This is a genomic window from Nocardia harenae NBRC 108248 (assembly GCF_001612885.1).
In the GTDB taxonomy this organism is placed as follows: Bacteria; Actinomycetota; Actinomycetes; order Mycobacteriales; family Mycobacteriaceae; genus Nocardia; species Nocardia harenae.
On record NZ_BDBH01000012.1, the window covers coordinates 56,731 to 283,317 of the forward strand.

The 226,587-nt window shown below is 72.2% G+C and carries 215 protein-coding genes and 2 tRNA genes; 151 read left to right on the forward strand and 66 right to left on the reverse strand.

The annotated features are described in order from the left end of the window. Positions 1–25 precede the first annotated feature (25 nt). From NH2_RS29020 to NH2_RS23320, 3 genes are all read left to right on the forward strand, one after another. Entirely contained in the window at positions 26–187 is a 162-nt protein-coding gene (locus NH2_RS29020) for a hypothetical protein (RefSeq protein ID WP_157103938.1), read from the forward strand. 33 nt (positions 188–220) lie between these two features. Then, positions 221–1,255 (forward strand): CobW family GTP-binding protein, encoded by a 1,035-nt coding sequence (locus tag NH2_RS23315; RefSeq protein WP_067658374.1) that lies wholly within the window; start codon positions 221–223, stop codon positions 1,253–1,255. 176 nt (positions 1,256–1,431) lie between these two features. Beyond that, complete coding sequence (locus NH2_RS23320) at positions 1,432–1,620, forward strand: hypothetical protein (RefSeq protein ID WP_067658889.1); 189 nt, start codon at positions 1,432–1,434, stop codon at positions 1,618–1,620. Here the strand turns inward: NH2_RS23320 and NH2_RS30245 are convergent. From NH2_RS30245 to NH2_RS23340, 4 genes are all read right to left on the reverse strand, one after another. After that, positions 1,610–2,614, reverse strand: coding sequence for an AraC family transcriptional regulator (locus NH2_RS30245; RefSeq protein ID WP_067658377.1), 1,005 nt, complete (start codon positions 2,612–2,614; stop codon positions 1,610–1,612). The two genes, NH2_RS23320 and NH2_RS30245, sit on opposite strands and share 11 nt — an antisense overlap. 130 nt (positions 2,615–2,744) lie before the next feature. Continuing rightward, positions 2,745–3,182, reverse strand: a complete 438-nt coding sequence (locus tag NH2_RS23330; protein ID WP_067658379.1) for a molybdenum cofactor biosynthesis protein MoaE — start codon at positions 3,180–3,182, stop codon at positions 2,745–2,747. A 4-nt stretch (positions 3,183–3,186) separates the two neighbouring features. After that, the gene (moaCB, locus tag NH2_RS23335) at positions 3,187–4,212 is read right to left on the reverse strand and encodes a bifunctional molybdenum cofactor biosynthesis protein MoaC/MoaB (RefSeq protein WP_067658382.1); all 1,026 of its coding nucleotides are present in this window, start codon (positions 4,210–4,212) and stop codon (positions 3,187–3,189) included. Continuing rightward, on the reverse strand, positions 4,209–5,414 hold the full coding sequence (locus NH2_RS23340) for a molybdopterin molybdotransferase MoeA (RefSeq protein WP_067658385.1): 1,206 nt from the start codon (positions 5,412–5,414) through the stop codon (positions 4,209–4,211). Before NH2_RS23340 ends, moaCB begins: the two co-directional genes overlap by 4 nt. Positions 5,415–5,464: 50 nt before the next feature. Here NH2_RS23340 and moaA point away from each other — a divergent pair, with 50 nt between their 5' ends. The 4 genes from moaA to NH2_RS23360 all read left to right on the forward strand — a co-directional run bounded on the left by moaA (position 5,465) and on the right by NH2_RS23360 (position 9,095). Continuing rightward, complete coding sequence (moaA, locus tag NH2_RS23345; RefSeq protein ID WP_067658388.1) at positions 5,465–6,523, forward strand: GTP 3',8-cyclase MoaA; 1,059 nt, start codon at positions 5,465–5,467, stop codon at positions 6,521–6,523. Further along, on the forward strand, positions 6,516–6,758 hold the full coding sequence (locus tag NH2_RS23350; protein ID WP_067658391.1) for a MoaD/ThiS family protein: 243 nt from the start codon (positions 6,516–6,518) through the stop codon (positions 6,756–6,758). The genes moaA and NH2_RS23350 overlap by 8 nt, the downstream gene beginning before the upstream one ends. A 91-nt stretch (positions 6,759–6,849) precedes the next feature. Further along, positions 6,850–7,560 (forward strand): YciI family protein, encoded by a 711-nt coding sequence (locus NH2_RS23355; RefSeq protein ID WP_067658892.1) that lies wholly within the window; start codon positions 6,850–6,852, stop codon positions 7,558–7,560. Next, positions 7,557–9,095 carry an RNA polymerase sigma factor gene (locus NH2_RS23360; protein ID WP_067658394.1) on the forward strand — a complete coding sequence of 513 codons (1,539 nt, stop codon included), beginning with the start codon at positions 7,557–7,559 and terminating at the stop codon, positions 9,093–9,095. The genes NH2_RS23355 and NH2_RS23360 overlap by 4 nt, the downstream gene beginning before the upstream one ends. Before the next feature lie 25 nt (positions 9,096–9,120). On the opposite strand, the gene NH2_RS29025 is transcribed toward NH2_RS23360, so the two are convergent. Together NH2_RS29025 and NH2_RS23365 are read right to left on the reverse strand one after the other, a co-directional pair. Further along, the gene (locus NH2_RS29025) at positions 9,121–9,270 is read right to left on the reverse strand and encodes a hypothetical protein (protein WP_157103939.1); all 150 of its coding nucleotides are present in this window, start codon (positions 9,268–9,270) and stop codon (positions 9,121–9,123) included. After that, positions 9,267–9,848, reverse strand: coding sequence for a TetR/AcrR family transcriptional regulator (locus NH2_RS23365; RefSeq protein WP_369690060.1), 582 nt, complete (start codon positions 9,846–9,848; stop codon positions 9,267–9,269). Before NH2_RS23365 ends, NH2_RS29025 begins: the two co-directional genes overlap by 4 nt. 143 nt (positions 9,849–9,991) lie before the next feature. Between NH2_RS23365 and NH2_RS23370 the strand changes: the two genes are divergently transcribed. From NH2_RS23370 to nrdE, 4 genes are all read left to right on the forward strand, one after another. Further along, positions 9,992–10,558 (forward strand): NAD(P)H-dependent oxidoreductase, encoded by a 567-nt coding sequence (locus NH2_RS23370; protein WP_067658397.1) that lies wholly within the window; start codon positions 9,992–9,994, stop codon positions 10,556–10,558. A 353-nt stretch (positions 10,559–10,911) separates the two neighbouring features. After that, complete coding sequence (nrdH, locus tag NH2_RS23375; RefSeq protein WP_067658400.1) at positions 10,912–11,145, forward strand: glutaredoxin-like protein NrdH; 234 nt, start codon at positions 10,912–10,914, stop codon at positions 11,143–11,145. 40 nt (positions 11,146–11,185) lie between these two features. Continuing rightward, positions 11,186–11,692: a class Ib ribonucleoside-diphosphate reductase assembly flavoprotein NrdI gene (gene nrdI / locus NH2_RS23380; RefSeq protein ID WP_067658403.1), complete on the forward strand. Its 507-nt coding sequence runs from the start codon at positions 11,186–11,188 to the stop codon at positions 11,690–11,692. Positions 11,693–11,697: 5 nt separating this feature from the next. Then, the gene (gene nrdE / locus NH2_RS23385) at positions 11,698–13,779 is read left to right on the forward strand and encodes a class 1b ribonucleoside-diphosphate reductase subunit alpha (RefSeq protein ID WP_245650728.1); all 2,082 of its coding nucleotides are present in this window, start codon (positions 11,698–11,700) and stop codon (positions 13,777–13,779) included. A 1-nt stretch (position 13,780) separates the two neighbouring features. Here the strand turns inward: nrdE and NH2_RS23390 are convergent, their stop codons facing one another. Continuing rightward, the gene (locus NH2_RS23390) at positions 13,781–14,176 is read right to left on the reverse strand and encodes a RidA family protein (protein ID WP_067658406.1); all 396 of its coding nucleotides are present in this window, start codon (positions 14,174–14,176) and stop codon (positions 13,781–13,783) included. 53 nt (positions 14,177–14,229) lie between these two features. On the opposite strand from NH2_RS23390, the gene NH2_RS23395 reads away from it, so the two are divergent. After that, positions 14,230–15,180 (forward strand): helix-turn-helix transcriptional regulator, encoded by a 951-nt coding sequence (locus tag NH2_RS23395; RefSeq protein ID WP_067658409.1) that lies wholly within the window; start codon positions 14,230–14,232, stop codon positions 15,178–15,180. On the opposite strand, the gene NH2_RS23400 is transcribed toward NH2_RS23395, so the two are convergent. Further along, on the reverse strand, positions 15,177–16,172 hold the full coding sequence (locus tag NH2_RS23400) for an LLM class F420-dependent oxidoreductase (RefSeq protein WP_067658412.1): 996 nt from the start codon (positions 16,170–16,172) through the stop codon (positions 15,177–15,179). The two genes, NH2_RS23395 and NH2_RS23400, sit on opposite strands and share 4 nt — an antisense overlap. 208 nt (positions 16,173–16,380) lie before the next feature. Continuing rightward, entirely contained in the window at positions 16,381–16,527 is a 147-nt protein-coding gene (locus NH2_RS29995; RefSeq protein WP_245650729.1) for a hypothetical protein, read from the reverse strand. 50 nt (positions 16,528–16,577) lie between these two features. Between NH2_RS29995 and NH2_RS30000 the strand changes: the two genes are divergently transcribed. Next, positions 16,578–16,754 carry a hypothetical protein gene (locus NH2_RS30000; protein WP_245650730.1) on the forward strand — a complete coding sequence of 59 codons (177 nt, stop codon included), beginning with the start codon at positions 16,578–16,580 and terminating at the stop codon, positions 16,752–16,754. 283 nt (positions 16,755–17,037) lie between these two features. Continuing rightward, positions 17,038–18,408, forward strand: coding sequence for a magnesium transporter (gene mgtE / locus NH2_RS23410; protein WP_067658418.1), 1,371 nt, complete (start codon positions 17,038–17,040; stop codon positions 18,406–18,408). Here the strand turns inward: mgtE and NH2_RS23415 are convergent. Next, positions 18,377–18,805: a hypothetical protein gene (locus tag NH2_RS23415; protein ID WP_067658421.1), complete on the reverse strand. Its 429-nt coding sequence runs from the start codon at positions 18,803–18,805 to the stop codon at positions 18,377–18,379. The two genes, mgtE and NH2_RS23415, sit on opposite strands and share 32 nt — an antisense overlap. Before the next feature lie 83 nt (positions 18,806–18,888). On the opposite strand from NH2_RS23415, the gene nrdF reads away from it, so the two are divergent. Then, on the forward strand, positions 18,889–19,851 hold the full coding sequence (gene nrdF, locus NH2_RS23420) for a class 1b ribonucleoside-diphosphate reductase subunit beta (RefSeq protein ID WP_067658424.1): 963 nt from the start codon (positions 18,889–18,891) through the stop codon (positions 19,849–19,851). Positions 19,852–19,867: 16 nt separating this feature from the next. Here nrdF and NH2_RS23425 read toward each other — a convergent pair whose 3' ends face one another. Then, the gene (locus tag NH2_RS23425) at positions 19,868–20,908 is read right to left on the reverse strand and encodes an ABC transporter substrate-binding protein (protein WP_067658427.1); all 1,041 of its coding nucleotides are present in this window, start codon (positions 20,906–20,908) and stop codon (positions 19,868–19,870) included. A gap of 143 nt (positions 20,909–21,051) precedes the next feature. Between NH2_RS23425 and ctaD the strand changes: the two genes are divergently transcribed. From ctaD to NH2_RS23465, 8 genes are all read left to right on the forward strand, one after another. Beyond that, positions 21,052–22,794 (forward strand): aa3-type cytochrome oxidase subunit I, encoded by a 1,743-nt coding sequence (ctaD, locus tag NH2_RS23430; RefSeq protein WP_067658430.1) that lies wholly within the window; start codon positions 21,052–21,054, stop codon positions 22,792–22,794. Positions 22,795–22,881: 87 nt separating this feature from the next. Further along, a complete protein-coding gene (gene serB, locus NH2_RS23435) occupies positions 22,882–24,087 on the forward strand; it encodes a phosphoserine phosphatase SerB (RefSeq protein ID WP_067658433.1) in 1,206 nt (401 codons plus the stop codon). Positions 24,088–24,211: 124 nt separating this feature from the next. Next, positions 24,212–24,988 (forward strand): peptidyl-tRNA hydrolase, encoded by a 777-nt coding sequence (locus NH2_RS23440; protein ID WP_067658436.1) that lies wholly within the window; start codon positions 24,212–24,214, stop codon positions 24,986–24,988. Positions 24,989–25,239: 251 nt separating this feature from the next. Next, positions 25,240–26,073: an ABC transporter ATP-binding protein gene (locus NH2_RS23445; protein WP_067658439.1), complete on the forward strand. Its 834-nt coding sequence runs from the start codon at positions 25,240–25,242 to the stop codon at positions 26,071–26,073. 29 nt (positions 26,074–26,102) lie between these two features. After that, positions 26,103–26,942 carry an NUDIX hydrolase gene (locus NH2_RS23450; protein ID WP_067658442.1) on the forward strand — a complete coding sequence of 280 codons (840 nt, stop codon included), beginning with the start codon at positions 26,103–26,105 and terminating at the stop codon, positions 26,940–26,942. 31 nt (positions 26,943–26,973) lie between these two features. Further along, on the forward strand, positions 26,974–27,756 hold the full coding sequence (locus NH2_RS23455; protein ID WP_067658445.1) for an enoyl-CoA hydratase-related protein: 783 nt from the start codon (positions 26,974–26,976) through the stop codon (positions 27,754–27,756). An 11-nt stretch (positions 27,757–27,767) separates the two neighbouring features. Further along, entirely contained in the window at positions 27,768–28,745 is a 978-nt protein-coding gene (locus tag NH2_RS23460; RefSeq protein WP_067658448.1) for a class I SAM-dependent methyltransferase, read from the forward strand. Next, positions 28,746–29,960: a class I SAM-dependent methyltransferase gene (locus tag NH2_RS23465; RefSeq protein ID WP_067658451.1), complete on the forward strand. Its 1,215-nt coding sequence runs from the start codon at positions 28,746–28,748 to the stop codon at positions 29,958–29,960. It abuts the gene before it with no gap. On the opposite strand, the gene NH2_RS23470 is transcribed toward NH2_RS23465, so the two are convergent. Next, on the reverse strand, positions 29,938–31,257 hold the full coding sequence (locus NH2_RS23470; protein ID WP_067658453.1) for an outer membrane protein assembly factor BamB family protein: 1,320 nt from the start codon (positions 31,255–31,257) through the stop codon (positions 29,938–29,940). The genes NH2_RS23465 and NH2_RS23470 overlap by 23 nt on opposite strands. Before the next feature lie 120 nt (positions 31,258–31,377). Here NH2_RS23470 and NH2_RS23475 point away from each other — a divergent pair, with 120 nt between their 5' ends. Together NH2_RS23475 and NH2_RS23480 are read left to right on the forward strand one after the other, a co-directional pair. After that, positions 31,378–32,130: an acyltransferase gene (locus tag NH2_RS23475; RefSeq protein WP_067658456.1), complete on the forward strand. Its 753-nt coding sequence runs from the start codon at positions 31,378–31,380 to the stop codon at positions 32,128–32,130. Beyond that, complete coding sequence (locus tag NH2_RS23480; protein ID WP_067658459.1) at positions 32,127–32,666, forward strand: DUF1697 domain-containing protein; 540 nt, start codon at positions 32,127–32,129, stop codon at positions 32,664–32,666. The genes NH2_RS23475 and NH2_RS23480 overlap by 4 nt, the downstream gene beginning before the upstream one ends. A gap of 21 nt (positions 32,667–32,687) precedes the next feature. Here NH2_RS23480 and NH2_RS23485 read toward each other — a convergent pair whose 3' ends face one another. From NH2_RS23485 to NH2_RS23495, 3 genes are read right to left on the reverse strand one after another with little or no spacing between them, the layout of a single operon-like run. Beyond that, positions 32,688–33,941 (reverse strand): glycosyltransferase family 4 protein, encoded by a 1,254-nt coding sequence (locus tag NH2_RS23485; RefSeq protein ID WP_067658462.1) that lies wholly within the window; start codon positions 33,939–33,941, stop codon positions 32,688–32,690. 10 nt (positions 33,942–33,951) lie between these two features. Beyond that, complete coding sequence (locus NH2_RS23490; protein WP_067658464.1) at positions 33,952–35,463, reverse strand: 1,4-alpha-glucan branching protein domain-containing protein; 1,512 nt, start codon at positions 35,461–35,463, stop codon at positions 33,952–33,954. Further along, positions 35,460–36,236, reverse strand: a complete 777-nt coding sequence (locus NH2_RS23495) for a class I SAM-dependent methyltransferase (protein WP_067658467.1) — start codon at positions 36,234–36,236, stop codon at positions 35,460–35,462. Before NH2_RS23495 ends, NH2_RS23490 begins: the two co-directional genes overlap by 4 nt. A 162-nt stretch (positions 36,237–36,398) precedes the next feature. Here NH2_RS23495 and NH2_RS23500 point away from each other — a divergent pair, with 162 nt between their 5' ends. Then, positions 36,399–37,184, forward strand: a complete 786-nt coding sequence (locus NH2_RS23500; RefSeq protein ID WP_067658470.1) for an electron transfer flavoprotein subunit beta/FixA family protein — start codon at positions 36,399–36,401, stop codon at positions 37,182–37,184. Positions 37,185–37,228: 44 nt separating this feature from the next. Next, positions 37,229–38,185 carry an electron transfer flavoprotein subunit alpha/FixB family protein gene (locus tag NH2_RS23505; RefSeq protein ID WP_067658473.1) on the forward strand — a complete coding sequence of 319 codons (957 nt, stop codon included), beginning with the start codon at positions 37,229–37,231 and terminating at the stop codon, positions 38,183–38,185. A gap of 169 nt (positions 38,186–38,354) precedes the next feature. On the opposite strand, the gene NH2_RS23510 is transcribed toward NH2_RS23505, so the two are convergent. Next, positions 38,355–39,212, reverse strand: a complete 858-nt coding sequence (locus NH2_RS23510; protein WP_067658476.1) for a LysR family transcriptional regulator — start codon at positions 39,210–39,212, stop codon at positions 38,355–38,357. A gap of 141 nt (positions 39,213–39,353) precedes the next feature. Here NH2_RS23510 and NH2_RS23515 point away from each other — a divergent pair, with 141 nt between their 5' ends. From NH2_RS23515 to NH2_RS23525, 3 genes are all read left to right on the forward strand, one after another. Beyond that, positions 39,354–40,703 (forward strand): NAD(P)/FAD-dependent oxidoreductase, encoded by a 1,350-nt coding sequence (locus tag NH2_RS23515; protein WP_084505814.1) that lies wholly within the window; start codon positions 39,354–39,356, stop codon positions 40,701–40,703. Between the two features lie 206 nt (positions 40,704–40,909). Next, positions 40,910–41,731, forward strand: coding sequence for a GNAT family N-acetyltransferase (locus NH2_RS23520; protein ID WP_067658481.1), 822 nt, complete (start codon positions 40,910–40,912; stop codon positions 41,729–41,731). Between the two features lie 5 nt (positions 41,732–41,736). Then, on the forward strand, positions 41,737–42,816 hold the full coding sequence (locus NH2_RS23525) for a lysophospholipid acyltransferase family protein (RefSeq protein ID WP_067658484.1): 1,080 nt from the start codon (positions 41,737–41,739) through the stop codon (positions 42,814–42,816). Here the strand turns inward: NH2_RS23525 and NH2_RS29295 are convergent. After that, entirely contained in the window at positions 42,813–43,448 is a 636-nt protein-coding gene (locus NH2_RS29295; protein WP_169811526.1) for a SanA/YdcF family protein, read from the reverse strand. The genes NH2_RS23525 and NH2_RS29295 overlap by 4 nt on opposite strands. Before the next feature lie 183 nt (positions 43,449–43,631). Here NH2_RS29295 and NH2_RS29300 point away from each other — a divergent pair, with 183 nt between their 5' ends. Next, positions 43,632–44,096 (forward strand): Het-E N-terminal domain-containing protein, encoded by a 465-nt coding sequence (locus NH2_RS29300; protein WP_501193510.1) that lies wholly within the window; start codon positions 43,632–43,634, stop codon positions 44,094–44,096. Positions 44,097–44,152: 56 nt separating this feature from the next. After that, positions 44,153–46,573, forward strand: coding sequence for a tetratricopeptide repeat protein (locus tag NH2_RS23540; RefSeq protein ID WP_067658489.1), 2,421 nt, complete (start codon positions 44,153–44,155; stop codon positions 46,571–46,573). Positions 46,574–46,634: 61 nt separating this feature from the next. Here the strand turns inward: NH2_RS23540 and NH2_RS23545 are convergent, their stop codons facing one another. Next, positions 46,635–47,039 (reverse strand): hypothetical protein, encoded by a 405-nt coding sequence (locus NH2_RS23545; protein ID WP_067658492.1) that lies wholly within the window; start codon positions 47,037–47,039, stop codon positions 46,635–46,637. A gap of 128 nt (positions 47,040–47,167) precedes the next feature. Here NH2_RS23545 and NH2_RS23550 point away from each other — a divergent pair, with 128 nt between their 5' ends. From NH2_RS23550 to ligA, 4 genes are all read left to right on the forward strand, one after another. Further along, positions 47,168–48,397, forward strand: coding sequence for a cysteine desulfurase family protein (locus NH2_RS23550; RefSeq protein ID WP_439951780.1), 1,230 nt, complete (start codon positions 47,168–47,170; stop codon positions 48,395–48,397). Continuing rightward, the gene (gene mnmA / locus NH2_RS23555) at positions 48,397–49,497 is read left to right on the forward strand and encodes a tRNA 2-thiouridine(34) synthase MnmA (RefSeq protein ID WP_067658495.1); all 1,101 of its coding nucleotides are present in this window, start codon (positions 48,397–48,399) and stop codon (positions 49,495–49,497) included. The genes NH2_RS23550 and mnmA overlap by 1 nt, the downstream gene beginning before the upstream one ends. Further along, positions 49,494–50,534, forward strand: coding sequence for a methionine synthase (locus tag NH2_RS23560; RefSeq protein WP_067658498.1), 1,041 nt, complete (start codon positions 49,494–49,496; stop codon positions 50,532–50,534). Before mnmA ends, NH2_RS23560 begins: the two co-directional genes overlap by 4 nt. A gap of 185 nt (positions 50,535–50,719) precedes the next feature. Next, positions 50,720–52,810 carry an NAD-dependent DNA ligase LigA gene (ligA, locus tag NH2_RS23565; RefSeq protein ID WP_084505816.1) on the forward strand — a complete coding sequence of 697 codons (2,091 nt, stop codon included), beginning with the start codon at positions 50,720–50,722 and terminating at the stop codon, positions 52,808–52,810. 51 nt (positions 52,811–52,861) lie between these two features. Here ligA and NH2_RS23570 read toward each other — a convergent pair whose 3' ends face one another. Beyond that, entirely contained in the window at positions 52,862–53,248 is a 387-nt protein-coding gene (locus NH2_RS23570; RefSeq protein WP_067658504.1) for a hypothetical protein, read from the reverse strand. Between the two features lie 136 nt (positions 53,249–53,384). Here NH2_RS23570 and NH2_RS23575 point away from each other — a divergent pair, with 136 nt between their 5' ends. Continuing rightward, positions 53,385–54,596, forward strand: a complete 1,212-nt coding sequence (locus tag NH2_RS23575; RefSeq protein WP_067658507.1) for an AAA family ATPase — start codon at positions 53,385–53,387, stop codon at positions 54,594–54,596. A gap of 30 nt (positions 54,597–54,626) precedes the next feature. After that, positions 54,627–54,950: a hypothetical protein gene (locus tag NH2_RS23580; RefSeq protein WP_245650731.1), complete on the forward strand. Its 324-nt coding sequence runs from the start codon at positions 54,627–54,629 to the stop codon at positions 54,948–54,950. Between the two features lie 130 nt (positions 54,951–55,080). On the opposite strand, the gene NH2_RS23585 is transcribed toward NH2_RS23580, so the two are convergent. Further along, the gene (locus tag NH2_RS23585) at positions 55,081–55,728 is read right to left on the reverse strand and encodes an ACT domain-containing protein (protein WP_067658513.1); all 648 of its coding nucleotides are present in this window, start codon (positions 55,726–55,728) and stop codon (positions 55,081–55,083) included. Positions 55,729–55,993: 265 nt separating this feature from the next. Here NH2_RS23585 and gatC point away from each other — a divergent pair, with 265 nt between their 5' ends. Both gatC and gatA read left to right on the forward strand, forming a co-directional pair. Beyond that, a complete protein-coding gene (gene gatC / locus NH2_RS23590) occupies positions 55,994–56,293 on the forward strand; it encodes an Asp-tRNA(Asn)/Glu-tRNA(Gln) amidotransferase subunit GatC (protein ID WP_067658516.1) in 300 nt (99 codons plus the stop codon). Beyond that, positions 56,290–57,777, forward strand: a complete 1,488-nt coding sequence (gene gatA, locus NH2_RS23595; RefSeq protein ID WP_067658519.1) for an Asp-tRNA(Asn)/Glu-tRNA(Gln) amidotransferase subunit GatA — start codon at positions 56,290–56,292, stop codon at positions 57,775–57,777. The genes gatC and gatA overlap by 4 nt, the downstream gene beginning before the upstream one ends. 12 nt (positions 57,778–57,789) lie before the next feature. Here the strand turns inward: gatA and NH2_RS23600 are convergent, their stop codons facing one another. From NH2_RS23600 to NH2_RS23610, 3 genes are read right to left on the reverse strand one after another with little or no spacing between them, the layout of a single operon-like run. Continuing rightward, positions 57,790–58,236 carry an SRPBCC domain-containing protein gene (locus tag NH2_RS23600; protein WP_067658522.1) on the reverse strand — a complete coding sequence of 149 codons (447 nt, stop codon included), beginning with the start codon at positions 58,234–58,236 and terminating at the stop codon, positions 57,790–57,792. A gap of 21 nt (positions 58,237–58,257) precedes the next feature. Continuing rightward, positions 58,258–59,643: an alpha/beta-hydrolase family protein gene (locus NH2_RS23605; RefSeq protein ID WP_245650732.1), complete on the reverse strand. Its 1,386-nt coding sequence runs from the start codon at positions 59,641–59,643 to the stop codon at positions 58,258–58,260. Further along, positions 59,640–60,446, reverse strand: coding sequence for a hypothetical protein (locus NH2_RS23610; protein WP_067658525.1), 807 nt, complete (start codon positions 60,444–60,446; stop codon positions 59,640–59,642). Before NH2_RS23610 ends, NH2_RS23605 begins: the two co-directional genes overlap by 4 nt. A 225-nt stretch (positions 60,447–60,671) precedes the next feature. On the opposite strand from NH2_RS23610, the gene NH2_RS23615 reads away from it, so the two are divergent. After that, the gene (locus tag NH2_RS23615; RefSeq protein ID WP_084505817.1) at positions 60,672–61,841 is read left to right on the forward strand and encodes a sensor histidine kinase; all 1,170 of its coding nucleotides are present in this window, start codon (positions 60,672–60,674) and stop codon (positions 61,839–61,841) included. Positions 61,842–61,944: 103 nt separating this feature from the next. Next, positions 61,945–62,607 (forward strand): response regulator, encoded by a 663-nt coding sequence (locus NH2_RS23620; RefSeq protein ID WP_067658528.1) that lies wholly within the window; start codon positions 61,945–61,947, stop codon positions 62,605–62,607. Positions 62,608–62,611: 4 nt separating this feature from the next. Here NH2_RS23620 and NH2_RS23625 read toward each other — a convergent pair whose 3' ends face one another. Further along, positions 62,612–63,526 carry a serine hydrolase gene (locus NH2_RS23625; RefSeq protein ID WP_245650733.1) on the reverse strand — a complete coding sequence of 305 codons (915 nt, stop codon included), beginning with the start codon at positions 63,524–63,526 and terminating at the stop codon, positions 62,612–62,614. Positions 63,527–63,732: 206 nt separating this feature from the next. Between NH2_RS23625 and NH2_RS23630 the strand changes: the two genes are divergently transcribed. After that, positions 63,733–65,688, forward strand: a complete 1,956-nt coding sequence (locus NH2_RS23630; protein WP_067658530.1) for a serine/threonine-protein kinase — start codon at positions 63,733–63,735, stop codon at positions 65,686–65,688. 3 nt (positions 65,689–65,691) lie between these two features. Here NH2_RS23630 and NH2_RS23635 read toward each other — a convergent pair whose 3' ends face one another. Both NH2_RS23635 and NH2_RS23640 read right to left on the reverse strand, forming a co-directional pair. Beyond that, complete coding sequence (locus tag NH2_RS23635; RefSeq protein WP_067658533.1) at positions 65,692–68,184, reverse strand: ABC transporter permease; 2,493 nt, start codon at positions 68,182–68,184, stop codon at positions 65,692–65,694. A gap of 71 nt (positions 68,185–68,255) precedes the next feature. Then, complete coding sequence (locus NH2_RS23640) at positions 68,256–68,960, reverse strand: ABC transporter ATP-binding protein (protein WP_084505818.1); 705 nt, start codon at positions 68,958–68,960, stop codon at positions 68,256–68,258. 252 nt (positions 68,961–69,212) lie between these two features. Here NH2_RS23640 and NH2_RS23645 point away from each other — a divergent pair, with 252 nt between their 5' ends. The 10 genes from NH2_RS23645 (at position 69,213) to gatB (ending at position 81,370) form a co-directional block, all read left to right on the forward strand. Beyond that, complete coding sequence (locus tag NH2_RS23645) at positions 69,213–70,487, forward strand: sensor histidine kinase (RefSeq protein ID WP_084505819.1); 1,275 nt, start codon at positions 69,213–69,215, stop codon at positions 70,485–70,487. Between the two features lie 46 nt (positions 70,488–70,533). Beyond that, a complete protein-coding gene (locus NH2_RS23650; RefSeq protein WP_174552866.1) occupies positions 70,534–71,223 on the forward strand; it encodes a response regulator in 690 nt (229 codons plus the stop codon). Positions 71,224–71,264: 41 nt separating this feature from the next. Then, positions 71,265–74,081 carry a serine/threonine-protein kinase gene (locus NH2_RS30005; RefSeq protein ID WP_067658536.1) on the forward strand — a complete coding sequence of 939 codons (2,817 nt, stop codon included), beginning with the start codon at positions 71,265–71,267 and terminating at the stop codon, positions 74,079–74,081. Positions 74,082–74,234: 153 nt separating this feature from the next. After that, positions 74,235–75,338, forward strand: coding sequence for an AI-2E family transporter (locus NH2_RS23660; protein WP_067658539.1), 1,104 nt, complete (start codon positions 74,235–74,237; stop codon positions 75,336–75,338). 31 nt (positions 75,339–75,369) lie between these two features. After that, the gene (locus tag NH2_RS23665) at positions 75,370–75,786 is read left to right on the forward strand and encodes a DUF7144 family membrane protein (RefSeq protein WP_067658542.1); all 417 of its coding nucleotides are present in this window, start codon (positions 75,370–75,372) and stop codon (positions 75,784–75,786) included. Positions 75,787–75,904: 118 nt separating this feature from the next. Further along, on the forward strand, positions 75,905–76,792 hold the full coding sequence (locus tag NH2_RS23670) for a serine hydrolase (protein ID WP_084505820.1): 888 nt from the start codon (positions 75,905–75,907) through the stop codon (positions 76,790–76,792). 69 nt (positions 76,793–76,861) lie between these two features. Next, complete coding sequence (locus NH2_RS23675) at positions 76,862–77,896, forward strand: ATP-dependent 6-phosphofructokinase (RefSeq protein WP_067658927.1); 1,035 nt, start codon at positions 76,862–76,864, stop codon at positions 77,894–77,896. A 64-nt stretch (positions 77,897–77,960) separates the two neighbouring features. Continuing rightward, on the forward strand, positions 77,961–78,404 hold the full coding sequence (locus NH2_RS23680) for a hypothetical protein (protein ID WP_067658545.1): 444 nt from the start codon (positions 77,961–77,963) through the stop codon (positions 78,402–78,404). Positions 78,405–78,468: 64 nt separating this feature from the next. After that, the gene (locus tag NH2_RS23685) at positions 78,469–79,845 is read left to right on the forward strand and encodes an alpha/beta hydrolase family protein (RefSeq protein ID WP_067658548.1); all 1,377 of its coding nucleotides are present in this window, start codon (positions 78,469–78,471) and stop codon (positions 79,843–79,845) included. A 19-nt stretch (positions 79,846–79,864) separates the two neighbouring features. After that, positions 79,865–81,370, forward strand: coding sequence for an Asp-tRNA(Asn)/Glu-tRNA(Gln) amidotransferase subunit GatB (gene gatB / locus NH2_RS23690; protein ID WP_067658551.1), 1,506 nt, complete (start codon positions 79,865–79,867; stop codon positions 81,368–81,370). Positions 81,371–81,422: 52 nt separating this feature from the next. Here the strand turns inward: gatB and NH2_RS23695 are convergent, their stop codons facing one another. Continuing rightward, a complete protein-coding gene (locus tag NH2_RS23695; protein ID WP_067658554.1) occupies positions 81,423–82,526 on the reverse strand; it encodes a PQQ-dependent sugar dehydrogenase in 1,104 nt (367 codons plus the stop codon). Positions 82,527–82,635: 109 nt separating this feature from the next. Between NH2_RS23695 and NH2_RS23700 the strand changes: the two genes are divergently transcribed. Then, on the forward strand, positions 82,636–83,502 hold the full coding sequence (locus NH2_RS23700; RefSeq protein WP_067658557.1) for a DoxX family protein: 867 nt from the start codon (positions 82,636–82,638) through the stop codon (positions 83,500–83,502). A 231-nt stretch (positions 83,503–83,733) separates the two neighbouring features. Here the strand turns inward: NH2_RS23700 and ilvD are convergent, their stop codons facing one another. Both ilvD and NH2_RS23710 read right to left on the reverse strand, forming a co-directional pair. Next, positions 83,734–85,575, reverse strand: coding sequence for a dihydroxy-acid dehydratase (ilvD, locus tag NH2_RS23705; RefSeq protein ID WP_067658560.1), 1,842 nt, complete (start codon positions 85,573–85,575; stop codon positions 83,734–83,736). Between the two features lie 308 nt (positions 85,576–85,883). After that, positions 85,884–86,549, reverse strand: a complete 666-nt coding sequence (locus NH2_RS23710; RefSeq protein ID WP_245650734.1) for a PH domain-containing protein — start codon at positions 86,547–86,549, stop codon at positions 85,884–85,886. 304 nt (positions 86,550–86,853) lie between these two features. On the opposite strand from NH2_RS23710, the gene NH2_RS23715 reads away from it, so the two are divergent. From NH2_RS23715 to ilvC, 3 genes are read left to right on the forward strand one after another with little or no spacing between them, the layout of a single operon-like run. Further along, positions 86,854–88,779 (forward strand): acetolactate synthase large subunit, encoded by a 1,926-nt coding sequence (locus tag NH2_RS23715; protein ID WP_067658563.1) that lies wholly within the window; start codon positions 86,854–86,856, stop codon positions 88,777–88,779. Beyond that, positions 88,776–89,279 (forward strand): acetolactate synthase small subunit, encoded by a 504-nt coding sequence (ilvN, locus tag NH2_RS23720; protein ID WP_067658574.1) that lies wholly within the window; start codon positions 88,776–88,778, stop codon positions 89,277–89,279. The genes NH2_RS23715 and ilvN overlap by 4 nt, the downstream gene beginning before the upstream one ends. Positions 89,280–89,336: 57 nt before the next feature. Continuing rightward, the gene (gene ilvC / locus NH2_RS23725) at positions 89,337–90,350 is read left to right on the forward strand and encodes a ketol-acid reductoisomerase (protein WP_067658577.1); all 1,014 of its coding nucleotides are present in this window, start codon (positions 89,337–89,339) and stop codon (positions 90,348–90,350) included. A gap of 91 nt (positions 90,351–90,441) precedes the next feature. Here the strand turns inward: ilvC and NH2_RS23730 are convergent, their stop codons facing one another. Then, complete coding sequence (locus NH2_RS23730) at positions 90,442–90,765, reverse strand: hypothetical protein (protein ID WP_067658580.1); 324 nt, start codon at positions 90,763–90,765, stop codon at positions 90,442–90,444. A gap of 220 nt (positions 90,766–90,985) precedes the next feature. Here NH2_RS23730 and NH2_RS23735 point away from each other — a divergent pair, with 220 nt between their 5' ends. The 11 genes from NH2_RS23735 (at position 90,986) to NH2_RS23785 (ending at position 105,267) form a co-directional block, all read left to right on the forward strand. Continuing rightward, entirely contained in the window at positions 90,986–92,386 is a 1,401-nt protein-coding gene (locus tag NH2_RS23735; RefSeq protein WP_084505821.1) for a DUF2252 domain-containing protein, read from the forward strand. 27 nt (positions 92,387–92,413) lie between these two features. After that, complete coding sequence (locus NH2_RS23740; protein WP_084505822.1) at positions 92,414–93,064, forward strand: Uma2 family endonuclease; 651 nt, start codon at positions 92,414–92,416, stop codon at positions 93,062–93,064. A gap of 61 nt (positions 93,065–93,125) precedes the next feature. Next, a complete protein-coding gene (locus tag NH2_RS23745) occupies positions 93,126–94,721 on the forward strand; it encodes a DNA cytosine methyltransferase (RefSeq protein ID WP_245650735.1) in 1,596 nt (531 codons plus the stop codon). A 305-nt stretch (positions 94,722–95,026) separates the two neighbouring features. Further along, complete coding sequence (locus NH2_RS23750; RefSeq protein WP_067658583.1) at positions 95,027–97,621, forward strand: Z1 domain-containing protein; 2,595 nt, start codon at positions 95,027–95,029, stop codon at positions 97,619–97,621. A gap of 7 nt (positions 97,622–97,628) precedes the next feature. Next, positions 97,629–98,627 (forward strand): PD-(D/E)XK motif protein, encoded by a 999-nt coding sequence (locus NH2_RS23755; RefSeq protein WP_169811528.1) that lies wholly within the window; start codon positions 97,629–97,631, stop codon positions 98,625–98,627. Further along, positions 98,624–100,432, forward strand: coding sequence for a hypothetical protein (locus NH2_RS23760; protein WP_067658588.1), 1,809 nt, complete (start codon positions 98,624–98,626; stop codon positions 100,430–100,432). The genes NH2_RS23755 and NH2_RS23760 overlap by 4 nt, the downstream gene beginning before the upstream one ends. Further along, positions 100,422–101,315: a hypothetical protein gene (locus tag NH2_RS23765; protein ID WP_157103942.1), complete on the forward strand. Its 894-nt coding sequence runs from the start codon at positions 100,422–100,424 to the stop codon at positions 101,313–101,315. The genes NH2_RS23760 and NH2_RS23765 overlap by 11 nt, the downstream gene beginning before the upstream one ends. Beyond that, positions 101,312–102,034, forward strand: coding sequence for a DUF6339 family protein (locus NH2_RS23770; RefSeq protein WP_067658595.1), 723 nt, complete (start codon positions 101,312–101,314; stop codon positions 102,032–102,034). The genes NH2_RS23765 and NH2_RS23770 overlap by 4 nt, the downstream gene beginning before the upstream one ends. A gap of 225 nt (positions 102,035–102,259) precedes the next feature. Further along, on the forward strand, positions 102,260–102,466 hold the full coding sequence (locus NH2_RS23775; protein ID WP_011210759.1) for a cold-shock protein: 207 nt from the start codon (positions 102,260–102,262) through the stop codon (positions 102,464–102,466). Between the two features lie 167 nt (positions 102,467–102,633). Further along, a complete protein-coding gene (gene serA / locus NH2_RS23780) occupies positions 102,634–104,232 on the forward strand; it encodes a phosphoglycerate dehydrogenase (protein WP_067658598.1) in 1,599 nt (532 codons plus the stop codon). Between the two features lie 27 nt (positions 104,233–104,259). Further along, positions 104,260–105,267 carry a 3-isopropylmalate dehydrogenase gene (locus tag NH2_RS23785; RefSeq protein ID WP_067658601.1) on the forward strand — a complete coding sequence of 336 codons (1,008 nt, stop codon included), beginning with the start codon at positions 104,260–104,262 and terminating at the stop codon, positions 105,265–105,267. A 187-nt stretch (positions 105,268–105,454) separates the two neighbouring features. Here the strand turns inward: NH2_RS23785 and NH2_RS23790 are convergent, their stop codons facing one another. Next, the gene (locus NH2_RS23790) at positions 105,455–106,660 is read right to left on the reverse strand and encodes an MFS transporter (protein WP_067658604.1); all 1,206 of its coding nucleotides are present in this window, start codon (positions 106,658–106,660) and stop codon (positions 105,455–105,457) included. A gap of 135 nt (positions 106,661–106,795) precedes the next feature. Here NH2_RS23790 and NH2_RS23795 point away from each other — a divergent pair, with 135 nt between their 5' ends. The 4 genes from NH2_RS23795 (at position 106,796) to NH2_RS23810 (ending at position 109,427) form a co-directional block, all read left to right on the forward strand. Next, positions 106,796–107,569: a fumarylacetoacetate hydrolase family protein gene (locus NH2_RS23795; RefSeq protein WP_067658607.1), complete on the forward strand. Its 774-nt coding sequence runs from the start codon at positions 106,796–106,798 to the stop codon at positions 107,567–107,569. A gap of 9 nt (positions 107,570–107,578) precedes the next feature. Beyond that, entirely contained in the window at positions 107,579–109,051 is a 1,473-nt protein-coding gene (gene gltX / locus NH2_RS23800; RefSeq protein ID WP_067658610.1) for a glutamate--tRNA ligase, read from the forward strand. Positions 109,052–109,167: 116 nt separating this feature from the next. After that, positions 109,168–109,239, forward strand: a tRNA-Gln gene (locus NH2_RS23805). Between the two features lie 115 nt (positions 109,240–109,354). Next, positions 109,355–109,427: transfer RNA gene (locus NH2_RS23810), tRNA-Glu, on the forward strand. A gap of 42 nt (positions 109,428–109,469) precedes the next feature. Here the strand turns inward: NH2_RS23810 and NH2_RS23815 are convergent. Both NH2_RS23815 and NH2_RS23820 read right to left on the reverse strand, forming a co-directional pair. Continuing rightward, on the reverse strand, positions 109,470–109,973 hold the full coding sequence (locus NH2_RS23815; protein ID WP_067658612.1) for a pyridoxamine 5'-phosphate oxidase family protein: 504 nt from the start codon (positions 109,971–109,973) through the stop codon (positions 109,470–109,472). A 30-nt stretch (positions 109,974–110,003) separates the two neighbouring features. Next, a complete protein-coding gene (locus tag NH2_RS23820; RefSeq protein ID WP_067658614.1) occupies positions 110,004–110,705 on the reverse strand; it encodes an IclR family transcriptional regulator in 702 nt (233 codons plus the stop codon). Positions 110,706–110,780: 75 nt separating this feature from the next. Here NH2_RS23820 and leuC point away from each other — a divergent pair, with 75 nt between their 5' ends. The 3 genes from leuC to NH2_RS23835 all read left to right on the forward strand — a co-directional run bounded on the left by leuC (position 110,781) and on the right by NH2_RS23835 (position 113,764). After that, positions 110,781–112,205 carry a 3-isopropylmalate dehydratase large subunit gene (leuC, locus tag NH2_RS23825; protein WP_067658617.1) on the forward strand — a complete coding sequence of 475 codons (1,425 nt, stop codon included), beginning with the start codon at positions 110,781–110,783 and terminating at the stop codon, positions 112,203–112,205. Positions 112,206–112,237: 32 nt separating this feature from the next. Continuing rightward, positions 112,238–112,846: a 3-isopropylmalate dehydratase small subunit gene (gene leuD, locus NH2_RS23830; protein ID WP_067658620.1), complete on the forward strand. Its 609-nt coding sequence runs from the start codon at positions 112,238–112,240 to the stop codon at positions 112,844–112,846. 156 nt (positions 112,847–113,002) lie between these two features. Further along, positions 113,003–113,764: an HU family DNA-binding protein gene (locus tag NH2_RS23835; RefSeq protein WP_067658622.1), complete on the forward strand. Its 762-nt coding sequence runs from the start codon at positions 113,003–113,005 to the stop codon at positions 113,762–113,764. A 175-nt stretch (positions 113,765–113,939) separates the two neighbouring features. Here NH2_RS23835 and NH2_RS23840 read toward each other — a convergent pair whose 3' ends face one another. From NH2_RS23840 to cofC, 3 genes are all read right to left on the reverse strand, one after another. After that, on the reverse strand, positions 113,940–114,869 hold the full coding sequence (locus NH2_RS23840; RefSeq protein WP_067658625.1) for an NUDIX hydrolase: 930 nt from the start codon (positions 114,867–114,869) through the stop codon (positions 113,940–113,942). 38 nt (positions 114,870–114,907) lie between these two features. Further along, entirely contained in the window at positions 114,908–117,076 is a 2,169-nt protein-coding gene (locus NH2_RS23845; protein WP_067658628.1) for an RNA degradosome polyphosphate kinase, read from the reverse strand. Positions 117,077–117,148: 72 nt separating this feature from the next. Continuing rightward, positions 117,149–117,844 carry a 2-phospho-L-lactate guanylyltransferase gene (gene cofC / locus NH2_RS23850; protein ID WP_067658631.1) on the reverse strand — a complete coding sequence of 232 codons (696 nt, stop codon included), beginning with the start codon at positions 117,842–117,844 and terminating at the stop codon, positions 117,149–117,151. A gap of 31 nt (positions 117,845–117,875) precedes the next feature. Here cofC and NH2_RS23855 point away from each other — a divergent pair, with 31 nt between their 5' ends. Next, positions 117,876–118,886 (forward strand): NAD(P)H-dependent glycerol-3-phosphate dehydrogenase, encoded by a 1,011-nt coding sequence (locus NH2_RS23855; protein WP_067658633.1) that lies wholly within the window; start codon positions 117,876–117,878, stop codon positions 118,884–118,886. A 67-nt stretch (positions 118,887–118,953) separates the two neighbouring features. Beyond that, positions 118,954–120,045, forward strand: a complete 1,092-nt coding sequence (locus NH2_RS23860) for a D-alanine--D-alanine ligase family protein (protein WP_067658635.1) — start codon at positions 118,954–118,956, stop codon at positions 120,043–120,045. Here the strand turns inward: NH2_RS23860 and NH2_RS23865 are convergent. Beyond that, the gene (locus NH2_RS23865; RefSeq protein WP_084505823.1) at positions 120,042–120,797 is read right to left on the reverse strand and encodes a DUF3515 domain-containing protein; all 756 of its coding nucleotides are present in this window, start codon (positions 120,795–120,797) and stop codon (positions 120,042–120,044) included. The genes NH2_RS23860 and NH2_RS23865 overlap by 4 nt on opposite strands. 99 nt (positions 120,798–120,896) lie before the next feature. Between NH2_RS23865 and NH2_RS23870 the strand changes: the two genes are divergently transcribed. From NH2_RS23870 to NH2_RS23885, 4 genes are all read left to right on the forward strand, one after another. Beyond that, the gene (locus NH2_RS23870) at positions 120,897–121,919 is read left to right on the forward strand and encodes a thiamine-phosphate kinase (protein WP_067658942.1); all 1,023 of its coding nucleotides are present in this window, start codon (positions 120,897–120,899) and stop codon (positions 121,917–121,919) included. 10 nt (positions 121,920–121,929) lie between these two features. Continuing rightward, positions 121,930–122,610 (forward strand): uracil-DNA glycosylase, encoded by a 681-nt coding sequence (locus NH2_RS23875; RefSeq protein WP_067658941.1) that lies wholly within the window; start codon positions 121,930–121,932, stop codon positions 122,608–122,610. A gap of 68 nt (positions 122,611–122,678) precedes the next feature. Beyond that, positions 122,679–122,939: a hypothetical protein gene (locus tag NH2_RS23880; RefSeq protein ID WP_067658637.1), complete on the forward strand. Its 261-nt coding sequence runs from the start codon at positions 122,679–122,681 to the stop codon at positions 122,937–122,939. 58 nt (positions 122,940–122,997) lie between these two features. Next, positions 122,998–123,861: an alpha/beta fold hydrolase gene (locus NH2_RS23885; RefSeq protein ID WP_067658945.1), complete on the forward strand. Its 864-nt coding sequence runs from the start codon at positions 122,998–123,000 to the stop codon at positions 123,859–123,861. A 66-nt stretch (positions 123,862–123,927) separates the two neighbouring features. On the opposite strand, the gene NH2_RS23890 is transcribed toward NH2_RS23885, so the two are convergent. The 3 genes from NH2_RS23890 to rpmB all read right to left on the reverse strand — a co-directional run bounded on the left by NH2_RS23890 (position 123,928) and on the right by rpmB (position 125,461). Next, on the reverse strand, positions 123,928–124,695 hold the full coding sequence (locus NH2_RS23890) for an enoyl-CoA hydratase/isomerase family protein (protein WP_067658640.1): 768 nt from the start codon (positions 124,693–124,695) through the stop codon (positions 123,928–123,930). Between the two features lie 10 nt (positions 124,696–124,705). Further along, positions 124,706–125,194 (reverse strand): GNAT family N-acetyltransferase, encoded by a 489-nt coding sequence (locus tag NH2_RS23895; RefSeq protein WP_245650736.1) that lies wholly within the window; start codon positions 125,192–125,194, stop codon positions 124,706–124,708. A 75-nt stretch (positions 125,195–125,269) separates the two neighbouring features. Beyond that, positions 125,270–125,461 (reverse strand): 50S ribosomal protein L28, encoded by a 192-nt coding sequence (rpmB, locus tag NH2_RS23900; RefSeq protein ID WP_011210730.1) that lies wholly within the window; start codon positions 125,459–125,461, stop codon positions 125,270–125,272. 294 nt (positions 125,462–125,755) lie between these two features. Between rpmB and NH2_RS23905 the strand changes: the two genes are divergently transcribed. Together NH2_RS23905 and recG are read left to right on the forward strand one after the other, a co-directional pair. Further along, the gene (locus NH2_RS23905; protein ID WP_067658643.1) at positions 125,756–127,606 is read left to right on the forward strand and encodes a DAK2 domain-containing protein; all 1,851 of its coding nucleotides are present in this window, start codon (positions 125,756–125,758) and stop codon (positions 127,604–127,606) included. A 3-nt stretch (positions 127,607–127,609) separates the two neighbouring features. After that, a complete protein-coding gene (recG, locus tag NH2_RS23910) occupies positions 127,610–129,862 on the forward strand; it encodes an ATP-dependent DNA helicase RecG (protein WP_067658646.1) in 2,253 nt (750 codons plus the stop codon). Between the two features lie 48 nt (positions 129,863–129,910). Here the strand turns inward: recG and NH2_RS23915 are convergent, their stop codons facing one another. Next, positions 129,911–131,335 (reverse strand): short-chain fatty acyl-CoA regulator family protein, encoded by a 1,425-nt coding sequence (locus tag NH2_RS23915; RefSeq protein ID WP_174552867.1) that lies wholly within the window; start codon positions 131,333–131,335, stop codon positions 129,911–129,913. A gap of 305 nt (positions 131,336–131,640) precedes the next feature. Here NH2_RS23915 and NH2_RS23920 point away from each other — a divergent pair, with 305 nt between their 5' ends. Genes NH2_RS23920 through coaD form a run of 3 tightly spaced genes read left to right on the forward strand, consistent with a single transcriptional unit; the run spans position 131,641 to position 136,114 of the window. Continuing rightward, positions 131,641–135,045: a pyruvate carboxylase gene (locus NH2_RS23920; protein ID WP_067658648.1), complete on the forward strand. Its 3,405-nt coding sequence runs from the start codon at positions 131,641–131,643 to the stop codon at positions 135,043–135,045. Then, positions 135,042–135,602 carry a 16S rRNA (guanine(966)-N(2))-methyltransferase RsmD gene (gene rsmD / locus NH2_RS23925; RefSeq protein WP_067658652.1) on the forward strand — a complete coding sequence of 187 codons (561 nt, stop codon included), beginning with the start codon at positions 135,042–135,044 and terminating at the stop codon, positions 135,600–135,602. The genes NH2_RS23920 and rsmD overlap by 4 nt, the downstream gene beginning before the upstream one ends. Positions 135,603–135,631: 29 nt before the next feature. Then, positions 135,632–136,114 carry a pantetheine-phosphate adenylyltransferase gene (coaD, locus tag NH2_RS23930; protein WP_067658655.1) on the forward strand — a complete coding sequence of 161 codons (483 nt, stop codon included), beginning with the start codon at positions 135,632–135,634 and terminating at the stop codon, positions 136,112–136,114. Here the strand turns inward: coaD and NH2_RS30010 are convergent. Continuing rightward, complete coding sequence (locus NH2_RS30010; protein WP_245650741.1) at positions 136,111–136,554, reverse strand: GtrA family protein; 444 nt, start codon at positions 136,552–136,554, stop codon at positions 136,111–136,113. The two genes, coaD and NH2_RS30010, sit on opposite strands and share 4 nt — an antisense overlap. 681 nt (positions 136,555–137,235) lie before the next feature. On the opposite strand from NH2_RS30010, the gene NH2_RS23940 reads away from it, so the two are divergent. The 11 genes from NH2_RS23940 to NH2_RS23990 all read left to right on the forward strand — a co-directional run bounded on the left by NH2_RS23940 (position 137,236) and on the right by NH2_RS23990 (position 147,911). Then, positions 137,236–138,012: a DivIVA domain-containing protein gene (locus NH2_RS23940; RefSeq protein WP_067658658.1), complete on the forward strand. Its 777-nt coding sequence runs from the start codon at positions 137,236–137,238 to the stop codon at positions 138,010–138,012. An 82-nt stretch (positions 138,013–138,094) separates the two neighbouring features. Further along, positions 138,095–138,757, forward strand: a complete 663-nt coding sequence (locus NH2_RS23945; protein WP_067658661.1) for a YceD family protein — start codon at positions 138,095–138,097, stop codon at positions 138,755–138,757. Between the two features lie 2 nt (positions 138,758–138,759). Continuing rightward, positions 138,760–138,942 carry a 50S ribosomal protein L32 gene (gene rpmF, locus NH2_RS23950; protein ID WP_067658664.1) on the forward strand — a complete coding sequence of 61 codons (183 nt, stop codon included), beginning with the start codon at positions 138,760–138,762 and terminating at the stop codon, positions 138,940–138,942. A gap of 19 nt (positions 138,943–138,961) precedes the next feature. Continuing rightward, complete coding sequence (gene rnc / locus NH2_RS23955) at positions 138,962–139,696, forward strand: ribonuclease III (protein ID WP_067658667.1); 735 nt, start codon at positions 138,962–138,964, stop codon at positions 139,694–139,696. A 1-nt stretch (position 139,697) separates the two neighbouring features. Beyond that, a complete protein-coding gene (gene mutM, locus NH2_RS23960; RefSeq protein ID WP_067658669.1) occupies positions 139,698–140,579 on the forward strand; it encodes a bifunctional DNA-formamidopyrimidine glycosylase/DNA-(apurinic or apyrimidinic site) lyase in 882 nt (293 codons plus the stop codon). A 27-nt stretch (positions 140,580–140,606) separates the two neighbouring features. Beyond that, positions 140,607–141,191, forward strand: coding sequence for a dihydrofolate reductase family protein (locus NH2_RS23965; RefSeq protein WP_067658671.1), 585 nt, complete (start codon positions 140,607–140,609; stop codon positions 141,189–141,191). Then, positions 141,188–142,210: a PHP domain-containing protein gene (locus NH2_RS23970; RefSeq protein WP_067658673.1), complete on the forward strand. Its 1,023-nt coding sequence runs from the start codon at positions 141,188–141,190 to the stop codon at positions 142,208–142,210. The genes NH2_RS23965 and NH2_RS23970 overlap by 4 nt, the downstream gene beginning before the upstream one ends. A 105-nt stretch (positions 142,211–142,315) precedes the next feature. Further along, positions 142,316–143,842, forward strand: coding sequence for a PstS family phosphate ABC transporter substrate-binding protein (locus NH2_RS23975; protein ID WP_067658676.1), 1,527 nt, complete (start codon positions 142,316–142,318; stop codon positions 143,840–143,842). Between the two features lie 646 nt (positions 143,843–144,488). After that, positions 144,489–145,574: a glycosyltransferase family 4 protein gene (locus tag NH2_RS23980; protein ID WP_157103950.1), complete on the forward strand. Its 1,086-nt coding sequence runs from the start codon at positions 144,489–144,491 to the stop codon at positions 145,572–145,574. Then, entirely contained in the window at positions 145,571–147,694 is a 2,124-nt protein-coding gene (locus tag NH2_RS23985; protein ID WP_067658679.1) for an amylo-alpha-1,6-glucosidase, read from the forward strand. The genes NH2_RS23980 and NH2_RS23985 overlap by 4 nt, the downstream gene beginning before the upstream one ends. Before the next feature lie 37 nt (positions 147,695–147,731). After that, on the forward strand, positions 147,732–147,911 hold the full coding sequence (locus tag NH2_RS23990; RefSeq protein WP_067658687.1) for a hypothetical protein: 180 nt from the start codon (positions 147,732–147,734) through the stop codon (positions 147,909–147,911). Here NH2_RS23990 and NH2_RS23995 read toward each other — a convergent pair. From NH2_RS23995 to kdpA, 3 genes are read right to left on the reverse strand one after another with little or no spacing between them, the layout of a single operon-like run. Further along, positions 147,896–148,762 carry a potassium-transporting ATPase subunit C gene (locus NH2_RS23995; protein WP_067658690.1) on the reverse strand — a complete coding sequence of 289 codons (867 nt, stop codon included), beginning with the start codon at positions 148,760–148,762 and terminating at the stop codon, positions 147,896–147,898. The two genes, NH2_RS23990 and NH2_RS23995, sit on opposite strands and share 16 nt — an antisense overlap. Position 148,763: 1 nt before the next feature. After that, positions 148,764–150,896, reverse strand: coding sequence for a potassium-transporting ATPase subunit KdpB (gene kdpB / locus NH2_RS24000; protein WP_067658693.1), 2,133 nt, complete (start codon positions 150,894–150,896; stop codon positions 148,764–148,766). Further along, entirely contained in the window at positions 150,893–152,566 is a 1,674-nt protein-coding gene (kdpA, locus tag NH2_RS24005; RefSeq protein ID WP_067658695.1) for a potassium-transporting ATPase subunit KdpA, read from the reverse strand. The genes kdpB and kdpA overlap by 4 nt, the downstream gene beginning before the upstream one ends. Positions 152,567–153,097: 531 nt before the next feature. On the opposite strand from kdpA, the gene NH2_RS24015 reads away from it, so the two are divergent. The 8 genes from NH2_RS24015 (at position 153,098) to NH2_RS24050 (ending at position 160,251) form a co-directional block, all read left to right on the forward strand. Then, entirely contained in the window at positions 153,098–155,593 is a 2,496-nt protein-coding gene (locus NH2_RS24015; RefSeq protein WP_067658958.1) for a sensor histidine kinase, read from the forward strand. A 43-nt stretch (positions 155,594–155,636) separates the two neighbouring features. Further along, positions 155,637–156,335 carry a response regulator gene (locus tag NH2_RS24020; RefSeq protein ID WP_067658700.1) on the forward strand — a complete coding sequence of 233 codons (699 nt, stop codon included), beginning with the start codon at positions 155,637–155,639 and terminating at the stop codon, positions 156,333–156,335. Between the two features lie 68 nt (positions 156,336–156,403). Further along, positions 156,404–156,829, forward strand: coding sequence for an OsmC family protein (locus NH2_RS24025; RefSeq protein WP_067658961.1), 426 nt, complete (start codon positions 156,404–156,406; stop codon positions 156,827–156,829). Next, complete coding sequence (locus tag NH2_RS24030) at positions 156,830–157,105, forward strand: acylphosphatase (protein ID WP_067658703.1); 276 nt, start codon at positions 156,830–156,832, stop codon at positions 157,103–157,105. Between the two features lie 469 nt (positions 157,106–157,574). Next, positions 157,575–158,072, forward strand: coding sequence for a hypothetical protein (locus tag NH2_RS24035; RefSeq protein WP_067658706.1), 498 nt, complete (start codon positions 157,575–157,577; stop codon positions 158,070–158,072). 2 nt (positions 158,073–158,074) lie between these two features. Further along, positions 158,075–159,244: a glutathionylspermidine synthase family protein gene (locus NH2_RS24040; RefSeq protein ID WP_067658709.1), complete on the forward strand. Its 1,170-nt coding sequence runs from the start codon at positions 158,075–158,077 to the stop codon at positions 159,242–159,244. A 26-nt stretch (positions 159,245–159,270) separates the two neighbouring features. Continuing rightward, positions 159,271–159,723 (forward strand): DUF350 domain-containing protein, encoded by a 453-nt coding sequence (locus NH2_RS24045; RefSeq protein WP_067658711.1) that lies wholly within the window; start codon positions 159,271–159,273, stop codon positions 159,721–159,723. A gap of 93 nt (positions 159,724–159,816) precedes the next feature. Beyond that, a complete protein-coding gene (locus tag NH2_RS24050) occupies positions 159,817–160,251 on the forward strand; it encodes a DUF1707 SHOCT-like domain-containing protein (protein WP_067658714.1) in 435 nt (144 codons plus the stop codon). Here the strand turns inward: NH2_RS24050 and NH2_RS24055 are convergent, their stop codons facing one another. Then, the gene (locus NH2_RS24055) at positions 160,252–161,658 is read right to left on the reverse strand and encodes a hypothetical protein (RefSeq protein WP_067658717.1); all 1,407 of its coding nucleotides are present in this window, start codon (positions 161,656–161,658) and stop codon (positions 160,252–160,254) included. Between the two features lie 253 nt (positions 161,659–161,911). On the opposite strand from NH2_RS24055, the gene smc reads away from it, so the two are divergent. Beyond that, the gene (gene smc / locus NH2_RS24060) at positions 161,912–165,520 is read left to right on the forward strand and encodes a chromosome segregation protein SMC (protein WP_067658719.1); all 3,609 of its coding nucleotides are present in this window, start codon (positions 161,912–161,914) and stop codon (positions 165,518–165,520) included. Positions 165,521–165,640: 120 nt separating this feature from the next. Here smc and NH2_RS24065 read toward each other — a convergent pair whose 3' ends face one another. Next, positions 165,641–166,030 carry a DUF2237 family protein gene (locus tag NH2_RS24065; RefSeq protein WP_067658722.1) on the reverse strand — a complete coding sequence of 130 codons (390 nt, stop codon included), beginning with the start codon at positions 166,028–166,030 and terminating at the stop codon, positions 165,641–165,643. Between the two features lie 112 nt (positions 166,031–166,142). On the opposite strand from NH2_RS24065, the gene ftsY reads away from it, so the two are divergent. From ftsY to trmD, 12 genes are all read left to right on the forward strand, one after another. Then, positions 166,143–167,825 carry a signal recognition particle-docking protein FtsY gene (gene ftsY / locus NH2_RS24070; RefSeq protein ID WP_067658725.1) on the forward strand — a complete coding sequence of 561 codons (1,683 nt, stop codon included), beginning with the start codon at positions 166,143–166,145 and terminating at the stop codon, positions 167,823–167,825. Positions 167,826–168,011: 186 nt separating this feature from the next. After that, on the forward strand, positions 168,012–169,358 hold the full coding sequence (locus tag NH2_RS24075) for an ammonium transporter (protein ID WP_067658728.1): 1,347 nt from the start codon (positions 168,012–168,014) through the stop codon (positions 169,356–169,358). A gap of 3 nt (positions 169,359–169,361) precedes the next feature. Continuing rightward, on the forward strand, positions 169,362–169,700 hold the full coding sequence (locus NH2_RS24080) for a P-II family nitrogen regulator (protein ID WP_067658731.1): 339 nt from the start codon (positions 169,362–169,364) through the stop codon (positions 169,698–169,700). Between the two features lie 114 nt (positions 169,701–169,814). Then, positions 169,815–172,232: a [protein-PII] uridylyltransferase gene (locus NH2_RS24085; RefSeq protein ID WP_084505826.1), complete on the forward strand. Its 2,418-nt coding sequence runs from the start codon at positions 169,815–169,817 to the stop codon at positions 172,230–172,232. Between the two features lie 114 nt (positions 172,233–172,346). Continuing rightward, positions 172,347–172,619: a hypothetical protein gene (locus tag NH2_RS24090; protein ID WP_067658965.1), complete on the forward strand. Its 273-nt coding sequence runs from the start codon at positions 172,347–172,349 to the stop codon at positions 172,617–172,619. 99 nt (positions 172,620–172,718) lie between these two features. Further along, the gene (gene ffh / locus NH2_RS24095; protein ID WP_067658736.1) at positions 172,719–174,269 is read left to right on the forward strand and encodes a signal recognition particle protein; all 1,551 of its coding nucleotides are present in this window, start codon (positions 172,719–172,721) and stop codon (positions 174,267–174,269) included. Between the two features lie 197 nt (positions 174,270–174,466). Continuing rightward, the gene (locus NH2_RS24100) at positions 174,467–175,561 is read left to right on the forward strand and encodes an amidohydrolase family protein (RefSeq protein WP_067658968.1); all 1,095 of its coding nucleotides are present in this window, start codon (positions 174,467–174,469) and stop codon (positions 175,559–175,561) included. A 58-nt stretch (positions 175,562–175,619) separates the two neighbouring features. Next, positions 175,620–176,177, forward strand: a complete 558-nt coding sequence (locus NH2_RS24105; RefSeq protein ID WP_067658739.1) for a dihydrofolate reductase family protein — start codon at positions 175,620–175,622, stop codon at positions 176,175–176,177. Positions 176,178–176,389: 212 nt separating this feature from the next. Then, positions 176,390–176,821 carry a 30S ribosomal protein S16 gene (rpsP, locus tag NH2_RS24110; protein WP_067658742.1) on the forward strand — a complete coding sequence of 144 codons (432 nt, stop codon included), beginning with the start codon at positions 176,390–176,392 and terminating at the stop codon, positions 176,819–176,821. Next, positions 176,821–177,063 carry an RNA-binding protein gene (locus tag NH2_RS24115; RefSeq protein ID WP_030521790.1) on the forward strand — a complete coding sequence of 81 codons (243 nt, stop codon included), beginning with the start codon at positions 176,821–176,823 and terminating at the stop codon, positions 177,061–177,063. Before rpsP ends, NH2_RS24115 begins: the two co-directional genes overlap by 1 nt. Further along, a complete protein-coding gene (gene rimM / locus NH2_RS24120; RefSeq protein ID WP_067658745.1) occupies positions 177,064–177,588 on the forward strand; it encodes a ribosome maturation factor RimM in 525 nt (174 codons plus the stop codon). Between the two features lie 7 nt (positions 177,589–177,595). After that, positions 177,596–178,300 carry a tRNA (guanosine(37)-N1)-methyltransferase TrmD gene (gene trmD, locus NH2_RS24125; protein WP_067658748.1) on the forward strand — a complete coding sequence of 235 codons (705 nt, stop codon included), beginning with the start codon at positions 177,596–177,598 and terminating at the stop codon, positions 178,298–178,300. Positions 178,301–178,322: 22 nt separating this feature from the next. Here trmD and NH2_RS24130 read toward each other — a convergent pair whose 3' ends face one another. Further along, entirely contained in the window at positions 178,323–179,483 is a 1,161-nt protein-coding gene (locus NH2_RS24130; RefSeq protein WP_067658750.1) for an outer membrane protein assembly factor BamB family protein, read from the reverse strand. 239 nt (positions 179,484–179,722) lie between these two features. On the opposite strand from NH2_RS24130, the gene NH2_RS24135 reads away from it, so the two are divergent. From NH2_RS24135 to NH2_RS24195, 13 genes are all read left to right on the forward strand, one after another. Next, entirely contained in the window at positions 179,723–182,113 is a 2,391-nt protein-coding gene (locus NH2_RS24135) for a Tex family protein (RefSeq protein WP_439951781.1), read from the forward strand. 18 nt (positions 182,114–182,131) lie between these two features. Continuing rightward, positions 182,132–182,998 (forward strand): hypothetical protein, encoded by an 867-nt coding sequence (locus NH2_RS24140; RefSeq protein WP_067658754.1) that lies wholly within the window; start codon positions 182,132–182,134, stop codon positions 182,996–182,998. Between the two features lie 158 nt (positions 182,999–183,156). Beyond that, positions 183,157–183,498: a 50S ribosomal protein L19 gene (gene rplS / locus NH2_RS24145; RefSeq protein WP_067658757.1), complete on the forward strand. Its 342-nt coding sequence runs from the start codon at positions 183,157–183,159 to the stop codon at positions 183,496–183,498. Between the two features lie 196 nt (positions 183,499–183,694). Further along, positions 183,695–184,474, forward strand: a complete 780-nt coding sequence (lepB, locus tag NH2_RS24150) for a signal peptidase I (RefSeq protein WP_084505828.1) — start codon at positions 183,695–183,697, stop codon at positions 184,472–184,474. Between the two features lie 40 nt (positions 184,475–184,514). Then, a complete protein-coding gene (locus NH2_RS24155) occupies positions 184,515–185,249 on the forward strand; it encodes a ribonuclease HII (protein ID WP_084505829.1) in 735 nt (244 codons plus the stop codon). A gap of 46 nt (positions 185,250–185,295) precedes the next feature. Then, entirely contained in the window at positions 185,296–185,601 is a 306-nt protein-coding gene (locus tag NH2_RS24160) for a DUF2469 domain-containing protein (protein WP_011210678.1), read from the forward strand. Between the two features lie 166 nt (positions 185,602–185,767). Continuing rightward, complete coding sequence (locus tag NH2_RS24165; protein ID WP_067658971.1) at positions 185,768–186,142, forward strand: YraN family protein; 375 nt, start codon at positions 185,768–185,770, stop codon at positions 186,140–186,142. Beyond that, positions 186,142–187,650 carry a YifB family Mg chelatase-like AAA ATPase gene (locus NH2_RS24170; RefSeq protein WP_067658766.1) on the forward strand — a complete coding sequence of 503 codons (1,509 nt, stop codon included), beginning with the start codon at positions 186,142–186,144 and terminating at the stop codon, positions 187,648–187,650. Before NH2_RS24165 ends, NH2_RS24170 begins: the two co-directional genes overlap by 1 nt. Continuing rightward, entirely contained in the window at positions 187,647–188,591 is a 945-nt protein-coding gene (gene dprA / locus NH2_RS24175) for a DNA-processing protein DprA (protein WP_084505830.1), read from the forward strand. Before NH2_RS24170 ends, dprA begins: the two co-directional genes overlap by 4 nt. Positions 188,592–188,775: 184 nt before the next feature. After that, entirely contained in the window at positions 188,776–189,699 is a 924-nt protein-coding gene (locus NH2_RS24180) for a tyrosine recombinase XerC (protein WP_067658770.1), read from the forward strand. Between the two features lie 333 nt (positions 189,700–190,032). Further along, positions 190,033–190,380 (forward strand): DUF3024 domain-containing protein, encoded by a 348-nt coding sequence (locus NH2_RS24185; RefSeq protein ID WP_067658773.1) that lies wholly within the window; start codon positions 190,033–190,035, stop codon positions 190,378–190,380. A 91-nt stretch (positions 190,381–190,471) separates the two neighbouring features. Further along, positions 190,472–190,822, forward strand: a complete 351-nt coding sequence (locus NH2_RS24190) for a YidH family protein (RefSeq protein WP_084505831.1) — start codon at positions 190,472–190,474, stop codon at positions 190,820–190,822. Continuing rightward, positions 190,819–191,145, forward strand: coding sequence for a DUF202 domain-containing protein (locus NH2_RS24195; protein WP_067658776.1), 327 nt, complete (start codon positions 190,819–190,821; stop codon positions 191,143–191,145). The genes NH2_RS24190 and NH2_RS24195 overlap by 4 nt, the downstream gene beginning before the upstream one ends. Positions 191,146–191,151: 6 nt before the next feature. Here NH2_RS24195 and NH2_RS24200 read toward each other — a convergent pair whose 3' ends face one another. After that, the gene (locus NH2_RS24200; protein ID WP_067658779.1) at positions 191,152–191,670 is read right to left on the reverse strand and encodes a DUF1990 domain-containing protein; all 519 of its coding nucleotides are present in this window, start codon (positions 191,668–191,670) and stop codon (positions 191,152–191,154) included. A 40-nt stretch (positions 191,671–191,710) separates the two neighbouring features. Then, on the reverse strand, positions 191,711–192,205 hold the full coding sequence (locus NH2_RS24205; RefSeq protein ID WP_439951782.1) for a M23 family metallopeptidase: 495 nt from the start codon (positions 192,203–192,205) through the stop codon (positions 191,711–191,713). Between the two features lie 480 nt (positions 192,206–192,685). On the opposite strand from NH2_RS24205, the gene rpsB reads away from it, so the two are divergent. From rpsB to NH2_RS24230, 5 genes are all read left to right on the forward strand, one after another. Further along, positions 192,686–193,528: a 30S ribosomal protein S2 gene (gene rpsB, locus NH2_RS24210; RefSeq protein ID WP_067658782.1), complete on the forward strand. Its 843-nt coding sequence runs from the start codon at positions 192,686–192,688 to the stop codon at positions 193,526–193,528. A gap of 105 nt (positions 193,529–193,633) precedes the next feature. Beyond that, positions 193,634–194,461 carry a translation elongation factor Ts gene (gene tsf / locus NH2_RS24215; RefSeq protein WP_067658785.1) on the forward strand — a complete coding sequence of 276 codons (828 nt, stop codon included), beginning with the start codon at positions 193,634–193,636 and terminating at the stop codon, positions 194,459–194,461. A gap of 196 nt (positions 194,462–194,657) precedes the next feature. Further along, entirely contained in the window at positions 194,658–195,386 is a 729-nt protein-coding gene (pyrH, locus tag NH2_RS24220) for a UMP kinase (protein ID WP_067658788.1), read from the forward strand. A gap of 64 nt (positions 195,387–195,450) precedes the next feature. After that, complete coding sequence (gene frr / locus NH2_RS24225; RefSeq protein WP_067658979.1) at positions 195,451–196,008, forward strand: ribosome recycling factor; 558 nt, start codon at positions 195,451–195,453, stop codon at positions 196,006–196,008. Positions 196,009–196,077: 69 nt separating this feature from the next. Continuing rightward, on the forward strand, positions 196,078–197,010 hold the full coding sequence (locus NH2_RS24230) for a phosphatidate cytidylyltransferase (protein WP_067658982.1): 933 nt from the start codon (positions 196,078–196,080) through the stop codon (positions 197,008–197,010). A gap of 4 nt (positions 197,011–197,014) precedes the next feature. Here NH2_RS24230 and NH2_RS24235 read toward each other — a convergent pair whose 3' ends face one another. After that, on the reverse strand, positions 197,015–197,380 hold the full coding sequence (locus NH2_RS24235) for a LapA family protein (RefSeq protein ID WP_067658790.1): 366 nt from the start codon (positions 197,378–197,380) through the stop codon (positions 197,015–197,017). Positions 197,381–197,437: 57 nt separating this feature from the next. Between NH2_RS24235 and rlmN the strand changes: the two genes are divergently transcribed. Continuing rightward, positions 197,438–198,547, forward strand: coding sequence for a dual-specificity RNA methyltransferase RlmN (rlmN, locus tag NH2_RS24240; protein ID WP_067658793.1), 1,110 nt, complete (start codon positions 197,438–197,440; stop codon positions 198,545–198,547). Here the strand turns inward: rlmN and NH2_RS24245 are convergent. Beyond that, positions 198,544–198,954, reverse strand: coding sequence for a DUF5997 family protein (locus tag NH2_RS24245; protein WP_067658797.1), 411 nt, complete (start codon positions 198,952–198,954; stop codon positions 198,544–198,546). The two genes, rlmN and NH2_RS24245, sit on opposite strands and share 4 nt — an antisense overlap. A gap of 34 nt (positions 198,955–198,988) precedes the next feature. Between NH2_RS24245 and NH2_RS24250 the strand changes: the two genes are divergently transcribed. Then, positions 198,989–199,903: a LysR family transcriptional regulator gene (locus tag NH2_RS24250; protein WP_067658800.1), complete on the forward strand. Its 915-nt coding sequence runs from the start codon at positions 198,989–198,991 to the stop codon at positions 199,901–199,903. A 93-nt stretch (positions 199,904–199,996) separates the two neighbouring features. On the opposite strand, the gene NH2_RS24255 is transcribed toward NH2_RS24250, so the two are convergent. Then, complete coding sequence (locus NH2_RS24255; protein WP_067658804.1) at positions 199,997–200,266, reverse strand: DUF2631 domain-containing protein; 270 nt, start codon at positions 200,264–200,266, stop codon at positions 199,997–199,999. An 89-nt stretch (positions 200,267–200,355) separates the two neighbouring features. Between NH2_RS24255 and dxr the strand changes: the two genes are divergently transcribed. From dxr to NH2_RS24280, 5 genes are all read left to right on the forward strand, one after another. After that, a complete protein-coding gene (dxr, locus tag NH2_RS24260) occupies positions 200,356–201,504 on the forward strand; it encodes a 1-deoxy-D-xylulose-5-phosphate reductoisomerase (RefSeq protein WP_067658807.1) in 1,149 nt (382 codons plus the stop codon). Positions 201,505–201,594: 90 nt separating this feature from the next. Next, positions 201,595–202,797 carry a M50 family metallopeptidase gene (locus NH2_RS24265; RefSeq protein WP_067658810.1) on the forward strand — a complete coding sequence of 401 codons (1,203 nt, stop codon included), beginning with the start codon at positions 201,595–201,597 and terminating at the stop codon, positions 202,795–202,797. 124 nt (positions 202,798–202,921) lie between these two features. Beyond that, positions 202,922–204,052 carry a flavodoxin-dependent (E)-4-hydroxy-3-methylbut-2-enyl-diphosphate synthase gene (ispG, locus tag NH2_RS24270; protein ID WP_067658984.1) on the forward strand — a complete coding sequence of 377 codons (1,131 nt, stop codon included), beginning with the start codon at positions 202,922–202,924 and terminating at the stop codon, positions 204,050–204,052. A gap of 60 nt (positions 204,053–204,112) precedes the next feature. Beyond that, complete coding sequence (locus tag NH2_RS24275) at positions 204,113–204,976, forward strand: GNAT family N-acetyltransferase (RefSeq protein ID WP_084505834.1); 864 nt, start codon at positions 204,113–204,115, stop codon at positions 204,974–204,976. 72 nt (positions 204,977–205,048) lie between these two features. Beyond that, complete coding sequence (locus tag NH2_RS24280) at positions 205,049–206,830, forward strand: penicillin-binding transpeptidase domain-containing protein (protein ID WP_067658813.1); 1,782 nt, start codon at positions 205,049–205,051, stop codon at positions 206,828–206,830. A gap of 22 nt (positions 206,831–206,852) precedes the next feature. On the opposite strand, the gene NH2_RS24285 is transcribed toward NH2_RS24280, so the two are convergent. From NH2_RS24285 to NH2_RS24310, 6 genes are all read right to left on the reverse strand, one after another. Beyond that, positions 206,853–207,395 (reverse strand): peroxynitrite isomerase, encoded by a 543-nt coding sequence (locus NH2_RS24285; protein ID WP_067658816.1) that lies wholly within the window; start codon positions 207,393–207,395, stop codon positions 206,853–206,855. Positions 207,396–207,455: 60 nt separating this feature from the next. Further along, entirely contained in the window at positions 207,456–208,820 is a 1,365-nt protein-coding gene (locus NH2_RS24290) for an APC family permease (RefSeq protein WP_067658819.1), read from the reverse strand. Between the two features lie 57 nt (positions 208,821–208,877). Next, positions 208,878–209,750, reverse strand: coding sequence for a helix-turn-helix domain-containing protein (locus tag NH2_RS24295; RefSeq protein ID WP_067658822.1), 873 nt, complete (start codon positions 209,748–209,750; stop codon positions 208,878–208,880). Positions 209,751–209,930: 180 nt separating this feature from the next. Continuing rightward, entirely contained in the window at positions 209,931–210,920 is a 990-nt protein-coding gene (locus NH2_RS24300; protein WP_067658826.1) for a Rossmann-fold NAD(P)-binding domain-containing protein, read from the reverse strand. After that, positions 210,917–212,359: a pyridoxal phosphate-dependent aminotransferase gene (locus NH2_RS24305; RefSeq protein WP_157103943.1), complete on the reverse strand. Its 1,443-nt coding sequence runs from the start codon at positions 212,357–212,359 to the stop codon at positions 210,917–210,919. Before NH2_RS24305 ends, NH2_RS24300 begins: the two co-directional genes overlap by 4 nt. Further along, complete coding sequence (locus NH2_RS24310; RefSeq protein WP_067658833.1) at positions 212,356–213,375, reverse strand: helix-turn-helix domain-containing protein; 1,020 nt, start codon at positions 213,373–213,375, stop codon at positions 212,356–212,358. Before NH2_RS24310 ends, NH2_RS24305 begins: the two co-directional genes overlap by 4 nt. A gap of 485 nt (positions 213,376–213,860) precedes the next feature. On the opposite strand from NH2_RS24310, the gene NH2_RS24315 reads away from it, so the two are divergent. Then, on the forward strand, positions 213,861–214,193 hold the full coding sequence (locus NH2_RS24315; protein ID WP_067658836.1) for a hypothetical protein: 333 nt from the start codon (positions 213,861–213,863) through the stop codon (positions 214,191–214,193). A 16-nt stretch (positions 214,194–214,209) separates the two neighbouring features. Beyond that, on the forward strand, positions 214,210–215,133 hold the full coding sequence (locus NH2_RS24320; protein ID WP_067658839.1) for a TIGR03564 family F420-dependent LLM class oxidoreductase: 924 nt from the start codon (positions 214,210–214,212) through the stop codon (positions 215,131–215,133). Here NH2_RS24320 and NH2_RS24325 read toward each other — a convergent pair. Next, the gene (locus NH2_RS24325) at positions 215,118–215,780 is read right to left on the reverse strand and encodes a hypothetical protein (RefSeq protein WP_067658842.1); all 663 of its coding nucleotides are present in this window, start codon (positions 215,778–215,780) and stop codon (positions 215,118–215,120) included. The genes NH2_RS24320 and NH2_RS24325 overlap by 16 nt on opposite strands. A gap of 94 nt (positions 215,781–215,874) precedes the next feature. Between NH2_RS24325 and NH2_RS24330 the strand changes: the two genes are divergently transcribed. The 3 genes from NH2_RS24330 to NH2_RS24340 all read left to right on the forward strand — a co-directional run bounded on the left by NH2_RS24330 (position 215,875) and on the right by NH2_RS24340 (position 218,579). Next, positions 215,875–216,474 carry a TetR/AcrR family transcriptional regulator gene (locus tag NH2_RS24330; protein ID WP_157103945.1) on the forward strand — a complete coding sequence of 200 codons (600 nt, stop codon included), beginning with the start codon at positions 215,875–215,877 and terminating at the stop codon, positions 216,472–216,474. A 97-nt stretch (positions 216,475–216,571) separates the two neighbouring features. Continuing rightward, positions 216,572–217,558: a TauD/TfdA dioxygenase family protein gene (locus tag NH2_RS24335; RefSeq protein ID WP_067658845.1), complete on the forward strand. Its 987-nt coding sequence runs from the start codon at positions 216,572–216,574 to the stop codon at positions 217,556–217,558. Positions 217,559–217,595: 37 nt separating this feature from the next. Then, on the forward strand, positions 217,596–218,579 hold the full coding sequence (locus NH2_RS24340; RefSeq protein ID WP_067658848.1) for a glycine betaine ABC transporter substrate-binding protein: 984 nt from the start codon (positions 217,596–217,598) through the stop codon (positions 218,577–218,579). A gap of 12 nt (positions 218,580–218,591) precedes the next feature. Here NH2_RS24340 and NH2_RS24345 read toward each other — a convergent pair whose 3' ends face one another. After that, on the reverse strand, positions 218,592–219,530 hold the full coding sequence (locus tag NH2_RS24345) for a serine hydrolase (RefSeq protein WP_067658851.1): 939 nt from the start codon (positions 219,528–219,530) through the stop codon (positions 218,592–218,594). A 53-nt stretch (positions 219,531–219,583) separates the two neighbouring features. Further along, a complete protein-coding gene (locus NH2_RS24350) occupies positions 219,584–220,465 on the reverse strand; it encodes a LysR family transcriptional regulator (protein ID WP_174552868.1) in 882 nt (293 codons plus the stop codon). A gap of 159 nt (positions 220,466–220,624) precedes the next feature. On the opposite strand from NH2_RS24350, the gene bla reads away from it, so the two are divergent. Beyond that, a complete protein-coding gene (gene bla, locus NH2_RS24355) occupies positions 220,625–221,545 on the forward strand; it encodes a class A beta-lactamase (protein WP_067658857.1) in 921 nt (306 codons plus the stop codon). 380 nt (positions 221,546–221,925) lie between these two features. Then, positions 221,926–222,369: a DUF4254 domain-containing protein gene (locus tag NH2_RS24360; RefSeq protein ID WP_245650739.1), complete on the forward strand. Its 444-nt coding sequence runs from the start codon at positions 221,926–221,928 to the stop codon at positions 222,367–222,369. Between the two features lie 13 nt (positions 222,370–222,382). Here NH2_RS24360 and NH2_RS24365 read toward each other — a convergent pair whose 3' ends face one another. Next, complete coding sequence (locus tag NH2_RS24365; RefSeq protein WP_169811529.1) at positions 222,383–223,474, reverse strand: FAD-dependent oxidoreductase; 1,092 nt, start codon at positions 223,472–223,474, stop codon at positions 222,383–222,385. A gap of 144 nt (positions 223,475–223,618) precedes the next feature. On the opposite strand from NH2_RS24365, the gene NH2_RS24370 reads away from it, so the two are divergent. Next, positions 223,619–224,164 (forward strand): SUKH-4 family immunity protein, encoded by a 546-nt coding sequence (locus NH2_RS24370; RefSeq protein ID WP_067658866.1) that lies wholly within the window; start codon positions 223,619–223,621, stop codon positions 224,162–224,164. A gap of 109 nt (positions 224,165–224,273) precedes the next feature. Here NH2_RS24370 and NH2_RS24375 read toward each other — a convergent pair whose 3' ends face one another. The 3 genes from NH2_RS24375 to NH2_RS24385 all read right to left on the reverse strand — a co-directional run bounded on the left by NH2_RS24375 (position 224,274) and on the right by NH2_RS24385 (position 225,833). Then, complete coding sequence (locus NH2_RS24375; RefSeq protein ID WP_084505837.1) at positions 224,274–224,768, reverse strand: DUF4254 domain-containing protein; 495 nt, start codon at positions 224,766–224,768, stop codon at positions 224,274–224,276. Positions 224,769–224,861: 93 nt separating this feature from the next. Then, positions 224,862–225,479 carry a hypothetical protein gene (locus NH2_RS24380; RefSeq protein WP_067658872.1) on the reverse strand — a complete coding sequence of 206 codons (618 nt, stop codon included), beginning with the start codon at positions 225,477–225,479 and terminating at the stop codon, positions 224,862–224,864. A gap of 117 nt (positions 225,480–225,596) precedes the next feature. Continuing rightward, positions 225,597–225,833, reverse strand: coding sequence for a hypothetical protein (locus NH2_RS24385; RefSeq protein WP_067658875.1), 237 nt, complete (start codon positions 225,831–225,833; stop codon positions 225,597–225,599). Positions 225,834–226,587: the final 754 nt, after the last annotated feature.

Below are 226,587 nucleotides of genomic sequence, written 5' to 3' on the forward strand. Positions count from 1 at the left end.
AGGCCCCGGTATCGACAGTTCCGTCGTGCCGGGGCCACCCCGCCCGGCCAACGGCGCGATCGCCCAGGTCCTGGAGCTGCTGCGCCCGCTGGCCCAGGCGCTCGGCCTGGACGAGCGCGACATCACCACCGGGCTCATCGATCTCGCCTACCGGCTCGCGGGCGTCCTCACCGAGCCCGCGGGCTGAGCCCGCGCCGCCGCGTTCACTAGGGTGGACCGAATGGCGGAGCGGATTCCCGTGCTGATCGTGGCCGGCTTCCTCGGATCGGGGAAGACCACCCTGCTGAACCACCTGCTGCGCGCCGCGGGCGACACCAGGATCGGCGTGGTGGTCAACGACTTCGGCGCCGTGAACATCGACGCCATGCTGGTGGCGGGCCAGGTCGACGCCATGGTGTCGCTCGGCAACGGCTGCGTGTGCTGCGCCGTCGACCTCGGCGAGCTGGACGAGATGTTCACCCGGCTCACCGACTCCAGGCACGCCGTCGACGTGATCGTGGTCGAGGCCAGCGGCCTGGCCGAGCCGCGCAACCTGGTGCGCATGGTGATCGGCAGCGCCAACCCGCGGCTCCGCTACGGCGGGCTGGTGGAGGTGGTCGACGCCGAGCAGTTCCCGGAGACCAGCGCCAGGCACCCCGAGCTCCTGACCCACCTGCGCCTCGCGGACCTGGTGGTGCTCAACAAGATCGACCGCGCCCCGGACGCCGACGCGGTGCGCGCCCGGATCGCCGAGACCGTCGGCCAGGTGCCGATCCACGCCACCACGCACGGCCGCGTCGCCCCCAAGCTGCTCTTCGACGAGCCGGTGCGGCGCCCCATCGACGGCCCCGAGCAGCTCAGCTTCGACGCGCTGCTCGCCGAGCCGGAGCACCGCGGCACCGAGCCGCACACCCACCTGCACGACGAGTACCGCAGCATCGCCTTCCACAGCGAGCGCCCGCTGGACCCGCGCGCCCTCGTCGCCTTCCTGGAGGACCCGCCGGACGGGCTCTTCCGGGCCAAGGGCGTTGTGGCCGTCGCGGTGGCGGGCGAGCGCCGCAAATGGACATTCCACCTGGTCGGCAGGCACGTCTCGGTGGAACCGGTGCCGTTGGCCACCGGCGAGCGCCGCGCCACCGACATCGTCCTCATCGGCACCGGCCTGGACGAGCAGGCGCTGCGCGCCCGCCTCACCGCCACCGAGCACACCGCCGCCGAACCGCTGGACAGCGATGCCCTGCTCGGCCTGTGGCGCTACACCCCGGAGCCCGCCTGATCTTGGCGTGTTCGGTCGGTGGCTGTCGCGTTCGGTGCTGGTGGCCCGGCGACACGCCGACAAGACTCGACCACGGGACCGCCGCGCCGGACCCGCGCAGCTCCGGCTCGTTCGCGGCGGTCGATTCGGCATCCAATGCTGTGGGCGCCGTATCGTGCGACCGATCGGAGAGCTTCGTGCAAACTTGCGAGAGCGCCACCGCCTACGTGATCGCCGCGCTGGAGGCCAAGGGGACCGCCACCCGCGAGGACTTCGACGTGAAGGCCATCGTGACCTCGGTACAGCGCGTGATCGACAGCTGGGACTTCGAGATCCTGGAGCCGCAGATGTTCTGGCGGATCGCGGCGAGCTACCTCAGGGTGTGAGCGGGGTCTGCTCCCGGCGCGCAGCCGACCAGCGCCGCGCCGCCCTGCGCATGGAGGCCGCGTCCGAGTAGCCGAGCAGCTCCGCCTGGCGCGACCGGTTCACCGGCCCCACCGCCACCGCCCGGCGCAGCCGCGCGTCGCGGGCCCGGTCCAGCTCCCGGCGCCAGGTGGTGCCCGCCTCGGCCAGCCTGCGCTGCAGCGTTCGCGGGCTGAGCGCCAGCGCCCTGGCGACCCGCGCCAGCGAGACGTCACCGTCGTCCAGGGCGCGCTCCAGCGCCGCGGCCACCCGCCGCGGCCAGACCGCGCGCAGCGGCGGCGGCGGTGGCAGCGCGTCGGCCAGCGGCCGCAGCACCGCGGCCAGCACCGGGTCGGCGGTGACCAGCGGGAGCTCCATGTCCGGTGCCCGGAAGGTGATGCCGTCGTAGGCGGCGCCGAACTCCACCGCGCCGGTGCCGAAGGCCTCCCGGTACACGCCCTGCCTGGTCGGCGCCTGCTGCCGCAGCCCCACCTTGAGCGGCGTGATCGGCCCGCGCACCGCCCGGCGCGCCCTGGTGAGCGAGGCGATCAGCCCCCAGAGCTGGGTCAGGTCCCGGCCGGGGCCCTCGCCGTCGATCATGTCCAGGTAGAGCGTGACCTCGCGCTCGTTGTCGGCGAGCAGGTGGAAGCGGTGGTTGGTGGTGACCGCGGTGACGTACGGGTCGGAGGTGGCCAGCCCGGCGCCGAGCGTCGGCGCGGAGGAGAACAGGTAGTCGTAGAGGCCGAGGCTGCTGAGCTGGAAATTGCCGCCCACCCGCAGCGCCACGTCCGGGTCGTCGAGCGCGTGCGCGGCCACCTCCCACAGCCGGGAGAAGGTGGGGCTCGGCAGGTGGCCGGAGTCGCCGGTCAGCGCCCACTCCGGGAGCCCGGCCTCGCGGGCGAGCTTGCGCGGGTCCACCCCCGCCGAGGCGAGCTGCGCGATGACGAACCTGTGCAGCAGAATCTGATCCGTGCTCACCCCTGCTCCTCGTCGCCGACGGCGGCCGGGTGGACACCCGGTCAGGCCCCATCCTGTCCGAATCCTGCCGGAGAACGACGGGGATGCCCCGATTCGTTGCCGAGCGGCGACCTGATCCGCCCGCAACGGCTCACCCGCAGGCGTTCACCCACTCGGAGAGCCCGTCGGCGAACAGCTGCCGCTTCCAGATCGGCACCTCGGCCTTGATCCGGTCCACCAGCAGCGCACAGGTGGCGAAGGCCTCCGCGCGGTGCGGCGCCGCCACCGCGACCACGATGGCGCGGTCCCCGATCGTCAGCGCACCGATCCGATGCTCGGCCGCCACCGGGAGCCCGGCCGCCGCCGCGACCTCCGCGCAGCACTTGACCAGGAAACTCTCGGCCTGCGGGTGCGCAGAGTACTCCAGCGCGGAGACCGCGTGGCCGTGGTCGTGGTTGCGCACCGCGCCGGTGAAGACCACGACGGCGCCGTGCTCGGGGCCGAGCACGGCGGCCTCCACCGCCGCCGGGTCGAGCGGCTGCTCGCTGATCCTGGCCAGCCGGACATCGCCGGAGTGCTGCGTGGTCATGGGGTTACTCCTCGTGTGCGCCGCCGCCCGCGACCTGGGCGAGCAGGTGGTCGAGCAGGGGTTCCAGCACGGTGATGCCGTCCCGGACGCCGCCGGGCGAGCCGGGCAGGTTCACCACCACCGAGCGGCCGACCAGCCCCGCCACGCCCCGGCTCAGCGAGGCCAGCGGGAACTTGGCGGCGCCGTGCCGCCGGATGGCCTCACCGATCCCGGGCAGCTCCCTGGTCAGCAGGGCGAGCGTGGCTTCGGGGGTGGCGTCGGTGGGGGAGGCGCCGGTGCCGCCGGTGCTGAGCACCAGCTCCGGCTCGAAGCGGAGGGCGTCGGCGAGGCCGAGTGCGATGTCGGCGTCCGCGTAGACCAGCGGGCCGCGGACGTCGAAGCCGAGGCGGGTGAGCCAGTCGGCGAGCACCGGCCCGGTGCGGTCCTCGCGGGTGCCCGCGGCGACACCGGTCGAGGCGACCAGCACCACCGCGCTCCGCGCCGGTGCGCCGGGCGGTTCGGCGATGCCCGCCGGGGAGTCGGCATGCACGTGCCCGGCGACGTCGTCCGCGGGCGCCGCTGCCTCGCGGGACCACTCCCCGCGCTTGCCCCCGCTCTTGGTGAGCAACCTGACCCCGTCGAGCACCGCCGCGGGATCCACCGCCTTCACCATGTCGTGCAATGTCAGCCCCGCCACCGCGACCGCGGTCAACGCCTCCATCTCGACCCCGGTCGGGCCAGTGGTCTTCGCCGTCGCCTCGATCCCGATTCCGTCCGCCAGGAACTCGAACGCCACCCGCACCGAGGTCAGCGCGAGCGGATGGCAGAGCGGAATCAGCTCCGAGGTCTTCTTGGCCCCGGCGATCCCCGCCACCCGCGCGGTGGCGAGCACATCCGCTTTCGGCAGGTCGTCGGCGCGCACCAGCGCCACCACCTCCGGCGTGGTGCGCAGCATCCCCGCCGCGGTGGCGGTACGCGCGGTCTCGGCCTTGGCGCTCACATCCACCATGTGCGCGCGGCCCTCTCGGTCGACGTGCGACAGCTCGCTCACAGGGACCAGACTCGCACAACCGCGCCCGCGGGGAGTTCGGTAACCGCCTCCGGGATCTCCACCAGCGCATCGGCCCTCGCCATTCCGGCCACCAGGTGCGAGCCGGGCCCGGCCACCACCCGCACCCCGGCGCCGTCCAGCGCCCCGCGCAGGTACTGCCGCTTCCCGGCGGGCGAGCGAACCGGATCGCGCAGCGCCAGCCGCTGCTCCGGCACCGGCGGCAGCCCGGCCAGCTCGCGCAGCACCGGCCGCGCGAACACCTCGAAGGAGACCGCGGTGCTCACCGGATTGCCGGGGAAGCTGAGCACCGGCACCCCGTCCACCACGGTGTACCCCTGCGGCCCGCCCGGCTGCACCGCGACCGCCCCGAAGACCCCGCCCAGCGGCCCCAGCACCTCCTTGACCACCTCGAAGTCGCCCTGCGAGACCCCGCCGCTGGTGAAAACCACCTCCGCGGCGCCGACCGCGGCGTTGAGCAGCGCGCGGAACTCGCCGTGGTCGTCGGTGCTGTGCGCCACCGACACCACCTCGGCGCCGTTGTCGGCGAGCGCGGCGGCCAGCGCGGCGCCATTGGAGTTGTAGATCGTGCCCGGCCGCAGCGGCACCCCGGCGGGCATGAGCTCGTCCCCGGTGGTGAGCACCGCCGCCCGCACCGGCGCCAGCACCGGAACGGTCGGCAACCCGACAGCGGCCAGCGCGGCGACGTGCCGCGGCGCGAGCCTGGTCCCGGCGGCGACCAGCAGGTCACCGCGTTGCACATCGGTCCCGGCCTCGCGGACGAACTCGCCGGCGCTCCGCCCGCGCTCGATGGTCACCGTCGTCCCGTCCGCGCGGGTGTCCTCGACCGGGATCACGCAGTCCGCGCCCGGCGGCACCGGCGCGCCGGTCATCACCTTCACCGCGGCGCCCGCGGGCAGCGGCGCGAGCGCGTCGGCACCCGCGGCGAGCACCCCGCTCAGCGGCAGTGATACCGGCGTGACCAGCACCGACTCGGCGCGAACGGCGTACCCGTCCATGGCGGAGTTGCGGAACACAGGCAGCGCGAGCGGGCTGTGCACATCGGCGGCGAGCAGCCCGTGCAGCGCCGCGAGCGGCGCGACCTCCCGCACCGGCCGCGGCCCGGCCGGACGCAGCAGTTCGGCGACGGTGGCCCGGTATTCGTCGACCGAGCGGGCCGGGGCGAGAGCGGGCCGGAAATTCATGGTTTCAGCCTAGTCGGTGCCCTGAGGGCGGCCGTCGTCATAATGGGGGGGTGACGTTGGTCGAGATAGGGATCCCCGCCGTGCGGTCAGGGCGCCCTTCGCTGGCCGGCCGCCCCGACACCCCGCTGCTGCTGGACCGGTACGGTCGCATAGCCCGCGACCTGCGCGTCTCCATTACCGAGAAGTGTTCGCTGCGCTGTACCTACTGCATGCCGGAGGAGGGGCTGCCGCCGATCCCGCCGGAGGAGCTGCTGACCCCGGCCGAGATCGTGCGGCTGGTGGCGCTCGCGGTGCGCGAGCTCGGCATCGGCGAGGTGCGGTTCACCGGCGGCGAGCCGCTCATGCGGCGGGATCTGGAGCAGATCGTGGCCGGGTGCCACGCCGCTGTCCCGGGGGTTCCGCTGGCGATCACCAGCAACGGGGTCGGGCTGGCGCACCGCGCGGCCGGGCTGGCCGCCGCCGGGCTGCACCGGGTGAACATCTCGCTGGACACCGTCGACGCCCGCGATTTCCACCGCCTCACCCGCCGGGACCGGCTGGATTCGGTCTTCGCCGGGATCCGGGCCGCGCACGCCGCCGGGCTCACCCCGGTCAAGGTGAACGCCGTGCTCATGCGCGCCACCCTGGCCGGCGCGCCGGACCTGCTGCGCTGGTGCCTCGACCACGGCTGCGAGCTGCGCTTCATCGAGGAGATGCCGCTGGACGCGGATCACGAGTGGGCCCGCGCCAACATGGTCACCGCCGCCGAGCTGCTCGAGGTGCTCGGCGCCCGCTTCGACCTGGTCCCGGTCGGCCGCCCCGATCCATCCGCCCCGGCCGAGACCTGGACCGTGGACGGCGGCCCCGCCACCGTCGGCATCATCGCCTCGGTGACCCGCAAGTTCTGCGACAGCTGCGACCGCACCCGGCTCACCGCCGACGGCATGCTGCGCTCCTGCCTCTTCAGCGACCAGGAGTACGACCTGCGCCGGGCCCTGCGAACCGGCGTCGACGACGCCGGGCTGGCCGAGATCTGGCGCGGCGCCATGTGGAACAAGTGGGCGGGGCACGGCATCGACGCCGCGGATTTCGTCCCGCCGGAGCGCACGATGGGAGCCATCGGTGGTTGAGGTCCGCTACTTCGCCGCGATCGCCGAGGCGGTCGGCAAGCACAGCGAGGAGCTCCCGCTGCCCGCCGGCGCCACCGTCGCCGACCTGCGCGGGGCGCTCGCCGCCGCCTACGGCGCCGAGCTGGACGCCATGCTCGGTGCCTGCGCCTACCTGGTCGGCGACGAGCTCACCCGGGACCGCGCCACCGTGCTGACCCCCACCGTCGACGTCCTCCCACCTTTCGCCGGAGGGTGACGTAGCTCACACTGTCGAGGTCCGCCGGGTGTCTTCGTCGTCCTGGTAAGAGGGGTTCCGTGCTCCTCCGATACCGGGAAGGATGACCGATATGTACTACTTGGCAGTGTTGCTCGGGGCCGAGGGCGGGCCGGATTCCACGCCGGGCACGCCGGAGTTCGACGCCGAGGTGGCGCGGTACGCGGCCTTCGACGCCGCGGCGGGCGAGGTGGTCGCGGGTGGCGCCGCGCTCGCGGGTACCTCCGAGGCGGTGCGGCTGACCAGGCAGGACGGGCGAATTCTCGCCACCGACGGCCCCTTCGCGGAATCGGCGGAGGTGGTCGGCGGCTTCTACGTCCTCGACGTGGCCGATCTGGACGCGGCGATCGATGTGGCCGGGCGGTTGCCCGCGGTGTCCGGCGGCGCCGTCGAGGTGCGGCCCGTTGCGCAGTATGTCCCGCATGCGGAGCCGGGCGCGCACTGGTGGGCCGCGCTGCTCTGGGAGCGGCCCGAGGCGGTGATCGCGCCGGGGACACAGGCGTGGGAGGCCGCCGTCGCCGAGCACGGCGCCTTCGCGGACGCGGCGGGCGCGGCGCTGACCGGCGGGGTGGCGCTGCACCCGCCCGGCACCGCGACCACCCTGCGCGCCCCCGCGGGCGAGCTGCTGCTCACCGACGGCCCGTTCGCCGAGGCGGCGGAGGTGCTCGACGGGCTCTACCTCTTCACCGCCCCCGATCGCGCGGCCGCCATCGACCTGGCCGGGAAGATCCCGCTCGGCCCGACCGGCGCCACCGAGGTGCGCCCGGTCCTGGCCTTCGGATGACCGGGTGGACCGGCCGCTTCGACGCGATCTACCGCGCCGAGTTCGGCCGGTCCGTCGCGGTCCTGGCCGGCGACACCGGTGATCTCGGGGTCGCCGAGGACGCCGTCCAGGAAGCCTTCACCCGCGCCCTGCGTCGCTGGCCCGAGCGGGGCATCCCGGACCGCCCCGGGGCCTGGATCACCACCGTCGCCCGCCGCGTTGCCGTGGACCGGCTGCGCCGGGAGTCGGCGCGGCCCGGTAAAGAGCACGAGGCGGTGCGCCTCGCGGCCGCTACCGTCCCGGACCCGTGGGACGGACCCGCACCGGCTGCCTCGGCGCCGGTCGACTCCGTGCCGGATGTCTGGGTGCCGGACGGCTGCGCGCCGGATGTCTGGGCGCCGGACGGCTGCGCGCCGGATACCTCGGCACCGGACGACTCCGCGCCGGATGTCTCGGCACCGGTCGACTCGGCACCGGTCGACTCCGCGCCCGATGTCTCGGGGCCGGACGACTCCGCACCGCCCATCGTGGCCCCGGCCCAGGCCACGCCGATTGCCGTGTCGTCGCACGCCGGCTCGTGCAGTACCCCCGGCGCCACACCCCGCGATCCCCTCGCGGACGACCGCCTCCGCCTCCTCTTCGCGTGCGCCCACCCCGCCCTCGCCATCGAAGCGCGAGTAGCCCTGATCCTGCGCCTGGTCTGTGGCCTGCGCACCACCGAGATCGCCCGCGCCTTCGTCGTCCCGGAGCCGACCGTGGCCCAGCGCATCTCCCGCGCCAAGGCCAAGATCCGTCGCGCCCGCATCCCGCTCGAGCTCCCGCCGGAGCACCGCCTCCCGGAGCGCGTACCGGCGGTCCTCGCCGTGATCTACCTGGTCTTCTCCGAGGGCTACTTCGCCACCGCCGGCCCGGATGCGGTCCGCGACGACCTCTGCGACGAGGCCATCCGCCTCGGCGCGCTCACCTGCGCCCTCCCCGGCGGGCCCGCGGAGGCCGCGGCCAACGCCCTGCAGGCCCTCATGCTGCTCCAGGACAGCAGGCGCCCGGCCCGCCGCGCCCCCGACGGCGGTCTCGTCCCGCTCGAGCGCCAGGACCGCACGGCCTGGAATGCCGCCCGCATCACCGCGGGCCTGCACCACCTCCGCGCCGCCGCCGGAACCCACAGCCCGTACCTCCCGCAGGCCGAGATAGCCGCGGCGCACGCCACCGCCCCCTCCTGGCCGGAGACCGACTGGCACCGGATCGTCACCGCCTACGACGCCATCACCGCCGCGGGCGCCGCCGCCCCCGTGCTGGTCAACAGGGCGATCGCCATCGGCTTCCGCGACGGCCCGCAGGCCGGGCTCACCGAACTCGACGCCATCGCCGAGCACCCCCGGCTGTCCGGCACCCACCTGCTCACCGCCGCCTACGCCGACGCCTACCGCCGCGCCGCCCGCTACGAGGAGGCGGCCGCGCACTACCGCGCCGCCATCCCCACCGCCCCCACCGAACCGGTCCGCGCCTTCCTCCGCACCCGCCTCACCGAGGTGCGGCGCCGCCTGCCCCCTACCTGACCAGCGCGCCCCGCGGCACGAAGACTCACCGACACCAGGTGTCGAGCGGCGCCACCGGCAGATTCCGCCTGTGCCTGGTAGCGGTGAAGAGCGACTCCCACCGCTCACCGCCGCCCGGCCGAACCCCGAGCTCGGCGCTGATCCGGTCGCGCAGCCCTGCCGTCTCGCCCCTCATTCCGGCACGCAGACCCGGCGGGCGAGCGTCTCCCAGTTGTCCGCGATCTCGTCGCGGGTGTACTCGAGGTCGTGCAGCTGATGCATGACCAGCGCGGCGGCGAGCGGGGCGAGCAGCGCGTCGGCCAGCAGCCGCGGATCGCCCGGTGCGCCCGCCTCCCGCAGCAGCGTGGTCACGTGCACCCGGCTCACGTTGTACGGCGGGTTGCGGTACCGCTGCTCGGCCTCGCCCAGCTCGGCGGCGCGGTGCAGCTCGCCCTCCACCTCGATGTCGAGCAGCCGGGCCCGGCCGAAGGCGAGCAGCCGCTGCACCGGCGGCGCGCCGGGGCCGAGCGGCGGCGGCCCGAAGAGGAACGCGCCCTGGAACTTCTGCTCGGAGTGGTCGAGCAGCGCCACCAGCAGCCCGGAGCGGTTGCCGAAGCGGCGGAAGACGGTGCCCTTGCCGACCCCGGCGCGGCGCGCCAGCTCGTCCATGGTCAGGTTGCGCACGCCCTCGTCGCGCACCAGCCGTTGCGCGGTGTCGAGCAGCAGCCTGCGGTTGCGCGCGGCGTCCGCCCGCTCGACCGGAGCCGCGGGCACCGCACCGAGCAGAGGGAGCGGCGCCCGGTCATTGGGTGTGTCGTAGTTCACAAGCCAGGCTCCGAGGTCGGGGAAGTAATCGGACCGTGGTCCGGTTACTACTGCGGACAGACGGAATCTATCCCAGTACATCAGGAGTCGTCATGAGCCAGACCAGCGTTCTCGTCCTCGTCGGCAGCCTGCGCGCCGCGTCGGTCAACCGGCAGCTCGCCGAGGCCGCGGTGCAGACCGCCCCCGACGGCGTATCGGTCTCGCTGTACGAGGGGCTCGGTGAGGTCCCGTTCTACAACGAGGACATCGACGTTCCCGGCGCGGTGCCCGCCGCCGCGCAGGCGCTGCGTGACGCCGTCGGCGGCGCCGACGCGCTGCTGCTGGTGACCCCCGAGTACAACGGCACCACCACCGCCGTGCTCAAGAACGCCATCGACTGGATCTCCCGGCCCTACGGCTCCGGCGCGGTCAAGGGCAAGCCCGTCGCCACCGTGAGCGCCTCGATCAGCCCGAACGCCGCGCAGTGGGCGCACGGCGACACCGTCAAGGCGGTCGGCGTGGCGGGCGGCACCGTCGTCGAGGCCGCGCACGCGCACTTCGGCGCGGTCGGCGAGCGCTTCGGCGCCGCGCACCCGCGCGAGGACGCCGAGGCGCTGACCCAGCTCGGCGCCACCCTGCACGAGCTGGTGAGCGCCGTCGGCCAGCGCGTCGACGCCTGATCCTCCTCCGGCCGGCGCCCCGTCCACCCCCGGTGGGCGGGGCGCCGCGCTGTGTCCGGTGTGACTGGCGATGCGGGCGGTACGGAAGTTTGCTGAGGTGCTGCCGATGGCATTCGCAGTGATCTGGATCACATGTCGAAGTGGGCGTCCTCGGCGTGTCCTGGGAGTTAATTCCACGGATGTGACTCACCAGGTCTAGTGCTACTCGGTTCTGTCGGCCACTAGGTGTAGTGTCTGCCGTACCGAATCGCACACCCCACCCACCGCCCCCGGCGGGAACTGTCAAGGGGATGTTCGTGCCGGGATCCGAAGTTTGCGCAGGGACCATCGGCCGTGGATGAGAGGGACATCGAATGACCATCACCGTGTACACCAAGCCCGCGTGCGTCCAGTGCAATGCCACCTACAAGGCGCTCGACAAGGCCGGGGTGGATTACAGCGTCGTCGACATCTCGCAGGACGACGACGCCCGCGATTTCGTGATGGCGCTCGGCTACCTCCAAGCGCCCGTCGTCGTGGCAGGCGAGGAGCACTGGTCCGGCTTCCGGCCGGATCGGATCAAGGCGCTCGCCACCGTCGCGGCCTGAGCCGCAGGGCCGCCCGGCGGCCCGCCCCGAGGAGGGTGTCGTGACCGGACTCGTCTACTTCTCCAGCGCGTCGGAGAACACCCACCGATTCGCGACCAAGCTGGCGCTGCCCGCCCGGCGCATCCCGCTGCACCTCTCCGAGACGCTGCGCGTGGACGAGCCGTACGTGCTGATCTGCCCCACCTACGGCGGCGGGAAGCACCTCGACGGCCGCCGCTCCGACCGGGAATTCGTGCCCCGCCAGGTGGCCCAATTCCTCAACGATCCGCACAACCGCGCGCTGCTGCGCGGAGTCGTCGCCGCGGGCAATACCAACTTCGGCGAGACGTTTTGCTTCGCGGGCGAGGTGATCTCGCGCAAGTGCGCGGTGCCGTACCTCTACCGCTTCGAATTGATGGGAACCGCAGAGGACGTCGTCCGCGTCCGCGAGGGATTGGGATTGTTTTGGCAACAGCAACGACAGCACCGGCCGGAAAGTCAGCGCGCCTGGAACAGCCCCCGGTCCGCGGCGGAGACGCCGGAGAGGACCTCGATTACCACGCCCTGAACGCGATGCTGAACCTCTACGGCGCGGACGGACGGATCCAGTTCGACCGCGACCGGGAGGCCGCGCGGCAGTACTTCCTGCAGCACGTCAACCAGAACACCGTCTTCTTCCACAACCTCGACGAGAAGCTCGACTACCTGGTCGAGGAGAACTACTACGAGGGCGAGGTGCTGGAGAAGTACAGCCGCCCCTTCGTGAAGTCGCTCTTCGAGCAGGCCTACGCGAAGAAGTTCCGGTTCCCGACCTTTCTCGGCGCGTTCAAGTACTACACCTCGTACACGCTCAAGACCTTCGACGGGAAGCGCTACCTGGAGCGCTTCGAGGACCGGGTCTGCATGGTCGCGCTCACCCTCGCCGACGGCGACGAGCGGCACGCCGTCGAGCTGGTCGAGGAGATCATCACCGGCCGCTTCCAGCCGGCCACCCCGACCTTCCTGAACTCGGGCAAGAAGCAGCGCGGCGAGCCGGTTTCCTGCTTCCTGCTGCGCATCGAGGACAATATGGAGTCCATCGGGCGCTCGATCAACTCCGCGCTGCAGCTCTCGAAGCGCGGCGGCGGGGTCGCGCTGCTGCTCAGCAATATCCGCGAGCACGGCGCGCCGATCAAGAAGATCGAGAACCAGAGCTCCGGCGTCATCCCGATCATGAAGCTGCTGGAGGATTCCTTCTCCTACGCCAACCAGCTCGGCGCCAGGCAGGGCGCGGGCGCGGTCTACCTGCACGCGCACCACCCGGACATCTACCGCTTCCTGGACACCAAGCGGGAGAACGCGGACGAGAAGATCCGGATCAAGACCCTCTCGCTCGGCGTGGTGATCCCCGACATCACCTTCGAGCTGGCGAAGAACAACGAGGACATGTACCTCTTCTCGCCGTACGACGTCGAGCGCATCTACGGCAAGCCGTTCGCCGACGTGAACATCACCGAGAAGTACTACGAGATGGTCGACGACAAGCGGATCCGCAAGTCCAAGATCCGGGCCCGCGAGTTCTTCCAGACCATTGCCGAGCTGCAGTTCGAGTCCGGCTACCCGTACATCATGTACGAGGACACCGTGAATCGCGCCAACCCGATCGCGGGCAAGATCACGCACTCCAACCTGTGCTCGGAGATCCTGCAGGTCTCCACCCCCTCGACCTACAACGACGATCTCTCCTACGACCGGGTCGGTAAAGATATCTCCTGCAACCTGGGCTCGCTGAACATCGCCAAGACCATGGACTCGCCGGATTTCGCGCGCACCATCGAGGTCTCCATCCGCGCGCTCACCGCCGTCTCCGACCAGACCCACATCTACTCGGTGCCCTCCATCGAGCAGGGCAACAATGCCTCGCACGCCATCGGCCTCGGCCAGATGAACCTGCACGGCTACCTGGCCCGCGAGCACATCCACTACGGCTCGCCGGAGGGCATCGACTTCACCAACATCTACTTCTACACGGTCGTCTACCACGCCCTGCGCGCCTCGAACCGCATCGCCATCGAGCGCGGCTCCGCCTTCGGCGGCTTCTCGGAATCCAAGTACGCCAGCGGCGAGTACTTCGACAAGTACACCGAGCGGGCCTGGGAACCCGAGACCGACCGCGTGCGTCAGCTCTTCGCCGACGCCGGCGTGCACATCCCCACCCAGCAGGACTGGCTGGAGCTGAAGGCCGCCGTCATGGAGCACGGCATCTACAACCAGAACCTGCAGGCCGTCCCGCCCACCGGCTCGATCTCCTACATCAACCACTCCACCAGCTCCATCCACCCGGTGGCGTCGAAGATCGAGATCCGCAAGGAAGGCAAGATCGGCCGCGTCTACTACCCGGCCCCCTACATGGACAACGACAACCTCGAGTTCTACGAGGATGCCTACGAAATCGGCTACGAGAAGATCGTCGACACCTACGCCGCCGCCACCCAGCACGTGGACCAGGGGCTGTCGCTGACGCTGTTCTTCAAGGACACCGCCACCACGCGGGATCTCAACAAAGCGCAGATCTATGCGTGGCGCAAGGGGATCAAGACGCTGTACTACATCCGGTTGCGGCAGATGGCGCTCGAGGGGACCGAGGTCGAGGGCTGCGTCAGCTGCATGCTGTAGCTCAGTCCACCGCGGTCCCCTCCAGCTCGACCAGCTGGCCGGGGACCGCGAGGCGGGTGAGGCCGAGCATGGTGGTGGCCGGGGCGATACCGGCGGCGCCGAGGCGGGCGGCGAGCACGCCGTAGTGCTGGAAGAGCAGGTCGACGTCGGTGGTGTAGACGTTCAGCCGGACCAGGTTCGGGAGCGCCATATCGGCTGCTTTGAGGACGGCTTCCAAGTTGTCCAGGCTCAGGGCGAGCTGGCTGGCCATGTCGTCGGGATGCTGGGGTTCGCCGTCGGCGTTCATGGCGGTCTGGCCGGAGCAGTAGAGGGTCCTGGTGGGGGAGGTGACCAGCTCGGCCTGGTGGAAGCCGAGGGGCAGGGACCAGGTGACGGGGTTGATCGCGGTTCGTTCCATGCGGACGAGCCTCGCAGGGAATCACGACATCCTCTGTCGGGTATTTTCGAGCCGTGCGTGCCGACCGACTGGTCTCGCTGGTCCTGCTGCTCCGCAGCCGTGGCCGGATGACCGCGCCCGCGCTGGCCCGGGAGCTCGAGGTCTCCACCCGGACGGTGCTGCGCGATATCGAGGCGCTCTCCATCGCCGGGGTTCCGGTGTACGCCGAACGCGGCAGGCACGGCGGGTTCGAGCTGCTCCCCGGTTTCCGGACCGAGCTCACCGGACTCAACCACGACGAAGCGCTGGCCCTGCTCACCTCGGGTGCCGGGGCTTTCGGGCTGGGGCAGGCGCTGGCGTCGGCGCTGCGGAAGGTCGCCGACGCGCTGCCGGAGGGGCACACGGCGAGTGATCAGGCGCGTCGCCTCCTGCACGAACCGGAGACCGACCTGCTCGAGCGCAGGAGAGCCCGCGACGAGATCCCCGCCGCGGTCATGGCGGAGCTCCGCCGCGCGGTCCTGGCCGGCCACCGGCTGCGCCTGCACTACGCGGCGGCGAACGCGGAGCCCCGATGGCGCACGGTGGACCCGATCGGGCTGGTCACCGCCCGCGACCAGGGATACCTGCTCGCCCTCAGGGAGGGGCAGGACCGTACCTACAAACTGTCCAGGGTGCTGGCGGCGGAGGCACTGGACGAACCGGCGCAGCGGCCGGAAGGCATCGACCTCGAGCAGATCTGGCGGGAGCGCGGTAGCCGGTTCCGCACCCGCGGCGACCGGCTCGCCGTGCTGGCGCGGGTCCGCCCGGCACGCCGGGCAGAGCTGGCGAACACCGCCATAGCCGTCCGCGCCGAACACCTCGACGCGGACGGCTTCCTCGTCCTCGACCTCACCTTTCAGGACCTCAGGCACGCCGAATGGGCGCTGTGGCAGCTCGCCGCCGACGCGGACGTGGTTGCTCCGCGATCACTGCGCGCCGCACTGGCAAGCCGGGCCGCCGCGATGGCCGCCCGCTACGGCGATTAGGCGAGCGCGGGCAGGACTTCCTTCTCGAAGAGCTCGATCCCGCTGGTGTCGTACGCCGCTTCCGGGAAGTTGACGATGGCGTATCCCAGCCCCAGCGCTTTGATCGCAGCGAGCCGCTCCACGATCTGCTCCGGCGTGCCGACCGCGGCCCCGCCCGCCGTCATGGCCTGGACATACCCGGCCCCCTTCTCCGCACCGAGCGCGGGCGCGAGCCGATCGGCGATCGCCTTCTTGCGCTCCTCGACCTCGGCCTCGGTTGCCCCGACCACCACATTGAAGTTCGCGCTGCGCACAATGGCGTCGTAATCGGTGCCGACGTCGGCGCAGTGCCCGCGCAGGATCTCGGACTTGTGGGTGAATTCGTCCGGATCGTTCCCGGCGAAGTTGGTGTACTGCGCGTACTTGGCCGCGATCTTCAGCGTCTTCTTCTCGCCACCGCCCGCGATCCAGAGCGGAATCCCGCCCTCCTGCAGCGGCAGCGGGTACACCCGGGCACCGTCGACCCGGTAGTACTTGCCGTCCAGGGTGGCGCTGCCGGTAGTCCAGGCCTGGCGGAAGATCTGCACGCCCTCGTCCAGCCTGCCCAGCCGCTCCCCGGCGGTGGGGAAGCCGTAGCCGTAGGCGCGCCACTCGTGCTCGTACCAGCCGCCGCCGATGCCCATCTCGGTGCGGCCGCCGGAGATGGCGTCCACCGTGGCGGCGACCTTGGCCAGGTAGGCGGGGTTGCGGTAGCTGATCGCGGTACACATCTGGCCGAGGCGGATCCGCGAGGTGCTCGCCGCGAAAGCGGACATGAGCGTCCACGCCTCGTGCGTGGCCTCCTCGGTCGGCTCCGGGACGGTGTGGAAGTGGTCGTACACCCACAGCGACTCCCAGACCGGGTTCGCGTCCGCGCGCGCGGCGAGATCCCGCATCACCCCCCACTGCGCGGCGGTGTCGATGCCGGCCAGGTCCAGCCGCCACCCCTGCGGGACGAAGATTCCGAAGCGCACAGCTGTCTCCTCGCGTGTCGTCGCGTGCCGGGCGCGCACGCGCCCACCCTCCACTCTGTCGAGCCCGTCGCCCGCGGGCAACGATTCGGCGCTGGGCGCGCGCAATTTACGATCACGGCCGAAACCGGGCGGAGGCGGTCGGAGCCGGATCCGGGACGGGCTGCGCAGAATGCGCGCCGCGGTCGCGGAGCACGTGGTCGCCGTTTATTCAGAGGCGTTCGCAGATGATTCCGGTCATGCTGGAATCCTGATGAACGACAACAATCCTCGGCTCGGCATCGATTTCGGCCGGGTCGTGATGGGTGCCGCGGCCGAATCGGGCGAGGCCGACACCGCCTTCCTGGACGGCAGCCACGCCGACGCCATGCGCACCTCCGGTTCTGCCGGGCCCGCCCGGAGAAGGCGGTGCACTGCCGTGAACTCGGCATCACGCACATGATCGACGACCGGCTCGACGTGCACCGCGCCCTGCGCGGCCTCGTGCCCCACCTGTACCTGTACGGGCACCGGCGCGAACCCGCCCCGGACTGGGTCACCCCGACGCCGACCTGGCCCGATGTGGAGGCGGCGCTCACGGTATGAGCGCCGTCACCGCCCCTGCGCCACGATGTGAAATCCGTGGCGGGGCGGTGTACTCTCGCGCACGTTGATTCCCGCGGCGGCACCGGCCCCGCACCCGGAACGAGGAGGTGGGTTGCCATGCGCAGTGAACCTCCCAGTCGAAGGCCGCGCGGCGCCGCCCCTTCGCTCTGATCATCGATCCCCCGGCTTTTCCCGGCCGGGTGCGCGCGTGGGGTAGCGCCTCGCGGTGTGACGCAGTCCTAGAACTCGTTCACCCACTTGCCTCGTGCCGAGGGGATCACCCATGTCGCAAACCGACGTCATCGAAGTACGCCCGGTGCTCACGCTGCCGGACACCGTGCAGGAACTCGTGGAGACGCGCCGCGCCGACGCCGCACTGGACTGGCTCGGCAACCACTCGCCGCACGCCATCGCCGACCAGCTCGCCCGGATGGACGCCGTCCGCGCGGGCATGGCCTTCCGGCTGCTGGACAAGGATCTCGCGCTCGCCGTCTTCGAGGAGCTCGAGCCGGTGGACCAGCAGCAGATCCTGGAGGGGTTGCGGGACAAGAGTTTCCGCGACCTGATCGAGAACATGGCGCCCGACGACCGGGCGCGCATGCTGCGCGAGGCGCCCGCCACCGTCGCCAAGAAGGTGCTCGCCGGGCTGAGCCCGCGCGAGCGCCGGATGACCGCGGGGCTGCTCGGCTACCCGGAGGGGTCGGTCGGGCTCTACATGACCCCCGAGGTGGTGGCGCTGCCGCGGAACCTCACGGTGGCCGCCGCGCTGCAGACCGTGCGGGCCAAGGGCGGGCGCGCCGAGACCGTCTACACCCTGCCCGTGGTGGATACCGGGCGGCGGCTCACCGGCGTGGTCGAGCTGCGCGAGCTGGTACTGAGCGGGCCCGACGCGCTGGTTGCCGACCTGGTGCGGACCGAGCCCGCGTACGTGCGCGCCACCGACTCCGCCGAGCGGGCCGCCCGCGTCATGCGCGAGACCAATGTCATCGACCTGCCCGTGGTGGACAGCGAAGACCGGCTGGTCGGGCTGCTCACCATCGACGACGCGGTCGAGGTGATCGAGGCGGCGGACAGCGAGGACGTCGCCAAGCAGGCCGGCTCCGCGCCGTGGGCCGGACACTACATGGCGGCGGGGGTCTTCCAGCTGGCCCGCTACCGGGCGCTCTGGCTGCTGCTCCTGCTGGTCGCCGCCACCCTCACGGTGAGCGTCACCGACTTCTTCGAGGGCACGCTGGAGCAGGCCGCGCAGCTCGCGCTGTTCATTCCGCTGCTCATCGGCGCCGGTGGGAATGCCGGGGCCCAGGCGGCGACGGCGTGCGTGCGCGCGGTGGCGGTCGGCGAGGTGCGCGGCGGTGATCTGTTCCGGGTGATCTGGCGGGAGTGCCGGGTCGGGTTCGTGCTCGGGAGCATGCTCGCCGTCGCCGGGGTCATGATCGGCGGGGTCTTCGTCGGGCCGAAGGTGGCGATCGTCGTCGGGCTCACGCTGGTGCTGATCTGCGCCTGGGCGGCGACCATCGGCGGGACCATGCCGCTGCTCGCCAAGCGGTTGCGAATCGACCCCGCCGTGGTCTCCGCGCCGATGGTGACCACGCTGGTGGACGCCACCGGGCTGATCCTCTACTTCACCATCGCCAAGGTGGTGCTGGGGATCTGAGTTCATCGCCGGTCCGCCTCGGTGCGGTCCAGCCGCTCCGCCAGCGGCGAGCGCTGAAGGGGGCCGCGCCGGGCGAGTGCGAGGCGGATGGGCTCGTGCGCCTGCTGCGGTGGACCGGGTGCCCGTCGATCTCGTAGCGCACCGGGCCGAGCTGCTGCTCGCCCTCCTCGCGGAGCATCAGCAGGAACTTCTGCTCCCGGTACTCGAACCCGCACTCCCACAGCTGGACCGCACTGGGCCGGACGCCGAGCGCCGCGGTGGCCGCGCACGGATCGGTGTTCGCGAACGGGGTGCTCGCCCGGCGCGGCTCGGCCCGCCAGCGCGCGGCGGCCGCTCCGGCACGGCCGCGGCGGCAGGTGCCGACGGCTACCATCCACGGCGGATTCGCGACATTCATGCCACTAGTTCTTGTGCTACGAAAGCTCCCGGTCCACAAGAGGTAGTGTTCTCGTCACCACGACGAGGACCGGAGGCTGCAGCATGAAACTGATCGATCGGGTGTCGGCCATCAACTGGAATCGGGTGCCCGACGAGAAGGACGCCGAGGTCTGGGACCGGCTGACCGGCAACTTCTGGCTGCCGGAGAAGGTGCCGGTGTCGAACGACATCCCGTCCTGGGCCACGCTGACCCCGGACGAGAAGCAGCTCACCATGCGAGTCTTCACCGGGCTCACGCTGCTGGACACCATTCAGGGCACGGTGGGCGCGGTGAGCCTGATCCCGGACGCGCTGACGCCGCACGAGGAGGCGGTGCTCACCAACATCGCCTTCATGGAGTCGGTGCACGCCAAGAGCTACAGCTCGATCTTCTCCACGCTCTGCTCGACCAGGGAGATCGATGAGGCGTTCCGTTGGTCCGAGGAGAACCGCAATCTGCAGCGCAAGGCCGAGATCGTGCTGCAGTACTACAACGGCGACGATCCGCTCAAGCGCAAGGTGGCCTCGACGCTGCTGGAGAGCTTCCTCTTCTACTCCGGCTTCTACCTGCCGATGCACTGGTCGTCGCGGGCCAAGCTGACCAATACCGCCGACATGATCCGGCTGATCATCCGGGACGAGGCGGTGCACGGGTATTACATCGGCTACAAGTACCAGAAGGGGCTCGAGCTGGTCTCGCAGGCGGAGCGCGACGAACTCAAGAACTACACCTTCGAGCTGCTCTTCGAGCTGTACGAGAACGAGGCCGAGTACACCCAGGATCTGTACGACGAGGTCGGGCTCACCGAGGACGTCAAGAAGTTCCTGCGCTACAACGCCAACAAGGCGCTGATGAACCTCGGTTACGAGGGGCTCTTCCCGAAGGACGAGACCGACGTGAACCCGGCGATTCTCGCGGCGCTATCGCCGAACGCCGACGAGAACCACGACTTCTTCTCCGGCTCCGGCTCCAGCTACGTGATCGGCAAGGCCGTCAACACCGAGGACGAGGACTGGGAGTTCTGACGCCGCGGCGGCTGTGTCACCCGGTGACGTAGCCGTTCAGGTTCTGCCGCACGTCGGTGAGCACGGCGCGGGCGGCGGTCGGCCCGCTGCCGTGCCAGACGGCGTCCTCCACGGCGAAGACCCGCTGGTCGCTCGCGGCGCCGAGCTCCTTCCAGGCATCCGAGCGGAGGACCGACTCGCCGTACTCCCGGCCCGCCTCGCCGTCGAAGAGCACGAAGATCACGTCGCCCTCGACCCGCTCCAGCTCGTCGGCGGGGACGGTGAAGGAGGCGCCGCGCTGGTTCTGCGGCCTGCGCACGCCGATATCGGTGAGCACGCCGCCCGCGAAGGAGTCGGTGCCGAGCACGGTGATGCTGTCGGCGCCGAACCGGACCACCGAGGCCTGGGACTGCGCGGCGGCGACGGCGGGCTCGGCGCCGATGGCGGGGGCGTCGGCGCGGTACTCGGCCAGCACCGCCTCGGCGGCGCCGGCGCGGGCCAGCCCCGCGGCGAGCCCGACGAACTCGGCGGCCCAGCCGCTGCCGGTGCCCGCGAGCACGGTGGGCGCGACGGCGGCGAGCGCGGCGTAGTCGCCCTGGCCCTGGGTGCCGATGATGACGTCGGGGTCGAGCTCGGCGATCCGGGCGGGGTCGGGGGCGCCGTCGGGGCCGACCGACGGGATCCGCTTGACGCCGTAGCCGAGGTAGTCCGGCTGCGGCACCGGGCCGGTCAGCGTGGTGGTGCCGACGACCCGCTCCCACAGCCCGAGCGCGCAGGCGGCATCCAGCGCGGGGGTACCGAGCACCACGATGCGCTGCGGGTCGGCGGGCACCTGGGTGACCCCGCCGGTGTGCGTCACCGGACGGCTGCCTGCATCGGGGCGGCTCGGCAGCGGGCAGGCCTGGCTGGTGTCGCGCTCCAGCCCGACCACGCCCGCCCCCGCGATATTGGTGGTCGTGCGGATGATCGTGGTTGCGTCGTCGGTCTGCTGACCGCAACCGGTCAGCAGCGTGCCCGCCGCGGCGAACATCGCCAGGACGGACGGCAATCGGGTGCGGACGCGGGCGCTCACCGGCATGCGGGTGAGGGTACAGGCGGAGCGGGTAGTACCCACCCGCGCACCGGCCCCGAACGGAAATACGACACAGAGTAGGACCGGAGTCGGACCGCCCCCGCCACAAGGTTTACGATCAGGGCAGCGCACGCGAACGAGGAGGATCAGTGACTGCCGTTGAGCCCCAGCCAGTCAAACAGGTGGAAGCGTCTCGGCCGTATCCAGCCCGCACCGGGCCGAAGGGGTCGTTCCTCTACAAGATGGTCACCACCACGGACCCCAAGGTCCTCGGTGTCATGTACCTGACCACCTCGATGGCGTTCTTCCTCATCGGCGGCCTGATGGCGCTGCTGATGCGCGGCGAGCTGGCCCGCCCCGGCCTGCAGTTCCTCTCGCCCGAGCAGTTCAACCAGCTGTTCACCATGCACGGCACGATCATGCTGCTCTTCTACGCGACGGCGATCGTGTTCGGCTTCGCGAACATCATCCTGCCGCTGCAGATCGGCGCCCCCGACGTCGCCTTCCCGCGGCTGAACGCCTTCAGCTACTGGCTGTACGCGTTCGGCGCGACCATGGCGACCGCGGGCTTCATCACCCCCGGCGGCGCGGCGGACTTCGGCTGGACGGCGTACGTGCCGCTCACCGACATCCTGCACTCGCCCGGCGTCGGCACCGACCTGTGGATCCTCGGCCTCGCGGTCTCCGGCCTCGGCACCATCCTCGGCGGCGTGAACATGCTGACCACGGTCGTCTGCCTGCGCGCTCCCGGCATGACCATGTTCCGGATGCCGATCTTCACCTGGAACATCGCGGTCACCTCGGTGCTGGTCATCCTCGCGTTCCCGCTGCTCACCGCCGCGCTCTTCGGCCTCGCGTACGACCGGCACCTCGGCGGCCACATCTACGACCCGGCCACCGGCGGCATCCTGCTCTACCAGCACCTGTTCTGGTTCTTCGGGCACCCCGAGGTGTACATCATCGCGCTGCCCTTCTTCGGCATCGTCTCGGAGATCTTCCCGGTCTTCTCGCGCAAGCCGATCTTCGGCTACACCACCCTGGTGTACGCGACGCTCGGCATCGCGGCGCTCTCGATCGCGGTGTGGGCGCACCACATGTACGCCACCGGCGCGGTGCTGCTGCCCTACTTCTCCTTCATGACGTTCCTCATCGCGGTGCCGACCGGCGTGAAGTTCTTCAACTGGATCGGCACCATGTGGCGCGGCCAGCTGACCTTCGAATCGCCGATGCTCTTCTCGCTCGGCTTCCTGGTGACCTTCCTCTTCGGCGGCCTCTCCGGCGTCATTCTGGCCAGCCCGCCGCTGGACTTCCACGTCACCGACTCGTACTTCGTGGTCGCGCACTTCCACTACGTGCTCTTCGGCACCATCGTGTTCGCCACCTACGCGGGCATCTACTTCTGGTTCCCGAAGATCACCGGCCGGATGATGGACGAGCGGCTGGGCAAGTGGCACTTCTGGACCACCTTCATCGGCTTCCACACCACCTTCCTCGTCCAGCACTGGCTGGGCGCGGAGGGCATGCCGCGGCGCTACGCCGACTACCTGCCCACCGACGGCTTCACCACGCTGAACACCATCTCCACCATCGGCGCCTTCGTGCTCGGCGCCTCGATGCTTCCGTTCCTCTGGAACGTCTTCAAGAGCTACCGCTACGGCGAGGTGGTCACCGTCGACGACCCGTGGGGCTACGGCAACTCGCTGGAGTGGGCCACCACCTGCCCGCCGCCGCGGCACAACTTCTACGAGCTGCCGCGCATCCGCTCCGAGCGCCCCGCGTTCGAGCTGCACTACCCGCACATGATCGACCGCATGCGGGAGGAGGCGCACGTGGGCTGGGGCACCAAGACGCACACCGTGGAGTCCGGCGACCGGGTGGCGCTCTCCAAGTAAATGCGCGACGCCGAGTGTGCACCCGCCGATCCCCGGCGGGTGCACACTCGTTTCGTGAGCGCACCCGACCGACCCTGGAGCAACCGCGTGGCCGACACCATCGTTCTCGTCACCGTCACCGGGCCCGACCGCCCCGGCGTGACCTCCGTGCTGCTCGCGGCCATGTCGCGGCACGGCGTGCACCTGCTCGACGTGGAGCAGGTGGTGATCCGTGGCAGGCTCACGCTCGGCGTCCTCGTCACCTGCCCCAGCGACCCCGAGGTGCTGCAGGACGAGGTCGAGGAGGCGATGAACACCGTCGGCATGCACGTCGACGTCGAGGTGGACGCCGCGATCGGCAGGCAGCCGGTCTCCACGCACGCCGTCGTGGTCCTCGGCGCGCCGGTGACGGCGCGGGCGTTCAGCGCCGTCTCCCGCAGGCTGGCCCAGCTCGGCGCCAATATCGACTCCATCCGCGGCATCGCCGACTACCCGGTGACCGGGATGGAGCTGCTGGTCACCGCGCGCGACGAGGACGCGGTGCTGCGCACCGCGCTGGCCGAGGTGGCGGTGGCCGAGCAGGTGGATGTGGCCGTCGAGCGGGCCGGGCTGGCCAGGCGCGGCAAGCGGCTCATCGTCTTCGACGTCGATTCCACGCTGATCCAGGGCGAGGTGATCGAGATGCTGGCCGCGCACGCCGGCGTCGAGGACGAGGTGCGCGCGGTCACCGAGGCGGCCATGCGCGGCGAGCTGGACTTCGCCGAGTCGCTGCGCCAGCGGGTCGCCACCCTGGCCGGGCTGGACGAGTCGGTGATCGAGGAGGTCGCCGACCGGATCGAGCTCACCCCCGGCGCCCGCACCACCATCCGCACGCTGCGCCGGATCGGGTTCCGCTGCGGCGTCGTCTCCGGTGGCTTCCGGCAGGTGATCGAGCCGCTGGCGCACGAGCTGGAGCTGGATTTCGTGCAGGCCAACACACTGGAGATCGTGGAGGGGAAGCTGACCGGCCGGGTGACCGGCGAGATCGTCGACCGGGCCTACAAGGCCACCGCGCTGCGTCGCTTCGCCGCCGAGGCCGGGGTGCCGATGGAGCAGACGGTAGCGGTCGGCGACGGCGCCAACGATATCGACATGCTCAATGCCGCCGGGCTCGGCGTCGCCTTCAATGCCAAACCGGCGCTGCGCGAGGTGGCCGACGCGGCGCTCTCGCACCCCTTCCTGGACGCGGTGCTCTTCGTGCTCGGGGTGACCCGCGACGAGGTCGAGGCGGCCGACGCCCGCGACGGGCTGCTGCGGCGGGTGCCGCTGGGCTGACCCGGCGTTCACCCGGCGCTCGGCTGCACGGCCACGTATTCTCACGGAGTTTCGCTTGCGTGCCGAACGGAGGTCGAGGGTGGAGGACGTCGGTTTCCCTACGCGAGGGGAGGGCTGTACCTGCGTGCCGACCGGTGCCGAGCTCGGAGTCGACGAGAACGGTACGCCCACAGCGGGTTTCACCGCCCTGCACGCCGAGCTGGCACGCGGTTACGGCACCTCCCCCGAGCCGGCCGATCCCGGGCAGGTGCAGGCGATGCAGGTGGTGCTGCACCTGCCGAAGCTGGAGCCGCCCGCCCGCAGCGACCTGCTCGCCGCCGCGGCGGCCGTGGCGGTCGCGCTCTGCCTGGACGAGCGCTCCGGGCCGGGCGGGCCCTGGCAGCAGGGGTATCTGGGCTGGAAGCGGGGTCGCATCCGCAAGGTGGCGCGGCGGGCGCGCGGGGCGCAGTGGCGGGCGGCGCAGGAGGTCCCCGGGATCACGCTGACCGTGCGCGGGGCGCAGGCCAGGGCGCTGGTGCCGGGCCCGGTCGGTGCGGTGGACCCGCGGATCAAGCGGTTGCAGATCGGCGGCACCGAGTTGCTCGCCGACGAGCCGGACCCGCCGGCGCCGGGGATCCCGGTGCTCTGGGTGAACCGGGAGCTGGGGATGACGGTGGGGAAGGCGGCGGCGCAGGTCGGGCACGCGAGCATGCTGCTCGCCGGTGCGCTCCCGCTCGCCGCGGCCGCGCGCTGGGCGCGCGACGAATTCCGCTGCGCCGTGCGGGAAGCCGGGCCGGAGCGGTGGCGGGAGCTGCTCGCGCTGCACGAGCGCGGCGGCGCGGTGGCGGTGCGGGACGCCGGGTACACCGAGGTCGCGCCCGGTTCCATCACCGTGATCGCCGTTCCGCCCCGCGTCGGGTGAATCACGCGGGCCGGCAGCGGGATACGCCGGAGCCGGGGCGGCGCGGGGGTGCGGCGCCCGGTGCCGCGGCACCCGCCGCCCGCGCGGGGACCCGCCCGGCGATGCCGGGACGGACAACCCGTCTGCCCGTCCGCGCCGAGAGGCGAAGGTCCGGCCCGACCGGGGCGTCGATGCTCGGACGTGCCGCGGCAGCAAAAATCCCGCGCACCGCGCCGAGGGTGGCCGGGCGCGGGCGCCGCGCGTGGTCCAAGATGGAGCGCGTGTCGCAACCGGATCCCGATCTCCTCATCGACTTCAGCGCCGTGACCATCCGACGGTCCGGCCGCATCCTGGTCGGCCCCGTCACCTGGCAGGTCGAGCTGGACGAACGCTGGGTGGTGCTCGGCCCCAACGGCGCGGGGAAGACCTCCCTGCTCCGGATGGCCGCCGCCGAGCTGCACCCCACCGCGGGCACCGCGAACCTGCTCGGCGAGACGCTCGGCAGGGTCGCGGTCACCGAGCTGCGCCCGCGCATCGGGCTCTCCTCCGCCGCGGTCGCGGCCCGGGTGCCCGCCGACGAGAAGGTGGCCGACCTGGTGGTCTCGGCCGGGTACGCGGTGCTCGGCCGGTGGCGGGAGAAGTACGAGCGGGTGGATACCGAGCGCGCGCTGGACATGCTGGAGAGCCTGGGCGCCGAGCACCTCGCCGACCGCACCTACGGCACCCTCTCCGAGGGCGAGCGCAAGCGGGTGCTGATCGCCCGCGCCCTGATGACCGACCCGGAGCTGCTGCTGCTCGACGAGCCGGCCGCCGGGCTCGACCTCGGCGGACGCGAGGAGCTGGTGGAGCGCCTCGGCGACCTGGCAGGCGATCCCGACGCCCCGGCCATGGTGCTGGTCACCCATCACGTCGAGGAGATCCCGCCCGGCTTCACGCACGGCCTGCTGCTGCGCGAGGGCGAGGTGGTCGCCCAGGGGCTGCTCGCCGATGTGCTCACCGCGGAGAACCTGAGCGCCGCCTTCCGGCAGTCCATCGCGCTGGACCAGGTGGACGGCCGCTGGTTCGCGCGCCGGGCCAGGCGCTCCGGCAAGCACCGGCACCGCTGACCCGTCCGAGCAAGCGCTAGGGTGAGTTGGTGAGCGAGACGAACGATCCCGAGCGCGGTGTCTCGGAAAGCGTCGCCCCGCTGCGGGACGCCTCGACCGTCCTGCTGATGCGCGACGGCGCCGCCGGACCCGAGGTCTTCCTGCAGCGCCGGGTGACCGGCATGGATTTCGCCGCGGGCATGACGGTGTTCCCCGGCGGCGGGGTCGACCCGTCCGACGCCGACGCCGAGATCGCCTGGGCCGGGCCCGGCCCGGACTGGTGGGCCGGGCGCTTCGGCACCACCGGCCCGCGCGCCCAGGCGCTGGTCTGCGCCGCGGTCAGGGAGACCTTCGAGGAGTGCGGCGTCCTCCTCGCGGGCCCCACCGCCGACACGGTCGTCTCCGACACCACCGCGTACCGGGAAGCCAGGCACGCGCTGGAGTCCAGGGCGATCTCGCTCGCCGCCTTCCTGGCCGAGACCGGCCTCGTGCTCCGCGCCGACCTGCTGCGGCCGTGGGCCAACTGGGTCACCCCGGTGATCGAGCGCCGCCGCTACGACACCCGCTTCTTCGTCGCGGTGCTGCCGGAGGGGCAGCGCGCGGACGGCGCCACCTCCGAGGCCGAGGTGGTGCACTGGCGCACCCCGGCCGAGGCACTCGCGCGCTGGCGCGCGGGGCAGGACGTGCTGCTCCCGCCCACCTGGTCGCAGCTGGTGGCGGTCGGGGAGTACGCGGACACCGCCGCGGTGCTCGCCGCCCGGCCGGTGATCGAGCCGATCGAGCCGGTGGTGACGCGGCGGGACGGCCGCACGGTGCTGCGATTCCCGGACAGCGCACGGTACTTCGCCGACCTCCCGAACCCCATGGAGCTGCGCGGCTCGGCGCGCTGACCGGCGATTCGGCCGGGTAACCTCGCCAGCCATGTCGAACAACACGCCCGCGGAGTTCACCACCCTGGAGCTGCCGGAGCAGCGCGGGGTGGCGGTGCTGCGGTTCTCCCGGCCCCCGGCCAACCTGATCGACCTGCAACTGGCCCGCGAGATCGCGATCGCGGCCAAGCGGGCCGGGAAGAACACGGCGGTGGCGGCGCTGGTGCTCTACGGTGACGAGCGGATCTTCAGCGCGGGCGACGACCTGGCCGAGATCGGCACCTGGAGCCCGGACCAGGCGGTCGCGCTGGCGAGCGACCACGCCGAGCACCTCGGCATCCTGCCGACGCTCCCGTGTCCGACGGTCGCCGCCATCACCGGCTACTGCCTCGGCGGCGCGCTGGAGCTGGCGCTCGGCGCGGACCGGCGGATCGTGGGCGACAACGTCAAGCTGGGGCTGCCGCAGATCCAGCACGGCACCGTCCCGACGGCCGGGATGGACCTGCTGATCCGGGCGGTCGGCCGGAGCGCCGCCCGCGACCTGGTCTACAGCGGGCGGTACGTGGACGCCGAGGAGGCGCTGCGGCTGGGGCTGGTGGACGAGGTCGTTGCCCCGGACGACGTGTACGACGCGGCCCACCGCTGGGCCGAGCGCTTCACCGGCCGCTCCGGCGCGGCGGTGGCCGCCGCCAAGTCGGTGCTGGAGGCGCCCGCGCAGCTTTCCTCGCACGCGATCTCGGCGTGGATCGGGCTGGCGCTGACCGGGGAACCGCAGCGGTCCGCGGCGGCCTACGCGGCGGACGGCCCGAACCTGGTACCGGGAACCGGACGGTAGGCTCTGCGCTCATGACGGTACGCCCCGACGACCCCGCGCCGAACCCGCACGCCACCGCAGCCGAAGTGGAAGCAGCACGGGAGAACAACAAGCTCGCCCAGGTCCTCTACCACGACTGGGAGGCGGAGACCTACGACGACAAGTGGTCGATCTCCTACGACGAGCGGTGTATCGACTACGCGCGGGGCCGGTTCGACCTGGCCGCCGGCCCGGTCCAGCTGCCCTACGGCCGCGCGCTGGAGCTCGGCTGCGGCACCGGCTTCTTCCTGCTGAACCTCATGCAGGGCGGGGTCGCCAAGAGCGGCTCGGTCACCGACCTCTCGCCGGGCATGGTGCGGGTCGCGCTGCGCAACGCGGAGAACCTGGGGCTGGATGTGGACGGCCGGGTGGCCGACGCCGAGACCATCCCGTACGAGGACGACACCTTCGACCTGGTGGTCGGGCACGCCGTCCTGCACCACATCCCCGACGTCGAGCTGGCGCTGAAGGAGTGCCTGCGGGTGCTCAAGCCGGGCGGACGGTTCGTCTTCGCCGGTGAGCCGACCACCGCGGGCAATTTCTACGCCCGCTGGCTCGGCCGGATCACCTGGAAGATCACCACCACCATCACCAAGCTGCCGCCGCTGGCCGGCTGGCGGCGCCCGCAGGCCGAGCTGGACGAGTCGTCCAGGGCGGCCGCGCTGGAGGCCGTGGTTGACCTGCACACCTTCGAGCCGGACGAGCTGGAGGCCATCGCGCGGCGCGCGGGCGCGGTGGACGCGCACGCACACACCGAGGAGTTCGCGGCGGCGCTCTGGGGCTGGCCGGTGCGCACCTTCGAGGCGGCGGTGCCGGACGAGAAGCTCAGCCTGGGGTACCGGCTGTTCCAGTACAAGGCGTGGCTGAGACTGAGTGCGCTCGACGCGAAGGTGCTGCACCGGATCGTGCCGCGGCGCTTCTTCTACAACGCCATGATCACCGGCGTGAAGCCGGGCGCCCCCGCTCAGTAGTTGGGGTATGCCTTCGCGCGCGCGGACGTCGCGTTCCTCGGCAGCGCGGCCGGGCGCGCGGCGCTGGCGGCGACGGCGGAGCTGCCGCTGACCGACGGGTCGTTGCTCGCCGATCTCGGCCGGGTCCGGCGCGCGCACGGCGCCGCCGCGGCGGCGCTGGTGGAGACGGTGCGGCTGCGTCGCCGCGCCGTGGTGAAGCTGGACGGTGCGGGGGAGTGGCTGCTCACCGACGACGCGCTGCAGCAGGCGACGCCGAGCGCCGTGGCCCGGCACCGGGCCGCCCGGCTGGCCGGGCGCGAGGTGCACGACGTCACCTGCTCGATCGGCGGTGAGCTCGCCGCGCTGGCGCGCACGTGTACCGCCGTCATCGGTAGCGACGTGGACCCGGTGCGCCTCGCCATGGCGGCGCACAATCTCGCCGCAGTGCGTGCGGCGGGGCCGGACGCCGCTCGGCCGGAGCCGGGGCCGGTCGCGCTGGTCCGCGCGGACGCGCTGACTCCGTGCACCCGCGACACCGTGATCGTGGCCGACCCCGGACGCCGCGCGGGCGGCAGGCGCACGCACGACCCGGCCGCGCTGCAACCACCCCTGCCCGACCTCCGCACCGCCTACGCGGGCCGCGACCTGGTGGTGAAATGCGCCCCCGGCCTCGACTTCGCCCGCCTCGACTGGCCCGGCGAGATCGAAGTGACCTCCCTGGACGGCGGCGTCCGCGAAGCCTGCCTCTGGTCCCCCGGGCTCGCCGAACCGAAGGTCACCCGCCGCGCCACCGTGCTCCGCACCGGCCAGCCGCCGAGCACCCTCACCGACGCCGACCCGGACGATATCCCCGAGCGCGAACCGGGCAGCTGGATCGTCGACCCCGACGGCGCGGTGGTCCGAGCCGGACTGGTCCGCCAGTACGCGGCCCGGCACGACCTCTGGCAACTGGACCCCAGGATCGCCTACCTGACCGGCGCCGCCGTCCCCCCCGGCATCCGCGGTTTCCGCATCCTGGACCGCTTCGAATTCCGGGAGAAACCCCTGCGCGCCGAGCTCCGCCGCAGGGACTGCGGCCCCCTGGAGATCCTGGTCCGCGGCGTCGACCTCGACCCGGACCGCCTGCGCCGCACCCTGGCCCCGACCGGCCGCACCCCCTACACCCTGGTGATCACCCGGATCGGCCGCGCCGCCGCGGTCTTCCTCTGTACCGCTACCCCTGCGACACCGGGGTGAAGACGAACAGCTCGCCGATCCTGGTCGCCGTCACCACCTCGCCCTTCGGGCCGACGGCGGTGCCGGTCGTCGTTCCCTGCGCGTCGGGCAGCACGTCGGAGTCGACGGTCGCGCCGGTCTCGGTGTCGAAGGTGATGAGGGTGAGCCCGTCGCCGATCGCGGCCACCGTGTAGCCGGTGCCGCCCGCGGTCTGCACCGGGGTGCCGCGCAGCGCCAGATCCTTGCGCTCCCACACGGTTTCCACGGCGTCGCCGGTGTCGTGCAGGGCGAGCAGGTAGCCGTCGTCGCCGGCCGGGACGATGAGCCCGTCGGCATCGACGGAGAGCCCGCCGCGCGGGGTCCAGCCCAGCTCGTGCACCCAGCGGGTGCGGCCGTCGGCGGTGTCGAGGGCGAGCAGCCTGCCGCTGTTGTCGCCGACGTAGACGGTGCCGCCGTCGGCGGAGACGGTCGGCCCGGCGGCGGCGCCGTCGGTGAGCAGCTCGGCGCTCCACAGCCGCTCGATCCGGTCGCCGGTGTAGCGCAGCGCCACCAGCGCCGCGGCCGGGCGGCCCGGCTCCCACACCGTCGCGTAGATCCGCCCGGTGGCGCCGTCCACGGCGGCCTGGGTGGCGACCGCGCAGGTCGGGCCCCCGGTGGCGCAGTCGTCGAGCCCCTCCCCGGCGGCGGGCCAGGTGAGGCCGGGGGCGCGCAGGAAGTCGGGCTCGCCGAGCAGCTGCACGGTGGGCACCATGCGCTTGCCGGTCTGCCGCTCCAGCACGTCCACCTGCCCGGTCTGGGTGATCGAGAGGACATGGCCGTCGCCGGTGAACTGCATGGTCACCGGCACCCCGGCCACCGGGGTGCGCCAGCGCGGCTGGCCGAGGTAGTTGTCGGAGTTCACGCCGCTGTCGTCGCCGACGTAGACGTTGTTGGCCGAGTCGAGCAGCGTCGGCGCGGCGACGGCGTTCGGGCCGAGCTGGTTGCAGAAGCGTTTGCGGCCGCTCATCTGGAAGGAGAAGATCGCGCAGTTGGCGGTGCGGGTGGTGACGAACATCTGCCCCAGCGACCCCACCGTCACCGGCGCGGCCACCGGCCCGCCGAGCGGGCGCTGCCAGGCCGGGCCGAGCTCGCGCGAGCCCTCGACCGCGGTGGTGCCGCTGTTGCGGCCGTCGTTGTGCGCGGCCGTCCAGCCGAAGCCGGGGCCCTGCGTGATGTCGTCGACGTCGGTGCCGCAGGCGGTGAGCACGACCCCCGCCACCACCGCGGCGCCCAGCGCCACCGCGCGGGTACGCGAGGCGGGAGCCGCCCATCGGGACACCGAACGCGCACCGCCGCTTCGCACCTGCTGCTCTCCCCTCTGGGTCGTTGCCGGCGCCGAGACCGGCCGAGGGCAAGACTAGTCTGTGGTATCCGAGGACCGATCGACGGAGGAGACTTCGTGACGAGCATGTGGGGTGCACCGCTGCACTCACGCTGGCGGGGGTCGCGGCGCCGCGACCCGAAACAGGCCAGGTTCCTGACCCTGGCCTCGCTGCGCTGGGTGCTCGCCAACCGGGCGTACACGCCCTGGTACCTGGTGCGCTACTACCGGCTGTTCAAGTTCAAGGCGGCCAATCCGCACATCGTGCTGCGCGGCATGGTGTTCCTGGGCAAGGGGGTGGAGATCCACGCGACCCCCGAGCTGGGCCGGCTGGAGATCGGCCGCTGGGTGCACATCGGCGACGGCAATGCCATCCGCTGCCACGAGGGCTCGCTGCGCATCGGCGACAAGGTGGTGTTCGGCAAGGACAACGTGGTCAACACGTATCTCGATATCGAGATCGGCGAGTCCACCCTGGTCGCCGACTGGTGCTACATCACCGATTTCGACCACCGGATGGACGACATCACGCTGCCCATCAAGGACCAGGGCATCGTGAAGAGCCCGGTGCGGATCGGCCCGGACACCTGGATCGCCGCCAAGGTCACGGTGCTGCGCGAGACCAGGGTCGGCCGCGGCTGCGTGCTCGGCGCGCACGCGGTGGTGCGGGGCGACATCCCGGATTACAGCATCGCCGTCGGCGCCCCGGCCCGGGTGGTGAAGAACCGCAAGGTGGCCTGGGAGGCGGGCGCCGCCGAGCGGGAGAAGTACCTGGCCGCGCTGGCCGATATCGAGCGCAAGAAGAGCGGGGTCGGCGGCGGCGCGGCATGACCGGATACGCCGCCCTGCTCCGCGGGATCATGCCGAGCAACAAGAACATGGCCAACGACAAGCTGCGCGGCGTCGTTGAATCGCTCGGCTACACCAAGGTCGGCTCGGTGCTGGCCAGCGGCAATATCGTCTTCGATGCCGCGGAGACCGACGTCCCCGCGCTGGAGGACCGGATCCAGGGGGCGCTGCGCGAGCAGCTCGGCATCGCCGGCGGCACCATCATCCGGAGCCACGCCGAGCTGCGCGCCCTGCTCGACAGCGACCCCTTCGATGGCCGCAAGCACGAGCGCGGCAGCTACCTCATCGCCACCTTCTTCAAGCACGGCGCGACCACCGGCCTGCCCGCGAACGACGACCCCCGCGCCGAGGTGATCGGCTACGACGAGGCGGCCCGCGCCTTCCTCGCCGTGGTCGACAACAGCGATGCGGGCAAGACTCCCGACTTCATGTCCTGGCTGGAGAAGGCCTACGGCAAGGACATCACCACCCGCACCTGGCTCACGGTGCAGCGCATCGTGAAGAAGATGGAGGGCTGAGTTACTCCGGGTTACTCCGGGCTACTCCGGGTCGCGCTCGGGCAGCGGCCGCTCGACGATGGACGGGCGGCCGAGCGGAATCCGCACCCGGCGCTTGGCCGCGGCGTAGACCTGCGCCGTCTCCGCGGCCACCATGTCCCAGGCGAAGTCGGCGGTGAGCCGCTCCCTGGCCGCGACGGCGCGGCTCTGCGCGGCGGCCGGGTCGTCCAGCACCGCGCGCACCGCCTCGACCAGGCCGTCCACGTCGGCGGGGTGGAAGGAGGCGCCGGTGACGCCGTCCAGCACCGCCTCGCCGAGCCCGCCCGCCGTGGAGGCGACGAGCGGGATGCCTGCCGCGGCGGCCTCCAGCGCCACGATGCCGAACGGCTCGTAGCGGCTCGGCAGCACGATCGCGTCGGCCCCGTGCAGCCAGCCGAGCAGCTCCTGGTGGCCGAGCTGCCCGGCGAAGGTCACCGCGCGCGCCACCCGGTGCACCCTGGCCCGCTCGCGCAGCCACTCGAACTGGGTGCCGATCCCGGCGACGGTGAGTGTGGTGCCCGGGTGCGCGCGGCGGATCCGGGGCAGCGCCGCGATGGCGTCCTGCACGCCCTTCTCGTACTCCAGCCGACCGACGTAGAGCAGCCGGGGCGGGCCCGTGCGCGGGGCGCGGGCACGGAACTGCCAGGCCGCCACATCGATGCCGTTGCGGATCACGGTGATCGGCGGCAGCTCCGGCCCGTACAGCCGCTCCACCTCGTCCTGCATCGAGCCGGAGCAGGTGATGAGCGCGTCCGAGTCGTTCGCCAGCCACCACTCCACCGAGTGCACCTGCTTGTTCACCCGGCCCGCCACCCAGCCGCTGTGCCTGCCCGCCTCGGTGGCGTGCAGCGTGCTCACCAGCGGCACGTCGTAGAACTCGGCCAGCGCGACGGCCGGGTGCGCCACCAGCCAGTCGTGCGCGTGCACCACGTCGGGCACCCAGCCCTCGCCGACGCCCGGCTTGTGCAGCGCGATCCCGGCGCGCACCATGGCGTGCCCCATGGCCAGCGTCCAGGCCAGCATGTCCGCGCCGAAGTCGAAGCTCGGCGGGTCCTCCGCGACCGCGACCACGAGCACGCCCTCGGCGACGAAGGAGTGCGTGGGGTGGGTGCCCGCGTCGGTGCCGGTCGGACGGCGGGAGAGCACGACCACCTCGTGGCCGGCGGCGGCCAGCTCCACCGCCAGGTGATGCACATGCCTGCCGAGCCCGCCGACGACCACCGGCGGGTACTCCCACGACACCATCAAGATCTTCATATGCGTCCTTCTAGGCCCGGCCGGCCAGGCGTCGCGCGTCCAGAGCGGGGAAGAGCCCGTCGGCCGCGTTCCATCCTGCCGCCAATCGGTCCGCTTCAGCGAGCTGTCCCGCGGTGGCCGCCGCCGCGATCTCCCGGACGGCGTGCGCGTGCCGGTGTGCCCGCTCCCGCGCGTACCCCGCCGCGGAGTCCTTGCTGACCATGAAGGCCCAGTCGCTGGAGACCGTGAGGATGGCCTCGCGCACCAGCTGGTCGGCGACCCGGTCGCGCAGCCCGTGCCCGCCGCGCCCGGCACGCACTTTCTCCAGCGTGTCAAGGGTGAGCCGGACCACATCGGCATTCAGCTCCACCAGGTCCTGGACCTGGTCACCGGCCCAGACCCGCCAGTCCTTGCCCGACCCCCAGGAGGAGTCGGCGAGCTCCACCGGCGCCCCGACGTAGCCGTTCGCCCTGGCGTCGGCCAGCGTCCCGACGGTGATACCGGCCTCCGGCAGCGCGCGCAGCACCGCCGCGAGCCACTGCGGCCCCTCGTGCCACCAGTGTCCGAAAAGCTCGGTGTCGAAGGCGGCGACCACCAGCGCGGGGCGCCCGATCCGCGCGGATTCGGCGATCAGCCGCTCGCGGACGGTGGTCACGAAATCGCTGACATCGCGCTCGATGGCGGCGGCCGCGAGATCGGGGTCGTAGGGCGCCTTGTCCGGCCCGGCCACCGATTTGCCGGTGACCCGCGCGGGCTTCAGCCCTGTGCCGTGGTCGTAGTGGTGGAAGTCCCGGTAGGCGGCCTGCCCCGGGTAGCCGGACCGGGGCGACCAGACCCGATAGCTGACCGGCAGATCGCGCCCGAAGGCGAGCACCTCGGAGTCGAGCACCGGGCGGCCGAGGCTGCTGTCCCCGCGCAGGGCGGGGCCGTCGACCATGAAATGCGTCACACCGGCGGCGGCGTAGCCCTGCTCCATACCGGGGGTGAAGCCGCACTCCGGCGCCCAGATCCCGGCCGGGCGGTGGCCCCAGCGGAGCTCGGCGTCGGCCAGCCCCCCGTCCAGCTGGAAGGCGCGCAGCCGGGGCTCGAGCAGCGGCTGGAACGGGTGCGCCAGCGGGCCGCCGAGCAGCTCCACCGTCCCGGCCTCGGCCAGCGCGCGCCAGAGCGGCGCCGCGCCGTGCCGCCAGCGGGTCTCGAAATCGGCGAGCGCGGCGGTGGCCAGCCGGTGCTCGTACCGGCCGAGCGCCGCCTTGCCCGCCAGCGCCGCCTCGTCGGCGCGCAGCTGCCAGTTGCCGAGCCAGTGGTGCATTCCCGCGAGGCAGTGCGGGTCGTCGAGCTGGGCCGCGAGCACCGGCGTCACGCCCAGGCTGAGCAGGCTCGAACGGCCCTCCGCGGCAAGCTCTTCCAGTACCCGGAGCACCGGAATGTAGGAGGCGGCCCAGGATTGGTAGAGCCACTCCTCGCCCACCGGCCAGCGGCCGTGGTGCGCCAGCCAGGGCAGGTGCGAGTGCAACACCAGCGTGAATTGCCCGGGGACGGTCACGGTTTCACCGCGATGGCGACCAGGTCGAGGCTGGCGTCGATATCGTCGGCGCGCAGCGCGAAGTCGTCGATGCCGACCGCGGCGACGTCGGCGGTCAGCGCCGCGGGCCAGGGCTCCCCGGCCAGCGCGCGCTCGATCTGCGCGTCGATGAAGGAGCCGCCGTGCTTGGCGTCCAGCGCTTTCAGCGCGGGGCCGTGGTGCACGCCGATCAGCTCGGCCACCGTGAATCCCGCCTCGACCAGGAGTTCGGTCAGCTCGGCGGCGTTCAGCTCGCGGGTGTGGAACGGGTTGAGCGGGGTGTCGCGCCCCGGCGAGAAGGTGATCCGGTTCGGCGTGCTGATCAGCAGTTCGCCACCGGGCCGCAGCACCCGCAGGCACTCGCGCAGGAACTGCCCCTGATCCCAGAGGTGCTCGATGACCTGGAAGTTCACCACCACGTCGACCGAGGCGTCCGGCAGCGGCAGCGCGGCCAGATTGCCCTGCACCATCTCCACCCGCGGGTACCGCGCGCGGACGTGCGCCACCGCCGACTCGTCGTAGTCCACGCCGGTGACCCGGCGCGCCACCCCCGCGATCATGTCCGCGCCGTATCCCTCGCCGGACCCCGCCTCCAGCACCTCGCGGCCCGTACAGTGGCCGAGCAGCCGCGCGTAGACCACCTCGTGCCGGCGGAACCAGTAGTTCTCCTCCGCGATTCCCGGCACCGTGCGCTCGCCGGTGAGCGGCAGCGGCGCAGCGGCGTCCGATGCGGCAGGGATCACAGCTTCGCTCATTGTTCCGACGTTACTGGCCGGGCATTCCAGAGGTACGCTCGGAGTAAGTTACCCACGAGTAACTTAACGTAGGGTAATCTCCTGGATCGAGCTATCAGAAGGACGTACGGCCGCCAGGCCGGCCGCCAACCCGTGCCCCCAGAAGGAGGTCGACGAAGACCGATGCCGAACATCGTCGTACTCATCAAGCAGGTTCCCGACACCTGGTCCGAGCGCAAGCTCAGCGATGGTGACTACACCCTCGACCGCGAGGCCGCCGACGCCGTCCTCGACGAGATCAACGAGCGCGCGGTCGAAGAGGCGCTGCTGATCAAGGAGGCGCAGGGCGGCGAGGTGACCGTGCTGACGGCCGGCCCGGACCGGGCCACCGAGGCCATCCGCAAGGCGCTCTCCATGGGCGCCGACAAGGCCATCCACATCAACGACCCGGCCATCCACGGCTCGGACGCGGTGCAGACCTCGTACGTGCTCGCCGCGGCGCTCGGCCAGATCGAGGGCGTCGAGCTGGTCATCTCCGGCAACGAGGCCACGGACGGCCGCATGGGCGCGATCCCGGCGATCATCGCCGAGTACCTGGGGCTGCCGCAGCTCACCCACCTCCGCAAGCTCACCGTGGACGGCGACAAGGTCACCGGCGAGCGGGAGACCGACGAGGGCGTGTTCAAGCTGGAGGCGAACCTGCCCGCCATCGTCAGCGTGAACGAGAAGATCAACGAGCCGCGCTTCCCCTCCTTCAAGGGCATCATGGCCGCGAAGAAGAAGGAAGTGCAGACCTTCACCCTCGCCGACCTGGGCGTCGAGGCGGACACCGTCGGGTTCGAGAACGCGGGCAGCAAGGTCACCGCCGCCACCCCGAAGCCGCCGCGCACCGCGGGCGAGAAGGTCACCGACGAGGGCGACGGCGGCACGAATATCGCCAAGTACCTGGTCGGCCAGAAGATCATCTGACCCGGGTCACCCGCCCCACACGGACTTTTCAGGAGAGAGAAGACATGGCTGAAGTACTCGTGCTGGTCGAGCACGCCGAGGGTGCCCCGAAGAAGGTCACCACCGAACTGATCACCGCCGCCCGCGCGCTGGGCGAGCCCGCCGCCGTCGTGGTCGCCGCCCCCGGCACCGCCGACAAGCTGGCCGACGCGCTGACCCAGGCCGGCGCCGAGAAGATCTACGTCGCCGAGTCCGACGACGCCGACGGCTTCCTGGTCACGCCCAAGGTCGACGTGCTCGCCGCGCTCTCGGAGTCGGCCTCGCCCGCCGCGATCATCACCGCCGCCAGCGCCGAGGGCAAGGAGGTGTCCGGCCGGCTCGCCGCGCGCATCGGCTCCGGGCTGCTCTGCGACGTGGTCGCCGTGAACTCCGACGGCTCCGCGGTGCACTCCATCTTCGGTGGCGCCTTCACCGTCGACGCTCAGGCCACCGGCGACGTGCCGGTGATCTCGGTGCGCCCCGGCGCCATCGAGGCGGCCCCGCAGGCCGGTGCGGGCGAGAAGGTCACCGTCGAGGTGCCCGCGCAGGAGGAGGGGGTCGTCAAGATCACCTCGCGCGATCCCATCGAGGGCGGCGACCGCCCGGAGCTCACCGAGGCGAGCATCGTCGTCTCCGGTGGCCGCGGTGTCGGCTCGGCCGAGAAGTTCTCCGTGGTCGAGGAGCTGGCCGACTCGCTCGGCGCCGCCGTCGGCGCCTCGCGTGCCGCCGTCGACTCGGGCTACTACCCGGGCCAGTTCCAGGTCGGCCAGACCGGCAAGACGGTCTCCCCGCAGCTGTACGTCGCGCTCGGCATCTCCGGCGCGATCCAGCACCGCGCGGGCATGCAGACCTCGAAGACCATCGTCGCCGTCAACAAGGACGAAGAGGCGCCGATCTTCGAGATCGCCGATTACGGCATCGTGGGCGACCTGTTCAATGTCGCGCCGCAGCTCACCGATGAGGTGAAGAAGCACAAGGGCTGATTCTTTCGGTCCTTTCGGACGGCCCGGTTCCTCGTCGGAACCGGGCCGTCCGGCGTTCCGGACCGTGGCGGCGTCGGGCGCGTTGCCCGGCCGCTGCGGCGGGCCGTTCGCCGCCGGACGCGGGCACTGCGGGCTCGGACGATCGCGACCTCGACCCGGCCATCGCCGGTTACGCGCTGTGCAACGCCGCCAGCAGCGTGGTGAGCACCGGCGACTGCCTGGTCTCGGCCCGGATCACCGCATTGACCGGCACCCGCAGCCGATGGTCGGCGAGCTCGACGGTGGCGATCCCGTCCGTTGGGCTGTGCGCGTAGAGCACCGTCCACGCGTCCGGGTGGTTGATCAGCTCCATGGTCGCGGTGTGATCGGCGGGGATCGGCGGCCCGTACGTCGGTCCGACCGGCAGATCGGCGAAGGCTGAGCGAATCACCGTGTGCAGCAGCACCTGCTCCGACTCCGGCGGCAGCAGCAGCGGGAAATCGCTCAGCTCGCGCAGCGTCACATTGGTGCGCCAGGCCAGCGGGTGCGCGGGCGCCACCGCGAGCATGAGCTCCTCCACCCACAGCTGCTCCACCGCGATCCCGGGCTGATCCACCGACCCCCGGATGAGCGCGAGGTCGCAGTCCCCGTCCGCCACCGCCGAGATCCGCTGCCGGAACGGCTTGATCACGAACTCGATCTCGGCTCCCGGGTGCGCCTCCCTGGCCCCGGCGATGGCGGAGAGCGAACGGGTGGCGAACGACATGTTCGCCGCCAGCCGGATCCGGCTCCCGGTCGAGCGCACCGCGGCCCTGATCGCCGATTCCAGGCTCAGCATCTGCTTGGCGAGCGGCAGCAGCCGGGTGGTGGCGTCGGTCGGGACCACAGCGCGGGTGGTGCGCTCGAAGAGCTGGACCGAGAGGTCGCGCTCCAGCCGGGCGATCTGATGGCTGATGGCCGATTGCGAGATGAAGCAGCGCGCCGCGGCGCGGCTGAAGCTCAGCTCCTCGCAGACGGCGACGAAGTATGCCAGCTGACGCAGCTCCACGCAAAGCCCCCTATTCATGAGTGGGTCAGATAAGAGTCATCGTGATTATGCGCCCCATCGGGTGAAATATCTCCGATATGAATGACGGTTAGTAATGAGAGAAGGAAACGAACACACACACCTGGTGAGGGGACACCGATCATGGAACAGCCGTTGGCCGACACCACACCCGTCCTGGCCGGCGGGGCGGACACCACTCCGCTCGGTACCGAGCACGTCGAACACGCCGACGTCGTCATCGTCGGCTCCGGCTTCGGCGGCCTGGCCGCCGCCAAGCGCCTCGCCAAGGCGGGCATCAACTTCGTGCTGATCTCCAGCACCAGGGAGCATCTCTTCCAGCCGCTGCTCTACCAGGTCGCCACCGGTGTGCTGGAGTCCGGCGAGATCGCCCCGCCCATCGCCTCGGTGCTGCGCAGGCACGAGGAGGCCGATGTCAGGCAGGGCACGGTCGTCGCCGTCGACCCGGCCACCGCGATCCTCACCTATGCCACCCCGAACGGCATCCAGCGCAGGCTGCGTTACGGCTCGCTGATCGCCGCCACCGGAGCCAGCCAGTCCTACTTCGGCCGCGACGACTTCGCGGAGAAGACGTTCTCGCTCAAGACCATCGACGACGCCAAGGCGCTGCGCGCGCAGATCGAGCGGGTCTTCGCGGAGGCGAAGCACGCCGACGCCGAGACCAGGCGCAAGCTGCTCAGCTTCGTCGTGGTCGGCGCGGGCGCGACCGGCGTCGAGGTCGCAGGCCAGCTGAAGGAGCTCGCCAAGCGGCACTACCACCAGGAGATCTCGGTGACCCTGGTCGAGGGCGCGGGCGCGGTGCTTCCGCCCTTCGGCGGCGGGCTCTCGGAGTACGCGAAGGAGACGCTCGCAGGCAGCGGCGTCGAGGTGCTGCTCGGCACCTTCGTCACCGACATCCAGTACGGCGAGGTCACCGTCGAGGACAAGGCGGGCGTGCAGCGCCCGCTCCCGGCCGAGACCGTGGTCTGGTCGGCGGGCGTGCAGGTGGGCGGCTTCGCGACGGTGCTGGCCGAGGCCACCGGCGTGGCCACCGACCGCGCGGGCAGGCTGCTGGTGAACCCGGACCTGACCGTCGGCGGCTACGCCGACATCTACGCCATCGGCGACATGACCTCGCTGAACGGCTACCCGGGGCAGTCCCCGGTCGCCATGCAGGAGGGCAGGCACGTCGCCGACGTGATCGCCAGGCGCAAGCAGCCGGGCACCGCGTTCCACTACTGGGACAAGGGCAGCATGGCGGTGATCAGCCGGTTCAGCGCCGTGGTGAAGCTCAACGAGCGCATCACCTTCCGCGGCTTCATCGCCTGGTTCATGTGGCTCGCGGTGCACCTGCTGTACCTGGTCGGCTTCCGCAACCGGTTCGCCGCCGTGGTCTCCTGGCTGGTCGCCTTCATCGGCACCGGCCGCCCCGGTTTCGACGAGGTGGAGCCGGCGGAGATCGCCGCGCTGGAGCGGGAACGCCTGGCCGCCTGACCCATCCGAGGCGATCGCGCCGTCCCCGTCGGGCTGCGCGATCGTCGTATTCCGGGCACCCGGCATCAGCGGTGGCACGGTCGGGCGAACCCGCTCCGACGCGTCGGTGAACAGTCGGTGTGACGGATATCTCGTTAACCGAACGGGCACACTCCTGACACCACGCGGACGCCGCGGCGCGGTTTCCGGGTGAGTTCATCGGGTACATGACAATCTCGTCCGTGCTGACAGCCCCGGCTCGACCGACGGACGCGGGGGTGGAAAGAGCCCGCTACGCCCTGGTCGTCTCGTCCGATGCCGAGCACCGGGAGGCCGCGCAGCGGCTGCGCTACCGCGTGTTCGCCGGCGAGCCCGGCTTCTCCATCCCCGACACCGGCACCGGCCTCGACGCCGACCGCTTCGACGATTTCTGCGACCACCTGCTGGTCCGCGACGAGGCCAGCGGCGAGTACGTCGGCTGCTACCGCATGCTGCCCCCGGACCGGGCCGCGGCCGCCGGTGGCTACTACACCGCCACCGAGTTCGACCTGAGCGCGCTCGACCCGCACGGCAATCGGATCGTCGAGATGGGCCGCGCCTGCGTGCTGCCCGAGCACCGCAACGGCTCGGTGGTCACGCTCATGTGGGCCGGGATCCTGCACTACATCCAGCTCACCGGGCACGAGTGGGTCATGGGCTGCGTCTCGGTGCCCATGCGGGACAAGCCGGAGGACGCCGCCGGGATGAACGTGCGCGGCGTGCGCGACCTGGTGCTCGCCAAGCACGCGAGCACGCCCGAGCGCCGGGTCCGGCCGTACCACCCGGTGGTGGTCGACGGGCTGGCGCTGGACGAGCTGCCCGCCCCCCGCCGCGCCAAGCTGCCGCCGCTCATGAGCGGTTACCTCCGGCTCGGCGCCGAGGTCTGCGGCGAGCCCGCGCACGACCCGGATTTCGCCGTCGCCGACTTCGTCGTGCAGCTCGGCCTCTCGACCATCAACACCCGCTACCTGAATCGGCTGCAGGACGCGGCCGCCGGCTTCGGAGGCTGATCGCCATGGTGACCGAGATCTTCGCCGCGCCGCAGGGGGCGGCTGTGCACTCCTGGATGCCGGCCAGCCCGTGTGGGGCGGGGTGCATCGACGAGGGGGAGCGGGTCGGCCGCCTCCGGGTGGCGGCCAGGGTCGCCGGGGTCGCCGGGCTGCTGCTCAGCTTCCCCGTGGTGAACGGGCTGACTCCGGCGAGCCGCCGGGAGCCGCTGCACCGCGGTTATGCCCGCGCCATGCTGAGCGTCCTTGGTGTCCGGCTTTCAGTCATCGATAACCGCGATGCCTCGCAGCCGACCATCGATGCGCTGGCACGAGTCTCCGCGGTCGAGCCCAACGCCGACCCCGCGCCGGACCGGAACGCCGCATCTTCCGGCACAGAATCCAGTCGAGCCGCGAAGCGGACGCGATATGCCGAACCCGGAAAAGGCGCCCTGATCATCGCAGGCCACGTCAGCTGGTCCGACGTCCTCGTACTGGCAGCAGTCCAGCCCCTCGGCTTCGTAGCCCGAGCCGACATGCTCGACTGGCCCCTACTGGGCAAACTCGCCGTCCGCATGCGCGTCATCCCCATCGAACGCGAAAGCCTCCGCAAACTCCCCGCGGTAGTCGAACAGCTCCGCGACCGCCTGCTGGCGGGCGACCGCGTAGCCGCCTTCCCCGAAGGAACCACCTGGTGCGGCCGCGCCTACGGCTCCCTGCGCCCCGCCCTCTTCCAGGCCGCCATCGACGCGGGCACCCCGGTGCAGCCGGTCCGCCTCGCCTACCGCGACCGGAACGGCGGCTCCTGCACCGTCCCCGCCTTCATCGGCGACGACGGCTTCACCACCTCCGCCGCCCGCGTCCTGCGCGCCCGCGGCATGGTCGCCGAGGTCGTTCTGGAGCCGGCGGAACAGGCCGGCAAAGACCGTCGCGACCTGGCCCGCCGGGTCGAGCGCGCGGTCCGCGGCGCGGGCCGGTCGACGCACGGGATCTGGATCGAAGCCGGTGCCACCCGGGTCCAGGACCCGGATCTCGACGCCGCCGAGCCGGAGGTGCGCCGCCCGCGCCGCCTGCTCCCCGGGCGCCGGAAGGCCGCTGCCGCTCGCTAGGGAGCGTTCATCGCGTCCCGCACACTCGTCTCCTGGTCCCCCAGGAAACGGGGTGCGGGCCGCGCGAGCATGGCAAGCGCCGCCTTGCTCGCCGCCAGCTGGTCACGCAGGTAGCACTTCCACCAGATCCCATTGCGCGGCTGCCCGTCGTCGGCGACCCCGTCGGTCGCGATCCCCGCCGTCCGGCACAGCGCGATGGTGCGCGGCATGCTGAAGTCCTGCGTCACGACGATCGCGCTGGTGACCCCGAAGATCTCTTTCGCCCGAACGCAGGATTGGTACGTGTCGAACCCCGCGTAGTCCAGCGCCACCTTGCGCTCCGACACCCCCGTGCGCACCAGGTAATCCCGCATGACCGTCGGCTCGTCGTGCTCCGGCGTGCTGTTGTCCCCCGTGACCAGCAGCGCCTTCACCTTGCCCGCCGCCAGCAGCTCGCGCCCGATATCCAGCCGCGCCGCCAGGTACGGCGACGGCTCACCGCGCTTCTCGTAGATCTGCGCCCCGAACACGATCGCCACATCGGCCGTCGGCACCGACGCGACCGTGTGCTCGTGCCCGGCTCCGCGCCACCGCACCCACCCGATCGCGCTCGCCGCCACCACCGTCACCGCGAGTACCGAAATCGCTCCCACGCGCAGGAGTGTTCGTGGCCGGAGCCATCTCCGCAGCGCGTCCCCTCGTTTCCTCATGGGCCCAGTGTGGCGGGTCCGCCGAGGGTGTGCGGCGCCCGCGCGAATGCCGCTGGCGGCGACGTCTTTTCGGCTATATTGGCAGCACGCACCGAGGTGGGCGGTGGAATGGGGAGGTTGACCGAGGTGGATCCTGTGACAGCGGCGGTGGTCGCGGCCATCGCAGTGGGCGCGGCAGCGGGGGTACAGGACACCGCGGCGCACGCCGTGAAAGACGCTTATGTCGGCCTGAAGAGCGTGATCTCGCGGAAGTACCGGGGTGTGGACGTCTCCGGGGTCGAGCGGAAGCCCGATTCGGAAGCGAAGAAGGCATCGCTCGCCGAGGACCTCGACGATGCGGGCGCCGCCGGTGACGCGGAGCTGGCGGCGGCGGCCGCGGCACTGCTGGAGGCCGCGCGTCGGCATGCCACGCAAGCCGTAGTCGGCGTCGATGTCGACGGCCTGGTCGCTGCGGCGCTCGATATCGCCGATGTCCGCTCGATCGGGGACGGAGTACGGGTGACGAACAGCCGGATTGCCGGTCCGGCGAGCATCAGCGGGGTTCGCGCCGGGCCGGTTCAGCCGCGTCACCCTGGCACGGCGCGGGCCTGAGTCCCGGTAGCCCCGCGCCGGATGCCCCGGATTCCACCGGTGGCACCACGATTGCCGTGACCGGGAACGAAGTTCACGGGAATCTCACGATCAATCAGTCGGGCGCCCGTCCGCACCGTTCGCTGGAGCAGCTGGTGCAGTTGTTCGGCGACGCCGATCTCCCACTGGTCGGTGCGCTGAACCCGTACCTGCTCGGGGTGACGAGCTCGGCCTTCGGCGGCCCCGCCGACCACGGCCACCGGGACGAGTACCTGACGCGGACGGCGAACGACGTCGATGCCCGGCTGCGCCGAGCCATGTCTGGTTCGCGGATGGTGATCGTGGTGGGCCCGTCCAAGGTGGGCAAGACCCGCACCCTGTTCGAGGCGGTCCACGCCTTCGACCCTGCCGCGCGGGTGGCGTGGCCGGTGCACGACGGGATCGCTGAGCTCGCCGCGCACCCGCGGCTGGCGAGTAGCACGGACACGGTCGTGGTGTGGCTCGACGACCTGCACGAGTACCTCACCGGCTCGAACTCCATCACCCCGGCAGTGCTGGCACGGCTGACTGCCCGGCCGGGCCGGACGCTGGTGGTGGCGACCCTGCGCTCGGAGATGCGCGCCCAGCTGCGCGGCGACGGCGAGCTGCGGCGGGAGACCCGCATGTTGCTGGAGCAGGCAATCCTCATCGACCTGGCTTCCACCAGCGACGATCCCGGCGAGACCGCCGCCGCCTCGCGAGCGTATCGGGGGCAGGAGTTCAACGGCCACGGGTTGGCGGAGGTGCTGGCCGGGGCGCCGGAGCTGCTGGCGCGCTACGACGACGCCAGAGCCGCCGACCCCATCGGGTACACCGTGATCGCCGTCAGCGTGGATTGGGCGCGGATCGGGCGCAAGGATCCCATCCCCGAGGGCGCGCTCACCGATCTCACGATCGAGACGCTGCGGCACAGCCGTCCGGAGCTGGACCCGACCGAGAGCGGGGTGCGCGCGGCGATCACGGCCGCGCGGACACCCCCGCGCGGGGGCGGGCGGGCGGCGGCGTTGCACACCCTGCACCTCGATGCCGGGGTTCGCGGGTACCGGCCCTTCGACTACCTCGTCGCCGCCGATGACGGCCAAGCCGATCGCACCCCGCGCCCGGTCCCGGAGGCTTTCTGGCATCGGGCGACCCGTGATGCCGACCCCGAGATCCTGACCGATGTCGGTTTCACCGCCCACGGCCGCGGGAATATCGCCGCCGCGAGCACGATCTGGCACCGGGCCGCCGAGGTTGGGCATCCGATGGCGATGTTCGACCTGGGAGTCCTGTACGGGGAGGAGCGAGACGAAGCGGCGGCCGAGGTCTGGTTCCGCAGGGCCGCCGAGGCCGGGCATCTCGCCGCGATGTCGAACCTCGGGATGCTGCTGCGGCGGCGCGGGGAAGCGAACGAGGCGGAGGAGTGGTATCGCCGGGCCGCCGCGGCCGGATTCGTCGACGCGGAGGTGAATCTGGGGGTCCTGTTCGAGGAGCGCGGAGATTTGGTCGAGGCGGAGACGTGGTGGCGGAGCGCCGCCGAAGCGGGAAACCTCGGCGCGATGGTGAACCTCGGGCTGCTGCTGCGGCGGCGAGGGGAGCCTGCGGAGGCGGAGCAGTGGTATCGCCGGGCCGCCGATGGCGGGGTGCTCTCCGCGATGATGGATCTGGGAGTTCTGCTCGAGGATCGGGGGGATCGAGCGGCTGCGGAGGTCTGGTGCCGCAGAGCCGCCGAGGCGGGGTACCCGGGGGCGATGTACAACCTCGGGATGCTGCTGCGGCGGCGCGGGGAGGCGGGCGCGGCGGAGAGGTGGTACCGCCGGGCCGCCGAGGCCGGGGTGCTCGACGCCATGGTGAATCTGGGGGCTCTCCTGGACAGCCGGGGTGAGCCGGTAGCCGCGGAGGGGTGGTATCGCCGGGCTGCCGAAGCCGGCCAGACGACCGCGATGATGAACCTCGGAGCCCTGCTCGACAGCAGGGGCGCACCGGGGGCCGAGGCGTGGTACCGCAAGGCCGCCGCCGCCGAGCATGTGGGTGCGATGGTGAACCTCGGTGCGATGCTCGAGCTGCGCGGGGAGTGGGAGGAAGCGGCGGTCTGGTATCGCAAGGCTGCCGACGCCGGGCAGCCGGACGCCATGGCGAATCTCGGCGGCCTGCTCTTCAAGCGGAAGGACCGAGCCGGCGCCGAGACGTGGTGCCGCAGGGCGGCGAACCTCGGACAGGTGCCCGCTATGTACAACCTTGGATTTCTGCTCGCCGAGCGCGGCGATCGTGCCAAAGCGGAAGCGTGGTGGCGGCGGGCCGCCGACGGCGGCCACTCGGGCGCCATGATGAATCTCGGAGCCACACACTACGAACGAGGGGATGTCGCGCAGGCCGTGCAGTGGTGGACCATGGCCGCTCGCGCCGGGCAACCGCGCGCGATCGAGATTCTTCAGATGTTGCGCGCCAGGCAAGAAGATCGGCCGGGGCGGGGTTTCTGAAGCAGCACGCCGCCCACGCTCGATCTGAGAATGATGGGCGCCATGTCCAACGCCGGCGGCCTCATTCTCGAACCAGCAGGGTATCGAGGGCGGTGACGGGCACGATGTCCCGCGCCGTGGCGGCCAAGCCGGGATCAACCGTGATCAGCGCATCGGCCTGCAACCGCGTGACCGCGAGGTACTCGGCGTCCCGCAGGCTGTCCCAGCCGTTGCTCCGGGCGAGCTGCCACGCGATACGCCGGGAAACCCGGTCGCCGAGCAGTCGCATCTTCAACGCGGTGATCCGCTCGTGCGTCGCGAGCGCGGCCGCTTCACCGCGCGCACCCGCACGGACTTGCCGCAGCAAGAGTTGCAGCGCCTCCGAACGGATCGATTTCGGGGCAACCAGCCGGTGGCTAGGATCGATCGGAAGCCCGGCATCCATGAGGTGCAGCAGGGTGACGGCGTCGATGACATAGCGAGCCACCAGTCCAGCCTGGCCAGCCGGGCGCGAGAATCTCCCGCATGAGCGTGCGGGCGGGAAAGCGACCGGTCGCTCGTTACCGGGCGCGCGGGGAATAACGAGCGGACCGGGGCCGCTATCCTTTGATGGTCATGATGTCGGCTTGCCCTGGTACCCCCTCTCGCGCGGTGCCGAAGACGGTCTACCTCGATCACGCGGCAACCACCCCGATGTACCCCGCCGCCCTCGAGGCGATGACCGCTGCCCTCGGCCGGGCAGGAAACGCCTCATCCCTGCACGGATCGGGACGGGCGGCGCGGCGGATGCTGGAGGAGGCGCGGGAGTCGATCGCGGCGGATCTGGGTGCCAGGCCATCCGAGGTGATCTTCACCTCGGGCGGGACCGAGAGCGACAATCTGGCGGTCAAGGGCATCTACTGGGCGCGGCGGGACGCCGAGCCGCGCAGGCGCCGCATTCTGGTCGGCGCCACCGAGCACCATGCGGTGCTGGACGTGGTGGAGTGGCTGGAGCGGCACGAGGGCGCGGAGATCACCTGGCTGGCGGCGGATGGCGAGGGGTTCGTCACGCCCGCGGTGCTGCGGGCGGCGCTGGAGGCGCACGGTGACGAGGTCGCGCTGGTCACGATCATGTGGGCGAACAACGAGGTGGGCACCATCGCGCCGATTGCCGAGCTGAGCGCGGTGGCGCGGGAGTTCGGCGTTCCGCTGCACAGCGACGCGGTGCAGGCGGCGGCGCAGTTGCCGATCGATACCGGCGCCGCCGGGCTGGCGGCGGCGAGTTTCGCGGGGCACAAGGTCGGCGGGCCGCACGGCGTCGGCGTGCTGCTGCTCGGCAGGCAGGTGCCGTGTGTTCCGCTGCTGCACGGCGGCGGGCACGAGCGGGATCTGCGCTCCGGCACCTCGGACATTCCGGGTGCGGTGGGGCTGGCGGCGGCGCTGCGGCAGACCGCGGCGGAGCTGCCGGCGCGGACCAAGGAGCTGCGGGAGCTGCGGGACGCCCTGATCGAGGGGGTGCGCGCGGTCGATCCGGAGGCCGTGTTGAACGGCCCGGCCGGGGAGCTGCGGCTGCCTGGCAATGCGCACTTCACCTTTCCCGGCTGTGAGGGCGATTCGCTGCTCATGCTGCTGGACGCCGCCGGGATCGAGTGCTCGACCGGCTCCGCCTGCACGGCGGGGGTTTCGGGGCCGAGTCACGTGCTGGTGGCGATGGGGGTCGAGCCGTGGCAGGCGCGCTGCTCACTTCGCTTCTCGCTCGGCCACACCTCGACCGCGGACGATGTGCAGACGCTGCTCTCGGTGCTGCCGGGAGTGGTCGAGCGGGCCAGGGCGGCCGGGCTCACGAGCGCGAAGGGAGCGTACTGATGCGGGTTCTCGCCGCGATGAGCGGCGGTGTCGACTCCGCGGTGGCGGCGGCGCGGGCCGTCGACGCCGGGCACGATGTGGTGGGGGTGCACCTGGCGCTCTCGGCTCAGCCCGGCACGCTGCGCACGGGGTCGCGGGGCTGCTGCTCGAAGGAGGACGCCGGGGATGCCAGGCGGGCCGCCGATGTGCTCGGGATTCCCTTCTACGTGTGGGATTTCGCGGAGCGGTTCAAGGAGGACGTGATCGACGATTTCGTCGCCTCCTATGCCGCGGGCGAGACGCCGAACCCCTGTCTGCGCTGCAATGAGAAGATCAAGTTCGCCGCGCTCGCCGATCGCGCGGTCGCGCTCGGCTTCGATGCGGTGGCGACCGGGCACTACGCGCGGCTTCAGGACGGGGTGCTGCGGCGGGCCGTCGACGCCGACAAGGATCAGTCGTATGTGCTCGCGGTGCTCACCGCCGAGCAGCTGAGCCGGGCCATGTTCCCGGTCGGGGATACGCCGAAGCCGGAGATTCGCGCCGAGGCCGCCGCGCGCGGGCTCGCGGTGGCGGACAAGCCGGACAGCCACGACATCTGCTTCATTCCGTCCGGGGATACCAGGGCGTTTCTCGGGGCGAGGATCGGGATTCGGCCGGGGGCCGTCGTCGACGCCGCCGGGCGGAAGCTGGCCGAGCACGAGGGGGTGCACGGGTTCACCATCGGGCAGCGGAAGGGGCTCGGGTTGCCCGGGCCGGGGCCCGATGGGAAGCCGCGGTACGTGACCGGGATCGATCCGGAGTCCGGTGTGGTCCGGGTGGGGTCGGCGGAGGAGCTGCAGGTGTGGACGGTGCGGGCCGAGCGGGCTGTCTGGACCTCCGGGGCCGCGCCGGACGGGGCTCTCGACTGCGTGGTGCAGGTCCGCGCGCACGGTGGGACAGCGCCCGCCGTGGCCGAGGCGGTGGACGGTGGGTTCACCGTGCGGCTGCGTGAGCCGCTGACCGGGGTGGCGCGCGGGCAGGCCGCGGTGCTGTACCGGCCGGACAGTGCCGGTGACGAGGTCATCGGCAGCGGGACCATCGCTGGTACCGACAGCGCCGTGCCGCTGGCGGACGCCCGGTGAGCGCCGCCGTCGAGGCCGCGTTGCGAGGCGGGGTCGCCACCGGGGTCGGGTCGTGGCCGGGTACCGACCCGCGGGAGGCCGCGGCGACCGTCGTCGGGGAACTGCCCGGGCTGGCGCACCTGGTGGAGCTGCCCGCGCGCGGGGTCGGGGCGGATCTGCTGGGACGCGGGTGTGCGCTGCTGGTGGATCTGCCGTTCGACAGCACTACGCGCGGGTACCGCCTCGCCGCGCGGCCGGGTGGGGTGGCGCGCCGCGCCGGTGATCTGCTGCGCGGCGATCTGGACGCGCTGGAGGAGGCATGGGAGCGGGCCGGGGCACCGGGCACCGGACGGCCGGTGAAGCTGCAGGTGGCCGGTCCGTTGACGCTGGCCGCCGGGGTCGAGCTGACCAAGGGGCACCGGGTGCTCACCGATCCCGGCGCCCGCCGCGACCTCGCCGAATCGCTGGCCGAGGGGCTGGCCGGGCACGCCGCCGAGGTGGCGACGCGGCTGAACGCGCCGGTGGTGCTGCAACTCGACGAGCCCTCCGCCGCCGCGGTGCTGGAAGGGTCGCTGCCGGGCACGAGTCTGCTGGACTCGGTGCGCGCGCTGCCCGAACCGGAGGCGCTGGACCTGCTCGACACCGTGATCCGGGCGCAGTCCGCACCGGTCATTGTGCACAGCTGCGCCGCGCCGCCGCCGCTCGCGCTGTTCCGGGCCAGTGGGGCCGCTGCGCTCGCCATCGATGTCGGGGTGTTGCGGCCCAAGGATCTGGACGGCGTCGGGGAGGCGCTGGACGCCGGGAAACTGCTGGTTCTCGGGTTGGTACCGAGCACGCCGGGGGACGGCAGGCCGGGCTGGCGGGAGCTGGCCGAGCCGGGGGTCCGGCTGATCGATCGGCTCGGGTTCCCGCGTCGTACGCTCGCCGAGCGGGTGCTGGTGAGCCCGGCCTGCGGGTTGGCGGGTGCGACGCCCGAGTGGGCGCGGCGCGCGCTGGATCTCACCGCCGATATCGCCCGCGCCTACGCGGAGGAGCCGGAGACGCTCGGCGCCGAGTAGCCGCTTCATCGCCCGCTTCGCGCTCGGCTGATTTCTCGGCGTGCTGCACGGGCGGGAGTTCGCTCGGTTTCGGGGCTGGGAGGCTCGAAGCGCGCTCCTCCGACTCGGGGCCGATCCGCCCGCACCGCCCCGACGTGCGGCGATCTGCCCGAAGAACGTCACACCCCTGGACTATCGTGCCAGTTGTGACCGAACCCGAGGCCCCCGCTCCGGCCACGGCCGAGGAGCAGCGCGCCTGGCAGCAGCTCGCGGACGAGGTGCGCGAGCACCAGTTCCGCTACTACGTGCGGGACGCGCCGATCATCACCGACGGCGAGTTCGACACGCTGCTGCGCCGCCTCCAGGTCATGGAGGACGAGCACCCGGACCTGCGGACACCGGATTCGCCGACGCAGCTGGTCGGCGGCGGTTTCGCCACCGATTTCACGCCGGTGAACCACCTGGAGCGCATGCTCTCGCTGGACAATGTCTTCGATGTGGCCGAGCTGCGCGCCTGGGCCACCAGGGTGGAGGCGGAGACCGGGGCGGACCTGCACTATCTGTGCGAGGTCAAGATCGACGGGGTCGCGCTGAACCTGGTCTACCGGAACGGGCGGCTGGAGCGCGGTGCTACCAGGGGTGACGGCCGCACCGGCGAGGACGTCACGCTGAACGCGCGCACCATCGAGGACATCCCGGCAGAGCTCACCCCGCACGAAAACCACCCGATCCCGGAGCTGCTCGAGGTGCGCGGCGAGGTCTACCTGCGGCTGGCGGATTTCGAGACGCTCAATGCCGCCATCGTCGCCGACGGCAAGCCGCCGTACGCCAATCCACGCAACACCGCGGCCGGTTCGCTCCGGCAGAAGGACCCGGCGGTCACCGCACGGCGCCGGCTGCGGATGATCTGCCACGGCCTCGGCCGGATCCGCGGCTACACCCCGGCCTCGCAGTCCGAGGCGTACGACGCGCTGGCCGCCTGGGGGCTGCCGGTCTCGCCGCACACCAGGCGGGTGCGCGGCATCGACGCGGTGATCGAGCGGGTCGCCTACTGGGGCGAGCACCGGCACGATATCGAGCACGAGCTGGACGGCCAGGTGATCAAGGTCGACGAGGTGGCGCTGCAGCGCAGGCTCGGCTCCACCTCGCGGGCGCCGCGCTGGGCCATCGCCTTCAAATACCCGCCGGAGGAGGCGACCACCACGCTGCTCGACATCAAGGTGAATGTCGGGCGCACCGGGCGGGTGACGCCGTTCGCGGTGATGGTACCGGTCTCGGTCGCGGGCTCCACCGTCTCCATGGCGACGCTGCACAACGCCGCCGAGGTGGTGCGGAAGGGTGTGCTGATCGGCGACACGGTCACCATTCGCAAGGCGGGCGACGTGATCCCCGAGGTGCTCGGGCCGGTGGCCGACGCCAGGCCCGCCGACGCGTACGCCTTCGAGATGCCGACGCACTGTCCCGAGTGCGGCACCGCGCTGGCCCCCGAGCGCGAGGGCGATGCCGACATCCGCTGCCCGAACACCCGCTCCTGCCCGGCCCAGCTGCGCGAGCGGGTGTTCCACGTGGCGGGGCGCGGCGCCTTCGATATCGAGGCGCTCGGCTACGAGGCGGCGATCGAGCTGCTGCGCTCCGGCGCCATCACCGACGAGGGCGACCTCTTCGACCTGGACGAGCCGCTGCTGCTCGGCACCCCGCTCTTCGTGAACAAGAACGGCAGCCTCTCGGCCAATGGGAAACGGCTGCTGGAGAATCTGAGCGCGGCCAAGGACCGGCCGCTCTGGCGGGTTCTGGTCGCGCTCTCCATCCGACACGTCGGCCCCACCGCGGCGCGGGCGCTGGCCGCGGAGTTCGGTGAAATGGCGCGGATCGCGGCCGCGACCCTGGAGGAACTGGCCGCTGCCGACGGCGTCGGCCCCACCATCGCGGCGGCGGTGGTCGAGTGGTTCACCGTGGACTGGCACCGCGCGATCGTGGCGAAGTGGCGGGCCGCAGGGGTGCGGATGGCGGATGAGCGGGCTGCCGGGATCGAGCGGAATCTAACCGGGCTGTCGATCGTGGTGACCGGCTCGCTCGACGGCTTCTCCCGGGACGAGGCCAGGGAGGCGATCCTGGCGCGCGGCGGGAAGGCGGCGGGCTCGGTGTCGAAGAAGACGGCGTTCGTCGTGGTCGGTGATGCGCCCGGCAGCAAGGCCGCCAAGGCGGAGGAGCTCGGGGTGCCGATTCTGGACGAGGAGGGCTTCCGCACCCTCCTCGCGGACGGGCCGGAGGCGGTTCGCCCGGCCGCGGCGGACTGATGCTCGGCTCGGATCCGGCCGGGTGCGCCGGAGGCGGCTCCGCGACAGCCGTCAGCTGACGGTGACGATGGCGCCGGTGGTGCCGCGCGGATCGAACTTGGCGCAGTGGTTGTTGCTCAGCTCGACCGTGCGCCGCAGCTTCTTCCGCTCGCTCTGCACCTCGACCACGACAGTCGAGCCGCTGTTCGAACAGACCTTCACCACCGCGGGGCTCAGCCCGTAGCCGACGCTGCCGGACTGGCAGGTGTAGGTGGTGTCGTGGAAGAAGATGCGGGCATTGCCCGCCGCACACTCGAAATCGTCGGCCGCGGCGTCCGGCGCCGCGAGCACCAGCCCGAGCGCGACGGCGGCGACCGCGCAGCCACCGGCCGCGATGCGCACCGGGAGACCGAAGGGCTGCGGCTCGGCCACGGCGGTGACGGCAGTGTGCTGGTTCATGGGCGACCACCTGTTCGCAACGGTCGGGCAGGGCGGGCCGCGGGGTGCGGCATCGGGGATGCGCACCGGCCTCGGCAGCAGGGATGCTACCCCGCCCGGCCGCCGCCCGCCCGGCGTGTGCTGCGACGATAGCCGGATGCTGCGCAGTTTCCTGGTGACGAACCACAGGTCGCTGGCCGACCCGCAGGAGCTGCGGCCCGCCCGCGGCAGCGGCCGGGTCGCGGTGCCGGTCACCGGGATCACCGGCGCGCCCGCCGCCGGGAAGTCCAATCTGCTCGACGCGCTGGACCGCATGCGGGACGCGGTGCTGCACTCGGTGACCGGCTGGGATCCCTACGCGGGCCCGCCGCGCACCCCGCACCCGGCCTTCCGGGAGCGGCCCACCGAGTTCGTCGCGGGGTTCGTCGCCGAGGGCGTGCCGTACAGCTACGGCTTCCGGCTCACCGACGCCGAGGTGGCGGCCGAGTGGCTGCACACCCAGCCGCGCGGGCGCAGGCGCGTCGTCTTCGAGCGCGAGGGCGAGCAGGTGCGGATCGGGCCCGCCTTCGAGGCCGCGCGGTTCGGGCTCGGCGCGGTGGTGCCGCTGGTGCGGCCGAACGCGCTGCTGCTCACGCTGGCCGGGCAGCTGAACGCGGAGGCGCTCGTGCCCGCGTACCGCTGGTTCGCCGCGCTGCTCGAGGTGCAGCGCGGCCCGCTCGACCCGGAGGCGGTCGCGCTGCGGCTCGGCGGCTTCCTCTCCCGGGAGCCGCGCGGCGCGGTCCGGCTGCTCGAGCTGGCCGGGGCGGCGGGGCTCGGCATCACCGATCTGCTGCTCCCGGAGCCTGACCCGCGCTACGCCGAGTACCTCGCGGAGCTGGACCGCGACCTGGCGGGCGGCGCCGAGCAGCTCGAGCTCTGCGCCACCCGCCCCGGCCACGCCGACCTGCTGCTCCAGCAGCACGGGCTCACCGAGAACGCGCTGGCCAGGGAGCTCTCCGCGCTGCGGGGGGCGCGGGACGCGCTCTTCGCCCGGATGGCGGCGCGCTCCGGGCCAGGCGTCCGGCTGCTGCACGCCGGGATCGACACGCCCTTCGAGCTCGCCGACGAGCCCGCCTCGGCGCTCGCGCTGCTGCGGCTGCTCCCCGCGGTGCTGGACGCGCTCGGCACCGGCCGGGTGCTCGCCGTCGACGATCTCGACGCGGCGCTGCCCGCCGCCACCGCGCAGCGCCTGATCGGGCTCTTCCGCGCCCCCGAGACCAATTCCCGTGGCGCCCAGTTGATCTTCACCAGCCGCGAACCGCTGGAGTCCGGGCGGGGCTGGACCATCCACCGCACCGAGCGCGGCACCTCGGAGCTGACCGCCGACTGAGCGCCCGGAATGCCCGGTACGGTGGGAGGCGTGCTGGAGTTCGCGATGCTGCTGATCATGGCGGCCACCCTGGTCGCGCTGGTGGTGCTGTACCGGCGCGGGAAGCGCGGCATGCCGATCGCCGAGCCGGAGCGGGGCTCGCTGTACATCACCGGGGTGAGCCCGCGGCCGGAGGCCTTCGGCGAGCAGTTCGTCACCGTGACGGGGAATCTCACCGGCCCCGGCGTCGCGGCCACGCAGGTGTACCAGCGGCTGGTGTGGGACGGGGACTACTGGCCCGCCATCGGCGACACGCTGCCGGTGATCTACCCGGCCGGTAAACCGGACCGCTGGCAGATCGTCCGGCCGGGCTAAGCGCCCCGCCTCGGGCTCGCGCCGGATGGGACTCCGGAAACCGAGCCCGGTCCCCGTCGGCGTCCGCCACAGCCGGACTCCGAGGCGAGGGCCTGGCTGGTCGGCCACGGCCCGCACTCCGAAGCAGCGCCTAGAGCACCCCGGCGACGATTCCGGCCAGGTATCCCAGCCGTGCCACCTCGGAGGGGCGGAAATCGGGCCCGCCGGGGCGGCCGAGCAGCAGCGCGCGGCCGTGGTGGCCGAGCGGCGCGGCGGCCAGCTTGGTGTCCATGTCGCGCCAGATCTCCGGCACCCATTCGGAATCCGGGTCCAGCACGGCCGGCTTGTCCAGCGGCAGCCACGGCGCGGAGCCGGCCTGGGTCTGCGGCGCGCTCTGGCTGCCGACCACCCGGTACGCGCCCTGCGGCCCGGTATCGATCACGGTGCTCCAGCCGACCCGCAGCACGCGGGGCGCGCCGTCCACCAGGATCTGCAGCCGGTCGTCGCGGGCATTGGCGACCTGGTCGATGAGCTCGAGCTCGCGGTGCGTGTCGAGCAGCCCGGAGTAGGGGCGGATGGAGTCCACGATGACGTCGCCGATCGATTCGGCGGCGGTGATCAGGGTGTCCGGGAGTGCGTTGGGCGGAACGTCGACCACGAGATCGTCCACGGCGAATCCGGCACCGCGCTCGACCACGTCCAGCGAGATGATGTCGGCCCCGACCGATCCCAATGCCAGCGCGAGTGCACCGAGGCTTCCCGGGCGATCCGGAAGTTGCACGCGGAGCAGGTAAGACACGCGCGTTCCTTTCCTTGGTAGCCGAGGCTCTGTACGGATACCCGGGTCACGCAATACTTACACCCGGGAGGCAGGGTTATCGAGCCGAACTGGTGGCAGTGACGTACGCCACAGTCGTTTTCGCGCGGGGGGTCGCCGGAGGCCGGGGCGGCCGAACCCGCGGAACCGCGCGGACTAGGCTGGACGGGTCTTCTCGCCCCCGGCGTCATGCGCAGGGGACGACCTGCTCGAACCCACCATCACCGACGCCGAAAGGGGTCCCGCGGTGCCCGCCATCTCCCGCGACGAGGTCGCACACCTCGCCCGGTTGTCCCGGCTCGCGCTGTCCGACGACGAACTGGATCAGTTCGCCGGACAGCTGGACTCGATCCTGAGCCACGTGCGGACCATCTCCGAGGTGGCCGCCGCGGATGTCCCGGCCACCGCGACGCCGAATCCGGTCGCCAATGTCACCCGGCTGGACGAGGTGCGGCCGTGCCTCACCCCGGAGCAGGCGCTCAGCGGCGCGCCCGCCGCCGAGGAGCAGCGCTTCCTGGTGCCGCAGATCCTGGGAGAAGGAGAATGAGCAGGAGTTCCAGCGGGGACAGCACGCAGCTCTCCGCCGCCGAGCTGGCCGCCAAGATCCACGCCCGCGAGCTCTCCTCGGAGGAGGTCACCCGGGCGCACCTGGATCGGATCGCCGAGGTGGACGGCGAGTACAACGCCTTCCTGCACGTCGCGCCGGAGGCGGCGCTGGCCGCGGCGCGGGTGGTCGACGCGAGCCTGGCCGCGGGCGCGGAGCCTGCCTCGGCGCTCGCCGGAGTTCCCTTGGCGCTCAAGGACGTCTTCACCACCACCGACATGCCGACCACCTGCGCCTCGAAGATCCTCGAGGGCTGGATGTCGCCGTACGACGCCACGGTCACGGCCAAGCTGCGCGCCGCGGGCATCCCGATCCTCGGCAAGACCAATATGGACGAGTTCGCCATGGGCTCCTCCACCGAGAACTCGGCCTACGGTCCCACCCGGAATCCCTGGGACACCACCCGGATTCCCGGCGGCTCCGGCGGCGGCTCGGCGGCCGCGCTCGCCTCGCACCAGGCGCCGCTCGCCATCGGCACCGACACCGGCGGCTCGATCCGGCAGCCCGCCGCGGTCACCGCCACCGTCGGCACCAAGCCGACCTACGGCACCGTCTCCCGGTACGGGCTGGTCGCCTGCGCCTCCTCGCTGGACCAGGGCGGCCCGTGCGGCCGCACCGTGCTCGACACCGCGCTGCTGCACGAGGTGATCGCCGGGCACGACCCGCGCGACTCCACCTCCCGCGACGTGCCGATCCCCGCCGTCGTCGCCGCCGCCCGCGAGGGCGCGCGCGCGGATCTCGCCGGGGTCAAGGTGGGCGTGGTGCGCGAGTTGCACTCCGACAGCTACCAGCCCGGAGTGCTCGCCTCCTTCGACGCCGCGGTCGCGGTGCTGAAGGATCTCGGCGCCGAGGTGATCGAGGTGTCCTGCCCGCACTTCGAGTACGGGCTGCCCTCCTACTACCTGGTGATGCCCTCCGAGGTCTCCTCCAACCTGGCCCGCTTCGACGCCATGCGCTACGGGCTGCGCGCCGGCGACGACGGCACGCACAGCGCCGACCAGGTCATGGCGCTGACCAGGGCAGCCGGGTTCGGCCCCGAGGTGAAGCGGCGCATCATGCTCGGCACCTACGCGCTCTCGGCCGGGTACTACGACGCCTACTACGGCCAGGCGCTGAAGGTGCGCACGCTGATCGCGCAGGACTTCGACCGGGCCTACGAACAGGTCGACGTGCTGGTCTCGCCGACCAGCCCGTTCACCCCGTGGAAGCTGGGCGAGAAGGTCGACGACCCGCTCGCCATGTACCTCTCCGACCTCTGCACCCTGCCCACCAACCTGGCCGGGCACCCGGCCATGTCGGTACCCTCCGGGCTCAGCGTGGACGACGGTATGCCGGTCGGGCTGCAGATCATGGCGCCCGCCTTCGCCGACGACCGGCTGTACCGGGTGGGGGCGGCGTACGAGGCGGCGCGCGGGCCGATCGCCTGACAGCGGGCGGCGTCAGCGCGCGCGGAGGGATTCGGCGCGGGTCTTGATGCCGTCGGTCATGTCCGCGAAGCCGCGGCGCAGTTCGGCGCCGAGCAGGGTGGCGACGAGCGGGTGCAGCCAGCCGTTCAGCTCGAAATGCGAGGCATAGCGGGTGCGCTCGGCGTCGAGTGCGGTCACCGTGTGCGAGCGCAGGCTGTGCAGGGTTCCGAGCGGGACCGGCTTCATCCGGTAGCTCAGCGTGCTGCCCGGGGTGTGCTCGGCGATCCACTCGCGCTGCCTGCGCGGTTTCCCGCCGCGCAGCCGGACGTGCATGTCGATGGGGTCGCCCGGTTCCAGGGTGCTGCGGCACTCGGGGACGAAGGGGTTCCACTCGCCGTAGCGCGGCAGGTCGGTGACGACGTCCCAGACCAGATCGGCGGGGGCGTCGATCTCGACGACGTGATCGAGGACGAAGGCCATGCGGCGAAACTAGAACAAGTTTCACTTCGGGGCAAGGTGCGGGGCGCAGTCGCCCATGGCGGTGCCCTGGTCGGTGCCGTAGCGGTGGCCGTGGCCCGCGGGGGCGTCCAGTGCGCCGAGCAGGTCGGCTCCGGTCTGGACGAAGGAGAGGACCGGGTGCCACTCGGGGGCGGGGGCGTCGGGGCGGGTGGTGCTGAGGTCGGGGGCGTGCCAGAGCAGGCGGGGGGACCAGTGCACGACGGGGTCGGAGCGGTTGGCGAGGACGGTGGCGCCGGAGCGGTGTACCGCGTTCGCCGGTGGTCCGGCCCAGAGCGTCGCGCAGGTGCGGCGCCGCTGCTCGGCGTCGTCGGCGAAGATCGCGCTGCCGCCCCAGGCGCCGAGGCTCTGGCCGTAGAGGTAGAGGCGCGGTGGGTCGGGGAGGCTGGCGAGTCTCTGTTCCAGGGCGGTGAACAGGGCGCGGGCGGAGCTCGCCGCCTTGTTCCTGCCGGTGATGAAGGTGACCCAGCTCGGAGCGGCGGCGTATTGCACGGCCACCACCGCGACGTCGCCGCCGAAGCGGGTCTCCAGGCCCCTTGCGGCTCTGGCGTCGAGCCAGCCGGAGCCGGTGGGAACGGCGAGGACCAGGTGGCGGCGGGCAAGGCCGCCGGTGCGCTGGAGTTCGCGCAACGCGAGGGTGACGCGGGCGTCCAGGGTGGGGGCGGAGTCGAGGCCGATGTAGACGCGGACGGCCTCGGCGCTGCCGTCGGCGACGAAGCGGCGACCCTGGGGGCCGAGGGAGTCCCACGGGACGGTGGAGTGGGCGGAGCCCGAGCGGGTGTACGGCAGGGTGGGGGCCGCGACCGCTCGGGCGTCGTGCGGGAGCGGGATCAGCACGGTGGCGGCCACGCCGAGGGTGAGGGCGCCGATCGCGGCGCGGCGGGGGGCGCCGCGGACGATGCGCACCAGCAGAACCGGGGTGGCGAGCAGTGCGGCGGTGAACGTCGCCCACAGGGCCCAGTGCGCGGGGGTGGCCGGGGTGGTGTTCATGGCGGTGCGCAGGGTGTTCTGCCAGCCGGCCGCGGCGGTGCAGCCGGCGAGTACCGCGGCCGCGGTGAGCACGAAAACCGGGGCGCGGTCGGTGACCTCGGAGGAGGTGCCCGGCCGGGACGAGGGGCGGCCGGGCGCCTGTTCGGGCCGGGCGGTGGAACCGATGCCGCTCACGATGGCACGGGCGGCTGTCGTGCCGCCGAGCGCGAGCGCGACCAGCAGGGCGGTCAGCACCGCCTGGGTGAGCGGGCTGCGCGGCAGCAGCCCGGGCGCCAGTGAGGCGACGACGGCGAAACCGGCTGCGAGCGTGGTCGTCACGCGCGGCAGCGCCGGATTGCCTGCCGCAGGCTCGACGGTAGCGGGCGCGTACCCGGCGATCACGGCAGTACCCTCGCGGCCACGTCCGGCGCTGTGGCTATCTCAGGTCCGGGGGCCGCGTTCGGCCCGGTGGCCACCTCCGGCCGTGCGGCGCCGTCCGGCCGCACCTCCGCGCCGGGCGGTGCGGCCCGCGCCGCACCACCCTTCTTCCCGCGCCGGGAAAAGCGCAGCGCCACGGCGCCGGTGGCGAGCACACCCGCCCCGGCGAGCATGCCCGCACTGTTCCCCTCGGGATCCGGCACCGACACCTCCTCGACCACCGGCACCCCGAAGTCCTGCCGGTGCGAGTTGGCGGTGACGGCGGCGCTCGCCACATCGGCCATGAAATGGCAGCGGGCGCGGGAGAACTCGTCGGCGCGCACCTCGCAGCCCCGGTGCATGTGGGCAGCGAGCGCGGCATCCAGGTCGCGGCGCGCCCATGGGCCGAGCGGGGCGCCGCGCTCGTCGGCGAAGCGCAGCAGGTCGTAGCCGAGATCGTGGCCCTTGCACGGCAGTTCGAACTCGGCGGGGAGGGTGACCGGGGAGGAGCAGCCGCCATCGGGGCGCGCGACGAGGCCGTCGAGCCGGGCGGGGTGGTAGCCGAAGTGCTCCGGGAAACCCTGCGGCACGGCGAGATCGAGGCTGTCGGTGCTCAGCGCCCGGACCGCGGCGGCCACGTCGGCGTCCTCGGCGGGCGCCGGTGCGCTGGCCGCCGATTTGCCCGCCGTGAGGGTCAGCGCGGGCGCGACGACGAGGGCGAGCACCGCCCCGGTCGCGGTGACCGCCGCGAGCCGCCGATGCGGGGTGCTGCGCTTCCATCTGCTCATGCCGGTCGACGCTAGGGACGCCGATCCGGCCGCTACCTCCCGCTCGGGTCGCTTCCCGCACCGGTTCCGGTGGGGGAGGGGGTCGGGGGGGCCGTACCCGGGTAGGGGGGCTGCTTCATCCGCCGGTGTGAGGACAGTCCTCGCCGGAGTTCCTACTGTCGAGGTCATGAGGGAAAACAGGGTAACCGCGCGACGGAGCGCAGCGTGAAGCGGCGGATGCGGGGTATGTCCGCCACGATGTGGGTGGACGCCGTCACGGTGTTCGTCGCCGTCGCCTGCTACTCCGTGGCCTGGCCGACGCTGCACGTCACGCACGTGGTCACGCTGCCGGTGCAGCCCTTCCTCGCCGCCTTCGCCGCCTTCCCGCTGTTGCTGGTGCGGGTGAATCCGGCTCTCGGCTGGGCGGTGTCGGCGGGCTCGGCGCTGCTCTTCGCGGTGGCGGTGCCGCACCAGCCGGGCAGCGACTTACCGTTTTCGGTGGTGCACCTGATCTGCCTGATCGTGCTGCTCTTCGCGGTCGGGGTGCTGGCGCCGATGCCGCTGGTCGCGGTGGCGTGGGCCTCGACCTCGCTGCTGGTCGGCGCCACCATGCCGGGCGACGGGGCGCTCTTCGGCTGGCCGCTCGGCTTCGCCGCGCTGGTGCTCTTCGCGCTGCTCATCCGCTGGCTGGTGCTCTCCCGGCGGCAGCTCTCCGCCTTCGAGGAGGAGAACGAGCTGGAGCGGGCGCGGCGGGCCATCCTGGAGGAGAAGGCCAGGATCGCGCGCGACCTGCACGATGTGGTCGCACACCACATGTCGCTCGTGGTGGTGCAGGCGCAGACCGCGCCGTACCGGGTGGAGGACGTGAGCGCGGGGGCGCGGGCCGAGTTCGAGTCCATCGGGGCCACCGCGCGGGAGGCGCTGAACGAGATCCGCGGCATGCTCGGCGTGCTGCGCAGCGACGGGCAGCTGCCGGAGCACGCGCCGCAGCCGAGCGCCGCCGACCTGCCCGCGCTGCTCGACGCCACGCGGCGAGCCGGGGTGCCGCTCAGCTGGACGGTCGAGGGTTCGCTCGACGGCGTGCCGGAGACGGTCGGGCTCGCGCTCTACCGGATCGTGCAGGAGTCACTCGCGAACGCCTCCAGGCACGCGGCCGGGGCCGACGTGCAGGTCGCCGTTGTGGTCGGCGCCGAGCTCACCGTGTGGGTCGGGAACGGGCCGGGGACGCCGGGCCCGGCCGGTAACGGCGGGCACGGGCTGGCGGGGATGCACGCCCGCGCGGTCGCGGTCGGCGGCGAGCTGGTGGCAGGGGAGCGGCCCGGCGGCGGGTTCGACGTGCGGGCGCGGTTGCCGCTCGCGGCGGGGGTGACACTGGTGCCCGCGGCCGCCCCGCAGGCGACTGCCCCGCACCTGTGACAGGCGGGGTGACACCGGTCCGCCCGCGGCCGCCTCGCAGCGGTGACCTGTCGCGACCGACGGCGCGGACCGCCAGGCGGTGCCCGCGCATTAGGGTGGGCGCGTGGCAATAACCGTGCTGATCGCCGACGACCAAGCGATGGTGCGGCAGGGGTTCGGTGCCCTGCTCGCGGCCCAGCCGGACATCAGCGTGGTCGGCGACGCGGCGGACGGAAGGGCGGCGGTGGCCGAGGCCGCCCGGCTGCGCCCGGACGTGGTGCTCATGGACGTCCGCATGCCGGAGATGAACGGCCTCGACGCCGCCCGCGCCATCCTGGCCGCCGGCTTCGACCCGCCGGTCCGGGTGCTCATGCTGACCACCTTCGACATCGACGACTACGTCTACGAGGCGCTCGGCATCGGCGCCAGCGGCTTCCTGCTCAAGGACGCCCCCGCCGAAGAGCTGGTGCGCGCGGTCCGGGTGGTCGCCGAGGGGCAGGCGCTACTCGCCCCGACCGTCACCCGCAGGCTGATCGCCGACGTCACCCGGCGCCGGGCGGGCCGGGTGCAGCCCGCGCCGCACCTGAAGCAGCTGACGCCGCGCGAGCGCGAGGTGCTGGAGCTGGTCGCCCGCGGCATGTCGAACACCGAGATCGCGGAGTCGCTCTTCGTGGCCGAGCAGACGGTGAAAACCCATGTCTCGAAGATCTTCTCGAAGCTGAACCTGCGCGACCGGGCGCAGGCCGTCGTGCTCGCCTACGAGTCCGGGCTGGTCACCCCGGGCTGAGCGGTCAGTGCGGGCAGCCGCCGCTCGGCAGCGTCCCGATGTGCCTGGCCAGCAGCTGGGCCAGGGTGTCGAGCAGCGCGGTGCTGTCGTCGAAGCCTCCGGAGTCGGCGCGCGCCGCCATGGCCACCGCGACCCGGCCGGTGGTGGTGGCGATGGTGCCGAACTGGCGCACGGTGTACTCGCCGGTGTCGTCGTCCGGGCCCCAGCCGCCCTTGAACTGGGCGGTCGAGAAGCGGCCGAGCCCCCAGGACTGTTCGGGGGTGACCGACCCCATGAGCGCGGTCACCATCTCGCTGCCGGAGAGGCAGGGCAGCTCGGCGGCGAAGGTGGCCTGATCGGTCAGGCTCCACTCGGTGCTGCCGTAGGAGGAGCCGTCCAGTTCGGGATGGGTGATCGCGGTGCCGGTGGCGGAACGCCCGGCCTCGTCGAGCACCTCCTGCACCGCGGCGCTCGCCTCGCTGTCGTCGCCGAGCTGCTGCCAGAGCTCCCACGCGGCGTCGTTGTCGGAGACCGTGATCGCGGCCTCGGCGGCTTCGTAGGCGGCGTCCGCGTCCTTGCGCAGCGCGGCCAGCGCCAGCGGGACCTTGATGGTCGACCAGGCGATGCCGGAGGTCCAGTCACCGAGCACCGTCATCCGGCCGCCGCCGACCGGCAGCACCGCGAGCCCGACCGCGCCCGGCAGCTCCTCCTGGAGCCGGGTGAAGTCCGCCACCAGCGCGTTCGGGCGGTAGGTGACCCGGGCCCGCCAGTCAGCGGCGCCGGTGTGGGCGGCCACGGTGACGGGGGTGGGATCGGTCTTGCCGGAGAGCAGCGCGCACGAGGAACTCACCAGGACGACGGTCACCACCAGGGTCCGGATCGACCACCCGGCCCGCCGCCGTAAGCGCCCGGCACCACCGGACCACCACTTCGACCTCACCACACGCGTCCTCCCCACCACCACTACCAACCCGCGTGTGCGTTCGTTCTCCGGCGGTGCACGACAAGCAATTCGACAACTCGCGGGCCGCGCCGGAGGGCACGTCCCGCACCATCAGTCTCACCGATTATCACCGGAAACCGAAACTCCGTGGTGGCGGCGGCTGCGGGTAGGCTCTCAGCCTGGGTGTGTCACCGGAAGGGGGCGTGTTGCTGGAGCGCGGTGAGGTGTTCGCGGGATTCACCGTGGAGCGGCTGCTCGGCGCGGGCGGCATGGGCTCGGTGTACCTGGCGCGGCAGCCGAGGATGGACCGGCTGATCGCGCTCAAGCTGCTGAACCGGGAGTTGTTCACGCACACCGAGGTCAGGGCGCGGTTCGAGCGCGAGGCCGATCTGGTGGCGCAGCTGGACCACCCGTCGATCGTCGCGGTGTACGACCGCGGCACCGAGGACGGGCAGCTCTGGATCTCCATGCAGTACGTGGACGGGGTGGACGCGGGCACCGTCGATGTCACCGAGCTGCCGCCGGAGCGCGCGGTGCAGATCATCGAGGGCGTGGCGGCGGCGCTGGACTACGCGCACAGCATGGGAATTCTGCACCGGGACGTGAAGCCGGGGAACATCATGCTGGCGCGCTCCCAGGGCGGGCAGGGGGAGCGGGTCTTCCTCACCGACTTCGGCATCGCCCGGCTGCGCGAGGACTCGACGCACCTCACCCAGGACGGGATGTTCACCGCCACCCTGGCCTATGCCTCGCCGGAGCAGATGACCGGCAATCCGCTCGACCACCGCACCGACCAGTACTCGCTGGCCTGCGCGCTGTACTGGCTGCTGCTCGGGATCGGGCCGTTCGACTCGCCGAATCCGGCGGACATCATCCACGGGCACCTCAACATGGTTCCTGCGCCCATCGCGCCGCGGCGGCCGGGGATCGCGCCCGCCATGGATCTGGTGATCGCCAAGGCGATGGCGAAGCATCCGGCGCACCGGTACGGGAGCTGCGGGGAGTTCGCCGCCGCGGCGCGCGCGGCGTTGAACGCGCCGGGGAGCGGGGGGACGGCGGCGGTCGCGCCGGTCGCCGCGGCGCCGTTCGGGGGCGGGCCGGCTCCGGCGGGGTCGCCGGTCGCGGCGCAGGCGGGTTCGGCGCCCGGTGCGCCGCCGCCGGGCGCGCCCGGGCCGGTCCCGGTCGCCCCGCCGGGTGGGCAGGTGCCGCAAGGCGTGCCAGGGGCAGCGGGCGCTGTTCCGGCCGGCCCGCCGGGTGGGCAGGTGCCGCCCGGCGGGCCGGGGGCAGCGGGTGCTGTTCCGGTCGGCCCGCAGGGGGCGCCCGGGCAGGCTGCGCCGGTCCCGTCGGGGTCCCCGCAGGGCGGGGTGGCACCCCCGCGCAATGGGCACGGCCCGCTGCCGCCGGGGCCGGGGCACGGGGTGACTCCAGGGCCGCGCCAACGGCGGCGGGGCGGGCGCCGGATCAGCGGCACCCTGCTCCTGGGCTGGCTCGCGGTCGTGGTGGTGGCACTGCTGGTGCTGGTCGGCATCCTGTTCGTGGTGCTGCGAACCGACGGCGACGAGGGCTCGTCGACGACCCAGGGCCGTGCGGTGGCCCCGCCCCCGCTCCAGGCGACCCCGACGCAGTCGGCGACGGCGGAGGCCGACCCGCTCGCGGTGAGCCGCCGCGCCTTCCCGCGGCTGGTCCCCGCGGGCAGGGACGAGGACGGCACCGGCTACCTCGGCACCAGCTGCGCGTTGGTCACCCCGGACGAGGACCGGGTCCGCTTCGAGGAGATCGCGCTCGGCGCGGGCACCTGGACCCGCGCCTGGCGCTGCGACCGCGACACCTTCGACCCCGAGTCGCTGAGCTACGTGGTGCTGCAGTTCCCGGCCCCGGCCGCGGCCCGCGCCGTGATCGACGCGCTGCCCGCGCACACCAGGACGGTGGAGCGCAAGGACGGCGCCCCGGTGACCCTGCACCGCTGGCTGCGCCCGGACCCGGCGGGCCCGTTCACCGAGCCGAAGGCCACCGCCAGGCTCATGGTGAGCTTCGGCGACGACCCGCAGCGCGCGGCATTCCTGATCTCGGTCGCCAACCATGGCGAGGCGAGCGGCACCGGCCCCACCCCCTCCGCGCAGGCGGTGGTCGACGACTGGTGGGAGGAGGCCCCGCTGTAGCGGTCAGTCCACCGCCAGCGCCTCCACCACCGGCATCCGGGCCGCGCGCAGCGCGGGCGGAATCGCCCCGAGCATGGCCAGCCCGAGCGCGATCGCCCCGTAGAGCACCGGGATCGGGCCTGGCCGGTAGACGATGTCGATGGTCATGGCGTGCCCCATGGCCAGCGTGCCCAGGTACTGCACCGCCGCCCCGACCGTGAGCCCGAGCACCGCCCCCACCAGCCCGATCCCGGCCGCCTCGGCCAGCACCGAGCGCAGCAGGAAGCGGCGCCCGGTACCGATCGCGCGCAGCACCCCCAGCTCCCGCCGCCGCTCCAGCACCGAGAGCATGAGCGTGTTGAGCAGCGCGACCGTCGAGACCAGCACCACGATCCAGAGGATCATGGTGCTCAGCGCCGAACCCTGGCGCATGCTCGACGAGATCGCCGCCACCGAGTCGTCGCCCGAGGTCACGGCGAGGTCGGGCGCCGCCGCCCGTTCCAGCTCGGCGCGCACCGCCGCGGCGTCGGCGCCGGGCGCGAGGTCGACGGCGAGGATGGTCTCGCCGGGGCGCTGGTACCAGTCGCGCATGTGATTCAGGTCGAGGATGACCACCCCGGAGATGGCGGAGAAGTACGGGATCACCTCGAGCACCGTCACCGTGCGGGCGCCGCTCGGCGTCGGCAGCGTGATCGGGTCGCCCTGGCCGACCGCGAGCGCGCGGGCGATATCGCGGGAGATCACCACGCCATCGCCGGAGGCGAGCCGGGGCAGCACGTCGGGGCGGACGGCGCGCCAGTTCGGCGCGCCGGGGTCGGTGGCCGCGTACCCCTGCAGCATGATCCGGCCGGTGCCGAGCGTGGCGAAGGCCATCTGCGCGGGGCGCACCCCGGCCACTCCGGGCAGTGCCGCCACCTCGTCGCGCAGACCGGGCGGCAGCAGCGGACCGGTGGGGAACTGCTCCAGCGAAGCCGGGCTGACGTAGAAGTCGTTCTCCGCGAGGTGGTCGAAGGTGGTGGTCGCGGAGTCGACCATGTTCGTGCCCGCGCCGCCGACCGCGACCGTCGCCGCGACGCCGATCAGCACCGTCATGGCGGTGGCCCAGACCCGGCGCGGCGCGCGCTCCAGCGTGGTCGCGCCGAGCGTGCCCGGCGCGCCGAAGAGCCCGGCCACCGCCGCGGTGGCCCGGACGATCGGGCGGGTCGCGGCGAAGGCGAGCAGCACCGACGCGGTGAACGAGAGCGAGACCGCCGCCAGCGAGTACCGCCCGAGGTCCGTGGCGGCGACCACCACCGCGACCCCGGCCAGCGCCGCGCCGAACACCCCGGCCGCGATCCGCGGCGCCCGGGAGTCCGCCTCTGCGGTCCCGGCGTCCACCGGCACCAGCGCCTCCACCGGCGCGACCCGGTAGACCTGCCTGGCCGCCACCGCCGCCGCGGCCACCGCCGCGATCACGCAGGCCGCGACGGCGAGCGGAATCGCGTACCAGGGCACCAGGTACTCGGTGCGCGCCTCGACCGACTCCAGGATGGCGGCGGGCAGCGCCTCGATGGCGCCGCGCCCGATCAGGGTGCCGAGCAGCGCCCCGAGCGCGCCGCCGAGGGTGCCGATCACCGCCGCCTCGGCGAGCAGGTCGCGCACCATCGGGCCGCGCGCCGCGCCCATGGCGCGCAGCAGCGAGAGCGTCGGACGGCGCTGTGCCACCGCCATGCTCATGGCGTTGTAGATGAGGAAGGCCGAGACGATGAGCGCCGCCGCCGACGACATGAGCGTCGAATACCGCACGATCTGGATGGCGCCGCTGGCCTGCACGGTGCGCAGCCCCGGATCGGCGACCACCGCGCGGCCGCCGACCGCGGCGGTGAGCGCCGCGCGCACCGCCGCCGGGTCGGCGCCGGGCACGAGCACCACCTGGACCGAGTCGAGCTTGCCCAGCCGCCCGGTGACCAGCTGCGCCAGCGGCAGCGGCGCGACGACCAGGTGGCCGCCGTTGAGCTCGGCGGCGGCCGCGTCGTCGAGCACCCCGGCGACGGTGACCTTGCCCTGTCCGAGTGGGAAGGTCTCACCCTCGGCGTGGCCGGTGGCGGCGCCGACCAGGACGCCGCGCGGCACCGTGAGCAGCTTGCTCGCCTGTCCCGCCATCGGCGCGGTGAGCGCGCTGTCCAGCGCGCCGATGCTCGCGTCCGCGCCGATCAGCAGCTGCCGGTTCGCGCCGGTACCGACCTGGGTGCGCAGCATCGGGACCGCGTGCGCCACACCGGGCGTCGCGGCGACGGCGGGCAGCAGCGACTGCTCGAACCCGGCATCGGTCACGCCGGTGATCTCCAGCTCGGCGGCGCCTGCCAGGTTCCTGGTGAGCGAATCCACCGATCCGGTGACCGAGCCGGAGATGCTCAGCACCGCCACCAGCAGCGCCGCCGACACCGCCATCACGATGAGCGAGAGCGCGGTCCGCCCCCGGTGCGCGAGGAGCTCCCCGAGATTGAACAGCCGCAACCGATCCCACCACGCGCTCACGCCGGGTCGTCGTGGCGTGCGCGCGGGCCCTGCGTGGTTTCGCTCCGCTGCCTCCTCCGGGCCTGACGCGCTCACGCCGGGACCGCCCCGGCCCGCTCGTCCGACTCGATCCGCCCGTCGCGCAACGTGATCGCGCGATCACAGGCGGCGATAGCACTCCGGTCGTGGGTCACCATGACGACCGCGTTCCCGTTCCCCGCGATCTCCCCGAGCAGCTCCAGGATGCCGGCGCCGGTGCGGGAATCGAGATTGCCGGTCGGCTCGTCGGCGAGGATCAGCGGCGGCTCCATGACCAGCGCCCGCGCCACCGCCACGCGCTGCATCTGCCCGCCGGAGAGCTCGGCGGGCCGGTGCTCGGCGCGCTCCGCCAGCCCGACCCGCTCCAGCAGCTCCAGCGCCTTCGGCTTGGCCCTGCGCAACCCGGTGCCGTCGAGCAGTTTCGGGATGGCCACGTTCTCCCAGGCGGTCAGCGTGGGCAGCAGGTTGAAGAACTGGAAGACGAAACCCACCTGGCTGCGCCGGAATTCGGCCTGCTTCTCCTCGCCGAGCGCGCCGATCTCGGTGCCGCGAAAGCGGATCGACCCGGTGTCGGGGCGGTCGAGCGCGCCGAGCAGGTGCAGCAGCGTGCTCTTGCCGGAGCCGGAGGGGCCGACGATGGCGGTGAATTCGCCGCTGTGCAGCCGGAGGTCGATGCCGTCGAGGGCACGCACCACCTGATCACCGACCCGGTAGTGCCTGCCGACGCCGCTCAACTCCAGCATGGCCGGTTGCGTCATCGCGTACTCCCTCGCTCCGGGCGATTCCCCGCGTGTTGCCCGCTCGTCTCCCGATCGAAGCAGCCGGAGCGCCGGGCGGGCGGCGGATCGGCCGAGAAATCCCCTGATCGGAGCGGTGCCGTTCCACGGTACGGCGCGCGGCGCCCGCCCGTCCTCGTGCCGAGGGACGTTTTCCCCGCTCCGCCCACGGGCGGAGGCCGCTCCGGCCCCGGCACGATGTGCGCGCCGTCACTCCGGCGGTAACCTGGGCGGATGGGAGTGCCAGGGCCGGTGCGGCGGATCGCCGCGGTGCGCGCCCGGCTGCCCGCCCTGCGCGATCGGACGGTCGTCGCCATCCGGGCCCGGCTGGACAACCCGCCGGTCGACTACCCGCCCTCGGTGATCCTGCTCGCCGACACGGCCATGCTCTCCATCGCGGTCGCCGCCGGTTTCCAGCGCCACGCCTACCTGCCGACGGTGCTCCCGGTGATCGCCGTCGGGTTGCTGCTCGGCTCGCTCGCGCTCTTCACCTTCACCGCCGTCGAGCCCACCCCGATCACGCTCGGGCTGCCCGCGCTGATCGCCACCGCGGCGCTGCTCGCGCAGCCGGTCGAGGGCGATTTCGCGCCCTTCATCCTGGTGGTCGCGGTCGGCGAGATCGCCGCCGTCACCCCGAAGCGGGTGAGCGTGCCGAGCGCGCTGGTCGCGCTCGCCCTGCTGATCGGCTTCGACCTGGCCGGGAAGCTGGCGTGGCTGGACACCGGGCTGGCCGGGCTGCCCATGTACTGCGTCGGCGTGCTGCTCGGCTGGATGTGCGGCGAGATGCTGCGCAATCAGCGCCGCTTCCTCTACCAGGAGCGCGCCTACCAGGCCATTCGCAGTGCGCAGGCGGCCGACGAGGAGCGCCGCCGGATCGCCCGCGAGGTGCACGACGTGATCGCGCACTCGCTGAGCATCACCCTGCTGCACCTCACCGCCGCCCGCCGCGCGCTGCAGACCGACGAGGACGTCACCGAGGCCACCGAGGCGCTGGTCGACGCCGAGCGCCTCGGCAGGCAGGCCATGGCCGACATCCGGCGCACCGTCGGGTTGCTCGACACCCGCCCGGCCTCCCCGGCGCCGGAACCGGGCGTCGGCGAGATCGCGGACCTGGTCGGCGATTTCGTCCGGGCCGGGCTCGACCTGAGCTTCCGCACCGAGGGCGATCCGGACGCCGTCTCCGCCGCCGCCGGGCTCGGGCTCTACCGGATCGGGCAGGAATCGCTCGCCAATGTCGCCAAGCACGCGCCCGGCGCCACCGGCAGTGTGCGGCTCGCGGTCGGGGCCGGGCACGTCACGCTCACCGTGCGCAACTCACTCCCCGCCGGCCGGGCCGGCGACCCCGCAGGCATGGGCGTCATCGGCATGCGCAGGCGCGCGGAGCTGCTCGGCGGCGAGCTCAGCGCGGGTGCGCGGGACGGTCACTGGACGGTGCGGGCCCGGGTTCCGCTCGCCGATACCCGCTCCGGCGTCCGCTGCCCCGCGCGTGCCGTGACGGAGCGCCGATGACCGCCGGAGCCCGGTCGTGCCGCCCGCACCGCGGCCGGGAGCGGCGATGACCGCGGCCGAGCCGGAGGAGCCGGTCACCACCGTGCTCGTGGTGGACGACCAGGAGCTGGTCCGCGGCGGGCTGCGCCGCATCCTGCGCCGCCGGGACGGCTTCACCGTGGCCGAGTGCGCCGACGGCGACGAGGTGCCCGCCGCCCTCGCCGCCGCCCGCCCCGACGTGGTGCTCATGGACCTGCGAATGAAGCGGGTCGGCGGCATCGACGCCACCCGCGCGCTGCGGCACGACCCCGCCGCGCCCCCGGTGCTCGTCCTCACCACCTTCGACGACGACGAGCTGCTCTCCGGCGCGCTGCGCGCGGGCGCCGCCGGGTTCCTGCTCAAGGACTCGCCCGCCGAGGACCTCATCCGGGCGGTGCGCACCGTCGCCGCGGGCGGCGCCTGGCTCGACCCGTCGGTCACCGACCGGGTGCTCGCCGGATACCGGCAGTTCCGGCCAGCGGTGGACCGGGCCGCGGGGCGGCTCGCCGACCTCACCGCCCGCGAGTACGAGGTGCTGCAGCTGATCGGCCGGGGCCTCGCGAACGGCGAGATCGCGCGGGCACTCGGCATCAGCCAGGTCACGGTGAAAAGTCATGTGGGACACATCTTCGGCAAGCTCACCCTGCGCGACCGCGCGGCCGCTATCGTCTTCGCGTTTGACCACGGGGTGGTTTCCCCAGGAGAATCCACAGGTTGACGCGCGGCGCGTCTGGAACCGGAAGGTGAAGGAAGGACGGGGTGGAGACCGACGGCGTGGCACACGGAACACGGACGGGCACCCGCTTCGGGCCGTACGAACTGCGGTCGGTGCTCGGCTGCGGCGGTATGGGCGAGGTGTACGAGGCCTTCGACACCGTCAAGAACCGCACGGTCGCGGTCAAGCTGCTCTCCGAGGAGCTCGCCCGCGACCCGGTCTACCAGGTCCGCTTCCGCCGGGAGTCGCAGGCCGCGGCGCGCCTCGCCGACCCGCACGTGGTCCCGATCCACGACTGGGGCGTGATCGACGGAACGCTCTTCCTCGATATGCGGCTGATCGCCGGGTTCGACCTGCGCACCGTGCTGAGCCGGGGCGGCGCCATGGCGCCGGAGCGCGCGGTCGGGATCATCGAGCAGATCGCCGCCGCGCTGGATGCCGCGCACGGCGCCGGGCTGGTGCACCGGGACGTCAAGCCCTCCGACATCCTGCTCACCGCCACCGACTTCGCCTACCTCACCGACTTCGGCATCGCAGGCACCGAGGGCGACGCCGCCGTCACCATGGTCGGCGTCGGGTTGGACTCCTACGCCTACACCGCGCCGGAGCGGTTCGACGCGGGCCCGGTCACCGCCGCCGCCGACATCTACGCCCTGGCCTGCGTGCTCCACGAGTGCCTGACCGGGGTGCCGCCGTACGCGGCGAGCACGCTGAACGTGCTCATCCGCTCGCACCTCACCGAGCCGCCGCCGCGGCCGAGCCTGCAGCGGGCCGGGGTGCCGGCCGGGCTGGACGAGGTCATCGCGCGCGGGCTGGCCAAGGTGCCCGAGGAGCGGTACGCGGGTGCGCTCGACCTGGCCCGCGCCGCGCGCGCCGCCGTCGGCGGCGCCGCCGGGTCGGTGCGCCCGGCCGCCGCCGCGCCGCAGTCCTGGTTCGAGACCGGTGCCGCCGCGGGGGCGCCCGCCGCCCCCGCGGAGTTCTCCGCCTTCGCTGAGCCCGACCCCGAGCCCACCCCGCTGCGCGGCAACGGAACCGTGAACCCGTTCGCCGCGCCCGCCGCCGGTCTCGGTGCCGGGGCGGCCGCCGCGGGAGCGGCCGGTTTCGCCTCCGGCGCGGTTCCCGGCCGGCCGTCCGAGGCGCCCGCCGGTTTCGACGTCGACGCGATCGCCGCCCGGTCACCGGGGCGGGCCGCCACCGCGGGAACCGCCGGTTCCGGCTCCGGCGCGATGCCCGCGCAGCCCCGCGCCCCCTTCGGCGAGCCCGGCACGCCGGACGACGCCGCACAGCCCCCCGCCGCGCTCCGCGGCACCGGCACCGGCCCCGCGCCGGCCCCGCCGAACCATTCGAGTACCGGAGGAAGTCCGATCACCCCGCCCGGCCCACGCCCCTACCCCGGTGGCCCCGGCCGCCCGCCGACCGGCGGCCACCCCATTCCGCGCATGCCCGCGGAGACCACCCCGCCGGTCTCGCCGGACTCCTCCGCCGGCCCGGCCGAGGCCAGGCCGGTCGTCCCGGCAGGCACGCCGGTGCCGAACCCGGCGACCGGCGCCACGCTGGTGGTCCGGGTGCCCGACCACCTGCTCCCGGAGTCCGAGCGCAAGGCCGACGCCACCGGCGAGCACAAGGTGGTCCGCCCCAGCGGCGCCACCGAGGTGCGCCTCGGCGAGGTGCAGTTCTCGCTCCCGCCGGAGCCCGACCCCGCACCGGAGCCTGCCCCGGGCAGCGGCCGGATGCGCGCCTTCCCGGACGCCCACCTCTACGCGGGCGGCCAGCAGTACCTGCCGCCGGAGCGCTACCAGCCCCCGGACGCGACGGCGAACGAGACCACCCAGTACATCCCGCCGGTCACCGGCGCCGCCCCGGAGACCCGCCGCTACCCGGCCGAGCCGCCCCGCACCCCGGCGGCCGAGACCACCCGCTACATCCCGGAGCAGGCGTACTCCGCGATGGAGCCCGCCGTCGACCCGTCCGGCTACGACCGCGACAACCCGCAGACCGAGTACCTCGGCCCCGCCGGGTACGCCGAGCGCGGCTACGACGACGGCTACCCCGACCAGGGCTATCCCGACCAGGGCTACCCCGACGAGAGCTACGGCGACCAGGGCTACCCCGATCAGGGCTACGGCGATCAGGGCTACGGCGGTCAGGGGCATGGCGATCAGGGGCACGGCGACCGCGGCTACGACGACGACCCCTACGGCGCCTACGACCCGTACGGCCCGCAGGACCCCGACGGCTACCCCGAGGACGGGTACGACGAGGAGCCGCCCAAGCCGAGGTCGCGCGCCCGCTCGGCGCTCGGCCCCGTCCTCGCCACCGTCGTGGTGCTGCTCGCCATCGCGGTGGTCGGCACCATCGGCTGGCAGCGCTTCGCCGGCGGTGACAGCGCGCCCCCCGCCGCGGACGGCCCGAACGTCACCGCCGTCGCCCCGACCGCCGGGCTCACCGGCGCCGCGGCCCCCACCGGCCCGGCCACCACCACCAGGCCGGACCCGACCACCACCACCGCGCCGCGCAGCAGCACCACCACGTCGGGGGCGAGCAGCACCACCTCGGCCTCGCGCACCTCGACCACCTCCGCGACCACCAGCGCGGGCGCGGTCAGCCTGCCCGCGGGCGCCTCGCCGTGCGACCAGGGCTCGGCGAGCACGCCGTACTCCCGGACCGCGACCGGAAGCGGGGTCACCACCTGCGGCTTCGCCGAGGCGGTGCAGGAGGCGTACAGCGCGGCGGGCGGCACCCCCCAGTCGGTGGAGGCCATCAGCCCGGTCACCGGCCGCCGCTACACCATGAACTGCACCCCCGACGGCGAGGTGGTCACCTGCATCGGCGGCGACAACGCCGTGGTCTACGTGTACTGAGCGGGTTCACCCGATTCGTGCGAGGCGGCGGCACCCGCCCCGGTCGTAACGTCGGCCGCGGGCGCGCGACCGGGCGCGTCCGCGGACGAGAGGATCCCGCCGTGCCGCACAGTTCCCGCACTGCCCGACCCGCCGCGGGTTAGGGGCCCGGCCATGTCCCCGGACGGGGCCGCGAACTGGTCCATCCCCCGCGGGCTCATCGTCCTGCTCGCCGGGGCGGGTGCCGTCGTCGTCGTGGTCGGGATGCGGGCCTTCGCCGGCGTGCTCGGCCCGGTCTTCCTGGCGCTCATGCTCACCGTGGCGGTGCAGCCGGTGCAGGGCTGGGTGCGCAGGCGCGGCGGCCCGGCGTGGCTGGGGCTGCTCGCCGCGCTGAGCACCGTGGTCGTGGTGCTGGTCGCGCTGGTCGCCGCGCTGCTCTTCTCGGTGGCCCAGCTCGGCTCCGAGCTACCGCGGTACGCCGACGAGCTCGGCGAACTGCTGGACGCCGCGCGCGACCTGCTCGCGGACGCGGGCATCTCGCAGGACCGCATCCACGCCGCGCTCAGCGAGATCGATGTCGGGACCGTGGTCTCCGCGGTGGACGGCGTGCTCGGGGGATTGCTCGGCCTGCTCACGAACCTGGTCTTCGTGCTGGCGCTGCTCATGTTCATGGCCTTCGACGGCATGAACATCGGCTCGCGGATGACGGTGATCACCCGGATGCGCCCCGACATCGCCGCCGCCTTCGGCACCTTCGTCGACGGCACCCGCTCCTACCTGCTGGTCTCCACCGTCTTCGGCTTCATCGTCGCGGTCTTCGACGGCGCCGCGCTGTGGCTGCTCGGAGTGCCGCTGCCGGTGCTCTGGGCGCTGGTCTCCTTCGTCACCAACTACATCCCGAACATCGGCTTCGTGATCGGGGTGATCCCGCCCGCCGCGCTCGCGCTGCTGGAGGGCGGCCCCACGCTCATGCTCTGGGTGCTCGTCGTCTACTCGGTGATCAACTTCGTGATCCAGTCGATCATCCAGCCCAAGTTCGTCGGCGACGCGGTGGGGCTGAGCGTCACCGTCACCTTCCTCTCGCTGGTGTTCTGGGGCTGGGTGCTCGGCGCGCTCGGCGCGCTGCTCGCGGTGCCGCTCACCCTGCTGGCCAAGGCGCTGCTGCTGGACATCGATCCGGCCACCCGCTGGGTGGACGTGCTCATCGGCAGCAGCGGCCGCGACCCGGATTCACCCGAAACGGATGAGGCGCCCGGCCCGGCGCGGGCGGAAGGGTGAGGGCGCGTCCACCACACGGAAGGGGTCGAGGATGACGCACACGACCGAAATCGAGCAGGACCACTCGCTGCGCCAGGGCCTCGCCGCGGGCACCTCCATCGGCGCCGCGATCCTGCTGCTCACTGTCGGCGCGCTCTCGCTGCTGGAGGGGATCTCGGCGGTGCTCGAGGACGAGATCTTCGTCGCGGGCCCGGAGTATGTCTACGCCTTCGACGTCACCACCTGGGGCTGGATCCACATCGTGCTCGGCGTGCTGCTCGTGATCGCCGCGCTCGGGCTGGTCACCGGGGCGGGCTGGGCCCGGGTGACGGCGATCGTGATCGCCGCGGCCTCGATCGTCGGCAACTTCCTCTGGCTGCCCTGGTACCCCTGGTGGTCGGTGCTGGTCATCGCGCTGAACGTGGTGGTGATCTGGGGCGTGGCCACCTGGCGGCCGGTGCGCGACTGACGGCGGAGCGACCCGCGGGCACATCTCGGAGCGGAGCCGAGGCCGCCGACAGATGCGGCGAGCCGGGCGCGGACACAGTACGTTGTGCGCAAGTTTCGCAACGAGAATGTGTCGAGGAATGTCTGCTGAGAGATCCGGCCGTGTCCGCGCGGTCATCGGCTGCGCCGTGCTTGCGGCGGCCGCCCTGCTCACCTCGTGCGCGACCGGTACGAACGTCTCCGGGACCGACGAGACCACCATCACCGAGGCCGCGGCCCGCACCGAGCAGCACGACCTGTCGTACGCGCTGCCCGGCACGCTCGCCGCCGACTTCGCCGAACTCCAGGCGAGCACCAGGGGCTCGATCGGGCTGGCGGCCATGCCGGTCGGCGGCACCTCGGCGCTGAGCTTCGGCACCTGGAGCACCGGCCCGGCCTGGTCGACCATGAAGGTCCCGCTGGTGCTCGCCGCGCAGCGCAAGGCGCCCGGAACCAATACCTACGCCGCCACCGCCGCGATCACCGAGTCCGACAACACCGCGGCGGACGCGCTCTGGCAGTCGCTCGGGCCGGCGCCGGAGGCGGCCGCCGCGGTCGAGGCGGTGCTGCGCGAGGGCGGCGACACCGTCACCACGGTGCCCGCCACCCGCCCGCGCGCCGAGCACTCGGCCCTCGGCCAGACCGAGTGGAGCCTGGCCGACCAGGTGAAGTTCGCCGCCAAGCTGCCCTGCTTGAGCGGCGCGGCCGGGGTCACCTCGCTGATGGCGGAGATCGTGCCCGCGCACCGGTGGGGGATGGGCAGCATCGCAGGCGCCGACTTCAAGGGCGGCTGGGGCCCCGACCTCGACGGTGACTACCTGGTGCGCCAATTCGGCCTGGTGGACGGGGTTTCCGGGCAGGTCGCGGTGGCCTTCGCGGCCAAGCCGGAGTCCGGCGCCTTCAACGACGGCATGATCACCCTGAACCGGATGGCCGCGTTGCTCGCGGCGCACCTGAAGGAGCTGCCCAGCGGCAAGTGCAGGCGCTGACACCCCCGTTACCCAGGGTTCACGGGGGCGGAGCAGCACCGGATGACGCTGCGGGGGAAGATGAACGCCATGCGCATCGGAGTCTTGACCGGAGGCGGGGACTGTCCGGGACTGAACGCCGTGATCCGAGCCGTCGTTCGCACCGCGAACGGCCGCTACGGGGACGCGGTCGTCGGCTTCCAGGACGGCTGGCGCGGGCTATTGGAGGACCGCAAGATCGTCATCCAGAACGACGACCGCACCGACCGGCTGCTCACCAAGGGCGGCACCATCCTCGGCACCGCTCGCACCAACCCGGACGTGCTGCTCGCCGGGCTCGGGCAGATCAAGCGGACCCTGGACGACAACGGCGTCGAGGCGCTCATTCCGATCGGCGGCGAGGGCACCCTGACCGCCGCCAGCTGGCTCTCCGACGAGGGCGTCCCCGTGGTCGGGGTGCCCAAGACCATCGACAACGACATCGACTGCACCGACGTCACCTTCGGCCACGACACCGCGCTCTCCATCGCCACCGAGGCCATCGACCGGCTGCACACCACCGCGGAATCGCACCAGCGCGTCATGCTCGTCGAGGTCATGGGCAGGCACGCGGGCTGGATCGCCATCAACGCGGGCGTCGCGGCGGGCGCGCACCTCACCCTGGTCCCGGAGGAGCCGTTCGACGTGGCCGAGGTCTGCGCCATGATCAAGCGCCGCTTCCAGCGCGGCGACAAGCACTTCATCTGCGTGGTCGCCGAGGGCTCGCACCCGGCCGAGGACTCCGGCTTCGCGCTGCGCGCGGGCGGCATCGACGAGTTCGGGCACGAGCGCTTCACCGGCGTGGCGCAGCAGCTCGGCGCCGAGATCGAGCGGCGCATCGGCAAGGAGGTGCGCACCACCGTGCTCGGCCACGTGCAGCGCGGCGGCAGCCCGACCCCCTACGACCGGGTGCTCGCCACCCGCTTCGGGCTGCACGCCGCCGAGGCGGTGCACGCAGGCCGATTCGGCCAGATGGTGGCGCTGCGCGGCACCGCCATCGACCTGGTGCCGCTGGCCGAAGCGACCAAGCAGCTCAAGCGGGTTCCGGCCGATCGCTACCGGGAGGCCGAGGCTTTCTTCGGCTGAGCGCCCAGGGGGCTTGGCGGACCGGGGGCTGCGCGCGGGTGCCGGTGCCGTTAGCCTGTCCGCCATGGTCGATCTGCGTGTGGACGAACTTCCGGCGGCGGCCGCGGCGGTGCTGCGGCGCCGTGCCAAGGCCGACGGACGCTCGCCGGAGCAGCACGTCCGCCAGGAACTGCTCGCGCTGGCGCGCCGCCGGGTCCCGATCGACGGGGTGGTGGAGTTCCGCGCCGAGCGCGGCGTGCCGGAGCCGAGCCTCGCCGAGCCGGACGCCGTCGCGCTGTGGCGCGATCACGACCTGCCCACCGAGGCGGTCGCGGTCTTCGCCAGGCGGGCCGAGGCCGCCGGGGTGCCGCTCGGCGAGTACGTCCGGCAGGAGCTGATCGGCGTCGCCCGGCGCGGCACCGTCGCCGACGCGCTGCTGGAGTTCGCCGAGGTGCAGGAGCGGGATCCGTCGCTGCGGATGGGCATGGACGAGATCGCCGCCTCGATCGCGTACGCCCGCGGGCTCTGACGCGGCGCGCCCGGCAGCCCGCGACGCTCGCCCGCGGCGTCCGCGGCCGGGTATGACTGGAGGTATGCGCGATCGACGGCTGCTCCCGATAGTCCTGCTCGCGATCCTCGCCCTGGTCGCCGGGTGCGCCGCCGACAGCGCGGACGCACCGGCCGACCCGGTGGCGGGGGAGTGGCACGGCTCGATCGAGGTGCCGGGGCAGCCGCTGCCCATCGGCATCACCTTCGCCGACGGCGGCGGCACCATCGACATTCCGGTGCAGGGCGTCCAGGACGCGCCGCTCACCGAGGTCACGACCGATCCCGCCGACGTCGGTTTCACGCTCCGGAACATTCCGGGTGATCCGGTGTTCAAGGGCCGCTACGCCGACGACCGGATCACCGGCGACTTCACCCAGGCCGGGCAGACCTTCCCGCTCGACCTGGAGCGCGGCCCGCTGCCGCCCGCCGCCCGGCCGCAGGAGCCGAAGCCGCCCTTCCCGTACCGCTCCGAGGACGTCGGCTACCCGAGCGGCGACATCACCGTGGCAGGCACCCTGACGCTGCCGGAGGGTGCGGGCCCCTTCCCGGCCGTGCAGCTCATCACCGGCAGCGGCCCGCAGGACCGCAACGAAGAGCTCATGGGACACAAGGTCTTCCTGGTCATCGCCGATGCCCTGACCCGCGCCGGGTACGCCGTGCTGCGCACCGACGACCGCGGCGTCGGCGGCACCGGGGGCGACCTGAGCGCGGCCACCTACGACGTGCTCGCCGACGATGTCGCCGCGGGCACCGCCTTCCTGCGCGGCCGGTCGGAGATCGATCCGGGCCGGATCGGGCTCTTCGGGCACAGCGAGGGCGGGTACCTCGCGCCGCTGGCCGCCTCGAAGCAGGGCGATCAGATCGACTTCCTGGTGCTCATGGCCGGGCCGTCGGTGCCGGGGCGGGATGTGCTGATCGAGCAGAACGGGCTGCTGCTCGCCGCGGCGGGCGCCACCCCGGAGGAGGCGCGGGCGCAGCAGGAGTACGTCGCCGAGTGGTCGGCGCTGCTGGTCGCAGGCGACCTCGCCGGGGCGCGGGCCGCCACCGAGCGGCAGGAGGCGTCGCTGCCGCCGGAGCAGCGCAGCGCCCCTGCCGTGCTCGACGCCCAGGAGTCGCCGGTCATGCGGGCCTTCCTCGGCTACGACCCGGCGCCCGCGCTGCGCGCCGTCCGGGTGCCGACGCTGGCCGTCTTCGGCGGCAAGGACCTGCAGGTGCCGCCGGCCCAGAGCGAGCAGCCCATGCGCGACCTGCTCGCGGGCGCGCCCGACCCCACCGTGCACACCTTCCCCGGGCTGAACCACCTGCTGCAGCCCGCGAACACCGGCTCACCCTCGGAGTACGCGACCATCGAGACCACGATCGATCCGGCCGCGCTCGGCTACCTGACCGACTGGCTGACCACCCGGATTCCGCCGCGCTGAGCTTATTTAGACTGGGCGCATGAGCGCACCAACGGTCGATCTGCTGGACTACGCCGACGTCCTCGCCCGCTTCGAGCCGGTGCTCGGCATGGAGGTCCACGTCGAGCTGTCCACCGCGACCAAGATGTTCTGCGGCTGCCCCACCGACTTCGGCGCCGAGCCGAACACCCAGGTGTGCCCGGTGTGCCTCGGGCTGCCCGGCGCGCTGCCGGTGGTGAACCAGCGGGCGGTGGAGTCGGCGATCCGCATCGGGCTCGCGCTGAACTGCACGATCACGCCGTGGGGGCGGTTCGCCAGGAAGAACTACTTCTACCCGGACCAGCCGAAGAACTACCAGATCAGCCAGTACGACGAGCCGATCGCGCAGCACGGCCACCTGGACGTGCTGCTGGACGACGGCAGCACCTTCCGTGTCGATATCGAACGCGCGCACATGGAGGAGGACACCGGCAAGTCGCTGCACGTCGGCGGCGCCACCGGGCGGATCCACGGCGCCAGCCACTCGCTGCTCGACTACAACAGGGCCGGGGTGCCGCTCATCGAGATCGTCACCAAGCCGATCACCGGGGCCGGGGAGCGCGCCCCCGAGGTGGCGAGGGCGTACGTCACCGCGCTGCGTACCCTGCTGAAATCACTCGACGTCTCCGATGTGCGGATGGACCAGGGCTCGCTGCGCTGCGACGCCAATGTCTCGCTCATGCCGATCGGCGCCGCGGTCTTCGGCACCCGCACCGAGACCAAGAACGTGAACTCGCTGCGCAGCGTCGAGGTCGCCGTGCGCTACGAGATGCGCAGGCAAGCCGCGGTGCTCACCGGCGGCGGCGAGATCGTCCAGGAGACCAGGCACTTCCTGGAGGCCGATGGCACCACCTCGCCGGGCCGCCGCAAGGAGACCGCCGAGGACTACCGCTACTTCCCCGAGCCCGACCTGGAGCCGATCGCGCCGGACGCCGCGTGGGTCGAGCGGCTGCGCAGCACCATCCCGGAGTACCCGTGGCTGCGCCGGGCCCGCATCCAGTCCGACTGGGGGCTCTCCGACGAGGTCATGCGCGACCTGGTGAACGCGGGCGCGCTCGATCTCATCATCGCCACCGTCGACGCGGGCGCCCCGGTGAACGAGGCGCGCTCCTGGTGGGTCGCCTACCTCACCGAGAAGGCCAAGGAGCGCGGGGTCGCGCTGGACGAGCTGCCCATCACCCCGGCCCAGGTGGCCGCCGTGATCGGGCTGGTCGAGGCCAAGACGGTGAACAACAAGGTGGCCAAGCAGGTCGTCGACCTCGTGCTCGACGGCGCGGGCGAGCCCGCCGCCATCGTCGAGGCCAAGGGGCTCGGCATGGTCAGCGACGAGAGCGCGCTGCAGGCCGAGGTCGATAAGGCGCTGGCCGCCAACCCGGATATCGCCGACAAGATCCGCGCCGGGAAGGTGCAGGCGGCGGGCAAGATCGTCGGCGACGTCATGAAGGCGACGCGCGGGCAGGCGGATGCCGCCCGGGTCCGCGAACTCGTCCTCGCCGCCTGCGCCTGAGCCGGATCGGGGGTCCGGGGGCTCGGCCCCCGGGAACCCCCCTTTCCGGACGCTAGTCCGGGCCACCCCCACCACCGGCGGGCGGCGGAATCCGGACGACCCGGTCGTCATTGGGCCCCGGCTGCCCGCCGTCCTTGTTGATGGTCCCGACCCACACGGCGCCATCGGGCCCCGGCGTCGCCCCGTTCAACCGCCCGTACTTGTCCTGGACGAAGATCGTCGGTGCCGTCGTCACGGCCCGCGAGGCGGGATCCGCCGTGATCAGCGCCAGCGCCCTGGCATTGCTGAGCGCGACCGCGACCCCGTCGGCGGTGGTCGCGCACCCACCGACCCCGGGCCTATCCGGCCAGGTCCACGCGGTGATCGCGGTATTGTCCGGCCCCAGCCGCTGGAGCCGGTCCTCGGTGGCGGTGCGGTCGGTGACCCACACTCCGTCCACCGCGTCCCGGCACACGTCGCCCGCGGTGCCGATCCCGGCGAGCAGCGTCTCCGGCCGCACCCCGCCCCCGGAGCGCGGGTTGGTGATGCTCAGCAGCTTGCCGGAGAGCGTGCCCGGCGCCTGCGCTGCGCCCGGATTCCCGGCATCGCCGGTGAGCACGAGCAACTTCTCCGGGGTCACGAACTCCAGCGCTCCGTGATTGCCGGTGGCCCCCTTCGGAATCCCGGTCAGGATCTCCTTGGGCGGCCCGCCGGCCGCGATCCGCACCACCCGGTTGTCCGACCCGGTGGTGATGTAGGCGTAGATCAGCCCGTCCTCCCGGTAGGTGGGGGAGAGCGCGAGGTCGTTGAGCCCGCCGTCCCCGGAGCCGTCCACGTCGATCCGGGCGATCTCCACCGGGCGCTGCTCCGGCACCACCTTGAGAATGCGCCCGGTGCGCCGCTCCGCCACCAGCGCGCCGTCGCCGACGGCGACCAGCCCCGCGGTGGGGTCGAGGCAGGTCGCGACGACCGCCGGATCCGGGTCGATGCAGGGCCCGGTCGGCCGCTGCGTCGAGGACGGTGGCTGCGGCTCGCTCGGCCCGATCTCGGCGCCGCCGAAGGTCGGCTCCGGGGTGAACGGGCTGGACGCGGAGTCGTCGAAGCGGGCGCACCCGGCGAGCACGGTCGAGGCGAGCACCAGGCCGAGCGCCACCCGGCCGACGGCAACCACATTCATGGTTCAGACGTTACGGAAGAACTTCCCGGCACGCCGCTCCACCCCCGAACCGGACACACCGCGGGGAACCATCCCGCGCGTCGCCCGATCCGGCCTAGGGTGGACGGTTGTGACGGAGAAGTCGAAGGGCGCACCGGATTCCGGTGACGCCGGCCGGTCGCCCACAGGTCCCCTCCCGCAGACCGGCGCCGTCGGCAATGTCGGCAGCCCCATGGACCAGCACGTGACGCAGGAGTTCGCCCGCCCGAATCTGGGCAAGGAGGTCCCGCGGACCGACGACGAGCTAGGGCTGGACCCGGACGACCTGCCGAATGCCGAGGCGCGCACCGAGGTGCTGCCCACCACCGCGCCGCAGCAGCCGGCCGACGCGACCTACTCCTACGCGAGCATCCCGCCCGCCGCCAACGGCCCCGCCGACCCGGACCGGCTACGCCGCAGCCGCACCGGGCACGACCGGCGCGGCACCCTCGATTTCGGGCTCTTCGTCCTGCGCCTGGTGGTCGGCGCGACCTTCGTCTACCACGGCGTGCAGAAGGCGTTCGGCTGGTTCCACGGGCCCGGCTTCGACGGGACCAAGGATTTCCTGGAGCAGGGCGGGTGGGATCACGCCGGGCTGGCCGCGCCGCTGCTCATCGCCGGGGAGATCGGCGGCGGGCTGCTGCTCGTGCTCGGCCTGGCGACGCCGCTCGGCGCGGGCGCCGTGCTCGCTGTGATCCTGGACGCGTGGGCCTTCAAGCAGGGGATGTACCCCGGCTTCCAGTACAAGGCCGGGCCCGGTGCGATCGAACTGGAGAGCGTGCTGGCAGGCACCGCCGTCGCGGTACTGCTCACCGGCCCCGGCCGCTGGTCCCTCGACCGCGGCCGCGGCTGGGCCACCCGCCCCAGCTGGGGCTCGCTCCTCGTGCTCGTCCTCGCCGTCGTCGCAGCGGCCCTGACCTGGTGGTACCTGCACGGCGGCAACCCGCTCGCGGTCTGAGCCGCCCGCGCGGGGGTCGCGCGTGCCCGGCGACCGGTCGGCCGCGTTTCCCGGTGCCGACCCGGGTGTGCGCGTCGCGGTGGCGGCTCGCCCGCTCCGTATCACCCGTTTCCTGCGGGGCCGATGCCGGGCACGCGGTGCGTGGCCGCACGCCGTGCCCGGTGGCACCGGCCGCACTCGCGCACGTCGTGCAGAATCGGCGCCCCTCGAGCAGGGGCGCCGATCGCGTCCTCACGGCACGCGCCGGACCGCACCCTTGTCCGCCGACGTCGCCAGCGCCGCGTAGGCGCGCAGCGCCGTGGTCACCGGCCGCACCCGGTCCACCGGCTGCCACGGCCGCTCCGACGCCTCCATCTTGGCCCGCCGCTCGGCCAGCACCGCCTCCTCGACCAGCACCTCCAGCGTCCGGGTGGCGACGTCGATCCGGATCCGGTCCCCGTTCCGCACCAGCCCGATCACGCCGCCGCTCGCCGCCTCCGGCGAGATGTGCCCGATGGAGAGCCCGGAGGTGCCGCCGGAGAACCGCCCGTCGGTGATCAGCGCGCACTTCTTGCCGAGCCCCGCCCCCTTGAGGAACGCCGTCGGGTGCAGCATCTCCTGCATGCCCGGCCCGCCGGACGGCCCCTCGTAGCGGACCACGACGACGTCCCCCGCCTGGATCTTCTTGCCGAGGATCAGCGACACCGCCTCCTCCTGCGACTCGACCACGACGGCGGGCCCCTCGAAGGAGAAGAGATCCTCGTCGATGCCCGCGGTCTTGAGGATGGCCCCGTCCGGCGCGATATTGCCGCGCAGCACCACCAGCCCGCCCTCCACGGTGTAGGCGTGCTCCCGATCGCGGATGCAGCCACCGGCGGCATCGGTATCCAGCGCGGACCAGCGGTTGTCGGTGGAGAACGGCTCGGTGGTGCGCACCCCGCCCGGCGCCGCGTGGAAGAGCTCGAGCGCCTCGGCCGACGCCGTGCCGGAGCGGATGTCCCAGGTGTCGAGCCACTCGTCGAAGCTCGCGGTGTGCACGGTGGAGACGCCTTCGTGCAGCAGCCCGGCGCGGCGCAGCTCGCCGAGGATGGCCGGGATGCCACCGGCCCGGTGCACGTCCTCCATGTGGTAGTCGGAGTTCGGCGAGACCTTGGACAGGCACGGCACCCGGCGGCTGATCTCGTCGATGGTGCCGAGATCGAAATCGATCTCGCCCTCCTGGGCGGCGGCCAGCGTGTGCAGCACGGTGTTGGTGGAGCCGCCCATGGCGACATCGAGCGCCATCGCATTGCGGAAGGCGTCGGCATTGGCGACATTGCGCGGCAGCACCGACTCGTCGTCCTCCCGGTACCAGCGGGTCGCGATATCGACCACCACCGTGCCCGCCCGCTCGAAGAGCGCCCGCCGGGCTGCGTGCGTGGCCAGCGTGGAGCCGTTGCCTGGCAGCGCGAGCCCGAGCGCCTCGGTGAGGCAGTTCATGGAGTTGGCGGTGAACATGCCGGAGCAGGAGCCGCAGGTCGGGCAGGCGCTGCGCTCGACCTCGCTCAGCCCCTCGTCGGAGACGGCGGCATTGGCGCTCGCCGAGATCGCGGTGATCAGATCGGTCGGCGCCTGCGCGACCCCGCCGACCACCACCGCCTTCCCCGCCTCCATCGGCCCGCCGGAGACGAAGACGGTCGGGATGTTCAGCCGCATGGCGGCGTTCAGCATGCCCGGCGTGATCTTGTCGCAGTTCGAGATGCAGACCAGCGCGTCGGCGGTGTGCGCGTTCACCATGTACTCCACCGAGTCGGCGATGATCTCCCGGCTGGGCAGCGAGTAGAGCATGCCGCCGTGGCCCATGGCGATGCCGTCGTCCACCGCGATGGTGTGGAACTCGCGCGGGACGCCGCCCGCCGCCCGCACCGACTCCGCCACGATCTCGCCGACGTTCTTGAGATGCACGTGGCCAGGGACGAATTGGGTGTACGAGTTCGCGATGGCGACGATCGGCTTGCCGAAGTCGGAGTCGGTCATCCCGGTCGCCCGCCAGAGCGCGCGGGCGCCCGCGGCATTGCGGCCGATGGTGGTGGTGCGGGAACGAAGCGGTGGCATGGCTGTCCTCGGTCTGGTCGCGGGCTGGGCGACGGCGTCGGCCGGTCGGCGGGAACACGACGGCCGCGCGGGCGGCGCCTCAACGGTACGCGCGCCGGCTGTCGCCGTCGGCACCGGGATCCACGCTGGTGGAACGGGTCCCGGGGGAGTACGCGGGCCGCGGGGTGTACGGACCGGGCGGGAAGCGCCCAGCGGGATCACCCGGCGGCGCGTCGATCTTGCAACGCCGCGTCGGCCGCTATTGTTCCGCGCGAGCGCGTCACCCGTGCGGGGCGGTGCTCACCGGCGGGTGCCTTCGCGCCGGCGCGTCACACGTCCTGTGCGGACTCGCCGGCCCCGTCCCCGGCCCGTTCGGCCGCCGAAGCCTCCCGGATCGCCTCCTCGGCCTGTGCGAAGACATCCGGGATCCGCCCGCCGGAGGCCGCGATCAGCTCGCGCAGCCGGTCGTACCCCACCGCGGGCAGCGTGACCTCGGACTCGTCGGTGAGCCGCGCCCGCACGAACCCGCGCTTCGGCAGCCGCACCCCGGCCACCCGCGACCACTCCACCGAGCGCGAAGAGAAGACCGAGCGCAACTCCAGCCCGTCCGGTGTGACCGTGGTCCGGGTGCGCTCCACCCAGAGCAGCACCGCGACCGGGAGCAGCAGCAGCCACCAGAGCCCGGCCGGCCAGCCGACGAAGGCGAAGAAGACGCAGAGCGTGAGCACCAGCACGCCGATGTAGGCCAGCTGCGGCACCCGGATCACCCGGACCCCCGGCTCGACGCCGTGCGGCGAGCGCGGCCAGAGCAGCCAGCTCAGCACCCCGACCAGAGGGATCACGCCCCAGCGCAGCCACTGCGGCCAGTCCAGCGCGAACGCCACCGCGAGGAATACCAGGTAGAGCACCGGCACCGCGACCGCCGCGATCCGCCGCCTGCGGCCACCCGTATCCGATCGCGCCGTGGCGATGTGGGACGATGCAGGTGGTGGCACGGACTGATGCGGTGATGACACCCCACCATCCTCGCATTCGGCCGAGCGGACTCGAGCAACCACTGTGCTCCCACATAATGGGACGCCGAGGGTCGGCTGTTTGACTCGACGGTTCACGCGCGCTTAACGTCGAGCACGTGAATCCAATCGAGCTCCTCGTACTCGGCCGGCGCGTCCAGCGTTGAGCACGACTTCCTAGTCGATTACGACCGCTCGCGTTGCGACGCGCCACCCTCGAACAGCCATGCTGGTCGGGGGCTTTTTTGTGTTCGGGGTTCCAGACCACAAGCAGTGAGGAAAGACGGTGAGCGCACCTACCGCCAGGCCAGGGCCATCGGCTCGCAGGCCCGCGCCTTCGGCCACTTCGCAGACCCCCGTCGCGACTGCGGCCGCGACGACGCGGCGCCAGCTCCCGCCCGAGCGGGTCACCGGCGCGCAGTCCGTCGTACGGTCGCTCGAGGAGCTCGAGGTCGACACGGCGTTCGGCATTCCCGGCGGCGCGATCCTTCCCCTCTACGACCCGCTCTTCGACTCCACCCGGGTGCGGCACGTCCTGGTCAGGCACGAGCAGGGCGCGGGCCACGCCGCCACCGGGTACGCGCAGGCCACCGGCAAGGTCGGCGTCTGCATGGCGACCTCGGGCCCCGGCGCCACCAACCTGGTGACCCCGATCGCCGACGCCCAGATGGACTCGGTGCCGATCGTGGCCATCACCGGTCAGGTCGGCCGCGGGCTGATCGGCACCGACGCCTTCCAGGAGGCCGACATCTCCGGCATCACCATGCCGGTGACCAAGCACAACTTCCTGATCACCGACGCCGCCGACATCCCGCGGATCCTCGCCGAGGCGTTCTACCTGGCCGCATCGGGTCGTCCCGGTGCGGTGCTCGTCGACATCCCGAAGGACGTGCTGCAGGCACAGACCACCTTCACCTGGCCGCCGGAGCTGCGGCTGCCCGGGTACCGCCCGGTCACCAAGCCGCACGGCAAGCAGGTGCGGGAGGCCGCGAGGATGATCCTCGAGGCCAGGAAGCCGACGCTCTACGTCGGCGGCGGCGTGATCAAGTCCGAGGCCTCGGACAAGCTGCTGGAGCTGGCCGAGCTGACCGGCATCCCGGTGGTCACCACGCTGATGGCGCGCGGCGCCTTCCCGGACTCGCACACCCTGAACATGGGCATGCCCGGCATGCACGGCACCGTCGGCGCGGTGGCCGCGCTGCAGAAGTCCGACCTGCTGATCACCCTCGGCGCCCGCTTCGACGACCGGGTCACCGGCCAGCTGGACTCCTTCGCGCCGAACGCCAAGGTGATCCACGCCGATATCGATCCGGCCGAGATCGGCAAGAACCGGCACGCCGACGTGCCGATCGTCGGCGACTGCCGCGAGGTGATCACCGAGCTGATCGAGACGCTCAAGGCCGACCCGGCCGTGACCGGCACCCCGCTGCTCGACCTCACCGAGTGGTGGACCTACCTGGGCGGCATCCGCGACTCCTACCCGCTGGGCTGGACCCCGCCGAGCGACGGCTCGCTCTCCCCGGAGTTCGTCATCGACGCGCTGGGCAAGCTGGCCGGGCCGGACGCCATCTACTGCGCCGGCGTCGGCCAGCACCAGATGTGGGCCGCCCAGTTCATCAAGTACGAGAAGCCGCGCACCTGGCTGAACTCCGGTGGCCTCGGCACCATGGGCTACGCCGTCCCGGCGGCCATGGGCGCCAAGATGGGCGCGCCGGAGAAGGAGGTCTGGGCGGTCGACGGCGACGGCTGCTTCCAGATGACCAACCAGGAGCTCGCCACCTGCGCGGTGGAGGGCGTTCCGATCAAAGTCGCGCTGATCAACAACGGCAACCTCGGCATGGTCCGGCAGTGGCAGACGCTCTTTTACGAGCAGCGCTACTCCAATACCGACCTCGGCACGCACACCCTGCGCATCCCGGATTTCGTCAAGCTGGCCGAGGCGCTCGGCTGCCACGGCATCCGGGTGGAGCGCGAGGAGGACGTCGAGGCCGCCATCCGCGAGGCGCAGTCCATCAACGACCGGCCGGTGGTGATCGATTTCATCGTCGGCAAGGATGCCCAGGTGTGGCCGATGGTCCCCGCGGGCACCAGCAACGACGAGATCATGGCCGCGCGCGGGATCCGCCCGCTCTTCGACGAGGACGAGCAGGCCGCCGAGCCCGCCGTCATCCACGAGGCGCTGACCCACGGGCAGAACGGGCAGGAACAGTGAGTACTACGCATACGCTGAGCGTTCTGGTCGAGGACAAGCCGGGTGTGCTCGCGCGCGTAGCGAGCCTGTTCTCCCGGCGCGGCTTCAATATCGAGTCGCTCGCCGTCGGCGCCACCGAGGTGCCGGAGATCTCCCGGATGACGATCGTCGTCACCGTCGAGGATCTGCCGCTCGAGCAGGTCACCAAGCAGCTCAACAAGCTGGTGAACGTCATCAAGATCGTGGAGCAGGACCCCGAGGCGTCGGTGGCCCGCGAACTGATCCTGGTGAAGGTGCGCGCCGACGCCAGCGTGCGGACCCAGGTGATCGAGGCGGTCACGCTGTTCCGCGCCAAGGTCATCGACGTCTCCCCGGACGCGCTGACCGTCGAGGCCACCGGGACCAGGTCCAAGCTCGACGCGCTGCTGCGCATGCTGGAGCCGTACGGCATCCGCGAGATCGTGCAGTCCGGTGTGGTCGCGCTCGGGCGCGGTCCGAAGTCCATCACCGCGACCCGCTAATTCACAATCGTTCCCCGCCGCGCGGGGACTCACCGTTTCAGAAGGGACGAAACCACAGTGGCAGTCGAACTGTTCTACGACGACGACGCCGATCTCTCGATCATCCAGGGCCGCAAGGTCGCGGTCATCGGGTACGGCAGCCAGGGCCACGCGCACTCGCTGAGCCTGCGCGACTCCGGCGTCGATGTCCGGGTCGGGCTCGCCGAGGGCTCGAAGTCGCGCCCCAAGGCCGAGGAGGCCGGGCTCACCGTCGGCACCCCCGCCGAGGTGTCGGAGTGGGCCGACGTCATCATGGTGCTCGCCCCCGACACCGCGCAGGCCTCGATCTTCACCAATGACATCGAGCCGAACCTCAAGGACGGCGACGCGCTGTTCTTCGGCCACGGCCTGAACATCCACTTCGGGCTGATCAAGGCCCCGGCCTTCATCACCGTCGCCATGGTCGCCCCCAAGGGCCCCGGCCACCTGGTGCGCCGCCAGTTCGTCGACGGCAAGGGCGTGCCCGCGCTCATCGCCGTCGACCAGGACCCCAAGGGCGAGGGCCAGGCACTGGCGCTCTCCTACGCCGCCGCCATCGGCGGCGCGCGGGCAGGCGTCATCAAGACCACGTTCAAGGAAGAGACCGAGACCGACCTCTTCGGCGAGCAGGCCGTGCTCTGCGGCGGCACCGAGGAACTGGTCAAGACCGGTTTCGAGGTCATGGTCGAGGCCGGCTACGCGCCGGAGATGGCCTACTTCGAGGTGCTGCACGAGCTCAAGCTGATCGTCGACCTCATGTACGAGGGCGGCATCGCGCGGATGAACTACTCGGTCTCCGACACCGCCGAGTTCGGTGGCTACCTCTCCGGCCCGCGGGTGATCGACGCCGACACCAAGAAGCGGATGCAGGACATCCTCAAGGACATCCAGGACGGCTCGTTCGTCAAGCGCCTCGTCGCCAATGTCGAGGGCGGCAACAAGGAACTCGAGGGGCTGCGCAAGCAGAACGCCGAGCACCCGATCGAGGTCACCGGCGCCAAGCTGCGCGGGCTGATGAGCTGGGTCGACCGGCCGATCACCGAGACGGCCTGAGTTCTCGCACGCACGGGGCCCGGTCGCTGCGGCGACCGGGCCCCGTCGTTTCGTGGTCCGCGCCGGAGCCCCGCCCCCGGCCGCGGCCCGATCAGCTGCTACCGAAGGTGCCCGGGCCGAAGTTGTTCGCGAACGGCCGCTGCCAGGGGTTGTTCCACGGATTGTCGAAGGGGTTGCTGTCGCACCGCTCCCACCAGGGAGCGTTTCGGTCCCACCAGTTGCACTGCTGGAAGGGGTTGCGCGCGAACGGGTCGCGCCACGGGTCATACCGGTCGTGGCGGATCTCGGTGACGACCGGACCTGCGGCCGAGCCGGCGGCCGCTGGCGCGGCGAGCGCGATCACCGGCGCCGCGGCGAGCGCGGCTGCGACGGCCAGGCGGATCAGCGCCTTGCGGGGGGTGGATGTGGCGAACACGGTTGTTCCTTTCGCTCCGGCGGGGAAGGATGCTCCTCTCACCCTGCTCCGCCCGCCGCGCAAAAGCCAGGGGTGTTCCCCGGTTCGGGGAGAGTTCCATCCCATCGGATGAGCCAACCCCGATCCCGGTGGTCGGCCCGGCTCGGGGTACCGCCACCCGTGGTAGCCCAGTATTTGCCGAACCCTTGCGGTGCCGTTCGGACAGGCGGACACTGACCCGATGACGACTTCGGCTGTCTCCACCGACCGCGACGGCTCCGGCGGCAACACCCCGAATGCCCGCTCGGCGCCACCCCGGCGCGCCGCGGCGAAGCGGGTGCGTCGCCGCGTCCCGCGCTCCGCGCTCGGCGAGTGGACGCCGCCCCCCGGCCGCCCCGACCCGCTGGAGATCCTGGGGCGCCAGGCCGCCACCCGGGTGCCCGAACTGGTCCCCATCCGCTACGCCCGCATGGTCAGCGGCATGTTCCCGTTCCTGCGCGGCGCCCCCGCCGTGATGGCTGCCGACCTGGCCGCGAGCGAGCACACCGGCCTCACCGTGCAGCTCTGCGGCGACGCGCACCCCGTGAACTTCGGCCTCTTCGCCTCCCCCGAGCGCAGCTTGGTCTTCGATCTCAACGATTTCGACGAAACCCTCCCCGGCCCCTTCGAATGGGACGTCAAACGCCTGGCAGCCGGGCTCGCGGTAGCCGCCCGAGCCAACGGCTTCGATGACGCCTGCGCCCTCCGCTGCGCCGAATCCGCCGCGAGTGCCTACCGCACCGCCATGCGCGAGTATGCCGCCATGGACGGCCTCTCGGTCTGGTACCAGCGCACCGACGCCGAGGCCGGCCTCGCCCTCGTCCGCAAACCGGGCCGTCGCCGCCGCGTCGAGCGCACCCTGGACGCCGCCCGCGCCCGCACCACCCTCCAGGCCGTCGGCAAACTCACCGAGCCGGGGCCGGACGGGTTGCGAATCCGCCACCGCCCGCCCCTGCTCGCCCCCATCGAGCAGATCGACGCCGACGGGGTGAGGGCGGTCTTCGCCGCGTACCGCGAGTCGCTCCCCGAGGATCGGCAGGTGCTGCTCGACCGGTATCGGGTGGTCGACGCCGCGCGCAAGGTCGTCGGCGTCGGCAGCGTCGGGACGCGCTGCTTCATCGTCCTGCTCGCCGATCGGGATACCGGGCATCCGCTGTTCCTTCAGGTGAAGGAGGCCGAGCAGTCGGTGCTGGCGGCGCACCTGGAGGCGAGCCGGTACGAGCATCAGGGGCATCGGGTGGTGCACGGGCAGCGGGTCATCCAGTCGACTGCCGACATCTTCCTGGGTTGGTGCACCGGGCCGGAGGGGCGGTTCTTCTACTGGCGGCAGCTGCGGGATATGAAGGGGTCGGCGGATGTCGACACCATGACGCCGGGGGTCATGCGCGCCTACGGTGCGCTGTGCGGCCGCACGCTCGCTCGCGCCCATGCGCGGTCGGGGGATCGCGTCGCCATTGCGTCGTACCTCGGTAGTTCGGATGTGTTCGACCGGGCCATGGGGCGGTTCGCGTTGTCGTACGCGGATCAGACGGTCGTCGATCATCAGCGGTTGGTGGACGCTATTGCCGCAGGCGAAGTGGCGGCAGCAGAGAAGGGGTGGTGACAGGTCGCCCGGATTACGATTGGGGGCATGACTGTGCCGGACACCCCCCCGGATCTTCCCGAGTTCATGACGTGGGAGGAGTTCGAGCAGCTGCCCGATGAGGTCGCCGACCAGATCGAGCTCTGGGAAGGTCGAGTCGTCTGGGTGCGTCGAGGGTCAGGGGAACATCAGCTCTTCACCGTCCGCATGCGGAACGCGATCGAGAACTCCGTCCGCAAGAGCATGGCCGACCGCCCGGAGACCTGCTGGCGAGTGAACGTCGAGACCAACGTATTCCTCGGTGCCACAGGTAAATCTGACTTTCTCACTCCTGACTTCCTCGTCTACCGCTGCCTGGAGACTCCCTTCCAGGATGTCCGTGCCGCAGACACTCTGCTGGTCGGCGAAGTTCTGTCGCCTTCGAACACCCGGTCCGACATGGAAGCCAAGAAGAGCCGCTACGCCGCCGCGGGCATCTCCTGGTATTGGGAGGTCACGCTCGCCCATACCGAAAGTGCCATCGCCACCGTCCGCGCTTACGCCCTCGAGACGAAGCACGGCGTCCTTCCGCCGGGCGTCCGTCCACTTCGCCCGGCGAATTACCTCATCGCCGGCGAATGGACTGCGTCGGACGAGGACGGTATCCGGATCCTCTTTCCGTTCCCAATCGAGATTCCCTGGTCCGAACTCGCGTACTGATCGACCGAGAACGCTGGTCCGAGGGCCACACCCAGGCGACGATCAACACTGCCGGCGGCAGGTGACCGACGCCGACCAGGCGCAGGCAGCTGCGGAGGGCGAGACGCCACCGGAGGCGGGTCACTGGTACACGCCAGGCTTCTACGGCCTTCAGCGCGCCCGAGTGCTGCGCACACTCGGATTGACCGAACAGGCATCGGCGGAAGTCGTCGCAGCCGTTGAAGCACTGCCCGAGGAGCATCGCCGCGCGCCGTGGGCGGTCAAGTGGCGGGCAGCGGCCAGTGGCGAGATCGACGTGCCGCACCGAGCGTCCTGTCCGCGCAGCGTCCGGTTTGAGTCGCTGAAACCCGTGCGTTCGGGGGAGTGCCGGGGTGAGGTTCCCCAGATCGGGCTTCCGCGACGTCGCCGGAACGATTATGGCGGCGCGACGACGCCGGCTACTCTCATGCAAATGTCGTCGAGCGTCCCCGACAGTGACCTGTCCTACGATGCCGTCCCGCCCGGTCAGGTGCAGATGATCGACCTGTTCGCCGGCCCGGGCGGCCTGGACGTCGCGGCCTGCTGGCTCGGGATTCCCTCGGTCGGAATCGAATGGGACGACGACGCCTGTCGGACGCGAGTAGCCGCTCGACTCGGCACACGCCATTCCGATGTGCGCGATATTTCCTTGCTGCGAGAGTTTCCGTCCGCGGACATCCTGACCGGAGGTCCGCCGTGTCAGACCTACTCGGTGGCGGGCTCCGGCGCCGGTCGGAAGGCACTGGATCGGGTACTGCACTTCGTGCGCCGTATGGATGCGGGCGAGGACGTCAGCGGCGATGTGAACAGCCTCGACGATCACCGCACGGGCCTGATCCTCGAGCCGCTCCGGTGGGTGCTCGCGGCGAAGGACGCTCGACGGCCGTTCCGAACCATCGTTCTGGAGCAGGTGCCCACCGTGCGCCCGGTCTGGGCGGCGTACGAGAAGGCGCTGCGGCGCCGCGGCTACGACGTGGACATCGACGTGCTCCGGACGGAGCAGTTCGGCGTACCGCAGACTCGCCGGCGAGCGATCCTGGTCGCCCGGCTGGACGGCGGCGCGAAGCTCCCCACCGTGAGTCACCGCAAGTATCACAAGCAGGTTCGCCGTGCGGAAGGAGATCAAACGCTACTTCCGTGGAACACGATGGGCGAGGCGTTACCCGGGCGTCCGTCTCCGTTCGAGGTCGTGTCGAATTACGGCACCGGAGGCAAAGCGGATCAGCGGGGAAGACGCCGCTCCGACGAGCCGTCGGCAACGGTAACCGGCAAGGTCCGGAGAAATCGCGTCTACGCGGGCGATGAAGAGTTGGATCGATTCACCGCTGCCGAAGCGGGCAGGTTGCAGACGTTTCCGGTCGACTACCCGTGGCGGGGGCGGGATCAGTACCAGCAAGTGGGTAACGCCATCCCCCCGCGGCTCGGCGCCTGCGTCCTGGCGGCGGCGGCCTTCGGTCGTCAGCCCCGGCAGGCGGATCTCGATCGCATGGTTGGTAGCAGCTGGTCGGCGTTGGAGCCGAAGGAATCCGCGCTCGCACTCGAGGAGTTCTGGGTGCGACCGTCCGAGGGGGTTCAACCGCTCTGGGGCGACCTCGACGAGACAGTTGAGGAAGGCTTCGTCGCTGCCAACCGCGGGTGAGCCCTGGCACAGCCGGAAGAATGGGTTTCCGACTCGTCGTGGCCCGATCCGGTGGTAGGCAGTGTCCTGGGAGCAACCCCGACCGAGCCCGCTGGGCGGCCCGATATCCCGTTGTCGAGCTCGACCCCGACTGGACGAACCTCAAGCGGTGGTTGCTGTTCCGGTTGACGAACGGTCTGTGGCGTCCCTCTGACAGCGGCGATCCGCTGTAGTAGCTTGACGGTCACTGGTCGCCGTTGAACGGCGAGGGCGGGGACAGCACAGGGGTGCCACTCCGAGGGAACGTCGAGACGGTGGGTGTGCGGATGACGGATGCGTTCTTCCAGATCTTTGCGCAGGCGGCGCGGGAGGACGGCGTGGAGAGCGCGCTGAACACCTTCCGCGGTAACGTCCCGGACGACAAGCTCGCGGCGATGTACGCCGAGTACCAGCGTCTGGTGCAGACGATCTCGCAGGGCGAGCCGAGCATCATCGCGAACGCCGGTGTCGAGAGTTGGTACCCCGGTCCGTTGCCGCGCGACAAGAACTGGAAAGCGCTCAGGACCTACCTCGAATCGAAGCCGGGCTGGGCCGGGAAGCTGGTCGAGTCAGTGGACCGATCGTCAACCAAGGTCGTGGCTTATACGCCGCATCCGGACGGTACCCGGTGGCGGGCCAAGGGTCTTGTCGTCGGCTACGTCCAGAGCGGGAAGACGACGAACTTCACCGCCGTCATCGCGAAGGCCGCTGACCTCAAGTATCGATTGGTGGTCGTGCTCTCCGGCATCCACAACGGGCTGCGCAAACAGACCCAGGATCGGCTGATCAGCGAACTCACTGCCGACAACCAGGGCTGGATCGAACTCACCACCTCGGACGATGATTTTCGGCAGCCGACCATGTCGATGGCCTCGTTGTTGCATCGCAAGGGTGCGGGAACGGCACTGGCGGTGGTCAAGAAGAACAAGGCGCCGCTGACCCGACTTCGCCGGTGGATTCAGGACGCGGCGGACCAGAAGGTTCTCGGCGACCTCCCGGTTCTGATCATCGATGACGAAGCCGATCAGGCGAGCGTCGATACCAAGACCATCAACCCGCTGATCATGGACATCATCGGCCTGCTGCCCAGGGTCACCTATATTGGCTACACCGCCACCCCCTTCGCCAACGTGCTGATCGACCCCGCCGCCGAGAACCTGTACCCCTCCGACTTCATCCTGGGAATGGACGAGCCGGACGGGTACTTCGGCACGGAACGGATCTTCGGCCGGGATCTCGTCGAGGGCGAGGACGCCGAGGGCGTCGCACTGGACGGCTACGACATGATCCGCCTCATCGATGACGACGATCTGCCGCAGCTACGGCCTGCGAGTCGGAAGGACATTCCGAAGTTCGACCCGGATATCACCGAGTCACTGGCCGAGGCGTTGCGATGGTTCTGGCTCGCGACGGCGGCGCGCCGGGTACGCGGCGACCGCGGCCACTCCTCGATGCTCGTACACACCCATCTGAACACGGCCGTGCACGACAGTTTCAAGTGGCCGCTGATCGAGTTCCGTGACACCTTCGCGAAGAAGTTGCGTGCGGGTGACGAAGCGACCGTCGCGGCGCTGCGTGTTCAGTGGGAGACGGAGACCGGAAAAGTTCTGCGCGCGGATTTTTCGCCCGAACCGCAGACGCCATTCGACGATGTTCTCGCTCGATTGGAGAGTGTGGTCACCGCGAGTCGGATCATCGTCGACAACAGTTTCAGCGAGGACCGCCTCGACTACTCGGAGCCGGAGCAGACCGTGATCGCGGTCGGGGGCAATACCCTGAGCAGGGGGCTCACGCTCGAGGGTTTGGTCGTGAGCTTCTTCGTCCGGACGTCGACGGCCTACGACACCCTTCTCCAGATGGCGCGGTGGTTCGGGTTCCGCCGCGGGTACGAAGACCTTCCGCGCATCTGGATGACCTCCACCTTGCGTGAGTGGTTCCGGCACCTCGCCACCGTCGAACGCGAGATTCGGTACGACATCAAGCGCTACGAGGAACAGAGCTACACCCCGGAGCAGGTCGCGGTGCGAATCCGAACGCATCCGAAACTCGCGGTTACCGCCAAGATGGGGGCGTGGAAGCCGGTCGCTTCTTCCTACAGCGACCAGCGCGTGCAGACCCGCTATTTCATCGAGAAGGACGCGGAGTGGCTGCAGGCGAATCGCGCCGCGGCCGACGGGCTGGTTCAGGACGCCAGGGCGGATGGCGCGCAGCCGGAGCGCCACGGCTCGGGAATGGCGGTGCTTTTTCGCGATGTGCGGGCCGATCGCATCGATCGTTTTCTCTCCCGCTACCGCGTACACAAGGACTCACCGGATCTCGACCCGCGGCTGCTGCGTTCCTACATCGAGAAGGAGCGCTCGATCGGCAAGCTCGACCTGTGGACGGTTGCGCTCATGGGCGAGCCGGTCGAAGAATCGGATGCCGATATCCGGCTCGGCGGGGTCGGTGTTCGCTTCACCAAGCGGTCGGCACTCAAGGGGACGCCTGCGGATCGGAGCGATATCAAAACCTTGATGTCGAAGGAGCATCGCGTGATCGATCTCGATATCTCGGCAGCAGGCGCCCGGGCGAAGACCGAGGATGCCCTGCGGACCCTGCGCAACGCGGACCCCGTGTACCGGAAGCGTGGTCTGCTGCTGATCTATCCGATCGACCCGAAGTCGGAGCCCGATCAGGCCAATACACAGAGTCGCCGACCCCTGGATGCGGCGGAGACCGTGATCGGTCTGGCACTGGTGTTCCCGGAGTCCAGCGATTCCAAGGACAACTACATCGCGGTCGACCTCGAGCAGGCAGGCATCGCGCTGGAGACCGACGCCGATGCCGCCGACGCGGAGGGCGAGGCCGCCGCCGAACGCGACGCCGTCTACCAGGAAGCCTGATACGACGGTGGATCGTGATGACCTGGCCAACCGGTGGGCCGTAATCGGCCCGAACAGCCGGGACGCACCGCTCACGTCCTCGGTGTTCGTCATGGCGAGCGGGGTCGGCGCGCGAATCGGTGTGGATGCGAGCAGCGGGCGTCACCTACTGATTCCGGTCAGTGACCGGGATTCGCTCGATGCACCCGAGGGTTTGGTCGGCGCGCTACAACTCCGCCGTGTCTCCTATGTCTTCGACCGTGTGACCGCGACCTACCTCGATCTGCACTGCCTGCGCGCGGATCTTTTCGATCTCTTCGATGAAGTCGTCCTCGATATCGCCCGAGCGGTCGATGCGGAGACACCGGCGGACAGCGCGCTCCGAATCATCGAGCGGTGGCGTGCGCTCTTCGCCACACGTGGTAAGCGAGTGCTGTCGCCGCAGGCACAACTCGCGCTGATCGCCGAACTCTCCGTGCTCGGCATCGCCTTCCGAGATCGCCCTATCGAAGCACACTCCTGGCGTGGGCCGGAGGGCGAGCCCCACGACATCCTGCTTCCCGGTTGTGCCCTCGAGGTCAAGGCGCTGGGCGCATCCGCCCGACACGTCGAAATCCACGGCGTACAGCAATTGGCACCGCCGGGGCGGCCGTTGGCGCTCGTTCTCGTTCATCTCGTGGCGGACGAAGCGGGAGCGAGCGTCGTCTCCGTCGCCACCGACTTCCTGGATCGGGCCGACGATCGGGCCCTTGCGGCGCAACGTCTGGCCACGATCGGGTTGTCTCTCGCGGATGCGAATCTCTATCCCGCCTGCTATCGCATCGAGATGGTGCGATGCGTTCCGGTCGGCGGCGCGGTGCCGCGGATCGCGCCGTCTTCTTTTGCGGGCGACGCTGTACCTGCCGGCATCAGCTACGTGAACTACGGCGTCGAGCTGTCGGCGTTGATCCCGCTGGCGCGCACGGGGGAGTCCGAGTTGGAGCGGTGGATCCACTTTCCGTCATCGGGTTCGGAGGGCGAGCGGTGATCTCGGTCGAATGGTGGTCGCAGCCGAGGGCGGCGGAGGGATCGACCGCGTCGCGCGGCATCCGTCGGCAGCTGGGGAAGCCCAGGCTCGACCCGCTGACGGTGCTGATCCGCGAGACCGCGCAGAACAGCTGCGATGCCGTCCTCGGTGACGGTGATATTCGATTCGCGGTACAGATTCGGCGCTTGAGCGGCCGCCGCTTGGAAAACTGGATGGACTTCCTGCTGCCCGAGCCCAAAGGTTCCCGATTGGGTATCGCGCAACTGTTCGCGGCGGACCCGATCGTCCTCACGATCTCGGACCGTGGCACCAGCGGTCTGGGTGGTCCGTTGCGTGCCGACGAGATCCCGGAACCGGGGGAACGCTCGGACTTCGTCAACTTCATCCGCAATGTCGGTGACCGCAAGGGTGGCGAACTGACCGGTGGCTCGTACGGGTTCGGCAAAGGAATCCTGTACAACGTGAGCCGCTGCCACGTCGTTCTCGCCGACAGCGCGACCATGTTCCGTGGGCAGCGTCAGCGACGGTTGATCGGTGCCGCGCTCGGTGATGATTTCGAGCGAGCAGGCACGCTCTACACCGGTAGGCATTGGCTCGGGAATCTGGACGGCGAGGGCGTACCCGTTCCACTCATCGACGATCACGCCGAGGAATGGGCGAGCAAGCTGGGCATGCCGAAGTTCGATCCGGGGGAGACCGGAACTTCGGTGTCGATCGTCGCCGCCGACCTCGGGTCGCAGGGCGACGAGCCCCGGGATGCGGAAGCGGCGGCAAACTACATCGTCTCGACCATGCTGTGGAATCTTTGGCCCCGGATGCTGGAGGGAAGGCAGAACCGGCTCGTCTGCAGCGTAAGCCGTGACGGGTTCAAAATGGAGGTGCCTGACCCCGGCGAACTGCCCTTGCTCGCGCCATTCGTCGATGCCTACCAGCAGATCGCAGACGGTCATGGGAAAACGCCGGCGCGGAAAAGCGAGCCACGGGATATCGGCCAGTTCCAATTGCGCCACGGCATGGCTCCGCCGTGGGAGGACGAGGTGCTCGTTCCCGCCGCTCCCTTCGTCGGCCGTGCTCACCACTGTGCTCGTATGCGGCAAGCGGACCTGGTTGTGGACTACGTGGCAGGTGATCCGCCGTCGAATGACCGATTGCAGTACGGGGCCGTTTTCCGTGCCAGCGCCGCCGCCAACGAGTATTTCGCCGAAGCCGAGCCCCCGACGCACGACGAGTGGGTGCTCAGCGGCCTCACCGGCACGGCGCGCGGAGTGGTCACTCTCGCGAATCGCTTCATCCGCACCGAGTTGAAATCCGCTGCCGCCCCTGTCATCGAGGCTCCCGCCGCGCGCTCCGCTGAGCCGCTGGGGCACTTCGCGAACCAATTCGCCGGGGTCATCGCGGGGGCGGAGGGAGAGTCCGCGACGGTGGGTGCGGCAAGCGGTCGCCACTCGAACTCCGGCAGGGCGGGAGCGCGGAACACGGTACGCATCCTCGAGCGACCGACCCTGCGACTGGAGGAGGGGCACCCGGTGATCGTGACGGTCGTGGAGCTGCCGATGCGGAGTACCGCGAAGACGGCATCGGCCGAAGCCTTCGTGGTGACCGACGACGGCTTGGACAGCGGTCGTGACGGCGCGCGTCCGGACGTCCTCGACTGGACGGCTGTCGATACCGGGCGAGTCGTCGTCGGCGCCTCGGTCGACATGGTCGGCGTGTCGGAGCGGCAGTGGCGGATACGGGTTCGTCCGGTGGCCGACACGGTGACCAGGGTGTCGGTGCGGCTGCGGGACGGCAACGATGAGGCGTGACGATGTCCGGCCGTTCCTGACACCGTCGGCCGGCGTGATCAAGGGCTCCGAGTGGGTGCGAGTGGTAGCGGGCGAGACATCGCCGCTACCCGATCACCTTCCCGACTGGGATCAGCACACCGAACTGCTGCTGCGCAGTTCGATCGAGGCCGATCTCCCGGCTGTCGCTGCGGAAGCCGGGCTGCCGACCGGTGTGCTGGCGTGGGCGGTGGGATGGCGCGCGGGTGACAGCGGTCTGATCGGCACGAGTCGGCTGTATCCGGTGAGCGACGCGGAGATCCAGGTGGAGTTGCGGATCCCTGCCACCATCACCGGGAACACCCTCGTTCTGACCCGGCGGCTGGTGCTTCCCAGGTCGACCGGTGCTGTCGATCTGCCGCTGCAAGCCCGTATCGCGGGCAGCATTCTGTGGTCGGACGAGACGGTAATCCGACTGTCGGGGCGCGGCGCGGCCTTCCCGGTCGAGGTCGTCGACTTCGCGAAGATCACCTATCTCGCGCGACATGCACGCAACAGTTGGTACCTCGAACTGCCCGCCTCGGTCGATCAACCGGTACTCGGCGGACTGCTGCTGATGGTCAACGCTGCCGACCCAGTGCTGGCCGATGCGGTGAAGTCGCTGCAACCCAACGAGGTTCAGCAGGCGCTGATCCAGCTCATGCAGGAACAAGTCGTGGAGCTGATGGTTCGTTGGGCGCTGAGCAGGTGGGAGGAGTTGCCGGAGGCCGACGACGGATCGATCGGCTCCGTGGCCCGCATTCTCACCGAGCGGGTACTACCGGAACCCGACTCGTGGGCGGTGCACGATGTGGACCCGGTGGACCTGCACACCGCCATCGTGGAGGGGGCACGGAAGGTCGGCCTGGGGAGGTCGCTGTCATGAACCAACTGTGGCCTCGCCTCTCCCACACGATGGCGCTCGTCGAACTGCAGCAACACGCCGACTTCCCGAATCACCTGACGCCCGGCCGATCGCATCCGCAGCAGACCTTCGCGGCGACCGGTGGTCGGCGTGTGGTCGAAGCGGAGATCGCCGCGCTGGCGGAGAAGCTGGAGGCTGTCGCGACCGCGCACGGGTTCGGCAACTCGGAGCAGCCGTCGCGGCACATCGACTTCGATCGGGATGCCGCAGAAGTGATCTTCGGGGAGATGCGGATCACGGCGTTCGAGGCATCACAACCGGGGGTGTGGACGTTCCTCGCGGTGGTAGCGATGCCAAATTTAACCGAATGGCGTTTCGGATTTGGGAATCTGCAGCGCTGGGTCGCGTCCGACCTCACTCGGCACATGTTCGCCCGGCTGTGGTGGCAAGCATTCACCTTCGGTATTCCGGGTGAATCGGGGCGCGACTATCGACTACTGCGCGGACTGACGGAGAGTGATCTCAATCAGTTGACCGAGCGGAAGAGTATCGGTGGGAACCACCGGTTGGCCCGTGCCGTGGCAGAGGAATTGCTGGCCATCACCGCCAATCGCCGAGAGGCGGTTCGTGAACTCACCCGCGGTCTGCGCAGGCTCACGCCGTTCCTGGATTTCTCCGTGATGGATGATGAGGAATTGAGGAGGACCGTGCGTGCGGTGCGCACGGGCGAGCAGCTCTGACATCGGCAGTTGCCGCCGGCATCTACCGGAGGGTCGCCTGTGCCCGCCCGCACGGCGCTCGACGAACGAGCGGTTTTGCACCGTTTGACGATCTTCGCTACGTCACCTACCTCACACTTCCCCCACCTGTTCCAAGTGGAGGATTCCTCGTACACCTGGCAAGCTGGAACCCGAGACCGGGAGTAGCAACAGAAGTTTCCCGGCTCGTCTACAGGAAAGTATGAAATGGCTCAAGGCATTGTGAAGTGGTTCAACAGCGAGAAGGGCTTCGGCTTCATCGCACAGGACGGCGGGGGTCCCGACGTCTTCGTGCACTACTCGGCTGTGAGCGGCAGCGGCTTCCGCTCCCTCGATGAGGGCCAGCGGGTGGAGTTCGAGATCGGGCAGGGCCAGAAGGGCCCGCAGGCGCAGGACGTGCGCGTCGTCGCCTGATCCTCGATCGGACTTCGCGGCGGCCCCGTACCGGATCGGTACGGGGCCGCTGCTGTGTCCGGAGCGAGACGCCGCACACTGCCGCGAAGGGTGGGCCACCAGGGGCCGACCAGGGGCTACTAAGCTGCTCGGTGGCAACCAACCCCCCTTCCCAGGAGTAATGCACCGTGAGCCAAGCTGGCCGTCCTGTTGTCCTGATCGCCGACAAGCTCGCCCAGTCGACCGTCGACGCGCTCGGTGACGGTGTCGAGGTCCGCTGGGTGGACGGCCCGGACCGTCCGGCCCTGCTGGCCGCGGTGCCGGAGGCCGACGCGCTGCTGGTGCGCTCCGCCACCACCGTCGATGCCGAGGTGCTCGACGCGGGCAAGCGGCTGAAGATCGTGGCGCGGGCCGGGGTCGGGCTGGACAATGTCGAGGTTCCGGCCGCCACCGAGCGCGGCGTCCTGGTGGTGAACGCGCCCACTTCGAACATCCACACCGCGGCCGAGCACGCCGTCACGCTGCTGCTGGCGGCGGCCCGCCAGATTCCGCAGGCCGATGCGACGCTGCGCGAGCACACCTGGAAGCGCAGCTCCTTCAACGGCGTGGAGATCTTCGGCAAGACGGTCGGCGTGGTGGGGCTCGGCCGGATCGGGCAGCTGTTCGCGGCTCGGCTCGCGGCCTTCGAGACCAAGATCGTGGCGTACGACCCCTACGTGTCGCCGGCCAAGGCCGCGCAGCTCGGGATCGAGCTGCTGCCGCTGGACGAGCTGCTGGAGCGGGCCGACCTGATCTCGGTGCACCTGCCGAAGACGCCGGAGACCAAGGGCATCATCGGCCGCGAGGCGATCGCCAAGACCAAACCGGGCGTGATCATCGTGAACGCGGCGCGCGGCGGGCTCGTCGACGAAGCCGCGCTGGCCGAGGCCATCACCTCCGGCCACGTGCGCGCGGCGGGGCTCGACGTCTTCGAGACCGAGCCGTGCACCGACAGCCCGCTCTTCGAGCTGCCGCAGGTCGTGGTGACCCCGCACCTGGGCGCCTCCACCACCGAGGCGCAGGACCGGGCGGGCACCGATGTCGCGAAGTCGGTGCTGCTGGCGCTGGCGGGCGAGTTCGTGCCCGGTGCGGTGAATGTCACCGGCGGCGCGGTCGCCGACGAGGTCGCGCCGTGGCTGGAGATCGTGCGCAAGCAGGGCGCGCTGCTCGGCGGGCTCTCCGACGAGCTGCCGGTGAGCCTTGAGGTCCAGGTGCGCGGCGAGCTGGCCGCCCAGGAGGTCGCGGTGCTGCAACTGGCGGCGCTGCGCGGCATCTTCTCCGCGCTCATCGAGGACCAGGTGACCTTCGTGAACGCGCCCGCGCTCGCCCAGGACCGCGGGATCAGCGCCGAGGTGACCACGGTGTCGGAGAGCCCGAGCCACCGCAGCCTGGTCGACCTGCGCGCGGTCTTCGGCGACGGCCGCACGCTGAACGTCGCCGGCACGCTGACCGAGCCGCAGCAGGTGCAGAAGATCGTGAATATCAACGGGCGCAACTACGACCTGCGTGCCGAGGGGCTGAACCTGGCCATCCTCAACTACGACGACCAGCCGGGCGCGCTCGGCAAGATCGGCACCCGGCTCGGCGAGGCCGGGATCGACATCCTGGCCGCCCAGCTCACCCAGGACGCGGACAAGGACGGCGCGACGGTGATCCTGCGGGTCGCCCAGGAGGTGCCCGCCGAGGTGCAGGGCGCCATCGCGGAGGCCGTCGGGGCCTCCAAGATCGCGCAGATCGACCTGTCCTGAGCGGCACGGAAAGCAACGGAGCAACCCATGAAGCTTGCTGTCATCCCCGGTGACGGAATCGGCCCCGAGGTCGTCGCCGAGGCGCTCAAGGTGCTGGACACGGTGCTGCCCGGCGTCGAGCGCACCGAGTACGACCTGGGCGCCAAGCGCTACCACGCGACCGGTGAGATCCTGCCGGACTCGGTGCTGCCCGAGCTGAAGCAGCACGACGCCATCCTGCTCGGCGCGATCGGCGACCCGTCGGTGCCGAGCGGTGTGCTGGAGCGCGGGCTGCTGCTGCGCACCCGGTTCGCGCTGGACCACCACGTGAATCTGCGGCCATCCAAGCTGTATCCGGGGGTGGGCAGCCCGCTGGCGGGGTCGCCGGATATCGACTTCGTGGTGGTGCGCGAGGGCACCGAGGGGCCGTATACCGGGACCGGCGGGGCGATCCGGGTGGAGACGCCGCACGAGGTGGCGACCGAGGTGAGCACCAATACCCGCTTCGGGATCGAGCGCGTGGTGCGGTACGCCTACGCCAAGGCGCGGGCGCGGCGCAAGCACCTCACGCTGGTGCACAAGACCAATGTGCTCACCTTCGCCGGGTCGCTCTGGCAGCGCACGGTCACCGAGGTGGGGGCCGAGTTCCCTGATGTCACCACGGCGTACCAGCACATCGACGCGGCCACCATCCACATGGTGAACGACCCGGGCCGCTTCGACGTGATCGTCACCGACAACCTGTTCGGCGACATCATCACCGACCTGGCGGCCGCGGTGAGCGGTGGCATCGGGCTGGCGGCGAGCGGCAATATCGACGCCTCCGGCGTCAACCCGAGCATGTTCGAGCCGGTGCACGGGAGCGCGCCGGATATCGCCGGGCAGTCCACGGCGGATCCGACCGCGGCCATTCTCTCGGTGGCGCTGCTGCTCACGCACCTCGGGCACACCGAGCAGGCGGGGCGGATCGAGGCGGCGGTGGCGAAGGATCTGGCCGGGCGGTCCGGTTCGGCCTCGACCGTGGAGGTCGGGGATCGGATCGCTGCGGCGGTCTAGGGTTCGCGGCCGGTGCCCCGCCCGGGTTCGGGTGGGGCACCGGTTGTTTTCGCGGGGCTCCGCCCCGCAACCCCGGTCGCCTGTGGCGGGCCGACATCGGGGAGCTTCGCCGGCGCACGGTCCGGGCGGGCCTGGACCTGTCGTCGGGGCCGGGACGCCGCTGTCCCGGACTCCGCCCGGTAGCCGCTCAGGAGGCCGAGGCGACCGAGCGCTGCCGGTCGCGCGGGACCAGGGGGACCGCGACCGTCGCGATGACGGCGGCGGCGATGAAGACCGCCGGAAAGCCGGCCGCGTCGATGACGGCGCCGAAGAGCGGGGGCACCGCCGCCATGGCGAGGTTCTGGCCGGTGTTCTGCACCCCGAGCCCGCGCCCGCTCCAGTACGGGCCCGCGATCTCGGCGACGGCGGTGAAGGCCAAGCCGTTGTCCGACACCGTGATCACCGACGCCGCGACCAGCAGCGGGATCGCCACCCACCACCACTCGGTCCAGGCGGCCAGCGCCAGCGCGGCCATCGAGACCACGGCGGCGATCGCCACCGTGCGCAGCGGCCCGAGCCTGCTGCCCACCCGGTCCGACCAGGCGCCCGCGCCGATCCGGCCGAGCGCGCCGAGCACCTGGGTCGCGGTGACCAGCAGCCCCGCCGCGGCCAGCGACCAGCCCGCGTCCCGATGCAGCCAGAGCAGCGCGAAGGTCCACAGCGTGCCCTGCGGCACCACCAGCAGCACCGAGACGGCATGGATGCGCCACAGCGTGCCGTCGCCGCGGTAGGGGTTGGCGAGCAGCGCCGGATCGGCCGCCGCGCGCTCCGGGCGTGGCGGGTCGATGATGCCGAGCGCGCACGCCCCCGCCGCCAGCGCGGCCATGACCGCGGGGACGAGCACCGCCGCGGGCACCCCGTGCTGCGCCGCCACCGCGGGGATCGCCAGCGCGCCGATCCCGACTCCGAGCGGCTGCGCGGTCTGCCTGATCCCCATGGCCAGCCCGCGCCGGTGCGGCGGGAACCAGCCGACGATCACCCGCCCGCTCGCGCCGTTGGTGCTCGCCGCGCCCGCCCCGCCGAGAAAGAGCAAGGCGCCCAGCGCGATCGGGTGGGCGGTGAGCGCGGCGGCGCCGCCCGCGGCCGCGGTGATCAGCGGCCCGGCCACGAGCACCTTGCGCTCGCCGATCCGGTCCACCACCCAGCCCCAGGCGATCAGCGTGCAGACCAGCCCGACGGTGGGCATGGCGACCAGCAGCCCCGCGGTGGGCAGCGCCATCCCGCCGTCGGTGAGCGCGGGGAGCAGGAACGGCACGCCGTGGATGAAGACCGCGCTCGAAGCCTGCGCGAAAACGCCGAGCCCGAGCATGGCCCAGCGCCGCCGTTCGCCGACAGCCGCCGTCAGCGCCGCCATGGCACACCTCGCATTCCCATATTTCGGGATTCAAATCTCACGAACTGAACAACGCCCCCACGGTACACCGCGCCGGAGCGGACCGCTCGGTCGGGTGTGTTCGAGCAGGTGGCGCCGGGTCGATAGACTGCGGCCATGCGCCTAGGTCGAGTAGCCAGTCCCGACGGAGTCGCCTTCGCCCGTATCGAGGGCGAGGGAACCGAGAGTGTCGCCAGGGAAATCGCCGAGCACCCGTTCGGCAGCCCGACCTACACCGGCCGGAGCTGGCCGGTCGCCGACGTCCGGCTGCTGGCGCCGATCCTGGCGAGCAAGGTGGTGTGCGTGGGCAAGAACTACGCCGCGCACGCCGCGGAGATGGGCGGGGAGGCGCCGGAGTCGCCGGTCATCTTCCTCAAGCCGAACACCGCGATCACCGGCCCGAACGTGCCGATCATCCTGCCGCCCAGCTCTTCCCGCGTCGACTACGAGGGCGAGCTGGCGGTGGTGATCGGCCGCCCGTGCAAGGACGTGCCCGCCGCCAAGGCGCGCGACGTGATCCTCGGCTACACCGTCGCCAACGATGTCACCGCGCGCGACCAGCAGCAGGCGGACGGGCAGTGGACCAGGGGCAAGGGGTACGACACCTTCTGCCCGCTCGGGCCCTGGATCGAGACCGAGCTGGACCCCGGCGATCTGGAGCTCGTCACCGAGCTCGACGGCGAGGTGCGCCAGCGCAGCCGCACATCGCTGCTGCTGCACGATATTCCGACGCTGATCGAGTTCGTCAGTACGGTGATGACGCTGCTCCCCGGCGACGTGCTGCTCACCGGAACCCCCGATGGCGTCGGCCCGGTGCAGGCGGGGCAGAACGTCTCGGTGACCATCGAGGGGATCGGTACGCTGACCAATCCCGTTGCCACGAAACGCTGAAAGAGAGCCATGACCGAAGTTCGGGTCCGCTTCTGCCCGTCGCCCACCGGGACCCCGCACGTGGGGTTGGTGCGCACCGCGCTGTTCAACTGGGCGTTCGCCCGGCACCACGGCGGCACCTTCGTCTTCCGGATCGAGGACACCGACGCGGCCCGCGACACCGAGGAGTCGTACCGCGCGATCCTGGACGCGCTGCGCTGGCTCGGCCTCACCTGGGACGAGGGTCCCGAGGTCGGCGGGCCCTACGAGCCCTACCGGCAATCCCTGCGCCGGGGGCAGCACCTGGAGGTCGTGCAGAGGTTGCTGGCGGCCGGTGAGGCGTACGAATCCTTCTCCACGCCGGACGAAGTCGAGGCTCGGCACCGGGCTGCCGGGCGCGATCCCAAGCTCGGTTACGACAACTTCGACCGGGATCTGACGGCCGAGCAGATCGCCGCTCACAAGGCCGACGGACGGCCCGCTGTGGTCCGGCTGCGGATGCCGGACGAGGACCTGGGCTGGCACGATCTGGTGCGCGGCGAGACCGTCTTCAAGGCCGGGACGGTGCCCGATTTCGCACTCACCCGCGGGTCGGGCGATCCGCTGTACACGCTGGTCAACCCGGTCGACGACGCGCTCATGCGGATCACCCACGTGCTGCGCGGCGAGGACCTGCTCTCCTCCACCCCGCGGCAGCTCGCGCTCTATGCCGCGCTGCGCCGGATCGGGGTCGCCGAGTTCACCCCCGAGTTCGGTCACCTGCCCTTCGTGATGGGGCCGGGCAACAAGAAGTTGTCGAAGCGGGATCCGGAGTCCAACCTGTTCGCCCACCGCGATCGCGGCTTTGTTCCCGAAGGTTTGCTGAATTACCTCGCGCTGCTCGGTTGGGGGCTGGCCGACGACCGCGACGTGTTCTCCATGACGGAGATGGTCGAGGCCTTCGACATTTCCTCGGTGAATTCCAACCCGGCCCGTTTCGACCAGAAGAAGGCCGACGCGATCAACGCGGAACACATCCGTTTGCTGGAAGCCGGAGATTTCGCGCACCGGCTCCGGGAGTTCTTGACCCGGCAGGGCCGGATCGGCGCGGAAATCGACGAGAAGGTCTTCGCGGCGGCCGCCGAGTTGGTGCAGACCCGGATCGTGGTTCTGGACGACGCGTGGGGGCTGCTGCGATTCCTCTTCGCGCCCGCGGGCGAGTTCTCGATCGACCCGGCGGCGGGCGCGAAGAATCTCGGCGAACCCGCCGAGCCGGTACTGCGCGGTGCGCTGGCGGCACTCGAAGCGCTACCGGAATGGAGCACCCCCGCGATCGAGGAGGCGCTGCGCGTCGCATTGATTGAAGAACTGGAGTTGAAACCAAGGAAGGCATTCGCGCCGGTGCGGGTGGCGATCACCGGTTCGCACATCAGCCCGCCGCTCTACGAGTCGATGGAGCTGCTCGGGCGGGAACTCTCGCTGGCCCGGCTGAACGCCGCGCTGGAGTGGCGCCCCGAGCGCTGAACAGGGCCGTGACCAGGCGATTTGTAGTTTACCCCGGCCCCTTTGGTACTCTTCTTCCCGGCCGGAAAACGCCCCCTCGCATTCAGCCGGAAGCGAGGTCGGGGTCGCCTGGTCATTGGGGTATGGTGTAATTGGCAACACAGCTGATTCTGGTTCAGCCATTCTAGGTTCGAGTCCTGGTACCCCAGCGGAGAGCCGATCGCCAAAAGCGTTCGGAACCCGGCGATTTGGTTGCCGGGCTCCCGCCAGCTAAGCTGGCAACCGCCTCCCGCACAGGGGGCGAAACAAGTGAAAGAAAGTCCTGGCCCCGTCGTCTAGCGGCCTAGGACGCCGCCCTCTCAAGGCGGTAGCGCGGGTTCGAATCCCGTCGGGGCTACACACGGGAGGCCCCCGGTCCACGGATCGGGGGCCTCTCGCTTTATGCGGGCGGCTCCGCGGCGGTGGTGCCGCCGAGCGGCATGGCCGGCATCCCGAGCTTGCGGTGGTCCCAGGAGCGCACCCGCTCCGGCACCACCCGCACCGCGATCCGCTTGTGCAGCATCTGCTCGACCAGCGGGCGCATGTCCTCGGTGTACGGGCCGGTGTAGCGCTCCCAGACGCTCACCCCGACCGCGAAGAGCCGCTCCGGATCGTCCACCACCTCGGCGCGGCCCTCGATCGCCACGCCGCGCAGCTGGTCGTAGGTGTCGCCGGCCTCGACCAGGCAGGTCACCCGCGGATCGCGGCGCAGGTTCACCGCCTTCTGCGACTTCGCCTTGGTCTCGAACCACACCTCGCCGTCGAGCAGGGCGTACCACATCGCCGTGAGGTGCGGCACACCCTCTTTGCCCAGCGTGGCGAAGGTGGCGACCCGGCTGGTCGCGAGGAAGCGGGTGATCTCCGGTTCGGACATCACGATCTGCGTGCGTTGGTTGACTCCCATGCCGCCACTCTAGAACGCGTTGCAGCCGGGTCAGAGCCGCTTCTGCAGCGCCTCCGCCGCCGCCACCAGGTCGGCGGCCCAGCGCGCGCCCGGCCTGCGGCCCATCCGGTCGATCGGGCCGGAGACCGAGATCGCCGCCACCACGGCGCCGGAGACGTCGCGCACCGGGGCCGAGACGCTCGCCACCCCGGCCGCCCGCTCGGCCGCGCTCTGCGCCCAGCCGCGCCTGCGCACCTCGGCCAGCGCGCGCTCGCCGAAGACCGCGTCGGCGAGCAGGTCGCGCTGGAGCTCGGGGTCGGCCCAGGCCAGCAGCACCTTCGCCGCCGACCCCGCGGTCAGCGGCAGCCGGGACCCGATCGGGACGGTGTCCCGCAGCCCCACCGGCGGCTCCAGCGCCGCCACGCAGACCCGGGAGTGGCCGTCCCTGGCGTAGAGCTGCACGCTCTCGCCGGTGATCTCCCGCAGCCGGGGCAGCACCGCCGCCGCCGCGTCCAGCAGCGGGTCGGTCGCCCCGACGGCCAGCTCGGCGAGGGCGGGGCCGGGCCGCCAGCGGCCCTGGTTGTCCCGGGCCAGCAGGCGGTGCACCTCGAGCCCGACCGCGAGGCGGTGCGCGGTCGCCCTCGGCAGCCCGGTGCGGGCGCAGAGCTCGGTCAGCCCGCACGGCTCCTCGGCCACCGCGTACAACACCGTCACGGCTTTGTCCAGGACCCCGATGCCGCTATGCTGTCTCATAGAACGATACTAACGTCTCGTATTCTGGGATTCAAAAGGAATCCACCAGCCCCCGGTACGGAAGGTGATCCAAGAATGGCCGATCGTCCACGCACACTGGCCGAGAAGGTGTGGGAGCAGCATATCGTCGCGCGCGGGGAGGGCGAGGGCGCGAGCCGCGAGCCCGACCTCATCTATATCGACCTGCACCTGGTGCACGAGGTGACCAGCCCGCAGGCCTTCGACGGGCTGCGCGCGGCGGGGCGCCCGGTGCGCAGGCCGGATCTCACCATCGCCACCGAGGACCACAACGTCCCGACCGTCGACATCGACAAGCCGATCGCCGACCCGGTCTCCCGCACCCAGGTGGAGACGCTGCGCCACAACTGCGCGGAGTTCGGCATCCGGCTGCACCCGATGGGCGACCTGGACCAGGGCATCGTGCACGTGGTCGGCCCGCAGCTCGGCCTCACCCAGCCGGGCATGACGGTGGTCTGCGGCGACAGCCACACCTCCACGCACGGCGCGTTCGGCGCGATCGCCATGGGCATCGGCACCAGCGAGGTGGAGCACGTGCTGGCCACCCAGACGCTCTCGCTGCGCCCGTTCAAGACCATGGCCATCACCGTGGACGGCGAGCTGCCCGCCGGCGTCACGAGCAAGGACCTGATCCTGGCCGTGATCGCGAAGATCGGCACCGGCGGCGGCCAGGGCTACGTGCTGGAGTACCGGGGCGAGGCGATCCGCGCCATGTCCATGGAGGCGCGCATGACGATCTGCAACATGTCGATCGAGGCGGGCGCGCGGGCGGGCATGATCGCCCCGGACGAGACCACCTACGCCTTCCTGAAGGGCCGCCCGCACGCGCCGCGGGGCGCCGACTGGGATGCCGCGGTGGCGGCGTGGGAGGAGCTGAAGACCGACGAGGGCGCGGTCTTCGACGCCGAGGTGCGCATCGACGGCTCGGCGCTGACCCCCTTCGTCACCTGGGGCACCAACCCGGGCCAGGGGCTGCCGCTGGGCGAGACGGTGCCGGACCCGGCCGCCATCTCCGACGAGACCGAGCGCGAATCCGCCGCCAAGGCGCTGCGCTACATGGATCTGATTCCGGGCACCCCGCTGCGCGAGGTCACCGTCGACACCGTTTTCGTCGGCTCCTGCACCAATGGCCGGATCGAGGATCTGCGCGCGGTCGCCGATATTCTGCAGGGCAGGCGCGTCGCCGACGGTGTGCGCATGCTGGTGGTGCCGGGAAGTATGCGGGTGCGCGCGCAGGCCGAGCAGGAGGGCCTCGGGGATATCTTCACCGCCGCGGGCGCGGAATGGCGGCAGGCGGGCTGCTCGATGTGCCTGGGAATGAATCCCGACCAGCTGGAGCCCGGTCAGCGCTGCGCCTCGACCTCGAATCGCAACTTCGAGGGCAGGCAGGGCAAGGGCGGCCGGACCCACCTGGTCTCGCCGCTCGTCGCCGCCGCCACGGCGGTGCGCGGAACGCTCTCCTCACCGGCGGATCTGGACTGACGACCACCCGAACCCCACCCGGAGGAATTTCCATGGAACCGTTCACCGTGCACAAGGGCGTCGGCGTGCCGCTGCGCCGCTCCAACATCGACACCGATCAGATCATTCCGGCGGTTTACCTCAAGCGCGTCACCCGCACCGGATTCGAGGACGGGCTCTTCGCGGCCTGGCGGACCGATCCGGACTTCATTCTCAACACCGCGCCCTATGACCGGGGCAGCGTGTTGGTGGCCGGTCCCGATTTCGGCACCGGGTCGTCCCGGGAGCACGCGGTGTGGGCACTGTCGGACTACGGCTTTCGAACGGTGATCTCGTCGCGTTTCGCCGACATCTTCCGTGGGAATGCGGGTAAGGGCGGCTTGGTGGCCGCGCAGATGTCACAGAATGATGTCGAAATGCTCTGGAAGTTGCTCGAGGAACAGCCGGGGATGGAATTGGTTGTGGACCTGCGGGCGCGCACCGTGACGGCAGGAACCGTCGTGTTGCCGTTCGACATTGACGACTACACTCGGTGGCGTCTCCTGGAGGGTCTGGACGATATCGGACTGACCCTCCGCCAAGAAGCCCGTATCGGGGCCTATGAAAACCAAAGGCCGGCATGGAAACCCACCACCCTGCCAGCTCATATTTCGCGAGCGTAATCACCTCGGGCCGTTAGCTGCGCTACATGTAGGCCGGTAGCTGGACGTGTGCTAAACCACATGAATTTTGGCGTGGCACATAGACTCTTGCCCAAACTGGGTTTACCGTGGTACCTAGTCGGTCCGACGACGGGCCATTAGTCTGCGGAGGATTCAATGAACAAGGCGGAACTGATCGACGTTCTGACCGAAAAGTTGGGTACGGACAGGCGCACGGCCACCGCGGCAGTCGAGCACGTGGTCGACACCATCGTCCGCGCCGTCCACAAGGGTCAGAGCGTCACGATCACCGGATTCGGTGTCTTCGAACAGCGTAAGCGCGCCGCGCGCGTCGCCAGGAACCCGCGCACCGGCGAAACCGTCAAGGTGAAGCCGACTTCGGTGCCCGCATTCCGGCCGGGCGCGCAGTTCAAGGCCGTCATCGCGGGTAAGCAGAAACTCGCGGCGAGCGGCCCGGCCGTGAAGCGCGGCGTGAATGCGCCGGTGGCCGCGAAGAAGACGGCCGCCAAGAAGACGGCGGCGGCGAAGAAGGCGACGACGGCGGCGAAGAAGACCACCGCCGCCACCAAGGCGCCTGCCAAGACCACCGCCCGCAAGGCGGCGACCAAGGCGCCCGCCACCAAGGCCGCGGCCAAGAAGACCGCCGCGACCAAGGCTCCGGCCGCCAAGGCCACCGCCACCAAGACCGCGGCGAAGAAGGCTCCGGCCAAGAAGACCCCCGCCGCGGCCACGAAGACGGCCGCCACCAAGGCCCCGGCCAAGAAGACCACCGCCACCAAGGCGGCGGCCACGAAGACGGCGGCGGCCAAGAAGGCCCCGGCCAAGAAGACCGCCACCGCGGCCAAGACCACCGCCGCGAAGACCACGGCGGCCAAGAAGACCGCGGCCAAGAAGGCACCGGCCCGCCGCAGCAGCTGAACCCCAGCTGTCGACGGTGTCCGTGACATCCGTACCGGCGTCCACCGCGACCGGTCGGTGCCATCGGAACGCGGTGCGGCGCAGCCGGAAGACCAGACCGTCTCCCGACCCGCACGCAGACGGGAAACGGCCCCGGGATCACGAGCCTCGGGGCCGTTTTCGCGGGCGTTGCGCGCTACTCCTCGGCGCTGTCCACATAGAGCCTGCGATCCAGGTGATCGGCGGCCACCATGCGGCCGTCGACGAAGGACAGCACCCACACGCTGCCCTTGCGGTTCCGCGCGGGGGGAAGCGTGAGGCCGTCGGCCGCCGCCCAGCCGCGCATGAGCTCCGGGATCACCTTGCCCTGGCTGCACACCACCCGGACCGCGCTGTCCGACACCAGCTCCCGGATCCGAGTCAGCGCGCCTTTCGGATCGGCCGCGTAGGCGTCCTCGGAGAGCGCGGGCTCCAGCCCCACCTCGACCCCGAGCCGCTCGGCGAGCGGGGCCACCGTCTGCACGCAGCGCACCGGGTCGGCCGAGAACACCTCCCGCGCACCGAAGGCGAGCAGGTTCGGCACCAGCGTCCGCGCCTGCTCCACGCCGGCCGGTTCCAGCGGGCGTTCCAGGTCGGGGCCGTGGTACTTGCCGCGCTGCCCGGCCTTGGCGTGCCGGACCAGCAGCAGCGTGCTCGTCCGCGGCGGTAGCTTGCTGAAGGTGCGCAGCACCTGCCGGTCCATCGGGTAGGAGAGCTCCCGCATCACCTTGTCCAGCGAGTGCCAGACCAGGTCGTCGATCTCGGCGTTCGGGTCGAACTCGCCCTCCTGCGCCTCCGCCGCCCAGTAGTCCACCCGCTTGAGCTTGCGGTGCCCGGTGACCGGGTAGGTCACGTGCCCGAGGTAGCGGCCGAGCACGCTGCGCACGCCGGTCTCCTCGCCGACCTCGCGCACGGCGGCGAGCACCGGCGACTCGCCCGGCTCCAGCTTGCCCTTCGGCAGCGACCAGTCCCGGTACTTGGGCCGGTGCACGAGCGCGATCTCGATCTCGTCGCGCTTCGGCGCGCTGCCCGCCCCCCGCGCGGGACGCCACAGCACGGCGCCCGCGGCGTGGATATTGGCGGTCACGCGAGGATCCCAGAGTGAGCTGTCATCCCGCGTAGCGCTCACGGCTGCCCCGGCCTCCGCAACCGCATGAGCGACGCCTGGTGGTCGCGCACCTGCTCGTCGCCGGTGTCGCCGCCGGGCTGCGCCAGCCAGCTGCCGTCCGGCTGCAGCACCCAGCACCGGGTGGTCGGGTAGAGCGCGGAGTCGAAGACCGCGCCCAGCTGCTCGGCCAGCTTGGGATCCTTCACCTGCGCCATGACCTCGACCCGGCGGTCCAGGTTGCGGTGCATCATGTCGGCCGAGCCGATCCAGAACTCGTTCTGCGCGCGGAAGTGCATGACCCGGGAGTGCTCGAGGAACCGGCCGAGGATCGAGCGCACCTCGATGTTCTCGCTCATGCCGGGCACGCCGGGGCGCAGCCCGCAGATGCCGCGGACCACGATCTGCACCGATACCCCGGCCTGCGAGGCCCGGTAGAGCGCGTCGATCACCTGCTCGTCGACGATGGCATTGGCCTTCAATCGGATCCGGGCCTGCTCGCCCTGCTGCGCCAGCTCGATCTCGCGCTGGATCCGCTCGATGATCCCGGCCCGCACCCCGTGCGGGGCGACCAGGATATTGCGGTAGTCCTCCTTGCGGGAGTACCCGGTGAGCGAGTTGAACAGGTCGGTGAGGTCGGCCCCGATCTCCGGTGCGGCGGTGAGCAACCCGACGTCCTCGTAGAGCCGCGCGGTCTTCGGGTTGTAGTTGCCGGTGCCGATGTGGCAGTAGCGGCGGATGGTGGAGCCCTCGCGCCGCACCACCAGGCAGGTCTTGCAGTGCGTCTTCAGCCCGATCAGGCCGTAGACGACGTGCACACCCGCCTGCTCCAGCGCGCGCGCCCACTTGATGTTGGCCTGCTCGTCGAAGCGCGCCTTGATCTCCACCAGCGCGACCACCTGCTTGCCCGCCTCGGCGGCATCGATCAGCGCGTTCACGATCGGGGAGTCGCCGGAGGTGCGGTACAGCGTCTGCTTGATGGCGAGCACCTGCGGGTCGGCCGCGGCCTGCTCGATGAAGCGCTGCACGCTGGTGGAGAAGGAGTCGTAGGGGTGGTGCACCAGCACGTCGCCCTCGCGCAGCGCGGCGAAGACATTGCGCGGGGTCTCGCGCTCGCCGAACGCGGCCGGGGTGGCCGGAACGTAGGGGGTGTCCTTGAGATTCGGCCGGTCGACGCCGTAGACCTGCATGAGCGAGGAGAGGTCGAGCAGCCCGGGCACCTGGATGACGTCGCGCGGGTCCACCTCGAGCTCGCGCAGCAGCAGGTCGAGCATGTGCTCGGTCATGTCGTCGGAGACCTCGAGCCGCACCGGGGAGCCGAAGCGGCGCCGGGCCAGCTCGCGCTCCAGCGCCTGCAGCAGATCCTCGTCCCGGTCCTCGTCGACCTCGAAATCGGCGTTGCGGGTGATCCGGAAGGAGTGGTGCTCCACCACCGTCATGCCGGGGAAGAGCAGGTCGAGGTGGGCCGCGATGAGCTCCTCCATGGGCAGGAAGGCCGCGATCGGGTTGCCGGTCTCGGTGCGCCGCACCCGGACGAAGCGATCCACGTTGTCCGGCACCTTCACCCGGGCGAAGTGCTCGCCGCCGGTGGTGGCGTCCTTGACCGTGACCGCGAGGTTCAGGCTCAGCCCGCTGATGTACGGGAAGGGGTGCGCCGGATCCACCGCGAGCGGGGTGAGCACCGGGAAGACCTGGTCGTGGAAGTACCCGGAGAGCTTCTCCGCCTCGTCCACCGAGAGGTCGCCCCAGCAGATGATCTCGATGCCCTCCCCGGTGAGCGCCGGGTTCACCGAGTCCAGGAAGACGCCGGCGTGCCGCTGCGCGATCTCCCGCGCCCGCGCGGCGATGAGCTCCAGCTGCTCGCTCGGCGAGCGGCCGTCGGCGGAGCGCACCAGCAGCCCGGTCTCGGCGCGCCGCTTCAGCCCGGCGACCCGGACCATGTAGAACTCGTCCAGGTTCGAGGCGAAGATCGCGAGGAACTTGGCGCGCTCCAGCAACGGCAGCGACTCGTCCTCGGCGAGCGCCAGTACCCTGGCATTGAAGTCCAGCCAGCTGAGTTCCCTATTGAGGTAGCGATCACGGGGCAACTGAGCGGTCTCCGGATCGGCCAGCAGCGGGGCGGCAGCCGGGGGCGGGGTGGGGAGCAACTGCTGCTTGACTGTTTCCGTATCGCTCACGCCATCGATCATCCCCTACGAACCGCTCGGTGCGTAGTGCGGCATCGGTGAATGCCGCGTGTCTCACCCGGTTCGGGCGACCATCTAGCATACCGGGTGGACGGGTTCGTGAACGGCGCCCGGATGCCCGATGTCGGTCAGGACAGCAGTGGTCGCCGGGCCGGCCCCGAGCCGGACGATGAGATCCAGGTCGGCGCCGGTGTCCACATCGTGCCGCAGCCCCGGCCAGTCGCCGTCGAGGGGGAAGGCGCCACCGGTCACGTGACGCAGCGCCGAGCCCGGGCCGAATCGCGGCGCCAGCGGCGCGAATCCGTCCAGCTGCAGCAGCGCCGCCGTGCCCTCGCCGGTGTGGTCGGTGACCATGGCGCGGCGGCCGGGCGGCGCCGCGGCGAGCACCTCGGCCAGCTCGGCCGGGCGCAGCGCGGGCAGGTCGGCCTGCATGGCCACCAGCGCGACCGGGCCGTTCGCCCGCCGCACCGCCTCGGCGGCCGAGGTCAGCGCGTTGTTGAGCCCGTCGGGGGCCAGCCCGGCGCCGGGGCCGCCCGGGTCGGGGTGCGCGACCGCGCCGAGCGCGCGGGCCAGCGCGGCCACCACCTCGTCCGGGGTCACCACGGTGACCGAATCGATCGGCGCCGCGGCCAGCGCGGCGCGCACCGTGTCGGTGAGCATGGCGAGCGCCAGCCGCGCGCGGTGCTCCGGCCGTAGCCGATCGGCCAACCGGCTCTTGGCGCGGTCCAGGCTCTTCACCGCGATCACGGCGTGCACGGCGTGCGGACGCATGACCCCGATCCTTCCATGACATATTGGGCAGATGACACGGGCGGCGGTACTGGGTGCGGGTTCATGGGGTACTGCGTTCGCCAAGGTCTTGGCCGACGCCGGAACCGAGGTCACGATCTGGGCGCGCAGGCCGGAGGTGGCGAAGGCGCTCGCCACCGAGCACCGCAACCCGTTCTACCTGGCCGACGTGCAGCTGCCCGCCGTCGCCGCCACCGACGACCACGAGCGCGCATTGGATGGCGCCGACATCGTGGTGCTCGCGGTGCCGTCGCAGTCGCTGCGCGGCAACCTCGAACAGTGGAAACCCGCGCTGCGCACGGCCATCGACGACAACGACGCCTCGCTGCTCAGCCTGGCGAAGGGCATCGAGACCGGCACCCTGCTGCGGATGAGCCAGGTGATCACCGAGGTGACCGGGGCTGCCCCCGGCAGCGTCGCGGTGCTCTCCGGGCCGAACCTGGCCAGGGAGATCGCGACCGGTCAACCCGCCGCGACGGTGATCGCCTGCGGCGACGAGGCGCGCGCGGTGGCGCTGCAGCAGTCCTGCGCCACCGGATATTTCCGGCCGTACACCAATGTCGACGTGGTCGGCTGCGAGATCGGCGGCGCCTGCAAGAACGTCATCGCGCTGGCCTGCGGCATCGCCTCCGGTATGGGGCTCGGCGACAACTCGGTCGCCAGCCTGATCACCAGGGGGCTGGCCGAGATCATCCGGCTCGGGGTCGCGCTCGGCGCCGAGCCGGTAACCCTGGCCGGGCTGGCCGGGGTCGGCGATCTCGTCGCCACCTGCACCTCGCCGCTCTCCCGGAATCGCTCGTTCGGGCACGTGCTCGGCGCGGGCGGGTCGATGGAGGCGGCGCAGGAGGCCACCCACGGCCAGGTTGCGGAAGGTGTCAAGTCCTGTGGATCGGTGCGCGCGCTCGCGGCCGCCCACGGTGTCGAGATGCCGCTCACCGACGCGGTGAACCTGGTCTGCCACGAGGGGCTGTCGGTGCGGGAGGCGGTGGGCATCCTGCTCGGCAGGCGGATCAAGCCGGAGTGAGAGCTGTGCCACCCGGTGCGTGCCGGCGCGGCTCGCGCGTGGCCCCTTTACGGGTACGGTTCCCTGCATGACGAACCGGATCCGGGTCGCCGTCGTCTTCGGCGGGCGCAGCAGCGAGCACGCGGTGTCGTGCGTGTCGGCGGGCAGCGTGCTGCGCCACCTCGATCCGGAGCGCTTCGAGGCGGTGCCGATCGGCATCACCCCCGAGGGCACCTGGGTGCTCGGCGGCGCCGAGGTGGCCGTGCTCGGCATGCGCCACGGCGCGCTGCCCGCGGTGGACGGCACCGGCACCGCGCTCGCGCTGGCCGCCGATCCGAGCCGCCCCGGCGCGCTGGTGGCGCTGGACGATCCGGCCGCGGCGCTGGGCGCGGTGGACCTGGTCTTCCCGGTGCTGCACGGGCCGTGGGGCGAGGACGGCACGCTGCAGGGGCTGCTGGAGCTGGCCGGGGTGCCCTACGTCGGGCCGGGCGTGCTGGCCAGCGCGGCGGGCATGGACAAGGAGTTCACCAAGAAGCTGCTCGCCGCCGACGGCCTCCCGATCGGCGAGCAGGTGGTGCTCCGGCCCGGCGTGCCGACGCTGACCCCGGAGCAGCGCTCGGCGCTGGGGCTGCCGGTCTTCGTGAAACCCGCGCGCGGCGGCTCCTCCATCGGCATCACCAGGGTGGCCGCGTGGGAGCGGCTGGACGCGGCGATCGCGGCCGCGCGGGCGCACGACCCCAAGGTGATCGTGGAGGCCGCCATCGTCGGGCGCGAGGTGGAGTGCGGGGTGCTCGAGTTCCCGGACGGGCGGGTGGCGGCGAGCGTGCCCGCGGAGATCCGGATGCCGGAGACCGCCGCGCCCGACTTCTACGACTTCGAGACCAAATACCTCGACGAGGTCTGCGAATTCGACGTCCCGGCCAAGCTCGACGACGACGTGGCCACCGAGATCGGCGAGCTCGCGGTGCGCGCCTTCCGCGCGCTGGACTGCACCGGGCTGGCTCGGGTCGACTTCTTCGTCACCGAGCGCGGGCCGGTGATCAACGAGATCAACACCATGCCCGGCTTCACCCCCATCTCCATGTACCCGCGGATGTGGGAGGCGACCGGCGTCGAGTACCCGGCGCTGGTGACGACGCTGATCGAGACCGCGCTGGCCCGCGGGACCGGGCTGCGCTAGTTCGGCAGCGGGTTCGGGTCGAGCGGGCGCTCCGGCATGGTGGCGGTGATCGCGTCCGAGACCGCCTGCAGCGGGGTCGGGCCGGAGCCGTCCGGGACGGTGAAGCCGAGGTAGGTCTCGCGGTCCACCGCGAACCACGTGCTACCGGCGGCGGCCGGGTCGCGGAGCTCGAACCACTGCACGTTGTTGACGATCTGCAGCGCCGAGGCGCGGTTGAACTCCAGCGGGCGGTCGAGGCCGCAGCGCAGGACGATCGGCTCGGTGGCGGGGTCGTCGCGCTGCCAGGCGCGGGTACCCGGCGGGGCCGGGGCGACGAGTTCGGCGCGGTGGTAGTCGTCGAGGTCCTGGGGGAGCGCGGCGAGCAGGGCGGTGCAGGCGGTGCCCTCCGCCTGCGGGGCCGGGACCGGGCCGAGGGCGAGGGGTTCCCGGTCGACCGGGGTGCGGGCGGCGATGAAGGCGGCGACCAGGATGCCGACGATCAGGGTCACCGGGAGGGCGACGGCGGTGGCGATCAGCGCCGGCGGGTAGGGATGCGGGGCTCGGCCGGGCTCGGGAGCCTCCGGCGTGCCGCCGGTCTGCTCGGACGGGACCGGGGCGGTGGTCGCGGGCTCGCGGTGCTCCGGGTTCGGTGTGGTGGTCGCGGGCTCGCCGTGGTCCGGGGCGGGGGTGCCGGCCGGGCGCTCGCCGTGGTCCGGGTTCGCCGGCCCCGCGGTGCCTTCGCCCTCGTTCCGATCCGGCGCGTCGGCGGCCATGCCAACCGCTCCCTTCTGGTGGTCCGGCCCGGCGCGGTGTGCGCGGGCCCGCCCAGGGTACCGTCGGGGCGTTTCCGGCCGGAACGGCGAGGAGGGGTCATCGGCGCCGACGACAGCAGCGCGACCGTGCGCGAACTGGGCGAGTTCGCGCTCATCGCCAGGATGAACGCGGGCCGCGCGCAGGGGCGCGGGGTCCTGCTCGGCCCCGGCGACGATGCCGCCGTGCTCGCCGCCCCGGACGGCCGCCTGGTGGTGACTACCGACATGCTGGTGCAGAACCGGCACTTCCGGCTGGACTGGTCGGCCCCGGAAGAGATCGGCCGCAAGGCGATCGCGCAGAACGCCGCCGACGTGGTCGCCATGGGCGCGGTGCCGACCGCCTTCGTCGTCGCGCTCGGCTGCCCCGGCGAGACGCCGGTCGCGGTGATCGACGGCCTCGCCGCCGGAATGTGGGCCGAGGCGGCGCGCGCCTGCGGCGCCACCATCGCCGGTGGCGATCTGGTGCGCAGCCCGGAGCTGGTGATCTCGGTGACCGCCCTCGGCGATCTCGAGGGGCGGGCGCCCGTCCCGCGGTCCGGTGCGCGGGCCGGGGATGTGGTGGCGCTGGCCGGGCGGCCGGGGTGGTCGGCCGCCGGGCTCGGCATCCTCCTCGCGGAGACCGCGGAACTCCCCGCGCGGATCGAAACCCTGCGCTCCGCCGCGCTCGCCGCGCACCGGGTCCCGCGCCCGCCCTATGCGGCGGTGCTCGACGCGGTGCGGGCGGGCGCGCGCCCGACCGCCATGGCCGACACCTCCGACGGTCTGCTCGCCGACCTCGCGCACATCGCCGAAGCCTCGGAGGTCGCCGTCGACCTCGACTCCGCGGCGCTCGCCGACCCCGCCCTCGCGGAACTCGCGACCGCACTGGAACACGATGCGGCGCAATGGATCCGGTCCGGCGGCGAGGACCACGCCTTCGTCGCCGCGTGGCCCGCGGGCACCGAGCTCCCGCCGGAGTGGCGCCCGATCGGCCGCGTCACCGCGGGCAGCGGCGTCACGGTGGACGGCGCCGCGCACCGGGGTCCCCGGGGCTGGGAATCGTTCTCCGGGGTGGAGTCGCCGCCCGTCGGTGATCCGCGATAGGTTGTCGGCCGTGGCGAAACCGTTGGCGGACATCATCGATTCCGGCTGGGCGCAGGCGCTGGCCCCGGTCGAGCGCCGGATCACCGAAATGGGCGAATTCCTGCGCGCGGAGAACGCGGCGGGCCGCGGGTACCTCCCGGCCGGGGAGAACGTGCTACGCGCGTTCCAGCGCCCGTTCGCCGCGGTCCGCGTCCTGATCGTCGGGCAGGATCCCTACCCAACGCCGGGGCACGCCATGGGGCTGAGCTTCTCGGTGGCGCCGGACGTCAGGCCGGTACCGCGCAGCCTGGCCAATATCTTCGCCGAGTACAGCAAGGACCTCGGCTTCGCGACGCCCGCCAACGGCGACCTCAGCCCCTGGTCCGACCAGGGAGTGCTCATGCTGAACCGGGTCCTCACCGTGAGCCCCGGCCAGCCCGCCTCGCACCGCGGCAAGGGCTGGGAGGCCGTCACCGAGCAGGCCATCCGCGCCCTCGTCAGCCGGGACGAGCCGCTGGTGGCGATCCTCTGGGGCAAGGACGCGTCGTCGCTGAAGCCGCTGCTGGCCCAGGGCGAGGTGCCCTTCATCGAATCCGCGCACCCCTCGCCGCTCTCGGCGTCGCGCGGCTTCTTCGGTTCCCGCCCGTTCTCGCGCGTCAACGAACTGCTCGACGAACTCGGTGCGGAGCCGGTGGACTGGCGCCTGCCCTGAGCGGCGCCGGAAGAAAGATCGACGTGCGAGACATCACGCGCGTGCACAACCGAGTGAGGAGTACCCGCATGACCCGACCCTCCATCCGCGCCTGGCGCGGAGCGGCGGCCACCGTCGCCGTCGCCGCCGCCGTGACCGGCGGCGCCGCGACCGCGAGCGCGGCCCCGATTCCGCTGGAGCCCTACCAGCCCGCGGTCACCGAGAGCGCCCCTGCGCCGATCGGTGAGGAGATGACCTCGACCGGTTCCTCGACGATCTCCTCGTCGGTGAACGCCAAGATCGCCTGCCTCTTCCAGCGCACCTTCAGCGCGATGCGGCTGGACTGCTGACGATCGTTTTCGCCGGATGGCACAGGTTCCGACCGGAACCTGTGCCATTCTGCATTTCGTGAGTACTGCGAACGATATCGCCGGACCCGTGACCGTGCGGCTGCCCGGCTCCGGGGTGGAGCTGGCCGGTGACCTCTTCGGCCCGGCCGACGGGCCGCTCGTCGTCTTCCTGCACGGCGGCGGCCAGACCAGGCACTCCTGGAAGCGCACCGGGGTGCGGCTGGCCGCCGCCGGGCTGCGGGTCGTGACCCTGGACGCCCGCGGCCACGGCGACAGCGAGTGGGCGCCGGACGGCGATTACAGCAGGCACCGGATGGTCGAGGACCTGCACTCGGTGCTGCGCACGCTGGGGCGGCCCGCCGTGGTGGTCGGGGCCAGCATGGGCGGGATCACCGGGCTGCTCGCCACCGCGGCACCCGGCGCCGAGCTGATCCGGGCGCTGGTGCTGGTCGACATCGTGGTGCGGCCGGAGCCGGCCGGCGTCGGCCGGGTGATCGACTTCCTCGGCAAGCACACCGACGGCTTCGCCACCCTGGACGAGGCCGCCGACGCCGTCGCCGCCTACCTGCCGCACCGCCCGCGCCCGCGCAGCACCGACGGCCTGCTGCGCAACCTGCGCAAGCGGGGCGACCGCTGGTACTGGCACTGGGACCCGGCCATGATGTCCGGCCGGGTCGAGGACGCGCTCGACATGACCGACCGGATGGAGGCCGCCGCGCGCGCCGTCACCATCCCGGTGCTGCTGGTGCGCGGCGGGCAGTCCGACGTCGTCAGCAAGGAGGGCGCCGCCCACTTCCTCGCGCTCGTCCCGCACGCGAAACTCGCCGAGATCGGCGACGCCGCCCACACCGCCGCAGGCGACGACAACGACGCCTTCACAGATGCTGTGTTGGATTTTGTCGCGCCTGGCGGCGCGACGTGATTCCCGCCCCGGGGACCGGGCGGGAATCGGCGCTCGTAAGGCTCGCGCCCCTGTGGTTGCTTCGGGTCAGGTGAAGTTGGGGCGACGCTTTTCGACGAAGGCGTCCACTCCTTCGTGGCCCGTTGCGCTGTTCGCTGAGGCGGCGATGGCCTCGGCCTCGCTGTCCAGCTGGTCACTGAGGGTCGCGGTGCGCGAGCTCAGGAGCAGGGACTTGATGGTGGCGTAGGCGGAGCGCGGCCCGGCGGCGAGGGTGCGGGCGAGGCGCAGCGCCTCGGCCTGCACCTCCTCGTCCGGGACCAGGCGGCTCAGGATGCCGATGCGCACGGCCTCGTCGGCGCTGAGCACGGCATCGGTGAGCAGGATCTCGCGGGCCCGCCCCGCGCCGACGAGCCGGGGCAGCGTCCAGGACATGCCGCCGTCCGGCGAGAGCCCGATCCCGGGGTAGGCGGGGCGCAGCTTCGTCTTCGGCCCGCCGAGCGCGATATCGGCGGCCAGCGCCAGGCTCATGCCCGCGCCCGCGGCCCAGCCCTGCACCGCGGCGACGACCGGCACCGGGGCCGAATCGAGCAGCCGGACCAACGTGTGCAGATCGGTGGCGAGCCCGTGGATGTGCGCGCCGCGGTCCGCGGCGGCGGCGAAACCGCGCACGTCACCGCCCGCGCAGAAGTTGGCGCCGGTGCCCCGCAGCAGGACGGCGCCGATGCCGGGATCGAGGTCGCGCAGCGCGGCGCTGCCCGCGTTGACCCCGGTGAAATCCAGGGAAGTCCCGTTCGCGGGAGTGGCAATGGTGATCTGCAGGACGCCGTCGACGGTTTCCACATACTCGGAAGACATGACTCGCACCCTATGCGAGCGCGCCGCGAACCATCCGGAGGGTCGGTAGCAACGCGAACGGATCCAGGCCGCGCGCGCCGTCGTCGCGGAAGCCGTGGCGCCGATAGAAGGCGCGGGCGCGCGGGTTCGCGGCCAGCACCCAGAGCGCGCACGGGGTACCGGCGGGCACGACGCCCTCGAGCAGCGCGTCGGCGAGGCCGGTGCCGTGCTCGGCGGCCCGCACGTAGAGGGCGTGCAGCTCCAGCGCGGTGGGCGCGGCGATATCGCGGGCGGGGCCGGCCGAGGCGAAGCCGAGCACCGCCCCGGAGGCGGCGAGCGCCACCCGGGTCTCGATCAGCGGGTCCCGCGCCACCCGGCGCCAGCGGCCCGCCCCGCGGCCGGTGCGCAGCGCGTCGAGCAGGTGCGCGGGCAGGACGTCGGCGTGCGCCTCACGCCAGCAGAGCACGTGGCAGTCGGTGACCGCCTCGGCGTGCTCGGGCGCCATCGGGACGATGGTCACCGGGGGCACCGACGACTGCGCCCCGGATCACCCTGCGGGTGCCGGGGCGCGAAGTCCGGTTCGGCCGGGACGGACTCAGCCGCGAACGACCTTGCCCGCCTTGAGGCAGGAGGTGCAGACGTTCATCCGCCGGGTGTTGCCCGGCGCCACCTGCGCCCGAACGGTCTGGATGTTCGGGTTCCAGCGACGGTTCGTGCGCCGGTGCGAGTGCGAGACCGACTTACCGAAGCCGGGGCCCTTGGCGCAGACGTCGCAGACGGCAGCCATAGTCGCGAGCTCCTTCATGTCATGTGGGGACGCCCGCGGGGAACGCGGGACATCCGGAAACCGTGTCGTCACTGCCTCGCCGGACCAGGGGTACCGGCCTGCGCGAAACCGCTCGTGGAAAGGAGACTTACGAGGTGGCCGCGCGAGGCAACCCTGCAAGGGTATCGGGAGCTCCGGTGATCCGCCAAACCGGGTCCCGCGGGTGCCGGGTAGCCCGCTAACCTGGCGTGCGGCGGTGGGGTGGGAGTCCACGGACGACGGAAAGGGTGGCCGGTGCCCGGAGTGCGGGACGGAATGGACGGTACCGCGCTGCTGCGCTGGGGCAGGCTCTGCCTCGCCGGTTTGGAGCGTACCCGCTCGGAGATCAACGCGCTCAACGTCTTTCCGATCGCCGACGCCGACACCGGCACCAACCTGCTCGCCACCATGCGGGCCGCCATGGTGGCCGCGGGCGGCGCCGCCGATGCCGATGTGCACGCGGTCGCGGCGGCCATGGCCAGGGGCGCGACCGCCGGGGCGCGCGGCAACTCCGGGATCATCCTGTCGCAGGTGCTGCGCGGGATCGCGGACGCGGTGCGGCCCGACGGCGAGCGGCCCGCCCCGGTGGGCGCTGGGGTGCTGCGAGCCGCGCTGGCCAGGGCGGCGGCGCTGGTGCGGGAGTCGTTGAGTACGCCGGTCGAGGGGACCATCCTCACCGTGCTGGATGCCGCGGCGGCCGCGGCGGGGGCGTGCGCCGAGCCCACGCCGGTCGCCGTCGCGGTGGCGGCGGCGGAAGGTGCCGCGGACGCGCTCGGGCACACCCCCGACCAGCTCGGGGTGCTGCGCGAGGCGGGGGTGGTCGACGCGGGGGCCCGCGGGTTGCTGGTGCTGCTCGACGCGCTCGTCGAGGTGACCGGTGGCTCCGCCCCGCCCCGCCCCGACTACCGCCCCGAGCCCGGCGGCGGCACCGCGCCGGGCGTCGCGCTGGACGACCCATCGCCTCGCGCGTCACCGCGTGCCGCCGCCTGCGCGTCGCCGCGTGCCGCCGCGCCCGGGCGCGCGGGCAGCGACGTCTCCCGTCTCGTCGGCGACCTCCCCGGCGCGGACGGCGCGGAGGCCGGTGGCTCGCGGTCCGGTGTCGGCGCGCGCCACGCAGGCGTGTCGCGCACCGACGGCCCGTGGTCCGGCAGCGGTTCGCGACGGGGAGAGGTGGAAAGCGGTTTAGCCCTCGGCGCGAGACACGCGCCCTGCTTCGAGGTCATGTACCTGCTGACCGGCACCGACGAGACCAGGGTCAAGCAGCTGCGGGATCGGCTCGGCGAGCTCGGCGACTCGGTGGTCGTGGTCGGCGACGGGGAGCAGACCTGGTCCGCGCACGTGCACTGCGCCGACGCGGGTGCGGCGGTGGAGGCCGGGATGGCGGCAGGCGCCGTGCGCGATATCCGCATCGAGAGCTTCGTGATCACCGCGGTCGGCACGCACGCCCCGGTGCGCACCAGCGGCCCGGCCGACCGCGGCATCCTCGCCATCGCCGCGGGCGCGGGCGCCGCCGCGCTCTTCCGCACGGCGGGCGCGGTGGTACTCCCCGGCGGCGCGGGCACGATCACCGCGAGCGAGCTGCTCGGCGCCATCCGCCGCATGCCGAACCGCGAGGTCCTGGTGCTGCCGAACGGCGCGCTCCCGGCGCACGAACTGGTCGCCGTCGGCATCGCCGCCCGCGACGCCGACCGCGACGTCCTGCTGCTGCCGAGCGGCTCGATGGTGCAGGGCATGGCCGCGCTCGCGGTGCACGACCGCGGCCGGATCGCGGTGGACGACGCCTTCGCCATGTCCGAGGCGGCGGCGGGCACCCGCTGGGGGGCGGTGCGGGTGGCGGGGCAGCGCGCGCTCACCATGGTCGGCACCTGCGAGCCGGGCGAGGGGCTCGGCCTGGCCGGGCTGGACGTGGTGGTGATCGAGCGGTCCCCGGCGACCGCCGGGATCGTGCTGCTGGATCGGATGCTCGCCTTCGGGGGCGAGCTGGTGACGCTGCTCATGGGCGCGGCGGCCCCGCCCGGGCTGGCCGACGCCCTCGCCGGGCATATCGAGGAGCGATTCTCCGGAATCGAGGTCGCGGTCTACACCGGCGGGCAGCCGGAGGACCTGGTGCAGATAGGTGTGGAGTAGACAATGGCGACACTCGGCGATCGGCTCGACCACCTGCTCGGCGCGAAGGCGGCGGACTCCCTGGCCGACGCCTTCGACATGCGCACGGTGGAGGACCTGCTGCGGCACTACCCGCTGCGCTATGCCACCCAGGGCCAGCCGCTCACCGAGGAGGAGCCGGAGGACGGCGCGCACGTCACCGTGATCGGCCGGATCACCAAGGCCGACCTGCGCCCCATGCGCAATCGCCGCGGCTCGCTGCTGAAGGTCGCGCTCGACACCGGCTCCGGGCGCCCGGTCGACGTCACCTTCTTCAACGGCGACAAGGTCAAGTACGCGGTCAAGCAGGGGCTGCGGGCCATGATGTCGGGCACCGTGAACTACTGGCGGCCCGGCCAGTGGAGCCTGAACCACCCCGGCTACCTGATCCTGCCGGAGGAGGACGAGCCCGCCACCCTCACTACCGTGCGCGGCGCGGGCGACCTGGCCGGGCTGGCGCGCAGCGCGCAGGGCGCCGATGGCGTCGACACTGCGTTCTTCGGGCGCGAGTTCGTCCCGGTCTACCCGGCGACGGCGAAGGTGCAGAGCTGGGATCTGCTCGCCTGCGTCCGCCAGGTGCTCGAGCAGCTGGACCCGCTGGACGACCCGCTGCCCGAGCCGGTGCGCGCGGAGCGCGGCCTGCTGGAGATCACCGAGGCGCTGCGCCTGATCCACCTGCCGGAGCACCGCCTCGATATCGACCGCGCGCGGGACCGGCTGCGCTTCGACGAGGCGCTGGCACTGCAACTCGTGCTCGCCGAGCGCAGGCACGAGGTCGAGGGCCGCACCGCGCACCCCTGCCCGCCGCGCCCGGACGGCATCGCCGCCGCCTTCGCCGCGCAGCTGCCCTTCGAGCTGACCGCCGGGCAGCGGCAGGTCATCGACGAGATCTCCGCCGATCTCGGCCGCCCGCGCCCGACGCACCGGCTGCTGCAGGGCGAGGTGGGCTCCGGCAAGACCATCGTCGCGCTGCACGCCATGCTGCAGGTGGTCGACGCGGGCAAGCAGTGCGCGCTGCTGGCGCCCACCGAGGTGCTCGCCGCGCAGCACCACCGCTCGCTGCGCGCCATGCTCGGCGAACTCGCGGCGGCGGGGGAGCTCGGCGCCGCCGAGCACGCCACCCGGGTGGTGCTGCTCACCGGCTCGATGGGGGCGGCGGCGCGCAAGGCGGCGCTGCTGGCCGCGGTCACCGGCGAGGCGGGAATCGTGATCGGCACGCACGCGCTCATCCAGGACGCGGTGGAGTTCTTCGACCTCGGCCTGGTGGTGGTGGACGAGCAGCACCGCTTCGGCGTCGAGCAGCGGGACGCGCTGCGCGCCAAGGCCAAGGGCGGCACCAGCCCGCACCTGCTGGTCATGACCGCCACCCCGATCCCGCGCACCATCGCCATGACCACGCTCGGCGACCTGGAGACCTCCACCCTCACCGAGCTGCCGCGCGGCCGCTCGCCCATCGCCTCCCGGGTGGTGCCGCGCAGGCAGCACCCGGGCTGGGTGGATCGGGCCTGGGAGCGGATCACCGAGGAGGTCGGGGCCGGGCGGCAGGCGTATGTGGTGTGCTCGCGCATCGGCGACGACGAGGAGAAGCCGAAGAAGGGGAAGAAGGCCGCGGAGAAGGAGCCGCCGAATACGCAGGCGGTGCTCGACGTCTACGAGGAGCTGCGCGGCGGGGCACTGGCCGGGCTCCGGGTCGGGCTACTGCACGGCCGGCTCCCGGCCGACGAGAAGGACGAGGTGATGCGGGCCTTCAACGCGGGCAGCGTGGACGTGCTGGTCTGCACCACCGTCGTCGAGGTCGGCGTCGACGTGCCGAATGCCACCGTCATGGTGATCCTGGACGCCGACCGATTCGGCGTGAGCCAGCTGCACCAGCTGCGCGGCCGGATCGGCCGGGGTGCGCACGCCGGTCTGTGTCTGCTGGTCACCGATGCCGCGCCCGGCGGGACCGCGATGGCCCGGCTGGCGGCGGTGGCCGCCACCACCGACGGCTTCGAGCTGGCGGTGCTGGATCTGAAGCAGCGCCGGGAGGGTGATGTGCTCGGCTCCGCGCAGAGCGGGACCGCCCGCTCGCTCCGGCTGCTCTCGCTCCTCGACGACCTCGAAACCATCAGCGCGGCCAAGGATTTCGCACGCACGGTGGTCGAGGAGGATCCGGGGCTGGACGCGCACCCCGGGCTCGCGGCCATGATGCGCGCCGCCGTCGACGGTGAACGCCTGGAGTACCTGGCCAAGTCCTGACGCCGACGCCACCTCCGCGGAGGGCGACCCGGCTCGGCCGCCCGCCTGCTACCCCCGGCCCAGCCGGGGATACGGCAGATCGGTGCTGACGTGCTCCGGCAGCGCCAGCGGGGCGCCGATCTGCGGGAACGCGCGCTGGGTGCAGGCGGCGCGGTCGCACACCTTGCACCCGGCGCCGATCGGCACGGCGGCCTGCGGATCGTCCAGCCGCAGCCCGCGCGCGTAGACCGTGCGCTCCGCGTGCTCCAGGTCGCAGCCGAGCGCGACCGCGAAATCCTTGGCGGGCGCCCCGTACCCGCGCGGGTTGGGGGCGGCGGTGCGGGCGATCCAGAGGTAGCGGCGCCCGTCCGGCATCTCGGCGATCTGGGTGAGGATCCGCCCCGGATTGGCGAACGCCTCGTGCACCACCCAGAGCGGGCAGGAGCCGCCCACCCGGGAGAAGTGGAACGCGGTGGCCGACTGCCGCTTCGAGATATTGCCCGCCCGGTCGGTGCGGACGAAGAAGAACGGCACCCCGCGCCTGCCCTGCCGTTGCAGCGTGGAGAGCCGGTGGCACACCGTCTCGAACCCGACCTCGAAGCGCAGCCCGAGCAGATCGATGTCGTACCGCAGCTCCTCCGCCGAGCGCAGGAAGCGGCCGTACGGCAGTACCAGCGCCCCGGCGAAGTAGTGCGCGAGCCCGATCCGCGCCAGCGAGCGGGATTCCCCGGTGAGCGAGGGAGTTTCGGCGAGCACCGCGTCGATCTCCCTGCTGTGCAGCAGGAAGCCGAGTGTGGCGGCGATCTGGAAGGCGCGCTGCCCCGGCCGCAGCCTGCGGGCCAGGGTGAGGGTGCGGCTCTCCGGGTCGTACTGCCGCTTGGGGATGGCCGGGTCGGCGCCGTCGCCGCGGACCAGCACGGTGACCCCGGCCCGGTCCTCGGCGACCCGGGCCAGCTGGCGGTCGAGCGAGCCGACGGTGAGCCCCGACTGCTCGAAGAGCTGCTCGGCGGCCTGGTCCAGGCTGGGGATGTGGTTGTGGTGGTCGTAGAAGAAGTCGCGCACGTCTTCGTAGGGCATGGGCGCGCCCGGCGCGCCCGCGGGGGCGTCCATCCGGGAGGAGAGCAGATCCAGCTGGTCGGTGGCGGCGCGCAGCCGCCGGTGCATCCCGACCACCAGCCGGGCCACCTCGGGCAGCCGGGTCGCCAGCTCCTCCACCTCGGTGACCGGCGCGGTGTCGCCGCCCGCCGCGTCCACCAGCACCTCGTGCAGATCGGAGACCAGCCTGGCATCCGAGTCGGTGGCGAAGAACTGAACGTCGAGGTCGAAGGTCGAGTTCAGCTTGAGCAGCACCGGAATGGTGAGCGGGCGCTGGTCCCGCTCCAGCTGGTTGAGGTAGCTGGGCGAGAGGTCGAGCGACTTGGCCAGCGCGGCCTGGGTCATTCTTCGTTCCTCGCGCAGCCGCCGCAGCCGGGCGCCCGCGTACATCTTGCGCACTCGCCAGATGGTAGACCTCCGTCTTCGCAATCATCGCAGAATGGCTCGTGTCGCACGACGGAATTTCGATACCGCAAGGTCTTTCAGGCCCCTGCCCTGCTGCGTAGCGTGCGAAGGAGCGCGCGGCCGGACAGTCGCCACTCTAACGCCGCCGGGGTGGCTGCGGCCGCTTGCCCGGCCCGGCGCGGCGGTATGTGACATCCGTATGAACGGTACTTCGCACCGGTGCGAGGAGTGGTTGTGAAGAAGTTCCGAATCCGGGAATCGGTGTTCGCCCAGCTCGCCGGGTTCGGTACGTTGGGCTGATGTTCTCGAAAGTCTTGGTCGCCAATCGTGGTGAGATCGCTATTCGGGCCTTCCGCGCGGCCTACGAACTCGGGATCGGGACGGTGGCGGTCTTCCCGTACGAGGATCGCAACTCCGTGCACCGGCTCAAGGCCGACGAGTCCTACCAGATCGGCGAGCAGGGTCACCCGGTGCGGGCCTACCTGTCGATCGAGGCCGTGATCGACGCCGCCAAGACCGCGGGCGCGGACGCCATCTACCCGGGGTACGGCTTCCTGTCGGAGAACCCGGACCTGGCCGCCGCCTGCGCGGCGGAGGGCATCACCTTCATCGGGCCGTCGGCGCAGGTGCTGGAGCTGGCGGGGAACAAGGCGCGCGCGGTGGCCGCGGCGCGGGCGGCCGGGTTGCCGGTGCTGAAGTCGAGCGAGCCGTCGGCGGAGCTCGAGGAGCTGGTCGCGGCCTCGGCGGAGCTGGAGTTCCCGGTGTTCGTCAAGGCGGTCGCCGGTGGTGGCGGTCGTGGGATGCGGCGGGTGGCCGAGCCGGAGGGGTTGCGGGAGGCGATCGAGGCGGCGTCGCGGGAGGCGGAGTCGGCGTTCGGTGATCCGACGGTGTTCCTGGAGCAGGCGGTGGTGAACCCGCGTCATATCGAGGTGCAGATCCTGGCCGATCAGCACGGGAACGTGATGCACCTGTTCGAGCGGGACTGCTCGTTGCAGCGCAGGCATCAGAAGGTGATCGAGCTGGCGCCCGCCCCGAATCTCGCCCCCGAGCTGCGCGATCGGATCTGCGCGGACGCGGTGGCCTTCGCGCGGCAGATCGGCTACTCCTGCGCGGGCACGGTGGAGTTCCTGCTGGACGAGCGCGGGAATCACGTCTTCATCGAGATGAACCCGCGCATCCAGGTCGAGCACACGGTGACCGAGGAGATCACCGATGTGGATCTGGTGCAGTCGCAGCTGCGGATCGCGGCGGGGGAGTCGCTGGAAGATCTGGGGCTGAGCCAGGAGACGGTGGCGATCCGTGGTGCTGCGCTGCAGTGCCGGATCACGACCGAGGATCCGGCGAACGGCTTCCGCCCCGATACCGGGCGGATCACCGCGTACCGCACCCCGGGCGGCGCCGGTATCCGGCTGGACGGCGGCGCGAACCTGGGCGCGGAGATCGGCGCCTACTTCGACTCCATGCTGGTCAAGCTGACCTGCCGGGGCCGGGACTTCGAACTCGCGGTGGCGCGGGCGCGCCGGGCGCTCGCCGAGTTCCGTATCCGCGGCGTCACCACCAATATCCCGTTCCTCTTCGCTGTGCTGGACGACCCCGACTTCAAGGCGGGGCGGGTGACCACGTCCTTCATCGACGAGCGGCCGCAGCTGCTTCGCCTGCCGGAGTCCGGCGACCGCGGGACCAAGATCCTGAACTACCTCGCCGATGTCACGGTGAACAAGCCGCACGGGGAGCGGCCGACGCGGGTGTATCCGCACGACAAGCTGCCCGCGTTGGATCTGAACGCGCCGCCGCCGGACGGGTCGCGGCAGAAGCTGCTGGCGCTCGGCCCGGATGGGTTCGCCAAGGCGCTGCGGGAGCAGAAGGCGGTCGGGGTCACCGACACCACCTTCCGCGACGCGCATCAGTCGCTGCTGGCCACGCGGGTGCGGACCAACGGGCTGCTGGGGGTGGCCAGGCACGTCGCGCGCTCGACCCCGGAGTTGCTGTCGGTGGAGTGCTGGGGTGGAGCCACTTATGACGTGGCGCTGCGGTTCCTCTACGAGGATCCGTGGGAGCGGCTGGCGGCGTTGCGGGAGGCGATCCCGAACATCTGCCTGCAGATGCTGCTGCGTGGTCGCAACACCGTGGGCTACACCCCGTACCCGGAGAAGGTGACCCGGGCGTTCGTCGCCGAAGCCACGAATACCGGGATCGATATCTTCCGCATCTTCGACGCGCTCAACAATGTCGATCAGATGCGCCCGGCAATTGACGCAGTGCGTGAGACCGGGACGGCGCTGGCCGAGGTCGCGCTGTCCTACACCGGCGACCTGGCGAATCCCGGCGAGACCCTGTACACCCTGGACTACTACCTGCGCTTGGCCGAGCAGATCGTCGAGGCCGGTGCGCACGTGTTGGCGATCAAGGACATGGCGGGCCTGCTGCGCGCGCCCGCGGCGACGAAGCTGGTGACGGCGCTGCGGTCGAATTTCGATCTGCCGGTGCACGTGCACACCCACGACACCCCGGGCGGGCAGCTCGCCACCTACCTCGCCGCCTGGCAGGCCGGCGCGGATGCCGTGGACGGGGCGTCGGCGGCGATGGCGGGCACGACCAGCCAGCCGGCGTTGTCGGCGATTGTGGCCGCGGCCGCGCACAGCGAATACGACACCGGCCTGGACTTGCAGGCGGTGTGTGATCTGGAGCCGTACTGGGAGGCGCTGCGGAAGGTGTACGCGCCGTTCGAGTCCGGGCTCCCGGCTCCGACCGGGCGCGTGTACACCCACGAGATCCCGGGCGGGCAGTTGTCGAACCTGCGTCAGCAGGCCATCGCGCTCGGGCTGGGGGACCGGTTCGAGGAGGTCGAGGCCACCTACGCGGCGGCGGATCGGATGCTGGGCCGCCTGATCAAGGTGACCCCGTCGTCCAAGGTCGTCGGCGACCTGGCCCTCGCGCTGGTGGGGACGGGTGTGGATGCCGAGCAGTTCGCCGCCGACCCGGCGCGCTACGACATCCCGGACTCGGTGATCGGGTTCCTGCGTGGCGAACTCGGCACCCCGGCCGGGGGCTGGCCCGAACCGTTCCGCACCCGCGCGCTCGAGGGCCGCACCGAGCCCAAGCCGGTCACCCCGCTCTCCGAGGAGGACGAGAAGGCGCTCGACGGCGACTCCCTCGAGCGGCGCGGCACGCTCAACCGGCTGCTGTTCCCCGGCCCGACGGCGGAGTTCCTGTCGCACCGGGAAACCTACGGTGATACCTCGGGGTTGTCGGCGAACCAGTTCTTCTACGGCCTGCGCCGCGGTGAGGAGCACCGGGTGCAGCTGGAGAAGGGCGTCACGCTGCTCATCGGTTTGGAGGCGATCTCCGAGCCGGACGAGCGCGGGATGCGCACGGTGATGTGCATCCTCAACGGACAGTTGCGGCCGGTGGCGGTGCGGGATCGCTCGATCGCGGGTGAGGTGAAGTCGGCGGAGAAGGCCGACCGCAACGACCCGCGGCATGTCGCGGCACCGTTCGCGGGCGTGGTCACCCTGACCGTGAGCGAGGGCGACACCGTCGCGGCCGGCGACACCATCGGCACCATCGAGGCCATGAAGATGGAGGCCGCCATCACCGCACCGCGCCCGGGCACGGTCGCGCGGATCGCGATCAGCGCCGTGCAGCAGGTGGAGGGCGGCGACCTGCTGCTGGAGCTGGCCGGGCGGGAGTCCGCGGCGGAATGACGCGGATCGTCGCCGGGGTGGCGGGCGGGCGGCGGCTCCGGGTGCCACCCGCGGGGACCAGGCCCACCTCGGATCGGGTGCGCGAGGCGCTGTTCAGCGCGCTCGCCGCCCGGCACGACTTCGCCGGGCTGCGGGTGCTCGACCTCTACGCCGGGTCCGGTGCGCTCGGGCTGGAGGCGCTCTCCCGGGGGGCCGAGGCGGCCCTGCTGGTGGAGTCGGATCGGAAGGCGGGGGCGGTGATCAGGGCCAATATCGCCGAGCTGGGCTTGCCGGGGGCGGAGCTGCGCGCGGGCAGCGTGGGCGCCGTGCTGGCGACGCCGCCCGCCGAGCCCTTCGACCTGGTCTTCGCCGACCCGCCCTACGACCTCGGCACCGCCGCCGTCGAAGCCGATCTCGCGGCGCTCGCCCGCGGGTGGCTGGCGCCGGAGGCAGTGGTGGTGGTCGAGCGCTCCGCGCGCGGCGCCGAGCTCACCTGGCCGCTCGGTTACCGCGCGGAGAGATCCCGCCGCTACGGCGAAACTCGCCTGGAGCTGGCCGAGTTCGCCCACTCCGGCTGACCGAGCGGGCGGCTGCTAGCGTCTGCGGCATGGCAGGAGCGCTGTGCCCGGGCTCGTTCGACCCGGTGACGAACGGACACGTCGACGTCTTCCGGCGGGTGGCGGCCCAGTTCGACGAGGTGATCGTGACCGTCAATGTGAACCCCAAGAAGCAGGGCATGTTCACCGTGCCCGAGCGCATGGAGATGCTCCGTGCGGCCACCGCCGACCTGCCCAACGTGCGGGTGGAGTCGTGGCAGGGGCTCACCGTCGACTTCGCCAGGGAGCAGGGCGTCACCGCCATCGTCAAGGGGCTGCGCGACGCCGGTGACTTCGGCTACGAGCTGCAGATGGCGCAGATGAACAGGAAGCTCGCCGGGGTCGACACCTTCTTCGTCGCCACCGATCCGGCGTTCGGCTACCTCTCCAGCTCGCTGGTGAAGGAGGTCGCGAAGTTCGGCGGCGACGTCTCCGACATGCTGCCGCCCGCCGTGCACAAGGCGTTGCTCGCCCGGCTCGCCGAGCAGGGTTAGAAGACCCAGCCGCGCAGCGCGAGGAAGCGCAGCGTGCCGACGGCGGCGGTGATCGCCAGCACCGCCGCGGCCTGGGCGGCGCCGCCGAGCCCGGGCGAGGCCACCTCCAGCGCGGCCAGCCCGGCCGTGGTGACGGCCAGCCCGGCGACGGCGAGCCCGCCGCCCTCCCACTGCGCGGTGAACCAGCCGACCCGGTCGGCGGCGCGGAAGGTGAGCCTGCGGTGCAGTTCATTGGCGACCACGGTGCTGGCCACCGAGCCGACCATGTTCGCGGGCAGCGAGCCCGAACCGAGCAGCGCCAGGAACAGCGCCACGTACACGACGTTGCTGACCCCGCCGACCATGGCGAAGCGCACCAGCTGGGCCGGGGCGCGATCGCCGCGCAGGTAGGTGAGTAGCGTGGCCAGCCCGGCGCGGGTGCGCTGCGTGCCCCGCGCCAGCGCGGCCCCACCGGCCGCCCGCAGCCCGGTGACCCGGCCCAGCGGCCCGGCCTCCGCCCCGGTGCCCCGGTCCGCGGCCCGGCGCGTTTCCCGGGCCCGATGGGCTCCCCGGCCGATCAGCCGGAACCGCCCGCCGCCGCACGACTTCGCCGGTCGCCCGGCGCACTGCCCGCTCCGAGATCCGGCCGAGTCGGCGGCAGCCCCGCCATCGGCAGACCCGGCGCTGTCCGGCCCGCGCAACCCATCGGCACCCGCCGCGGACCGAGACCCGCGCTCGCCTCCGGGCGAGCGCGGCAGCGTCATCGGCGTCCACGGCGCGAGCAGGGCGGTGAGGTGCGACATCACCGCGGTGCGCGGGGGCAGGACGGTCATACGGGTTCCGATCGCGAGAGCCGGGCACCGGGCGGCGCGGAGGATTTCCGCTGCCCGCCCGAGGGCGGGTGTCCGGCGCGGCGGCTGCCTACCCGCAGGATCCTGGATGGAGCCTGCGATTCGCTTGCGAAGATCTTGGCGACCCTCGCGCATATACTACATCAACCGGAGGTTTGCTCTCCACTTGCTCCTGAGGGAATCCTGTGATTCCGCGCGATCCATCGACACACCGGCCCGGCACCCGGGCGCACCCCGCCGTTCCGGGCAGACTGAAGCGAAGGCGAAGTGTGTGCCGAGGAGGGTGACAGCATGTATCGCGTATTCGAAGCGCTCGACGAGCTCGTGGCGATCGTCGAGGAGGCACGCGGCATCCCGCCGACCCGCAACTGCATCGTGCCCCGCGGCGAGGTGCTGGAGCTGCTGGACGACGTGCGGGACGCGCTGCCCGGCGAGCTCGACGACGCGCAGGACGTGCTCGACCACCGGGACAAGATCGTCACCGATGCCCGCACCTCCGCCGAGGCCACCGTCAGCGGCGCCGACGAGCAGGCGCGGGACACCCTGGAGTCCTCGCGCGCGGAGGCCGACCGCATCCTGGCCGAGGCGAAGGCGCACGCCGACCGGATGGTGGCGGAGGCCAACGCGCACGCCGACCACCTGGTGACCGGCGCCCAGGCCGAGGCGGAGCGGCTGGTCGCCGACGGCAACGCCGAGTTCGACGCGGTCACCGGGCGCGCGCGGGTGGAGTCCGAGCGGATGATCGAGGCGGGCAAGGCCGCCTACGAGCGCTCGGTCGCCGACGGTGAGGCCGAGCGGGCCAGGCTGGTAGCGCAGACCGAGGTGGTGCGCGCCGCGCACGCGGAGTCCGCGCGGGTGATCGATGCCGCGCACGCCGAGTCCGACCGCATGCGCGACGAGTGCGACCAGTACGTCGACGGCAAGCTCGCCGACTTCGAGGAGACGCTGAACAGCACGCTGCGCACCGTCGTCCGGGGCAGGCACCAGTTGCGTGCCGAAGCCGGGCAGGCGCCGGACTACGCCGCCGAGTACCCGGCCCCGGAGTACATCAGCGACTATCGGCGCTGATCGGGGATTGGGCAGCGCGGTTGCCGGTCGCGTACTGTGGGGTGGTTGCCCATCCCCCCTGCAGTATCGGAGTGAATTCGTAATGTCCGCCGGTTTCGCGTCGCGCCGTCGCCCGGCTTCGCACGGGCTGCCGGACGCCGGCTTCGTGCTGGATACCCGCAGCCTCGGGCGCCGTCCCGGCACCATGCGGGAGCTGCACCGCGAGGTCGCCGCCCGCGAGCGGATCGGGCTCGACCTGATCCACATCCCCGAGGGCGCGGCCATCGATCTCGACCTCACCCTGCAGGCCGTCTCCGAGGGTGTGCTGGTCACCGGCACCGTCTCCGCGCCGCTGGCGGGGGAGTGCTCGCGCTGCCTGGAGCCGTTCACCGACTCCGTCGAGCTGTCGATCACCGAGCTCTTCGCCTACCCCGCGAGCGCCACCGAGCAGACCACCGACGAGGACGACGTCTACCGGCTCGTCGACGACCTCGTCGACCTGGAGCCGGTGGTGATCGACGCCGTCGGCCTCGAGCTGCCGCTGCAGCCGCTCTGCACCCCGGACTGCGCCGGGCTCTGCCCCGAGTGCGGTGTCCGGATGGCGATTGCGGGTTCCGGGCACGGGCATGAGATACTCGATCCTCGCTGGGCCGGACTGGCGAAGTTCGCCTCCGATGCGGCTGCCGCCGCGCCCACCGGTCCCGAGGACCACCCACAGTCAGATCGTTCTGCCGACCAGGCACGCTCGAGCACAGAGGAGAAGTAGTCGTGGCCGTTCCGAAGCGCCGGATGTCCCGTTCCAACACCAGGTCGCGGCGCAGCCAGTGGAAGGCTGTGGCGCCCACCCTCATCACCTGCCCGAACCGGGCCTGCGGGGAGAAGACCCTGCCGCACATCGCGTGCCCGAACTGCGGCACCTACCGGGGCCGCCAGGTCACCGCCGCCGTCTGAGCGAGCCTCCCGTATCGACGTGACATCCAGTAGGGACGGAGCCCGCTCGTCCAGTGACCACGCGAGCCTGCTCGCCGCGCTCGGCGTCGAGCTGCAGCCGGAGCTGCTGCGGCTGGCGCTGACGCACCGCTCGTACGCCTACGAGAACGGCGGGCTGCCCACCAACGAGCGCCTGGAGTTCCTCGGCGACTCGGTGCTCGGGCTCAGCATCACCGAGCGGCTGTACCACGAGCACCCGGAGAAATCCGAGGGCGAGCTCGCGAAGCTGCGCGCCAGCGTGGTCAATATGCACGCGCTGGCCGAGGTGGCGCGGGCGCTCGGCACCGGCGGGCTCGGCACGCACCTGCTGCTCGGCAAGGGCGAGGAGCTCACCGGCGGCCGCGACAAGCCGAGCATCCTGGCCGACGGCATGGAGTCGCTGCTCGGTGCGGTACACCTGGAGCACGGCATCGAGGTGGCGCGCGGCGTCGTGCTCCGGCTCTTCGCGGAGCTGCTGGAGCGCGGCCCGCGGATGGGCGCCGGGCTGGACTGGAAGACCAGCCTGCAGGAGCTCACCGCCGAGCGCGGGCTCGGCGTGCCCAGCTACGAGATCACCTCCACCGGGCCGGACCACGACAAGGAGTTCACCGCCACCACGGTGATCGCCGGGCGGTCCTACGGCAGCGGGGTCGGGCGCTCCAAGAAGGAAGCCGAGCAGAAGGCCGCGGGCACCGCCTACCAGGCGCTGACCGCCGAAGCCGCCGCCGACGCCTGAGGTGCCCGAGCTCCCCGAGGTCGAGGTGGTCCGCCGCGGGCTGGCCGAGCACGTGGTGGGCCGGAAGATCGAGTCGGTCGCCGTCACGCACGAGCGCTCGGTGCGCAGGCACCTCGGCGGCGCCGCCGATCTGGCCGCGCGGCTGTCCGGGCTCACCGTCGCGAGCGCCGAGCGCCGCGGCAAATTCCTCTGGCTCACCTTCGACGAACCCGATCTCGCGCTCGTCGTGCACCTCGGCATGAGCGGGCAGATGCTGGTGCAGCCGGGCGCGGCGCCGCGGCAGAAGCACGCGCACATCACCGCCGGGCTCAGCGACGGCGCCCAGCTGCGCTTCGTCGACCAGCGCACCTTCGGCGGCTGGGCGCTCGCCCCGCTGGTCACCGTCGACGGCACGCCGCTGCCGCAGCCGGTCGCGCACATCGCGCGCGATCCCCTCGACCCCCGCTTCGACCGAGAGGCCGCGGTCACCGCGCTGCGCGCCAGGCCGACCGAGATCAAGCGGCTGCTGCTGGACCAAGGCGTGATCTCCGGGATCGGCAATATCTACGCCGACGAGGCGCTCTGGCGCGCCCGCATCCACGGCACCCGCACCGCCGCCGGGCTCACCCGCCCCGCGCTGCGCACCCTGCTGGACGCCGCCACCGAGGTGATGACCGCCGCGCTCGCCGCGGGCGGCACCTCGTTCGACGCGCTGTACGTCAATGTGAACGGCAACTCCGGGTACTTCGAGCGTTCGCTGGATGCCTACGGCCGGGCCGACGAGCCCTGCCGCCGCTGCGGTGCGCCGATGGTGCGGGAGAAGTTCATGAACCGGTCGTCGTTCTCCTGCCCGCGCTGCCAGCCGAAGCCGCGTGCGCGCGCCGGAAAGCGCGTTACCGTGTGAGCACCGGCGCCTGAGAGGGAAGGACGCATGCGCAAGCTCACCTACTACGTGGCCTCGACCATCGACGGCTTCATCGCCACCGAGGACGGCTCGGTCGACTTCTTCCCGGTCGGCGGCGACCACGGCCCCTACATCAACGCGCACTACCCGGAGACGCTGCCGACCAAGGTGCGCGAGGCGCTCGGCGTGGACAAGCCGAACGGCACCTTCGACACGGTGGTGATGGGCAGGCGCACGCACGATTTCGGCGTGCGCACCGGCACCGCCAGCCCGTACTCGCACCTGCGGCAGTACGTCGTCTCGTCCACGCTGCCGGAGAAACCGGACCCGGACGTCGAGCTCATCGCCGGTGACCCGGTCGCCGCCGTGCGGGCGCTCAAGCGCGAGGAGGGGCTCGGCATCTGGCTCTGCGGCGGCGGCGAGCTGGCGCAGGCGCTGCTACCCGAGATCGACCAGGTGTTCCTCAAGCTGTACCCGATCGTGCTCGGCGCGGGCCGCCCGCTCTTCGGTACCGGGGCGCGGCTGCCCGAGCCTGCCTGCTTCCGGGTGGTCACCAGCCGGGTCTTCGCCGACGGGGTCGCCTTCCTCAAGTACGCCGCGCTGCGCCCGTGAGCGCGCCGGGCCCGGTCGAGGCGCTGCGCGAGATCGGCTTCTGGCTGGAGCGCTCGCGCGCCGAGACGCACCGGGTCAAGGCGTACCGGCGCGCCGCCGACGTGGTGGACGCGCTGCCCGAGCCCGAGCGCGCCGCGCACGCGGCCGCGAACTCGTGGCGCGAGCTGGCCGGGATCGGCCCCAAGACCGCGGCGGTCATCGCCGAGGCGCTGGCGGGCGCGGTGCCGAGCCACCTCGCCGAGCTGCGGCAGGCGGCCCAGCCGATCGGCCCGGCCGGGTCGGCGCTGCGGCAGCACTTGCGCGGCGACCTGCACACGCACTCGGAGTGGTCCGACGGCGGCAGCCCGATCGCCGAGATGATGGCGGTGGCCTCGGCGCTCGGCCACGAGTACTGCGCGCTCACCGACCACTCGCCGCGGCTCACCGTGGCGAACGGCCTCTCCGCCGAGCGGCTGCGCCGCCAGCTGGACGTGGTCGCCGAGCTGAACGCGGAGATCGCGCCCTTCCGGGTACTCACCGGGATCGAGGTGGACATCCTGGCAGGCGGTGAGCTGGACCAGGAGCCCGAGCTGCTCGCCGAGCTCGACGTGGTGGTGGCCAGCGTGCACTCCCGGCTCAGGGACGACAGCGCCGCCATGACCGAGCGCATGGTCTACGCCGTCGCCAACCCGCACGTGGACGTGCTCGGGCACTGCACGGGGCGGCTGGTCGAGGGCGGCCGCGGCACCCGGCCGGAATCGCAGTTCGACGCCGAGGTGGTCTTCGAGGCGTGCCGCGCCTACGGCACCGCGGTGGAGATCAACAGCCGCCCCGAGCGCCGTGACCCGCCCGCCCGGCTGCTCCGGCTCGCCGTCGAGATGGAGTGCCTGTTCTCGATCGACACCGACGCGCACGCCCCCGGCCAGCTGGACTGGCTCGGCTACGGCTGCGAGCGCGCGGTGGCGAACGGGGTGCCGCCGGAGCGCGTGATCAACACCTGGCCGCTGGCCGAGCTGCTGGCCTGGACCACCGGGCGCTGAACCCACGGGGAACACTCGGCGAACTGTCCCGCCCCGGCTGTCGATCCGCCGTATCGCCGTCGAAAATGTGCTCACGGCAACCGAATACGGGGGAGGCGCGCGGGCGTGGACGGGTTTCCGATCGAGATCGTCCTCGCGCTGATCGGCGTCGCGGTGCCGATCACGGCCTTCCTCTGGGAGTTCGTCGTGGTCGGCAGGCGCAGGCTCGGCTACCGGGTGCAGATGGACACCCCGGTCACCGGGGAGATCGAGTCGGTCTTCCCCGGCGTGCTCACCCGGCTGCGCCCCGAATCACCGGACGGCCGCACCGATCTCAAGGATCTCTCGGTGGTGCTGGTCCGGATCGAGAACTCCGGCGCCACCACCATCGACACCAGCGACTACCAGACGCTGGACAGCGGAAGGGCCGGGCTGCACCTGCACTTCCCGCGGCGCCGGGTGATCGGCATGGCGGTCACCGAGCTGAGCCACCCCGGCCTCGCCGAGTGCCTGGACGCCCGCTCCGGCATCGCGCACCGCTGGGACGCGAGCGCGAGCCGCGGCGTCATCGACCTCCCCAAGGTCCCGCTGAACCGCGGCGACCACTACAAGGTGCTCGCCATCCTGCAGCGGCAGGGCCGCTCCGCCGAGGATGTCGAGCCGGAGCTGCGCGGCGGGGTCAAGGGCGGGCGGCTGCTGGAGACCCGCAGCCGGACCCGGGCATCGCGCGCGATGTTCTCGCTGGTCGGCTTCCTGGTGCTGGTGATCGCGGCGCAGCTGGTGGTCGGGGTGGTGCGGGCCGACCGGCCGCCGCGCGGCTGCGTCGGCGGCGGGCTCACCGTGGTGGGGTCGTCGGCGCTGCGGCCGGTGATCGAGGACGCCGCCCGGCGGTACCGCGCCGAATGCCACGACCTGCGGTTCGATTTCGCCTTCGAGGGTACCGAGCGCGGGCTGGACCGGCTGACCAGGGCCGCCTCCACCGACGGCACGCTGATCGCCATCGGCGACAACCCGATCGGCGCCAACTACCCGAAGCTGGACCGGCGTTCGCTCGCGGTGGCGGTCTTCACCGTGGTCACCCACCCCGACCTCGATATCCCCTCGCTCACCACCGAGCAGCTGCGCGATATCTACGCCGGCCGGGTGACCGACTGGAGCGAGGTCGGCGGTCCGCGGCTGCCGGTGGTGCTGGTGGAGCGGACACCGGGCTCGGGGACGCGCGCGGTCTTCGAGCAGCGGGTGCTCGGCGGGTCGCAGCCGGCCGTTCCGCACACCAGCTGCCTCGCCATCCAGGGCCGCGAGCTGACCGGCCCCACCCGCTGCACCGCCGAGGTCACCGGCGACCTGCTGCAGACGGTGCGGAACACCAGGGGCGCCATCGGGTACAGCGAGTTCGGCGAGGCGACGCGGGCCGGGCTGCGCACCCCCGCGCTGAACGGCGTCGCCCCCGACCGGCAGGCCGCGCTGGCCGGGCGCTACGAGCTGTGGGGCATCGAGTTCGCCTACAGCTACGGCGCCGCGCCGCCCGGCTCCCCGGCCGCCGCCTTCCTGCGCTACCTCACCGAGGAGGGCGGCAGCGACGTGCTGCGCGCGCACGGCAACGAACCCTGCCGCGACCTGCCCAACCCCGCGCGCTGCGGCGACAGCGGCTGAGTGTCGGTGCCACCCGCGAAGATGGAGCGGTGCACGGCCTCTCGCTGCGCAACCGCCACATCACGATCGGGCCGGCCGAGGTCGGGATCGGCCCGCGGCGAGGCCGAAGGGCGGCGTACGGCGGCCGGGGTCCCGGTGTACCCGGTGGACGGCTTCGTGCACGGGCGGTGGTCGCCGGCGGGCAGCACACTGCGGATCGAGCCCGGGTATCCGATCGGTAGCTAGAAGGCTGCTGAGATTCGGGAAGAAGCCGAGGGAACGCTGAATTTCGGGTATCCCGACGGGGAAGGCGCGATTTCCATCGTGCGCTGAGTATTCGCCGACGCGCCGCTCTGCTCTCGGTTTCGAGGTTTGGAGCGCCGAAAGTGGGCTATGTTGTCGGCGGCCCCCCTGGGAACTTCAGCTGGCGTTCCGCACCCTCCCAGGCCGACCTGCCCCATGGACGGCGGTGCTCGCTCGGTCTTCACCTCCGCCGCGGCGGCCGTCTTTCTGCGCCCGGTACACCGGTGTGCCGGGTGGATGTGCTTCACGGTTGTTCCCTGGAAGGAGGGTCATGAGCGCAGGGCTGTCAGCGCCGATCCCGGCGCAGTTCGATACCGCGGATCTGCTGTCGCTCGGTCGTCGTCCCGATCGGTTCCGGATCGCCATGGTGGTGCCGCCGTACTTCGACGTGCCGCCCAAGGCGTACGGCGGCGTCGAGGCGGTCGTCGCCGACCTGGTGGATTCGCTGGTCGGCCGGGGCCACGAGGTGACCCTGCTCGGTGCGGGGGAGCCGGGGACCAAGGCGAACTTCCTGCCGCTGTGGGACCGCGCGGTCCCGGAGCGGCTCGGCGAGCCGTTCCCCGAGGTGGTGCACGCACTGCGGGTGCGGCGCGCGATCGAGAAGCTGGCCGACACCGCCGGGGTCGACCTGGTGCACGACCACACCTTCGCGGGCCCGCTCAACGCCCCCGCCTACGAGGGGCTCGGACTGCCCACCGTGGTCACTGTGCACGGCCCGGTGCAGGACGACTGCTACCGCTACTACCGCGAGATGGGCGACGAGGTCGCGCTGGTCGCGATCAGCGACCGGCAGCGCGCGCTCGCCCCCGACCTGAACTGGGCAGGCCGCGTGCACAACGCGCTGCACGTGGACGAGTGGCCGTTCCGCGCCGAGAAGAAGGAGTACGCGCTCTTCCTCGGTCGCTACACCGAGGACAAGGCGCCGCATCTCGCGGTTCAAGCGGCCCACGAAGCGGGTATCCCCCTGGTACTCGCGGGCAAGTGCAGCGAACCGGCGGAGCAGAACTACTTCGAGGAGAAGGTCCGCCCGCTGCTCGGTGAGCAGGACCACGTCTTCGGCATGGCCGACGCCACCGCCAAGCGCACGCTGCTCTCCGAGGCGAGCTGCCTGTTGTTCCCGGTGCGGTGGGAGGAGCCGTTCGGCATGGTGATGATCGAGGCGATGGTCTGCGGTACCCCGGTGGTGGCGCTGCGCGGCGGCGCGGTGCCCGAGGTCGTGGTGGACGGGGTGACCGGGCGGATCTGCGACGACCCCGCCGAGCTGCCCGCCGCCATCGCGGAGGTGCGCGGCTACGACCCGGCGGCCTGCCGGGCGCACGTGACGGCCAATTTCGGCGCCGACACGCTCGGCCGCGGCTACGAGGAGGTCTACCGGAACCTGCTGCGCGAGCGCGCCGTTCGCTTCGCCGGCTCCACCGCCATGACCTTCGCGGCGAGCGGCCGGGCATGACGGCCGACGCGCCCGCCCCGCTCAACGCAGGCGAACCCACCGGGCTCGGTGGCTGCGGGGCCTCGGTGACCCTGGTGGAGGGCGGCACCTTCTGCCTGTCCAACCGGCTCGGCGATATCGCGCCCGGGTTGCCGCACGGCCTGTTCTACCGGGACGCGCGCGTCATCTCCCGCTGGGAGCTGCTGGTGGACGGCAAGCCCGCGGACTCGCTCTCCGTGCTGAGCCCGGAGGCGTTCGCGGCCAGGTTCGTGCTGCGCCGTCCACCGCAGGCCGGGATCGCCGACAGCACCCTGCTCGTGGTCAGGGAGCGGCTGGTGGCCGAGGGCCTGCACGAGACCATCACGCTGGAGAACATGGGCCGCGAGCCGACAGCGGTCACGCTGGAGTTGCACGTCGACGCGGATTTCGTCGACCTCTTCGCGGTCAAGGAGGGCCGGGCCGGGCACACCAGGGCCGAGGTCACCGCCGCCGACGGCGAGCTGCTGCTGCACGACCGCTCGGAGCGGATGCGCGGGCTCTCGGTCTCGTCGACGGTGGAGCCGGTGGTGCTGCCGGGCACGCTGGTGTGGCGGGTGGTGGTCCCGGTCGGCGAGCTCTGGCAGACCGAGATCATCGCCCAGCCCACCGTCGGCAACCAGCGCATCCAGTCGCTGAGCCCGGGCGAGCAGCTCGGCATCAGCGCGCCCGGCCGCAAGATCGAGGCGTGGCGGGACAGCGCCACCGACGTGCGCGCCGACGACCCGGTGCTGGCCCAGGTGCTGCGCCGCACCGAGAGCGATCTCGGCGCGCTGCAGATCCACGACGAGCACGGCGACGGCCGCCCCTTCGTGGCGGCGGGCGCGCCCTGGTTCATGACGCTCTTCGGCCGGGACAGCCTGCTCACCGCGTGGATGGCGCTGCCGCTGGAGGTCGATCTCGCGGTCGGCACCCTGGAGCAGCTCGCGGAGCTGCAGGGCCGGCGGGTGGATCCGCTCACCGAGGAGGAGCCGGGGCGGATCATGCACGAGATGCGCCGCGGCCCGGCCAGCGGACAGGTGCTCGGCGGCAACATCTACTACGGCACCGCCGACGCCACCCCGCTCTTCGTCATGCTGCTCAACGAGGCGCACCGCTGGGGCGCCGACCGGGACGCGGTGGAGGCGCTGCTGCCCGCCGCCGACGCCGCGTTGCGCTGGCTGCGCGATTACGGCGACCGGGACGGCGACGGCTTCGTCGAGTACCGCCGGGCCACCGACCGCGGCCTGATCAACCAGGGCTGGAAGGACAGCTTCGACGGCATCAACGACGCCTCCGGGCACCTGCCGGAGGCGCCGCTCGCGCTCTGCGAGGTGCAGGGCTACACCTACGCCGCGGTACTGGCCCGCGCCGAGCTCGCCGCCGCCTTCGACGAGGTGCGGGTGGCGGCCAAGCTGCGGGACAAGGCGGCCGAGCTGAAGCAGAACTTCGCCGCGAAGTTCTGGCTGCCCGAGCGCGGCTGGTACGCCGTCGCGCTGGACCGCGACAAGCGCAGGGTCGATGCGCTGACCAGCAATGTCGCGCACTGCCTGTGGTCGGGGATCGCCACCGACTCGCACGCCGAGCAGATCGTGCGGCGGCTCTCGGGGCCGGAGATGGACAGCGGCTTCGGGTTGCGCACGCTCGGCTCCCACATGGGCGCCTACAACCCCATGAGCTACCACAACGGCTCGATCTGGCCGCACGACACCGCGCTCGCGGTGGCCGGGCTGCTGCGCTACCAGCACGTGCCCGGCGCGGTCGAGCTGGCGACCCGGCTGGCGGGCGGGCTGCTGGACGCGGCGGCCGCCTTCGGCGGGCGGCTGCCCGAGCTGTTCTGCGGCTTCCCGCGCACCCGCTTCGCCGCGCCGGTGCCGTACCCGACCTCCTGCTCGCCGCAGGCCTGGGCCAGCGCGGCCCCGATGCTGCTGGTGCGCTCCTTCCTCGGACTGGAGCCGAACGTGCCGGAGCGCACGCTCGGCGTGCGGCCGCGGCTGCCCGGCGGCTGGGGCACGGTGACGCTCTCCGCGCTGCGGCTCGGCGCCGTCACCGTCGACGTGCAGGCCAAGGGCGACGAGGTCACCGAGGTCCGGCTGCCGGACGAGTGGAAGCTGATCGCGGAATGACCGACCCCCGATAACCGATCCCCCGAGAGGCGCGACCATGCAGACCTCGCTGGACACCAGGGATCTGTGGAGCTCGCAGCACAGCGACTGTGCCGCGGCTCCCACCGTCCCGCTCGACCTGGACCGGGCCCGCTTCATCTGCAGCATGCACGCCGGTCACGGCCCGGAGTGCCGCCAGTACCTGGCGGCCGCCGCGTTCTGCTACGGCGCCGGATAGCGCCGGTCCAGCTCGAGATTCAGCTCCAGCACCCGCACCGCGGGCTCGCCGAGGAAACCGAGCGCGCGGCCGTCGGTGTGCGCCTCGACCAGGGCGCGCACCCGATCCTCTGGCACTCCGCGGGCAGCGGCCACCCGGCGTAGTTGCAGCGCGGCGTACTCCGGGGAGATGTGCGGGTCGAGGCCGCTGCCGCTCGCGGTGACCGCGTCGGCGGGCACCGCCGGGCTACCGCTCGCAGAGCCGCGCACCGGGACCAGCCGGGCCGCCGACCAATCCTCCTGCTCCGCCGCGCACTCCACGGTGACGCCGCGGTAGCCGGCGAGGAAGGGGCGGGCCGGGCAGGGCTGGTTCACGCTCACCACCCGCGCCGGGGTGGTGACCGTGCCGTCGGCGGCGCGCGGGCCGAAGACGGCGAGCACCGCCCCGACGCCGTCGGCGGTGCAGAACGGGCGGGAGCCGTCGACCCCCTCGCGGTCGCCGACCTCCCTGCTGCGCGTGCACACCTGGGTGAGCAGGCTCGGCGCGTCGGCGGTGTCGACGATGTCCTCCGGGCCGCGGTTGCTCGCGCCGCTGGCGAGCGTGTCGTAGCCGTCGCCCGCCGCGGAGGGGCGGCTCTGGAAGTAGCCGGGCAGCGCGGAACCGTCGGCGGCGGTGAAGGACTGGCCGAGCAGCCGGGAGCCGGCCGCGGCGCCGTCGACCGTGATCACCGACCCCGCCGCGCGCTCGCTCAGCCCGGGCAGCTGCCCGACGGCGGTCACCGCGAGCGGGTAGGCGATCCCGGTGACGACGGTGAGCGCGGCGAGCGCGCGCACCGCGGCCAGGTGCTGCCGGATCCAGGTGGTCGTACGCATGTCAGGACATCCCGGGGAGAAGGTGGACGAACAGGTCGATGAGCTTGATGCCGAGGAACGGCACCACGATGCCGCCGAGGCCGTAGATCGCGAGGTTGCGCCCGAGCAGCCCGGCGGCGTCGCTCGGCCGGTACCGCACCCCGCGCAGCGCCAGCGGGATGAGCGCGACGATCACCACCGCGTTGAAGATCACCGCCGAGAGGATCGCCGACTGCGGGCTGGCCAGCCGCATGACGTTCAGCGCGGCCAGGCCGGGGAAGAGCGGAACGAAGAGCGCCGGGATGATCGCGAAGTACTTGGCGATGTCGTTGGCGATGGAGAAGGTGGTGAGCGCGCCGCGGGTGATGAGCAGCTGCTTGCCGATCGCCACGATCTCGATCAGCTTGGTCGGATCGGAGTCGAGGTCGACCATGTTGCCCGCCTCCTTGGCCGCCGAGGTGCCGGTGTTCATGGCGACCCCGACATCGGCCTGGGCCAGCGCCGGGGCGTCGTTGGTGCCGTCGCCGGTCATGGCGACGAGCCGGCCGCCCTCCTGCTCCCTCCGGATGAGCGCGAGCTTGTCCTCCGGGGTGGCCTCGGCGAGGAAGTCGTCCACCCCGGCCTGGTTCGCGATGGCGGCGGCGGTGGCCGGGTTGTCGCCGGTGATCATGACGGTGCGGATGCCCATCCGGCGCATCTGGTCGAACCGCTCGCGCATGCCGTCCTTCACGACGTCGACCAGCGCCAGCACGCCGAGCAGGCGGGCGGTGCCCGCGCGCACCTCGCCGACGACCAGCGGGGTGCCGCCCGCGCCGGAGATCCGCTCCACCTGTGCGCCGATCTCGTCCGGCACCGAACCGCCCTCGGCGCGAACCCACGCCACGACCGCGGCCGCCGCGCCCTTGCGCAGCCGGTGGCCGTCGGCGAGGTCGACGCCGGACATCCTGGTCTGCGCGGTGAACGGCACCCAGGTGGCGCCGGTGAGCTCGCCGGCGCCGCGCGCGCGGCGGCCGTGCGCCTCCTTCGCGTGCACCACGATCGAGCGGCCCTCCGGGGTCTCGTCGGCGAGGCTGGCGAGCTGCGCGGCGTCGGCCAGCTCGTCCGGCGAGATACCGGGCGCGGGCAGGAACTCCGAGGCCTGCCGGTTGCCGAGCGTGATGGTGCCGGTCTTGTCCAGCAGCAGCGTGTTCACATCGCCCGCCGCCTCCACCGCGCGGCCGGACATGGCCAGCACATTGCGCTGCACCAGCCGGTCCATCCCGGCGATGCCGATGGCCGAGAGCAGCGCGCCGATGGTGGTCGGGATGAGGCAGACCAGCAGCGCTACCAGCACGATGCCGGAGATGCCTTCGGCGGTGAGCGCGAGGGTGTCGGCCACCCCGGTGTCGTTGCCGCGCGAATAGATCGCCAGGGGCTGCAGGGTGACGACCGCGCAGAGGAAGACCACGGTGAGCGCGGCGAGCAGGATGTTCAGCGCGATCTCGTTCGGCGTCCGCTGCCGCTTCGCCCCCTCCACCAGGGCGATCATGGTGTCGATGAAGCCGGCGCCCGGCTCCTGGGTGATCTCGACGACGATCCGGTCCGAGAGCACCGTGGTACCGCCGGTGACGGCCGAGCGGTCGCCGCCGGATTCCCGGATCACCGGCGCGGATTCGCCGGTGATCGCCGACTCGTCGACCGCGGCGATGCCGTCGACCACGTCGCCGTCGGCGGGCACCACCTCGCCCGCTTCGACCACCACCCGATCGCCGCGGCGCAGCTCGGGGGCGGGCACCCGCTCCTCGGCGCCGCCCGCGGCGAGCCTGCGGGCGACGGTGTCGGTGCGGGCCCTGCGCAGCGAATCCGCCTGCGCGCGGCCGCGGCCCTCGGCGACCGCTTCGGCCAGATTGGCGAAGAGCACGGTGAGCCAGAGCCAGGCGACCACCGCCGCGGCGAAGAAGTTCGGGTCGGCCACCGCGAGCACGGTGGACCAGGCCGCGCCGATCTCCACGATGAGCATGACCGGGTTGTGCCAGAGCGTGCGCGGATCCAGTTTGCGCAGCGCCTGCGGCAGGCAGGTGAGCAGCATGGCCGGGTCGAGCAGCCCGGCGCGCACGGCGCCTGGGCGGCGGGGTGCGGGCGCGGCCGGGGCGGGGGAGGAGAGCGTGGAGGTCATGAACCGATTCCTTCGGCGAGCGGGCCGAGCGCGAGGGCGGGCAGGAAGGTGAGCGCGACCAGGACAACGGTCACGCCTGTGACCATGCCGACGAACTGCGGACGGTGGGTGGGCAGCGTCCCGGCCGACTCCGGGGTCCGGCCCTGCGCGGCGAGCGACCCGGCCAGCGCCAGGACCAGCACGATCGGCAGGAACCGGCCACAGAGCATGGCGAGTCCGAGCGCGGTGTTGAACCACTCGGTATTGCCGGAGAGTCCGCCGAATGCCGAGCCGTTGTTCGCGGCCGCCGAGGTGAAGGCGTAGAGCACCTCGGAGAGGCCGTGCGGCCCGGACGCGAGCATGCTCGCCCGCTGCCCCGGCATGGCGACGGCGAGCGCGGTGCCGCTCAGGATCACCAGCGGGGTCACCAGGATGTAGGCGGCGGCCAGCTTGATCTCCCGCGGGGTGATCTTCTTGCCCAGGTACTCCGGGGTGCGGCCGACCATCAGCCCGGCCACGAAGACGGTGAGCACCGCGAGCACCAGGATTCCGTACAGCCCGGAGCCGACGCCGCCCGGCGCGACCTCGCCGAGCTGCATGTGGACCATGGTCATCATGCCGCCGAGGCCGGTGTACGAATCGTGCAACGAGTTCACCGCGCCGGTCGAGGTGAGCGTGGTGCTCGCCGCGAAGACCGCGGAATCCACGACGCCGAAGCGCTGCTCCACGCCCTCGGTGGCGGCGCCGATCGCGGTCGGCACGGTGCCGTCGGCGCGCAGCTGGAAGAGCACGGTGAGCGCGATGCCGGTGAGCGCGAGCACGGCCTGCACCGCCAGGATGGCGTACCCCTGCTTCGGGCTGCCGACCATCCGGCCGAAGGTGCGCGGCAGCGAGCACGCGATGACGAGCAGCAGGAAGATCTCCACCCAGTTGGTCCAGGCGGACGGGTTCTCGAACGGGTGCGCGGAGTTGGCGTTGTAGAAGCCGCCGCCGTTGGTGCCGAGCTCCTTGATCGCCTCCTGGCTCGCCACCGGCCCGCCCGGAATCGGTTGCGCCGCACCGGCCACGGTCTGTGCCACCTGGTCGTGCAGCTGGAGGTTCTGCACCACACCGCCGATCAGCAGCACCACCGCGGCCACGAAGGCCAGCGGCAGCAGGATGCGCACGGTACCGCGCACCAGGTCCACCCAGAAGTTGCCGAGCTCACCGGTGCGGGTGCGGGCGAAGCCGCGCACCAGCGCCACCGCCACCGCCATCCCGACCGCCGCGGAGACGAAGTTCTGCACCGCGATTCCGGCCATCTGCACCAGGTGCCCCTGGGTGCTCTCACCCGCGTAGTTCTGCCAGTTGGTGTTGGTCACGAAGCTGACCGCGGTGTTCCAGGCCAGCGCGGGGGTCAGGTCGGTGCCGGGATCGGCGAGGTGCAGCGGCAGGGCCCGCTGCGCCAGCTGGAGGGCGAAGAGCGCGAGCACGCCGACCGCCGAGAAGGCGAGCACGCTGCGGGCGTACACCGGCCAGCTCTGCTCGACCTCGGGGCGTACCCCGATCACCCGGTAGATCAGCCGCTCCGCGCGGGCATGCTTCGTGCCGGTGTAGACGCGGTACATGTGGTCGCCGAGCGGCACGTGCACCAGCGCGAGCGCCGCCACCAGCGAGCCGACCACCAGCACCGCCCGGAGCGTGTCGTTCACCTAGAACCTCTCGGGGAAGAGCAGGGCGGCCAGCGCCAGCAGCGCGACCGGCACCGCGAGTGCCAGGCCTGCGATATTCGCGATCACAGCCGCTCCACCCCGCGCTGGACCAGGCCCAACAGGGCGAACACGGCCACGGTGAGCACCGTGAACACGACGACGGACATCGGGTCGAACCTCCTCGAGCTGCTCCGCCGTGGAGCACGCCCGATCGAGTGAACGACAGCCGCGGCGCGTTTCCGCCGCTCCTTACGGCTTCTTGGCGGGGCGGCCGCGCGCCTTGACGGTTTGTTGACACCGGGCTTCCCGCAGGGCGTGAACACCCCTGCGTCGCACCGTGATACGGAAGCGTCAGGAAACGCGGCGCCGGCGTCAACGAACCGTAAAGATGCCCGCCCCTGGCGCCGGGCGCGAGCAGAGTGAACGGGAACTCGGAGGAACGATGAAGGTGGTGGTGACCGCGGTGGCCGGTTTCCTGTGCGGCATGGCCGCGACCTACGCGGCGGCGTGGCGGCGGCACCACCGCGGGCGGTGAACCGCGGCGAACTGCGGATCTACCTCGGCGCGGCGCCCGGCGTCGGCAAGACCTACGCCATGCTCGCCGAGGCGCACCGCCGCCGCGAGCGCGGCCGCGACGTCGTCGCCGCGGTCGTCGAGACGCACGGCCGGGCGCAGACGGCCGCGCTGCTCGACGGGATCGAGCGCGTGCCGCCGCGACGGGTGCCCTACCGCGGCACCGTGCTGGACGAGCTCGACGTGGACGCGGTGCTGCGCCGCGCGCCCGGCGTCGCGCTGGTGGACGAGCTCGCGCACACCAACGCGCCGGGCAGCCGCAACGCCAAGCGCTGGCAGGACGTGAACGAGCTGCTCGACGCCGGGATCGACGTGATCTCCACCGTCAATGTCCAGCACCTGGAGAGCCTGAACGACGTGGTCGAGCAGATCACCGGAATCGAGCAGAGGGAGACGGTGCCGGATGCGGTGGTGCGGGGGGCGGGGCAGGTGGAGCTGGTCGACATCACCCCGGAGGCGCTGCGCCGCAGGCTCGCGCACGGCAATGTCTACGCCGCCGACCGGGCCGATGCCGCGCTGCGCAACTACTTCCGCCCCGGCAACCTCACCGCGCTGCGCGAGCTCGCGCTGCTCTGGCTGGCCGACCAGGTCGACGCCGCGCTCGCGAAGTACCGCGCCGAGCACCGGATCACCGCCACCTGGGAGGCGCGCGAGCGGGTGGTGGTCGCGGTGACCGGCGGCCCGGAATCGGAGACGGTCGTGCGCCGCGCGGCCCGGATCGCGGGCAAGGCCAGCGCCGGACTGCTGGTGCTGCACGTGGTGCGCGGCGACGGGTTGGCCGGGGTCTCGGCCGGGCGGCTGGCCCGGCTGCGCGAGCTGGCCGGTGCGCTCGACGCCTCGCTGCACACCGTCACCGGCGAGGATGTGCCGTCCGCGCTGCTCGGCTTCGCCCGCGAGGTCAACGCCACCCAGGTGGTGCTCGGCACCTCGCGCCGCTCGCGCTGGGCGCGGCTGTTCGACGAGGGGATCGGCGCCGCGGTGGTCCAGCGGTCGGGCAAGATCGACATCCACATGGTGACCCACTCCGAGACCCACCGCCCGCTGCGGCGCGCGGCGCTGCGGCCGCGGCGCCCGGTCGCCGCCTGGCCCGCGGCGGTGCTGGTGCCGCTGCTGGTCTGCGCGGTCTGCGCCTGGCTGCTGGACGGTGTACTCGACCTGCCCGGGCTCTCCTCGGTCTTCGTGGTCGGGGTGGTGGCCGTCTCGCTCTTCGGCGGGGTGCTGCCTGCCACGGTCTCGGCGCTGCTCTCCGGGCTGCTGCTGAACTGGTTCTTCGCCGCGCCGCGGTACAGCTTCACCGTCGCCGAGCCGGACAACTTCGTCGCGGTGGTGGTGCTGCTCGTGGTCGCGGTCGCGGTGGCCGCGCTGGTCGATATCGCCGCGGCGCGCGCCGAGCAGGCGCGGCGGGCGTCGCGCCAGGCCGAGCTGCTCACCCAGTTCGCGGGCGCGGTGCTGCACGGCGCCGACCTGCCCCGGCTGCTGGAGCAGCTCAGGGAGACCTACGCGCAGCGCTGGGCAGGCGTCCTCGACGGCGACACCGTCGTCGCCGCGGTGGGATCGGAGCCGCCCGCGCGGCCCGGCGAGGCCGACACCGTGGTCGAATCCGGCGACGGGCAGCTGGTGCTCGCGCTGGCCGGGCGGCCACTGGCCGCCGCCGACCGGCCGGTGCTCGCCGCCGTCGCCAACCAGGCGGCCGGGCTGGTGCGGCAGGCCAGGCTCACCGAGGAGGCCGGTGCCGCCGCGGCGCTGCGCGAGGCCGACCGGCTGCGCCGCGCGCTGCTCTCCGCCGTCGGGCACGACCTGCGCACCCCGCTGGCCGGGGCCAAGGCCGCCGTCTCCAGCCTGCGCAGCGAGGACGTCGAGTTCGGCCCGGAGGACACCGAGGAACTGCTGGAGACCGTCGAGGAGTCGGTGGACCAGCTCACCGCGCTGGTGGACAATCTGCTCGACTCCTCGCGGCTCGCCGCGGGCGTGGTCGCGCCCCGGGTGCTCACCGTCTACCTGGACGAGGCGGTGCACCGCGCGCTGGTCGGCATCGGTATGGGCACCCGCGGGCTGCGCCGGGCCTCGATGGCGCGGGTCGAGGTCGAGGTCGGCGAGATCGCGGTCGCCGCCGACCCGGGGCTGCTGGAGCGAGTGCTGGCCAACCTGCTGGACAACGCGCTGCGGCACGCCCCGCCCGCGGCGCCGGTGCGGGTGAGCGCGCAGCGCGACGGCGGCCGGGTGACCGTCGCGGTCGCCGACACCGGGCCCGGTATCCCGCGCGGCGCCGAGGAGCAGGTGTTCGAGCCGTTCCAGCGGCTCGGCGACCGCGACAACACCACCGGCGTCGGGCTCGGCCTCTCCGTGGTGCGCGGCTTCGCCGAGGCCATGGGCGGTACCGTGCACGCCGAGACAACGCCGGGCGGCGGGCTGACCATGCTCGTCGACCTGCCCGCAGCCGAGGAGTGCGCGTGACCGATCCGAAGCGGGCGGCGGTGGCCGGGGCCGGGGCACGCCGATGACCGGCCCGGCCCCCGCGGCCACGACGGTGCTCGTCGTCGACGACGAGCCGCAGATCGTGCGCGCGCTCCGGATCAACCTCTCGGTGCGCGGCTACGACGTGGTCACCGCGGGCACCGGCGCCGCCTCGCTGCGCGCCGCCGCCGAGCGCCACCCGGACGTGGTGATCCTCGACCTCGGGCTGCCGGACATGGACGGCACCGAGGTGATCGCCGGGCTGCGCGGCTGGACCGCGGCCCCGGTGATCGTGCTCTCCGCCCGCACCGACTCCGCGGACAAGGTCGAGGCGCTGGACGCGGGCGCCGACGACTACGTCACCAAGCCGTTCGGCATGGACGAGCTGCTGGCCCGGCTGCGCGCCGCGGTGCGCAGGGCGGGCGCCGACACCGGCGGTGAGCCGGTGGTGGTGACCGACTCGTTCACCGTCGACCTGGCCGCCAAGCGGGTCACCAGGCACGGCGAGCCGGTGCACCTCACCCCGACCGAGTGGGGGATGCTCGAGATGCTGGTGCGGCACCGGGGCAAGCTGGTCGGCCGCAAGGAGCTGCTGCGCGAGGTGTGGGGCCCCTCGTACGCCACCGAAACCCACTACCTGCGGGTCTATCTCGCGCAGCTGCGGCGCAAGCTGGAGGACGACCCGGCGCACCCGAGGCACCTGATCACCGAGGCGGGCATGGGGTACCGGTTCCAGGAGTGAACGGAATGCCGCCGCCCGGCCCGGTGTTGCCCGGCACGACCGTCCCCGAGAATGGCAGGATCGTGACCATGTCCGAGCAGAACACCGCGGCGCTCTGGGTCGAGCGCACCGGCACCCGCGCCTACACCGGCCGCAACGAGAGGGGCGCGGAGGTGCGCGTCGCCTCGGCGGGCACCCCGGCCGCCTTCACCCCGGGCGAGCTGCTCAAGATCGCGGTCGCGGCGTGCTCCGGGCTGAGCGCCGACTTCTCGCTCTCCCGCAAGCTCGGCGAGCACTTCGACGCCACCATCCGGGTCTCCGGCGACCCGGACCGGGAGAACGAGGTCTACCCGGAGATCGACGAAGTCTTCGAACTCGACCTCAGCGAGCTCTCCGAGGGCGAGCGCGAGCGGCTGCTGGTGAGCGTGCAGCGCGCCGTCGACAGGGTGTGCACCGTCGGCCGGACCCTGAAGTCCGGGAGCAAGGTGACGCTCTCCTTCGACGTGGAGCTGTAGGTGGCGGCCGAGCGGCTCTCCGCCTGGGTGCACGGGCAGGTGCAGGGCGTCGGGTTCCGCTGGTGGACCCGGTCGCGCGCGCTGGAACTCGGACTCACCGGGCACGCCACCAATACCGCCGACGGGCGGGTGCACGTGGTCGCCGAGGGGCCGCGGCCCGCCGCCGAGCACTTGCTCGCCCTGCTCCGCTCGCCCGATACACCTGGCCGGGTGAGTCTTGTTGTGGAAAGCTGGGAGCCCGCGCGGGGCGATCTGTCCGGATTCGAGGAGCGGTAGCGGCGTGAGCACAGACGAACACCGTCCGGGGGCGGGATCGGACGGCGGCGGCAGGCCGCAGTGGGAAGAGGGGACCGCCGCGTCCACCGGACCGGTCTACGAGGAGGGGTCGGCGGCGAATATGCCCGGTTCCGGGGCGCGGTCGTCCCCGGAGGGTCCGGGCACTCGTCCGGGTCCGGACGCGGAGCAGCCCGGCACACCGTCGCCTTCGAGCGGGGATCAGCCGGGTACTCAGCCGTTCCCGGCCGCCGGGCAGCCGGGTACTCAGCCGTATCCCGCTGCGGGGCAGCCGGGTGCGCAGCCGTTTCCGGCCGCCGGTCCGCCCCCGACGCAGCCGTTCGGGCAGTCGCCCGGCGGTTTCCAGCCGCCGCCCGGTTCACTTCCGGGCGCGCACGGCACCCCGCCACCCGGGAACACCCCACCCGGAAGCGGGAAGCGCGCGGGGCGCATCCGGCAGCAGCAGGCGGGGGTGACGCGCCCGCGCCAGCCGACGGTTGCCGAGGCCCGCGCCAGAGACAAGGTGCGCAAGCAGGCCCGCGACGCCGAGCGCGCCGCCGCCGAGGCCGCGGCGGCCAAGAAGCGCACCCGCAACCGGGTGCTCATCGGCGGCGCCGCCGTGGTCGGCATCGCCGGGCTGGTCGGCGGTGGCTACCTCGCCTACCTGGCGCTCACCGCGCCGGACACGGTCACCGCGTCCTGCGTGCGCACCGACCAGAACGGCAACGAGATCGTCGTCGAGGACAGCTACTGCGGCACAGGCCGCCCCGGCTTCGTCGGCGACACCGCCGGCGTCGTGGTGCTGGCCGGCTGGCCCCAGTACCGCTACTACTACGGCGGCTCCACCGCCATCGGCAGCAAGCCGACCGGCGGGACCACGGTGAAGCCGAAGAACACCGAGATCAAGACCAAGACCGGCACCACGGTGCAGCGCGGCGGGCTCGGCAGCAGGATCGGCGGAGGTTCCTAGCGGTGCGACGGGTCCGCGTGGAACCACGGCAGGGCTGGCAGCAGATCGTCGAGGGGCAGGGGCTGGTCTACGGCACCCCCGGCCGCGACGCGCAGGGGCAGCCGCGGCCGTACTGGGACGAATCGGTCTACTACGAGTTCGACATGGCCGAGATCCTCGCCCTGGAGGCGGATGTCGAACTGCTGCACAGCATGTGCCTGAAGGCCGTCGAGCACGTCGTGCTGACCGAGCGCTACCGCGACTTCGGCCTGCCGGAGTGGAGCTGGCAGCCGATCGCCGAATCCTGGCGCCGCGCCGACCCGCACGTCTACGGCCGCTTCGACCTGCGCTACGACGCCCGCCGCCCGGCCAAGCTGCTGGAGTACAACGCCGACACCCCCACCTCGCTGCTGGAGGCGGCGATCCTGCAGTGGCACTGGCTCACCGCGCGGTACCCGGACCACGACCAGTGGAACTCGCTGCACGAGAAGCTGGTCGAGCGCTGGGGCGAGCTGCGCGGCCTGCTCCCCAGCGACCAGCTGCACTTCAGCTGGTCCGGCGCCGAGCCGACCGGCGAGGACGGCGTCACCACCGCCTACATCCAGGAGACCGCCGCCGAGGCCGGCTTCGACACCATCGGGCTGCCGATCGAAGAGGTCGGCGTCGACATCGAGCTGGAGCGCTTCGTCGACCTGGCCGAGGACCCGATCCAGGCCATCTTCAAGCTCTACCCGTGGGAGTGGGTGCTCGACGACGATTTCGGCAAGCGGGTCGTCGCGAGCCTGCCGCAGACCATGTGGATCGAGCCACTGTGGAAGGCGCTGCTCAGCAACAAGGCCATCCTCGCGGTGCTCTGGGAGATGTACCCCGGCCATCCGAACCTGCTACCCGCCTACCTCGACCAGCCGAACGAGCTCACCGAGTACATCCGCAAGCCCAAGCTCGGCCGCGAGGGCGCGAACATGACCATCGTCGGCGCCGGGATGGAGACCGCGACCGGTGGCATGTACGGCGCGGAGGGCTTCGTCTACCAGCTGCTCGACCCGCTGCCGCAGTTCGACGACATGCGGCCGGTGCTCGGCGCCTGGATCGTCGGCGACAGCTCGGCCGGGCTCGGCATCCGCGAAACGGCCGGGCTGATCACCGACGACGGCTCCGCCTTCGTCCCGCACCGCATCCCCACCGACGATTGATCGTCAACACTTCCGGAAGGACCACGATGACCGCCGCTGTCGCCCTCGAATCGGGCTACTGGAGTTCGCTCGGCGAAGGGGTGGGCGCGATCCTGCTCTACGCCCTCGTCGGCCTGGTGCTCATGCTCGTCGGCTTCTACGCCATCGACCTCACCACGCCGGGGCAGCTGCGTCAGCTGGTGCTCGAGGGCAAGCCGAACGCCATCGTCGTAACGGCGGCGGGCATGGTGAGCATGGCGTTCATCGTGGTGCTCGCCATCTTCGCGTCCTCGGGCAAGCTGCTGGAGGGGCTCATCGCCTCGCTCGTCTTCGGCCTGGTCGGGATCATCGCGCAGGTGGTCTCGGTGCGGGTGATCGAGAAGGCGCTCGGCATCGATATCGGGGAGGCGCTGCACGCCGAGGGGTACACCCCGGCGGTGCTCGTGGTGGCGGCCGCGCACTTCGCGCTCGGGCTCGTGGTGGCGTTCGCGATTCTCTGAACGCCCTTGACATTCCACTGTGGAAGCACCATGCTGGTCATATTCCACAGTGGAGGGTGATGCCGTGTCCCCTCCCGCCGAGAGGACTCGAGCATGGACATCGCAACCGGTACCCGCGCCTCCGATGCCGAGCGCGACGGGGTGGTGAGCCTGCTCGGCAGGCACCTCGCCGACGGGCGGCTGGATCTGGCGGAGTACGACGAGCGGGTCGCCCGGGTCTACGCCACCCGGGCGCGGGACGATCTCGCGCTGCTCCTCTCCGACCTGCCCACGATCTCGGATTCCGCTGTGCAGGCGGCAAAGCCGCGCGGGGTGCGCACGCTGCCGCTCTGGCAGCAGATCGAGTTCGCGAGCTGGGCCGGGGTGAGCCTGCTCGTGCTGGTGATCTGGGCGGCGATCTCGCTCGGCGCCGGGGAGTTCACCTACTTCTGGCCGGTCTGGGTGATCGGGCCGTGGGGCGCGGTGCTCGCGTTCCGCGTGGTGACCGGGTTCGAGGGGCGGGGGTGCGGGGCGCGCGCGGTCGGCTGATCAGTCGTCGCGGCGTCTGCGCGGGGTGGACAGGCGGGGCGGGGGCGGTTCGCGGTAGGTGCGGTCGGTCGGGCCGTCGGCGGTTTCCCACCAGCTCCCGGCGTCCTGGCGCTGCTGCCTGCCTGCCCCCCGGCGCCGGATCGGGCCGCTGTACCGCTGGTCTTCCCCGTGCTGCTCGACCGGTGGTTCGGCGCGATCCGCCGATCGCCGTGCGGCCGGGTCGGGTTGGGCGCCGCGAGCACGGCGCGCGACCGTGCGGTCGGTCGCGGCCTCGGCGTCCCGCTCGGAACCCGTGCCGCGTCGAGCCCGCGGCGCTGCGTCGCGTTCCGCCGCAGCTCCGGGCCCGGTTTCCGGGGGCTCGCCGCCGCGCGGAGCTCGCCCGGCGGATTCGTTCGCGCCGCGCACCGCCGTGGATCCGGAGCCTTGCCCGCGTCCGGCCCGCGCGGCCGACTCACCTCGCCGCCGTCCGCTCCCGCGATCCGCCGGAGCCCCGCGCCGGGCACGCGCCTCCGGTTCGGTCCCGGAATCCGCGGTGGGTCGCGCACTGCGCTCGGGCCGTCCGCCCGGCCCGGCCGGGTCGCGCGGACGGGCCGATCGCTGGTTCGGCTCCGCCAGCGTGCTCGCGGAGTCCGCCCCTCGGCGTGCGCTCCGCGGCGAGGACCCGCCGCCCGGGCGCGCGCCACCGCCGGCGGAGCCGCGCTCGGCCGCACCTCGCGGGTCCGCTGCCCGCCCGCCCCCCGCGTCCCCCGCCGCGGGCGACGCCCGGGCTCCGCGCCGCTTCGCACCCCGCCCCGGACCTGCCAGCGGCGTCCCGACGATCGGCAACGTCCGCGTGGTCTGCGCCGGATCCACCCCCCATTCGTGCCGCTCACCACGCACCCCGTGCCCGTGCAACCACGCCCCCGGATCCGCCCGCGCGACCGGATCGAGCACCTCCGCCGCCTCGACGAGCAGGTCGAGCAGCTCCAGTTCGGCCAGCTCACCGGGGTCGTCACCGGGGAAGCAGCCGCTGGCGAGGACACCGCGCACCGCGTCGATCGACTCCGCCGGAAACGTCCACACCCACCCGGACGGCGCATCCTCGGGATCGTCCGAATCCTCCGGCTCCTCGTCGTGCCCGACGAACACCAGCGCCCCGTCCCCGGCGACCCGCGCGACCACCCGCCACCGCCCGTCGTCCATGGTCACCGTGCGCCGCGCGGCCCGGACGGCCCGGATCTCGAACCAGGCGGCGGCCAGCCCGCCCACTGCGGCCAGCCCGGCGAGCACCAGGTACTCCGGCACGTCCCCGAGCGTCGCGCTGCGGCTCACCTCGCACCCCCACAGGAACACCAGGCAGGCGACGATCAGCGCGCCGATCCGCAGCAACCGGAACGCGGTGCCGTGACGGGACGACAGCGCAGGCACGGGTCGATGCTCCTGACGGGCGAAAGGCGGGGATCAGGTGGATCGTATGCGCGATCCCGGCCCCGCGGCAGCCTCGTCGGCACCGCTGTGACGTCGGCTAATGCCGGGCACACCGGCGTTGTGCCGAAACAGGGGGCCCGGTACCCAGCGCTGCTCGCGAACGGGGTCACCCGCGGCGGATACGATGGCAGGTCGCCGCGCCCCCTCGCTGTCGTCGGAGCAAACCCGCCTCATCCACGGAAAGGTCCCGGCCGTGCACCTGAAGAGCTTGACGTTGAAGGGCTTCAAGTCCTTCGCGTCCGCGACGACGCTGCGCTTCGAGCCGGGCATCACCTGCGTCGTCGGGCCGAACGGCTCCGGCAAGTCGAATGTGGTGGACGCGCTGACCTGGGTGATGGGCGAGCAGGGGGCCAAGGCGCTGCGCGGCGGCAAGATGCAGGACGTGATCTTCGCGGGCACCGCGGGGCGCGCCCCGCTCGGCCGCGCCGAGGTCACGCTGACCATCGACAACTCCGACGGCGCGCTGCCGATCGACTACGCCGAGGTCTCGATCACCCGCCGGATGTTCCGGGACGGCGCGGGCGAGTACGAGATCAACGGGTCCTCGTGCCGGTTGATGGACGTCCAGGAGCTGCTCAGCGACTCCGGGATCGGCCGGGAGATGCACGTCATCGTGGGCCAGGGCCAGCTCTCCGCCATCCTGGAATCGCGCCCCGAGGATCGCCGTGCCTTCGTCGAGGAGGCGGCGGGCGTGCTCAAGCACCGCAAGCGCAAGGAGAAGGCGGTGCGCAAACTCGAGGCGATGCAGGCCAACCTGGCCCGCCTCACCGACCTCACCTCCGAGCTGCGCCGTCAGCTCAAGCCGCTCGGCAGGCAGGCCGAGGTGGCCCGCCGCGCCGCCACCGTGCAGGCCGACCTGCGCGACGCCCGGCTCCGGCTCGCCGCCGACGATCTGGTGACCCGCCGTGGCGAGCTCGCGGGCAGGCAGAGCAAGGAGGCCTACGCCCGCGAGCAGCAGATCACCGTGCAGGCCGAGCTGGACGCCGCGGGCGCCGCGCTGGCCGCGCAGGAGCACCAGCTCGCCGAGCTGACCCCGAGCTCGGAGGCGGCGGCGCAGACCTGGTTCCAGCTCTCCGCGCTGGCCGAGCGGGTCAATGCCACCATCCGGATCGCCGGTGACCGGGCCAGGCACCTGGACACCGCCACCCAGGCGGGCACCGGCCGCGACCCGGAGCAGCTGGAGGCCGAGGCCGACCGGGTGGCGGCCGAGGAGGCCGAGCTGCGCGAGACCGTCGAGATGACGGTGGAGACGCTGGAGGCCGCGCGCGACGCGCTGGCCGAGCGCGAGCAGGCCGCCAAGGCCGCCGAGCAGGCGCACCTCGCCGCGGTGCGCGCCATCGCCGACCGCCGCGAGGGGCTGGCCCGGCTCGCCGGACAGGTCGAGACGCTGCGGCACAAGGCCCAGTCGGCGGATGCCGAGATCACCCGGATCTCCGGCGCGATCACCGAGGCGGGCAGGCGCGCCGACACCGCGCGCGCCGAGTTCGACGACGTGCAGGGCGAGCTGGCCGAGCTGGACGCGGGCGAGGCCGGGCTGGACGCCCAGCACGAGCACGCCGTCGAGGCGCTGGAGCTGGCCGATGCCAGGGTGGCCGAGCTACGGCAGGAGGACCGCGACGCCACCAAGCGGGTGGCGTCGCTGAGCGCCCGCATCGAAGCGCTCGGCATGAACCTCACCCGCAAGGACGGCACCGCCTGGCTGGCCGAGCACAGCCCGGCCGGGCTGCTCGGGCCGCTCTCCGGGGTGCTGCGGGTGCGCTCCGGCTTCGAGGCCGCGGTGGCCGCCGTGCTCGGCCCGCTCGCCGACGCCACCGCGGCGCGGTCGACCGCCGCCGCCTACGACGCGCTGCGCGCCATCAAGGCGGCCGACGGCGGGCGGGTCGGGCTGGTCTTCCACACCGAAGCCCGGGCGGCCGCGGTCGCCGCGCTGCCCGCCGGCGCCACCGCGCTGGCCGAGGTGGTCGAGTACCCGGACGAGCTGGCCCCCGCGGTGCTCGCGCTGACCGCGGCGGTCGCCGTCGTCGACGATCTCGCCGCCGCCGCCGAGCTCCTCGCCACCCGCCCCGAGCTTCGCATCGTCACCAGGGAGGGGGACCTGGCCGGGACCGGCTGGGTGCTCGGCGGCTCCGAGCGGGCGCCGAGCAGGCTGGAGATCCAGGCCGAGATCGATGCCGCCGCCGCCGAGCTCGACGCCGCCCAGCGCCGCGCCGCCGAGCTGGAGGCCGCGCTGGCCGGTGCCCTGGACGAGCAGACCGACCGCAAGCAGGCGGTCGACCACACCCTGCTCGCGCTGCACGAATCCGACCAGGCGCTGGTCGCGGTGTACGAGCGGCTGGCCAGGCTGGGCGAGACCACCCGCACCGCGGAGAAGGAGAGCGCCCGCCTCTACGACCAGCGCGCCGCCGCCGAAGCCGGCCGCGAGCAGAGCCTGGCCACCCTGGCCGAGCTGGAGGACCGGCTGCGCAATGCCGAACTCGAGCAGGCCAGGATCGACGCCGACGGCTACGGCGCGGCGGGCACCGAGGCCGCGGGCCGGGAGCGCGAGGAGGCCGCCGCCGCGCTCGCCGAGGCCAGGACCATGGAGGTGGAGGCCAGGCTGGCGGTGCGCACGGCCGAGGAGCGCGCGCAGTCGGTACACGGCAAGGCCGATTCGCTGCGCCGCGCGGCGCGGGCCGAGCGCGAGGCGCGGGCGCGGGCCGAGCGCGCGCAGGCGGCCAGGCGCAAGGCCGCCGCGGTGGCCGCCGCTGTCGCGGAGTCCGGCGCGCAGGTCGCGCGGGAGCTGGAGCAGGTGGTGGCGCGGGCCGCCGCCCGGCGCGACGAGCTGGTGCGGCGCCGCACCGAGGTGGCCGCCGAGGTGGAGCGGGTCAAGGAGCGGGTGCGGGCGCTCACCGCGCAGCTCACCCAGCTCACCGACGCGGTGCACCGGGACGAGGTGGCCAAGGCCGAGGCGGCGCTGCGCATCGAGCAGGTCGAGGCGACGATCGCCGAGCAGTTCGGGATCGCGCTGGACGACCTGGTCGCCGAGTACGGCCCCGACGTCCCGCTGCCGCCGTCGGAGCTGGAGCTGCGCGAATACGAGCAGGCCAGGGAGCGCGGCGAGGCGGTCACCGAGCCGCAGCCCATGCCCTACGACCGCGCCTCGCAGGAGCGCAGGGCGCGGCGCGCGGAGAAGGATCTCAGCACGCTCGGCAAGGTGAACCCGCTCGCGCTGGAGGAGTTCGCCGCGCTGGAGGAGCGCTACAACTTCCTCGCCACCCAGCTGGAGGACGTGAAGAACGCCAGGCAGGACCTGCTCGACGTGGTCGCCGAGGTGGACGCCCGCATCCTGCAGGTCTTCACCGAGGCGTATGCCGACGTCGAGCGCGAGTTCGTCGGGGTCTTCGCCCGGCTCTTCCCCGGCGGCGAGGGGCGGCTGGTGCTCACCGACCCCTCGGACATGCTCACCACCGGCATCGAGGTGGAGGCGCGGCCGCCGGGCAAGAAGGTCAAGCGGCTCTCGCTGCTCTCCGGCGGGGAGAAGTCGCTGACCGCGGTGGCGCTGCTGGTCGCCATCTTCCGGGCGCGGCCCTCCCCGTTCTACGTGATGGACGAGGTCGAGGCGGCGCTCGACGACACCAATCTGCGCCGCCTCATCGGCCTCTTCGAGCAGCTGCGGGAGAAGAGCCAGCTCATCGTGATCACACACCAGAAGCCGACCATGGAGATCGCCGACGCGCTCTACGGGGTCAGCATGCGGGGGGACGGCATCACCCAGGTGATCTCGCAGCGGTTGCGCGGCGAGAACCTCGCCGCGTCGGGGTAGGGGCGGGGCCGCCCGCCCGAGGTGGGAGACGCCGCCGCAGGCGCCGGGCCGGCCCGCCGGAACGGTGACCGAGTACGGCGTTCCGGGGGAGCACCGGCGCGAGCCGGGTGCCGTCGCGAACTAGAGCAGGTCGCTGACGTCGTCCGGGACGTCGACCGCGTACTTCCGCAGGATCTCCATGGAAATCACCTCGAGCGCGTCCTCGTGGGTGGCGGCGAGCACCACCGGCGCGGCCACCCCGTCCTCGTGCGCGTGCAGCCAGCGCACCGCGACGACGCACCAGCGGTCGCCCGGCTGCAGGCCGGGGAAGTTGTTCTCCGGGCGCGGAGTGCTGAGGTCGTTGCCGATGGAGGCCTGGTGTTCCAGGAACTCCGCGGTGGCGACGGTGCACACGGTGTGGCTGCCGAGATCCTCCGGCCCGGTGCTGCAGCAGCCGTCGCGGTAGAAGCCGGTGAGAGGATCGGTGCCGCACTCTTCCAGCGGCCCCCCAAGCACGTTTCGATCGGTCACGCCGCCGATCCTATTGGCCTCTGCCGAGAAGTTCCGCAGGACAAGAAATCTCGATGGCCGGTGTTTCGGCGCGCGGGCACCCTGACCAGCAGCTCAGCCGGGCTCTGCAAGGATGTCCGGTGTGAGTGCCGAAGCCTGGATTCTGATCGCCGTGATCGCCGCCGTCGTGCTGGTGGTGTTGGTCGCGGGCTACATCCTCTCCAAGCGCCGCCGGGTGTCGCTGACCGCCCCGGCGGCGGAGCAGGAGCTGACCGACCGCTCCGGCGGCTACACCGCCGCGGGCGGATTCAGCTTCAGCAGGGGCGGTGCCGCCACCGCGGAACCGGAGCCGCGGCTGCGCGACCGCACCGACACCGAGGGGCAGCCGCACATCGGCGACGACGCCGCCGTCCCGCGCGACGCGCACCGCCGCGGGATCACCGAGGTCCGGCTCCCGGACGCGGATGTGGAGCCGTCCGAAACGGTCACCCCCTCCGGCGATCCCACCGCTACCGCACCGTCCGAAACGGAGACTCCCGACGCGGGGGCTGCCGCCCCCGGTGCCACCGCCCCCGGCACCACCGCGCCCGGTGGCACCGCGGCCGACGCTGCCGCCGCCCCGTCCGGTACCGCCTCCGCCGAGGGCACCGCACAGACCAAGGGCACCGCCGCCACCGGCGATACCGCCGCGGCCGGAGCCACAATCACCCCGACCGCCCCGGCTACCGCCGACACGGCTCCGTCCACGCCCATCCCGGGCACCGCCGCCACCGGCGATAGCGCCGCGGCCGGAGCCATGACCGCCCCGGCTACCGCCGACACGGCTCCGTCCACGCCCATCCCGGGCGCCGCTCCCGCCGCGGGCACCGCAGGCACCGCTCCCGCCGCGGACATCGCCCCGACCTCCGGTCGGCTGACCCGCCTCCGCGGCCGCCTCTCCCGCTCCCAGAACGCCGTGGGCAAGAGCCTCCTCGGCCTGCTCGGCGGCGGCGACCTGGACGAGGACTCCTGGGAGGAGGTCGAGGACACCCTGGTCCTCGCCGACCTCGGCACCGCGAGCACCGGCGTCATCGTGCAGCGACTGCGCGAGGAGATGGCGGCCCGCAGCGTGCGCACCACCGACGAGGCCCGCTCGGTGCTGCGCACGGTCCTGGTCGAGGCGCTGCGCCCGGAGCTGGACCGCGCGGTCCGCGCCCTGCCGCACGACGACCACCCGTCGATCCTGCTCGTGGTCGGCGTGAACGGCACCGGGAAGACCACTACCACCGGCAAACTGGCCCGGGTGCTGGTCGCCGACGGCCGCCGGGTGCTGCTCGGCGCGGCCGACACCTTCCGCGCCGCCGCCGCCGATCAGCTGCAGACCTGGGGCGAGCGGGTCGGCGCCGACACCGTGCGCGGCCGCGAGGGCGCCGACCCGGCCTCGGTCGCCTTCGACGCCGTGACCACGGGGATCGAGCGCGGCGTCGACGTCGTGCTGGTCGACACCGCGGGCAGGCTGCACACCAAGACCGGGCTCATGGACGAGCTCGGCAAGGTGAAGCGGGTGGTGGAGAAGAAGGCCGCGGTGGACGAGGTGCTGCTGGTGCTCGACGCCACTGTCGGGCAGAACGGCCTCGCGCAGGCCCGGGTCTTCGCCGAGGTCGTCGACATCACCGGCGTCGTGCTCACCAAGCTGGACGGCACCGCCAAGGGCGGCATCGTCTTCCAGGTGCAGCACGAGCTCGGCGTCCCGGTGAAGCTGGTCGGGCTCGGCGAGGGCGCCGACGATCTCGCCCCGTTCGAGCCCGGCGCCTTCGTGGACGCGCTCCTCGGCTGAGAAATTTGTCGCACATTTGCCAGAAAACCGGTTTTCGGCCGGAGGAAACGTGGACGCAACACAACCGGCGCACCCGTTCACGTAGGTGAAACACGCCGGATTGCCGGATGAAACACCAGGTGAGGATTCTTCTTCCCAGGTCCTGATGCCGAAGTCGGCCGGGCCCGAGATGAGGAGGACATCAAGGTGGATTTTCCCACAATCGGCGCGCCGGACGCCGGTGACACCGCATGGATGCTGGCGTCCGCAGCGCTCGTGTTGCTGATGACGCCCGGGCTCGCGTTTTTCTATGGCGGCATGGTCCGCGCCAAGAACGTGCTGAACATGATCATGATGAGCATCAGTGCCATGGGGCTCATCACGATCCTGTGGGCGCTCTACGGCTTCTCGATCGCCTTCGGCGAGGACAAGGGCAATCTGATCGGCGACCCGACGCAGTACTTCGGCCTCGCCAAGGTCTTCGGCGGTGAGTACCTCGCCTCCACCGACCCGGAGGCGCCCGCCGCCATCCCGCTGTTCGGCACCATCCCGCTCTCGGTGTTCGTCGCCTTCCAGCTGATGTTCGCGATCATCACGGTCGCCCTCATCTCGGGTGCGGTCGCCGACCGCATCAAGTTCGGCTCCTGGCTGGTCTTCGCCGGCATCTGGGCCACGGTCGTCTACTTCCCGGTGGCGCACTGGGTCTTCGCGTTCGACGGCTACACCGGCGAGCAGGGCGGCTGGATCGCCAACAACCTCAAGGCCATCGACTTCGCCGGCGGCACCGCGGTGCACATCAACGCCGGTGCCGCCGGCCTGGTGCTCGCGATCATCCTCGGCAAGCGCAAGAGCTGGCCGAGCACCCCGTTCCGCCCGCACAACCTGCCGTTCGTGATGCTCGGCGCCGGGCTGCTGTGGTTCGGCTGGTACGGCTTCAACGCCGGCTCCGCGGTCGGCTCCAACGGCATTGCCGGTGCCACCTTCCTGACCACCACCATCGCCACCGCCGCCGCCATGCTCGCCTGGCTCGTGGTGGAGAAGATCCGCGACGGCAAGCCCACCTCGCTCGGTGCCGCCTCGGGCATCGTGGCCGGTCTGGTCGCCATCACCCCGTCCTGCTCGTCGGTGAACATCGTCGGCGCGCTGGTGATCGGCGTCGTGGCGGGCGCGCTCTGCGCCCTCGCGGTCGGGCTGAAGTTCCGCTTCGGCTTCGATGATTCGCTCGACGTGGTCGGCGTGCACCTGGTCGGCGGTCTGGTCGGCACCCTGCTCGTCGGTCTGGTCGCGGCGCCGGAAGCGCCCGCGGGTGTCGAGGGGCTGTTCTACGGTGGTGGTCTGGAGCAGTTGAAGCTGCAGGCCGTCGGTGCCTTCGCGGTGCTGGCCTACTCGGTGGTCGCGACCGCGGTCATCGCCTTCGCCATCAAGTTCACCATCGGCCTGCGGGTCTCCGAGGAGGACGAGGCGCTCGGCGTGGACGAGTCCGAGCACGCGGAGAGCGCATACGATTTCGCTGCAGTGGGTGGCACCGCACGGACCACCGTCAAGGAGGCATGACGCATGAAACTGATCACCGCCATCGTCAAACCGTTCACCCTCGAGGACGTGAAGAGCGCGCTCGAACAGGCCGGGATCCTCGGCATGACCGTGAGCGAAGTGCAGGGCTACGGCAGGCAGAAGGGTCACACCGAGGTCTACCGCGGCGCCGAGTACTCGGTGGACTTCGTGCCGAAGGTGCGCGTCGAGGTGGTCGTGGACGACGCCTCGGTGGACAAGGTCGTCGAGGTGATCGTCGAGGCCGCGCGCACCGGCAAGATCGGTGACGGCAAGGTCTGGGTGGCACCGGTCGAGACCGTGGTGCGGGTGCGCACCGGCGAGCGCGGCAGCGACGCACTGTAGTACTCCGGGGCCGGTGGACGGACCGGCCCCGGATCCAGCACGAGAGAGCGGCGGCCCCGCTCCGGCCGGAGCATCGGCCGGAGCGGGGTCGCGCGCGTGGAACGGGCGGTGACTATGGGCAACAATCAGAACAACGGGGCTGCCGATCTGGTCCGGGCACGGGCTCAGCTGCTCGAGGGGGGTCATCCGCGCAATCCGCGGCTGGACGCGGAATCACTGCGGTCGGCGCTGGTCGACCTGTTCGACCTCTGGCTCACCGGCAAGGGCGCCGAGCTCGGCATCGGGCCGGACTCCGGGCTGGCGCTGATCGCCGTCGGCGGCCTCGGGCGGCGCGAGATGCTGCCCTTCTCCGACCTCGACCTGGTGCTGCTGCACGACGACGTGGACCCGGCCAGGGTGGCCGAGGTGGCCGACCAGCTCTGGTATCCGCTCTGGGACGCGCACATCAAGCTGGACCACAGCGTGCGCACGGTGCCGCAGGCACTGCGGGTCGCCGCCGACGACATCCCGGCGGCGCTCGGCATGCTGGAGGCCAGGCACATCGTCGGCGACGCCGACCTGAGCAACCTGCTGATCGGCGGGGTGCGCCGGGAGTGGCGCACCGGCATCCGCTCCCGCTTCGACGACCTCATCGCGCAGACCCGCACGCGCTGGCAGCGCGGCGGCGAGATCGCGCACCGGGCCGAGCCCGACCTGAAGAACGGCCACGGCGGGCTGCGCGATATCCAGCTGCTCGACGCGCTCGCCATCGCGCAGCTCACCGACGCCATGCCCGGGCTCGGCCCCGAGGTCCCCGGCGGCGGGCTGAAGCACGCGCACCGCAGGCTGCTCGACGTGCGCACCGAGCTGCACCGGGTGGCAGGCCGCGCCCGCGACCAGCTGCGCGCCCAGGACGCCGACGAGATCGGCGCCGCGCTGCGCATCGGCGACCGCTTCGACCTGGCGCGGACGCTCAGCGACTCGGCGCGCACGGTGAGCTACTCGGTGGACGTCGGGCTGCGCACCGCGGCCAACGCGCTGCCGCGCCGCGGCCTGGCCCGGCTGCGCCGGATGCCGGTGCGCCGCCCGATCGACGAGGGCGTGGTCGAGCACGCGGGCGAGGTGGTGCTGGCCCGCGACGCCAGGCCGCAGCGCGATCCGGGGCTGATCCTGCGGGTGGCCGCCGCCTCCGCCATCACCGGGCTGCCGATGTCGGCCACCACGCTGAACCGGCTCTCCGAGGGCGCGCCGGAGCTGCGCGAGCCCTGGCCCAAGGACGCGCTCAACGACCTGCTCGTGCTGCTCGGCGCCGGCCGCAACGCCATCGGCGTGATCGAGGCGCTGGACCGCACCGGGCTCTGGGGCAGGCTGCTGCCGGAGTGGGGCGCGGTGCGCGACCTGCCGCCGCGGGATGCCATCCACACCTGGACCGTGGACCGGCACCTCATGGAGACCGTCGCCTACGCGGGCGCGGGCAGCACCAGGGTGGCCAGGCCCGACCTGCTCGCGCTCGGTGCGCTGCTGCACGACATCGGAAAGGGGCGCACGGGCGACCACAGCGTCGTCGGGGCCGAGCTGGCCACGCACATCGGGCGCAGGCTCGGGCTCTGGCCGTCGGATGTGCGCACGCTCAGCGCCATCGTCCGGTACCACCTGCTGCTGCCGGATACCGCGACCCGCCGCGACCTCGCCGACCCGGCCACCGTCGAGCACGTGGTCACGGCGCTCGACGGCGACGTGCAGCTGCTGGAGCTGCTGCACACCCTGGCCGAGGCGGATTCGCTGGCCACCGGCCCCGGCGTCTGGGGCGACTGGAAGGCCTCGCTCATCGGCGACCTGGTGCGGCGCTGCCGGACCGTCATGCGCGGCGACGAACTGCCCGCGCCGGAGCCCATCGCGCCGGAGCTGCTGGCCAAGGCCGCCGCGGGCGGGGTGCACGTGGAGCTGGAGCCCGGCGACGGCAAGCACACCTACACCGTCACGGTGATCGCCCCCGACGCGCCGGGGCTGCTCTCGGACGCCGCCGGGGTACTCGCGCTGCATTCGCTGCGCGTGCTCTCCGCCGCGCTCGGGGTGGAGGGGGCGTCGGCCGTCGACACCTTCGTGGTGACGCCGCGCTTCGGCACCCCGCCGGAGGCGGGGCTGCTGCGCCAGGAGCTCATCCGGGCCATGGCGGGCGACCTCGACCCGGGCGCGGTGCTGGCCAAGCGCGAGCGCGATGCCGACGGCCCCGGCCCCGGCCCGTACGCGCAGGCGCAGCCCCGGGTGATCTGGTCGGAGGCGTCGGCGGGCGGGGTGATCCTGGAGCTGCGCGCCGAGGACCGGCTCGGGCTGCTCACCCGGCTGGCCGCGGTCTTCGCCGATGCGGAGGCCTCGGTGCGCTGGGCCAAGGTGGTGACCATGGGGTCGGCGGTGGTCGACACCTTCTGCCTCGACCTCGGCCCCGGCGACTCCGCGGAGCGCAGGGCCGCGCTGGAGCGGAGCGTGCTGGCGGTGGTGCCGCAGCCCGCTCCGAAGAAGCCGGAGGAGGTGGGGGATTCGGCTGTCGGCTGATCGTCCGACGCGATTCTGCCTCCGCATCGAATGTGACGCAGATTACTATTCGGTGACCGGAAACGTCGATGAGAGGTGGGTCCGTTGGCGCTGGAGGTGGTATCCGCGTCGCTGATGACCAGCGACGAGACCAGGCACATCGCCCGCTGCGTCGGCAATGGGAACTGGGTGGTGTCCTGGCTGCCCGGCCGCACCCTCAGCGCACCGCAGGCCGTCACCGCCATGACCATCGCCTCGGCGGTGGCCACCGGCGGCGCCGACGGCGCGGGCCGACTCGACGCGGCCGCCGCCGAACTCGGCCTCACCGGCCGCGAGGCGGTGTTCCTGGTCGCGGTGGAGAACCACGACTACGGCGCTGGGCGGCCCCGCCCGCGGCCGCGGCGCTGAGCCGGCGGCGGTCGACTTCCCGACCGCCGCGTGCCGCGCCGCGCCGTCCGATTACCCTGGACGGGAAATGTCGTCCCCCCGAGTCCAGGAGCGCGATCGGTGTTCGAATCACTGTCCGACCGGCTGACAGGTGCCCTCAAGGATCTGCGTGGCAAGGGGCGTCTGTCACCGGCCGACATCGATGCCACCGCGCGCGAGATCCGGCTGGCGCTGCTGGAGGCCGACGTCGCGCTGCCGGTGGTGCGCGGCTTCATCGCCCGGATCAAGGAGCGCGCCAACGGCGCCGAGGTCTCGGCGGCGCTGAACCCGGCGCAGCAGGTCGTCAAGATCGTCAACGAGGAGCTCGTCGGCATTCTCGGCGGCGAGACCCGCAGGCTCACCTTCGCCAAGAACCCGCCGACCGTGATCATGCTGGCCGGCCTGCAGGGCGCCGGTAAGACCACGCTCGCGGGCAAGCTCGCGAAATGGCTGCGCGGCCAGGGGCACCAGCCCCTGCTCGTCGCCTGCGACCTGCAGCGCCCCGGCGCCGTCACCCAGCTCCAGGTGGTCGGCGAGCGCGCGGGCGTCCCGGTCTTCGCGCCGCACCCCGGCACCGGTCTCGGCGGGGAGAACCAGCTCGGTGTCTCCGCCGCCGACCCGGTGCGGGTCGCCGAGTCCGGCATCGCCGAGGCGCGGGCCAAGCAGTACGACGTGGTCATCGTCGACACCGCGGGCCGGCTCGGTATCGACGCCGAACTGATGCAGCAGGCCACCGGAATCCGCGACGCGGTGCAGCCGGACGAGGTGCTCTTCGTCCTCGACGCCATGATCGGCCAGGACGCGGTGAGCACCGCCGAGGCCTTCCGCGACGGCGTCGGCTTCACCGGCGTGGTGCTGACCAAGCTGGACGGCGATGCCCGCGGCGGCGCCGCGCTCTCGGTCCGCCAGGTCACCGGCGCGCCGATCATGTTCGCCTCCACCGGCGAGAAGCTCGAGGACTTCGACGTCTTCCACCCCGACCGGATGGCCAGCCGCATCCTCGGCATGGGCGACGTGCTCACCCTCATCGAGCAGGCCGAGCAGGTCTACGACCAGCGGCAGGCCGAGGAGGCGGCGCGCAAGATCGGCAGCGGCGAGCTCACGCTCGAGGACTTCCTCGAGCAGATGCTCGCCATCCGCAAGATGGGGCCGATCGGCAACCTGCTCGGCATGCTCCCCGGCGCGGGCCAGATGAAGGACGCGCTCGCCGCCGTCGACGACAAGCAGCTGGATCGGGTGCAGGCCATCATCCGCGGCATGACCCCCGCCGAGCGGGCCGAGCCCAAGATCATCAACGCCTCTCGCAGGCTGCGCATCGCGAACGGCTCCGGCGTCCAGGTCTCCGATGTGAACCAGCTGGTGGACCGGTTCTTCGAGGCCAGGAAGATGATGGCGGCCATGGGCAGGCAGATGGGCATGCCCGGCGCCAACCGCCGGAACAACCGCAAGGGGAAGAAGGGCAAGAAGGGCGGCCGCGGGCCGACCCCGCCCAAGGTGCGCGGCGGGTTCCCCGGCATGCCCGGGCTGCCCCCCGGCATGCCGGATATCTCCAACATGCCCGCCGGGCTCGACCAGTTGCCGCCCGGCCTGGAGGGTTTCGACATCTCGAAGCTGAAGTTCCCCAAGCAGTAGGGTCTCTCGGGTGGCCCCGCGGCCGCCGGTGCGGTCGCGGGCTGTGCGCGTCGAAACGCGGTCGCCGCCGGGAGCGCGGATGGGTTCGGGCCGAGGGCGATCCACGGCGCGGAGCAGCGGGGAGGCCGGGATCGCTCGGCGCTCCCGGGCGCACGGCAGTCGGGGGCGGGGGACAGTCCGGGCGAAGGAGGTCGGTGGTGCATCTGAGCGGTGTGGTCCTGCCCGAGGGCGAGGTGCGCGATATCTGGGTGCACGAGGGCCGGGTCACCTACGAGCCGGTGCCGGGCGCCGAGACCTTCGCGCGCGACGGCTGGATCGTGCCGGGGCTGGTGGACGCGCACTGCCACGTCGGCATCCGGTACGGCGGCGGCCACGAGGATCGGGACGGCGCGATCGAGCAGGCCGTCACCGAGCGGGAGGCGGGCGCGCTGCTGCTGCGCGACGCGGGCTCGCCGATCGACACCCGGTTCGTGGACGACCACGCGGAGCTGCCCCGGATCATCAGGGCGGGCAGGCACATCGCCCGCCCCAAGCGCTACATCCGGGAGCTCGGCATCGAGCTGGACGACGAGCGCGACCTGCCGGAGATCGTGGCCGAGCAGGCCCGCTTCGGCGACGGCTGGGTGAAGATCGTCGGCGACTGGATCGATCGCGCCGTCGGCGACCTGCGCCCGCTCTGGAGCGACGCGGTGCTGAAGGAGGCCATCGACGCCGCGCACGCCAACGGCGCCAGGGTCACCGCGCACGTCTTCGGCGAGGACGCGCTGCCCGGGCTGATCAACGCCGGGATCGACTGCCTGGAGCACGGCACCGGCCTGACCGACGACACCATCGCGCTCATGGTCGAGCACGGCACCGCGCTGGTGCCGACCCTGGTCAATATCGACACCTTCCCCGGCATCGCCGACGGCGCGGGCAGGTTCCCGGTCTACGCCGCGCACATGCGCGACCTGCACCGCCGGGTGCGCGACACCGTCGGCGCCGCGCACGAGGCCGGGGTGCCGATCTACGCGGGCACCGACGCGGGCGGCTCCATCCGGCACGGCCGGATCGCCGACGAGATCGCCGCGCTCACCGGCGCCGGCCTCTCCGCGCACGAGGCGCTCGGCGCCGCCTCCTGGGACGCCCGCCGCTGGCTCGGCCGCCCGATTCTCCAGGAGGGCGCCCCCGCCGACTTCGTCCTCTACGACCGCGACCCGCGCGCCGACCCGGCCGCGCTGATCGCCCCCCGCGCGGTCATCCTGCGCGGCAGGCCCTACCCGCGTCGCGACCCGGTGACCGCGCACCGCTGAATTCCGGGCCGCCGCTTCGTCGTTACCGGCAGAAGCGCCACCGATCGGAAGGAATGCCGTGCGCGAACTCGTCGTGACCCAGAACATCACTGTCGACGGAGTGATCGAAGCCAGCGACTGGTTTTCGGTGGCGGGCACCGACCCCGAGGCCACCGCCGACCTGGACGCCGCCCTGCGCGACCAGGCCGCCGCCTCGGACGCGGTCCTCTTCGGCAGGCAGACCTTCGAGGACATGCGCGGCTTCTGGCCTGCGCAGACCGACGACACCACGGGCGTCACCGAGCACCTGAACTCCGTCACCAAGTACGTCGTCTCCCGGACCCTCACCGAGCCCGGCTGGGCCGGCTCGGAGATTCTCTCCGGCCCGCTCGCCGCCGACATCGCGGACATCAAGGCACGGCCGGGCCGCGATATCGTGGTCACCGGCAGTATCCGGCTGTGCCACGCCCTCATCGCCGCGGACCTGGTGGACGAGTACCGCCTCTTCGTCTACCCGGTGGTGGTCGGAACGGGAGCCCGGCTCTTCGCGGATGCCACCGGCGTGCCGCCGCTGCGGCTCGCCGAATCCCGCGCCTTCCGCTCCGGAGTGGTGCTGCTGCGCTACCGGCGGGGCTGACCGAGCCGATTTCGGCGGGGCCGCACCCGTCTGGCACAATGATCCACCGTCCTTCTGGACGCGTGTCAGCCCGTCTCCGGTCCCGTACCGCGCGGCGGTCACACACTTCGAGCGCGAAACCGGACCCGCAGACCGTGCGGGGTCGCTGAATCGCGCAGTGACCACTCGGCCGCCCCCGCGGCGGCCACCACCGAAAGGCAGAACCCACAGCCATGGCTGTTCGCATCAAGCTCACCCGCCTGGGCAAGATCCGCAACCCGCAGTACCGCGTGGTCGTCGCCGACGCCCGCACCCGCCGCGACGGCCGGGCCATCGAGTCGATCGGCAAGTACCACCCGAAGGAAGAGCCCTCGCTGATCGAGATCGACGCGGAGCGCGTGGCGTACTGGCTCGGCGTCGGCGCCCAGCCCACCGAGCCCGTGCAGCGGCTGCTGGAGATCACCGGCGACTGGCAGAAGTTCAAGGGCCTGCCCGGCACCGAGGGCACCCTGAAGGTCAAGCCGGCCAAGCCGAGCAAGCTCGATCTCTTCAACGCCGCGCTGGCCGCCGCCGACAACGAGCCGTCCGGCGAGGCCGTGACGCCGAAGAAGAAGGCGAAGAAGGCCGACGACGCTGCGGCCGAGTCGACCGAAGCCGCCGAGTAATGAGCGTGGTCGTCGCCGATGCCGTCGAGCACCTGGTGCGCGGCATCGTCGCCAATCCCGACGACGTCCGGGTCGAGCTGATCACCGGCAGGCGCGGCCGCACCGTCGAGGTGCACGTCCACCCGGACGACCTGGGCAAGGTCATCGGCCGCGGCGGCCGCACCGCCACCGCGCTGCGCACGCTGGTCGCCGGGATCGGCGGCCGCGGCATCCGGGTCGACGTGGTCGACACCGACCAGTAGATGGAGCTCGTCGTCGGACGGGTCGCCAAGTCGCACGGCGTGCGCGGCGAACTCGTCGTCGAGATCCGCACCGACGATCCCGGCTCCCGGTTCGCGCCGGGCGCCGTCCTGCTCGGACGGCCCCCGCGGGCGCGCACCGGGGGCACGGAGTTCACCGTGGAGTCGGCCCGCGAGCACTCGGGCCGGCTTCTCGTGCGGCTGCGCGAGGTGGACGGCCGGGACGCGGCGGACGCGCTGCGCGGAACGCTGTTCCTGGTGGACAGCGCCGATCTGCCGCCGAGCGAGGACCCGGACGAGTTCTACGACCACGAACTCGAGGGGCTCGCGGTGCGGCTCACCGACGGCACCGCCGTCGGCACCGTCACCGAGGTGCTGCACTCGGCCGCGGGCGAGCTGCTCTCGGTGCGCGCCGATGACGGCAGGGAGATCCTGGTGCCGTTCGTCACCGCCATCGTGCCGACCGTCTCGGTGGCCGATGGCGTCGTGGTGATCGACCCGCCCGCGGGGTTGCTCGACCCGGAATGAGGCCGTCGTGAAACTGGATGTGCTCACGATCTTCCCGGAGTACCTGGAGCCGCTGCGCGCCGCGCTGCTCGGCAAGGCCATCGATCGCGGGCTGATCTCGGTCGGCGTGCACGATCTGCGGCACTGGACGCACGATGTGCACCGGTCGGTGGACGACTCGCCGTACGGCGGCGGTCCCGGCATGGTCATGAAGCCCTCCGTGTGGGGTGTCGCGCTGGACGAGGTCTGCCCGGACGACGCGCTGCTGGTGGTGCCCACTCCGGCGGGGGTGCCGTTCACCCAGGCCACCGCGGAGCGCTGGGCGGCCGAGCGGCACCTGGTGTTCGCCTGCGGCCGGTACGAGGGCATCGATCAGCGGGTCTTCGACGATGCCGCCCGCCGGGTGCGGGTCGAGGAGGTGAGCATCGGTGACTACGTGCTCATCGGTGGCGAGGCCGCCGTCCTTGTCATGGTCGAGGCGGTGGTCCGGTTGCTGCCCGGCGTGCTCGGCAACCAGCAGTCGCACCGCGAGGATTCCTTCTCCGACGGCCTGCTCGAGGGGCCCAGCTACACCCGCCCGGTGCGGTGGCGCGACCTCGAGGTGCCGCCGATCCTGCTCTCCGGCGACCACGCCAAGATCGCGGCCTGGCGGCACGAGCAGGCGCTCGAGCGCACCCGCGCCCGCAGGCCGGACCTGCTGCCCGGCGACGACGGCGTCCCCGACCCGGCCTGACCCCTCAGCCCGGCAGGGCCCTTCAGCCGGACGGAATCACGGCGGCGCGGCCGTCCGCGCCCGGTACCAGCACACCCCACGGCGCCGGGTGCAGCCGCGCGGTCTGCGCGACGGGCATGGTGAGCAGCGGTTCCTCCCCGCGCGCCGTCGGCTTCGCCCCCGCGACGTGGGTGCGCTCGCCGGTGCGCAGGTCGTAGGCGAGCAGCGACCCGTCGGCGCGCCCGCCGCTGCGCGGCCGCAGCGTCGCCAGCAGCACGCCGTCCGGTGACCCGGTGTTCGGCAGCACCTCCTCGTCGGCGGCGAGCGCCGCCGTCCAGCGCACCCCGCCGTCCGGCTCGACGAACCGCATCTCGGTGTTCTCCGTCAGCGTGGTGCTGTCCATGATCAGCGCGGTGCCGCCGGGGCGCGGGAAGCGATAGCGGGACTCCTCGCCGGCGGGCCGGCGGCCGAGTTCCTCGCCGCTGCGCAGCCCGAGGAAGACCCGCTCGCCGCCGGATTTCACGGTCACGGTGTCGGCGGAGTCGACCACGAAGGTGTCGGTGCCGGTGAGCGTGCGCTGCCACAGCTCGGCTCCGGTCGCGCGGTCGAGCGCGACGACCGCGAGATCCAGCCCGGTGCCGTCCGCCGCGAAGCGCGTGGGGCAGCGGAGCAGCGCGACCTCCCGGGTCAGCAGGACGGACTGGTTGTCCTCGGTGTACGGCGGGGCGCAGCGCCACCGCGCCGGGTCGGCCGTCCAGCGCGGCCGGTTCGTCGCGGGGTCGCGGAGCACGACCCGGCCCTCCTCGATACCGCTCTCCCACCACACCTCGGCGGGGGTGCTCCACAGCTCGGCGCCGGTGTCGGCGGCGTAGGCGACATAGCCGGGGGAGTCTCGCCAATGCACCAGCAGCACATCGTGGAAGAGCACGGGCGTGGTGCGCTGCGGATCCGGCGTACTCCCGGCCCGCCGGATCGTCCACCGCTGCGCACCCTCCGGATCCCAGCCGAGAATCGTGTCCCCGCGCACGGTGTAGATGCCGGACTCCGTCACCCCCACGTCATCGAAGGCGCCGAGCTCGACGGCGCGTACCCCGGACAGCTCCAGCCCGCCGGGCGGCCGGGACGCCGCCGTGCCCCCGCACGCCACCACCAGCAGGACCAGCCCGAACGCCGTCAGCGCCCGGATCGCGCGATTCCACCCCATGCCGAACCCCTCCCCCGAAGACTCTGTCGGCGAGGATCATTGCACGGGGCACCGACAGGGTTCTACGGCAGCAGCCGAGCCCGTCCGGCCGTGGCAACCGACTCCACCCCGGTGTGCGCGTCCAGCGTGCTCATGGCGCTGCGCAGGTAGCTCTTCGCGGGACGAGCCGGGCCGGGAACCGCTCGCCCGCTCGGACGCCTGAGCCCCCGCGTCGGTGGTCGCCGGTAGGGTGGCGCCTCGTGACGACAGTGCCCGAGAGTTCCGCTCCGCCCCGCGCCGGTGTGCCCAGCGTCGACCACCGTCTCGCCGAGGAGATCGGCGTCCGGGAGAGCCAGGTGCGCGCCGCCGTCGAGCTCCTGGACGGCGGCGCCACCGTGCCCTTCGTCGCCCGGTACCGCAAGGAGGTCACCGAGGGGCTGGACGACGCGCAGCTGCGCACCCTGGAGGAGCGGCTGCACTATTTGCGCGAGCTGGACGAGCGCCGCGCGGCCGTCCTGGAATCCATTCGCGCCCAGGGCAAACTCGACGACGAGCTGCACCGGCAGCTGCTGCTCGCCGACACCAAGGCCAGGGTCGAGGACATCTACCTCCCGTACAAGCCGAAGCGGCGCACCAAGGCGCAGATCGCGCGCGAGGCCGGGCACGAGCCGGTCGCCGACGCCCTGATCGGCGACCCCGCCACCGACCCGGCGGGCTACACCGCCGAGCAGCTGGATGGCGCCCGCGCCATCCTGGTCGAGCGTTTCGCCGAGGATGCCGACCTGGTCGGCGAGCTGCGCGAGCTCATGTGGAAGCGCGGCCGGGTCAGCGCGGCCGTCCGCCCCGGCAAGGAAGAAGCGGGCGCCAAGTTCGCCGACTACTTCGAGTTCGCCGAGTCCTTCGCATCGCTGCCCTCGCACCGAATTCTTGCGCTGCTGCGCGGCGAGAAGGAGGAAATACTCGCGCTCAAGCTGGAGCCCGACACCCAGGAGCCGGAGCCGGGCGAGCGCACCGTCTACGAGGGCCGCATCGCCACCCGCTTCGGCATCGCCGACCGCGGCCGCCCCGCCGACGGCTGGCTGCTCGACACCGTGCGCTGGGCCTGGCGCACCAAGCTCCAGGTCAGCCTCGGCATCGACACCAGGATGCGGCTGCGGCAGGCCGCCGAGAAGGACGCCGTCGACATCTTCGCCGCCAACCTGCGCGACCTGCTGCTCGCCGCCCCCGCGGGCACCCGCACCACCATGGGGCTGGACCCCGGGTACCGCACCGGCGTCAAGGTGGCCGTGGTGGACGCGACCGGCAAGGCGGTCGCCACCGAGGTCATCTACCCGCACAAGCCGCAGGGGCAGACCGAGAAGTCGCTGGCCGTGCTGGCCGCGCTGGTCGCCCGGTTCGGCGTCGAGCTGATCGCGATCGGCAACGGCACCGCCTCCAGGGAGACCGACGCGCTGGCCGCCGAGCTCATCGCCCGGATCCCGGAGCGCAAGCCGACCAAGATCGTGGTCTCGGAGGCGGGCGCCTCGGTGTACTCCGCCTCGGCCTACGCCTCGCAGGAACTGCCGGAGATGGACGTCTCGCTGCGCGGGGCGGTCTCCATCGCGCGCAGGCTGCAGGATCCGCTGGCCGAGCTGGTGAAGATCGATCCCAAGTCGATCGGGGTCGGGCAGTACCAGCACGACGTCTCCGAGACGCTGCTGGCCCGCTCGCTCGGCGCGGTGGTCGAGGACGCGGTGAACGCCGTCGGCGTCGACGTGAACACCGCCTCGGTGCCGCTGCTCTCCCGGGTCTCCGGGATCAGCGGAGCGGTGGCCGAGAGCATCGTCGCGCACCGCGACCAGAACGGCCCGTTCGCCAGTCGCACGGCGCTCAAGGAGGTACCGCGGCTCGGCCCCAAGGCCTTCGAGCAGTGCGCGGGCTTCCTCCGCATCCGCGGCGGCGCGGACCCGCTGGACACCTCCGCCGTGCATCCCGAGGCATACCCGGTGGTCCGGCGCATCCTCGACTCCACCGGCAGCGGGATCGCCGAGGTCATCGGCAACCCGGCCGTGCTGCGCGCGCTGAAGCCGGTCGACTTCACCGACGAGCGCTTCGGCGTCCCGACCGTCACCGACATCATCGCCGAGCTGGAGAAGCCGGGCCGCGACCCGCGCCCGGAGTTCAAGACCGCCGAGTTCGCCGCCGGCGTGGAGAAGGTCGCCGACCTGCAGCCGGGCATGGTGCTGGAGGGCGTGGTCACCAATGTCGCCGCCTTCGGCGCCTTCGTCGACGTCGGCGTGCACCAGGACGGGCTGGTGCACGTCTCGGCCATGTCGAAGAGCTTCGTCGACGATCCGCGCAGCGTGGTGAAGTCCGGTGACGTGGTGAAGGTCAAGGTGCTCGAGGTCGACGTGGCCAGGCAGCGCATCGGCCTCTCGCTCCGGCTGGACGACGAACCGGGCAAACCGGCCGGGCGCGAGGAGCGCGGCGGCCGTGGTGATCGCCCCCGGGGTGGTGGCAAACCCAGGCAGAATGGACAGGGCCGGGCGCAGGGCGACGGGCGCGGCCAGGGCAAGCAGAACCAGGGCCAGGGCCAGCAGCAGCAGCGCCGTCCCGCTCCGGCGAACGGCGCCATGGCCGACGCCATGCGGCGAGCGGGGTTCGGCAAGTAGACGGGGGAGAGCGCGGTGTTGTGGCGATGGCTCGACCAGGACGTGATCGCCCAGGGCCGGTTGCCGCTGCTGTGCTTCCTGCTCGGCTTCATCGTCGGGTTCGTGCTCATCCGGATCAGCGTCCGGATGATCCGGGCCAAGGTGCGCTGGTGGCCGGGGAATCTCCGGGCCGGTGACACGCACATCCACCACGTGGTGTTCGGCGTCATCCTGGTGCTGGCCTCCGGCATCGGCATGATCGCCACCGCGGAGACGTCGAGCCGCTCCACCGCGGCACTGCTCGCCGCCGCCTTCGGAGTCGGCGCCGCGCTGGTGCTGGACGAGTTCGCGCTCATCTTCTACCTGCGCGACGTGTACTGGGAGAAGCAGGGCCGCACCTCGGTGGACGCGGTTTTCGTCGCTATCGCCGTCACCGGGCTGCTGCTGCTCGGCTTCCACCCGCTCTGGCTGCTGGAGATCAACGACTTCCGGGCCGACCCGAGCATCGCCGTCCGGGTGGTGGTCGTGGTCTTCGCGCTGGTCAACCTGGTGCTGGCGGCGATCGTGATCGCCAAGGGCAAGATCTGGACCGGGCTGTTCGGCATGTTCTTCCTGCCGCTGCTCGTGGTCGGGGCGCTGCGGCTGAGCAGGCCGGGCGCGCCCTGGGCGCGCTGGCGCTACGCGGACCGGCGGCGCAAGCTCATGATCCGCGCCATCGTGCGCGAGCGGCGCTACCGGCGCCCGGTGATCCGGGCCAAGATCTTCGTGCAGGATCTCGTCGCCGGAAAGCCGGATGTCGACCACGTGCGGCACGCCGCCGAGGCGGAGCTGGCCCGCAAGGTGGTGCCCGCGCCCGCCGCGCCGCACCGGCACGGCCATCACCGCGAGCCCGCCGGGAAGAGCTGACCGGCCCCGATTTCAGCACGGACCAGCTCGTCTGGCACACTGTTCGGGTTGCCCCGGGCCGTTCCCGGCTCCGGCATCCCTTGTACCGAGCACGAACCGGCCGAGCACGCGAGTGCCGCCAGGGTCCTCTGTTCCACCATGAACCGTTAAGGACGGAAATGAACACCCTTGACTTCGTCGACGAGAAGTCGCTGCGCAGCGACGTCCCGGCCTTCCGCCCGGGCGACACGCTGAACGTGCACGTGAAGGTCATCGAGGGCTCCAAGGAGCGCATCCAGGTCTTCAAGGGCGTCGTGATCCGCAGGCAGGGCGGCGGCATCCGCGAGACCTTCACCGTGCGCAAGGTGTCGTTCGGTGTCGGCGTGGAGCGCACCTTCCCGGTGCACAGCCCCAATATCGACCACATCGACGTGGTCACCCGCGGCGATGTCCGCCGGGCCAAGCTCTACTACCTGCGCGACCTGCGCGGCAAGGCCGCCAAGATCAAGGAGAAGCGCTGAGCTTCCCCGCCGGGGCGCGCTTCCGCGCCCCGCGTTGACCTCCCCTTCGGCCCGGTACCCGATGCGTTCGCGGTACCGGGCCGAAGTGCGTGCTGAGCTGCTCGCGAAGTCGTCGCGGCTCCGTCCGCGCCGGGGCGGTACCGCTACCGGTGAAGGGCGGGTGGCGGACTCGAGTTCGGCGGCTACTCTGTTCGGCGTGGCAGACGAGAGCGGGTCGGTGGGCGTGTCCGGAGCGGGCGAGGGCAGGTCGGGGGAGGGCGGCCGGGCGGCGCGGCGCAAGCGCCAGCAGCGCAAGCAGCGGCCGTTCTGGCAGGAGCTGCCGGTCCTGATCGCCATCGCGGCCGTGATCGCCGCGCTCATGGTCTCCTTCGTCGGGCGCCCGTACGTCATCCCGTCGCAGTCGATGGATCCCACGCTCGCCGTCGGCGACCGCATCTACGTGCAGAAGATCAGCTATTACACCTCCGACCCGGAGCCGGGGGACGTGGTCGTCTTCGTCGGCCCGCCGAGCTGGAACACCAACTACCGCTCGATCCGCTCGGACAACGCGATGGTGCGCGGCGTGCAGAATTTCTTCTCCTGGTTCGGCCTGGTCCCGCCGGACGAGAACGACCTGGTGAAGCGGGTGATCGCGGTCGGCGGCCAGACCGTGCAGTGCTGCGACGCGCAGGGCAGGGTCACCGTGGACGGCAAGCCGCTGGACGAGCCGTACGTCAAGGACGACTTCCCGTGGCGCCAGGGCCAGGCCAATGCCGTCTACCCGGCGGGCCGCGTGTTCGGGCCGGTCACAGTGCCGGAGGGGCACCTGTGGGTGATGGGTGACAACCGCAACGAGTCCGCCGATTCGCGCGCGCACGTCGGCGACGAGCTGCAGGGCACGGTGCCGGTGGACAACGTCCGCGGGATGACCGTCTTCAAGATCTGGCCGCCCGGCCGGATGGGGCCGGTGAGCGCGGAGGATCCGCAGTCCGAGTGAGGCGGCGGGCCGAAATGTCGGTGCCCGCAGCATAATCGACATGGTGCAGAGTTCAGTGATCCGATCCGGGAAGTGGCCGCCGCGCGTCGTCATGCGTCCGGCCGGTGGGCTGCGCACGCTGGAGGCCGCGCTGATCCGCAGCGGCCTCGGCCCGGTGGCCGGGGTCGACGAGGCCGGGCGCGGCCCCTGCGCGGGCCCGCTCGTGGTCGCCGCCTGCCTGCTGCCGCCGAAGGCCTACGACCGGCTGGCCGGGCTCGACGACTCCAAGAAGCTCACCGAGGCGGCCCGCGAGGAGCTGTACCCGGTGATCACCCGGCTCGCGCTGAGCTGGACGGTGGTCACCGTGCCCGCCTGGGAGGTGGACGCCATCGGCATCCACGTCGCCAATATCGAGGGCATGCGCCGGGCCGTCGCCGGGCTGGCGCACCCCCCCGGGTACGTGCTCACCGACGGCTTCCGGGTGCCCGGCATCCCGGTGCCGTCGCTGCCGGTGGTCGGCGGTGACGCCGTGGCCGCCTGCATCGCCGCCGCCAGCATCCTGGCCAAGGTCACCCGCGACCGGATCATGACCGAGCTGGACGGCCGCTTCCCCGGCTACGGCTTCGCCGCGCACAAGGGCTACAACACCCCCGAGCACCTGGAGGCGCTGCGCCGCCTCGGGCCGTGCAGCGAACACCGGCAGAGCTGGAAAAACGTGCGCGAGCTCGGCGGAGAGCAGCCCGCGGCGGCCCGGGAGGGCCTCCGGATGGCTGCCGCGCCCGCGCATGCGCGATGATTAGCCCCGACGACGCACTGCGGCGAGAAGGAGGACGTCCCACCCGATGAGTGCCGAGGACCTCGAGAAGTACGAAACCGAGATGGAGCTGTCGCTGTACCGCGAGTACAAGGACATCGTCGGTCAGTTCTCGTACGTGGTGGAGACGGAGCGGCGCTTCTACCTGGCCAATTCGGTCGAGCTACGGCCGCAGAACGCCGATGGCGAGGTGTACTTCGAGGTGCGGATGAGCGACGCCTGGGTCTGGGACATGTACCGTCCCGCGCGCTTCGTCAAACATGTCCGGGTGATCACGTTCAAGGACGTGAACATCGAGGAGCTGGAGAAACCCGACTTGCGGCTGCCCGAGTAGCTCGCGGTTCTCCACAGGGGCGCGTTGATCCACAGGGAATCCGTTTCCCCAGGTCGGCACGGTAAGCGGGGCCGTCGACCCCGGCAGGCTTGCCGACGTGACCAACGAAACCCTGGCAGGTGACAGTCCGCTCTCCCCGCACTCGCTGGCGGCCATCGCGGCCGAGGTGCCGCGCCCGGCCAACGGCGCGGATCGCCGCACTCTCGGCGCGTACGGCGAAGAACTCGCCGCCCGCTACTTGGAGACCTCGGGCATGGAGATCCTCGCCCGCAACTGGCGCTGCCGCTACGGCGAACTCGACCTGATCGCCCGCACGCCCGAGCTCACCGCCTTCGTCGAGGTGAAGACCCGCTCCGGCCTCGGCTTCGGAGTCCCCGCCGAGGCGGTCACCTTCGCCAAGCGGCAGCGCATCCGGCGCCTCGCCCTGCTCTGGCTGGCCGAGCAGGAGCGGCCGTGGCGGCGGCTCCGCTTCGACGTGGTGTCGGTGCTGCTGCAGCGCGGCCACCAGCCCGTCGTCGACCACCTGCAGTCGGTGTTCTGATGGCACTCGGACGCGCGCACTCCGTCGCCGTCGCGGGGGTCGACGGCCAGCTGGTCGAGGTGGAGGCCGATATCGGCCAGGGGCTGCCCTCGGTGCACCTGGTCGGCCTGCCCGACGCCGCGCTCCAGGAATCCCGCGACCGCATCCGCGCCGCCGTCACCAACTCCGGCGAGAAGTGGCCGGACGGCCGCGTCATCCTGGCGCTCTCCCCGGCCACCCTGCCCAAGCTCGGCAGCGTCTACGACCTGGCGCTCGCCATCGCCGTGCTGCACGCGGGCGGCAGCATCCCCGGCGATCGGCTCGCCAAGACCGTGCTGCTCGGCGAGCTCGCCCTCGACGGCCGGGTGCGCCCGGTGCGCGGCATCCTGCCCGCCGTACTCGCCGCCCGGGTCGCAGGCGTGCCGACCGTCGTGGTGCCGGAGCCCGCCCTCGCCGAGGCCGGGCTGGTCGACGGCATCGAGATCCTCGGCGCCCGCGACCTGCGCGCCCTGCTCGCCTGGCTGCGCGGCGACGGCGCGCTCGCCGAGCCCGACGGCGCCCGCCCCGGCCAGGTGCTTCCCGGCGGCGATCTCGGCGAGGTGGTGGGTCAACGGGAGGCAAGGCACGCCCTCGAGGTGGCCGCCGCAGGCGGGCACCACCTGCTGCTCACCGGCCCGCCCGGCATCGGCAAGACCATGCTGGCCCAGCGCCTCCCCGGCCTGCTGCCGCCGCTCACCGACTCCGAGGCGCTCGAGGTCACCGCCATCCACTCGCTGGCCGGCGACCTCGCCGGTGATCGCCCGCTGCTCACCACCCCGCCGTTCGTCGCGCCGCACCACTCCACGTCGGTGACCGCGATGATCGGTGGCGGCTCCGGCATGGCCCGCCCCGGCGCGGTCTCGCGGGCCCACCGCGGGGTCTTGTTCCTCGACGAGTGCGCCGAGGTCAGCGGTCGGGTCCTGGAGTCGCTGCGCCTCCCGCTGGAGGAGGGCGAGATCAGGGTCGCCCGGCGCGACGGTGTCGCCCGCTACCCGGCCCGATTCCAGCTCGTCCTCGCCGCCAACCCCTGCCCGTGCGCCCCGGCGCGCGACGTTGACTGCCGGTGCTCTCCTGCCGCGCGCCGCCGCTACCTCGGCAAACTCTCCGGCCCGCTGATCGACCGCATCGACCTGTGGGTCCGCATGCACGGTGACCAGGGCGCCGCCCTGGCCGCCGAACCGGTGGAGTCCAGCGCGGTGGTCAGGGCCAGGGTCATCGAGGCACGGGAGCGCGCCGCCACCCGCTGGCGCGCCGACGGCTGGTCGACCAATGCCGAGGTCCCCGGCCACGTGCTGCGCCGCCGCTCGGCGCTGCCCGGCGCGGCGCTGGCGCCGGTGGAGCGGGCCATGCGGTTCGGCCGGGTCTCGGCCCGCGGCGCCGATCGCGCCCTCCGCGTCGCCTGGACGCTCTGCGACCTGCGCCGCGGCGATCGGCCCACCGAGGGCGATGTCCTCACCGCGCTCCGCTTCCGGCAGCGGGACACGCCGTGAGCACCCCCGAGGAGCGAATGCTCGCCTGGGTCTACCTCTCCCGGGTCGTGCTCGGTCCGTGCGCCCCGCTCGCTGCCCTCATCGACGCCGTCGGCGTCGTGGAGGCGGCCAGGGCCGTCCGGGAACGCGACCTGCCCGACGTGCTGCGCGGCCCCACCGAGGCCCGCCGCCACACAGACCGGGTCGCCGACGATCTCGCCGCCATCGTCCGGCTCGGCGGCCGCGTGATCACCCCCGACGACCCCGAGTGGCCCGCCTGGCGCATGCTCGGCCTCACCCGCCTCGTCGACGCCCCCGACGGCGCGGCACCCCTCGTCCTGTGGGTCCGCGGCGCCGCGTCCCTGACCGCATGCACCGAGCGCTCCATCGCCGTTGTCGGCACCCGCTGCGCCAGCGGCTACGGCGCCCACGCCACCGGCGAACTCGCCGGCGACCTGGCCGCGAGGGGCTGGACCATCGTCTCCGGTGCCGCCTACGGCATCGACGCCATCGCCCACCGCGCCGCCCTTGCCGTCGGCGGCACCACCATCGCCGTCCTCGGCTGCGGCCTGGAACGCCCCTACCCGCTGCAACACGACCGCCTGCTGGCCGAGATCGCGGCGACCGGTCTGGTCGTCAGCGAGTACCCGCCCGGAATCACCGCCCACCGCCACCACTTCCTCGCCCGCAACCGCCTGATCGCCGGTCTCGCCGATGCCGTCCTCGTCACCGAGGCCGGCGTCCGCAGCGGAGCCCGCAACACGGTGAAGTGGGGCCGCCGCCTCGGCCGCCCCACCCTCGCCGTCCCAGGCCCGATCACCTCGGCCCTGTCGGTGGGGTGTCACCGCATGATCCGCGAGGGGGAAGCAGTCCTCGTCACCGATGTGGAGGAGGTGATAAGCGAAGCCGGGCCCCTGCGCCTCGACGCCGTCGGCGTGCAGGACCGGCGACAGCGACGTTGAGTGGCCCGCGGTCTCGTTGGGGGGTCCGCGGGCACCTCGCCGGAATGGCCGGGTGCCCCGAGGTTCGCAGTCGGCTCGACCGCGTGTGCCGCGAGCGACCGCCCTTCGCCGTCGTGGCGAGTCGCCGAGAGCGGTGGCGGCGCGGGTCCTTGCGTACGCGGGGCCGGGACGACACGGTGGAGGGATGGAGGCTCTGCCCGACGACCTGTGCGCGCTGCTCGACGAGTACGAGCGGCACCTGCGGCTGGGGCGCAATCGTTCGGCGCACACCGTGCGGGCATACCTGGGAGACGCACGGTCGCTACTGGCCCACCTGGTGGCGCGGGCCGCCGATTCGGCCGTGCGCGAGCTGGATCTGGCGCTGCTCCGATCCTGGCTCGCCGAGCAGTCGTCGGCCGGGGTGGCGCGAACGACCATGGCCCGCCGGGCGTCCGCGGCGCGGACCTTCACCGCCTGGCTCACGGCGACCGGGCGCCTCGCCGCCGACCCGGGCCTTCGCCTCGCGTCGCCGAAACGACCGCGCACCCTGCCGGCGGTGCTGAATACCGAGCACGCCGCCGCCGCGATGGACGCCGCGGAGTCGGGAGCGGCGCAGCGGGACCCGATGGCACTGCGTGATCGGCTGGTCGTGGAGCTGCTCTACGCCACCGGCATCCGGGTCGGCGAGCTGTGCGGGCTCGATATCGATGACCTCGACCGGGAGCGCCGCGTGCTCCGAGTACTCGGCAAGGGGAACAAGGAACGTTCCGCCCCCTTCGGCAAGCCCGCCGACACCGCACTGGACGACTGGCTCCGCTACGGCCGCCCCGCCCTGGCCGTCCCGGCCTCCGGCCGAGCGCTGCTGCTCGGTCGGCGCGGAAAGCGGCTGGACCAGCGCCAGGCCCGGACCGTCGTGCACGAAGTGGTCTCCGCCATCCCCGGCGCCCCCGACCTCGCGCCCCACGGCCTGCGCCACTCCGCCGCCACCCACCTGCTCGAGGGCGGTGCGGACCTGCGGGTCGTGCAGGAGCTGCTCGGCCACGCGAGCATGGCTACGACGCAGCTCTACACCCACGTGTCGATCGAGCGGTTGCGCAAGGTGCACGATCAGGCGCATCCGCGCGCGTGAGCGCCGCCGCGCGGTCGCTGCCGGGGGAGAGGGCCGCTCACGCCGTCGTCACCGCGGCGTTGTCGATGCCGGTGTCCTTCCGCGATCCCCGTCACCCTTGCCAGCGCGGCACGAACGAGAACCCGAATCGGCCGCTGCGCAGGTACTCAACCGCAACGCCGACCTCTCGACGTTGTCCGAGCGAGAGCTCGACGTGATCGCCGCGAAGCTCGACCAGCGACCTCACCGCGTGCTCGATCGGGCCACCTCGGCCGAGGTGCTCGACACCACCGGATACTTCCAGCTGTAGCCGGAACCAGCGGTGGCCCGGTCGGCTTGCGATGATCGGAGATTATGAGCGCTCGTGGACTACCCGACCTCGACGTGGTTCGCGTGCAGCGGTGGTGCGCCGGCCAGGTGCCCGAACAACTGCGCGGTGAGATCCGCGTCGAGTGCGACGTCGCACCCCGGCATCTGACGATCTGCGAATGCCGGCCGCCGTGGCGCGAGGATCTGGGCCCGGAGTGGACCCGATTCCCCATCGCCCGCCTGCACCACACCAAGGCCACCGGGCTGTGGACCTTGTACTGGCGCGACCGGCACATGAAGTTCCACCGGTATCAGCACCTGGCCCCCAGCCCGCACGTCCAGGACTTGCTCGACTACCTCGACCAGCGCGCCGACCCCATCTTCTGGGGCTGACCCAGCGGCTACCCTGACGATGCGCTGACCCGGTGCGCGGGAAGCCGGGTATCGCTGAGCGGACTCGGGCCAGGCGCGAGGAAGGAGTGTGGTGGACGAGGCGGAGAACGAGCTGGGACCGGAGGTCGACTACAGGTTCACCCTCGCCAACGAGCGCACCTTCCTGGCCTGGATCCGCACCTCACTCGGTCTGCTGGCAGGCGGCGTCGCCGTGCACACCTTGGTGCAGCCGTTCCTGGTCACCGGCTTCCGGCGGGCGATAGCGGTGAGCTGCGTCGCGCTCGCCGTCGTACTGGCGGTGGGCGCACTGCTGCGATGGCGCAGAGTGACGCGGGCGATGCGTGCCGGGCGGGCACTGCCGGAGACGGTGATGGTGCCCATCCTGGCCGTCGGCCTCGCCTTCATCTCGCTCATCGCCGGTGTCGCGGTGCTGATCGAATGAACGACCCCGCGGGGGAGGGCGATACCGGGCTGGCGATCGAGCGCACGGTGCTGGCGTGGCGGCGCACGGCCATCGCTGCGACCGCCGTCGCGCTCCTGCTCGCGATCGCGGCGCTGCACCGAGGCTGGGCCCCCGGGGCGGTGGTGCCGTGTGCGGCGGCCGTCGTGATGGGGGTGCTGGCGATCGCCGGATTTCGCCGGGGGCGCGGCCTTCGGCACGGGCGGTTCGACGGGGCCGATCGCATGATCGCACTCGCGGCCGGGGTGGTCGCTGTAGCCGGGTGCCTGGCCGTGGTGATCGCGTTGATTGCTCCCGTGCGGTAGCGAACGCTATTTCCACCCGGCCGGAGTGCGGCGGAGGGTCGCCAGGTAGGCGGCGGCCGCGGTGCGCTGGGCGAAGCGGCCCGCGGGGCCGGCCAGGCGGGTGTACCAGGCGGCGGGGCGGGAGAAGGCGGTGACGACGCCGTGGACGGTGTCGGTGGCGCGGTCGTACTCGACGGCGAAGAGTTCCTCGCCGGACTCGGGGTGGCCGGGGAGGGTGCCGTAGGCGAAACCTCGGCGATCGCCCTCGTCGAGGACGTAGACGACGCGGCAGGGGGCGGGGATACCGAGGGGGCCGACGCCCAGACGCACCGTGATGTGGCTGCCGGGCTGGGCGACGGGGGTGTCGGCGCTGCGGAAGATGCCGAGGCCGCGTTGCATGCGGTAGGCGAGGACGGCGTCGCCGAGGCGGCGGAACTCGCGCTCACCCTTGGCGATGGCGCGGCGCACCTCCAGGTGGTCGTAACCGGCGGGGAGCGGGCCTCGGGTGGCACCGACGTCGGGGTAGGTGAAGGGGGCGTCCGGCATAGGGCGATCATGCCCGGCTGCCGGGGTTTGCGGGAAGGGTTCACGGGGTTACCAGGGGTTTCAGGCGGAGTGGTGCGAGGCGGAGCAGGCCGAGTGGGTCGATGTACTGCGGACGGTTGCGGATGGTGGGGTCGCGGCGGGCGCCCCAGTGCAGGCAGGCGAGGGCGGGGCAGCCTTCGTGGCCGCCGGCCAGCGTGCCGATCGGGGAGCCGCGGGTGACCCTGGCACCGGCGGTGACGCCGGGCTCGACCGGTTCGTAGGTGGTGCGCAGGCCGCCGTCGTGCCGGAGCGAGACCACGGGCTTGCCCGCGACGGTGCCGGCGAAGATCACGATGCCGTCGCCCGCGGCCAGCACGGGGCTGCCGGGTGCCGCGCCCAGATCGACCCCGCGGTGGCCGGGTAGCCAGTCGTGCTCGGGGTTGTCGAAGCGGCGCGAGACCACCGGGCGTGGCCGCAGTGGCCAGTCGAACGGCGGGCCGGTCAGCGGAGTTGCGCGGGGTTCGACAAAGCCGGGTGGAGCCGTCCTGGCCTCGATGGAACCGGGTGGAGCCGAGCCGGGCTGGGCGGAACCGGGCGGCTCGGCACCTGCGACGGGTGCTACGGCGAGGGCTACGGCCACGGAGAACAGCAGGGCGCGAACGGTGAGGGAAGGCACCCCACCGACCCTGCCGAACGCACCCCGACCCCACCACACCCCACCGCCCAACTGTGGACAACCCGGGACCTGGGGATAAACCACCGGGGGCGATTTCTCCCCGGACGTCCCGCGACGTAGACTGACCGAGCGGTCCGTGCATCGCACCGACCGACTTCGCGCGCCATCGTGCCCGTCGCCTCGGCGCTGTTCGAACAGAGCTCCTCTTCGCAGGACATTCGCTCGCCTCGATCGGTGCCCGTCGACGGGGAATCGTCGGCTGGTCCCGCCCTCACCGGCGGGCCGGCGATTCGATGACGCCAGGGCTGCGGGTCACCGACCCGCCGCGACAACCGGCAACGAAAGTGAGATACGGGAGCTATGGCTGTCGTAACCATGAAGCAGCTGCTCGACAGCGGCGCGCACTTCGGACACCAGACCCGGCGCTGGAACCCGAAGATGAAGCGGTTCATCTTCACCGACCGCAACGGCATCTACATCATCGACCTGCAGCAGACGCTGACCTACATCGATAAGGCGTACGAGTTCGTCAAGGAGACGGTCGCCCACGGCGGCACCGTGCTCTTCGTCGGCACCAAGAAGCAGGCGCAGGAGTCGATCGCGGCCGAGGCCACCCGCGTGGGCATGCCCTACGTGAACCAGCGCTGGCTCGGCGGCATGCTGACCAACTTCTCCACCGTGCACAAGCGCCTGCAGCGCCTCAAGGAGCTCGAGGCGATGGAGCAGACCGGTGGCTTCGAGGGTCGCACCAAGAAGGAAATCCTCATGCTCACGCGTGAGATGAACAAGCTGGAGCGGACCCTCGGCGGCATCCGCGACATGCAGAAGGTGCCCTCGGCCATCTGGGTCGTCGACACCAACAAGGAGCACATCGCCGTCGGCGAGGCGCGCAAGCTGAACATCCCGGTCATCGCGATCCTGGATACCAACTGCGACCCCGACCTGGTGGATTACCCGATCCCGGGCAACGACGACGCGATCCGCTCCGCCGCGCTGCTGACCAAGGTCGTCGCCTCCGCGGTGGCCGAGGGTGTGCAGGCGCGGGCAGGCGGCTCCGCGAGCGACGACAAGCCCGAGGCGGGCGCGGGCGAGCCGCTGGCGGAGTGGGAGCAGGAGCTGCTCGCGCAGGCCGCCCCCGCCGCCGAGGCCGAGGCCGCCCCGGCGGCAGCCGACGCTCCGGCCGAGGCGTCCGCCGAGGCCTGATCGACGTCCTCGTTACCTGCTGTTCCAGCGGTGGTCACGGCGCACTGCCACCGTGACCACCGCTGATCGGTATTCACACCCTTTTTCGAAGGAGGCTCGCCACCGATGGCGAACTACACCGCTGCCGATGTGAAGCGGCTCCGCGAGCTCACCGGCTCCGGAATGATGGACTGCAAGAACGCCCTGGTCGAGACCGACGGTGATTTCGACAAGGCCGTCGAGCTGCTCCGCATCAAGGGCGCCAAGGACGTGGGCAAGCGCGCCGAGCGCACCACCGCCGAGGGCCTGGTCGCCGCCAAGGGCGGCGTGCTGATCGAGATCAACTCGGAGACCGACTTCGTCGCCAAGAACGGCGAGTTCCAGGCGCTGGCCGACCGGATCGTCACCGCGGCCGCCGCGGCCAAGCCGGCCGACCTGGACGCGCTGAAGGCGCTGGATCTCGGCGGCGGCGAGACCGCCGACGGCGCGCTGCAGGCGCTGGCCGCCAAGATCGGCGAGAAGCTGGAGCTGCGCCGGGTCATCGCGCTGGACGGCCCGGTCGCCACCTACCTGCACAAGCGGGCCTCGGATCTACCGCCCGCCGTCGGCGTGCTGATCGAGTACAAGGGCGAGGGCGACGCCGCGGCCGAGGCCGCCCGTGCCGCCGCCATGCAGGTGGCCGCGCTCAAGGCCAAGTACGTGACCCGCGACGAGGTCCCGGCCGATCTGGTGGAGAACGAGCGCCGCATCGCCGAGCAGACCGCGCGCGAGGAGGGCAAGCCGGAGGCGGCGCTGCCCAAGATCACCGAGGGCCGCGTGAACGGCTTCTTCAAGGACGTCGTGCTGCTCGAGCAGGCCTCGGTCACCGATTCCAAGAAGACCGTCAAGGCGCTGCTGGACGACGCAGGCGTCACCGTGACCCGGTTCGCCCGGTTCGAGGTCGGCGCGAGCTGACCCCGCCGCACCAGGCACCCGGAAGGCCCCCCGGTGAACACCGGGGGGCCTTCCGCATCCCGTGCGGGGCATGAGGCAGGATAGGGGCATCCGTGTGTCGCCCTCCCCGCCCGAGCGGGTACGTCGGCGCGCCCGGAGTGCCCGCAGCCACCACGTTCCGGTCCGCCGGAACCAGCTCCCGAGGAGATCAGCACCGATGACGGACCCGGGGATCGAACGCCCAGGCTACGACCGGGTGGTGCTCAAATTGGGCGGCGAGATGTTCGGCGGCGGCCGCGTCGGGCTCGACCCGGACGTGGTGCAGACGGTGGCCGAGCAGATCGCGGAGGTCGTCGCCACCGGCGTGCAGGTCGCCGTGGTGATCGGCGGCGGCAACTTCTTCCGCGGCGCCGAGCTGGAGGAGCGCGGCATGGAGCGCGCCCGCTCGGATTACATGGGGATGCTCGGCACCGTCATGAACAGTCTTGCGCTGCAGGACTTCCTGCAGAAGCAGGGCGTCGACACCCGGGTGCAGACCGCCATCACCATGGGTCAGGTCGCCGAGCCCTACCTGCCGCTGCGCGCCCGCCGGCACCTGGAGAAGGGCCGGGTGGTGATCTTCGGCGCCGGGATGGGCATGCCGTACTTCTCCACCGACACCACCGCGGCGCAGCGCGCACTGGAGATCGGCGCCGACGTGGTGCTGATGGCCAAGGCGGTGGACGGGGTGTTCAGCGCCGACCCGCGGGTGGACGCCGACGCCATGCTGTACACCGAGATCACGCACCGTGAGGTCATCGAACGCGGCCTCAAGGTCGCCGACGCGACGGCCTTCAGCCTGTGTATGGACAATCAGATGCCGATGCTGGTGTTCAATCTTCTGATCAAGGGCAATATCGCCCGGGCCGTTGCCGGTGAGAAGATCGGCACATTGGTCAGGTCCTGAGACCGCGACCCCGCGCGGTATTCGCCCGCGGAACCGGAATGACGACGCTGTGGAGGAAACGGTCGTGATTGAAGAAGCGCTCTTCGACGCCGAGGAGAAGATGGAGAAGGCCGTCTCGGTGGCGAAGGACGATCTCGGCTCCATCCGCACCGGGCGCGCCAACCCCGGCATGTTCAACCGGATCGTGGTCGAGTACTACGGCAGCCTGACGCCGATCACCCAGATGTCCAGCATCACGGTGCCGGAGCCCCGCATGGTCGTGATCAAGCCCTACGAGAAGAGTCAGATGGGGCCGATCGAGACCGCGATCCGCAACTCGGATCTCGGGGTCAACCCCACCAACAACGGCGACATCATCCGCATCTCCATCCCGCAGCTCACCGAGGAGCGCCGCCGCGACCTGGCGAAGCAGGCCAGGGGCAAGGGCGAGGACGCCAAGGTCGCCATCCGCAATGTCCGGCGCAAGGCGATGGACGAACTCGGGCGCATCCAGAAGGATGGCGAGGCGGGCGAGGACGAGGTCGGCAGGGCCGAGAAGGAACTGGACAAGACCACCGCCAGGTACGTCGGCCAGATCGACGAGCTGGTCAAGCACAAGGAAGCCGAACTGCTCGAGGTCTGAGATCCGATCGCGGGTCCGGCACGGGTTCGGGGAACGAACGGGAACGATGAGTTGAGCGACGGGACGATCGTGGTCGACAAAGCCGCTGCGGCCGAGGAGCCGACGCCGCCGGGCACAGAACCTCCGCCTGCCGGGCCGGTCTTCGCCCCGGCTCCGGCGCCGCAGGGGCCCGCCCCTGCCAAGGGCTCGCGGGCGGGGCGGAACCTACCGGCGGCGCTCGGCGTCGGGTTCGGGCTCGGGCTCTCGCTGATCGCCATCCTGCTCTTCGTCCCCAAGGTCTTCATCCTGGTCGCCGGTACCGCGATCGGCATCGCGAGCTGGGAGGTGGCCAAGCGGCTGCGCGAAGCCGACGTCCTGGTCCCGCGCATTCCGCTGATCGCGGGCGGGCAGGCGGTGTTCTGGCTGGGCTGGCCGTTCGGCGCGAACGGCGTCGCGGGGGCCTTCGCGGCCACCGTGCTGGTCTGCATGGTGTGGCGGCTCTTCGACCACGGGCTGACCGTCGCCCCGCGGAACTTCCTGCGGGACACCGCGATCACCGTCTTCACACTGGCCTGGATTCCGCTGCTCGCCTCGTTCTCGGTGCTGCTGCTGCTGGAACCCGACGGCAACCTGCGGGTGCTCACCTTCATGATCCTGGTGGTGTGCTCGGATGTCGGCGGCTACGTCGCGGGCGTGCTCTTCGGGCGGCACCCGATGGTGCCGTCGATCAGCCCGAAGAAGTCCTGGGAGGGATTCGGCGGCTCGCTGGTCTTCTCGGTGATCGGCGGGCTGCTCACGGTGACGCTGCTGCTCGAGGCGAACTCCATGATCGGCGTCGTACTCGGCGTCGGGCTGGTGGCCGTCGCCACCGTCGGCGACCTGATCGAATCGCAGATCAAGCGGGAACTCGGGATCAAGGACATGGGCACGCTGCTGCCGGGGCACGGCGGCATCATGGACCGGCTGGACTCCATGCTGCCCTCGGCGTTCGTCTCCTGGCTGGTGCTTTCCGCGCTGCTGTAGCGCGTCAGCGCGGGTGCTTGGCGAGGCGGCGCAGCTGCAGGATGCGTACCCCGCCGACCAGCGCCATCAGCAGCGCGCCGATGATCACGCTGAGCAGCACGGTGACGCCGAGCGGCAGGGTGAAGTCCCAGAAGAAGAGGCTCACCGGCACCTGGTCCAGGTTCTGCAGGATGAAGATCAGCAGCACCACCAGGATCACGGCGCCCGCGACCAGGCCGGTCCAGGCGTAGCCGGTCTTCGAGGAGACCGAGACCTTCTTGCGCTGCACCGGCGCGGAGACCTCCCGCGGCGCGGTGCCGGGAGCGTCGCCGAGCGGATCGGCGGTCGCCTTGGACAGCGGATTCGGCTCGGGTGCGGGCGTGGTGCTCATATGGCACGGATACCCGCTACCAGCGTGATTACGCGCGGATGGGACACTGGTAGCACTATGGTCGCCTCCCTTCCGCTCGTTTTCGATGCCCCGCGCCGCGGGATGCCGCGCACGCATCTCGCCGACCTCGACGCGGAGGGCAGGCGCGCGGCCGTCGCCGAACTCGGGCTGCCCAAGTTCCGGGCCGACCAGATCGCCAGGCAGTACTACGCCCGGCTGCAGGCCGACCCCGCCCGGATGACCGACCTGCCCGCCCCGATACGCGAGCAGATCGCCGAGGCACTCTTCCCGCCGCTGCTCACCGTGGTCAAGCACGTCGCCTGCGACGACGGCAGCACCCGCAAGACGCTCTACCGCGCGGGCGACGGCACCCTGCTGGAGAGCGTGCTCATGCGCTACCCCGACCGCAATACCCTCTGCATCTCCAGCCAGGCCGGCTGCGGCATGGCCTGCCCCTTCTGCGCCACCGGCCAGGGCGGGCTGAACCGCAACCTCTCCACCGCCGAGATCGTCGATCAGGTGCGCGCCGCCGCGGCCGCGTTGCGCGACGACGAGGTAGCGGGCGGCCCCGGGCGGCTCTCCAATATCGTCTTCATGGGGATGGGCGAGCCGCTCGCCAACTACAAGCGGGTGGTCGCGGCGGTGCGCCGGATCACCGCGCCCGCGCCGGACGGGCTCGGCATCTCGCAGCGCAATGTGGTGGTCTCCACGGTCGGGCTGGCCCCCGCCATCCGCAAGCTGGCCGACGAGGGGCTCTCGGTGACGCTCGCCGTCTCGCTGCACACCCCCGACGACGAACTCCGCGACACCCTGGTGCCGGTCAACAACCGCTGGCCGGTCGCCGAGGTGCTGGAGGCCGCGCGCTACTACGCCGACACCACCGGCCGCCGGATCTCGATCGAGTACGCGCTCATTCGGGACGTGAACGACCAGCCCTGGCGCGCCGACATGCTCGGCCGCAAGCTGCACAAGGCGCTCGGCTCCCGGGTGCACGTGAACCTGATCCCGCTCAATCCGACGCCGGGCAGCGAGTGGGATGCCAGCCCGAAGCCGGTGGAGCGGGAGTTCGTGCGCCGGGTGAACGAGCAGGGGGTGCCGTGCACGGTGCGCGATACCCGCGGGCAGGAGATCGCGGCTGCCTGTGGGCAGTTGGCGGCGGAGAACTAGTAGTTCTTCTGCGGGCGATTGCTCGCGGCCCGCTTGCGCTCGCGCTCCTCCTCGACCCGAGCGGCCTCGGCCTGCACCGCGCGCAGGTTCTCCCGCTCGCGCAGCAGCCACTCCGGCGGGTCGGCGAGCAGGGCGTCGATCTCGGTGGCGGTGAGGTGGTCGGAGATCTCGGCGCGGGCCAGCCCGCTGTTGCTGACGCCGAGTTTGCGGGCGACGACGTCGCGCGGGAAGGGGCCGGTGCGGCGCAGTTCGCGCAGCCACTCCGGCGGGTCCGCGCGCAGGGCGGCCAGTTCCTCGCGGGTGATCGGGTGCGTGCGGAACTCCTCCGGCGCGGCGGGCAGGTAGATGCCGAGCTTGGCGGCGGCCGTGAGTGGCTTCATGGTCTGCGGGTTCGGCACGCCGAGCATCCTATCCGCCGGGGGAGGCACTACTGTCGCCGGAGTGAGCGGCCCCGATTCGATCGATCCCGAACGGCTGCGGCAGTTCGTCGCGGTCGCCGACGAACTGCACTTCGCGCGCGCCGCGCGGGCGCTCGGCATTGCCAGGCAGCGGCTCAGCCGCACGGTGATCGAGCTGGAGCAGGAGCTGGGGGAGCGGCTCTTCGTGCCGGGCGCGCAGCCGACCGAGCTGACCGCGGCGGGGGCGGCGTTCCGGGAGCAGGCGCGGGCGGTGCTCGCGCGGCCGGTGCAGCCCGCGCCCGCGCCGGCGGCGGCGTCGCTGCGGGTCGGGTTCGTGCCCGGGGTGACGGTGTCGAAGTGGGAGCGGATCTGGGCCGAGCGGTTCCCCGAGGTGCCGCTGCGCACGGTGCCGCTGCCGCAGGGCGAGCAGGAGCGGGCGCTGCGGGCGGGGGAGGTCGACATGTGCTTCGTCCGGCTGCCGGTGCAGCGGGACGGGCTGAGCGTGATCCCGCTGTACACGGAGGTGCCGGTGGCGGTGGTGCCGAAGGAGCACCCGGTGGCGGCGTACGCGGAGATCGCCGACGCGGATCTGGCCGGGGAGCAGCGGCACGGCGATGCCGATATCGACGGCGCGGCGGGGATCCTGGAGCTGGTGGCAGCGGGGGTCGGGGTCGCGGTGCTGCCGCACTCCATCGCGCGGCTGCACGCGCGGCGCGATCTGGTCTACCGGACCGTCACCGACCTGCCCGGCACCGAGGTGGCGCTGGCCTGGCCGAGCGCGGCGACCACCGAGCCCATCGAGGAGTTCGTCGGCGTGGTGCGCGGCCGGACCGCCCGCAGCACCCGCTCGCCCTCGGCCCGCGCCGAACCGGCGAAACCGCAGCCGAAGAAGGCGCCGGTCAGGAAGGGCGCCGCTCGCGGGCTCGCCCCGAAACAGGGGCGTCGTCGCGGCCTTTGAGCATCGGCTCCGCTCGAGAAGGTGGCCGTGAGCACCAGCCGATGCCGGAGCGCCGACGGGACGGCAGCGGCGCGTATCCCGGCCGGCCCGGAACTACCGGGGACGCCGCCGGTAGATGATGTCGTAGATGAAGAGCCCCACGATGGAGAGCGCGAAGGCGACCAGGAAGATGTCCTCGACCCTGCCGTTGTGATTGCCGATGATCATGGCGAGCAGGGCGAGCGCGACGAACCAGCCCGCGATGCGGAAGGTCTTCGGCGATTCCCCGCTCCAGCCCCAGGCGGCCGACGGCACCTCGGCGGTGTCGACGTGGGGCGCGACCGCGCGCTCGTTGTCGGCGGGTTCGAGTTCCGTGGCGGCCACGATCGCTCCTTCTGGGGGAAGACGGCTACTGCCCGATATCGTGGCATACGACCGCACGTCGTAGCCAGCAGGGCTGCCACAATGGGGCGGTGTCCGACATCGTGAGAGTCCTGCTGCTGGGCAGCACCGGATCCATCGGAACCCAGGCGCTGGAGGTGATCGCCGCCAACCCCGACCGGTTCGAGGTGGTGGGGCTCGCCGCCCGCGGCGGGAACCCCGAGCTGCTAACCGCGCAGATGTCGGCCACCGGGACGCGCAATGTCGCGGTCGCCGACCCGCGCGCCGGGCAGGCGCTCGATCTGGAACTCGCCGGACCCGCCGCGGCGACCGAGCTGGTCCGCCGCACCGAGGCCGACGTGGTGCTGAACGCGCTGGTCGGCTCGCTCGGGCTGGAGCCGACGCTGGCCACCCTGGAATCCGGCACCCGGCTCGCGCTGGCGAACAAGGAGTCGCTGGTAGCGGGTGGGTCGCTGGTGACCCGCGCGGCCGCGCCGGGGCAGATCGTTCCGGTCGACTCCGAGCACTCGGCGCTCGCCCAGTGCCTGCGCGGCGGCCGCGCCGAGGAGGTGGACCGGCTGGTGCTCACCGCCTCCGGCGGGCCGTTCCGCGGCTGGACCGCCGAGATGCTGGAGAACGTGGACCCGGCCGCGGCGAAGGCGCACCCGACCTGGGCCATGGGGCTGATGAACACGCTGAACTCGGCCTCGCTGGTGAACAAGGGGCTGGAGCTGATCGAGACCCACCTGCTCTTCGGCATCCCGTACGACCGGATCGACGTCACCGTGCACCCGCAGTCCATCGTGCACTCCATGGTCACCTTCACCGACGGCTCCACGCTGGCACAGGCCAGCCCGCCGGATATGAAGCTGCCGATCGCGCTGGCACTGGGCTGGCCGGACCGGATCGCGGGTGCCGCCGCGGCCTGCGACTTCGGCACCGCCGCCACCTGGACCTTCGAGCCGGTGGACAGCGAGGTCTTCCCCGCGGTCGAGCTGGCCCGCCGCGCCGGGACGCTCGGCGGCAGTGTGACGGCGGTCTACAACGCCGCCAACGAGGCCGCGGTGCAGGCCTTCCTCGACGGCGCCATCCGCTTCCCGGAGATCGTGCGGATCGTCACCGAGGCGGTCGAGGGCGCGGAGCAGTGGCGGGCCGAGCCGGGCTCGCTGGCCGAGGTGCTCGCGGCCGACGACTGGGCGCGCGCCTTCGCCGCCGCCGCGGTGCGCGGGCGATCGGCCTGATCGCGCGGGCTGGTACGGTCCGGCACCGCTACTGTTGACCACAGGCGTCCGGCGCCGAGGGCCGGAATTCGCGGGAGGACTGGAGTTCAGATGGTGTTCGCGTTGGGCTTCGCCCTGTTCGCCCTCGGCATCACGATCTCGGTCGCACTGCACGAGTGCGGCCACATGTGGGCGGCCCAGGCGACCGGCATGAAGGTGCGGCGCTACTACATCGGCTTCGGCCCCAAGGTCTTCTCCTTCCGGCGCGGCGAGACCGAGTACGGCCTCAAGGCGCTTCCGCTCGGCGGCTTCTGCGACATCGTCGGGATGACCGCGCTGGACGAGGTGCCGCCGGAGGACCTGGACCGGGCCATGTACCGGCAGGCCACCTGGAAGCGCATGGTGGTGATGTTCGGCGGCATCGCGATGAACTTCCTGCTCGGCTTCCTGCTGGTGGTGGTGCTGGCGATCGGCTGGGGGCTGCCGCAGCTGGACCCGGTGGAGACCAAGCTCGGCGCGATGAACTGCGTCGCCACCGCCAACCCGGACGGCAGTCTGCAGGAGTGCACCGGCACCGGCCCGGCCCAGCGGGCGGGGTTGCAGCGCGGCGACGTGGTGACCGCCGTGAACGGCGTGGCGGTGAGCACCTGGAAGGACTTCCAGCGCGAGACCCAGAAGCAGACCGGCACCTTCGAGTACACGATCGAGCGCGACGGCGCCACGCTGACCGTGCCGGTGACGCCGGAGCGCACCGTGCGGTACGACGACAACGGGCAGAACCCGCGCGAGGTGAGCGCGGTCGGCGTCGGCTCGTACGGTGCGGAGCCGCCGCAGAAGTACGGCGTGCTGGACGCCGTGCCCGCCTCGCTCGCCTTCACCGGCGACATGTTCGTGCGCACCCTGGAGTCGCTGGCCCAGATGCCGGCCAAGGTGGCGGCGCTGTGGACCGCGGTCACCGGCGGCGAGCGCGACCCGGAGACCCCGGTCAGCGTGTACGGGGCAAGCCGGATCGGCGGCGAGACCGCCGAGCGCGGGCTCTGGGGCATCTTCATCCTGGTGCTGGCCAGCCTGAACTTCTTCCTCGGCGCCTTCAACCTGCTGCCGCTGCTCCCCCTGGACGGCGGGCACATGGCGGTCGTGCTCTACGAGAAGGCGCGCAACTCGGTGCGCGCCTGGCGCGGGCTGGCCCCCGGCGGCCCGGTCGACTACCTGAAACTGCTGCCGCTCACCTACGCGGCGGTGGTCATCGGCGGCGCGTACATGGTGCTCACGCTCACCGCCGACATCGTGAACCCGGTCAAGCTGTTCCCCTGACATCGGGTTGTCAGCGGCCTCACACCGGGCGTAATTCCGGAGCGCGACTAAGCTCGATGGCGTTACGGCTCGACCACGCACGTGAGGAAGAAGGCAGCCGACAGTGACCACCATCGGATTGGGGATGCCCGCCGCACCGGCGGCCGTCCTCGCACCCCGTCGCAAGACCCGCCAGCTCATGGTCGGCGGTGTCGGCGTCGGCAGCGATCATCCGATCTCGGTGCAGTCCATGACGACCACCAAGACGCACGACATCAACGCCACGCTGCAGCAGATCGCGGAGCTCACCGCCTCCGGCTGCGACATCGTCCGGGTGGCGTGCCCGCGCCAGGAGGATGCCGACGCGCTCGCGACCATCGCGAAGAAGTCGCAGATTCCGGTGATCGCCGATATCCATTTCCAGCCGCGCTACATCTTCGCCGCGATCGACGCCGGGTGCGCCGCGGTTCGGGTGAACCCCGGCAATATCAAGGAGTTCGACGGCCGGGTCAAGGAGGTCGCGAAGGCGGCGGGGGACGCCGGGATTCCCATCCGGATCGGCGTGAACGCCGGGTCGCTGGACCGGCGGATGCTGGAGAAGTACGGCAAGGCGACGCCGGAGGCGCTGGTGGAGTCGGCGCTCTGGGAGGCCGGGCTCTTCGAGGAGCACGGTTTCGGCGACATCAAGATCTCGGTCAAGCACAACGACCCGGTGGTCATGGTGGAGGCGTACCGGCAGCTGGCGGCGCAGAGCGACTACCCGCTGCATCTCGGGGTGACCGAGGCCGGGCCCGCGTTCCAGGGCACCATCAAGTCGGCGGTGGCGTTCGGCGCGCTGCTCGGCGAGGGGATCGGTGACACCATCCGGGTCTCGCTCTCCGCGCCGCCCGCCGAGGAGATCAAGGTCGGCGGGCAGATCCTGCAGTCGCTGAACCTGCGGCCGCGCAAGCTGGAGATCGTCTCCTGCCCGTCCTGCGGGCGGGCCCAGGTCGACGTCTACACGCTCGCCAACGAGGTGACCGCCGGGCTGGAGGGCATGGAGGTGCCGCTGCGCGTCGCCGTCATGGGCTGCGTCGTGAACGGGCCGGGCGAGGCGCGCGAGGCCGATCTCGGCGTCGCCTCCGGCAACGGGCGCGGGCAGATCTTCGTCAAGGGCGAGGTGATCAAGACGGTTCCCGAGGCGCAGATCGTCGAGACGCTCATCGAGGAGGCCATGCGCATCGCCGAGGAGATGGGCGGCGCCGAATCCGGCGAGCCGGTGGTGACCGTCGGGTAGAAGGTCAAGGTTCGGTACTAGCTGTACCGCTCCGGCCCGGTTCGTGGCAGGCTGGGCGTCGTGCGGAGTCTGCTGGATCCGGCGCGTCGGGCGCGGCACCCGGCCGCGCGACAGCTCGCGAACCGGGATCTCGCGCAGGTGCTGCGCGTGCTGGATACCGATCCGGTCGCGTCGTGCATGGTCGCGGCCCGATTGCAGGAGTACGGGCTGGACGCCAGGTACGGCTACGGCGAGCTGTGGAGCCGGGGTGACCCGGGCGATTCGCTCTGCTTCTCCGGCGCCAACCTGGTGCCGCTGCGCGGTGACGCCGCGTCGGTGCAGGCCTTCGCCGAGCGGGCGCTGCGGTTTCCGCGCATGTGCTCCTCGGTGGTCGGCCGCCGCGAGCTGGCGCTGCCGCTCTGGGAGGCGCTGGCCGGGCACTGGGGGCCGGAGCGCGAGGTGCGCGGCGTGCAGCCGCTGCTCGCGCTGGCCGGGCAGGCGACCATCGCCGCCGACCCGGAGGTGCGCAAGGTGCGCCCGGACGAGCTGGACCGCTACCTCGAGGCCGCCATCGCCATGTTCATCGAGGAGGTCGGCGTCGACCCGAGGGCGGGCGACGGCGGCCGCGGCTACCGCAGGCGGATCGCCGGGCTCATCGAATCCGGCCGCGCCTGGGGCCGGTTCGAGGACGGCGAGGTGGTCTTCAAGGCCGAGGTCGGCGCGCTCTCCCGGCGCACCGGGCAGATCCAGGGCGTGTGGGTGCACCCCGAACACCGGGGCAAGGGGCACGGCGCGACCGGTACCGCGGCGGTCGCCAACGCGGTGGTCGCCACCGGACGCACCGCGAGCCTCTACGTGAACGACTACAACGGCGCCGCGCGCCGCGCGTACCGGAAGGTCGGCTTCCAGCAGATCGCCACCTTCGCCACCGTTCTGCTGGACTGAGCGGGCGATATCCCGGTGCGCCACCGGGTTTGCCTGCCGGTCGCCGGTTACCATCGGGCCGTGTCGATCCGGATGGTCACCACGCTCGCGGCGACGGTCTGCACGGTGCTCGCGGCCGTGGGCTGCTCGGCGGGCCCGCAGGGCCCGATCCCCGTCGCCGACGCCTTCGTCGCGGCCTTCGCCGAACGCCGCACCGACGACGCCGCCGAACTCACCGGCCTGCCCGAGAAGGCCGGGCCCGCACTGGAATCCGCGTGGAAGAACCTCCAGGCCGAGAGCCTGGAGGCGACCACCGGCCAGGCGCGGGTCAGCGGCGACACCGCGACGGTGGAGTACACCTACGAGTGGAAGCTGCCGAAGAACCGGGTCTGGAGCTACACCGGCCAGCTGCAGATGGGCAAGATCGACGGTCGCTGGGCGGTGCGCTGGACCTCCGCCGACATCCACCCGCGGCTCGGCGACACCCAGACCATGGTGCTGCGTGCCGACCCCGCGCCCAAGGCCAGGGTGAACGAGTCGTCGGGCAGCGACGTGCTGGTGCCGGGGCGGGTCTCCCGGGTCACCTTCGACGCCGCCGCGGCATCCGACCCGGGCGGCACCGCCACCGTGCTCGCTCGCGCGCTGCATCGCTTCGACACCGAGCTGACGCCGCCGAAGATCCTCGCCTCCGCCCGCGCCGCGCGCGGCCGGCACACCGTGATCGCGCTGAACGAGGTGGAGGCGGACCAGGTCACGAACGAGCTCATCGGGCTGCCCGGGGTCACCCTGGTCCCGGAGTGGGACATGGTGCCGACCGACCGGAAGTTCGCTCCCGACCTGATGACCCAGGTTCGGCAGACGGTGATCACCGAGGTCGACGGCAGGGCGGGGTGGAGCGTCGTCACGGTGAACGCCAATGGCGCCGACACCGACGTGCTCACCGAGGTGGCCGCGCAGCCGGCGCCCTCCTTCGCGCTGAGCGTGGACCGCTTCGTGCAGAACGCGGCGCAGCGCGCGGTGGACGTGCGCCGCGACGAGCAGACCATGATGGTGGTGATCCGCCCCTCCACCGGCGCCATCCTCGCGGTCGCGCAGAACGAGGCCACCGACCGGGACGGCCCGATGGCGACCATCGGCCAGTATCCGCCCGGCTCGATCTTCAAGACGGTGACCGCGACCGCCGCCATGACCGCCGGGCTCGCCACCCCGGACACCGTGCTGCCCTGCCCGAGCCGGATCACCATCGGCGAGCGCACCATCCCCAACTACGACCTCTTCACCGTCGGCAGCGTCCCCATGGCCACCGCGTACGAGCGCTCCTGCAATACCTCGTTCGCCAAGCTCGCCAGCGAGCTGCCTGGCGACGCGCTGCACAGCGCCGCCGCCTCGCTCGGCGTCGGCGCGAGCTACACCGTGCCCGGGCTGCCGACCTTTTCCGGCTCGGTGCCGCCCGCCGAGGAACTGGTGCAGCGCACCGAGGACGGCATCGGCCAGGGCCGGGTGGTGGTGAGCCCGTTCGGCATGGCGCTCATGGCGGCGACGGTCGCCACCGGGCGGGCGCCGACGCCGTGGCTCATCGGCGGCCGCACCACCGAGGTGGACGGGGAGCGGCCGGAGCCCGCGCCGGAGGCGATCGACGGGCTGCGCACCATGATGCGCAAGGTGGTGACCGGGGGTACCGCCGAGCGCATCGTCGACCAGGGCGAGGTCTACGGCAAGACCGGCGAGGCCGAGGTGGACGGGGGCTCGCACTCCTGGTTCGTCGGGTACCGGGGCGATCTCGCCTTCGCCACCCTGCTGGTCAAGGGTGGTAGCTCGGACAATGCGGTCGCGGTGACCAGGGACATGTTCACCGCCCTGCCGCCGGAGTACTGAGAGGGGGCGTGCCCGCCGCGGGCTACGGTTCGGCGCGGTGCAGCGTGGCCGCCAGGTGGTGCCGTAGCGGCTCGCCGACGGCGGCCATGCGCACGGTGTAGTCGAGGGTGTCGGCGCGGACGGTGAACGAGCGGCCCATCGCGGTGACCGATTTCGCGGTGCCGCTGAGCCCGATCCCGGTGGTCTCCAGCTCCAGCCGGATCGCGCCGCCGGACGTGTCGAGCGTGCCCTCGTAGATCTCGGTGATCCCGGTGGGGTGCGCCAGGATCAGCTCGACCCGGTCCGGCGCGGGGCAGCGCAGGTAGCCGGTCTCGGCGTGCAGCGGGCGGCCGTCGTCGGCGGCCCGCGTGCGCTGCCGGTAGGTGAGGAACGGGCGGCCGAGATGCCCGAACTCCACCTCCTCGAGGTAGTCGAAGGAGTCGATGGTCGGGTACTCGCCGTGGCCCTTGCCGCGCCAGACGCCGAGCAGCGGGGACAGCGCGGTGAGGGCGGGGTGCGGGGCTGGAGTGGGGGCTGCCACCGGTCGAGGGTAGCTCCCGAGCGGGAGATCCGTCCCCGGCCTCATCGGAGCGGGCTCACCGAGTCGTCGGGGTCGATCGCCGCGATCGCGTTCTCCTAGCCGGCCTCAAGTGGCTGCCGGCTTCTCCTGCCTGCGCAGCGCGAGCTGGTTGACCGCCCACAGCAGCGCGCCGACGCCGAGCAGGATGCCGGCGATGAGGTACTGCTCCGGGTTGCGGTCGGTGAAGGGCGTGACCAGGAAACCGCAGGTGAGCGCGCCGATCACCGGCAGGAAGGTGGGCGTGCGGAAGTGCTTGTGCTCGACCGGGTCGCGGCGCAGCACCAGCACCGCCACGTTCACGATGGTGAAGACCGCGAGCAGCAGCAGCGCGGTGGTGCCGCCGAGCTCGGGCACCTGGCCGACGAAGAGGATCAGCGCCAGCGCGAGGATCGTGGTGAAGACGATCGCGATGTGCGGGGTGTGCCTGCGCGGGTGCACCGCGCCGAAGGCGCGCGGCAGCACGTGCTGCCGGGCCATGCCGTAGAGCAGCCTGCTGGCCATGAGCATGTTGATCAGCGCGGAATTGGCGACGGCGAACATGGTGATGAAGGCGAAGATCTCGGTCGGGAAGCCGGGTGCGCCGATCTCGACCACCTTCAGCAGCGGGGTGTCGCCCGCGCCCAGCTCGCTCGGCGCCACCAGCGCGACCGCGGTGATGGAGACCAGCACGTAGATGAGCCCGGTCAGCAGCAAGCCGCCGAGCAGCACCTTGGGGAAGATCTTGCTCGGCTGCTTGCACTCCTCGGCCATGTTCACCGAGTCCTCGAAGCCGACCATGGCGTAGAAGGCGAGCGTGGTGGCGGCGATGACGCCGCCGAGCGCGGAGCGATCACCGGTCTCGAAGTCGGTGATCCGGCCGAAGTCGCCGTTGCCGTAACCGAGCGCCCACAGCCCGATGGCGATCACGATGAGCAGCCCGGTCAGCTCGATGCAGGTGAGCACCACGTTCAGCTTGACGCCCTCGCTCACCCCGCGCAGATTGATCGCGGCGACGACGAGGATGAAGGAGAGCGCCACCAGCGTGATGCCGATGCCGTCGCCGATGCCGAGCTCGAACGCCTCGGCGAAGTTGGCGGCGAAGGCGCGGGCCGCGGTCGAGGCCGAGGTGATGCCGGAGCTCATCACCGCGAAGGCCACCATGAAGGTCACGAAGTGAATGCCGAACGCCTTGTGCGTGTAGAGCGCTGCGCCCGCGGCGTGCGGGTACTTGGTGACCAGCTCCAGGTAGCTGAACCCGGTGATCAGCGCGACCAGGAAGGCGACCAGGAACGGCACCCAGACGGCGCCGCCCACCTCGTTGGCGACCTTGCCGGTGAGCGCGTAGATCCCGGTTCCCAGGATGTCGCCCACCACGAACAGGAGCAGCAGCCCCGGACCCATCACGCGTTTCAGCTCGGGTTCCGTGGCGCTGTCTGCGGTCACCTCGGCCATGGCGCACTTCCTTCAGCACTCGTTGGTGCAGAAGGGATTACCCATTCCGCGGCGGAATCAGTCGCCGAATCCGGCGAGTTCCGCCGCGGCGGCCGCGATCATGGCCGCGGAGTCGCGCGGGCTCAGCGCCATGGCGCGCAGCTGGTCGAAGATGACGCCGAAGCGGCGGATCTCGGCATGCCCCTCGATCAGCTCGTCGCCGGCCAGCCCCTCCAGGTAGACCAGCTCGGGGTCGGCCGGGTTCGGGAAGTCGAGCAGCGTGAAGGCGCCCGCCATGCCGGGGTGCGCGCCGGCGTCGAAGGGCAGGATCTGCAGGATCACGTTCTTGCGCTTGATCTCCTGCAGCAGCCGCTCCAGCTGCCCGCGCATGGTGACCGGGCCGCCGACCACCCGGCGGATGGCCGCCTCGTCCATCACCACCCAGAGCTCCAGCGGCTCATCCTTGGTGAGGTTGACCGCCCGGTCCATCCTGGCCTTGGCCCTGCTCTCCATCGTGGCGGCCTCGAGCTTGGGCATGGAGGTGTCGATGACGGCATTGGCGTACTCGTAGGTCTGCAGCAGCCCCGGGACCGTCGAGGTCTGGTAGTGCCGCGCCGAGAGCGCCTCGGACTCGAAGTTGATGTAGGCCGCGTACACCTCGGAGACGCTGCCCTCGTAGGCGCGCGCCATGCCGGGTTTCAGCGCGGTGGTGAGCAGCTCGACCGCTTCCTCGCGCTGCTTGTCGTCGACGTCGTAGAGGTCGAGCATGGCCATCAGCGTGCGCCGCTGCGGCCGCGCCTGCGCCGTCTCGATCCGGTACAGCGTGGTGATGTTGATGCCGGTGCGGGTGCTGACCTCCTCCTTGCCGAGCTGCGCGTCCTCCCGCATCTCGTGCAGCATCGCCGCCAGCCGGCGCAGGCCGACGGTGAGCACCGTGCGCTTGCCTGCCATGCCACCCCTTCCGTGCGAGCCCGCGCACGGCACCGATGCGGCGCGAGCGGACCTCAACGGTACCGCTCGGGCGGTGCCGCCGTGCACGGTCCGGCGCCCGTGTCGGCGAGCGGACGCGGGTGGCCTCCCGCCCGGCGCTGTCGGCGCGAATGGGCAGGGGCGGACCGCCGCGGGATCGGGCTACGACAGCACAGGCGGTTCGCCGCCCGCCGCGAGCCGCAGGACGGTGGCCGCCGCGGCGGCCGCATAGGCGTGGCTGGCCGCGGCCGGGCGGGCGGCGGGGTAGTTGCTGCGGTGCGTCACGACGACGCCGTTCTGCAGGGTGCGGGTGGTGTCGCGGACGGTGGCGGCGCAGTTGCCGCCCGCCTTGGCGGCCAGGTCGACGACCACGCTGCCGGGGGCGAGCAGGGTCAGGGCGGCGTCGTCGAGCAGGAGCGGGGCGGGTGCGCCGCGGTGCAGGGCCGCGCAGAAGACGATGTCCGGCCGGGCTTTCGGGAGCAGCGCGCGGAGCGAGGCGGGGCCGTCCGGTGCGGTGACGCAGGCGGCGGCGCCCGCCGCGAGCGCGGCGGGCTCGGTCTCCGGCCGTGCCGCGACGACCGTGGGCGGCGCGTCGCCCGCCGCAAGGGCCGCCGCCAGCGCCGCCCGGCCCGCCGCGCCGAACCCGAGCACCAGCGTGCGGACCGGCCGCGCCCTGGTCGCCGCCGGGAGCAGTGCGCGGGCCTCGGCGTAGGCGACGCCGCCCGCCACCCGGCTCATCGGGGTGAGCGCGTCGTACTCGGCCGTCTCCGCGGAGCGGGCGACCGATTCGAAGGCGACCGACCGGATTCCGCGCGCCGCGAGCGCCGCGATCGTGTCGCGCCGATGGTGCGGGTCCTGGAAGCCGATCAGGGTGGTGCCCGGCCGCAGCAGCGCGTCCGAGAGCGCGAAGGCGGGCGTCTTCACCCATACGACGATCTCGGCGGCGGCGGCGACCGCGGCGGCGTCCGGGGCGATCCGCGCCCCCGCCGCGCGGAACTCCGCGTCGCCGAAGCCCGCGCGCTCACCGGCCCCGGCCTCGACGGTGACGCCGAGGCCGTGCCCGACGAGGCGGCGAACCGCCGCCGGGGTCAGTGCCACCCTGGTCTCCCCGCGCGCCGTCTCGCGCCAGACGCCGATCCCGGTGGCGGTCATCCGCGCATCGGCCCGCCCAGCGCGGCCAGCGGCCGGGCCGGTGGGCCGTGGAACGGTGCGTGCACAGGTTCCAGCGCCAGCGCCGCGAGCGCGTCGGGGTAGCGCAGCCCGGACGCCATGTCGAGCAGCAGCCGCTCGATTCGGTCCAGCAGCTCGTCGAGGAGCTCGGGCGATTCCTGGCGCGGCGCGCGGCGCGGGGCGAGCACGTTCAGCCGGACGCCTGCGCGCGCCGAACCGGTGCGGTTCAGCGCGACGCTGTCCACCCCCGCCGCGACCAGCAGCAGATCCTCCAGCTCCGCGCTGTCCGCGACCCCGGCCGCTTCGAGCAGCGCGGCGTCGAACTGCAGGGTGAGGAACATGCCGTCGGGCGTGCCGAGCGGGCGCAGCGCGGCGCGGCCGAGCCGGTCGTTCGTCTCGCGGACGCGGCAGATCGCCCTGTCCATCTGCGCGCGCATGCGGGCGCGGTTGCCCGCGAAGTACTCGTCCGGGGTGTGCTCGACGATCGCCCTGGCCAGGTGCGTGGTCTCGCGCTGGAAGGAGAGCGTGAGCCGGTCCGCGATCCGGGTCAGCCAGGCGGCGTCGCCGCCGCACGCCGCGCCCATCTTGCACGGCCCGAAGGCGTTGTAGCCCTTGGAGTTCCCGGTGATGGTGAGGACCCGGTCGTAGAGCCGCCGCCCTTCCACCTCGATCGCGGCGATCGGGATGTGCCCGCTCGCCAGGTGGTCGAAGGCGGCGTCGCAGATCACCGGGGTGTCGGCGGCGAGCAGCACCCGGCCGATGGCGGCCAGATCGGCCGCCGAGTAGTGCGCCACCACCGGGTTGCCGGGGAGCGTGAGCAGCACGCCGCAGAGCTCGCCGGAGGCGCGCAGCTCGGTGAGGCAGCTGTCCAGCCGCTCCGGGTCGATGGTGAAGCTGTCGTCCGGGCTGACCGGGCAGGTCACGATGCGTAGCCCGTACTTCTCCACGTGAAGCCCCGCGCTCTTGTAGAACCCCTCCGGGCACACCAGCACCCCGCCGGGGCGGGCGATGGTGGCGATCGCCTCCTCCAGCAGCATGGTGCTGGTATAGGCGCAGACGATCACCTCCTCCGGCCGGACCCGGACTCCGGGCACGTCGGGGGCGGGTTGCGCCAGGCCGCCGAACATCCGGCGGGCGGCCAGCTCGCGCAGCACCATGGGCTGGCGCTTGTCGTAGCGGCTGCCGTCGGTGTAATCGTCCGGCGGTGTGCCGTGCAGCAGGTCGTGCCAGGCCCGGTCCAGCGCCGCGACGGCGGCCGGGTGCGGGGCGAGCCCGGTCTCGCCGTGGTAGGCGTCGATGACCCCGGCGTAGCTGCGACCGCCGGTGCCGGGGAACGGGTGATCTCGGGTGAGCAGCCGCTTCACCCGGCGTTTGCGCTGTTCGGACCGCTGCGTGACGGTAGCGAGCGCGGGTCCGGTCACTCCGCGCCCCCGGCCGGGTCGGCCTGGATGCGGGCCCAGCGCTCGGCCAGCGCGCCCCGGAACTGCATGCGGCAGTCGCCGTCCGAGAGCCGCTTGAACCCGGCGAGCGCGGGCTCGGCGACGACCTCGTTCACCGGAACCGCGGTGCCCGCCAGCCGCAGCGCGTAGAGCTTCTCGAAGCGCTTGACGGCGAAGGCGACATCGTGGTTGAGCACCGAGAAACGGGTGGCCACCCTGGCCTGCTGCGAGTAGTCGTACTCGCCGATGGCGACGTAGCGGTCGTCGACCACGAGCATGCTCTGCGCGTTGCGCGCGTGCTCCCGCTTGACCAGCACGCTCTCGACGCCAGCGCGGGCCTGCCGCCAGAGCCGGTCGTCGTACGGCCAGACGTCGCTGATGTCGTCGAGCACGTACATCCGGCGCACCTCGATCCGCGGCGCGGTCGACTTGTCCGCCAGGCGCAGGATGGCGGTGTGGTACTCGTCGCCGACGTCGCCGCCGATGGTGCCCAGGTCGGCGGTGTGGATGGCGCGCACCGAGGCGGTGGCCTGATCCAGGATGGTGAGCCAGTCGTTGACGGTGTTCCACTCCCAGACCGTGGCGCTGCGCGACGGGATCTGGGTCAGGATCTCCTCGGCGCGCTCCAGCTGCCGGTCGGCGATCTCCCGGAGCGGCTCGATCTCGTCCCGCACGCCGCCCGCGTCCAGCAGGCTCTGCGCGATCCCCAGTGCCCGCGCGACCACCGCCGGGTCCTTGCCGAGCAGCACGTTGAAGCGCATGCGCAGCTCGTGCAGCGCGGTGTCGCCCGGCTCGGCGGGGGCGCCGGGCAGCTCCTCGCCGAGCGCGAGGCTGAGCCGCTCGCGGAGCGCGAGCGGCGGAACCCGCGAGCCGTTCTCGATCTGCTGCACCAGGCTGCGCGAGCACCCGGCTCGCTGCGCCAGCTCCGCCTGGGTCAGGTTGCGCTCGATCCGGAGGCGGCGCACGAGCGCGCCGATCGGTTCGCCCGGGTCAGTCACGGCTGCCTCCCCGCGGGACGGCACAGCGAAGCACACGAAGTGTCACGGGGCGTGAGCATAGGACACCGGAGCCGGAAAGGGGCACCGGGACACTCCATCGCGGAAATAGCTGGGCGAACGCGGAACGTCGGGTTCACCGTCTCGGACGGAAGGAAGCGATTCGGAATCGGCATAAAACCCCCTATCGGACGCACAATCGCCACCCCCAGTATCCGTGGAAGCACATAATGTGTCATCCAAAAGCTATGGCGCTCAATTGACGTCATTGCACGGCTCTCGGTAGCATGGGTAAACAGACCGCCCCCCGGAAGCGAGGAGGTACCGACCACGGACACCTCGCTGCGGCAGGAGGCAGGCTCCCGGCACTTCCGGTGACTCTCCGCTCGATCCCCCTGCTGCCCGTCCTCGGACACGCGAACCACCGGCCCGCCCCAGACACCGGCGCGGCCGTGATCGAGCATCCGCAGCGCGAACGGAGGGGACCCATGGCACTGCACATCACCACGTCCACCATCTTCAGCACCATCAGCCCGGAACAGGCCCGGCTCGACGGCTCCGGCGCCTGGCGCCTGGACTGGCTACCCGACCTCCCGCTCACCCGCGATCAGGCGGTCAGCGGCATGGTGCTCGACGAGGTGCTCAGCGACCCGGCCACGGTGCACGACGGCATGGCGGTGGAGCTGGCCCGGCTCCGCGCCGCCGACCTCGGCCTCGACCTCACCCAGGTGCTGCTCCGGCTCTTCCTCCGCATCCAGGAGCGGGACGCGGCGCGCCTATGCTTGCCCGCGGAACCGGCGCGGGCGAGCACGCCCGCCTGAGTGGAGGAGACGGATCGTGCGGATCGGCATCTTGCTCGGCGAGACCACGGGCCCGGACGCCCTCACCCGGCTGACCGACGAGCTGGCGGCGGCCGCGGCGGCGGGGTTCGGCTCGGCCTGGCTCTCGCACATCTTCGGGGTGGACGCGCTGACCGCGATCGCCGTCGCAGGCAGCCGGGTGCCTGGCATCGAACTCGGCACGGCGGTGGTGCCGAGCTATCCGCGGCACCCCGCCGCGCTGGCGCAGCAGGCCCGCACCACCGCGCTCGCGCTCGGCGGCAACCGGCTCACGCTCGGCGTCGGGCTCTCGCACCGCCCGGTGATCGAGAGCATGTACGGCTACGACTTCGGCAGGCCCGCGCACCACATGGCCGAGTACCTCGAGGTGCTGCTACCGCTGCTGGACAACCGCCCCGCCTCGTTCAAGGGCGACACGGTCAGCGCCGAGCTCGCGCTCACCGTGCCGAACGAGGGCCGGGTGCCGGTGCTGCTCGCCGCGCTCGGCCCGCGCATGCTGCGGCTGGCGGGCCGGGAGACCGACGGCACCACCCTGTGGATGACCGGCCCCGCCACCATCCGCTCGCACATCGCGCCGGTGATCGCCGAGGCCGCGAGCGCCGCGGGCAGGCCCGCGCCGCGCATCGTCTGCGCGCTGCCGGTCTGCGTCACCGACGACATCGAGGACGCGCGGACGCGGGCGGGCAAGGCCTTCGGCTTCTACGGCGACCTGCCCTCCTACCGCGCCATGATGGACCGCGAGGGCGCCGCGGGCCCGGTCGACCTGGCGCTGATCGGCAGCGAGGAGCAGGTGGCGGCGGGGATTGCCGAGGTCGCCGCCGCGGGCGCCACCGATTTCGTCGGCGCGCTCTTCACCCGCGGCGAGAGCGCCGAGCGCACCCGCGCACTGCTGAGCGGGCTCGCCGCTCAGGCCAGGACGTAGCGGCTGGTCGGCACCACGTCCAGCTCGCGGTCGGCGCCGAAGGTGGCGACGCTGCGCAGCATCAGGGCGGTGCGGCGGTGCAGCTCGGCCTCGTCGCCGCCGCTGCCGTAGAAGGCGTGCGGGTCGGTGAGCGCCTCGATCGGGAAGAGCTCCTCGACGATCGCCGCGATCTCCGGCGCGCCATCGGTGGCCGGGGCGAGCACCCGGTTCTGCACATAGCCGAAGGTGGCCTGGGTCTCGATGGCGACCGCGGTGTGCTGATCCAGCCACGCGGCGCGCCAGTCGTCGTAGGGCAACTCGGCGGGGCGGCGGAGGAAGGCGATATCGGCCAGCCCCGGCGCCCGCTCGCCGAGCGGCGTCTCCGGCGGCGGCAGCGGCAGGTGCTCCTCGACCCACCAGCCCGCGACCCGCTCGGCGAAACCGGTGAGCACGGCGGTGACCCGCGCCCCGGCGGCCTCGTCCGGGACATGCGTCGCCACCACCGCCGCCACCGGTTCGTCGAAGGTGGTGAGCCGCAGCAGCGCACCGGCCACGGCGGCGTCGGCGAGGTTCACCTGGATCCGGGTGGCCCCGGCCGAGCGCAGCCCGGTCACTGCCGCGTCGCCGAGCAGCTCGCCGGGGCCCCACAGGGCGTGCACCAGCTTCATCGTCACCACTTCCTGAAACGTGTTACAGTTCGGTGGCAGCTTAGCCGCGGAGACGACGATGGGTAACGCGGTTACCAGGTAACGAAGTTACCGTATGGGTGTGGCGAGAGGGCAGGACACCGAGGCGCACCGGCAGATCGTGTCGGTGGTGCTGGAGCTGCTGCAGACAGAGGGGTACGACGCGGTCCAGCTGCGGGTGGTGGCCAAGCGCGCGCACGTCTCGCTGACCACCGTCTACAAGCTCTTCGCCACCAGGGACGAGCTGATCGTGCGCGCCATTCAGGACTGGATGGCGGACGAGGCATACGCCGAGCTCGAACCCGCCCCGCCCGGGGAGGCCACCCGCGACTCGCTCATGCGGGTGCTGCGCGTCGTCTTCGAGCCGTGGGAGCGGCAGCCCCGGATGCTGGAGGCCTACCACTACGCGCGGCAGGGGCCGTGCGGGCACCTGCTGGACGAGCAGGGGCTGACCGTGCTGCTCCCGGTGATCGCCGACGCCGTCCAGAATCTGGATCCCGGCTACCTCGAGGACGTCGCGGTGATCCTCGGCAATGTGGTGCTCTCGCTGATCGGGCGGTTCGCCACCGGCGCGGTGGAGATCTCCACCATCCTGCCGACGCTGGAGCGCGCGGTGTACCGGCTCACCGCCGACAACGCGGCGGAGGCGGCGGGGAGCCCGGCCTGCGCCGGGTAGCCGGGATTCGCGCACGCTGAGCGCAACCGTTCCGCGAGTTCGGCATCGGCCCCTAGATTCCGGGGATCACCTGATGTCGAGTCCGAGGAGGAACCTGATGACGGCCGTGGCGCCCCTTCCCCGCGCAGCGCTGACCCGGGGCGACCTGCCGGTCCTCGATATCCGCAAGGTCGGCGGAGCGCTCGGCGCCGAGGTGCGCGGGCTCACCCTCGGCGCGGAGCTCGACGATGCCACCGCCACCGCCGTGCAGGTGGCGCTCGCCGAGCACCAGGTGCTCTTCTTCCGCGACCAGCACCACCTGGACCGGGAATCGCAGTGGGAGGCGGCCGCACGGCTCGGCACCCCCACCGAGCCGCACCCGACCGTGAAGTCGCGCGGCGCGCTGCTGCTGGAGCTGGAGGGCGCCGCCAACGCCTGGCACTCCGACGTCACCTTCGTGGACCGGGTGCCGAAGGCCTCGCTGCTGCGCGCCGTCACCCTCCCGCCCTATGGCGGCAGCACGGTCTGGGCCTCGACCACCGCCGCCTACGACGCGCTGCCCGCCCCGCTCCAGGTGCTCGCCGAGGAGCTGTGGGCGCTGCACACCAACCGCTACGACTACGCCGAGCACGGCCGGGAGAGCAACTACGGGGAGAACGCCTACTACCGGGAGTTCACCAGCGAGCGCTTCGAGACCAGGCATCCCGTGGTGCGGCTCCACCCGGAGACCGGCCGCAAGTCGCTGGTGCTCGGGCAGTTCGTGCAGCACCTGCTCGACGTCTCGCCGCGCGACTCGCGGGCCCTGCTCGACCTGCTCCAGCACCGGATCATCCGGCTGGAGAACACGGTCCGCTGGGACTGGCGCAACGGCGACGTCGCGCTCTGGGACAACCGCGCCACCCAGCACTACGGCGTCGCCGACTTCGGCGAGCACCGCAGGCAGCTGCACCGGGTGACGCTGGCCGGGGACATCCCGGTCGACGTCCGCGGCAGGCGCAGCACGACCGTCGCGGGTGATCCGGACAGCTACTCGCCGGTGGTCGCCGCGCCGGTGCTGCCCGGCGTCGGTGCGCCGTCGCTGCCGGAGCCGGCCGGCCTCCGCTAGGCTCGGAACGCCACTGGAGGACCGGAGGGCAGCCACGATGCGCCGACGCAGAATCCTCGCGCCGTTCGTCGGCGCGCTCGCCGCAGTGATCGTCGTGTGTACCGGCTGCGGCCTGCAGGCCGGTTCCACCCTGCCGTTCGACGTCGGCCCGGCCGGCATCGCCGCCGACGAGGGGCTGGCGGGCGTCGAGCTCACGGTGGGCTCCAAGGAGTTCACCGAGCAGGTCATTCTCGGCTACATCCTGGCCTTCTCGCTGCAGGCGGCAGGCGCCGACGTGCGCGACCTCACCGCTATCGTCGGCTCGCGCAGCACCAGGGACGCGCAGATCACCGGGCAGGTCGACCTCACCTACGAGTACACCGGCAACGGCTGGATCAACTACCTCGGCCACGAGAACCCGCTCCAGGACCCGCGGGAGCAGTTCGTCGCGGTGCGCGACGAGGACATCGCGGCGAACGGCATGGACTGGGTCGCGCTCGCGCCCATGGACAACACCTACGCGCTCGCCGCCTCGCGGGCCGTGGTCGAGCGCACCGGGGTGACCACGCTCTCGCAGTACGCCGAGCTGGCGAAGCGCGACCCGGCGGCCGCGCGCACCTGCGTGGACACCGAGTTCAACGTGCGCAGGGACGGCTACCCCGGCATGGCGGCGGCCTACGGCTTCGACCCGAACGCGGTGCCGCGCTCGGTGCTGCAGACCGGCATCATCTACAACTCCACCGCGGCGGGCACCGACTGCCCGTTCGGCGAGGTGTACACCACCGACGGCCGGGTCAAGGGGCTGGACCTGGTGGTGCTCACCGACGACCTCGGCTTCTTCCCGCACTACAACCCGGCGGTGACGCTGCCGGTGGCGCTGGCCGCGAAGTACCCGCAGATCGAGCGGATCATGACGCCGGTCTCCGCGGCGCTCACCAACGACGAGATCACCGAGCTGAACCGCCGGGTCGACGTGGCGGGCGAGGACCCGGCCGACGTCGCGCGGGACTGGTTGCGGGACCGGGGATTCGTCGCCGCGTGAGCCGGCCCGCCGTCACCGGAGCGGCGGCCAGAACTCCGGCTCGGGCAGTGGCCTGCGCAGTGCGGTGACCGCGATGCGGGCCGCCTCGGCGATGGCGGCGTCGACCGCAGGGAGCACCGGCTCGGCCCGCGCGGCGCGGGTGAAGACCGCGACCGCCACCGGGTGCTCGCCGGGGAACTCGACCACCGCCGCCTCGTTGCGAATGGTGCCGATGGTCCCGGTTTTGCCCGCCACCGCGACCCCGCGGTGCGGGAAGGCGGCGGCGATCCGGTGCGGCCACACCTGTTTGCGCATGACTGACTGGACGAAGGCCGTCTGCCCCGGCGAGAGCACCGCGCCCGCCCAGACCGCGCGCAGCAGCCGGGTCGTCTCCTCGGGGGTGGTGGCGCTGGTGAAGGCCGGGTCGTAGGCCGAGACCGACCATGCCTCGTCCAGGTCGGCGAGGGCGGCGAAGGCCTCGGCGGTGCTGTGCGTGTCGGTATCGCGGATCAGGGCGCGGTGCAGGTCGGCGGTGCCGCCGACGATCCGGGTCGCGGTGAGCCCGAGCTCGTCCAGCAGGGCGTGCAGCGCGCCGATGCCGAGCTCGCCGAGCAGGACGTCGGCGGCGGCATTGTCGGAGACGGTCATCATGGAGGTGGCGAGATCGCGGCGGCTCAGCGTCACCGGATCGTGCAGGGCGGCAAGGCCGGTCGGGCCGGTGGTGCACTCCGCCGGGTCGACGGTGAGCCGCGCGGCCGGGTCGATCCGGCCCTCGTCCACCGCGCGGCAGAAGGCGAGGACCAGCGGCAGCTTGTAGACCGAGGCGGTGACCACCCGTTCGGTGCCGCGCACCGTGATCTCGTCGGCCGAGTCGTCGCAGCGGCGGGCGTGCAGCCAGCCGGTGCAGCCCGCGTCCGCGAAGACCGCGCGGATGCGGTGCGCGGCATCTGAGTCGGCGCGCTGCGTGGCCACCGCGCCCGTGCGCTGCGGTGAGTTTTCGCGTAAGTGGCGCGACGTCTTGTCGCTCATCGCAGCCGCTCGCGGAAGAGCACGCCGTCCAGGGCGGCGGCGGCCGCCTCGGCACCGGGGCGGTGGATCACCCGGACCCGCAGCGCCACCGCCTCCGGCGCCAGCCGCAACCAGGCCACGCCCGGCGTCTCGACCGGCGGCTGCGCGCTGAAGCCGAAGCCTGCGCCCGCGGCCACCGCGGCGAGCAGGGCGCGGTCGTCCTCGGCGGTACGCAGCGGGACGTCGAGGCCGCGTTCCCGGAGCAGGTCGCGGGCGGCGTCGTGCGCGGGCGGGTTCCCGGCCCGCGCGGGGGTGAGGAACGGCAGCCCGGCCAGCATGGCGAAGGCGGGACGCTCGGCGGCCGCGCTGCGGTGGTCGCGCGGGACCGCCACGGCGCGCGGCAGTTTCACCACCGGACCCGCGACCACGCCGTCCACCAGCGCCGGGTGCTCGAGCACCGCGGCATCACAGGCGCCGGAGCGGACCTGTGCCACCAGGTCGACGGTGCTGCCGGTCACCGTCACCACCGATGGCGCCTCCGGTGCCGCGCGCAGCGCCGCCACGCAGGCGGTGACCAGGGTGGGCGGCAGCGCGGGGACGGCGCCCCAGCGCACGCTGCCCCTGGTGCGCGCGATCCGCGCGGCCTCGGCGCGCAGCAGGTCGGCATCGTCCACCAGCAGCCGGGCGCGGGGGAGAAGCCCGGTGCCAGCGGCGGTGAGCACGGCGCCCCGCGGTGTGCGCCGGATCAGCTCGACCCCCAGGTGCCGCTCCAGCCTGCGCAGCCCCTGGGAGAGCGGGGGCTGCGTCATGTCGAGCGCGGCGGCGGCGCGGCCGAAGTGCCCCTCGTCCGCGACCGCGACGAAGAACCGGAGGTGGCGGAGCAGATCCATGCCCTGCATTGAAGCAGTGGCCGTCCCCGCTGCTCGGCCGCCCGGGCCCACGCGATCGCGCGACTGGTCCGAATCGTCACCGCTGACCTGCGGTGATATCCGGCGCGACCGGCCCGCGCCGCCCCCGCGTATTGGCCCGCACCCGTCCTCCGGTGCTTCGCTGACGCCGTGACCGACCCTTACCCGCTCCACCGCCCGAGCCGCCGCGGCTTCCTCGCCACCGTCCTCGCTGCCGGTGCGCTCGCCGCCTGCGGCACCGAACCCCAGCCGGCGCCCCCGGCACCGGCCCCGGACACCTCGCCGCTGGACAGTGCGCTCGCCGCGATCCAGGACCGCCACTCCGTGCGCGTCGCGCTGTACGCCCGCTACCGCGACCGCACCGTCGCGCACCGCGCGAGCGAACCCATCGCCATGTGCTCCACCTTCAAGGCGTACGCGGCCGCGGCGATCCTGCGCCTGGAGTCCGAGGGCGCCCTCCGCCTGGACGAGACCGTCCCGGTGCGCCCTGCCGACATCGTGGTGAACTCCCCGATCACCGAGGCCGCGCAGGGCACCGACCTCAGCTACGCGCAGCTCTGCGCGGCCGCGCTCACCCGCAGCGACAACACCGCGGGCAACCTCCTGCTGCGCCGGATCGGCGGCCCGGCCGCGCTCACCGCCTTCGCCCGCACGCTCGGCGACCGCGCCACCCGCCTGGAGCGCTGGGAACCCGATCTCAACCTCGCCGAGCGCGACACCCTCGCCGACACCACCACCGCCGACGGCCTGGCCACCGGCTACGCCGCCCTGCTCCTCGGCACCGCCCTGCCCCCGGCGCAGCGCCGCACCCTGACCGACTGGATGGCCGCGAGCACCACCTCCGCCCGCCGCATCCGCGCGGCGCTCCCTCCCGGCTGGACCGCCGCGGACAAGACCGGCGGCGGCAACTACGGCACGGTCAACGACGCCGGCGTGCTGTGGTCCCCGGACGGCACCCCGCTGCTGCTGGTGCTGCTCACCGACAGCACCACCGGTGACCCCGCCGTCACCCCGGCCGACGCCGCGCTCGCCGAGGCGACCACCGCCGTCCTCACCGCGCTCACCCCCTGAGCTCGTCGCGCGAATCGGGGGACGCCGGCCGCCGCATTGATCGATCCGGCCCCGCGCGAGTCGATTTCGCGCCGGACGGCCCGCGGCGCGGCCGGGTACCGCGAGCTCCACGCGGGTGCGACGCCGTCCCGGCAGGGAATGCTCGCGCACGTGGGATCGCGCCGCGGAGGGTATGTTGCACGCACCACGGCCGCCGTGCCGGGGCAGAGGACACGCCGGGATGTGCTGCACTTAGGTGCATTTGCAATGTTGCGTTCTTGCATCGGTGAGAGCATGATCCGTGTCACCCGACGGGTGACCGTGGCGACCGCGACGAGGGAACGAGAGCCGATCATGGGCCAGCGCGCAGCAGTGGTGACGGGTGAGCGGGGGGTGCTCCGGTGAGCGCCCCCACGGTCGGCGGGCTGCCGACCGCGCCACAGTTGTTGTCCGCGTTCCAGGGCCGCCGGATGAGCGAGCGCGAGCCGTTCCGCTCCGCGCACGCCCTGGCCGACCTGCACGAACGCCGCCTAGGGCTGGGTGATCCCGGCGCTGTGGCCGAGCTGGACGCGCGCCGCGGCGCCCTGGTGGAGCTGATCGACGAGTGGATCGCGCGGGAGGCGCCGGAGCACCGCGACGGGGCCGCGCTGCACACCGAGACGCTCGGCGCGGTGGTGGATCGGATGGCGCGCAGCTGGGTTGCCGCGAACCAGGCGATCGATGCCGAGGGCGCGCGCAGCGACAAGACCCATAAACACTGGTACCACCTGGCCGAGCTGGTCGACGGGTACACCGATCTGGTGACCGATGTGGCGGGTGGGCGCAGGCGGTTGCCGGGGCAGTGAATCGGGCGAAGCGCTAGAGCCCGAGGTCGTCCGCGGCGGCCTCCGCGACCGCGGGAGCCAGGAGCGTGGCGTCCGGTCCGGCGCTGCCGAGCACCAGGATTCGGCCGCTCGGCGCTCTCCACGGCCCGCTCTCGACGGCGGTGGTGACCTCCGCCCAGCGCCCGTGCACGGTGAGTTCGGTATCGCACAGCTCGCCGGTGACGGTGAGCAGGTGCTCGGCCGCGGGCTCGGCGAGCTCCGCCGGGAACGGCTCGGGCTCGGCGGTGGCGCCGAGCGTCAGCCCGCCGTCCAGCCGGGGGACCGCGAGTACGTGCATGCCGAACTCGGCGGCGGCCGCGGTCTGCGCCTGCTCCGCCGCCAGCCGCGCGACCGGCTCGGCCGGGTAGCCGGGGCGGTGCCGGAACTGATCGCCATCGGCGAGAACGGCGTTCGGCCGGAGTTCGAGCGGCCCGGTGCGCAGCCGCTGGGCACGGACCAGCGGCGCCTGCCCGGCTCCGGTGAGCTCCCTGGCCAGGGCATCGAGCCCGGGGCCGGGGCAGAGCAGTGCGACGTCGGCGGCGAGCGCGGAGCCGTCGTCGGCCCGGATCAGCACCCCGTCGGCGGTCTCGACGAGGGCGCGGGCCAGGCAGTTTCGTGCGGTGAAGCGGCCGGTCCCGGCCGCGTGGGCGCGGAGCGCGGGCACGGTCTGGTGCGGGGTGAGCACGGCATCGGCGCCGCAGTGCAGCCCGGCGAGCAGCGGCCCGCGCAGCGCCGGTTCCAGCGCGCGCACCCGCTCCGGCTCCAGCAGTGTGAGCTCCCGCTCGGCGGCGTCGCCCGCAGCCGCCGCCGCCTCGGCGACGGCCAGCTCGGCGCGCGTCCGCGCCACCGTGATCGACCCGCTCAGCCGGAACCCGATCCCGGGCACCAGGCCGCCGAGCTCCCGCCACAGGAGCACCGAATGCGCGGCGCGTCCCAGGTCCGTCGCGGCCGCCGAACCGGCGCGCAGCGCGCCGGAGCCCGCGATCGGCGCCCCGTCGTCCAGGTGCGTGACGGTGTGCCCGCGCCGCACCGCGGTCCAGGCGTGCACCGCCGCTGGCACCCCGCCGCCGATGATCACCACTCGCACGAGCTGCCATTCTGCGCGCTCGCGGTACGCCGAGGTGGCGCGGGTATGAACGGCGGTTGTCCGCGAACGCCGAATGTGCGCCGGGCACAACCCCGCTGGTAACGTTCGGCTGGCCGAGCACGGCACGCGGGCCAAGGAGACGCAGTGACCTCACCCCCCGAAACCGAGGACCAGCTACGGCGCTACCTCGCCGAGGTGTTCGCCACCGACCGCCCCTTCGCGATCTACCCCTGTGCCAGCGGCTGGGTCGTGCGCGAGGAGCTGACCGAGGACGAGCAGGAAGCAGGGATGGGCTTCGGCCAGGGCAACTACGTGGTGAACCGGGCCAGCGGCGCCGTCACCGCGCACGCCAGCCTGCACCCGCTCACCATCGGCGAGCAGTACGACGAGGACGTCGCCGCGGGCAGGCCGGTGCGCGGCTACCAGGTCTACCCGCCCACCTGGGACATCCGCATCGAGCTCGCCGCGGAGACCAGCGCGGAGATCCGCTACCGGGTTTCGGTGCGCTCGCTGCGCGAGCCGCCCGCCGAGCCGCCGAGCGAGCACCTGCTCACCATCGACAAGCAGAACTACTACTACTCGACCGACAGTGAGTCGACGCACGAGGCGTGCAGCCACGCCGTCGCCTGGGCGGAGAGCCAGGGCAGGCCGACCGGGGCGTGGCCGGAGTCCGGCGCCTTCCAGGCCTGAGCTCGGGCCGAGCCGTTCAGGCCGTGCGCTCGCGCCGGCGCCGGCCGGCGCGAACCCCTCGGCGAGGGTGAGCCCGATGCCCTCGTCACCCGGGCCGGGCCGCCGCGGATCAGCGATCGGCCTCCGGGGCGGGCAGCCTGCGCTGGCCGCGCATGACCTCCACGATCAGGTCCTGGTAGGCGACGAAGAGCTCGGCGACCTGGGTCCACGCCGCGTGCACCCTGGGGTCGGCCGCATCGTGCCTGGCCATGGCCCGCTGGAAGCGCGCGTAGGCACGGGCGATGCGGTCGACCACCGAGCCGACGGTCTCGGTGTGCAGCCGGGCGCCGTTGCGGTGCTGCGGCACGTGCCCGACGGTCCAGACATCGATGGCGTGCATGAGGTCGGTGCGGCGCGCGGCCAGCCCGTCCGCCCAGGTGTCGTCCTGCGCGTGCAGCTCGAGCAGGTCGACGCACCAGCACGCGATGGGGTGCTCGGCCCTGCGGGTGCCGCTGAGCGCGGCGAGCAGCTCGGTCATCGGGAAGAGCGGCTCGATGTCCTCGAACCGCCCGAACCGCTCGTCCTGGCCGGTGCCTGGAACCTGGATCACGCGTGGCACTGCCATGACAACTCCGGTGTGACTCTGCCCCCTGGCGGGATTCAGATAGTAATCCAACCTCGTGAAAATGGCATTCTCGATTTTGCGAAATGCGTTTCATCAACGGTCGATCGGGGTCGTCGCCGGCCAGGGCCCCACCGGGCCGAGGTCGGAGGGGATCGGCGCGTGCACGGTGGCCCCGCTGCGGAAGTCCTCCACCGGCCCCGGGATGACGCTGAGCCCGGCCGTCGCCATGGCCCTGGTCTTGAAGGCCCGCGCGGCTCTGCTGAGCCGGTACTCGACCGGGCTGAGCAGCTCCGCGCTCGCCGGTGGCGGGTACTCGCCCCAGACCACCACCTCCAGGCCGCGGTCGAGCAGCGCGAGGTGCAGCCCCTCGCTCGCCATGGGCTCGCGCAGGCAGAGCCCAGCGGCCATGGCGATGGCGTGCGGGGTGCGGCCGCGGCCGCCGGTGGCGAGTGCGTCGTCCAGGCTGGCGAGCTCGGCGCCGAGGATGCGCAGCGGGGTGTCGTCGGCCGCGCCGGGGACCAGGACGGTGACCTCCCAGCCCGCCGTGGCGCGGTCGAACAGCCAGCCGCCCGCGTGCTGCACCGCGTCGGCCACGCTCAGCGCGACCACGTCGAGCCGGTACTTCACCAGGCCCCAGTCCCACAGCGTCCGGGTGGCGAGCGGGGTGCGGCGCACGTGCTGCACGCCGCCACCGTGGGACGGACCGCCCATCACATCTCCATCGTCGGCACTCCGCTCTCCGGCGCCGCCGGGCTGATCGGCGACGGAAAGCTTCCTCACCATACGGTCAGCAGGATGGTGTGACAAGGGTCACAAGGGTTTTGCCGGTCAGGCCGGGCGCTGCCTCGGCTCCGGCTCGGCGACCGCCTTGGTCCACCAGGTGTCGGAGCCCTCGCCGCGCGGATCGGGGGTGCGGGCCCACGCCGCCACGGCATCCGCCGCGCGCAGCGCCGCATCCGAGGTGGCGGCCGGGGCGGGCGCCCGGTGCGCGGTCGGGGTCCGCCGGGGCAGCGGCGGGCGCGGATCGCCGAGCTCGTCACGGTCGAAAAGCGGATTGCGATGCACGATGCTCCCGGTGGGGGTCGGCGAGCCGGTGGCGGCTCGGTGCGGAACGTCCGGCTCCGGTGGCGGCGACCTCGACGGGTACGCGCGTAACCTCCGGCACGGTCCTCACGATAGAGCACGATGTGGCCGCATTGTGCTGTCGAGTTGCTCTGCTGTGCAGGGGAATTGCCCGCCGGAGAGATTCGGGTCATTCCCGGGCCGGTGTCGCTGTGCGCGTGCGGGGCGCTCGGTGGTGATGAGTGGGTACGGCCCCGGTTCCCGGCGGTGAACGGTCCCAATATCCGACCCGGAGCCGGGTAGTCCGAATGGGTCAATCGAGCGGAGGCCCCAGGGGGCAATAAGAGTCCAGTCGGTATGTATTGATGTGTTTCGCCATATCAACCGGAATCTGTAACGCCGCTAATCGCGCCGCGAGCTGCCGGGACCGGTCCCAGTTCGCGGGCGCGGGGGCACGTGGGGGCGGTTACGGCAGCTCCCGGGAAACCCTAGGGTTCGTCGCGGTCGGTCCGGATGCGCACAAAGACGTGGGCTCGTCGTTCGGGCCGGCCGTCTCTGCTGTCGTTCGAGTGGACGGTGCCGTCGCTCCCGGATTTGCGAGGTGCGCCGTGCCCGATGGGGTTGTCGATCCGAAACGGCACCTGTGGGTTCTGGGGTTGATCGCTCCGGCCTCGGCGTTGCTGCCGTCTCAGTTGGTGTTGTGGACGGGGTGGGTGGTGTTCTGGTGGGTGGGGCCGTTGATCGTGTTGGTGGCGAT

Coding starts and splice junctions, on each gene's coding strand:
- NH2_RS23315 (WP_067658374.1), top strand. CDS start 221: ATGGCGGAGCGGATTCCCGTGCTGATCGTGGCCGGCTTCCTCGGATCG.
- NH2_RS23330 (WP_067658379.1), bottom strand. CDS start 3,182: ATGACCACGCAGCACTCCGGCGATGTCCGGCTGGCCAGGATCAGCGAG.
- NH2_RS23340 (WP_067658385.1), bottom strand. CDS start 5,414: ATGAATTTCCGGCCCGCTCTCGCCCCGGCCCGCTCGGTCGACGAATAC.
- NH2_RS23355 (WP_067658892.1), top strand. CDS start 6,850: ATGTACTACTTGGCAGTGTTGCTCGGGGCCGAGGGCGGGCCGGATTCC.
- NH2_RS23360 (WP_067658394.1), top strand. CDS start 7,557: ATGACCGGGTGGACCGGCCGCTTCGACGCGATCTACCGCGCCGAGTTC.
- NH2_RS29025 (WP_157103939.1), bottom strand. CDS start 9,270: ATGAGGGGCGAGACGGCAGGGCTGCGCGACCGGATCAGCGCCGAGCTC.
- NH2_RS23370 (WP_067658397.1), top strand. CDS start 9,992: ATGAGCCAGACCAGCGTTCTCGTCCTCGTCGGCAGCCTGCGCGCCGCG.
- nrdH (WP_067658400.1), top strand. CDS start 10,912: ATGACCATCACCGTGTACACCAAGCCCGCGTGCGTCCAGTGCAATGCC.
- nrdE (WP_245650728.1), top strand. CDS start 11,698: ATGCTGAACCTCTACGGCGCGGACGGACGGATCCAGTTCGACCGCGAC.
- NH2_RS23390 (WP_067658406.1), bottom strand. CDS start 14,176: ATGGAACGAACCGCGATCAACCCCGTCACCTGGTCCCTGCCCCTCGGC.
- mgtE (WP_067658418.1), top strand. CDS start 17,038: ATGTCGCAAACCGACGTCATCGAAGTACGCCCGGTGCTCACGCTGCCG.
- NH2_RS23415 (WP_067658421.1), bottom strand. CDS start 18,805: ATGAATGTCGCGAATCCGCCGTGGATGGTAGCCGTCGGCACCTGCCGC.
- nrdF (WP_067658424.1), top strand. CDS start 18,889: ATGAAACTGATCGATCGGGTGTCGGCCATCAACTGGAATCGGGTGCCC.
- NH2_RS23425 (WP_067658427.1), bottom strand. CDS start 20,908: ATGCCGGTGAGCGCCCGCGTCCGCACCCGATTGCCGTCCGTCCTGGCG.
- NH2_RS23445 (WP_067658439.1), top strand. CDS start 25,240: ATGGAGCGCGTGTCGCAACCGGATCCCGATCTCCTCATCGACTTCAGC.
- NH2_RS23455 (WP_067658445.1), top strand. CDS start 26,974: ATGTCGAACAACACGCCCGCGGAGTTCACCACCCTGGAGCTGCCGGAG.
- NH2_RS23460 (WP_067658448.1), top strand. CDS start 27,768: ATGACGGTACGCCCCGACGACCCCGCGCCGAACCCGCACGCCACCGCA.
- NH2_RS23480 (WP_067658459.1), top strand. CDS start 32,127: ATGACCGGATACGCCGCCCTGCTCCGCGGGATCATGCCGAGCAACAAG.
- NH2_RS23485 (WP_067658462.1), bottom strand. CDS start 33,941: ATGAAGATCTTGATGGTGTCGTGGGAGTACCCGCCGGTGGTCGTCGGC.
- NH2_RS23495 (WP_067658467.1), bottom strand. CDS start 36,236: ATGAGCGAAGCTGTGATCCCTGCCGCATCGGACGCCGCTGCGCCGCTG.
- NH2_RS23500 (WP_067658470.1), top strand. CDS start 36,399: ATGCCGAACATCGTCGTACTCATCAAGCAGGTTCCCGACACCTGGTCC.
- NH2_RS23505 (WP_067658473.1), top strand. CDS start 37,229: ATGGCTGAAGTACTCGTGCTGGTCGAGCACGCCGAGGGTGCCCCGAAG.
- NH2_RS23515 (WP_084505814.1), top strand. CDS start 39,354: ATGGAACAGCCGTTGGCCGACACCACACCCGTCCTGGCCGGCGGGGCG.
- NH2_RS23520 (WP_067658481.1), top strand. CDS start 40,910: ATGACAATCTCGTCCGTGCTGACAGCCCCGGCTCGACCGACGGACGCG.
- NH2_RS23525 (WP_067658484.1), top strand. CDS start 41,737: ATGGTGACCGAGATCTTCGCCGCGCCGCAGGGGGCGGCTGTGCACTCC.
- NH2_RS23550 (WP_439951780.1), top strand. CDS start 47,168: ATGATGTCGGCTTGCCCTGGTACCCCCTCTCGCGCGGTGCCGAAGACG.
- mnmA (WP_067658495.1), top strand. CDS start 48,397: ATGCGGGTTCTCGCCGCGATGAGCGGCGGTGTCGACTCCGCGGTGGCG.
- NH2_RS23570 (WP_067658504.1), bottom strand. CDS start 53,248: ATGAACCAGCACACTGCCGTCACCGCCGTGGCCGAGCCGCAGCCCTTC.
- NH2_RS23575 (WP_067658507.1), top strand. CDS start 53,385: ATGCTGCGCAGTTTCCTGGTGACGAACCACAGGTCGCTGGCCGACCCG.
- gatA (WP_067658519.1), top strand. CDS start 56,290: ATGAGCAGGAGTTCCAGCGGGGACAGCACGCAGCTCTCCGCCGCCGAG.
- NH2_RS23600 (WP_067658522.1), bottom strand. CDS start 58,236: ATGGCCTTCGTCCTCGATCACGTCGTCGAGATCGACGCCCCCGCCGAT.
- NH2_RS23610 (WP_067658525.1), bottom strand. CDS start 60,446: ATGAGCAGATGGAAGCGCAGCACCCCGCATCGGCGGCTCGCGGCGGTC.
- NH2_RS23615 (WP_084505817.1), top strand. CDS start 60,672: ATGTCCGCCACGATGTGGGTGGACGCCGTCACGGTGTTCGTCGCCGTC.
- NH2_RS23640 (WP_084505818.1), bottom strand. CDS start 68,960: ATGACGCAACCGGCCATGCTGGAGTTGAGCGGCGTCGGCAGGCACTAC.
- NH2_RS23645 (WP_084505819.1), top strand. CDS start 69,213: ATGGGAGTGCCAGGGCCGGTGCGGCGGATCGCCGCGGTGCGCGCCCGG.
- NH2_RS23650 (WP_174552866.1), top strand. CDS start 70,534: ATGACCGCGGCCGAGCCGGAGGAGCCGGTCACCACCGTGCTCGTGGTG.
- NH2_RS23660 (WP_067658539.1), top strand. CDS start 74,235: ATGTCCCCGGACGGGGCCGCGAACTGGTCCATCCCCCGCGGGCTCATC.
- NH2_RS23665 (WP_067658542.1), top strand. CDS start 75,370: ATGACGCACACGACCGAAATCGAGCAGGACCACTCGCTGCGCCAGGGC.
- NH2_RS23670 (WP_084505820.1), top strand. CDS start 75,905: ATGTCTGCTGAGAGATCCGGCCGTGTCCGCGCGGTCATCGGCTGCGCC.
- NH2_RS23675 (WP_067658927.1), top strand. CDS start 76,862: ATGCGCATCGGAGTCTTGACCGGAGGCGGGGACTGTCCGGGACTGAAC.
- NH2_RS23680 (WP_067658545.1), top strand. CDS start 77,961: ATGGTCGATCTGCGTGTGGACGAACTTCCGGCGGCGGCCGCGGCGGTG.
- NH2_RS23685 (WP_067658548.1), top strand. CDS start 78,469: ATGCGCGATCGACGGCTGCTCCCGATAGTCCTGCTCGCGATCCTCGCC.
- gatB (WP_067658551.1), top strand. CDS start 79,865: ATGAGCGCACCAACGGTCGATCTGCTGGACTACGCCGACGTCCTCGCC.
- NH2_RS23695 (WP_067658554.1), bottom strand. CDS start 82,526: ATGAATGTGGTTGCCGTCGGCCGGGTGGCGCTCGGCCTGGTGCTCGCC.
- ilvD (WP_067658560.1), bottom strand. CDS start 85,575: ATGCCACCGCTTCGTTCCCGCACCACCACCATCGGCCGCAATGCCGCG.
- NH2_RS23735 (WP_084505821.1), top strand. CDS start 90,986: ATGACGACTTCGGCTGTCTCCACCGACCGCGACGGCTCCGGCGGCAAC.
- NH2_RS23740 (WP_084505822.1), top strand. CDS start 92,414: ATGACTGTGCCGGACACCCCCCCGGATCTTCCCGAGTTCATGACGTGG.
- NH2_RS23750 (WP_067658583.1), top strand. CDS start 95,027: ATGACGGATGCGTTCTTCCAGATCTTTGCGCAGGCGGCGCGGGAGGAC.
- NH2_RS23765 (WP_157103942.1), top strand. CDS start 100,422: ATGAGGCGTGACGATGTCCGGCCGTTCCTGACACCGTCGGCCGGCGTG.
- NH2_RS23770 (WP_067658595.1), top strand. CDS start 101,312: ATGAACCAACTGTGGCCTCGCCTCTCCCACACGATGGCGCTCGTCGAA.
- NH2_RS23775 (WP_011210759.1), top strand. CDS start 102,260: ATGGCTCAAGGCATTGTGAAGTGGTTCAACAGCGAGAAGGGCTTCGGC.
- NH2_RS23785 (WP_067658601.1), top strand. CDS start 104,260: ATGAAGCTTGCTGTCATCCCCGGTGACGGAATCGGCCCCGAGGTCGTC.
- NH2_RS23790 (WP_067658604.1), bottom strand. CDS start 106,660: ATGGCGGCGCTGACGGCGGCTGTCGGCGAACGGCGGCGCTGGGCCATG.
- NH2_RS23795 (WP_067658607.1), top strand. CDS start 106,796: ATGCGCCTAGGTCGAGTAGCCAGTCCCGACGGAGTCGCCTTCGCCCGT.
- gltX (WP_067658610.1), top strand. CDS start 107,579: ATGACCGAAGTTCGGGTCCGCTTCTGCCCGTCGCCCACCGGGACCCCG.
- NH2_RS23815 (WP_067658612.1), bottom strand. CDS start 109,973: ATGGGAGTCAACCAACGCACGCAGATCGTGATGTCCGAACCGGAGATC.
- NH2_RS23820 (WP_067658614.1), bottom strand. CDS start 110,705: ATGAGACAGCATAGCGGCATCGGGGTCCTGGACAAAGCCGTGACGGTG.
- leuC (WP_067658617.1), top strand. CDS start 110,781: ATGGCCGATCGTCCACGCACACTGGCCGAGAAGGTGTGGGAGCAGCAT.
- leuD (WP_067658620.1), top strand. CDS start 112,238: ATGGAACCGTTCACCGTGCACAAGGGCGTCGGCGTGCCGCTGCGCCGC.
- NH2_RS23835 (WP_067658622.1), top strand. CDS start 113,003: ATGAACAAGGCGGAACTGATCGACGTTCTGACCGAAAAGTTGGGTACG.
- NH2_RS23845 (WP_067658628.1), bottom strand. CDS start 117,076: ATGATCGATGGCGTGAGCGATACGGAAACAGTCAAGCAGCAGTTGCTC.
- cofC (WP_067658631.1), bottom strand. CDS start 117,844: ATGCGTCCGCACGCCGTGCACGCCGTGATCGCGGTGAAGAGCCTGGAC.
- NH2_RS23855 (WP_067658633.1), top strand. CDS start 117,876: ATGACACGGGCGGCGGTACTGGGTGCGGGTTCATGGGGTACTGCGTTC.
- NH2_RS23860 (WP_067658635.1), top strand. CDS start 118,954: ATGACGAACCGGATCCGGGTCGCCGTCGTCTTCGGCGGGCGCAGCAGC.
- NH2_RS23865 (WP_084505823.1), bottom strand. CDS start 120,797: ATGGCCGCCGACGCGCCGGATCGGAACGAGGGCGAAGGCACCGCGGGG.
- NH2_RS23880 (WP_067658637.1), top strand. CDS start 122,679: ATGACCCGACCCTCCATCCGCGCCTGGCGCGGAGCGGCGGCCACCGTC.
- NH2_RS23890 (WP_067658640.1), bottom strand. CDS start 124,695: ATGTCTTCCGAGTATGTGGAAACCGTCGACGGCGTCCTGCAGATCACC.
- rpmB (WP_011210730.1), bottom strand. CDS start 125,461: ATGGCTGCCGTCTGCGACGTCTGCGCCAAGGGCCCCGGCTTCGGTAAG.
- NH2_RS23905 (WP_067658643.1), top strand. CDS start 125,756: ATGGACGGTACCGCGCTGCTGCGCTGGGGCAGGCTCTGCCTCGCCGGT.
- recG (WP_067658646.1), top strand. CDS start 127,610: ATGGCGACACTCGGCGATCGGCTCGACCACCTGCTCGGCGCGAAGGCG.
- NH2_RS23920 (WP_067658648.1), top strand. CDS start 131,641: ATGTTCTCGAAAGTCTTGGTCGCCAATCGTGGTGAGATCGCTATTCGG.
- rsmD (WP_067658652.1), top strand. CDS start 135,042: ATGACGCGGATCGTCGCCGGGGTGGCGGGCGGGCGGCGGCTCCGGGTG.
- coaD (WP_067658655.1), top strand. CDS start 135,632: ATGGCAGGAGCGCTGTGCCCGGGCTCGTTCGACCCGGTGACGAACGGA.
- NH2_RS23940 (WP_067658658.1), top strand. CDS start 137,236: ATGTATCGCGTATTCGAAGCGCTCGACGAGCTCGTGGCGATCGTCGAG.
- NH2_RS23945 (WP_067658661.1), top strand. CDS start 138,095: ATGTCCGCCGGTTTCGCGTCGCGCCGTCGCCCGGCTTCGCACGGGCTG.
- NH2_RS23965 (WP_067658671.1), top strand. CDS start 140,607: ATGCGCAAGCTCACCTACTACGTGGCCTCGACCATCGACGGCTTCATC.
- NH2_RS23980 (WP_157103950.1), top strand. CDS start 144,489: ATGGTGGTGCCGCCGTACTTCGACGTGCCGCCCAAGGCGTACGGCGGC.
- NH2_RS23985 (WP_067658679.1), top strand. CDS start 145,571: ATGACGGCCGACGCGCCCGCCCCGCTCAACGCAGGCGAACCCACCGGG.
- NH2_RS23990 (WP_067658687.1), top strand. CDS start 147,732: ATGCAGACCTCGCTGGACACCAGGGATCTGTGGAGCTCGCAGCACAGC.
- NH2_RS23995 (WP_067658690.1), bottom strand. CDS start 148,762: ATGCGTACGACCACCTGGATCCGGCAGCACCTGGCCGCGGTGCGCGCG.
- kdpB (WP_067658693.1), bottom strand. CDS start 150,896: ATGACCTCCACGCTCTCCTCCCCCGCCCCGGCCGCGCCCGCACCCCGC.
- NH2_RS24020 (WP_067658700.1), top strand. CDS start 155,637: ATGACCGGCCCGGCCCCCGCGGCCACGACGGTGCTCGTCGTCGACGAC.
- NH2_RS24025 (WP_067658961.1), top strand. CDS start 156,404: ATGTCCGAGCAGAACACCGCGGCGCTCTGGGTCGAGCGCACCGGCACC.
- NH2_RS24045 (WP_067658711.1), top strand. CDS start 159,271: ATGACCGCCGCTGTCGCCCTCGAATCGGGCTACTGGAGTTCGCTCGGC.
- NH2_RS24050 (WP_067658714.1), top strand. CDS start 159,817: ATGGACATCGCAACCGGTACCCGCGCCTCCGATGCCGAGCGCGACGGG.
- ftsY (WP_067658725.1), top strand. CDS start 166,143: ATGTCCGGTGTGAGTGCCGAAGCCTGGATTCTGATCGCCGTGATCGCC.
- NH2_RS24080 (WP_067658731.1), top strand. CDS start 169,362: ATGAAACTGATCACCGCCATCGTCAAACCGTTCACCCTCGAGGACGTG.
- NH2_RS24085 (WP_084505826.1), top strand. CDS start 169,815: ATGGGCAACAATCAGAACAACGGGGCTGCCGATCTGGTCCGGGCACGG.
- NH2_RS24090 (WP_067658965.1), top strand. CDS start 172,347: ATGACCAGCGACGAGACCAGGCACATCGCCCGCTGCGTCGGCAATGGG.
- rpsP (WP_067658742.1), top strand. CDS start 176,390: ATGGCTGTTCGCATCAAGCTCACCCGCCTGGGCAAGATCCGCAACCCG.
- NH2_RS24115 (WP_030521790.1), top strand. CDS start 176,821: ATGAGCGTGGTCGTCGCCGATGCCGTCGAGCACCTGGTGCGCGGCATC.
- rimM (WP_067658745.1), top strand. CDS start 177,064: ATGGAGCTCGTCGTCGGACGGGTCGCCAAGTCGCACGGCGTGCGCGGC.
- NH2_RS24130 (WP_067658750.1), bottom strand. CDS start 179,483: ATGGGGTGGAATCGCGCGATCCGGGCGCTGACGGCGTTCGGGCTGGTC.
- rplS (WP_067658757.1), top strand. CDS start 183,157: ATGAACACCCTTGACTTCGTCGACGAGAAGTCGCTGCGCAGCGACGTC.
- NH2_RS24155 (WP_084505829.1), top strand. CDS start 184,515: ATGGTGCAGAGTTCAGTGATCCGATCCGGGAAGTGGCCGCCGCGCGTC.
- NH2_RS24160 (WP_011210678.1), top strand. CDS start 185,296: ATGAGTGCCGAGGACCTCGAGAAGTACGAAACCGAGATGGAGCTGTCG.
- NH2_RS24170 (WP_067658766.1), top strand. CDS start 186,142: ATGGCACTCGGACGCGCGCACTCCGTCGCCGTCGCGGGGGTCGACGGC.
- NH2_RS24180 (WP_067658770.1), top strand. CDS start 188,776: ATGGAGGCTCTGCCCGACGACCTGTGCGCGCTGCTCGACGAGTACGAG.
- NH2_RS24185 (WP_067658773.1), top strand. CDS start 190,033: ATGAGCGCTCGTGGACTACCCGACCTCGACGTGGTTCGCGTGCAGCGG.
- NH2_RS24195 (WP_067658776.1), top strand. CDS start 190,819: ATGAACGACCCCGCGGGGGAGGGCGATACCGGGCTGGCGATCGAGCGC.
- NH2_RS24200 (WP_067658779.1), bottom strand. CDS start 191,670: ATGCCGGACGCCCCCTTCACCTACCCCGACGTCGGTGCCACCCGAGGC.
- rpsB (WP_067658782.1), top strand. CDS start 192,686: ATGGCTGTCGTAACCATGAAGCAGCTGCTCGACAGCGGCGCGCACTTC.
- tsf (WP_067658785.1), top strand. CDS start 193,634: ATGGCGAACTACACCGCTGCCGATGTGAAGCGGCTCCGCGAGCTCACC.
- pyrH (WP_067658788.1), top strand. CDS start 194,658: ATGACGGACCCGGGGATCGAACGCCCAGGCTACGACCGGGTGGTGCTC.
- NH2_RS24235 (WP_067658790.1), bottom strand. CDS start 197,380: ATGAGCACCACGCCCGCACCCGAGCCGAATCCGCTGTCCAAGGCGACC.
- rlmN (WP_067658793.1), top strand. CDS start 197,438: ATGGTCGCCTCCCTTCCGCTCGTTTTCGATGCCCCGCGCCGCGGGATG.
- NH2_RS24245 (WP_067658797.1), bottom strand. CDS start 198,954: ATGCTCGGCGTGCCGAACCCGCAGACCATGAAGCCACTCACGGCCGCC.
- NH2_RS24265 (WP_067658810.1), top strand. CDS start 201,595: ATGGTGTTCGCGTTGGGCTTCGCCCTGTTCGCCCTCGGCATCACGATC.
- ispG (WP_067658984.1), top strand. CDS start 202,922: ATGCCCGCCGCACCGGCGGCCGTCCTCGCACCCCGTCGCAAGACCCGC.
- NH2_RS24280 (WP_067658813.1), top strand. CDS start 205,049: ATGGTCACCACGCTCGCGGCGACGGTCTGCACGGTGCTCGCGGCCGTG.
- NH2_RS24285 (WP_067658816.1), bottom strand. CDS start 207,395: ATGAGGCCGGGGACGGATCTCCCGCTCGGGAGCTACCCTCGACCGGTG.
- NH2_RS24290 (WP_067658819.1), bottom strand. CDS start 208,820: ATGGCCGAGGTGACCGCAGACAGCGCCACGGAACCCGAGCTGAAACGC.
- NH2_RS24295 (WP_067658822.1), bottom strand. CDS start 209,750: ATGGCAGGCAAGCGCACGGTGCTCACCGTCGGCCTGCGCCGGCTGGCG.
- NH2_RS24300 (WP_067658826.1), bottom strand. CDS start 210,920: ATGACCGCCACCGGGATCGGCGTCTGGCGCGAGACGGCGCGCGGGGAG.
- NH2_RS24315 (WP_067658836.1), top strand. CDS start 213,861: ATGGCACTGCACATCACCACGTCCACCATCTTCAGCACCATCAGCCCG.
- NH2_RS24325 (WP_067658842.1), bottom strand. CDS start 215,780: ATGAAGCTGGTGCACGCCCTGTGGGGCCCCGGCGAGCTGCTCGGCGAC.
- NH2_RS24330 (WP_157103945.1), top strand. CDS start 215,875: ATGGGTGTGGCGAGAGGGCAGGACACCGAGGCGCACCGGCAGATCGTG.
- NH2_RS24335 (WP_067658845.1), top strand. CDS start 216,572: ATGACGGCCGTGGCGCCCCTTCCCCGCGCAGCGCTGACCCGGGGCGAC.
- NH2_RS24340 (WP_067658848.1), top strand. CDS start 217,596: ATGCGCCGACGCAGAATCCTCGCGCCGTTCGTCGGCGCGCTCGCCGCA.
- NH2_RS24350 (WP_174552868.1), bottom strand. CDS start 220,465: ATGCAGGGCATGGATCTGCTCCGCCACCTCCGGTTCTTCGTCGCGGTC.
- NH2_RS24375 (WP_084505837.1), bottom strand. CDS start 224,768: ATGGCAGTGCCACGCGTGATCCAGGTTCCAGGCACCGGCCAGGACGAG.
- NH2_RS24380 (WP_067658872.1), bottom strand. CDS start 225,479: ATGGGCGGTCCGTCCCACGGTGGCGGCGTGCAGCACGTGCGCCGCACC.